General features: G+C 43.4%; 181 protein-coding genes, 16 tRNA genes, 13 rRNA genes, 2 pseudogenes and 2 riboswitches (1 of these 214 cut by a window edge). Of the genes and pseudogenes, 82 read left to right on the top strand and 130 right to left on the bottom strand.

The annotated features are described in order from the left end of the window. From aroB to pilM, 7 genes are all read right to left on the bottom strand, one after another. A protein-coding gene (gene aroB / locus VCA1004_RS01065; protein ID WP_086982017.1) for a 3-dehydroquinate synthase crosses the window boundary here: on the bottom strand, nucleotides 1-1,005 show its 5' portion. It extends 78 nt beyond the left edge of the window; the window shows 1,005 of its 1,083 coding nt (coding positions 1-1,005); the start codon lies at nucleotides 1,003-1,005; its stop codon lies beyond the left edge, outside the window. 24 nt (nucleotides 1,006-1,029) lie between these two features. Further along, on the bottom strand, nucleotides 1,030-1,548 hold the full coding sequence (gene aroK / locus VCA1004_RS01060) for a shikimate kinase AroK (RefSeq protein WP_086982016.1): 519 nt from the start codon (nucleotides 1,546-1,548) through the stop codon (nucleotides 1,030-1,032). Between the two features lie 242 nt (nucleotides 1,549-1,790). After that, nucleotides 1,791-3,521 carry a type IV pilus secretin PilQ gene (locus VCA1004_RS01055; protein WP_408646887.1) on the bottom strand — a complete coding sequence of 577 codons (1,731 nt, stop codon included), beginning with the start codon at nucleotides 3,519-3,521 and terminating at the stop codon, nucleotides 1,791-1,793. 131 nt (nucleotides 3,522-3,652) lie between these two features. Further along, complete coding sequence (locus VCA1004_RS01050) at nucleotides 3,653-4,174, bottom strand: pilus assembly protein PilP (RefSeq protein ID WP_086982014.1); 522 nt, start codon at nucleotides 4,172-4,174, stop codon at nucleotides 3,653-3,655. After that, nucleotides 4,174-4,758, bottom strand: a complete 585-nt coding sequence (locus VCA1004_RS01045) for a type IV pilus inner membrane component PilO (RefSeq protein ID WP_086982013.1) — start codon at nucleotides 4,756-4,758, stop codon at nucleotides 4,174-4,176. Before VCA1004_RS01045 ends, VCA1004_RS01050 begins: the two co-directional genes overlap by 1 nt. Beyond that, the gene (locus VCA1004_RS01040) at nucleotides 4,758-5,372 is read right to left on the bottom strand and encodes a PilN domain-containing protein (RefSeq protein WP_086982012.1); all 615 of its coding nucleotides are present in this window, start codon (nucleotides 5,370-5,372) and stop codon (nucleotides 4,758-4,760) included. The genes VCA1004_RS01045 and VCA1004_RS01040 overlap by 1 nt, the downstream gene beginning before the upstream one ends. Beyond that, nucleotides 5,362-6,384 (bottom strand): type IV pilus assembly protein PilM, encoded by a 1,023-nt coding sequence (pilM, locus tag VCA1004_RS01035; protein WP_086982011.1) that lies wholly within the window; start codon nucleotides 6,382-6,384, stop codon nucleotides 5,362-5,364. Before pilM ends, VCA1004_RS01040 begins: the two co-directional genes overlap by 11 nt. Nucleotides 6,385-6,647: 263 nt before the next feature. Here pilM and VCA1004_RS01030 point away from each other — a divergent pair, with 263 nt between their 5' ends. Beyond that, nucleotides 6,648-9,218 carry a penicillin-binding protein 1A gene (locus VCA1004_RS01030; RefSeq protein ID WP_086982010.1) on the top strand — a complete coding sequence of 857 codons (2,571 nt, stop codon included), beginning with the start codon at nucleotides 6,648-6,650 and terminating at the stop codon, nucleotides 9,216-9,218. Between the two features lie 99 nt (nucleotides 9,219-9,317). On the opposite strand, the gene oxyR is transcribed toward VCA1004_RS01030, so the two are convergent. Continuing rightward, nucleotides 9,318-10,208, bottom strand: a complete 891-nt coding sequence (gene oxyR, locus VCA1004_RS01025; RefSeq protein ID WP_086982009.1) for a DNA-binding transcriptional regulator OxyR — start codon at nucleotides 10,206-10,208, stop codon at nucleotides 9,318-9,320. 222 nt (nucleotides 10,209-10,430) lie between these two features. Here oxyR and VCA1004_RS15155 point away from each other — a divergent pair, with 222 nt between their 5' ends. After that, nucleotides 10,431-10,580: a hypothetical protein gene (locus tag VCA1004_RS15155; protein ID WP_164520808.1), complete on the top strand. Its 150-nt coding sequence runs from the start codon at nucleotides 10,431-10,433 to the stop codon at nucleotides 10,578-10,580. A gap of 105 nt (nucleotides 10,581-10,685) precedes the next feature. On the opposite strand, the gene argH is transcribed toward VCA1004_RS15155, so the two are convergent. From argH to argC, 4 genes are all read right to left on the bottom strand, one after another. Then, nucleotides 10,686-12,560: an argininosuccinate lyase gene (gene argH, locus VCA1004_RS01020; protein ID WP_086982008.1), complete on the bottom strand. Its 1,875-nt coding sequence runs from the start codon at nucleotides 12,558-12,560 to the stop codon at nucleotides 10,686-10,688. Between the two features lie 192 nt (nucleotides 12,561-12,752). Continuing rightward, nucleotides 12,753-13,985: an argininosuccinate synthase gene (locus VCA1004_RS01015; RefSeq protein ID WP_086982007.1), complete on the bottom strand. Its 1,233-nt coding sequence runs from the start codon at nucleotides 13,983-13,985 to the stop codon at nucleotides 12,753-12,755. 107 nt (nucleotides 13,986-14,092) lie between these two features. Next, nucleotides 14,093-14,872 carry an acetylglutamate kinase gene (argB, locus tag VCA1004_RS01010; RefSeq protein WP_086982006.1) on the bottom strand — a complete coding sequence of 260 codons (780 nt, stop codon included), beginning with the start codon at nucleotides 14,870-14,872 and terminating at the stop codon, nucleotides 14,093-14,095. 9 nt (nucleotides 14,873-14,881) lie between these two features. Then, the gene (gene argC, locus VCA1004_RS01005) at nucleotides 14,882-15,883 is read right to left on the bottom strand and encodes an N-acetyl-gamma-glutamyl-phosphate reductase (protein ID WP_086982005.1); all 1,002 of its coding nucleotides are present in this window, start codon (nucleotides 15,881-15,883) and stop codon (nucleotides 14,882-14,884) included. A 310-nt stretch (nucleotides 15,884-16,193) separates the two neighbouring features. Here argC and argE point away from each other — a divergent pair, with 310 nt between their 5' ends. Beyond that, nucleotides 16,194-17,363, top strand: a complete 1,170-nt coding sequence (gene argE / locus VCA1004_RS01000; RefSeq protein ID WP_086982004.1) for an acetylornithine deacetylase — start codon at nucleotides 16,194-16,196, stop codon at nucleotides 17,361-17,363. Between the two features lie 261 nt (nucleotides 17,364-17,624). Beyond that, the gene (ppc, locus tag VCA1004_RS00995) at nucleotides 17,625-20,255 is read left to right on the top strand and encodes a phosphoenolpyruvate carboxylase (protein ID WP_086982003.1); all 2,631 of its coding nucleotides are present in this window, start codon (nucleotides 17,625-17,627) and stop codon (nucleotides 20,253-20,255) included. Nucleotides 20,256-20,480: 225 nt separating this feature from the next. On the opposite strand, the gene metF is transcribed toward ppc, so the two are convergent. The 3 genes from metF to VCA1004_RS00980 form a co-directional block, all read right to left on the bottom strand. Continuing rightward, nucleotides 20,481-21,368 carry a methylenetetrahydrofolate reductase gene (metF, locus tag VCA1004_RS00990; protein WP_086982002.1) on the bottom strand — a complete coding sequence of 296 codons (888 nt, stop codon included), beginning with the start codon at nucleotides 21,366-21,368 and terminating at the stop codon, nucleotides 20,481-20,483. A gap of 291 nt (nucleotides 21,369-21,659) precedes the next feature. Next, a complete protein-coding gene (locus VCA1004_RS00985; protein WP_086982001.1) occupies nucleotides 21,660-24,074 on the bottom strand; it encodes a bifunctional aspartate kinase/homoserine dehydrogenase II in 2,415 nt (804 codons plus the stop codon). Further along, a complete protein-coding gene (locus tag VCA1004_RS00980; RefSeq protein ID WP_086982000.1) occupies nucleotides 24,075-25,241 on the bottom strand; it encodes an O-succinylhomoserine (thiol)-lyase in 1,167 nt (388 codons plus the stop codon). It abuts the gene before it with no gap. 315 nt (nucleotides 25,242-25,556) lie between these two features. Between VCA1004_RS00980 and metJ the strand changes: the two genes are divergently transcribed. Then, complete coding sequence (gene metJ / locus VCA1004_RS00975; protein ID WP_086981999.1) at nucleotides 25,557-25,874, top strand: met regulon transcriptional regulator MetJ; 318 nt, start codon at nucleotides 25,557-25,559, stop codon at nucleotides 25,872-25,874. A gap of 156 nt (nucleotides 25,875-26,030) precedes the next feature. Here the strand turns inward: metJ and VCA1004_RS00970 are convergent, their stop codons facing one another. Together VCA1004_RS00970 and rpmE are read right to left on the bottom strand one after the other, a co-directional pair. Further along, nucleotides 26,031-27,290 carry a malic enzyme-like NAD(P)-binding protein gene (locus VCA1004_RS00970; RefSeq protein WP_086981998.1) on the bottom strand — a complete coding sequence of 420 codons (1,260 nt, stop codon included), beginning with the start codon at nucleotides 27,288-27,290 and terminating at the stop codon, nucleotides 26,031-26,033. A 159-nt stretch (nucleotides 27,291-27,449) separates the two neighbouring features. Next, nucleotides 27,450-27,668: a 50S ribosomal protein L31 gene (rpmE, locus tag VCA1004_RS00965; RefSeq protein ID WP_086981997.1), complete on the bottom strand. Its 219-nt coding sequence runs from the start codon at nucleotides 27,666-27,668 to the stop codon at nucleotides 27,450-27,452. A 268-nt stretch (nucleotides 27,669-27,936) separates the two neighbouring features. Between rpmE and priA the strand changes: the two genes are divergently transcribed. The 8 genes and pseudogenes from priA to rraA all read left to right on the top strand — a co-directional run bounded on the left by priA (nucleotide 27,937) and on the right by rraA (nucleotide 36,770). Beyond that, the gene (priA, locus tag VCA1004_RS00960) at nucleotides 27,937-30,138 is read left to right on the top strand and encodes a primosomal protein N' (protein ID WP_086981996.1); all 2,202 of its coding nucleotides are present in this window, start codon (nucleotides 27,937-27,939) and stop codon (nucleotides 30,136-30,138) included. Nucleotides 30,139-30,557: 419 nt separating this feature from the next. Continuing rightward, nucleotides 30,558-31,079, top strand: coding sequence for a LacI family DNA-binding transcriptional regulator (locus VCA1004_RS15265; RefSeq protein WP_179949571.1), 522 nt, complete (start codon nucleotides 30,558-30,560; stop codon nucleotides 31,077-31,079). Then, a pseudogene (gene cytR / locus VCA1004_RS00950) lies at nucleotides 31,013-31,810 on the top strand (DNA-binding transcriptional regulator CytR); the annotation flags it as partial. The gene VCA1004_RS15265 and the pseudogene cytR, both read left to right, overlap by 67 nt. A gap of 186 nt (nucleotides 31,811-31,996) precedes the next feature. Further along, a complete protein-coding gene (locus VCA1004_RS00945; protein ID WP_086981995.1) occupies nucleotides 31,997-32,578 on the top strand; it encodes an SPOR domain-containing protein in 582 nt (193 codons plus the stop codon). A 448-nt stretch (nucleotides 32,579-33,026) separates the two neighbouring features. Further along, complete coding sequence (hslV, locus tag VCA1004_RS00935) at nucleotides 33,027-33,545, top strand: ATP-dependent protease subunit HslV (RefSeq protein WP_086981994.1); 519 nt, start codon at nucleotides 33,027-33,029, stop codon at nucleotides 33,543-33,545. A gap of 120 nt (nucleotides 33,546-33,665) precedes the next feature. Then, nucleotides 33,666-35,003 (top strand): HslU--HslV peptidase ATPase subunit, encoded by a 1,338-nt coding sequence (gene hslU, locus VCA1004_RS00930; RefSeq protein WP_086981993.1) that lies wholly within the window; start codon nucleotides 33,666-33,668, stop codon nucleotides 35,001-35,003. A 125-nt stretch (nucleotides 35,004-35,128) separates the two neighbouring features. Next, complete coding sequence (locus VCA1004_RS00925; RefSeq protein WP_086981992.1) at nucleotides 35,129-36,040, top strand: 1,4-dihydroxy-2-naphthoate polyprenyltransferase; 912 nt, start codon at nucleotides 35,129-35,131, stop codon at nucleotides 36,038-36,040. A gap of 205 nt (nucleotides 36,041-36,245) precedes the next feature. Next, nucleotides 36,246-36,770 carry a ribonuclease E activity regulator RraA gene (rraA, locus tag VCA1004_RS00920; protein WP_086981991.1) on the top strand — a complete coding sequence of 175 codons (525 nt, stop codon included), beginning with the start codon at nucleotides 36,246-36,248 and terminating at the stop codon, nucleotides 36,768-36,770. Between the two features lie 104 nt (nucleotides 36,771-36,874). Here the strand turns inward: rraA and zapB are convergent, their stop codons facing one another. Continuing rightward, on the bottom strand, nucleotides 36,875-37,117 hold the full coding sequence (zapB, locus tag VCA1004_RS00915; RefSeq protein WP_086981990.1) for a cell division protein ZapB: 243 nt from the start codon (nucleotides 37,115-37,117) through the stop codon (nucleotides 36,875-36,877). Nucleotides 37,118-37,427: 310 nt separating this feature from the next. On the opposite strand from zapB, the gene glpX reads away from it, so the two are divergent. After that, nucleotides 37,428-38,435 carry a class II fructose-bisphosphatase gene (glpX, locus tag VCA1004_RS00910; protein ID WP_086981989.1) on the top strand — a complete coding sequence of 336 codons (1,008 nt, stop codon included), beginning with the start codon at nucleotides 37,428-37,430 and terminating at the stop codon, nucleotides 38,433-38,435. 198 nt (nucleotides 38,436-38,633) lie between these two features. Continuing rightward, on the top strand, nucleotides 38,634-39,254 hold the full coding sequence (locus VCA1004_RS00905; protein WP_086981988.1) for a helix-turn-helix transcriptional regulator: 621 nt from the start codon (nucleotides 38,634-38,636) through the stop codon (nucleotides 39,252-39,254). A 79-nt stretch (nucleotides 39,255-39,333) separates the two neighbouring features. Here the strand turns inward: VCA1004_RS00905 and VCA1004_RS00900 are convergent, their stop codons facing one another. Together VCA1004_RS00900 and VCA1004_RS00895 are read right to left on the bottom strand one after the other, a co-directional pair. Continuing rightward, entirely contained in the window at nucleotides 39,334-39,759 is a 426-nt protein-coding gene (locus VCA1004_RS00900; protein WP_086981987.1) for a DUF805 domain-containing protein, read from the bottom strand. Between the two features lie 10 nt (nucleotides 39,760-39,769). After that, complete coding sequence (locus tag VCA1004_RS00895) at nucleotides 39,770-40,129, bottom strand: 5-carboxymethyl-2-hydroxymuconate Delta-isomerase (protein ID WP_086981986.1); 360 nt, start codon at nucleotides 40,127-40,129, stop codon at nucleotides 39,770-39,772. Nucleotides 40,130-40,437: 308 nt separating this feature from the next. On the opposite strand from VCA1004_RS00895, the gene tpiA reads away from it, so the two are divergent. Then, nucleotides 40,438-41,208 carry a triose-phosphate isomerase gene (gene tpiA, locus VCA1004_RS00890; protein ID WP_086981985.1) on the top strand — a complete coding sequence of 257 codons (771 nt, stop codon included), beginning with the start codon at nucleotides 40,438-40,440 and terminating at the stop codon, nucleotides 41,206-41,208. A 152-nt stretch (nucleotides 41,209-41,360) separates the two neighbouring features. Here tpiA and pfkA read toward each other — a convergent pair whose 3' ends face one another. The 3 genes from pfkA to uvrD form a co-directional block, all read right to left on the bottom strand. Further along, nucleotides 41,361-42,323, bottom strand: a complete 963-nt coding sequence (pfkA, locus tag VCA1004_RS00885) for a 6-phosphofructokinase (protein ID WP_086981984.1) — start codon at nucleotides 42,321-42,323, stop codon at nucleotides 41,361-41,363. Between the two features lie 353 nt (nucleotides 42,324-42,676). Further along, complete coding sequence (gene fieF / locus VCA1004_RS00880) at nucleotides 42,677-43,576, bottom strand: CDF family cation-efflux transporter FieF (RefSeq protein ID WP_086981983.1); 900 nt, start codon at nucleotides 43,574-43,576, stop codon at nucleotides 42,677-42,679. 33 nt (nucleotides 43,577-43,609) lie between these two features. Beyond that, entirely contained in the window at nucleotides 43,610-45,781 is a 2,172-nt protein-coding gene (gene uvrD / locus VCA1004_RS00875) for a DNA helicase II (protein WP_086981982.1), read from the bottom strand. 223 nt (nucleotides 45,782-46,004) lie between these two features. Here uvrD and VCA1004_RS00870 point away from each other — a divergent pair, with 223 nt between their 5' ends. After that, the gene (locus VCA1004_RS00870) at nucleotides 46,005-47,747 is read left to right on the top strand and encodes a lysophospholipid acyltransferase family protein (RefSeq protein WP_086981981.1); all 1,743 of its coding nucleotides are present in this window, start codon (nucleotides 46,005-46,007) and stop codon (nucleotides 47,745-47,747) included. Between the two features lie 152 nt (nucleotides 47,748-47,899). Here VCA1004_RS00870 and VCA1004_RS00865 read toward each other — a convergent pair whose 3' ends face one another. Next, complete coding sequence (locus VCA1004_RS00865) at nucleotides 47,900-49,363, bottom strand: SLC13 family permease (RefSeq protein WP_086981980.1); 1,464 nt, start codon at nucleotides 49,361-49,363, stop codon at nucleotides 47,900-47,902. Between the two features lie 620 nt (nucleotides 49,364-49,983). On the opposite strand from VCA1004_RS00865, the gene VCA1004_RS00860 reads away from it, so the two are divergent. The 5 genes from VCA1004_RS00860 to VCA1004_RS00840 all read left to right on the top strand — a co-directional run bounded on the left by VCA1004_RS00860 (nucleotide 49,984) and on the right by VCA1004_RS00840 (nucleotide 56,024). After that, a complete protein-coding gene (locus VCA1004_RS00860) occupies nucleotides 49,984-51,429 on the top strand; it encodes a YfcC family protein (protein ID WP_086981979.1) in 1,446 nt (481 codons plus the stop codon). A 495-nt stretch (nucleotides 51,430-51,924) separates the two neighbouring features. Then, nucleotides 51,925-53,145 (top strand): arginine deiminase, encoded by a 1,221-nt coding sequence (gene arcA, locus VCA1004_RS00855; RefSeq protein ID WP_086981978.1) that lies wholly within the window; start codon nucleotides 51,925-51,927, stop codon nucleotides 53,143-53,145. 51 nt (nucleotides 53,146-53,196) lie between these two features. After that, complete coding sequence (gene arcC, locus VCA1004_RS00850; protein WP_086981977.1) at nucleotides 53,197-54,108, top strand: carbamate kinase; 912 nt, start codon at nucleotides 53,197-53,199, stop codon at nucleotides 54,106-54,108. A gap of 69 nt (nucleotides 54,109-54,177) precedes the next feature. Beyond that, nucleotides 54,178-55,182: an ornithine carbamoyltransferase gene (argF, locus tag VCA1004_RS00845; protein ID WP_086981976.1), complete on the top strand. Its 1,005-nt coding sequence runs from the start codon at nucleotides 54,178-54,180 to the stop codon at nucleotides 55,180-55,182. Between the two features lie 356 nt (nucleotides 55,183-55,538). Then, complete coding sequence (locus VCA1004_RS00840; RefSeq protein ID WP_086981975.1) at nucleotides 55,539-56,024, top strand: arginine repressor; 486 nt, start codon at nucleotides 55,539-55,541, stop codon at nucleotides 56,022-56,024. Between the two features lie 74 nt (nucleotides 56,025-56,098). Here VCA1004_RS00840 and VCA1004_RS00835 read toward each other — a convergent pair whose 3' ends face one another. From VCA1004_RS00835 to ftnA, 4 genes are all read right to left on the bottom strand, one after another. Beyond that, nucleotides 56,099-56,569: a Dps family protein gene (locus VCA1004_RS00835; protein ID WP_086981974.1), complete on the bottom strand. Its 471-nt coding sequence runs from the start codon at nucleotides 56,567-56,569 to the stop codon at nucleotides 56,099-56,101. Nucleotides 56,570-56,704: 135 nt separating this feature from the next. Further along, the gene (locus VCA1004_RS00830; protein WP_086981973.1) at nucleotides 56,705-57,892 is read right to left on the bottom strand and encodes a BaiN/RdsA family NAD(P)/FAD-dependent oxidoreductase; all 1,188 of its coding nucleotides are present in this window, start codon (nucleotides 57,890-57,892) and stop codon (nucleotides 56,705-56,707) included. A 125-nt stretch (nucleotides 57,893-58,017) separates the two neighbouring features. Beyond that, a complete protein-coding gene (gene uspB, locus VCA1004_RS00825; protein ID WP_086981972.1) occupies nucleotides 58,018-58,341 on the bottom strand; it encodes a universal stress protein UspB in 324 nt (107 codons plus the stop codon). Between the two features lie 68 nt (nucleotides 58,342-58,409). Beyond that, the gene (gene ftnA, locus VCA1004_RS00820) at nucleotides 58,410-58,940 is read right to left on the bottom strand and encodes a non-heme ferritin (RefSeq protein ID WP_086981971.1); all 531 of its coding nucleotides are present in this window, start codon (nucleotides 58,938-58,940) and stop codon (nucleotides 58,410-58,412) included. A 285-nt stretch (nucleotides 58,941-59,225) separates the two neighbouring features. Between ftnA and VCA1004_RS00815 the strand changes: the two genes are divergently transcribed. Beyond that, nucleotides 59,226-59,651 carry a universal stress protein gene (locus VCA1004_RS00815; RefSeq protein WP_086981970.1) on the top strand — a complete coding sequence of 142 codons (426 nt, stop codon included), beginning with the start codon at nucleotides 59,226-59,228 and terminating at the stop codon, nucleotides 59,649-59,651. A gap of 111 nt (nucleotides 59,652-59,762) precedes the next feature. After that, the gene (locus VCA1004_RS00810) at nucleotides 59,763-60,626 is read left to right on the top strand and encodes a carboxylate/amino acid/amine transporter (RefSeq protein WP_086981969.1); all 864 of its coding nucleotides are present in this window, start codon (nucleotides 59,763-59,765) and stop codon (nucleotides 60,624-60,626) included. A gap of 77 nt (nucleotides 60,627-60,703) precedes the next feature. Here VCA1004_RS00810 and VCA1004_RS00805 read toward each other — a convergent pair whose 3' ends face one another. The 4 genes from VCA1004_RS00805 to VCA1004_RS00790 all read right to left on the bottom strand — a co-directional run bounded on the left by VCA1004_RS00805 (nucleotide 60,704) and on the right by VCA1004_RS00790 (nucleotide 65,315). Further along, nucleotides 60,704-61,414, bottom strand: a complete 711-nt coding sequence (locus tag VCA1004_RS00805) for a hypothetical protein (protein WP_086981968.1) — start codon at nucleotides 61,412-61,414, stop codon at nucleotides 60,704-60,706. 208 nt (nucleotides 61,415-61,622) lie between these two features. After that, nucleotides 61,623-62,132 (bottom strand): ATP-dependent zinc protease family protein, encoded by a 510-nt coding sequence (locus tag VCA1004_RS00800; RefSeq protein WP_086981967.1) that lies wholly within the window; start codon nucleotides 62,130-62,132, stop codon nucleotides 61,623-61,625. Between the two features lie 169 nt (nucleotides 62,133-62,301). Beyond that, nucleotides 62,302-63,081: a class I SAM-dependent methyltransferase gene (locus tag VCA1004_RS00795; protein WP_086981966.1), complete on the bottom strand. Its 780-nt coding sequence runs from the start codon at nucleotides 63,079-63,081 to the stop codon at nucleotides 62,302-62,304. A gap of 29 nt (nucleotides 63,082-63,110) precedes the next feature. Next, the gene (locus VCA1004_RS00790) at nucleotides 63,111-65,315 is read right to left on the bottom strand and encodes an EAL domain-containing protein (RefSeq protein WP_164520807.1); all 2,205 of its coding nucleotides are present in this window, start codon (nucleotides 65,313-65,315) and stop codon (nucleotides 63,111-63,113) included. A gap of 312 nt (nucleotides 65,316-65,627) precedes the next feature. Here VCA1004_RS00790 and asnC point away from each other — a divergent pair, with 312 nt between their 5' ends. Next, nucleotides 65,628-66,092 carry a transcriptional regulator AsnC gene (asnC, locus tag VCA1004_RS00785; protein WP_086981964.1) on the top strand — a complete coding sequence of 155 codons (465 nt, stop codon included), beginning with the start codon at nucleotides 65,628-65,630 and terminating at the stop codon, nucleotides 66,090-66,092. 79 nt (nucleotides 66,093-66,171) lie between these two features. Here asnC and VCA1004_RS00780 read toward each other — a convergent pair whose 3' ends face one another. After that, nucleotides 66,172-67,707, bottom strand: a complete 1,536-nt coding sequence (locus VCA1004_RS00780) for a DUF3612 domain-containing protein (protein WP_086981963.1) — start codon at nucleotides 67,705-67,707, stop codon at nucleotides 66,172-66,174. Between the two features lie 201 nt (nucleotides 67,708-67,908). Between VCA1004_RS00780 and VCA1004_RS00775 the strand changes: the two genes are divergently transcribed. Beyond that, nucleotides 67,909-70,149: a malate synthase G gene (locus tag VCA1004_RS00775; protein WP_086981962.1), complete on the top strand. Its 2,241-nt coding sequence runs from the start codon at nucleotides 67,909-67,911 to the stop codon at nucleotides 70,147-70,149. A gap of 324 nt (nucleotides 70,150-70,473) precedes the next feature. After that, nucleotides 70,474-72,087 carry an isocitrate lyase gene (locus VCA1004_RS00765; RefSeq protein WP_086981961.1) on the top strand — a complete coding sequence of 538 codons (1,614 nt, stop codon included), beginning with the start codon at nucleotides 70,474-70,476 and terminating at the stop codon, nucleotides 72,085-72,087. Nucleotides 72,088-72,612: 525 nt separating this feature from the next. On the opposite strand, the gene VCA1004_RS00760 is transcribed toward VCA1004_RS00765, so the two are convergent. Then, the gene (locus VCA1004_RS00760; RefSeq protein ID WP_086981960.1) at nucleotides 72,613-73,233 is read right to left on the bottom strand and encodes a LysE/ArgO family amino acid transporter; all 621 of its coding nucleotides are present in this window, start codon (nucleotides 73,231-73,233) and stop codon (nucleotides 72,613-72,615) included. 137 nt (nucleotides 73,234-73,370) lie between these two features. Here VCA1004_RS00760 and VCA1004_RS00755 point away from each other — a divergent pair, with 137 nt between their 5' ends. Then, a complete protein-coding gene (locus tag VCA1004_RS00755) occupies nucleotides 73,371-74,246 on the top strand; it encodes an ArgP/LysG family DNA-binding transcriptional regulator (protein WP_086981959.1) in 876 nt (291 codons plus the stop codon). 189 nt (nucleotides 74,247-74,435) lie between these two features. Here VCA1004_RS00755 and prlC read toward each other — a convergent pair whose 3' ends face one another. Further along, the gene (gene prlC / locus VCA1004_RS00750; RefSeq protein WP_086981958.1) at nucleotides 74,436-76,490 is read right to left on the bottom strand and encodes an oligopeptidase A; all 2,055 of its coding nucleotides are present in this window, start codon (nucleotides 76,488-76,490) and stop codon (nucleotides 74,436-74,438) included. Nucleotides 76,491-76,679: 189 nt separating this feature from the next. Between prlC and VCA1004_RS00745 the strand changes: the two genes are divergently transcribed. The 4 genes from VCA1004_RS00745 to VCA1004_RS00730 all read left to right on the top strand — a co-directional run bounded on the left by VCA1004_RS00745 (nucleotide 76,680) and on the right by VCA1004_RS00730 (nucleotide 81,067). Next, entirely contained in the window at nucleotides 76,680-77,516 is an 837-nt protein-coding gene (locus tag VCA1004_RS00745; RefSeq protein ID WP_086981957.1) for a 23S rRNA (adenine(2030)-N(6))-methyltransferase RlmJ, read from the top strand. A gap of 76 nt (nucleotides 77,517-77,592) precedes the next feature. After that, nucleotides 77,593-78,948, top strand: coding sequence for a glutathione-disulfide reductase (gene gorA, locus VCA1004_RS00740; protein WP_086981956.1), 1,356 nt, complete (start codon nucleotides 77,593-77,595; stop codon nucleotides 78,946-78,948). 215 nt (nucleotides 78,949-79,163) lie between these two features. Further along, entirely contained in the window at nucleotides 79,164-79,805 is a 642-nt protein-coding gene (locus VCA1004_RS00735) for a hypothetical protein (RefSeq protein WP_086981955.1), read from the top strand. 140 nt (nucleotides 79,806-79,945) lie between these two features. Then, nucleotides 79,946-81,067, top strand: a complete 1,122-nt coding sequence (locus VCA1004_RS00730) for a hypothetical protein (RefSeq protein WP_086981954.1) — start codon at nucleotides 79,946-79,948, stop codon at nucleotides 81,065-81,067. A gap of 108 nt (nucleotides 81,068-81,175) precedes the next feature. Here the strand turns inward: VCA1004_RS00730 and VCA1004_RS00725 are convergent, their stop codons facing one another. The 10 genes from VCA1004_RS00725 to VCA1004_RS00680 form a co-directional block, all read right to left on the bottom strand. Beyond that, nucleotides 81,176-82,156, bottom strand: coding sequence for a Gfo/Idh/MocA family protein (locus tag VCA1004_RS00725; RefSeq protein ID WP_086981953.1), 981 nt, complete (start codon nucleotides 82,154-82,156; stop codon nucleotides 81,176-81,178). A gap of 114 nt (nucleotides 82,157-82,270) precedes the next feature. Next, entirely contained in the window at nucleotides 82,271-83,215 is a 945-nt protein-coding gene (locus tag VCA1004_RS00720; RefSeq protein ID WP_086981952.1) for an ABC transporter permease, read from the bottom strand. Nucleotides 83,216-83,217: 2 nt separating this feature from the next. Then, nucleotides 83,218-84,195: an ABC transporter permease gene (locus VCA1004_RS00715; RefSeq protein ID WP_086984591.1), complete on the bottom strand. Its 978-nt coding sequence runs from the start codon at nucleotides 84,193-84,195 to the stop codon at nucleotides 83,218-83,220. Between the two features lie 149 nt (nucleotides 84,196-84,344). Beyond that, nucleotides 84,345-85,892 carry an ABC transporter substrate-binding protein gene (locus VCA1004_RS00710; RefSeq protein WP_086981951.1) on the bottom strand — a complete coding sequence of 516 codons (1,548 nt, stop codon included), beginning with the start codon at nucleotides 85,890-85,892 and terminating at the stop codon, nucleotides 84,345-84,347. 122 nt (nucleotides 85,893-86,014) lie between these two features. Next, entirely contained in the window at nucleotides 86,015-87,730 is a 1,716-nt protein-coding gene (locus VCA1004_RS00705; RefSeq protein ID WP_086981950.1) for a dipeptide ABC transporter ATP-binding protein, read from the bottom strand. A gap of 901 nt (nucleotides 87,731-88,631) precedes the next feature. Beyond that, a tRNA-Pro gene (locus VCA1004_RS00700) sits at nucleotides 88,632-88,708 on the bottom strand. Between the two features lie 190 nt (nucleotides 88,709-88,898). Next, a tRNA-His gene (locus tag VCA1004_RS00695) sits at nucleotides 88,899-88,974 on the bottom strand. 42 nt (nucleotides 88,975-89,016) lie between these two features. Further along, a tRNA-Pro gene (locus VCA1004_RS00690) sits at nucleotides 89,017-89,093 on the bottom strand. Between the two features lie 289 nt (nucleotides 89,094-89,382). Further along, a tRNA-His gene (locus VCA1004_RS00685) sits at nucleotides 89,383-89,458 on the bottom strand. Between the two features lie 36 nt (nucleotides 89,459-89,494). Then, nucleotides 89,495-89,571, bottom strand: a tRNA-Arg gene (locus VCA1004_RS00680). Nucleotides 89,572-89,840: 269 nt separating this feature from the next. Here VCA1004_RS00680 and VCA1004_RS00675 point away from each other — a divergent pair. Next, nucleotides 89,841-90,254 (top strand): c-type cytochrome, encoded by a 414-nt coding sequence (locus tag VCA1004_RS00675; protein WP_086981949.1) that lies wholly within the window; start codon nucleotides 89,841-89,843, stop codon nucleotides 90,252-90,254. A gap of 133 nt (nucleotides 90,255-90,387) precedes the next feature. Here VCA1004_RS00675 and rep read toward each other — a convergent pair whose 3' ends face one another. Further along, nucleotides 90,388-92,403: a DNA helicase Rep gene (rep, locus tag VCA1004_RS00670; RefSeq protein WP_086981948.1), complete on the bottom strand. Its 2,016-nt coding sequence runs from the start codon at nucleotides 92,401-92,403 to the stop codon at nucleotides 90,388-90,390. A gap of 131 nt (nucleotides 92,404-92,534) precedes the next feature. Between rep and VCA1004_RS00665 the strand changes: the two genes are divergently transcribed. From VCA1004_RS00665 to VCA1004_RS00640, 6 genes are all read left to right on the top strand, one after another. Beyond that, complete coding sequence (locus VCA1004_RS00665) at nucleotides 92,535-93,128, top strand: TetR/AcrR family transcriptional regulator (RefSeq protein WP_086981947.1); 594 nt, start codon at nucleotides 92,535-92,537, stop codon at nucleotides 93,126-93,128. A gap of 18 nt (nucleotides 93,129-93,146) precedes the next feature. Then, a complete protein-coding gene (locus VCA1004_RS00660; protein ID WP_086981946.1) occupies nucleotides 93,147-94,253 on the top strand; it encodes an efflux RND transporter periplasmic adaptor subunit in 1,107 nt (368 codons plus the stop codon). Between the two features lie 15 nt (nucleotides 94,254-94,268). Further along, nucleotides 94,269-97,355 carry a multidrug efflux RND transporter permease subunit gene (locus VCA1004_RS00655; RefSeq protein WP_086981945.1) on the top strand — a complete coding sequence of 1,029 codons (3,087 nt, stop codon included), beginning with the start codon at nucleotides 94,269-94,271 and terminating at the stop codon, nucleotides 97,353-97,355. Nucleotides 97,356-97,486: 131 nt separating this feature from the next. Then, nucleotides 97,487-97,741: a ubiquinone biosynthesis accessory factor UbiK gene (gene ubiK, locus VCA1004_RS00650; protein WP_086981944.1), complete on the top strand. Its 255-nt coding sequence runs from the start codon at nucleotides 97,487-97,489 to the stop codon at nucleotides 97,739-97,741. Nucleotides 97,742-97,847: 106 nt separating this feature from the next. Continuing rightward, entirely contained in the window at nucleotides 97,848-98,357 is a 510-nt protein-coding gene (locus tag VCA1004_RS00645) for a helix-turn-helix domain-containing protein (RefSeq protein ID WP_086981789.1), read from the top strand. Further along, the gene (locus tag VCA1004_RS00640) at nucleotides 98,354-99,199 is read left to right on the top strand and encodes an IS3 family transposase (protein WP_086981067.1); all 846 of its coding nucleotides are present in this window, start codon (nucleotides 98,354-98,356) and stop codon (nucleotides 99,197-99,199) included. The genes VCA1004_RS00645 and VCA1004_RS00640 overlap by 4 nt, the downstream gene beginning before the upstream one ends. A 98-nt stretch (nucleotides 99,200-99,297) precedes the next feature. Here the strand turns inward: VCA1004_RS00640 and ilvC are convergent, their stop codons facing one another. Further along, nucleotides 99,298-100,785, bottom strand: a complete 1,488-nt coding sequence (gene ilvC, locus VCA1004_RS00635; protein ID WP_086981942.1) for a ketol-acid reductoisomerase — start codon at nucleotides 100,783-100,785, stop codon at nucleotides 99,298-99,300. A 151-nt stretch (nucleotides 100,786-100,936) separates the two neighbouring features. On the opposite strand from ilvC, the gene ilvY reads away from it, so the two are divergent. Beyond that, nucleotides 100,937-101,827, top strand: a complete 891-nt coding sequence (gene ilvY / locus VCA1004_RS00630; protein ID WP_086981941.1) for an HTH-type transcriptional activator IlvY — start codon at nucleotides 100,937-100,939, stop codon at nucleotides 101,825-101,827. Nucleotides 101,828-101,882: 55 nt separating this feature from the next. Here ilvY and rrf (VCA1004_RS00625) read toward each other — a convergent pair. From rrf (VCA1004_RS00625) to trxA, 20 genes are all read right to left on the bottom strand, one after another. Then, nucleotides 101,883-101,998, bottom strand: a 5S ribosomal RNA gene (gene rrf, locus VCA1004_RS00625). Between the two features lie 36 nt (nucleotides 101,999-102,034). Next, nucleotides 102,035-102,111 (bottom strand) — tRNA-Thr (locus VCA1004_RS00620). A gap of 70 nt (nucleotides 102,112-102,181) precedes the next feature. Beyond that, a 5S ribosomal RNA gene (gene rrf / locus VCA1004_RS00615) occupies nucleotides 102,182-102,297 on the bottom strand. 131 nt (nucleotides 102,298-102,428) lie between these two features. Beyond that, a 23S ribosomal RNA gene (locus VCA1004_RS00610) occupies nucleotides 102,429-105,316 on the bottom strand. Between the two features lie 340 nt (nucleotides 105,317-105,656). Next, nucleotides 105,657-105,732 (bottom strand) — tRNA-Val (locus VCA1004_RS00605). A gap of 40 nt (nucleotides 105,733-105,772) precedes the next feature. Beyond that, nucleotides 105,773-105,848: transfer RNA gene (locus VCA1004_RS00600), tRNA-Lys, on the bottom strand. A gap of 28 nt (nucleotides 105,849-105,876) precedes the next feature. Beyond that, a tRNA-Glu gene (locus VCA1004_RS00595) sits at nucleotides 105,877-105,952 on the bottom strand. Between the two features lie 92 nt (nucleotides 105,953-106,044). Next, nucleotides 106,045-107,587 (bottom strand): 16S ribosomal RNA (locus VCA1004_RS00590). A gap of 457 nt (nucleotides 107,588-108,044) precedes the next feature. After that, nucleotides 108,045-108,160: ribosomal RNA gene (rrf, locus tag VCA1004_RS00585) — 5S ribosomal RNA — on the bottom strand. Between the two features lie 131 nt (nucleotides 108,161-108,291). After that, nucleotides 108,292-111,179: ribosomal RNA gene (locus VCA1004_RS00580) — 23S ribosomal RNA — on the bottom strand. Nucleotides 111,180-111,519: 340 nt separating this feature from the next. Then, nucleotides 111,520-111,595 (bottom strand) — tRNA-Val (locus VCA1004_RS00575). A gap of 40 nt (nucleotides 111,596-111,635) precedes the next feature. Then, a tRNA-Lys gene (locus VCA1004_RS00570) sits at nucleotides 111,636-111,711 on the bottom strand. 28 nt (nucleotides 111,712-111,739) lie between these two features. Further along, nucleotides 111,740-111,815 (bottom strand) — tRNA-Glu (locus VCA1004_RS00565). Between the two features lie 92 nt (nucleotides 111,816-111,907). Next, a 16S ribosomal RNA gene (locus VCA1004_RS00560) occupies nucleotides 111,908-113,450 on the bottom strand. The 16S, 23S and 5S rRNA genes sit together here with 7 tRNA genes alongside, the layout of an rRNA operon. Nucleotides 113,451-114,046: 596 nt before the next feature. Next, a complete protein-coding gene (gene fre, locus VCA1004_RS00550) occupies nucleotides 114,047-114,760 on the bottom strand; it encodes an NAD(P)H-flavin reductase (protein WP_086981938.1) in 714 nt (237 codons plus the stop codon). Between the two features lie 12 nt (nucleotides 114,761-114,772). Further along, nucleotides 114,773-115,042: a 2Fe-2S iron-sulfur cluster-binding protein gene (locus tag VCA1004_RS00545; RefSeq protein ID WP_086981937.1), complete on the bottom strand. Its 270-nt coding sequence runs from the start codon at nucleotides 115,040-115,042 to the stop codon at nucleotides 114,773-114,775. Beyond that, nucleotides 115,039-116,904 carry a 4-hydroxy-3-polyprenylbenzoate decarboxylase gene (gene ubiD, locus VCA1004_RS00540; RefSeq protein WP_086981936.1) on the bottom strand — a complete coding sequence of 622 codons (1,866 nt, stop codon included), beginning with the start codon at nucleotides 116,902-116,904 and terminating at the stop codon, nucleotides 115,039-115,041. Before ubiD ends, VCA1004_RS00545 begins: the two co-directional genes overlap by 4 nt. Nucleotides 116,905-117,018: 114 nt before the next feature. Then, on the bottom strand, nucleotides 117,019-118,032 hold the full coding sequence (locus VCA1004_RS00535; protein WP_086981935.1) for a hypothetical protein: 1,014 nt from the start codon (nucleotides 118,030-118,032) through the stop codon (nucleotides 117,019-117,021). 122 nt (nucleotides 118,033-118,154) lie between these two features. After that, nucleotides 118,155-119,414 carry a transcription termination factor Rho gene (rho, locus tag VCA1004_RS00530; protein ID WP_086981934.1) on the bottom strand — a complete coding sequence of 420 codons (1,260 nt, stop codon included), beginning with the start codon at nucleotides 119,412-119,414 and terminating at the stop codon, nucleotides 118,155-118,157. Between the two features lie 204 nt (nucleotides 119,415-119,618). Further along, the gene (trxA, locus tag VCA1004_RS00525; RefSeq protein WP_027695437.1) at nucleotides 119,619-119,945 is read right to left on the bottom strand and encodes a thioredoxin TrxA; all 327 of its coding nucleotides are present in this window, start codon (nucleotides 119,943-119,945) and stop codon (nucleotides 119,619-119,621) included. A 113-nt stretch (nucleotides 119,946-120,058) separates the two neighbouring features. Between trxA and rhlB the strand changes: the two genes are divergently transcribed. Together rhlB and gppA are read left to right on the top strand one after the other, a co-directional pair. Further along, a complete protein-coding gene (gene rhlB / locus VCA1004_RS00520) occupies nucleotides 120,059-121,387 on the top strand; it encodes an ATP-dependent RNA helicase RhlB (protein ID WP_086981933.1) in 1,329 nt (442 codons plus the stop codon). A 16-nt stretch (nucleotides 121,388-121,403) separates the two neighbouring features. Then, nucleotides 121,404-122,897, top strand: a complete 1,494-nt coding sequence (gene gppA, locus VCA1004_RS00515; RefSeq protein WP_086981932.1) for a guanosine-5'-triphosphate,3'-diphosphate diphosphatase — start codon at nucleotides 121,404-121,406, stop codon at nucleotides 122,895-122,897. A 143-nt stretch (nucleotides 122,898-123,040) separates the two neighbouring features. Here the strand turns inward: gppA and hemB are convergent, their stop codons facing one another. After that, the gene (gene hemB, locus VCA1004_RS00510) at nucleotides 123,041-124,084 is read right to left on the bottom strand and encodes a porphobilinogen synthase (protein ID WP_086981931.1); all 1,044 of its coding nucleotides are present in this window, start codon (nucleotides 124,082-124,084) and stop codon (nucleotides 123,041-123,043) included. A 166-nt stretch (nucleotides 124,085-124,250) separates the two neighbouring features. Between hemB and VCA1004_RS00505 the strand changes: the two genes are divergently transcribed. Continuing rightward, nucleotides 124,251-125,015: a TatD family hydrolase gene (locus tag VCA1004_RS00505; protein WP_086981930.1), complete on the top strand. Its 765-nt coding sequence runs from the start codon at nucleotides 124,251-124,253 to the stop codon at nucleotides 125,013-125,015. A 69-nt stretch (nucleotides 125,016-125,084) separates the two neighbouring features. On the opposite strand, the gene tatC is transcribed toward VCA1004_RS00505, so the two are convergent. From tatC to rmuC, 7 genes are all read right to left on the bottom strand, one after another. Continuing rightward, the gene (gene tatC / locus VCA1004_RS00500; protein WP_086981929.1) at nucleotides 125,085-125,840 is read right to left on the bottom strand and encodes a twin-arginine translocase subunit TatC; all 756 of its coding nucleotides are present in this window, start codon (nucleotides 125,838-125,840) and stop codon (nucleotides 125,085-125,087) included. 68 nt (nucleotides 125,841-125,908) lie between these two features. Further along, the gene (gene tatB, locus VCA1004_RS00495) at nucleotides 125,909-126,346 is read right to left on the bottom strand and encodes a Sec-independent protein translocase protein TatB (RefSeq protein WP_086981928.1); all 438 of its coding nucleotides are present in this window, start codon (nucleotides 126,344-126,346) and stop codon (nucleotides 125,909-125,911) included. Nucleotides 126,347-126,349: 3 nt separating this feature from the next. Then, nucleotides 126,350-126,601: a Sec-independent protein translocase subunit TatA gene (gene tatA, locus VCA1004_RS00490; protein ID WP_086981927.1), complete on the bottom strand. Its 252-nt coding sequence runs from the start codon at nucleotides 126,599-126,601 to the stop codon at nucleotides 126,350-126,352. Nucleotides 126,602-126,657: 56 nt separating this feature from the next. Then, on the bottom strand, nucleotides 126,658-128,301 hold the full coding sequence (gene ubiB, locus VCA1004_RS00485; protein WP_086981926.1) for a ubiquinone biosynthesis regulatory protein kinase UbiB: 1,644 nt from the start codon (nucleotides 128,299-128,301) through the stop codon (nucleotides 126,658-126,660). Beyond that, nucleotides 128,298-128,903 (bottom strand): ubiquinone biosynthesis accessory factor UbiJ, encoded by a 606-nt coding sequence (locus VCA1004_RS00480; RefSeq protein ID WP_086981925.1) that lies wholly within the window; start codon nucleotides 128,901-128,903, stop codon nucleotides 128,298-128,300. Before VCA1004_RS00480 ends, ubiB begins: the two co-directional genes overlap by 4 nt. A 9-nt stretch (nucleotides 128,904-128,912) precedes the next feature. After that, on the bottom strand, nucleotides 128,913-129,695 hold the full coding sequence (gene ubiE, locus VCA1004_RS00475; RefSeq protein WP_086981924.1) for a bifunctional demethylmenaquinone methyltransferase/2-methoxy-6-polyprenyl-1,4-benzoquinol methylase UbiE: 783 nt from the start codon (nucleotides 129,693-129,695) through the stop codon (nucleotides 128,913-128,915). A 50-nt stretch (nucleotides 129,696-129,745) separates the two neighbouring features. Beyond that, nucleotides 129,746-131,251, bottom strand: a complete 1,506-nt coding sequence (gene rmuC, locus VCA1004_RS00470; protein ID WP_086981923.1) for a DNA recombination protein RmuC — start codon at nucleotides 131,249-131,251, stop codon at nucleotides 129,746-129,748. A 94-nt stretch (nucleotides 131,252-131,345) separates the two neighbouring features. Between rmuC and VCA1004_RS00465 the strand changes: the two genes are divergently transcribed. Next, nucleotides 131,346-132,248 carry a DMT family transporter gene (locus tag VCA1004_RS00465; RefSeq protein ID WP_086981922.1) on the top strand — a complete coding sequence of 301 codons (903 nt, stop codon included), beginning with the start codon at nucleotides 131,346-131,348 and terminating at the stop codon, nucleotides 132,246-132,248. A gap of 25 nt (nucleotides 132,249-132,273) precedes the next feature. Here VCA1004_RS00465 and tsrA read toward each other — a convergent pair whose 3' ends face one another. After that, the gene (tsrA, locus tag VCA1004_RS00460) at nucleotides 132,274-132,561 is read right to left on the bottom strand and encodes an H-NS-like global regulator TsrA (protein ID WP_086981921.1); all 288 of its coding nucleotides are present in this window, start codon (nucleotides 132,559-132,561) and stop codon (nucleotides 132,274-132,276) included. 345 nt (nucleotides 132,562-132,906) lie between these two features. Here tsrA and VCA1004_RS00455 point away from each other — a divergent pair, with 345 nt between their 5' ends. Continuing rightward, complete coding sequence (locus tag VCA1004_RS00455; protein ID WP_086981920.1) at nucleotides 132,907-134,688, top strand: aminopeptidase P family protein; 1,782 nt, start codon at nucleotides 132,907-132,909, stop codon at nucleotides 134,686-134,688. 97 nt (nucleotides 134,689-134,785) lie between these two features. Here the strand turns inward: VCA1004_RS00455 and thiH are convergent, their stop codons facing one another. From thiH to VCA1004_RS00385, 14 genes are all read right to left on the bottom strand, one after another. Continuing rightward, a complete protein-coding gene (thiH, locus tag VCA1004_RS00450; protein WP_086981919.1) occupies nucleotides 134,786-135,898 on the bottom strand; it encodes a 2-iminoacetate synthase ThiH in 1,113 nt (370 codons plus the stop codon). Nucleotides 135,899-135,904: 6 nt separating this feature from the next. Beyond that, nucleotides 135,905-136,687 carry a thiazole synthase gene (locus VCA1004_RS00445; RefSeq protein WP_086981918.1) on the bottom strand — a complete coding sequence of 261 codons (783 nt, stop codon included), beginning with the start codon at nucleotides 136,685-136,687 and terminating at the stop codon, nucleotides 135,905-135,907. 4 nt (nucleotides 136,688-136,691) lie between these two features. Continuing rightward, nucleotides 136,692-136,895, bottom strand: a complete 204-nt coding sequence (gene thiS / locus VCA1004_RS00440) for a sulfur carrier protein ThiS (RefSeq protein WP_086981917.1) — start codon at nucleotides 136,893-136,895, stop codon at nucleotides 136,692-136,694. A gap of 43 nt (nucleotides 136,896-136,938) precedes the next feature. Continuing rightward, nucleotides 136,939-137,685 (bottom strand): HesA/MoeB/ThiF family protein, encoded by a 747-nt coding sequence (locus VCA1004_RS00435; RefSeq protein WP_086981916.1) that lies wholly within the window; start codon nucleotides 137,683-137,685, stop codon nucleotides 136,939-136,941. 28 nt (nucleotides 137,686-137,713) lie between these two features. After that, nucleotides 137,714-138,931, bottom strand: coding sequence for a thiamine phosphate synthase (thiE, locus tag VCA1004_RS00430; protein WP_164520806.1), 1,218 nt, complete (start codon nucleotides 138,929-138,931; stop codon nucleotides 137,714-137,716). Beyond that, nucleotides 138,918-140,906 (bottom strand): phosphomethylpyrimidine synthase ThiC, encoded by a 1,989-nt coding sequence (gene thiC / locus VCA1004_RS00425; RefSeq protein ID WP_086981914.1) that lies wholly within the window; start codon nucleotides 140,904-140,906, stop codon nucleotides 138,918-138,920. The genes thiE and thiC overlap by 14 nt, the downstream gene beginning before the upstream one ends. Nucleotides 140,907-141,024: 118 nt before the next feature. Beyond that, nucleotides 141,025-141,122, bottom strand: a riboswitch (TPP riboswitch). A 46-nt stretch (nucleotides 141,123-141,168) separates the two neighbouring features. Further along, on the bottom strand, nucleotides 141,169-141,552 hold the full coding sequence (gene crcB, locus VCA1004_RS00420) for a fluoride efflux transporter CrcB (RefSeq protein ID WP_086981913.1): 384 nt from the start codon (nucleotides 141,550-141,552) through the stop codon (nucleotides 141,169-141,171). A 482-nt stretch (nucleotides 141,553-142,034) separates the two neighbouring features. Continuing rightward, nucleotides 142,035-142,111: transfer RNA gene (locus VCA1004_RS00415), tRNA-Asp, on the bottom strand. A 66-nt stretch (nucleotides 142,112-142,177) separates the two neighbouring features. Beyond that, nucleotides 142,178-142,293 (bottom strand): 5S ribosomal RNA (gene rrf, locus VCA1004_RS00410). A 131-nt stretch (nucleotides 142,294-142,424) separates the two neighbouring features. Continuing rightward, nucleotides 142,425-145,312: ribosomal RNA gene (locus tag VCA1004_RS00405) — 23S ribosomal RNA — on the bottom strand. A gap of 410 nt (nucleotides 145,313-145,722) precedes the next feature. After that, a 16S ribosomal RNA gene (locus tag VCA1004_RS00400) occupies nucleotides 145,723-147,265 on the bottom strand. A 568-nt stretch (nucleotides 147,266-147,833) separates the two neighbouring features. Further along, a complete protein-coding gene (gene hemG, locus VCA1004_RS00395; RefSeq protein WP_086981912.1) occupies nucleotides 147,834-148,364 on the bottom strand; it encodes a menaquinone-dependent protoporphyrinogen IX dehydrogenase in 531 nt (176 codons plus the stop codon). After that, entirely contained in the window at nucleotides 148,365-149,822 is a 1,458-nt protein-coding gene (locus VCA1004_RS00390) for a TrkH family potassium uptake protein (protein WP_086981911.1), read from the bottom strand. A gap of 13 nt (nucleotides 149,823-149,835) precedes the next feature. After that, nucleotides 149,836-150,489, bottom strand: coding sequence for a YigZ family protein (locus tag VCA1004_RS00385; RefSeq protein ID WP_086981910.1), 654 nt, complete (start codon nucleotides 150,487-150,489; stop codon nucleotides 149,836-149,838). Between the two features lie 211 nt (nucleotides 150,490-150,700). On the opposite strand from VCA1004_RS00385, the gene fadB reads away from it, so the two are divergent. Both fadB and fadA read left to right on the top strand, forming a co-directional pair. Beyond that, nucleotides 150,701-152,866 carry a fatty acid oxidation complex subunit alpha FadB gene (fadB, locus tag VCA1004_RS00380; protein ID WP_086981909.1) on the top strand — a complete coding sequence of 722 codons (2,166 nt, stop codon included), beginning with the start codon at nucleotides 150,701-150,703 and terminating at the stop codon, nucleotides 152,864-152,866. A 24-nt stretch (nucleotides 152,867-152,890) separates the two neighbouring features. Further along, a complete protein-coding gene (fadA, locus tag VCA1004_RS00375; RefSeq protein ID WP_086981908.1) occupies nucleotides 152,891-154,057 on the top strand; it encodes an acetyl-CoA C-acyltransferase FadA in 1,167 nt (388 codons plus the stop codon). Nucleotides 154,058-154,185: 128 nt separating this feature from the next. Here fadA and VCA1004_RS00370 read toward each other — a convergent pair whose 3' ends face one another. Then, nucleotides 154,186-156,720, bottom strand: coding sequence for a class I adenylate cyclase (locus VCA1004_RS00370; protein ID WP_086981907.1), 2,535 nt, complete (start codon nucleotides 156,718-156,720; stop codon nucleotides 154,186-154,188). A 268-nt stretch (nucleotides 156,721-156,988) separates the two neighbouring features. On the opposite strand from VCA1004_RS00370, the gene hemC reads away from it, so the two are divergent. The 5 genes from hemC (at nucleotide 156,989) to VCA1004_RS15150 (ending at nucleotide 161,350) form a co-directional block, all read left to right on the top strand. Then, on the top strand, nucleotides 156,989-157,927 hold the full coding sequence (gene hemC, locus VCA1004_RS00365) for a hydroxymethylbilane synthase (RefSeq protein WP_086981906.1): 939 nt from the start codon (nucleotides 156,989-156,991) through the stop codon (nucleotides 157,925-157,927). Further along, nucleotides 157,927-158,685: a uroporphyrinogen-III synthase gene (locus tag VCA1004_RS00360; RefSeq protein ID WP_086981905.1), complete on the top strand. Its 759-nt coding sequence runs from the start codon at nucleotides 157,927-157,929 to the stop codon at nucleotides 158,683-158,685. Before hemC ends, VCA1004_RS00360 begins: the two co-directional genes overlap by 1 nt. Further along, nucleotides 158,675-159,772 (top strand): uroporphyrinogen-III C-methyltransferase, encoded by a 1,098-nt coding sequence (locus VCA1004_RS00355; protein WP_086981904.1) that lies wholly within the window; start codon nucleotides 158,675-158,677, stop codon nucleotides 159,770-159,772. The genes VCA1004_RS00360 and VCA1004_RS00355 overlap by 11 nt, the downstream gene beginning before the upstream one ends. Further along, on the top strand, nucleotides 159,772-160,950 hold the full coding sequence (locus VCA1004_RS00350; RefSeq protein ID WP_086981903.1) for a heme biosynthesis HemY N-terminal domain-containing protein: 1,179 nt from the start codon (nucleotides 159,772-159,774) through the stop codon (nucleotides 160,948-160,950). The genes VCA1004_RS00355 and VCA1004_RS00350 overlap by 1 nt, the downstream gene beginning before the upstream one ends. Before the next feature lie 262 nt (nucleotides 160,951-161,212). Further along, a complete protein-coding gene (locus VCA1004_RS15150) occupies nucleotides 161,213-161,350 on the top strand; it encodes a hypothetical protein (protein WP_164520805.1) in 138 nt (45 codons plus the stop codon). A gap of 369 nt (nucleotides 161,351-161,719) precedes the next feature. Here the strand turns inward: VCA1004_RS15150 and VCA1004_RS00345 are convergent. The 6 genes from VCA1004_RS00345 to VCA1004_RS00320 all read right to left on the bottom strand — a co-directional run bounded on the left by VCA1004_RS00345 (nucleotide 161,720) and on the right by VCA1004_RS00320 (nucleotide 167,114). Further along, nucleotides 161,720-161,810: transfer RNA gene (locus VCA1004_RS00345), tRNA-Ser, on the bottom strand. Between the two features lie 62 nt (nucleotides 161,811-161,872). Then, nucleotides 161,873-161,988: ribosomal RNA gene (rrf, locus tag VCA1004_RS00340) — 5S ribosomal RNA — on the bottom strand. Nucleotides 161,989-162,119: 131 nt separating this feature from the next. Continuing rightward, nucleotides 162,120-165,007 (bottom strand): 23S ribosomal RNA (locus VCA1004_RS00335). A 308-nt stretch (nucleotides 165,008-165,315) separates the two neighbouring features. Further along, a tRNA-Ala gene (locus VCA1004_RS00330) sits at nucleotides 165,316-165,391 on the bottom strand. 35 nt (nucleotides 165,392-165,426) lie between these two features. Beyond that, nucleotides 165,427-165,503, bottom strand: a tRNA-Ile gene (locus tag VCA1004_RS00325). Nucleotides 165,504-165,571: 68 nt separating this feature from the next. After that, nucleotides 165,572-167,114: ribosomal RNA gene (locus VCA1004_RS00320) — 16S ribosomal RNA — on the bottom strand. Nucleotides 167,115-167,740: 626 nt separating this feature from the next. Between VCA1004_RS00320 and VCA1004_RS00315 the strand changes: the two genes are divergently transcribed. Next, nucleotides 167,741-168,196 carry an RNA recognition motif domain-containing protein gene (locus tag VCA1004_RS00315; RefSeq protein WP_086981902.1) on the top strand — a complete coding sequence of 152 codons (456 nt, stop codon included), beginning with the start codon at nucleotides 167,741-167,743 and terminating at the stop codon, nucleotides 168,194-168,196. Here the strand turns inward: VCA1004_RS00315 and murI are convergent. Then, complete coding sequence (murI, locus tag VCA1004_RS00310) at nucleotides 168,159-168,968, bottom strand: glutamate racemase (RefSeq protein WP_232012604.1); 810 nt, start codon at nucleotides 168,966-168,968, stop codon at nucleotides 168,159-168,161. The genes VCA1004_RS00315 and murI overlap by 38 nt on opposite strands. A gap of 134 nt (nucleotides 168,969-169,102) precedes the next feature. Continuing rightward, complete coding sequence (locus tag VCA1004_RS00305) at nucleotides 169,103-170,905, bottom strand: TonB-dependent receptor domain-containing protein (protein WP_086981901.1); 1,803 nt, start codon at nucleotides 170,903-170,905, stop codon at nucleotides 169,103-169,105. A gap of 38 nt (nucleotides 170,906-170,943) precedes the next feature. After that, nucleotides 170,944-171,159: riboswitch (cobalamin riboswitch) on the bottom strand. A 166-nt stretch (nucleotides 171,160-171,325) separates the two neighbouring features. Here VCA1004_RS00305 and trmA point away from each other — a divergent pair. Beyond that, a complete protein-coding gene (gene trmA / locus VCA1004_RS00300) occupies nucleotides 171,326-172,438 on the top strand; it encodes a tRNA (uridine(54)-C5)-methyltransferase TrmA (RefSeq protein ID WP_086981900.1) in 1,113 nt (370 codons plus the stop codon). Between the two features lie 98 nt (nucleotides 172,439-172,536). On the opposite strand, the gene fabR is transcribed toward trmA, so the two are convergent. After that, a complete protein-coding gene (fabR, locus tag VCA1004_RS00295) occupies nucleotides 172,537-173,151 on the bottom strand; it encodes an HTH-type transcriptional repressor FabR (protein WP_086981899.1) in 615 nt (204 codons plus the stop codon). A 242-nt stretch (nucleotides 173,152-173,393) separates the two neighbouring features. Here fabR and sthA point away from each other — a divergent pair, with 242 nt between their 5' ends. Then, entirely contained in the window at nucleotides 173,394-174,794 is a 1,401-nt protein-coding gene (gene sthA, locus VCA1004_RS00290) for a Si-specific NAD(P)(+) transhydrogenase (RefSeq protein WP_086981898.1), read from the top strand. A gap of 74 nt (nucleotides 174,795-174,868) precedes the next feature. On the opposite strand, the gene dinF is transcribed toward sthA, so the two are convergent. The 3 genes from dinF to lexA all read right to left on the bottom strand — a co-directional run bounded on the left by dinF (nucleotide 174,869) and on the right by lexA (nucleotide 177,875). Next, nucleotides 174,869-176,218, bottom strand: coding sequence for an MATE family efflux transporter DinF (dinF, locus tag VCA1004_RS00285; protein ID WP_086981897.1), 1,350 nt, complete (start codon nucleotides 176,216-176,218; stop codon nucleotides 174,869-174,871). Between the two features lie 106 nt (nucleotides 176,219-176,324). Beyond that, on the bottom strand, nucleotides 176,325-177,149 hold the full coding sequence (locus VCA1004_RS00280) for a class I SAM-dependent methyltransferase (RefSeq protein WP_086981896.1): 825 nt from the start codon (nucleotides 177,147-177,149) through the stop codon (nucleotides 176,325-176,327). Between the two features lie 102 nt (nucleotides 177,150-177,251). After that, the gene (gene lexA, locus VCA1004_RS00275) at nucleotides 177,252-177,875 is read right to left on the bottom strand and encodes a transcriptional repressor LexA (protein ID WP_086981895.1); all 624 of its coding nucleotides are present in this window, start codon (nucleotides 177,873-177,875) and stop codon (nucleotides 177,252-177,254) included. Between the two features lie 267 nt (nucleotides 177,876-178,142). Here lexA and plsB point away from each other — a divergent pair, with 267 nt between their 5' ends. Next, nucleotides 178,143-180,578 (top strand): glycerol-3-phosphate 1-O-acyltransferase PlsB, encoded by a 2,436-nt coding sequence (gene plsB, locus VCA1004_RS00270; protein WP_086981894.1) that lies wholly within the window; start codon nucleotides 178,143-178,145, stop codon nucleotides 180,576-180,578. A 147-nt stretch (nucleotides 180,579-180,725) separates the two neighbouring features. Here the strand turns inward: plsB and ubiA are convergent, their stop codons facing one another. From ubiA to ftsY, 8 genes are all read right to left on the bottom strand, one after another. Then, nucleotides 180,726-181,583, bottom strand: coding sequence for a 4-hydroxybenzoate octaprenyltransferase (gene ubiA / locus VCA1004_RS00265; protein WP_086981893.1), 858 nt, complete (start codon nucleotides 181,581-181,583; stop codon nucleotides 180,726-180,728). Next, entirely contained in the window at nucleotides 181,580-182,137 is a 558-nt protein-coding gene (locus VCA1004_RS00260) for a chorismate lyase (RefSeq protein WP_086984589.1), read from the bottom strand. The genes ubiA and VCA1004_RS00260 overlap by 4 nt, the downstream gene beginning before the upstream one ends. 106 nt (nucleotides 182,138-182,243) lie before the next feature. Beyond that, nucleotides 182,244-183,074 (bottom strand): rhomboid family intramembrane serine protease GlpG, encoded by an 831-nt coding sequence (gene glpG / locus VCA1004_RS00255; protein WP_086981892.1) that lies wholly within the window; start codon nucleotides 183,072-183,074, stop codon nucleotides 182,244-182,246. Nucleotides 183,075-183,156: 82 nt separating this feature from the next. Then, the gene (gene glpE / locus VCA1004_RS00250) at nucleotides 183,157-183,480 is read right to left on the bottom strand and encodes a thiosulfate sulfurtransferase GlpE (RefSeq protein ID WP_086981891.1); all 324 of its coding nucleotides are present in this window, start codon (nucleotides 183,478-183,480) and stop codon (nucleotides 183,157-183,159) included. A 407-nt stretch (nucleotides 183,481-183,887) separates the two neighbouring features. Beyond that, nucleotides 183,888-184,742 (bottom strand): RNA polymerase sigma factor RpoH, encoded by an 855-nt coding sequence (gene rpoH / locus VCA1004_RS00245; protein ID WP_086981890.1) that lies wholly within the window; start codon nucleotides 184,740-184,742, stop codon nucleotides 183,888-183,890. Between the two features lie 248 nt (nucleotides 184,743-184,990). After that, nucleotides 184,991-185,956 (bottom strand): permease-like cell division protein FtsX, encoded by a 966-nt coding sequence (ftsX, locus tag VCA1004_RS00240; protein WP_086981889.1) that lies wholly within the window; start codon nucleotides 185,954-185,956, stop codon nucleotides 184,991-184,993. Continuing rightward, the gene (gene ftsE, locus VCA1004_RS00235; RefSeq protein ID WP_086981888.1) at nucleotides 185,946-186,620 is read right to left on the bottom strand and encodes a cell division ATP-binding protein FtsE; all 675 of its coding nucleotides are present in this window, start codon (nucleotides 186,618-186,620) and stop codon (nucleotides 185,946-185,948) included. The genes ftsX and ftsE overlap by 11 nt, the downstream gene beginning before the upstream one ends. A gap of 55 nt (nucleotides 186,621-186,675) precedes the next feature. Further along, nucleotides 186,676-187,905, bottom strand: a complete 1,230-nt coding sequence (gene ftsY, locus VCA1004_RS00230) for a signal recognition particle-docking protein FtsY (protein ID WP_086981887.1) — start codon at nucleotides 187,903-187,905, stop codon at nucleotides 186,676-186,678. Nucleotides 187,906-188,104: 199 nt separating this feature from the next. Here ftsY and rsmD point away from each other — a divergent pair, with 199 nt between their 5' ends. Next, nucleotides 188,105-188,710, top strand: a complete 606-nt coding sequence (gene rsmD, locus VCA1004_RS00225; protein WP_086981886.1) for a 16S rRNA (guanine(966)-N(2))-methyltransferase RsmD — start codon at nucleotides 188,105-188,107, stop codon at nucleotides 188,708-188,710. A gap of 1 nt (nucleotide 188,711) precedes the next feature. After that, a complete protein-coding gene (locus VCA1004_RS00220) occupies nucleotides 188,712-188,981 on the top strand; it encodes a DUF1145 domain-containing protein (protein WP_086981885.1) in 270 nt (89 codons plus the stop codon). A 59-nt stretch (nucleotides 188,982-189,040) separates the two neighbouring features. Here the strand turns inward: VCA1004_RS00220 and VCA1004_RS00215 are convergent, their stop codons facing one another. From VCA1004_RS00215 to VCA1004_RS00205, 3 genes are all read right to left on the bottom strand, one after another. Further along, entirely contained in the window at nucleotides 189,041-189,625 is a 585-nt protein-coding gene (locus tag VCA1004_RS00215; RefSeq protein ID WP_086981884.1) for a YhgN family NAAT transporter, read from the bottom strand. Nucleotides 189,626-189,739: 114 nt separating this feature from the next. Continuing rightward, nucleotides 189,740-190,366 (bottom strand): lysoplasmalogenase family protein, encoded by a 627-nt coding sequence (locus VCA1004_RS00210; protein WP_086981883.1) that lies wholly within the window; start codon nucleotides 190,364-190,366, stop codon nucleotides 189,740-189,742. A 951-nt stretch (nucleotides 190,367-191,317) separates the two neighbouring features. Continuing rightward, nucleotides 191,318-191,695: a DUF4145 domain-containing protein gene (locus VCA1004_RS00205; RefSeq protein WP_086981882.1), complete on the bottom strand. Its 378-nt coding sequence runs from the start codon at nucleotides 191,693-191,695 to the stop codon at nucleotides 191,318-191,320. Between the two features lie 157 nt (nucleotides 191,696-191,852). On the opposite strand from VCA1004_RS00205, the gene VCA1004_RS00200 reads away from it, so the two are divergent. Continuing rightward, a complete protein-coding gene (locus tag VCA1004_RS00200) occupies nucleotides 191,853-192,188 on the top strand; it encodes a DUF2500 domain-containing protein (protein WP_086981881.1) in 336 nt (111 codons plus the stop codon). A gap of 6 nt (nucleotides 192,189-192,194) precedes the next feature. Here the strand turns inward: VCA1004_RS00200 and VCA1004_RS00195 are convergent, their stop codons facing one another. Next, nucleotides 192,195-193,208 (bottom strand): acyltransferase, encoded by a 1,014-nt coding sequence (locus tag VCA1004_RS00195; RefSeq protein ID WP_086981880.1) that lies wholly within the window; start codon nucleotides 193,206-193,208, stop codon nucleotides 192,195-192,197. Between the two features lie 314 nt (nucleotides 193,209-193,522). Between VCA1004_RS00195 and VCA1004_RS00190 the strand changes: the two genes are divergently transcribed. Both VCA1004_RS00190 and VCA1004_RS00185 read left to right on the top strand, forming a co-directional pair. Then, on the top strand, nucleotides 193,523-194,503 hold the full coding sequence (locus tag VCA1004_RS00190) for an alpha/beta fold hydrolase (protein WP_086981879.1): 981 nt from the start codon (nucleotides 193,523-193,525) through the stop codon (nucleotides 194,501-194,503). Nucleotides 194,504-194,638: 135 nt separating this feature from the next. Then, a complete protein-coding gene (locus VCA1004_RS00185) occupies nucleotides 194,639-195,475 on the top strand; it encodes a Cof-type HAD-IIB family hydrolase (RefSeq protein WP_086981878.1) in 837 nt (278 codons plus the stop codon). A 92-nt stretch (nucleotides 195,476-195,567) separates the two neighbouring features. On the opposite strand, the gene VCA1004_RS00180 is transcribed toward VCA1004_RS00185, so the two are convergent. Further along, complete coding sequence (locus tag VCA1004_RS00180) at nucleotides 195,568-196,020, bottom strand: EVE domain-containing protein (protein ID WP_086981877.1); 453 nt, start codon at nucleotides 196,018-196,020, stop codon at nucleotides 195,568-195,570. Between the two features lie 63 nt (nucleotides 196,021-196,083). Here VCA1004_RS00180 and VCA1004_RS00175 point away from each other — a divergent pair, with 63 nt between their 5' ends. Further along, entirely contained in the window at nucleotides 196,084-197,127 is a 1,044-nt protein-coding gene (locus tag VCA1004_RS00175) for a hypothetical protein (RefSeq protein ID WP_086981876.1), read from the top strand. A 35-nt stretch (nucleotides 197,128-197,162) separates the two neighbouring features. Next, nucleotides 197,163-197,783, top strand: coding sequence for a tRNA-uridine aminocarboxypropyltransferase (locus VCA1004_RS00170; RefSeq protein ID WP_086981875.1), 621 nt, complete (start codon nucleotides 197,163-197,165; stop codon nucleotides 197,781-197,783). 57 nt (nucleotides 197,784-197,840) lie between these two features. On the opposite strand, the gene VCA1004_RS00165 is transcribed toward VCA1004_RS00170, so the two are convergent. From VCA1004_RS00165 to lptM, 7 genes and pseudogenes are all read right to left on the bottom strand, one after another. Further along, nucleotides 197,841-198,119 (bottom strand): NIPSNAP family protein, encoded by a 279-nt coding sequence (locus VCA1004_RS00165; protein ID WP_232012654.1) that lies wholly within the window; start codon nucleotides 198,117-198,119, stop codon nucleotides 197,841-197,843. A gap of 115 nt (nucleotides 198,120-198,234) precedes the next feature. Next, nucleotides 198,235-198,963 (bottom strand): 5-amino-6-(5-phospho-D-ribitylamino)uracil phosphatase YigB, encoded by a 729-nt coding sequence (gene yigB, locus VCA1004_RS00160; protein WP_086984588.1) that lies wholly within the window; start codon nucleotides 198,961-198,963, stop codon nucleotides 198,235-198,237. Nucleotides 198,964-198,996: 33 nt separating this feature from the next. Beyond that, nucleotides 198,997-199,932, bottom strand: coding sequence for a tyrosine recombinase XerC (gene xerC / locus VCA1004_RS00155; RefSeq protein WP_086981874.1), 936 nt, complete (start codon nucleotides 199,930-199,932; stop codon nucleotides 198,997-198,999). Further along, nucleotides 199,922-200,641, bottom strand: a complete 720-nt coding sequence (locus tag VCA1004_RS00150; protein WP_086981873.1) for a DUF484 family protein — start codon at nucleotides 200,639-200,641, stop codon at nucleotides 199,922-199,924. Before VCA1004_RS00150 ends, xerC begins: the two co-directional genes overlap by 11 nt. Before the next feature lie 18 nt (nucleotides 200,642-200,659). Continuing rightward, nucleotides 200,660-201,490 carry a diaminopimelate epimerase gene (gene dapF, locus VCA1004_RS00145; RefSeq protein ID WP_086981872.1) on the bottom strand — a complete coding sequence of 277 codons (831 nt, stop codon included), beginning with the start codon at nucleotides 201,488-201,490 and terminating at the stop codon, nucleotides 200,660-200,662. A gap of 63 nt (nucleotides 201,491-201,553) precedes the next feature. Next, nucleotides 201,554-202,807, bottom strand: a complete 1,254-nt coding sequence (lysA, locus tag VCA1004_RS00140; protein WP_086981871.1) for a diaminopimelate decarboxylase — start codon at nucleotides 202,805-202,807, stop codon at nucleotides 201,554-201,556. Nucleotides 202,808-202,955: 148 nt separating this feature from the next. Then, nucleotides 202,956-203,045 (bottom strand): annotated as a pseudogene (gene lptM, locus VCA1004_RS15345) (LPS translocon maturation chaperone LptM); the annotation flags it as partial. A gap of 96 nt (nucleotides 203,046-203,141) precedes the next feature. On the opposite strand from lptM, the gene cyaY reads away from it, so the two are divergent. Together cyaY and tusA are read left to right on the top strand one after the other, a co-directional pair. Further along, complete coding sequence (cyaY, locus tag VCA1004_RS00130) at nucleotides 203,142-203,456, top strand: iron donor protein CyaY (protein WP_086981870.1); 315 nt, start codon at nucleotides 203,142-203,144, stop codon at nucleotides 203,454-203,456. A gap of 166 nt (nucleotides 203,457-203,622) precedes the next feature. Continuing rightward, nucleotides 203,623-203,871, top strand: coding sequence for a sulfurtransferase TusA (gene tusA, locus VCA1004_RS00125; RefSeq protein ID WP_086981869.1), 249 nt, complete (start codon nucleotides 203,623-203,625; stop codon nucleotides 203,869-203,871). A gap of 60 nt (nucleotides 203,872-203,931) precedes the next feature. On the opposite strand, the gene VCA1004_RS00120 is transcribed toward tusA, so the two are convergent. Next, entirely contained in the window at nucleotides 203,932-204,177 is a 246-nt protein-coding gene (locus tag VCA1004_RS00120; RefSeq protein ID WP_086981868.1) for a hypothetical protein, read from the bottom strand. 77 nt (nucleotides 204,178-204,254) lie between these two features. Next, nucleotides 204,255-204,803 carry a manganese efflux pump MntP gene (locus VCA1004_RS00115; RefSeq protein WP_086981867.1) on the bottom strand — a complete coding sequence of 183 codons (549 nt, stop codon included), beginning with the start codon at nucleotides 204,801-204,803 and terminating at the stop codon, nucleotides 204,255-204,257. Nucleotides 204,804-205,179: 376 nt separating this feature from the next. Between VCA1004_RS00115 and glyQ the strand changes: the two genes are divergently transcribed. The 6 genes from glyQ (at nucleotide 205,180) to VCA1004_RS00085 (ending at nucleotide 212,803) form a co-directional block, all read left to right on the top strand. Further along, the gene (gene glyQ, locus VCA1004_RS00110; RefSeq protein ID WP_086981866.1) at nucleotides 205,180-206,118 is read left to right on the top strand and encodes a glycine--tRNA ligase subunit alpha; all 939 of its coding nucleotides are present in this window, start codon (nucleotides 205,180-205,182) and stop codon (nucleotides 206,116-206,118) included. A gap of 2 nt (nucleotides 206,119-206,120) precedes the next feature. Next, the gene (gene glyS, locus VCA1004_RS00105) at nucleotides 206,121-208,187 is read left to right on the top strand and encodes a glycine--tRNA ligase subunit beta (RefSeq protein ID WP_086981865.1); all 2,067 of its coding nucleotides are present in this window, start codon (nucleotides 206,121-206,123) and stop codon (nucleotides 208,185-208,187) included. Nucleotides 208,188-208,333: 146 nt separating this feature from the next. Then, nucleotides 208,334-209,362 carry a potassium channel family protein gene (locus tag VCA1004_RS00100; protein ID WP_086981864.1) on the top strand — a complete coding sequence of 343 codons (1,029 nt, stop codon included), beginning with the start codon at nucleotides 208,334-208,336 and terminating at the stop codon, nucleotides 209,360-209,362. Between the two features lie 102 nt (nucleotides 209,363-209,464). After that, complete coding sequence (locus VCA1004_RS00095; protein ID WP_086981863.1) at nucleotides 209,465-210,736, top strand: valine--pyruvate transaminase; 1,272 nt, start codon at nucleotides 209,465-209,467, stop codon at nucleotides 210,734-210,736. A gap of 205 nt (nucleotides 210,737-210,941) precedes the next feature. After that, entirely contained in the window at nucleotides 210,942-211,730 is a 789-nt protein-coding gene (locus VCA1004_RS00090) for a carbohydrate-binding protein (protein WP_086981862.1), read from the top strand. Next, entirely contained in the window at nucleotides 211,727-212,803 is a 1,077-nt protein-coding gene (locus VCA1004_RS00085) for a KTSC domain-containing protein (protein ID WP_086981861.1), read from the top strand. Before VCA1004_RS00090 ends, VCA1004_RS00085 begins: the two co-directional genes overlap by 4 nt. Nucleotides 212,804-212,857: 54 nt before the next feature. On the opposite strand, the gene VCA1004_RS00080 is transcribed toward VCA1004_RS00085, so the two are convergent. Next, complete coding sequence (locus VCA1004_RS00080; protein WP_179949218.1) at nucleotides 212,858-213,295, bottom strand: Hsp20 family protein; 438 nt, start codon at nucleotides 213,293-213,295, stop codon at nucleotides 212,858-212,860. A 401-nt stretch (nucleotides 213,296-213,696) separates the two neighbouring features. Between VCA1004_RS00080 and VCA1004_RS00075 the strand changes: the two genes are divergently transcribed. Beyond that, nucleotides 213,697-214,890: an ISL3 family transposase gene (locus tag VCA1004_RS00075; RefSeq protein ID WP_086981859.1), complete on the top strand. Its 1,194-nt coding sequence runs from the start codon at nucleotides 213,697-213,699 to the stop codon at nucleotides 214,888-214,890. A 74-nt stretch (nucleotides 214,891-214,964) separates the two neighbouring features. Here the strand turns inward: VCA1004_RS00075 and gyrB are convergent, their stop codons facing one another. The 4 genes from gyrB to dnaA form a co-directional block, all read right to left on the bottom strand. Then, nucleotides 214,965-217,403 carry a DNA topoisomerase (ATP-hydrolyzing) subunit B gene (gene gyrB, locus VCA1004_RS00070; protein ID WP_086981858.1) on the bottom strand — a complete coding sequence of 813 codons (2,439 nt, stop codon included), beginning with the start codon at nucleotides 217,401-217,403 and terminating at the stop codon, nucleotides 214,965-214,967. Between the two features lie 18 nt (nucleotides 217,404-217,421). Then, complete coding sequence (recF, locus tag VCA1004_RS00065) at nucleotides 217,422-218,501, bottom strand: DNA replication/repair protein RecF (protein WP_086981857.1); 1,080 nt, start codon at nucleotides 218,499-218,501, stop codon at nucleotides 217,422-217,424. Further along, a complete protein-coding gene (gene dnaN, locus VCA1004_RS00060) occupies nucleotides 218,502-219,602 on the bottom strand; it encodes a DNA polymerase III subunit beta (RefSeq protein WP_086981856.1) in 1,101 nt (366 codons plus the stop codon). It abuts the gene before it with no gap. A gap of 63 nt (nucleotides 219,603-219,665) precedes the next feature. Then, on the bottom strand, nucleotides 219,666-221,081 hold the full coding sequence (gene dnaA, locus VCA1004_RS00055; protein WP_232012602.1) for a chromosomal replication initiator protein DnaA: 1,416 nt from the start codon (nucleotides 221,079-221,081) through the stop codon (nucleotides 219,666-219,668). A gap of 328 nt (nucleotides 221,082-221,409) precedes the next feature. On the opposite strand from dnaA, the gene VCA1004_RS00050 reads away from it, so the two are divergent. The 10 genes from VCA1004_RS00050 to mioC all read left to right on the top strand — a co-directional run bounded on the left by VCA1004_RS00050 (nucleotide 221,410) and on the right by mioC (nucleotide 230,169). Continuing rightward, nucleotides 221,410-222,171: an amino acid ABC transporter substrate-binding protein gene (locus VCA1004_RS00050; protein WP_086981854.1), complete on the top strand. Its 762-nt coding sequence runs from the start codon at nucleotides 221,410-221,412 to the stop codon at nucleotides 222,169-222,171. A 286-nt stretch (nucleotides 222,172-222,457) separates the two neighbouring features. Continuing rightward, on the top strand, nucleotides 222,458-224,209 hold the full coding sequence (locus VCA1004_RS00045) for an ABC transporter ATP-binding protein/permease (protein WP_086981853.1): 1,752 nt from the start codon (nucleotides 222,458-222,460) through the stop codon (nucleotides 224,207-224,209). Beyond that, entirely contained in the window at nucleotides 224,206-224,877 is a 672-nt protein-coding gene (locus VCA1004_RS00040) for an amino acid ABC transporter permease (protein ID WP_086981852.1), read from the top strand. The genes VCA1004_RS00045 and VCA1004_RS00040 overlap by 4 nt, the downstream gene beginning before the upstream one ends. Further along, nucleotides 224,874-225,611 carry an amino acid ABC transporter ATP-binding protein gene (locus tag VCA1004_RS00035; RefSeq protein ID WP_086981851.1) on the top strand — a complete coding sequence of 246 codons (738 nt, stop codon included), beginning with the start codon at nucleotides 224,874-224,876 and terminating at the stop codon, nucleotides 225,609-225,611. Before VCA1004_RS00040 ends, VCA1004_RS00035 begins: the two co-directional genes overlap by 4 nt. A gap of 221 nt (nucleotides 225,612-225,832) precedes the next feature. Continuing rightward, nucleotides 225,833-225,967, top strand: coding sequence for a 50S ribosomal protein L34 (gene rpmH / locus VCA1004_RS00030; protein ID WP_021707029.1), 135 nt, complete (start codon nucleotides 225,833-225,835; stop codon nucleotides 225,965-225,967). A gap of 45 nt (nucleotides 225,968-226,012) precedes the next feature. After that, nucleotides 226,013-226,336 (top strand): ribonuclease P protein component, encoded by a 324-nt coding sequence (gene rnpA / locus VCA1004_RS00025; protein WP_232012653.1) that lies wholly within the window; start codon nucleotides 226,013-226,015, stop codon nucleotides 226,334-226,336. Beyond that, on the top strand, nucleotides 226,303-226,560 hold the full coding sequence (yidD, locus tag VCA1004_RS00020) for a membrane protein insertion efficiency factor YidD (RefSeq protein ID WP_086981849.1): 258 nt from the start codon (nucleotides 226,303-226,305) through the stop codon (nucleotides 226,558-226,560). The genes rnpA and yidD overlap by 34 nt, the downstream gene beginning before the upstream one ends. 2 nt (nucleotides 226,561-226,562) lie before the next feature. Beyond that, on the top strand, nucleotides 226,563-228,212 hold the full coding sequence (gene yidC / locus VCA1004_RS00015) for a membrane protein insertase YidC (RefSeq protein ID WP_086981848.1): 1,650 nt from the start codon (nucleotides 226,563-226,565) through the stop codon (nucleotides 228,210-228,212). A gap of 125 nt (nucleotides 228,213-228,337) precedes the next feature. Beyond that, entirely contained in the window at nucleotides 228,338-229,699 is a 1,362-nt protein-coding gene (gene mnmE / locus VCA1004_RS00010; RefSeq protein WP_086981847.1) for a tRNA uridine-5-carboxymethylaminomethyl(34) synthesis GTPase MnmE, read from the top strand. Between the two features lie 29 nt (nucleotides 229,700-229,728). Continuing rightward, complete coding sequence (mioC, locus tag VCA1004_RS00005) at nucleotides 229,729-230,169, top strand: FMN-binding protein MioC (protein WP_086981846.1); 441 nt, start codon at nucleotides 229,729-229,731, stop codon at nucleotides 230,167-230,169. The last annotated feature ends 517 nt before the right edge of the window (nucleotides 230,170-230,686 follow it).

Raw genomic sequence — 230,686 nt, 5'->3', positions numbered from 1 at the left:
AGGTAAGATTAACCGTAACTGCCCTGCTAATACTTTTTTATCTCGCATCATGTGCTTAATAAAATGCTCATACGACATGCTTTCTGGGGTATGAATGGGTAAGTTGAATTTGACTAACAGCGTTTTAATTCGCTCTAACTGTTGTGGGGTCATCAACGAACGTAATACTGACGTCTGGGCCGCCATCATAGTACCTGAGGCTACCGCTTCGCCATGTAACCAATTGCCATACCCCATTTCAGCTTCAATCGCATGACCATAGGTATGACCGAGATTAAGCAACGCCCGAACACCGGACTCTTTTTCATCGGCATTCACAACATCAGCTTTAATCTGGCAACAACGAGCAATGGCGTAGCACAGCGCGGGATTATCCAACGCCACTAATTTATCGACATGCTGTTCAAGCCAGGCAAAAAAATCACTATCGATAATGATGCCGTACTTAATCACCTCGGCCATGCCCGCTGCGAATTCACGTTCAGGTAAGGTATTTAAACAGTCGGTATCAATCACTACCGACTTGGGCTGATAAAAAGCCCCGATCATGTTCTTACCTAAAGGATGATTGACCGCCGTTTTCCCCCCAACCGAAGAATCCACTTGGGATAACAAGGTCGTGGGTACTTGAATAAAATCGACACCACGGTGATAACAAGCGGCAGCAAAGCCAACTAAATCACCAATCACACCACCACCTAATGCCACCAATACCACATCACGGTTATAACTGCCTTCTAATAAGAAAGTCATGATGGTATTGAACGTTTCCAGCGATTTGTATTGCTCACCATCTGGTAACGTCAGTAAATCAACTTGGCATTCGAGGCTTTGTAAGGTCGCCATTAATCTTGGGGCGTACAAAGGAGCCACCGTGGTATTACTAATAACGACGACTTTTTGCTGTGGTTTTAAAGATGAGAAAAGCGCTGGATCACTTAATAATCCAGCGCCAATCGAAATGGGATAGCTCCGCTCTGCAAGATCCACATTAATCCGTTCCATGGTTTGGGGCTCCTAAGCTATCGATTAATTTTCGTCTAACATCTTAACAATAAGATTTGCCACAACTTTCGCGCTTTGATCATCCGTACGTACGGTATAGTCTGCAATCTCTTCATATAAAGGATTACGTTCCGCCGCTAATGCTTCTAACACTTCACGCGGCTCACCCGTTTGTAATAATGGACGCTTTTTATCACGGTTTGTTCGTGTTAATTGCTTTTCAATCGTGGTTTCTAAATAGACAACAATACCACGAGCAGAGAGGCGATTGCGGTTATCTTTGCTCTTAATTGAGCCACCACCTGTCGCAAGAACGATACCTTGCTCTTGTGTTAGATCGTCAATGACGGCTTCTTCGCGAACGCGGAAACCTTCTTCACCTTCAACATCAAATACCCAACTGATGTCTGCACCAGTTCTTTGCTCAATAACCGTATCAGAATCTAAAAACTCCATGTGCAGCTGTTGAGCTAGATGTCTACCAATTGTACTTTTGCCGGCACCCATTGGGCCAACAAGAAAAATATTGCGTTTTTCGGCCATGTTTAGCAGTAATTCAACGTTAATTTAATGACATCGCCATTGGACTCTCTAATTAACCCATTGTTTTTAAACAAACAAAAGCTCATTAGATATCATTATGGCACCTAATTCCTCACAGATAATTCGTGATCAGACCCGAAATTATCTAAGTATGGTGCCACTAATGCAACTTTAATTTTACTAAGTGTGAATTTATCTCCAACTGAGCCAGTTCCACAATCTCATTTTTGAGAGCAAATTCACTACTGTAGAATGACTTTAGGCGTAACAAAAATCAATAACTCGCTCTTGCCATAATTTTCATAACTACGACGAAATAACGCCCCAAGATAAGGGATATCACCTAACAAAGGCACTTTATCAACACTGGTTTGGACTGAATGTTGATAGATACCGCCCAACACGACCGTTTCTCCATTATCCACCAGCACTTGAGTTCCGATGCGCTGGGTATCAATGGCCACCGCTTCCCCATCTCCAGTCTTCACCACTTCACCGGGGCGGTCTTGCGTCACACTCAAATCCAACACCAAGCGATTGTCTGGGGTAATTTGAGGAGTAACCTTTAAACTCAGCACCGCTTTTTTAAAACTGACTGAGGTAGCACCACTGGAGGAGGCTTCCAAATAAGGAATTTCGGTCCCTTGCTCAATATAAGCCGGTTGCTTGTTGGTCGTGATCAGGCGTGGGCTGGAAATAATTTCAGCTTTCGATTCAGCTTGTAGCGCCGATAACTCTAAATCCAATAACGTATCAGAGCCTAATTTAGCCACTTGAAAGGCAATACTTGAAGCATTGGAACTGGTTGCGGCTAAATTAACATTTAAAAAATCATCAATGCCAACTTTTTGATCGCCGCCAGCAAAGTCCAAATCATCACCATCCATTAAACCACCACGACCATTTTGACCATGACGATTGGCATTGGCTAAATTGCTTTCAATCGAACCGCCGGTCGAAAACGAACCATTAGTATTACTCACCCCCCAACGCACGCCGAGATCTTGCAAATTCCCCTCACTCACAGTCACAATACGAGCTTCAATTTGCACCTGCTTTACCGGAATATCTAACGCTTCAATAATGCCTTTAATCACTTCAATATTGGTGGTTAAATCACGAATAAGCAGCGAGTTGGTACGTTCATCGACATTGATATTGCCACGACTCGACAACATACTGACTTCCCCTTCCCCTCCAATTAAGGCGGCAATATCCGAAGCTTTAGCAAAATTAATTTGCACCAACTCTGAACTCAAGTTGCCAAGCTCTTCTTCCATACGAGCTTGCTCTAAACGTTGTTTTTGTTGAGCATCCAGTTCAGCTTGCGGAGCCACTAACACCACATTACCTTCAATTTGCTTATCCAGTCCTTTTACTTGCAAAATAATATCCAGCACTTGTTGCCACGGTACGCCATCTAAGCGCAGAGTTAGGTTACCCGTTACCGAATCTGAGACCACGAGATTAAAACCGTTATACTCTGCGATTAATTGCAGGACGTTTCGCACCGGAATATCTTGAAAGTTAATCGAAATCTTTTTATTTTCCCCTTCTAACACCGTCTTAGATTGAGCCGCCGACTTCGTTGCTTTTCTCTCCGTGACGGTGATTTCAAGATTGTTGCCTTTTAAGCGATAGTCATAACTAAAGTCACCGCTCACCACCGCTTGTAAACGGGTATTCTCCCCCTCTCGAAAGACCTCAACGGTACTGACTGCCGTTGAAAAATCTTTAACATCAATAACGTATAAGTCATCATCACTGACACGCGTATGAATCAGATCGATCGTTAAGCCTTGGGCATTCTTTTTAATATCCACAGCAGAAGTTGAAGAGGAGAGTTTCACCACAATCACCCCTTCTTTTTGTTTATTGATCCGAAAATCGAGCCCAACAAATTGATTGCTAAACGCCGGTTGTACCGAAGTTTGGGTTGTGGAAACCGTAGACGTCGTCGTAGGGGCTGCCATCGCGATGGGTCCAAACATAAATAAACAGGCTATGGCCGATATCAAACCAGTGTGATGCGTTAATCCTGTCAGCGTTAATCCTTTATGCATAATGTAATACTCAATTATTGTCTTCATGTTTGTGGTAGAGGTTATTTCAGCGCTAGCTTCACACTACGCTGTTGCCAACATCCCAGCCCATCTGGGAGGGTTTCTTTGATTAAAATAAATTGCGGAGTCACTTTGGTTACTTTCCCATTATTCAGGCCAAGGTATTCCCCTGCCGTCACACTGACTAAAGTCCCTTTGGGGGTTTGTACTAAACCTGAAATATCCCCTTTGCTTGCCATTACTCCTCTTAAAGACAGTTGTTCTAAAGGGTATAACTCCAAGGCTCCGGTTTTCGTTCTCAAGCGAGGTTGCCAACAGTCTTGCTTGATTTTGGGCTGATTGGCGACCGCAATGGCAGGCAGCATAAACGGCCCTCGAAGCTCGTGAGCATTAAACTGACTGGCTTGAAAGGTTTTTTCAGGCTCTAACTGGGCAATTTCTTTACGCGATTGGTTTTCCACTTGAGCGATAAAACTATCAATGTCATTTTCTGATGTTTGACACCCTGTTAGCATGACAATCATGGCCCAAGCAGCAGAGTGCCACCCAAAGTGATATTTCATTACTGCACCTCCTGTGACTTAAACTGGTAGGTGTACGCTCGAACCCGAAAATGCAAAGTGCTGCTCTCTTGGCTGACTCGTTGCCATTCCACGTTGTGTAAACTGATAATACGAGGCAACTTAGCAATCGCTTCTGAAAACTGCCCAATATTGTTGTAAGCCCCTGTTAATTCGATATTCAGCGGTAAGCGATACAAGAATTCTTGTACCTGCTTTTCTCCCCAATCCACTCGCGTAAAGGTCAAATCATTCTTAAGCCCCATGTCATTAACCGAAGACAACATGCTGGCTAATTCCTTTTGCACCGGCAGTTGCTTGAGTAGATATTGATAACGGGTATTGAGCTCATCCAATTGAGCTTGTAATTGAGGTAAAGCAGCCACTTTGGCCGCCTTGATACGAATTGAGCTTTTGAGTGTCACTTCTTGTTGGCGAATTTGGTTTAACTCATCATGTTGCGGTGACAGGTAAAACCAAGTACCCACAATTTGCAGCACAATAATGAGGCCACCAATCGCTAATAATTGCGGTAATAATGGCCATTCTGGCATGTCATCAAGATCCAATTCACGAAAATCGACCATTAGTGACTTCCTCCCTGAGTGAGCACTTGAGCGCTAGTGATTTGCTCAGTAGTGAGCGGTGCGGTGGCGCTCCCATCAAAGCGAAACGACAATTTAAAACTTTGGAATTTTTTACCAAATAACACTTTGCCTGAAATGATCGAATGCATTTCAACCTCGGTTAGCCACTTCGAGTTTTCAAAATTATCAAGCATCGTGGCAAGGCGTGCGGTACTGTCACTCATGCCAGCCATCTCCACTTCTCGGCCACTCATTTTAATTTTGTCGATATACACGCCTTCCGGAACCAAGGCTGGCATCAAATTCATAAAATCCGTGGTTTTATTACGCTCATTTTGTAGCGATTCCACTAAGCGTAAACGAGTTAAAATCGACCTGTGCTTGGCTTCAATTTCTTTCATATTGAGCAATTGTTTATCCAGCTCAGACAAATAGGTTTGTAATTGTTGATTACGTTGCCTTTGCTCATTTTTTAGGTAATCAAGATAAGCGCTGCCCGCCCACTGCAGTAAAAACGCCAACACCATGCCGGCAACCACCATGACGTAAAATCGTTGTTTATATTGCTGCCTTTTTTCTTCTCGCCAGGGCAATAAGTTAATGTCATGCAACATGTTTTCCTCCTTGCCACTGCAACCCTTTGAGTGCTAAGCCCACAGCAACCCCAAAAGTACCAGGTTCCATACGCTCAGGAATGGTCAACTTGCCTTGTAAGCGAGCAAAAGGGTTAAAGCGCGCCACTGGCAAATTCAATTTAGTAGAGAGTGATTCTTCAAGCCCAAGCAAGGTCGCTCCTCCACCGGTCAGCCACACCCCGTCAATCTGATGTTGCTGGTTTACCGAAGCATACAAACTCAATTGCCGAGTTAAGCGCTCCGCTAATTCAGCAATAAAGGACTCAGGTGGTTCCAATGACAAAGTAAAACTCGGCTCGGAAACCGCTTGTGATGTAGTTAACGAGGAAGGCAGCTGCTGCGTGCCAAGGGGAAAATCTTTGTAATAAGCGGGACGCCCTGCCGGCAAAATACAGATAGAGGTTTGGCTTTGACCGATATCAACCAATAAGCCATTGGCTTTTTCGGCTTGTTCTTGGCAAGCCATTTGCCACACTCGTAATAATCCGTGCGCTTGTAAATCCATCACCCATGGAGTAAAGCCCGATTTTTTGATGACCTCAACGCGACTTTCAATTACCTCTTTGCGGGTAGCATAGACTTGATAAGTGCTCGTGCTAGAGACCGTTGCCCGCTCCGGTTCAAGCTTGACATAATCTAAGCTCAACTCTTCGATGGGAAATGGCGACTGTTGAGCAAACAACTGATAAAGCGCAAATTCTTTTTCGCGCTCCTCAAGTTCACTATCGATATGCAACAATTTACTGATCACGGCACTATCGGGCACCGCCAACACCACTTTTTTGGCTCTCATCGGAAGCTGTTTTTTGAGCTGTTTTAGATTTTTGACAATTTCTTGATGATTCACCGTATGGTTATCTGAAAAAATAGCGCCGCTTACTGGTACTTCGGCATAAGTCACCAGTTCAAACTGCACTCCAACGGGCTTAACAACCACAGCTTTTATACTGTGATGACCGATATCAATACCCGTAACAAAAGATTTACCCATAACACTCGGCTCCAGTCAGAGGCTGATCACCTCCATAATGGTTGGATTAACAAACACACACATATCGATGATCAATGAATTTGCTTAAGAAATTAACGAAATACATGGATACACTTATGGATGTCACTCCGTTGTGAATGACCTCTTTTTTGAACCAATGAAATATAAAGTTAAGAACGCATTTTTTTAACGATATGCTAATATGAGCACCTACTGTACAGGTGTTTATATCGACACATCCTTACTCAATCAGGGAATATCCGGTGAAGTTCATAAAGCCATTGCTCATATTTTCATTTGTTTGCATGATTCTTGGAGTGACTACAATTTTTGGGTTCTATTACTACCTAAAACCACAGCTCCCAGACGTTGCAACCTTAAAGAACGTACAACTGCAAACGCCAATGCAAGTTTTCAGTCAAGATGGAAAGTTAATCGCCCAATTTGGTGAAAAACGACGTATCCCTCTTAAACTTGATGATATTCCGCTAAAAATGCAGGAAGCGTTTATTGCGACCGAAGACAGTCGTTACTATCAACACTACGGTATCGATCCCATTGGTATCGTACGTGCTGCCGTGGTAGTTGCGATATCAGGTTCAGCAAAACAAGGTGCAAGTACCATTACTCAGCAACTAGCTCGTAACTTCTTCTTATCCAATGACAAGAAGATTATGCGTAAAATTAAAGAAATTTTTATCGCACTGCACATTGAACAAGTGTTGAATAAACAAGAAATTTTAGAGCTCTATCTAAATAAGATTTATTTGGGTTATCGCTCTTATGGTGTGGGTGCAGCCTCGTTAACTTATTTTGGTAAAGAGCCGAAAGATTTAACTTTAGGTGAAATGGCGATTATCGCAGGTTTACCGAAAGCCCCTTCTACCATGAACCCGATTTACTCAATTGATCGCGCTAAAACTCGTCGCCATGTGGTACTACTGCGTATGCTCGAAGAGAAATACATCACGCAACAAGAATTTGATGCTGCCGATGCCGAACCGATTGATGGTAAATACCACGGCGCTCATATTGAAGTGAATGCTCCCTATGTTGCTGAGTTAGCACGTGGTTGGGCAGTTAAACGCTACGGTGAAGAGGCTTACAGCTCCGGTATACAAATCTACACATCCGTTAAATCTGACTTACAAGAAGCCGCCAACGAAGCCGCCATTGGTAACCTATTAAATTACGATGAGCGTCACGGTTATCGTGGCCCTGAAGCCATCGCTTGGAAACCAACGGACAAAGCATTTACCCAAGAACAAATGGATAAATACCTCAAAAACAAACCGACTTTTGGGTTAATTCATCCTGCCTTGGTGACCAGCATTGCGCAACGCTCCGCGACGGTGTATATCAAAAACCGTGGTGAACAAACCATCGAATGGGATGGCTTGAAATGGGCTCGTAAATATTACAATGACAAACGTCAAGGTCCTGCACCAAGTAAAGCGTCAGATATGCTTGAAGTTGGTCAGCAAATCTGGGTTCGTCCTATGGGAGTTTTACAGGAAAAACCAGCTGTAGAAGAAACCGAAAATACCTTAATGAAACAAGATGTGGACGAAGATGAACAAGGTATCGATCCTTTAGATAAAGTGTCTTGGCAACTCAGCCAAGTGCCGATTGTGAACACCGCCTTTGTCGCACTCAACCCTGAAGATGGTGCGGTGCTCTCTCTGGTGGGTGGTTTTAACTTTGTCCACAGTAAGTTTGACCGCGCCACAATGGCAGAGCGTCAAGTAGGTTCAAGTATCAAGCCATTTATTTATTCTGCCGCAATTGATAAAGGTTTAACTCTAGCGACCTTAATTAACGATGCGCCGATCAACCAATGGGATCAGGGGCAAGGCACAGCATGGCGTCCGAAAAACTCGCCACCAGTGTACCTTGGACCGACAATGCTGCGCCGCGGCCTAGCACAATCGAAGAACGTTATGGCGGTACGTACCCTCAGACGAGTTGGCTTAGATAATGTACTCGATTACCTACCTCGTTTTGGTTTTGACCCGGAAAAGCTGCCACACTCAGAAACCATAGCTCTAGGGGCTGGTAGTTTAACACCAATGCAAATGGCACAAGGTATTTCGGTGTTCGCCAACGGTGGTTACTACGTCGAGCCTTACTATATTGATCATGTTAATGATCCTTATGGCAACTTATTATACCGCTCAAACCCAACCACAGTATGCGATACCCAATGCTCGCAACAGCCTATTGTGGTGGATGATAAAGGCACAGAAGAAATGCCAAAACATGCTGAAAAAGTCATTTCCGAACAAACCGCGTTCTTAGTGCGTGAAATGATGTACAGCAATATTTGGGGTGGTGGCGTCTGGAGTAAGGGCACAGGTTGGAATGGCACCGGCTGGCGTGGACAAGTTTTAAAACGTCGTGACATCGGCGGTAAAACCGGTACCACCAATGACTCTGTCGATACTTGGTTTAATGGTTATGCTCCCGGAATTGTAGCCACCACTTGGGTCGGATTTGACCAAGCTAACCGCCCACTCGGTTACACTGCCGCCAATGCAAACTTTACCCGTAAAGAGCAATATAACGGTGGAGAATCTGGAGCAACAACCGCGCAACCGGCTTGGGTAGACTTCATGAAAGTGGCGCTAAAAAATGTGCCAGAGCAAGAAACTCAACTACCTGCGGGTATTATTCGTGTCCGTATCGACCGTGATTCAGGGCTGTTAACTCGTAAAAATGATGATTCCTCAATGTGGGAATACTTTAAAGCGGGTACAGAACCAACCGAATATATCTCTGATGATAAAGGCACGGATTTATATACAGAAGATGAAGATGGCGATAGCTTATTCTAAGTCTGTTATGTATCAATCCTACCAATAAAAAAGAGGCCACTGGCCTCTTTTTTCTCTCTGTTTTCACTCACTAACAACTGAATTTGTCTCTAATTATCATTATTCCATCGCAACGGTTTGAGTCACAAAGTCAGCAAGCTGTTCAAAACGTTTACGTAATGGTGAGCCCGGTCGATAAGCCAACACTACTTTACGACTTGGTGTTGGATTGACCGCCTTCAAATAACTCACGCCATCTTTTACTTTCTCTTTCGGCACAGATAATTTAGGCAGTAACGTCACTCCGCCCCCTGCGGCAACCATATTACGCAGAGTTTCTAAACTGGTGGCTTTAAAGCGGTCATCATCGCTAGCTCCTGCGGCAAAGCAAAAGCCCAAGGCTTGATCGCGTAAACAGTGACCATCTCCTAAAGACAAGACCGTATGTCCTTTCAGCTCATGCATATCCAATTCGGTTTTTTCTGCCCACGGATGATTCTCTGGCACCGCCATCATGAGGGGCTCATCAAACATATCCAACTCAATAAAAGGTTCGGTTTCCGCAACAGAGGCTAAAATAATGCAATCAATTCGTCCTTCTTCCAGTTGACGAACCAATTGATTGGTCTGAGCTTCGTGTAAAAACAATTCTAAATCAGGAAATGCTTTTTTAAGCGGCTGTACTATTAACGGTAAGATATACGGACCAATGGTTGGAATAAAACCAATATGCAATGGGCCACTCATTTCTTTACCTTGCAAGCTTGCCATTTCAGTGAAGGTTTTCACTTCGCCTAAAACACGCTTAGCTTGAGCGACCAGTTGTAACCCTGAATCGGTAAATAATACCCGTCGGCTACTGCGTTCTAATAACGAGGTTCCGAGTTCATCTTCCAGCTTACGAATCTGGCCACTTAAAGTAGGCTGACTGACAAAACAAGCTTCTGCGGCTTTGCGAAAATGTTTATGCTCGGCTAAAGCAACCAAGTATTCAAAGTCACGGATATTCACGCTATCACTCCATAGTTAAAAACTATCAAAACAATAGCACTAAATGATTGGAGCTATCAAAGCTTTTTGTCCATATTAAAGCCATTAGGATCAAAACTCTTCAATCAGCTTAATGGTTACTCACCTAACCTTATTGTTGATGCAACAAAGTCGCGCACTCGACTGCTTTGAGGCCACCCTTTTGGCCTCTTTTTTTTTCTCATCACTCCCAAAGAGGTCACAATGAAAACATTTATCCATAATATGCGCTTAATACAGGAAGGCTTTTACGCAGCTCTTTATTTTAGTGGGGAGCATGACACTCACTATTATTGGAGTGAAAATGATGGCAACAAAAAACCCCGCATCGAAACCGAAACGGGGCGTTCTTAACCATCTTAAGGAGATTCAAATTAAGAAAAAGCAGTGTACTGTTAAGACGCTTAACTAAAAATAAAGTTCCAACGACTCAACCCTTCATTGCATTATTTCTTTTGCTTAAGCGACACCGACGCGCAGGATCACTTGTTCATTAAGATTAATTTCCAGTGCGACCTCATCACAAGCATGCTGACGTGGGCATTGATCGCAATCTTTTAGCACTTTCTCTGGTAACAAGGTTTTAGAGGTTGGAATAAACTCTTGTTTCATAAAGAACTCTGGAACACGAGTTAACACAAACACTTTCTTAATCGCCATTTGACGAGCTTTATCGACTAAGTGCTTAATGATGGCAGCCCCCTGACCTTGACCTTGCCAGCCGGCTTCAATACCTAATGAACGAATTTCGGCTAATCCCGAATCATAGACGTACAAAGAAGCACAACCCGTTACTTCACCATGATGTTCCGATACAGCAAACGAGCCAATATCACGGATCAGTTCATTACGGCTACGTGGTAGGTTTTCGCCTAAGCCCGCCCAATACGCCACCATGCCTTCAAGTGCATCAATATCGGTTAAACGTGCTGCGCGCACCGTGACACCAGAATTGTCTCGCTCATCCAAACGTTTTTGCGCTTGATTAACCGCGTAAGCCACTTGTTTTGGTGATACCCCCCCTAAAGCCGAACGTTTTTCCAAGCAAGAATCTATGGTCAGAATGTTATACACATCCTCTTCAATTACCGGTGAGAAAGCTTTCAATTCTGTCAGTGAAAGCTCTTCTAAAGCGCACGATTTAGCAATGGCACTCACCACCGCCACACCCACAATATGGTGCGCTTCACGGAATGGGATACCTTTCGCCACTAAGTAATCGGCCAGCTCGGTGGAGTTGGCATAACCTTGTTTGGCGGCTTCTAAAGTTCTTTCACCATTCACTTTGATGCCATCAAAACATAACGCGGCCATTTCCATGCAGTCGTTCCAAGTATCGAGCGCATCAAATAAGCCTTCTTTGTCTTCTTGCATGTCTTTGTTATACGCCAGTGGCAAAGCTTTCACGGTCATCATCATGGCGGCCAGCGAGCCATACACACGACCGGTCTTACCACGGATAAGCTCCAACGCATCGGGGTTTTTCTTTTGTGGCATTAAAGAAGAACCTGATGTCACCGTATCAGCTAACTCAATAAAGCCCGATTCGCCTGAGTTATAGAAAATCATATCTTCTGCCAGACGTGATAAATGCAGCATAGAAATTGACGCTACCGACATTAATTCCATCACATGATCGCGATCGGAAACCGAATCTAAGCTATTACGAGTAGCGCGTTGAAAACCAAGATTATGTGCTAATTGCTCACGATCCATCGGGTACGCGGTTCCCGCCAAGGCACCAGAACCTAATGGGCAGGTATCAAGACGCTTAATTGCATCGGATAAACGCGAATAATCACGTTCAAACATTTCGACATAGGCTAAACACCAATGAGCAAATGTTACCGGTTGAGCACGTTGTAAGTGAGTATAACCCGGCAAAACCGTGCCTTGATGTTCACGTGCCACCGCAACCATTTGTGATTGCAGACGATCTAAGGCAATAAGCAATTGGTGACCTTGCTGACGACACCATAGTTTTAGATCGGTGGCGACTTGATCATTACGAGAACGGCCAGTATGCAGTTTTTTGCCTAAATCACCGACGCGGTTGATCAGTTGAGTTTCGACCCAGCTGTGAATATCTTCTGCATCCGATTGCAAAATTTGCTCCGGATCTTCCATCACCGCCAGTTTTAATTCATTAAGTGCCAGCTCTAATTTTTGTTGTTCTTCTTCCGTTAAGACCCCAACAGACAACAACGACTTAGACCAAGCGATGGAACCCACAATGTCTTGTTCAGCCAATCGGTAATCAAAGCGCAATGAGTCATTGAACTGTTTAAACCGAGTGTCTGCTGCTTGGGTAAATCTTCCGCCCCATAATGCCATTGTGAATCTCCTGCTTGGTCCATTGCTCAATTGGGTGACTAGGTTCTGGTTCCTAGTCCCTAGAAATCACTGATGCGTTAGGTTCTGTGTTTTTAGGATTGAACCTAACGCTTTTATAATTATAACGTTTTGTATAAATTCTCTAGCTCCACAGCCTAGAAACTAGGGACAAGGAACTAGGAACCTTCTTTTTTATTTCTTCTTCGCTTCGTTCAACGCACGAATACGGCTTGCTAGTGAGTACAAACGAATAAATCCACCCGCATGGCTTTGGTCGTAAACTTCATCGGCACCGAAGGTCGCAAACTCTTCTGAATATAAGCTGTTATCAGAACGTTTTTGCGTCACCGTAGCTTGACCTTTATAAAGCTTAACCACCACTTCACCATTCACATCTTGCGCCAAGGTTTCGGTCGCAGCAAGTAGTGATTTACATAAAGGAGTGAACCAACGGCCATCATAAACAAGGTGCGATGCTTTCACCCCTAATTCTTCACGGAACTCAAAAGAGGCTTTATCCAATACCAGTTGTTCAACTGCGCGCAACGCTTCCATCATGATGGTGCCTCCCGGAGTTTCATAACAACCACGAGACTTCATGCCAACCAAACGGTTTTCCACGATATCTATACGACCAACTCCGTGTTTGGCTCCCTTCTCATTTAAGGCTACCAGCGTTTGATACGGAGAAAGCGCTTGGCCATCAACGGCAACAACCGCGCCTTTTTCTACTTTTAATGTTACGTATTCCGCTTCATTGGGCGCTTGCTCCGGATCGACCGTCCATACCCAACAATCTTCATTCGGCGCATTCCAAGTATTTTCTAGCACGCCACCTTCGGTTGAAATGTGCCATGCGTTCGCATCACGCGAGTAGATTTTAGTCAAAGAAGCGGTACACGGAATATTACGCTCCGCTAGGTAATCTAAACATTCTTCACGGCTTACTAAATCCCATTCACGCCACGGTGCAATCACATGCAAATCTGGGGCAAGCGCAGCAAACGCACCTTCAAAACGGACTTGGTCATTCCCTTTACCGGTACAGCCGTGACACAAAGCATCAGCCCCAACTTTACGTGCTACTTCAACTTGCGCTTTAGCAATAATAGGACGAGCCATTGAGGTGCCTAATAGATATTTACCTTCATACAAAGCGCCTGTTTTTAGGGTTGGGTAAATATAGTCAGCGACCATTTCTTCTTTTAGGTCTGCGATATAACACTCAGAGGCACCAGAGGCGATGGCTTTTTCTTTAATGCCGACTAACTCTTCTTCACCTTGACCAACATCGGCCACAAACGCCACCACTTCACATTCGTAGTTTTCTTTTAACCACGGAATGATAACCGAGGTGTCTAAGCCTCCCGAATACGCCACGACAACCTTGTTAACACTTGATTTATCAACGCTTAATATACTCATTGTACTTCTCCCAAATATTGATTTTGCCTTCCTTGGAATCACGCACGCGGTTAAGCGTTAGTTTGTATTAGCGTTAATCCGTGGATAATTAATAATGCTTCTCGCCACTAAGGCAAAAAGCGAGTTCCGATGCTATTGCCCGCTAAGAGCTGTGTTAATTTTTGCGGCTCTTTCCAGCCAGCCACTTCAATGGCGCGGCCTAATTGTTTTGCAGCGTCTAATGCAGCTTGGACTTTGACGATCATGCCGTCGGTAATCACGCCTTGTGCGATCAATTGATCCGCCATGTTTTGATCCAGTTGAGCGATCAATTGTTTTTTTGCATCCAATACCCCTGACACATCAGACAATAATGCCAGTTCCGCATCTAACGCTGTCGCCACCGCAACCGCCGCTTGGTCAGCATTCACGTTCATCAATTGCCCTTCTTTTGTCAGGCCAATTGAGCTAATGATCGGCAGCGCCCCTGTACTTAAAATCGCCTTAAGCACGCTCGCCTCTCCAGCCTTCGCTTCCCCAACTGCGCCTAAGTCTTGTGACAGTTGCGTCACCTGACACAATCCACCATCCGCCAAGCTTAAGCCCACCGCATTCAGCCCCAGCTTCATCGCTTGACCTTGCAGTAATTTGTTCGCCGTTCCGGCCAGTGCACCGCTAATGTAGTTAATGTGCTCAAACGGAGTCACACGTAAGCCATTTTTTTTAACCGTTTCCAGTTGGAGTTTGTCCATAAGCTCATCGACTAAATAGCCGCCACCGTGCACGATCACGACCGCGCGCTGAGCTTGTTGTTGATAATGGGAAATGGTTTGAAACAGCAACGCCAAAGTATCGGTATCCGATAACACCGCGCCGCCTAATTTGATCACTAATGGATTAATGCTCATGCGACGCCCTTACACTAATGCCGTTAAGACAGGAAAGCCGTAACGCAAATTCAAACATTGCATCGCTTGGCTTGAAGCGCCTTTTAGCAGGTTATCGATCGCTGAAACCACGATAATATGCCCACCTTGTACCTTCCAGCCGATATCACAAAACGGTGTATTCTCAACATGTTGTAAACGAGGAATCACATCTAAAAGACGTACTGCTGGCTTGCCTTGATAGGCCGAGATAAAGGCTTGCTGAATCTGCTCTTGCGTCACCCCAGCGGCTAATTTCATAGTAATAGTTGCGAGGATGCCGCGTTTAAAATTGCCAAGGTGAGGAGTAAAAATCACATCGCAACCCAAATGCTTGGCGATCTCAGGTTGATGACGATGGTTAAAGACACCATAAGGCTGCAAGCTGACTTCACAAAAGCTATTGGTCATAGTGGCTTTACGTCCAGCACCCGTGACGCCGCTGGTGGCATTAATCACAGGCCACTGGGTTAAATCGAGCAGTTGAGCTTCCACCAATGGTTTGATCGCCAATTGAGAGGCCGTAGGATAACAACCCGGTACGGCAATTAATTGCGCATTCTCAATCTGCTGTTCATTCCATTCAGCCAAGCCGTACACCGCTTTCTCAAGCCATTGCGATTCGGTATGTTCAAAACCGTAATATTGAGGATAAAAACCTTCCGCTTTCACTCGATAAGCGCCAGATAAATCAAAGACGGTGCAATCGTGGGCAAGAAATGTTGGGGCAAGATCGTGGCTAACTTCATGGGCGGTTGCGAGAAAAACCACATCGCATTGAGTTGCGACATCGCCGACTGAGATTAACGGTTGGACAGGAAGATCAACCAATCCTTTGAGTTTGCCATGTAATTGTGAAATCGGCTTACCAGCATCGACACTCTTTTCCGATACGTATAAACCCGACAAAGTCAGCTGTGGGTGTTTTTCTACCATTAAGGCCAACTCTGCCCCGGTATAACCGCTGGCTCCAATAATGACTGTTTTCAGCATACTCACCTATCCATTTGTTTGTGTGCGAGTTCTTCATGTACTCGTGGTGCTTGTTGAACACTTTCTCATCAAGCTCGCTATACCATAACAGGGCTAAAATTTTGCTGCAATGTATTATCGAAGCTGACTACACTCTCTAAAAAATCGCCATTATTTGATTTTTTATTCACAAATAATGATTTAATATGTGTTTTATCGTTTTATATGCTTCTTGTCAATAGAAAGCTTATCGAGCACAATGAGGCTGTGCTGTCTTACCTCAATGACAGTCTCTCTTTTGCGACCTTTTAACGGATTAAATGGACTTATTATGACAATACCGAATTTTAAAACGGTTTATCGTGACCTGATCTCGACCTCTTCGATTAGCGCCACCGACCCAGCTTGGGATCAAGGCAACGCACAAGTCATCGCCAAACTCGCGCAATGGTTTGAAGATTTAGACTTTACGGTCGAAGTTATCGAGGTAGCACAAGGAAAGCACAATCTCATCGCCAAGAAGGGACAAGGTGAAGGCGGGCTGTTGTTGTCTGGCCATTCAGATACCGTGCCATTTGATGAAGGTCGCTGGAATTATAATCCACATGCTCTCACCGAAGATAACAACCGCTTTTATGGTTTAGGAACTGCGGATATGAAAGGCTTCTTCGCCTTTATTTTAGAAACCGTCAGAAGCATCGATTGGACCAACCAAACCAAGCCTTTATATGTTTTAGCCACCTGTGATGAAGAAACCAGCATGCTAGGTGCTCGGCATTTTACCGAATCCTGCCTCAATGGTGATACCCCTTATCAACCCGATTACTGCATCATTGGTGAGCCTACAAGTTTAAAACCGATTCGAGCGCACAAAGGCCATGTTGCCAACGCCATTCGAGTTACTGGCCATTCAGGGCATTCGTCAAATCCGGCTTTAGGCGTAAATGCCATTGAAATTATACATGAAGTATTATTTGCGTTAATGCAACTGCGCAATCAACTGATCAAGCAATACCATCATCCGGGTTTTGATATTCCAACCCCGACCTTAAACCTTGGGCATATTCATGGTGGTGACAGCGCTAATCGAATTTGTGGCTGCTGTGAATTACATTACGATGTCCGTCCTTTACCGGGTATCAGCTTAGATGGCTTAAATAACATGCTGACGTCAGCGCTAAAGGAAGTGCAAGACAAATGGCCTGGTCGCATTGATATCCAACCATTACATGAAGCGATCCCGGGGTATGAGTGTCATCACGACCACCCTTTTATTCACAGCATCGAATCCTTAACAGAAATGCCTTGTGAAACCGTTAACTACTGCACGGAAGCGCCATTTTTACAGCAAGTCTGCCCCACATTAGTGATGGGCCCAGGTTCGATAGACCAAGCTCATCAACCTGATGAATTTTTAGCCTTTGAGTTTATCGACCCAACCATTCGTTTATTGTCTAAAGCCATACAGGAATATTGCTTTGCTGGCCGAGACGCAAAATGAAACAACGGCGAGTGAAAAATGAATCTTGCCGCATTCACACACGGCAAGACGGTCTCTTTTTGCGCACTATGGTATAAATAACAACAGTTTCTTACTGCAATTGAATCAATTTTATCACTTGGCCATAACTGATTTACGTCAAGAATATCGGTATTATTTTTTCACTATGGCGGCAAATATTTGACTCAGTGCAAATATTTTCGCTAGATTGTAGTGGTTAAAAATTAAATGGATGTAATTAAATTACAAGGTGAAACGACAATGAATGAAAAATATGCCGCTTTAAAGAGCAACGTACGCATGCTCGGTGACTTACTCGGCGCAACCATTCAAGAAGCGCATGGTGACGCGATTCTTGGGAAAGTCGAAACCATTCGAAAACTTTCCAAATCCGCTCGTGCAGGTAACCAAGAAGCAAGGGAAAGCTTAGTTGAAGAAATCAAAAATCTTCCCGATGACCAACTGACTCCCGTTGCCCATGCTTTTAGCCAATTCTTGAACTTAACCAATATCGCTGAACAATTTCATACTATTTCTCGCCATTGCGAAGAATACATTTGTGAACCTGACGCCATTGAATCCTTATTCAACAAATTAGCCTCCAATAACATCAGCCAAGATGCTGCAGCGCAAGCCATCAAAGAATTGAACATTGAACTGGTATTAACCGCGCACCCAACTGAAATTGCTCGTCGCACCATGATCAATAAATTGGTCAAAATCAACAAATGCCTCGCGCTTTTAGAACACAGTGATTTATCTCGTCGTGAACGCCTAAAAACCGAACGTCGTTTAGAAGGTCTGATTGCTCAGGCTTGGCATTCCGATGTCATTCGTCAGCAACGCCCAACTCCATTAGATGAAGCTAAATGGGGCTTTGCGGTTGTCGAAAACTCACTTTGGCAAGCCGTGCCTGAATTCCTACGTGAATTTAATGGCCGAGTTAAAGAATTCACTGGTGAATCGTTACCGATTGATGCTCGTCCGGTACATTTCTCATCCTGGATGGGGGGAGACCGCGACGGTAACCCAAATGTGACTCATCCAATCACCGCAGAAGTGCTCCTACTCTCTCGCTGGAAAGCAGCTGATTTATACTTCACAGACATTCAAGATCTGATTACTGAGTTATCAATGACCGCCTGTAATCATAAAGTGCGTGAATTGTCAGGTGAAGAGCACGAACCTTATCGCGCCATTCTCAAGCGCTTACGTACTTTATTAAATAATACCTGTACCGTCCTTGATGCACGTATTAATGGTAAAGAAGTCCCAAGTTTGCCGATTTTAGAACGAGTTGAGCAGTTATGGGACCCATTACTGGCCTGTTACCAATCACTGCATGAATGCGGTATGAGCATCATTGCCGAAGGTTCTTTGTTGGATACTCTGCGTCGCGTTAATGCGTTCGGTATTCACTTAGTACGCCTTGATATTCGCCAAGAAAGCACTCGTCATGCCGATGTTATTACCGAAATGACACGCTTTTTAGAAATTGGCGATTATGATCAATGGCCTGAAGAAGAAAAGGTGGCCTTTTTAATCAAAGAGCTGAGCTCAAAACGCCCGCTTCTTCCTCGTAATTGGGAGCCGTCACCGGAAGTGCAAGAAGTGCTTGATACTTGCCGCGTCATGGCAGAGCATCCGCGTGAAGCCTTCGGTGCTTATGTAATTTCCATGGCACGTACCGCTTCTGATGTCCTAGCGGTGCACCTTATCTTGCAAGAGTGTGGCTGCAAATTCCGTATGGATGTCTGCCCATTATTCGAAACTTTGGATGACTTAAATCGCTCTGAAGAAGTCATGAAACAACTGTTCTCATTAGATTGGTATCGTAATTTCATCAACAACCATCAAATGGTAATGATTGGCTATTCAGACTCGGCGAAAGATGCTGGTGTCATGGCCGCAGGTTGGGCACAGTACGATGCGATGGATAAACTGGTTAAAGTGTCTGATGCCGAAGGGATTGATTTAACCCTCTTCCACGGTCGCGGTGGTACAGTTGGCCGTGGTGGTGCACCTGCACACGCTGCACTCTTATCTCAACCGCCTCGCAGCTTAAAAGGTGGCCTACGTGTGACCGAGCAAGGTGAGATGATTCGCTTTAAACTTGGTTTACCCGACGTCGCCGTAAATAGCTTTAATTTGTACGCCGCTGCGATTTTAGAAGCCAACTTATTGCCACCACCAGAGCCGAAAAAAGAATGGCGTGAATTGATGCAAACCATTTCGGATGTCTCATGTGATGCTTACCGTGGCGTAGTTCGTGGTGAGCCTGATTTCGTGCCTTATTTCCGCGCGGCCACCCCTGAGATGGAATTGGGCAAATTACCTTTAGGTTCTCGCCCTTCTAAACGTAACCCGAATGGTGGCGTAGAAAGCTTACGTGCAATTCCATGGATCTTCTCTTGGAGCCAAAACCGCTTAGTCTTACCGGCTTGGCTTGGCGCAGGTGAAGCAATTCAACATGTTGTAAATCAAGGCCATCAACCTATGCTAGAAGAAATGTGTCGTGAATGGCCATTCTTCTCAACCCGCTTAGGTATGCTAGAAATGGTGTACTCAAAATGTAATATCGATATCTCTCGTTACTACGATCATCGCCTAACCGACGAATCTTTGTGGCCACTGGGCGAGCGCCTCCGTGAACAACTGCAAAAAGACATCGTAACGGTTCTGAATGTCGAAAATAACGAGAACTTAATGCAAAGTGATCCGTGGGGATTAGAATCAATTCGCCTACGTAACATCTACGTTGAGCCATTGAACATGCTACAAGCCGAATTACTTTATCGTACTCGTCAAACTGACAACCCTTCTTCAGAGTTGGAAGAAGCATTGATGCTAACGATTGCAGGTATTGCGGCAGGTATGCGTAACACCGCTTAAGTTATCGCACACCTCAATCACAAACCGCGCAGCGTCATCATGCTCTGCGCGGTTTTTTATTATCGCTTCCTGTTGATTCGCAAAAAGCCAATCACTAAAAACCAATCAGAAAAAAACAATCAAAAAAAACTAATCAGCAAAAAATTGTCGGCAAACAAAAAGGCCGATGAAAAATCATTCATCGGCCTTGCATCGTGCAGTTATTAACCTCACGATATAAAAGAATTAACGAGGGCGAACTCCCAAAGTATGACAAAGAGCGTACGTCATCTCTGAACGGTTTAGAGTATAGAAGTGGAAATCTTTCACCCCTTCACGGCTGAGTGTGCGAACCATATCAATGGCTTGGCTTGCCCCGACCATCTGACGTGTCACTGGGTCGTCATCCAAACCTTCATATTGTTTCGCCATCCAGCTTGGAATACGCACATTGGTCATATCAGCAAAACGCTTTGCTTGCTTGTAGTTCGATACCGGTAAAATGCCGGGAATAATTTCAACTTCAATGCCAGCGGTCACGCAGCGGTCACGGAAGCGAAGATAACTTTCGACATCAAAAAAGAATTGCGTAATCGCTCGGTTTGCCCCGGCATCGACTTTACGTTTTAAATTGATTAAATCCGCTTGGGCATTTTTGGCTTCAGGATGCACTTCAGGGTAAGCGGCGACAGAAATATCAAAGTCAGCCACTCCTTTTAACAGCGCCACCAAATCGGCGGCGTACATGTCTGGCTTGCCACCACCGGGAGGTAAATCGCCTCGTAATGCAACGATATCGCGAATACCATTATTCCAATAATCTTGTGCAATCTCTTTTAACTCATCACGTGAAGCATCAATACAGGTTAAATGAGGCGCCGCAATCAGGCCCGTTTGATCTTTAATTTCTTTAATAATGGAGTGAGTACGGTCGCGTTCACCAGAGTTTGCTCCATAAGTCACAGAGACAAATTTAGGTTGCAAGGTTTTTAAACGATGAATGGAATTCCATAAGGTTTCTTCCATCTTCTCACTGCTCGGTGGGAAAAACTCAAAAGAAACATTAATTTTGCCAGCAAGATCAGCCACATTGTGGTTTAGTGCATCGATATGCCCTGCGTGTGAATAACTCATGTTCAACTCCCTGTGGCACTGCCACTCACTAAAATCACTTACCTAAAATTATAAAATACGGCCGGAGCTTCCTCGTCCGACTAATTCCCGCCTTGGCTCAACCCTTGACTTATCTGGTTGTCGCTCACTTTCATTTAGACGTCTATATGTCTACAGAATGTATTGAATAGGATCTAATGTCAATCTTATAAACATGAATTTTCTTCATGATAATGTTGAGTTGCTCTCAAATACAACAATGCCACTCAGTTACCACAGAAGGGTAAGCAGAGTGGCATCAATTGATTGGCGTTATATCAAGTTAGAGAGGCGATTTAAATCCGATTGTAAGGCACCGGCGGTGACAGCTCGCCCTGCCCCCGGCCCCTTAATCACTAATGGATTATCTTTGTACCATTTACTTTCGATAGCAAAAACATTATCACACGGTAATAAGTTCGCTAACGCATGTTCAGGTGACAAGGCCTCAACGCCAACCGTGGCTTTGCCGTCACGAGATAATCGTGCGATATAGCGCAACACTTTATCTTGCTTCTGTGCTTTAGCTAAACGCTCTGACAATAGCTCATTGAGTACTTTGCCTTTATCAAAAAAATCATCGATCGATAAATCTTTTAATTCTTCTGGCACTAACGTTTCTACCTTGACGTTTTCCGGCTCTATTTCTAATCCCGATTCTCGCGCCACGATCACTAATTTACGCATCACATCAGAACCATCCAAATCCGAACGAGGATCCGGTTCGGTTAACCCTTGCTGCCACGCTAGATCGACCAGCTCAAGAAAAGGAATGCTGCCATCAAATTGTTGGAATAGCCAAGATAGAGTACCTGAGAAAATACCAGAAACAGCCGTGATTTGATCGCCACTATTACGTAAGTCACGAATCGCGTAGTTGACTGGCAACCCAGCCCCAACTGTGGCGTTATACAACCAATGACGGCCAGTTTTTTCAAAGGCATTCATGATGCGTAGATAATCTTGAGTGGAGGCTGAGCCAGCCACTTTATTGGCACAGATTAAATGCATCCCTAGCTCTGCAATCTGTTCATATTGGCCTGCTAACTCTTCACTGGCCGTCACATCCATAACCACCACTTCATGGTAATCACTTTGATGCGCTAGTGTCTGTAACCAAGTTTTGCCATCATTTGCTACGGCTTCATCGCTAAAACGAGTCAATGCTTGAGTCGGATCGATGCCTTTTAAATCCAGCCAATAAGTTTGACTATCGACCACCGCCACTAAATCAAAACTCATGCCGCGACGCTTTTCCAGTTCTGATTTTTGCTCGGCAAAGAGTTCCAACCAACTAGAGCCGATATTACCTTTACCACACAAAGCAATGGCGATACGTTTTTGTGCTTGGAATAATTGGCTATGAATGCCGACCACCAGCTTAGCGACATCGGTTTTGCGTAAAATCGCTACCAAGCTTAAGCCGGATTCAGATTCGCACATAAATTCAACTGGGGCATTTTTAAGCTGCTGATAAAATCCATAACAATGATTAGGATTATTAGAAACGCCTGCGCCAACTGCCGCGACCATGGAGTAGCCTTCCAGCAATTTGATTTCAGCGCCAACGGCTGTGTCTTGCAGATAACTTAACGCTCCTGCGGCAATTTCTGCCGTATAGGCCAACGACACACTGCCTTGGTCTGGCTGAGATAAGGTTGCCAAGGGCTGCAATTGAGCTCGAGTTAAGGTGCGCAATAATTCAGATTCTAGGCGCTCAAAATCATGTCCTGAACCAAAATTAACTTGGACGAGTAAGACTTCATCAAGTGAAGTAATGATTTTCGCACCACGCCCAGAAGCTAATACGCGCTCGATGCGTGTCGAGCCAGACTCAGGTTGATAACTACAACGTAAGCTTAAATCCATGGCACTTTGTGCAACCGGCTGCAATGTACGGCTATGCAACACTGGGGCGGCTAATCGTGCCAATTCACTGGCTTCATCTAAGCGTAATAATGGCAATAAGCAAGCATCACTGACTTTACGTGGATCGGCGCTGTACACTCCGGCCACATCACTCCAAATAGTGACGCGTTTTGCTTCCGCTAGTGCACCAATCACAGTGGCCGAATAATCGGAACCATTACGCCCAAGTAAGACCGTTTCGCCCACTTCATTACGCGCCATAAAACCCGTAATCACTAGGCGACGCTTACTACCATGTTGCGCCAAAATTTCTTTTAATAATGGTAAAGAACGGCCGCGGTCGACTTCAGGCTGTGCGCCTCGCTCTGCACGTAAAAAATCACGAGAATCCAGTTGTGCCGCTTCCATATCTAAATGGCATAATAACGCCGCTAATAAACGAGATGACCAGACTTCACCATGACCTAAAATACTCGCACGCATAACGTCATTGATCGGACCATGAATATCACTTAATGCGGTAAATTCTGCGACCAATAAGTCCAACAAAGGCTGAGCTTTTTCTTCTGGTAATAGTTCTTCCACCAAGCCAATTTGAAACTGGCGTAATTGCTGTAAAACTTCATGTGCAATACGACCATCTTTTTCTAACGCACTGATCCAATCGATCAAACGGTTAGTAGTACTGCCTGCCGCAGAGACGACGATAATATCGGCTGGAGATGAATATTCTTTTAAAATGTTGGCGACTCGTTTGTAGCACTCTGGGTTGGCCAAACTACTACCACCAAATTTGTGTAACTGACGAGCAGATGTCATTTACGCTACCTCTTGTGCTTTTTTGAAAGCTTGCTCTAAATCAGCGATTAAATCCTGACTGTCCTCTAATCCAACAGAAACACGCAATAATAGCGGCGAAATCCCCGCTTCTGCTTGTGCTTCATCTGACATAGCTCGATGAGTCATTGATGCAGGGTGACACATTAAGCTTTCTACTCCACCTAACGACTCCGCTAGAGAAAATAGTTGTAACTGACCCACGAAGGTCTTGAGTTGTTCCATGCTGCCATTGATTTCAAAACTGAGCATGGAGCCGAAACCACTTTGCTGAGCTTTGGCGATATCATGCCCAGGATGCTGCGGTAAACTCGGATGGTAAATCGTCCCTACTAAAGGCTGTTGTTGAAGATAAGCCAGTAAAGTTTGGGCGCTTTCTTCATGAACACGCATCCGGGCTGGCAAGGTTCTCAGGCCACGAAGCGTCATATAACTATCAAACGGTGTGCCCGTTGCCCCAATGCAATTTCCCCACCAGGCTAATGTTTCAGCATGCTCGGCTTCTTTTGCAATGATGACGCCACCAATCACATCGGAATGACCATTAATGTACTTGGTGGTCGAATGCACCACAAAGTCTGCCCCTAAGGTTAACGGTTTTTGGTACACCGGTGTCAAGAAGGTGTTATCTACGGCCACTAATGCGCCCACTTGCTTGGCTTTTGCGCAAGCTTGTGCGATATCCACCACTCGCACTAAAGGATTGGAAGGGGTTTCTAATAAGATTAACTTCGGCTTGTTAGCGAGCGCCGCATCAAATTCCGCTTGATTGGATTGATCAACAAACTGAACCTTAAAATCTCCTTTTTGGGCCCGAGTATTAAACAAGCGGTAAGTCCCACCATAACAATCATGGGGAGCGATGATTAAGTCATCGGGGCCGATAAAGGCCGAAACCCATAAGTTCAAAGCGGAAGTGCCACAATTAGTAATAACCGCACCAGCGCCTTGTTCTAATTCAGACAGAGCTTGTTCTAGCAAACCACGATTGGGGTTACCAGAGCGAGTATAATCATATTGAGGCACTTCACCAAAAGCAGGAAAGCCATAATTGGTCGAAAGGTAAATTGGCGGAACGACGGCATGAAATTGGCTATCAGATTCAATTCCGGTTCGAACAGCGACAGTCGCGGGCTTTCTTGAACTCATTGGTGTATTCCTTACGTTACGTGCTCAATCAATGTATATAGACACTATACTTAAATACTATTAAAGCGCTATTTTTGCCTAGGGAATTTCTTAAAATAATCATATCAATCAAGGCATAAGTCATCACTGACGATGAAGATGTCTACGATCATTTGACTCTACAGGCTCACAGTGTCTAAAGAGAGGTTAACTTTATCGCTGCCAAAGCAGGACGTCAAGACTTCTAGCCATCTAAGTGTCTTTACTTTTGGCGGTAAATGCACCTAAAATTACCCACAGCCACAAATTTTAAATAATCAATAACGAAGGTGTGTGATGGCAGATTGGAATGGTGAATACATTAGCCCGTATGCAGAGCATGGAAAAAAAAGTGAACAAGTCAAAAAAATCACTGTTTCAATTCCCTTAAAAGTACTGAAGATTTTGACCGATGAACGCACTCGCCGTCAGGTCAATAACTTACGCCACGCAACCAACAGTGAGTTGCTATGTGAAGCCTTCTTGCATGCTTATACCGGCCAACCTTTACCAACAGATGAAGATCTACGTAAAGACCGCCCTGATGATATCCCAACGGAAGTAAAACGTTTAATGACGGAAATGGGGATTGAATTCGAAAATTTTGATGATTAAAAACGTGTCTCGCATATTCGTGGCTCGTTTCTCGAATATTCTTTCTCGTTTTAATTCACCACTATAAATTTTTAGTTACTCATAATAAAAAGCCAGAACGAATCAACGTTCTGGCTTTTGCTTTTTCGAATAACGAGAAACGAAATTCGAGCTCCGTTATCGCTTATACTCTTCCGGCAACTCAATACGTGCTACGCCAGATTCAACCGCGGCACGAGCCACAGCACCCGCAACTTCAGAGAGCAAACGTGGGTCCATTGGTTTTGGAATGATGTAATCTGGGCCAAATTCTAGATGATCGACGCCAGCTGCTTTTAATACTTCCGCCGGAACCTCTTGTTTTGCTAGTTGACGAATCGCTTCAACTGCAGCCAGCTTCATTTCATCATTAATTTCACTGGCACGCACATCCAATGCTCCACGGAAAATGAATGGGAAACAAATCACATTGTTCACTTGGTTTGGATAATCGCTGCGCCCTGTTCCCATGATCAAGTCATTACGCACTTTGGTCGCGATTTCAGGTTTGATTTCAGGATCAGGGTTAGAGCAAGCAAAAACAACCGGCTTATCCGCCATCAAGGCAAGCGCTTCAGCTGGTAATAGATTTGGACCTGACACACCTAAGAATAAATCAGCACCTTCAATCACATCTTCTAAGGTACGCATATCCGTATTATTGGCAAATAATTGTTTGTATTCGTTCAAGTCATCACGACGAGTATGAATCACGCCTTTACGATCGAGCATATAAATCTTTTCACGTAAGGCGCCGCATTTGATCAAGAGCTCCATACAAGCGACCGCAGCCGCCCCAGCACCTAAGCAAACAATTTTACATTCTGATAGTTTTTTACCTTGTAACTCAATGGCATTTAACATACCTGCTGCCGTTACGATAGCGGTACCATGCTGGTCATCATGGAAAACTGGTATGTCACAACGTTCAATCAACTGACGTTCAATTTCAAAACAATCAGGAGCTTTAATATCTTCTAGATTAATACCGCCAAAAGTGTCGGCAATATTGGCAACCGTATCAATAAATTCATCAATGGTGCGATGTTTTACTTGAATATCAATTGAATCAAGATTGGCAAAACGCTTGAACAATAGCGCTTTACCTTCCATTACAGGCTTAGAGGCTAAGGGGCCTAAATTACCTAAACCTAAAATCGCCGTACCATTTGAGATCACTGCAACGGTATTGCCTTTCGCAGTGTACTTATAAGCATTATCAGGATTCAGGGCAATTTCACGAACCGGTTCTGCTACCCCTGGGCTATAAGCGAGGGCGAGGTCTTCTGCGGTATCGGCAGGCTTTGTTAAAGCAATAGCGATTTTGCCGGCGGTAGGTTGAGCGTGGTAGTTAAGTGCTCTTTGACGAAAGTCATCTTGCTGCTGATCATCTGACATTATGCTGTAGTCCTAAAATGTATACGGAGGGATAAGTGTCAATCTTAATGGATCAAATTAAAACTTGGTAGTTAATGTCGCGCATTTTAGATAAGAAAAAAGGGACGCCTAAGCATCCCTTTCCAATTCGGTCTCACACTAAAGTGTTTTAGTGATCGATTATTTTTTGCTGCTAAGTGCACCAAAACGTTTGTTGAAGCGATCAACACGGCCGCCTGTATCTACGATACGTTGCTTACCAGTGTAGAATGGGTGACATTTGTCACATACGTCTAGGTGGATTGACTCTTTGTCTAGAGTTGTGTTGAACTCAAAAGTGTTACCACAAGAGCAGTTAGCGCTAACAGCTTTGTATTCTGGGTGGATACCAGTTTTCATAGGACAAACCTTTTATTGGTCCGTATCGCTATCTGAATCATCCCCTTGTAAGAGTTACCTACAAGAGCGGTCAGACACCATACGTAGTTACTAAAAAATGATGTAGATATATACATCGTTAGAGGCGCAGTATAATAGAGAATACTCTGGTTTCGATCAACTCATTTGCTCTCTTTTTCTACAATATTTCAGTTTTATATCAATATGGGCTGTTTTATCATACCCTTCCATTGGTTTTATCACGGCAAACAGGACCCACTCTTCGCTTATGCAGCCCAATATTGCTCAAGTTGCCTTACCGGTTCCTTTAGATAAGTGCTTCGATTATCTCATCCCTAATTACCTTTTTCCGGTTATTGGCGGCCGTGTCTCTGTCCCTTTTGGGCGGCAAACTCTGGTTGGGATTGTCATTAATATAGTCGATCATTCAGACTTTCCGCGAGAGCAACTTAAACCCATCAAAGCCAGTCTCGATACCCATCCGATTTGGCCGGCGCCGCTGTATCAATTATTGCAATGGTGCAGCCAGTTTTACCAATACCCTCTTGGAGAAACCTTGGCGATGGCCTTACCGGCTTTATTAAAAAAAGGCAAAACTGCGGACTTTACCAGCTTAAAAACCTGGCACCTTACCGAAGCAGGTAAAAACAAATTAATCCAAGGATTTGGCCGTGCGCACCAACAAGAAAAAGTGGTGCGTTTGCTGGAGTCTTCCTCTTTACCTCATCAAGCAATGATCGATGAAGGCATTAGCAGTGCCACTTTAAAAGCGCTGCAGCAAAAAGGCTGGATTGAAATGAAACATACTCAACCGGCAAAAACTGTGTGGCCTAACCTGATCGAAAATGAGCAACACAAACCCCAACTCAATGCCGAGCAAGCCATTGCAGTTGCCACCATCAATCAAGCATCAGGATTTGGCTGTTATTTGATTGACGGTGTGACCGGTTCTGGTAAAACCGAAGTGTACTTAAACTTAATCAAGCCAGTCTTAGCCGCTGGCAAGCAAGCCTTGGTGTTAGTACCTGAAATTGGGTTAACCCCACAAACCATCAATCGATTTAAGCGCCGCTTTCATGTTCCCATTGAAGTGATGCACTCAGGCTTAAATGACAGCGAAAGGCTTAATGCTTGGTTGGCCGCCCGTGAACGTCAAGCCGGTATTATTATTGGAACTCGCTCATCCTTATTTACGCCATTTGCTGATCTCGGCATTATCATCGTAGATGAAGAACACGACGCCTCCTACAAACAACAAGATAGTTTACGTTATCATGCTCGTGATGTGGCGGTGATGCGTGGCCATAAAGAAAACATTCCGGTGGTGTTAGGCTCAGCAACGCCAGCGTTAGAAAGCTTACACAATGCTCAAAGTGGCAAATACCATTACCTCAGCCTAACTCAACGCGCGGGTAATGCTAGTGCAGCCAAACATCATGTCTTAGATATTAAAGGATTGTATTTAGAAGGAGGGTTATCCGCCCCTTTAATTGCACAAATGCGCCGTCACTTAAATGCTGGTAATCAGGTGATGCTCTTTTTGAATCGCCGTGGATTTTCTCCGGCACTGATGTGTCATGAATGTGGCTGGATCGCGGAATGCAAACGCTGCGATGCCTATTACACCTATCATCAAGGGAACCAAGAAATTCGTTGCCATCATTGTGGTTCACAACGCCCGGTAATTCAGCAATGCCAAGGTTGTGGCTCCACTCAACTGGTTTCGGTAGGAGTAGGAACCGAACAGTTAGAAAAACAATTAGAGATCTTGTTTCCTGAATTTAAAACCATTCGTATTGATCGGGACAGTACTCGTCGTAAAGGCAGCTTAGAAAGTGCATTAGAATCGATCCGCTCAGGTGAATATCAAATTCTGATCGGCACACAAATGCTGGCGAAAGGTCACCACTTTCCGAATGTCACCTTAGTCGGGCTCTTAGATGTCGATGGTTCTCTTTATAGCAGTGATTTTCGCGCTTCAGAACGATTAGCCCAATTATTTATTCAAGTGGCAGGACGTGCCGGTCGCGCTAGTAAACCCGGTGAAGTGCTATTGCAAACCCATCATCCCGAGCACGCACTATTACAATCTTTGCTACATAAAAATTATCAGCACTTTGCTCAAACCGCTTTAGCAGAACGCAAAATGGCTCAGTTACCTCCGTACAGCTTTTTGACCCTTTTCCGTGCAGAAGCTAACCACAATGACAATGTTGAAGCCTTCTTACGCCAGGTTCGCTATACCTTAGAGGCGCACCCTTTATTCGATGAGCAATGTTTAGTACTTGGCCCAATGCCGGCTCCTTTAGCCAAAAGAGCGGGCAAATTCCGTTGGCAATTAATGTTACAAGTAAGCACTCGTAGTCAAATGCAACGCCTATTACTGTCATCTAAAACCGCCATTCAACTTTTACCTTTAGCCAAAAAAGTTCGTTGGAACCTCGATGTTGAGCCGCAAGATTTAAGTTAGTCGTCTAACCTTGAGCTAAGTCGGCTATTATTGATAAGAATCTTCTTATTATTTTTGTCTTTAACCTTAGTTTAAACATGGGCATACCCTCTTAAATCAATAAAGCCTATAAATCAAAAACTTGCTATGTGACGCATATCACTTAAAGCATGTAGGATTTGTTAACCTAATGCTATTCAGTATCAAATTAAGGACATAAAATATCCTCATAACATAATACCTTGGCGTATTTTGGGTATAGCAGTCGTTATCGATACCATCATCCTAACTGGCTTGATGTGATTGCCCTAAATTAAGGTGAGTCCAACCGGTTCTAATTCACGGAACCTAAGCGACCACATCTTTCTTTTTTGCTTATTTCATCAATAAGCTTTTTTATTTGCCCATTTGGGTAGGAAAGTAAATAGAGAGGAATACTTATGGCGACAATGAAGGAGGTTGCCCAACTCGCTGGAGTGTCAACAGCAACGGTTTCCCGTGCGCTGATGAATCCAGAAAAAGTCTCCAGTGCAACACGTAAACGCGTGGAAGATGCCGTACTTGAATCCGGCTACGCTCCCAATTCTTTAGCTCGTAATTTAAGAAGAAATGAATCTAAAACCATCATCGTCATTGTCCCGGATATCTGTGATCCTTATTTCAGTGAAATCATTCGCGGCATTGAAGATACGGCAGCCGAGCACAATTATTTAGTCTTATTGGGCGATAGCAATCAACAACTCAAGCGTGAGAGCACTTTTGTCAATCTGGTATTCACCAAACAAGCTGATGGCATGCTGTTACTAGGGGCCGATGTACCATTCGACGTGAGTAAGCCTGAACAAAAAAACCTTCCTCCTTTGGTCATGGCCTGTGAATACGCGCCAGAATTAGATGTGATCCTTATTTCAGTGAAATCATTCGCGGCATTGAAGATACGGCAGCCGAGCACAATTATTTAGTCTTATTGGGCGATAGCAATCAACAACTCAAGCGTGAGAGCACTTTTGTCAATCTGGTATTCACCAAACAAGCTGATGGCATGCTGTTACTAGGGGCCGATGTACCATTCGACGTGAGTAAGCCTGAACAAAAAAACCTTCCTCCTTTGGTCATGGCCTGTGAATACGCGCCAGAATTAGAATTGCCTACCGTGCATATCGATAATCTGACCGCCGCTTTTGATGTGGTTAATTACTTAACTCAAATGGGTCACAAACGGATTGCCGAAATGTCGGGCCCTGTTGAAGCTCCTTTATGTCAATTTCGTCACCAAGGTTATCAGCAAGCCTTACGCCGCGCGGGTATTGATATGCACCCCACTTATCAAGCCTATGGGGATTTTACGTTAGAATCAGGGGTTATCGCAGCCAACAAACTCTTGACGCTCGCCGAACCACCTACTGCTATTTTTTGCCATAACGACTGCATGGCCATCGGGGCAATTCAACAAGCGAAAAAACTGGGCTTTAAAGTGCCGCAAGACCTCTCGATTGTAGGTTTTGATGACATTCAATTTTCACAATATTGCGATCCGCCGCTCACCACTATTGCGCAACCCCGTTATGAGATCGGTCGCCAATCGATGTTGATGTTATTAGAGACTCTCAAAGGCCGAGAAGTACGCGCAGGTTCGCGACTGCTTGAAGCTAACTTAGTGATCCGAAATAGTGCAGCGCCACCGAGACGTTAACCAAGGCGCTCAATTACGAAACCTTAAATAACAAACGCAGCATAAACTGCCGATTAACGGGTTCAAATAGCGGACGTTTTTATCCTGTTCAACGACCGCTATTCATCCCTTTAAAAATATGGTATTGCTCAAAAAACTGCTTTAACATAGAAGTCCTTTTTTATTCCATTGAGTAACAACACCGCCGTGGCAAATCGAGATTACGTAAGAAAAAATCCAACTTCTAACAAGAAAAATGGCAATAGAACCCCCAAAAGATCGGCATCGAAAAAGAAGCCTGCCTCTCGTGCTATTCCTTGGAAAGCCGCGATCATTGCCGTTATCTTGTTAGCTGGGTTAATTGCCCTCCTGTCAAAGCTCAATAACGACCCAGAACCCACGGTATTAGACAATAACACCGTCCCGATTGCCGTTCCGGAAAAATCAAAACCGGCCGAATCACTGCCACCACCACCACAAGAAAAATGGGATTACATGGAAACCTTGCCGAAACGAGAAATCGAAGTGCAAGCCAAAGAAGTGGAGATCCCTAAAATTCCATACATTATGCAATGTGGTGCTTATAAAACCCCTTCTCAAGCAGAGCAACGCAAAGCCAATATTGCTTTCCAAGGCTTGAGCAGCAAAGTGGTGAAACTAGAAGGCAGCAGTTGGTATCGCATTATTTTAGGCCCATATACCTTTAAACGAGATGCGGTGAAAGAACAACACGTATTGCAACGTGCCAAAATTGAACCTTGTATCATCATGAAAGATACGTTGCGGTAAAGCCGAGAGCCGAGAGCCGAGAGCCGAGAGCCGAGAGCCGAGAGCCGAGAGCCGAGAGCCGAGAGCCGAGAGCCGAGAGCCGAGAGCCGAGAGCCGAGAGCCGAGAGCCGAGAGCCGAGAGCCGAGAGCCGAGAGCCGAGAGCCGAGAGCCGAGAGCCGAGAGCCGAGAGCCGAGAGCCGAGAGCCGAGAGCCGAGAGCCGAGAGCCGAGAGCCGAGAGCCGAGAGCCGAGAGGATTATGTGGCGAGACTACCTAATGTCAAGCATTCTTTTCGGATCCCGAGCGCAGCGTTCTCGCATCTCGATTCTGCTTTGTGAGCAGCAAATACTTTCCTTAAAAGCTTCCTATCTTCTTAACGACTCCTCGACATTTTATTCCCCTTTCTCTTGAATTCTTTTTGTCCTAACCTCATATCAGTTAAAACAGCAGAATAACTAAGAGGTTTCTCGTGACTACGATTGTATCTGTACGCCGCAATAATAAAGTCGTCATCGCAGGTGATGGCCAAGTTTCTTTAGGCAACACCGTCATGAAAGGCAATGCCAAGAAGGTCCGCCGTTTATATAACGACAAAGTATTAGCTGGTTTTGCTGGCGGTACTGCGGATGCGTTTACGCTTTTCGAACGCTTTGAGCGCAAACTGGAAATGCATCAAGGTCACTTAACTAAGGCTGCGGTAGAGCTAGCTAAAGAATGGCGCAGCGATCGTGCCTTACGCAAGTTGGAAGCTTTATTGGCAGTAGCCGATGAAACCGCATCATTAATCATTACTGGTAATGGTGACGTAGTTCAGCCTGAACGCGATCTGATTGCGATCGGTTCTGGTGGCAACTTTGCTCAAGCGGCGGCCATCGCTCTCTTGGAAAACACCGATTTAGAAGCGCGAGACATTGCTGAAAAAGCACTGACTATCGCAGGTGATATTTGTGTCTTCACGAACCATCACCACACTATCGAAGAACTTTAATATTCATCTTTCAGTGATGTGAGCTTTGCATTTCGCTTTCAAGCCCAAGACTCATTCATCATTGACCATGCGCACAGCAACTTGCAGTGCGCACCTTGAATCAGGTAAAAGGATAACGTTATGTCTGAAATGACACCTCGTGAAATTGTTCATGAACTCAACCAACACATCATTGGCCAAGATAAAGCGAAACGTGCCGTGGCTATTGCCCTACGTAACCGCTGGCGTCGCATGCAATTAGACGAAGCTCTGCGCGCAGAAGTGACTCCAAAAAATATTTTAATGATCGGTCCAACCGGTGTGGGTAAAACAGAAATTGCCCGTCGTTTAGCCAAATTAGCCAACGCCCCTTTCATTAAAGTCGAAGCGACTAAATTCACTGAAGTGGGCTATGTCGGTAAAGAAGTCGAATCTATCATCCGTGATCTGACTGATGTTTCCGTCAAACTGACACATCAACAAGAAATGGAAAAAGTAAAATACCGCGCAGAAGAACAAGCCGAAGAGCGTATTTTAGATGCCTTACTTCCACCACCACGTGAAGGCTGGGGACAAGACGAAAAAACTTCGGAGAGCAGCTCTCACACTCGCCAAGTCTTCCGTAAAAAATTACGTGAAGGCCAATTAGACGATAAAGAAATTGAAGTCGATGTTGCTGCGCCGCAAATGGGGGTTGAAATCATGGCGCCTCCAGGTATGGAAGAGATGACGAATCAACTGCAAGGTATGTTCCAAAACCTCGCAGGAGATACGAAAAAAAGCCGTAAGATGAAAATCAAAGATGCTTTCAAAGCGTTAACGGAAGAAGAAGCAGCAAAACTGGTCAATCAAGAAGACCTTAAAGAGCAAGCGATCTTTAATGTCGAGAACAACGGCATTGTCTTCATTGATGAAATCGATAAAATTTGTAAACGTGCAGACCAAACCGGTGGTGGCGATGTGTCTCGTGAAGGGGTACAACGTGATTTACTGCCCTTAGTCGAAGGAAGCACAGTCTCAACCAAACACGGTATGGTGCGCACCGACCACATTTTATTTGTGGCATCGGGAGCTTTCCAAGTGGCTCGTCCATCGGATCTGATCCCTGAATTACAAGGCCGTTTGCCGATTCGTGTTGAGTTAGAAGCCTTAAGCAGCCATGACTTTAAACGTATTTTGACTGAACCTCATGCCTCGTTAACCGAGCAATATCGTGCCTTGATGGCCACAGAAAATGTCGATATTGAATTTACCGAAGAAGGCATCACGCAAATTGCTGAAGCCGCTTGGCAGGTCAATGAAACCACCGAAAATATTGGAGCACGTCGCTTACATACCGTCATGGAACGATTAATGGATGAAATTTCCTTTGATGCAACAGATAATCCTGGAATGAAGGTGGCTATTGACGGCGATTACGTGAAACAACGTTTAGGTGAATTTGTCGCTGATGAAGATTTAAGCCGCTTTATCTTGTAAGATACCCCTCATTATTCGATATAATATAAAAGCTCGCCCTCATGCGAGCTTTTTACTTTCCGGTATATCAGGTGTACGTCCCTTGCTATACTTTCTTAGTTTATTCGCCCTAACTGTATAATTATATGAAATCATCCTTAGCTATCTGGCTTGATGCCGCTAGACCAAAAACTTTATTGCTTGCCATTGCCGCGATTGCCACCGGTAGTAGCCTTGCGTATGCCGACCACCACTTTTCTTATGCAATTTCTTTGTTGGCTTTATTGACCGCAACTCTGCTGCAAATTTTATCGAACCTAGCCAACGACTATGGCGATGCAGTCCAAGGAACCGATAACGAAAACCGGATCGGCCCAATTCGAGGCATGCAACAAGGAGCCATTACTCAATCAGCGATGAAAAAAGCCATTGCGATTAACATCGTCTTCATCGTCATCAGTGGATTGGTGTTAGTATTTTATGCCCTACAAACTCCAACCAGTATTGCAGCCTTTATCATTTTAGGTTTCTTGTCGATTATCAGCTCGATTGCTTATACCATGGGAAGCAAGCCTTATGGCTACATCGGTCTTGGTGATATTTCGGTCTTTATCTTTTTTGGATTGCTGGCGATTCTAGGCACCTACTTTTTACATACAGGAACCATTACCGCCTCACTCTTATTGCCTGCTATTGGTTCTGGTTTATTTTCCATGGGCGTTCTCAATATCAACAATATGCGTGATGTGGAAAACGATACTGTCAGCAACAAGCGCACTCTAGTGGTTCGCATCGGAATAGCCAGAGCCAAATGCTACCACCTCGGATTATTAGCGTTAGGTTGGCTCACCATGACGGGCTACTTATTGATGCATGTACAGCCATTTTGGCTCAATCTCTCCATGCTTATCCCGTTGATATTTGTGACTAAACACGGTGTGACGATCTGGAAAGTTCAGCAATCAAAACAGTTTATTCCTATGCTACCTGATATGGTGAAATGCGCCTTTATTACCAATATTATTTTCGCTGTGACTGTCGTTTTAGCCCAACAATAAGCTCCCTCCTCACTCGCTTCAACAAAATGACCAACTCACTTCAAAAACCAACGACCATGGATGGTTGGTTTTTGAAGTGAATCAAACCGTTAACCTAAAGACGTGTTGAAATCAAAGTCTGTTCAGGAAAATGTCCTTTGTCATTGCAAAGCCACCCTGAGCGGATATACTCGTAACCATCCCCTGAAAGCAAAGAGAAACCACTATGGAATACAATACCTCTGCACTGTGTGATATTTACCAAGATCAAGTTGATGTTGTTGAGCCTATGTTTAGCAACTTTGGCGGTTTAACCTCATTTTCGGGGCAATTAACCACAGTAAAATGCTTTGAAGATAACGGCATTATTCGCACCATCTTACAAGAAGACGGAGCGGGTCGAGTGTTATTAATTGATGGTGGTGGCTCATTACGTCGTGCTCTTATTGATGCTGAAATTGCAGCATTAGCAGAAGAGAATGACTGGGAAGGGTTGGTTGTTTACGGTTGTGTCCGTGAAATTGATGATTTAGAAGAAATGGAAATTGGCATTCAAGCAATAGCTTCCATTCCTGTCGGCGCTACTCAAAATAACATTGGTGAAGTGGATGTACCCGTCAACTTTGGTGGCGTCACTTTCCTTCCAGAAGATTTTTTATACGCCGATAATACCGGTGTGATCATTTCTCAAGAACCTCTGGATATTGAACTCGATCTTGACGATGACGAGCTTGAGCCATTAGAAGATTAATTCTTTATTGTTCTTGTTGGTTAAGCACAAGACTGATCATAAAAAAACAGAGCGCAAAGGCTCTGTTTTTTTTATTCAATAAACGCGACATTAAGATGTCTGGCTTATTCTACATCGTCCATTTTACCAAGCAGGTTACGGACACGCTCTTGCCATGCTTGTTGTTCTTGACGCATCGCTTGAGTTTGTTGCTCTAATTCCGCACGGCCTTCACGTAGTTGACCGGCTTCAGAAGCCAATTGCTCATTTTTTTCTTTAAGCTCTTCCACTTCCATTTGCAATAATGCAATGGTATCCACTGCGGTTTGGATTTTTGCTTCTAGCTGTTCTAATACTTCGAAAGACATCTTTGCTACCTATTAAATGACCATGATGAGCGACAAAGTTGACCACATGGTTTCTTTATCACGTTCGTTACCCTCATTCTACTCAGCTTGCTTCTCTGTGCCACTGTCTTATTCAACTATTTCGGCTTAGATGCGCAAAAAAGCAACAAACTTCACTGAATTATGACAATTTGGGTGCCACCCTCCAACCATATCCTATTGATAACCTTATTTTCCAGCCATCAAAATCAAAAATGCAAACGTTACCGTTTTGGCTGTGCTAAAATACGTCGCATAATTTTCTTCTCTTTTGGATTTATTGGGAGTCAGTATGAAACGCGATTTAGCATTAGCATTTTCTCGAGTGACAGAAGGTGCTGCGCTTGCCGGATATAAATGGTTAGGCCGAGGCGATAAAAATGCCGCTGATGGAGCCGCAGTAGCCGTGATGCGTACCCTACTGAATAAAACTGAAATCAGCGGTGAAATCGTCATCGGTGAAGGTGAAATTGATGAAGCGCCGATGCTGTATATTGGCGAGCAAGTTGGCCTAGGTGGAGATGCCGTAGATATCGCTGTTGATCCGATTGAAGGAACTCGAATGACTGCAATGGGTCAATCGAATGCCCTCGCAGTATTAGCCGCGGGTGAAAAAGGCAGCTTCCTAAAAGCACCGGATATGTACATGGAAAAACTGGTAGTTGGCCCAGGCGCAAAAGGTTGTATCGATCTCAACAAATCCGTAGAAGAAAACATCCGCAATGTGGCTAAAGCATTAAATAAACCACTACATGAATTAACAGTCATCACTTTAGCCAAACCACGTCACGATCAAGTGATTGCCAATATCCAAAACATGGGCGCGCGCGTTTTTGCTGTGCCAGATGGTGATGTTGCAGCCTCTATTTTAACTTGCATGCCGGATAGTGAAGTTGACATGATGTACTGTATCGGTGGTGCCCCTGAAGGTGTGGTTTCTGCTGCTGTGATCCGTGCGCTTGATGGTGATATGCAAGGTCGTTTATTGCCACGTCATGAAGTAAAAGGCGACAGTGAAGAAAACCGTATCCATGGTGAACTGGAACTGAAGCGTTGCGCAGAAATGGGTGTACACGCAAACGTCGTCTTAAAAATGGACGATATGGCGCACAGTGATAACGTAGTATTTGCCGCAACCGGAATTACCAAAGGTGACTTATTAGAAGGGATCACTCGCAAAGGTAATATCGCGACCACGGAAACCTTAGTGATTCGAGGAAAGAGCCGTACTATTCGTCGCATTAAGTCAATCCACTACCTTGAGCGTAAAGATGACGATGTAAAAGATCACCTTTTATAAGCCACTGAATGCTTCAAAATTAACGCAACTTTCGAGTTGCGTTTTTTATATCCGTCACTTTGATAAGCTACCCTTGTTAAGAATTAGACTATGTTAAGTGTTTGCTTTATTAATTTTTTCAGCCATCATAGCCATAAGAGTGCCATCACTTTGGCTCTTATTTCTATAGCCACTTTTCGATAGCAACAAGGCGAATCCATGAAAACCAGCGATAAAATTCTCGACATAATAAAACGTGAAGGCCAAATCACGGCACGTCAGTTAGCTGAGCATTTATCGATCACGACAATGGGAGCTCGCCAGCACCTACAAATGCTCGAAAATGAAGGGTTGATTAGTTTTAATGATATCAAAATGAAAGTCGGACGCCCGGCTCGCCATTGGTCACTCACCCAATTAGGCCACAACCAATTCATTGACCGCCACCAAGATTTAAGCATCGATATTCTTACTTCTATTGATGAGGTCTTTGGCCTTCCTGGCATTGAGCAGATCACCGCTCAACGTGAAGCAAAAATTTTACGTCGTTACCAGCAATACCTTTCTCACTTCCACACGACAGAAGAAAGATTGCGTGCGTTAGTTCAGTTAAGAGAACAAGACGGTTACATGGCAGAATTAGAAGTCACTGCAACTGGCTATTTTTTAACGGAAAATCATTGTCCTATTTGCTTTGCTGCCAAACAATGCCCACAATTGTGTCGCTCGGAGCTCAATATCTTTCAAACCTTATTTAAAGATGAATGCGATATTCAACGCCAAGAGCACATCATACAAGGGGCGCATCGTTGTCGTTATAAAATTACCCTGCACTTATAATACGGCTCGACTTATAACAACGGCTCCAGTTACAAAAAAGCAGCTCCTTGGCTGCCTTTTTACATTTGCTCATCTTCCTTTACTCTGGCTCCGCACCATATTGATTCTCACCCTGAGTGCCTTTCATGAAACCACACTCAATCAGCATCCAAATCCCACAAATTAATGCCAATAGCGATACCACCAGTTGTACGCTAGAAGAGCTTGACGTAGCAGCGGCTTCTGTTGGCACCATTAAGCGCCCAAGCACTAATGGGACGTGCATCAATAGCCAACGATTAGATTTGTTGCGATCATGCCAGCGCTTAGCCGTGACCGCTAAATCGGGAAATAATAAAGCTGCACTGGCTATAAGAATCACCAACTCGGTATAATGGCTTGAGATATTTTGAGCGCCGATCCCTATCAGCCCCATCATGACCAAATAGTAAAACAGGTTCCACATCCAAAAACGCTGACGAGAAATCCGTCCTTGAAAAGAAAATAACCATTGTTTTATTGTCATTCTCTCTCCTTTAATGACTGCTTAAATTGGTCACTTTTTGAAAACACTTTCTATCCATATCGCGAATATTCACCGTCAAGCTGGCCACAAAAGACGCTTTTGCTTGCAGTGTTGCCATCAATGATTGAGCAAGGGCTAATTTCTGCTCATCCGTCCGACCATCTAATAATTCCACTGTGATATGAATAAAATCAACCTCATTATCAAGGTCGCCAACCAACCAATGATGCGTGCGTAATGTTCTTGATTTAACGTCTTGAATCTCAAACAAACCACTTTGAATCGTCACTTGATGTAAGTCTTCGAGTAAGGCTTGGGTATTGATCCGTTCTTCAATTGAGTTCGAATATTCCATGACGACATTGGGCATATAGCATCCTTGTATAGCAAAAAAACAAAACAGCCTACACTATCTAATCTTTCCCATTAGATAACAATAAAAAATCTCAGTGAGCGTTAGACTTCTCCCTTTCCATTGGCTACGTTTTATTCGAGAGAAAAACAGCGACTAGCCAATTTGCTATAAAACACCGCAAAAAGCCGTGCACTACTCGATATTATTGATCGTTTAGGCATGATGAGAATCATGATCTCATCACATTAATCTGTTATATTCCTTGGTAGCCATTTAAGATCGTTGGATCTTAATTTTAATTTAATCGAATTGGAGAATATCCTATGCGTCAACCTGTAGTAATGGGTAACTGGAAACTAAACGGCAGCAAAGAAATGGTTGTTGATTTGCTAACTGGTCTAAATGCTGAACTTGAAGGCGTAACTGGCGTCGACGTTGCAGTCGCTCCACCAGCACTGTTCGTTGATCTTGCAGAGCGCACTCTGACTGAAGCAGGCAGTGCCATCATTCTTGGTGCTCAAAACACTGACCTACACAACAGTGGTGCATTTACTGGTGATATGTCTCCAGCGATGCTAAAAGAATTCGGTGCGACTCACATCATCATCGGTCACTCTGAGCGTCGTGAATACCACAACGAATCAGACGAATTTATCGCTAAAAAATTCGCTTTCCTAAAAGAAAATGGTCTAACTCCTGTTCTTTGTATTGGTGAATCTGAAGCGCAAAACGAAGCAGGCGAAACTGTTGCTGTTTGTGCTCGTCAAATCGATGCTGTAATCAACCTTCTTGGTGTTGATGCTCTAAATGGTGCGATTATCGCTTATGAACCAATCTGGGCTATCGGTACTGGTAAAGCTGCAACTGCTGATGATGCACAACGCACTCACGCACAAATCCGCGCTCACATCGCAGAGAAATCTGAAGAAGTGGCGAAAAACGTTGTTATCCAATACGGCGGCTCGGTTAAACCAGAAAACGCAGCAGCTTACTTTGCACAACCAGACATCGATGGTGCTCTAGTTGGTGGTGCAGCACTTGACGCGAAAAGCTTTGCAGCGATCGCGAAAGCAGCAGCAGAAGCAAAAGCGTAATAATTCGTTATTCGACGCTGAAAGCTCGAAAGCTCGAAAGCTCGAAAAAATAGCAAAGACTGGCCTAGTGCCAGTCTTTTGTTTTTTGCACACATAAAAAAACCGCTGGCATAGCATGACCAGCGGTTTTATAAGCTTTCGTCTCGGAAAAGTTAGAACAACTCTTCAGCGACTGAGTATAACTCTTCATGAAGTGGACGCTTCATGTTCTCGATAGCATCAATGATATCATGGTGAACTAATTGCTCACGTTGAATACCAACACAACGACCACCATGGCCTTCTAATAATAGGTGAACGGCATAGTTACCCATACGAGAAGCAAGAATACGGTCAAACGCTGTTGGACAACCACCACGTTGAATGTGGCCTAATACTGTCGCACGCGTTTCACGACCGGTTGCAGCTTCGATATCTTTCGCTAATTCATTAGCATCTGTAATCAATTCAGCAAGCGCAATAATGGCGTGTTTTTTGCCTTTTTCGATACCCGCTTTAACGCTCTTGATCAATTCTTCTTTATTCAGCTTATGTTCAGGGGTAATGATGTACTCACAACCACCAGCAATCGCTGACATTAATGTTAAATCACCACAGTGACGACCCATGATCTCAACGATAGAAATACGTTGGTGAGACGTTGAAGTATCACGCAGACGGTCAATCGCATCAATAACAGTATTCAATGCTGTAAAGTAACCAATAGTGTAATCGGTACCAGCAATATCGTTATCAATCGTGCCTGGTAAACCGATGCATGGGAAACCCATTTCAGTCAGCTTCTTAGCACCCATGTAAGAACCGTCACCACCGATCACAACTAAGGCATCAATACCGTGTTCTTTTAGGTTTTCAATCGCTTTAGCGCGTACGGCTTCATCTCTAAACTCAGGGAAACGAGCTGAACCTAAGAAAGTACCACCACGGTTGATCACATCAGAAACGCTTGAACGATCTAATTGCTTAATTTTTCCTTCATAGAGGCCAAGGTAACCATCGTAGATACCACATACCTCAATGCCTTTGCTTAACGCAGTACGTACCACACCACGAATCGCAGCATTCATACCTGGTGCATCACCACCACTTGTTAAAACACCGATCTTCTTAACCATGATTACCCTCTAAAAATATTAAAATGAAATTCTTTTGTTCAACCATCGACACTGGCCATTCTCTTTCTAGCCTAATACTGAATGAATGGTTCAATCCAAAATCCTCGCTGATTCATCTTGTTGATGATTGCTCGCACAAAGGCGGTCAGCAATAAAGATTATAAAATTCATAGGCACTCAACGTAATATACAAGTTTGTCGCTTAATGATGTTGATTCATATCACTTTGCATTGCATTTTACCTGTCCATAAGATAGACAATAGCCAGCGGTTTGTCTTTATTTTAATGCGCCAAGTCACATAATTTTACGTGATATCCGCCCATTCGGCTAATCGGATTTGTCATTAATTCATCAATTTACTGGCTGCTCTTTTGCACTTGGAACTACTGAAATCGGATCTTGGTGAATGATTACATCAGAATGTGGGAATAACGCATACAATTTCGCTTCCACCGCATCACTAATTTGGTGTGCTTTAAGTAACGGCAAATGGTCATCTAACTCAATATGAACTTGAATAAAACGCACCGGCCCTGACATGCGAGTGCGTAAATCGTGCGCGCCTAATACTCCTTCTACCGAAATACAGGCATTTGAAATGGCTTCCACCTCTTCTTGGGGTAGTTGACGATCCAACAATGACTGAATCGCTTCATGCGCCATTTGGTAAGCGCTGTACAAAATATATACCCCAATTCCCATCGCAAATACCGCATCCGCTTGTTTCAAGCCATACCAACTTAAGACCAGCGCAATCATGATCGCAATATTCATGAATAAATCGGTTTGATAATGCAATGAATCGGCCGCAATGGCTTGACTACCAGTTTTACGAACCACGTGCTTTTGAAATAACACTAAGCTCGATGTCATCAAGATAGCAAAGCCACTGACCCATACCCCAAGCTCTGGCGAAACTAAAGCTTGCGGTCGGAAGAAGCGATCAACCCCGTTTAATAGTAAGAAACAGGCCGAACCAGAAATAAACATCGCCTGAGCCAGCGCCGCCAAAGATTCTGCTTTACCATGCCCAAATTGATGCTCTTTATCCGCCGGTTGAGTGGCATAACGCACCACCAATAAATTGGTCAATGAGGCCGCCATATCCAACAATGAATCAACTAAAGAAGCCAATAAACTGACGGAGTTGGTTTGCCACCAAGCAATCAATTTCACCACCAGCAGCACCGTGGCAATGATCATGGCTGCCCATGCTGCTGAGTTCACCAATTTTGCGTAATTCTTATCCACGTCTTGCCTCTTCAGACTTTTGATGTTCAATCACTATAGTTTTTCTAAGCGTGCATACTCAGTGACCAGCCATTTGATCCCTTCACCATTAAAGGCGACCTGAACTCGACTTTGAGCACCGCTGCCTTCAAAGTTGATGATCGTCCCTTCACCAAATTTGGCATGTTTGACCCGTTGTCCTAAGGAGTAGCCGGTACTGTTAAAGTTGTCTTTCACCGCACTCGCCGCAAAGCGACCAGACGTCACCGGACGACTGACTTGCGCCTTCATTCGCACTTCATCAACACAGCTTTCTGGAATTTCACGAATAAAACGCGACGGTTTATGGTATTTATCTTGCCCATACACACGGCGCATTTCTGCATAAGTGATGTAGAGTTTTTCCATCGCTCGGGTCATGCCGACATAACACAAACGGCGTTCTTCTTCTAAACGCGCCGCATCTTCTGCCGACATTTGATTTGGGAACATGCCCTCTTCTACCCCCACCATAAACACTAATGGGAATTCCAATCCTTTGGCGCTGTGTAGTGTCATCAGTTGCACCGCATCGGTAAACTCATCCGCTTGACCTTCACCAGCCTCTAATGCCGCGTGCGATAAAAACGCCGACAGCATACTCATGTCATCAGCTTCTTCTGGCTTTTCAAACTGACGCGCTGCTGTCACCAGTTCTTCCAAGTTTTCAATGCGTGCTTTGGATTTTTCGCCTTTTTCCATCTCGTACATAGTAAACAAGCCCGATGATTTGATCACCTGATCAAACTGCTCGTGCAGCGCTAAATCAAAAGTGTCATCTTCTAAGGCATTGATTAATTCGATAAAACGACTAAAGGAACTTGCAGCCCGACCAGAAAGGACTTTTTCTTCAATTAATTGAACTCCGGCTTGCCATAAGGTAGTACCGCGATCACGAGCCGTCATGCGAATGGTTTCTAGGGTTTTTTCGCCTAAACCACGCGTTGGGGTGTTCACTATACGCTCAAACGCTGCATCATCATTACGGTTGTTCATTAGCCGCAGATAGCCCAGCGCATCTTTGATTTCTTGACGTTCGAAGAAGCGCATCCCGCCATAAATGCGATACGGAAGACGCGCTTGAATTAAGGCCTCTTCCAAAACCCGCGATTGGGCGTTATTACGGTACAACATCGCACAATCGACCAGCGGTGTGCCTTTTTCATGCCATTCTTTAATCTTATTAACCGCAAACCGGGCTTCATCCAAATCGTTATAAGCGGAATACAATGAAATCGGTTCGCCATCTTGGCCATCGGTCCACAAATCTTTCCCCATACGCTCAGTATTATTGCTGATCAGCTCATTGGCAGCATTAAGGATATTTTTGGTGGAACGGTAGTTTTGCTCCAAACGAATGGTGTGCGCTCCCGGAAATTCACGTAAGAATTTTTGAATGTTTTCAATTTGTGCGCCACGCCAGCCATAAATTGACTGATCATCATCACCGACAATCATCACATGTGCATCCGGCCCCGCCATCATGCGTAACCAAGCGTATTGAATGTTGTTGGTATCTTGAAATTCGTCCACCAAGATATGTTTAAAGCGTGCTTGATAATGTTCACGTACATGCACTTTATCGCGCAATAACTCATGGCAACGCAGTAAAATTTCGGCGAAATCCACCAAGCCAGCACGGTCACAGGCCTCTTGATACGCTTGGTAAATTTGCAAATAGGTTTTGGCAACTGGGTCGTGATAAGTATCGATATGGCTAGGGCGTAAGCCTTCATCTTTTTTAGCGTTAATCCACCAGCTTGCTTGCTTGGCCGGATACTGCTTTTCATCGAGGTTTTGCGCTTTGATCAAACGACGCAATAAGCGAATTTGGTCTTCGGAATCGAGAATTTGGAAATCTTCAGGTAATTTAGCGTCCATATAATGCGCGCGCAAAATACGATGACAAATACCGTGGAAAGTCCCATTCCACATACCCGATGAAGTCCCCATCATCAGCTCTTCAATACGACCACGCATTTCTTTGGCAGCCTTGTTGGTAAAGGTCACTGACATGATCGAAAACGGCGAAGCTTGCTCCACCGTCAATAACCAAGCAATGCGATGCACCAATACGCGGGTTTTGCCACTACCTGCGCCCGCCAGCACAAGTAAGTTTTCCAATGGAGCGGCAACCGCTTCACGTTGTCTGTCGTTAAGACCGTCGAGTAATAAAGAAGGATCCATCGTCATCTACTGGTTATTTATACATAAAAGCAGAGTATACACGAAGTTTCGCTTAGATTTTAGCTCTCAAATTAAGCTTTCAATACATCACCGCCGCTTTCACTCCATGTGATTTAGTGACATGCCTCCCTCTATGATGGCTCTCTATATAGACGGGATAAATACTGTCAAAAAACTGCAAGATCGGCGGTGTAAATTGAAATGAGTATTGAAGTAGGAGCGAATGATGCAAACCAGTCCTTTTCGTTTACCCAATGTCACCCCTTTTGGCTTACTGGAACGTGCAGCCGAAAAAATCACGGGATTAAGTACCCTCGACTCGTATTATCAACAACGTCCTAAGACCTTAGATAGTAAAGTCTTTTTGCGCCATACCTTAGATAAACTCAATATTCATTATCGTCTTTCATCGGGCACCTTGGCTGACATTCCTAACCACGGCCCTTTAGTGATTGTGGCAAATCACCCTCTTGGTGCGGTGGAAGGGGTGATCTTGGCTGAAATGCTGCTCAAGGTACGCCGTGATGTCAAAATCTTAGCCAATCAATACCTCAAACGAGTACCAGAACTTGCACCATTATTTATTAGTGTCGATGTGTTTGAAGGAAAAAATGCCATTAGTGAAAACATCAAAGCACTGCGACAAGGGGTACAACACTTACAAAGCGGCGGCGTATTGTTGGTATTTCCTGCCGGCGAAGTCTCTACCTTTGATCAACACGGCCAATTAAACGATAAACCTTGGAGCCGCTCGGTGGCTAAGTTACTCAAGCGCAGTAACGCCAATGCGCTCTCTATTTATATTCATGGCCATAACAGCAAATCCTTTTATTGGGCTGGCAAAGTTCACCCTTACTTACGCACCGCCTTGTTAGGTCGTGAGATGCTCAACAAAAGCCAGCAGATAATTGATATTTCCATAGGTGAAGTGATTGATCGTAAGGAGTTTGCAAGCTTATCTAGTGAACAACAGCTTGTCGATTATTTAAGGTTAAACACTTATTTGCTTGCCCCAAGAGCAGAACACCAACCACCGACCTTGCCACAGCATGATCCTATGATCGAACCGATCCCGCGCGATCAACTACAACAAGAGATTCAAAGTCTCCCAAGTGCCGCTCATTTACTCACCTTCAAACAATTTGAGGTCTATTGCACCCCATCTCAAGCCATCCCACATCTCATGCAAGAAATTGGACGAATTCGCGAACGCAACTTTCGCTTAGTCAATGAAGGCACAGGTAAAGCCTGTGATATCGATGAATTTGATGACTCTTATCAACATCTGTTTATTTGGGATAATGAAGCACAATGCTTAGTCGGTGCTTACCGCTTAGGGTTAACTGACCGTATTGTTCAAGATAAAGGGGTAAAAGGGCTCTATTCACGTACCTTATTTGAATATGACGAAAAACTGATAGCCCAGTTTGGTCATGCCATAGAAATGGGACGCTCTGTGATTGACCTGCCTTATCAACGCAGCTTAACCGCCTTAATGTTATTGTGGAAAGGCATCGCTACTTATGCCGCTCGCCATCCACATTACACCCATTTATTTGGCCCAGTCAGTATCAGCAGTGAATACAGTCCGACCGCTAGGGAATTGATGGTATCGACCTTAGAGAGGCACCATTTTGACCAAGACAGTGCGAACTTGGTCAAAGCAACTAACCCATTAAAAAAGACCCCCAACACCTTTTGGCGTGCCGATATGTTGTCCTCTCTTGCGGATATTCAGCTTTTATCGAAGGTGTTAACTCGCTTAGGTCAAAAAAGCCTGCCGGTATTATTAAAACAATACCTAAATCTCAACGGCAAACTAATCAGCTTTAATGTCGATAAGAACTTCAATGAGGCCCTTGATGGTTTAATCGTGGTGGATCTGCGTAGCGTGCCACAACGAACGCTCGCGAAATATATGGGGAAGGAAGAGAGTGTGGAATATTTGAAAAAACATAAAGCGTAACTCGAACACTCCGTTTCTCGTTGCTCGTGTCTTGAAAAAGAAAAAAGCTGAGAACCGTTAACATTTCTCAGCTTTTTTTCTGTTTTATAACGCTTTTATTGAATCACGAGCAGCGTAGCACCCTAGAAGCGCAGCGCTCGCTGATCGTTCCCTTACATCCCAAACACCCACGCGGCTAAGGTGTAACTCAACGCAGTGATAATGAAAATACCAATCACGTTCAGAACAAAACCCGCACGGATCATTTCTTTAATTTTCAGTTGCCCCGAAGCAAACACAATACTGTTTGGTGGAGTTGCCACAGGCATCATAAAGGCACAGCTTGCGGCTAAAGCAGCAGGGATCGCTAACATCGCAGGATGCGCGCCCATCGCCACAGCAATAGGACCAAGCAAAGGCAAGAAGCCCGCTGCCGTCGCAGTGTTACTGGTCACTTCCGTTAAGAAAATAATCGCCGCCGTCACGATCAACATTACCACGAGAATCGGCATGCCATTAGTCGCACTTAAACTTTGACCAATAAAGTCCGCCAAGCCAGATGATTTAATTTGTGCCGCTAAGCTCAAACCACCACCAAACAGCAATAACACTCCCCATGGCAGATTTTTGGTGCTTTCCCAATCAAGCACGAACTCTTGTTTCTTAACATTGACCGGAATAATAAACAGCAATAGCGCTGCGAAAATAGCAATACTGGTATCGTTAATCGGCAAGCCGGTCCATTTGGCTAATAATGGTCGAATGATCCAGCTCACTGCCGCACCAACAAAAACCACTGCGACCCATTTTTCTCCTTTGCTTAAATGGCCCAATGAATGCAACTGCTCTTTTAATAAACCTTTTGCATCACCCGATTGAGTATTTGGCAATTTATAGGAGATTTTGGTTAGCCACACCCAAGTAATCGCCAACATAACAATCGTCAATGGCAAACCCACTAACATCCATTGACCAAAGCCCAATTCAATATGATAGGTAGTGGATAAATAAGCCGCTAATAGCGCATTAGGTGGTGTACCAATTAAGGTCGCCAGCCCACCAATACTAGCAGCGTAAGCGATACCCAATAATAACGCACTTGCGAACTCTGGGTTTTTATCGCGTTTTTCACCACACACAATACCAATGATCGACATACCGATAGGTAGCATCATTACCGCGGTAGCCGTATTACTCATCCACATAGAAAGAAATGCGGTGACCAGCATCAAGCCACCCACTTGGTGAGCCGGCTTATTGCCAACGGCTAACATCGCAATCAACGCAATACGTTTATGTAAATTCCATTTCTCCATCGCAATCGATAGCATAAAGCCACCCAAGAACAGAAAAATAAGTGGGTTAGCATAAGGTGCCGTCGCGGCTTTAATGTCTGCCGTCCCTAAAAGAGGCGATAAAATCATCGGTAAAAAGGAAGTCACAGGGATCGGGGCGGCTTCCGTAACCCACCAAATGGCCATAAAGGTCGCTAAACCTATCATTCGCCAAGCTGACTCAGTCATTCCTTCAAAAGGAACCGGAAAGACTAAAGTAAAAATCAACACTAAAGGTCCGAGCACAAGCCCTAAATAACGAGAGCTTCCCGGAATAACAGACTCTTTAACTAATACCGACATAGCACAACCTACCTATACTACAAATTATGTTGCTATTTTAATGACGCTTATCATTAAAAATGAATCGATAAGTTGTCAGTTCGTGATCAAAGCGTAACTTGTTGATCTCAATTCGTGATCAAATCTACCTTATTCCTCTGAGTTTAATTACATTCCGATTACTTTTTTATTATTTAATGAACATTTACCTGCCGTGAAGATTCCATTTAGCCATCTATCGCACCTTCAGTCCCTGTTTTATTTCGCAACTCACTAGAGTGATACAGATCACAATCTAGCGGGAAAATTAATTGATGTTATTTTCTTCACTTTGCATAAAATTTCTTATTAATATTTATATCAAATAAATAATGGCTTAAATTTAAGAATAATTCATTTTCGAAGAATTTTATTTCAATAAAAACGAGATAATATCAATTACACCACGGTAACTATTTAAACAACCATTTAACCTTGATTTTTTTTGTGATCTAGCACAAAGCACAACTCTTCATAGAAAAATAACATAAAAAAGATTAAAAAATTCAACACCTATAATTCTAATAATTAAAAACAACCTTAATTTATATTCATAAAATTACATATATATTAATTTAATTCGTATTGTGTAAGGAGATATTATGTCATCACAAACTGCCCATCCGGATAATATAGAAGAAAAGAAAGGTGGATTTAAATTCCCCTCAGCCTACACAATTTTATTTATTCTCATTGCTTTAGTTGCGGGATTAACTTGGGTTGTTCCATCAGGCCAATATGATCGCGTCATTAATGAAGATTTAGGGAAAGAGGTGCCTATTGCCGGTACTTACCATCCAACGGAAAGTACCCCTCAAGGTATCGTAGATGTGTTAATGGCTCCAATTAACGGCTTTTATAACAGCAGCACCTATGAAGCCAATGCCATTGATGTCTCACTCTTCATTTTGGTGATTGGTGGCTTTTTAGGCCTAGTCAATTCCACCGGAGCGATTGATGCGGGGATTCAAAAAGTCACCAGCCGCCTCAAAGGGAAAGAAGAAATGATGATCCCTATCCTAATGTTCTTATTTGCATTAGGTGGTACGGTTTATGGTATGGCTGAAGAATCACTCCCTTTCTACACATTATTGGTTCCAGTCATGATGGGAGCTCGCTTTGACTCCGTTGTTTCGGCTGCGACTGTGTTACTCGGTGCGGGTATCGGTACGCTAGGCTCATTAATGAACCCTTTTGCGACGGTTATCGCAGCAGACGCAGCTGGCATTGCCTTTACTGATGGTATTGTGGTGCGCGCAATTATCTTAGTTCTCGGTTGGGCGCTGTGTGTCTTTTATGTCATGCGTTATGCTCGTGCCGTCAGAAACGACCCAACAAAATCATTGGTTTACGATAAAGCGGAAGAAAATAAACGCTTTTTCTTAGGCAATAAAGGCGAAGAAGACCTAGAGTTCACTCCAAAACGAAAAATCATTTTAGCCATCTTCACCTTAGCCTTTGGCATCATGATTTACGGTGTATCGGTGTCAGGATGGTGGATGGCTGAGCTATCAGCCTTGTTCTTAGGTGCGTCTATCATCATAGGTTTAGTCGGCCGATTAAGCGAAGAAGAACTGACCAGCAACTTTATCGATGGGGCTCGAGATCTACTTGGGGTTGCTCTGATTATCGGGATTGCACGCGGTATCGTTGTCGTAATGGACGCGGGTGGGGTCACAGATACTATTTTGCATCTAGCAGAAGAAGCAGTCTCTGGCTTATCTTCTATTATTTTCATTAATGTTGTGTACCTCTTAGAGATTTTACTGTCTTTCCTTGTTCCGTCTTCTTCTGGTTTAGCGGTGTTAACAATGCCGATTATGGCTCCTTTGGCTGACTTTGCTGGCGTAGGACGAGATCTGGTGGTGACCGCTTATCAATCTGCTTCCGGCCTAGTAAACCTCGTAACCCCGACTTCTGCTGTCGTGATGGGAGGTCTGGCTATTTCAAGAGTGCCTTACTTACGCTGGGTCAAATGGGTTATGCCACTTTTATTCTGGTTATGTTTAATGATCATGATCACTTTAAGTATTAGCTCTATGCTGTAATAGCAAATCACTTTTCAATAATATTTAAAAGCCAGGATAATTCCTGGCTTTTTTTCATTTTATAAAAAACAAATCATTAACATAATAAATAATTCAAATGTGATAAAAGACCAATAAATAAAAATTTAAAACATAATAAAAAGCAAAATAACGATACAAACTCAATATGAATGAATATTTATAGAAAAACGCAAAATCATCAAAAAGAATAAACTTTCACGAATCACTATAAAATCCCTTTAAATCATAAAATAATGCGCATAAACATCCAGAAATCATCCTTAAATATAAAATCAACACCTAGCATAAAATCATTTGAAAACAAATAGTTAAGTGAATTTACACAAAAAAGTGTGACACAGATCTAAGATTTAAGAGGGTGGAAGATTAATATTAACCACATAGAAATTAAATAAGAAAATAAATAAGAGATTCATAAATTAATTAAATCCAATTAATTACCCTTGCTGTAATAATAAAAAGAGGAAAATAAAAATGAGTAATTTATATGTAGGTTCTGAAATTGGACAACTGCGTAGAGTACTGGTCCATCGTCCACGTCGAGCGTTAACTCATCTTACCCCTTCTAATTGCCATGACTTATTATTCGATGATGTGCTTGCTGTCGAAGATGCTGGTAAAGAGCACGATATCTTCGTTAACACATTGAAATCTCAAGGCGTAGAAGTTTTATTATTAACAGATCTATTGGCTGATACTTTAGGCGTTGCAGAAGCAAAAGAATGGTTACTGTCGACTCAAATTTCTAAATACCGCTTCGGTGAAACTTTTGCTAATGACGTACGCTGCTTCTTATCTGATCTTCCTAATCTAGAACTAGCGAAAATTCTTACTGGCGGCTTAACCTTTGGTGAAATGCCAATGAAATCTTCTTCTATGCTACAAAGCATGTACGGCCCAAATGATTTCATTATTGAACCATTACCAAACCATTTATTCACACGTGATACATCATGCTGGGTATATGGCGGTGTTTCTATTAACCCAATGGCGAAAACTGCACGTCAACGTGAAACCAACCATCTACGTGCGATTTACCGCTGGCACCCAACCTTTGCTGGCCAAGATTTCATTAAATACTACGGCGACGAAGAGAAAAATTACGACCGCTCAACAATTGAAGGTGGTGATGTATTAGTTATCGGACGTGGCGCTGTATTAATTGGTCTATCCGAACGTACAACAGCACAAGGTGTTGAACAATTAGCTTCTAGCTTGTTCAAACACAACCAAGCGAAACAAGTCATTGCGATTGAACTACCAAAAGATCGTTCATGCATGCACTTAGATACCGTGATGACTCACATGCGTGAAGATACTTTCTCTGTTTATCCTAACGTTATTCCTAACGATGCTAACTGCTGGAGCTTAACTGGCGATGAGTCAGGCAAAGTGGTAACCAAACAGCAAGACAGCTACATCCACACCATAGAAAAAGCACTACACGTCGACAAGCTAAACATGATCACAACGGGTGGTGATAGTTTTGAAGCAGAACGTGAGCAATGGAACGATGCGAACAACGTATTAACTGTTAGCCCAGGTGTTGTGGTTGGTTATGAACGTAACACTTACACCAACGAAAAATACGATAAAGCCGGTATTACCGTACTACCAATTCCAAGTGATGAATTAGGTCGTGGTCGCGGTGGTGCACGTTGCATGAGCTGCCCAATCGAACGTGATGGAATCTAAACGAATCATGGCTGCAATCTCGTATTGCAGCCACATTAAAGAGTGTAAATAATGATGAAAAAAACCGTTGTGGTAGCTTTGGGTGGTAATGCGTTACTACGCCGAGGTGAACCTTTAGAAGCTGATATTCAGCGCGAAAATATTAAAATAGCGGTCGAATCTATTGCTGAGATTGCTCAACATTATAATGTCGTTTTAGTCCACGGTAACGGCCCACAAGTCGGTCTATTGGCGCTACAAGGCTTAGAATATACCAAAGTTAACCCATACCCATTAGATGTGTTAGGCAGTGAAACACAGGGCATGATCGGTTACATGTTAATGCAAGAATTTAAAAACCGCTTACCGGAACTTGACGTCTCTTGCTTATTAACTCAAATGACGGTTGATCCAAACGACCCTGCTTTTTCCGATCCAACTAAGCCAATTGGTCCTGTTTATGAAGAAGCTGAAGCTCGTCAACTTGCTGAAAAATACAATTGGATTATTAAACCTGATGGTCAGTATTTCCGTCGTGTGGTTCCTAGCCCACAACCAACAGGGATTGTAGAAAGCGCAGCGATTACCAAGCTGATTGAATCAGGTAACCTGGTTATTTGTACGGGTGGTGGCGGTATTCCTGTCATCAAACAAAATGGCAAGCTAACCGGTATTGAAGCGGTCATCGATAAAGACATGTCTGCCGCTTACCTAGCGCGTCAACTGAATGCGGATGCTTTACTCATCTTAACGGATGCAGATGCGGTTTATACCCACTGGGGTACACCTCAGCAACAGGCCATCCGAGCGACAACTCCGCAACAACTCTCACAGTATCAATTTGATGAAGGCTCAATGGGCCCGAAAATTGCTGCCTCATGTGAATTTGTTAAACAAGGCGGACAACTGGTTGGTATTGGTGCTTTACAAGATGGATTACGCATCCTCGAAGGTAAAGCAGGCACTTGTATCACTAAAGATTAATTTTACTATGACCGAATAAAAAGTGTCCTGCCGTCATTACGCAGAACACTATCAAATAGGAGCAACATCATGGCTTTTAACTTACGTAATCGTAACTTTTTAAAATTACTCGACTTCACTCCACGTGAAATCCAACACTTCTTAGACTTATCTTTAGAATTAAAAAAAGCTAAATACGCAGGCTATGAGCAACCACGCCTTAAAGGCAAGAATATTGCTTTAATTTTTGAAAAAACCTCGACTCGTACTCGTTGTGCTTTTGAAGTAGCGGCTTTTGACCAAGGCGCTCAAGTTTCTTACTTAGGCCCATCAGGCTCTCAAATTGGCCATAAAGAATCAATGAAAGACACGGCTCGTGTATTGGGTCGTATGTATGACGGTATCGAATATCGTGGTTTCGGCCAAGACATCGTAGAAGAACTTGGCGCGCATGCAGGCGTACCCGTTTGGAATGGTCTCACTAACGAATTCCACCCAACACAAATTCTTGCTGATTTCTTAACGATGCTAGAACACGGTCGCGGTAAAAAACTGCACGAAATCAAGTTCGCTTACTTAGGCGATGCTCGCAACAACATGGGTAACTCTTTAATGGTCGGCGCGGCAAAAATGGGTATGGAAATTAGCCTTATCGCTCCTCGTCAATTCTGGCCTGAAGAAGAGCTTTACAAACAATGTTTAGAGATCGCTGAACAAACTGGCGCGAAAATCAACCTAACTGAACATGTTGAAGCTGGCGTAAAAGATTGCGACTTCTTATACACTGACGTATGGGTATCTATGGGTGAAGCAAAAGAAGCTTGGGATGAGCGTGTGAAACTCATGACACCTTACCAAGTGAACATGGATGTCATCAAAGCGACTAACAACCCACACGTGAAATTCATGCACTGCTTACCAGCATTCCATAATGAAGAAACTACTGTCGGTAAAGATGTCGCAGAAAAATATGGTATGTCTGGTTTAGAAGTTACTGAAGATGTTTTTGAGTCTGATTACTCAATTGTCTTCGACGAAGCAGAAAACCGCATGCACACCATCAAAGCCGTGATGGTAGCAACCTTAGGTGACTAATCTTCATTTAGCCTATTAATCACTCCAATTACTCTGGCTGCCACTTGGCCAGAGTAATTTTTTTGCTCAAGTTCATTATTTCCAACACTTTCCGCACAGAATTTTTTCATCTCATTACACTCCCCATCCAAACCAAAAACACTTCAACAACATGACAAACGTTTGCTAAATGCCTCAACACACTTCGGTTTGACCCCAGTCACAAAAAGCTAATCAATCAAGAGTTTAACGATGAAATAATCATAAAAAGCTGACAAAAAAAAGCATAATAGAAACCACACAATGGACAGATGTTAAAGGTATGGAAACATTTCTATCTATTTATTCTTGCTGAAAGATTCGGATAAGGATCGAAAATGAATAAAAATATGCCTCAACAACACTTCAATGAAACTAACCCATCGTTAATCGAAGCTTGTAAAAAATTATTAAAACAACAAAGTTTTGCCAATCAAAACGACATTCGAAAAAAATTAATCGATATGGGTTACAACGGGATCAGTCAGTCCACCATTTCCCGGTTATTAACGCAACTCGGGGTAATTAAGGTTCGCAACGCAAAAGGCGAAAAGGTGTACTGCATTACCTTGGAAAGCTCTCCGGTTAGAGTGCAATCTTCTATTTTGTCTCAAATAGAATTTATCAATCATAACCAACACAATGTCATCATTAAAACCTACCCAGGCAGCGCCCAATTGATCGCCCGTTTGCTCGATAACAACCCGCACCTTGATATCCTAGGGACCATTGCCGGCAATGATACGATTTTAATTATTCCTGCAGACATCAACAAAGTGGAACGGTGTGAGCGTTTAATTAAAGAAAGTCTTGGTATGTCATAACCAACAATAATGCCCATTACCGTTGTTACGATAATGGGCATAGTGAAAGGTTAATGGCTCAGAGCAGTGAGCGATTATTGAAGGTAAGCGTTAAGCATCCACACTTCTTTTTCTTGTTGGCTGATATAGTCACTCATCAATGAAACTGTACCTTCGTCATCGACTTCAGCCGCAGATTTCACAATATGACGCTGCTTAGCTAAAAGCATACGATAAGCCGATAAGATATGCCCTACCGCATCCGCGCCATTAGAAACATTTAACGTTTCATCTAACTCTGACATCGCCAAGTAACGTGAAAAGCCATGAACAGGTGTCGAGCCTAGAGTCAAAATACGCTCGGCAATTTCATCAACTTTCACGACTAAATCGTTATAGATCTCTTCAAATTTGACGTGCAATTCAAAAAAATCACGCCCTTTAATGTTCCAGTGATAACCACGAACATTCATATATAAAATTTGATAGTCTGCCAATAATTGATTAAGTTCATCAGCCAAAACTACTGTTTGTTTTTTATCTAAACCAATCATATTCTTTTCCATTACATCGCCTCTCTAAGCTAGTGAGTGATTAACATTATTTTTTCTATGGAAATAGAATAGCCTCTTTAGAGAATAAGGTAAAAGGGATTACGGTTATTCTATCAATAGGTAATAGCTATCAAATTGCGAAAATTATCACACCCATTGACCCGCCACAAATCCAGACGACCATGCCCATTGGAAATTATACCCGCCAAGCCAACCGCTGACGTCCATCACTTCACCAACAAAATACAACCCTGGAACCTGTTTACACTCCATGGTTTTTGAAGACAGGTGCTGAGTATCCACGCCGCCTAACGTCACTTCTGCCGTCCGATAACCTTCCGTCCCATTGGGCAGTACTTGCCAATGTTGTAATTGCTGATCTATCTCATGCAACTGCTTTTCGTTGAATTGTTTCAGCGGCTTATCTTCCAAGACTTTTCGTTCAATCAGCACTTCCACGAGGCGCTTCGGCAACACTTTAGCTAAAGTATTTTTTAAACTTTGATTCGGATGCTTTTCACGAGATTGTATGAATAAATCCAAAACATCCGCTTCAGGGATCAAATTAATAGTAACGGTTTGGCCAGCTTTCCAATAAGAAGAAATCTGCAATACTGAAGGGCCAGATAAGCCACGGTGGGTAAACAATAAGGCTTCTTTAAACAGGGTGCCATCTTGAGCGGTAATTTCGGCAGGAATAGCAATCCCGGATAATTCGGCAAAATCTTCTTTATCTTCTTTATGCAAAGTAAACGGCACCAGACCTGCACTGGTCGACACCACAGATAAACCAAATTGCTCCGCGATTTTATATCCAAAAGGCGTTGCACCTAATTTAGGCATAGAAAGCCCACCGGTTGCCACGACTAAGGAATCACAAGTAATGGTGTCGGTATCAGCTTTGAAACGAAAACCTGTCTCAGTTTTTTCGATATCCTGTACATCACAACGATATCTTTGAGAAACATTCGGTAAATCGCATTCTTGCAGTAACATATCGACAATATGCTTGGCAGAGTCTACACAGAACAGTTGCCCATGTTCACGCTCTTCGTACTCAATGCCATATTTAGACACTAAGCTAATGAAATCCCAGTTGGTGTATTGAGATAGCGCCGATTTCACAAAGTGAGGGTTTTGACACAGGTAATTATTGGCGCTGACATCATAATTCGTGAAATTACAACGACCGCCTCCTGAGATCAGGATCTTACGGCCCGGCTTTTTCGCATGGTCAACAATAAGTACGCTGCGACCTCGTTTGCCAGCTTCTGCCGCACACATTAACCCGGCCGCGCCCGCTCCAATAATCACAACTTCATAATGACCATTCATAATTACTTCACTCATGTTCGCTTACCCGTATCACAACAGGCAAAATAAAAGGACGCGCGATTTTAACGCACATCCTTTTTATATCACATCTGTTTTTCCCAACGGGTGAGGCTATAAAGGTCGAGTCAGGCCATAAAAGCCATAACTAAAGTGAGTAGCGCCAAACCGGAAGTTAACACAAATAATTCACGCACTTTGCTGCATTTATAAATAAACACTTCTTCGTGATGATGCAGATATTCTTTATCTTTTAAATAATGATAAAGACGGACCTGTTTAGGAAAGTTGCTCTGACTGCTGAAAAAGCCACGCCCATCCACTTGTTGGTAAAGTAGTGGGTGCGCTTCTCGCATAATAAAAATCAGCGAGCGCAAAGTGGTGATATATCGAATAAAATTGATAAGGGTAACAAGCGCTAACGCGGTTAATAATGTATCTGCACTGATCATCTTTCCCTCCAAACCTCTTTTATAGCAGGAAGAAAAGACGATCATAATGAACGCTTTTACCGCAAATATTATACGGTTGCTGAACCTGCCATCACAGAGGATGTACCTTGTTTTGCCAATTCAGCCAGATCTTTATCGATAAAAAAGAGCGCTTTGCCATCTTCACCAACGAGTTCTAGCTTGTCTAAAATCCCTTTAAACAGCTTCTCTTCTTCATGTTGCTCTGCGACATACCATTGAAGAAAATTAAAGGTTGAGTAATCTTGGCTAGTAAAAGCCACATGAGCGAGTTTATTAATACACTGAGTGATCATCTTCTCGTGTTCATAAGTCTCACGGAAAACTTCTCCTAAACCATTAAACTCATGTTTAGGCGCATCAATTGCACCGATAATCGGTAGTCCACCTGTTTCGCTTACGTAAGTAAACAAACGTTGCATGTGCTCCATTTCTTCAGTGGCATGCTTACGTAAAAACTCCGCTGCACCTTCAAAACCTTTATCTTCGCACCAAGCACTCATTTGTAAGTATAGATTAGATGAAAAAAATTCTAGATTAATTTGCTCATTCAATTGCTCAACCATTGCATTAGAAAGCATGATGGACTCCTTGGAAAAATATTGAACAGTACCTGGCTAAACTATAACACGCTCTAGTATAAAACAATGCCAATCTTAGCCTTTCAATAGACATAAATATCAGCATAAAGCCGGATAAATGACCATGAGAACTCAAAATACTGAGAGCTCAGCGGCACTTTTTCCGTTATGGTAGTGGTAATCTGATTCATAGGTTCCATTGATTTCAAACACAGGCTGAATCCCAATAATCGGTCTCTTTGAGGTTTGAAACCAGAGGTAATATTAAAATATGGAGAGCGTAATATGACTTATAAACACATACTGGTAGCTGTCGACCTATCCGATGACAGCGAAATTCTTGTGAAAAAAGCCGCGGATTTAGCCAAAGCTTGTGACGCAAAATTGTCTCTCATTCATATTGATGTCAATTTTACCGATATGTACACTGGTTTCATGGAAATCAACTTTGCAGAAACCCAAAATGCGATGCTGGAATCCGCGCAGAAAAAAATTCAAACTTTAGTCAAAGCCATCAATTACCCAATCAGTGAAACCATTGTGTCCAGTGGTGATCTCTGTAACGAAATTGCCAATGCTATTGAAGGCATTCATGTCGATTTGGTGTTATGTGGCCACCATAAAGATTTCTGGAGTAAATTACTCTCAACCTCTCGCCAACTGATCAATGACACCTCAGTTGATATGTTAATCGTGCCACTAGAAGACTAACTTGCTTTTTATCACCTCGCACAGGTAAACTCGTCGCATCTTATTTGGTTTACAATATTTCACTAGCCTAAGGGCTCAATAAACCAAAACTTAAATCAACAAGGATGCGATATGTTTTATCTTTCTGCGGTCACGATATTGTGGGCGTTTTCGTTTAGCTTGATCGGCGTCTATCTTGCCGGTCAAGTAGATGCTTGGTTTTCGGTCTGGATGAGAATCGCACTTGCCGGCCTCATCTTCTTGCCTTTCTTAAAATTTAAAGCCATTCCTCGAACTTTGATTGCCAAACTGATGGCGATTGGCGGGGTTCAACTTGGCTTAATGTATTGCTTTTATTATCAATCCTTTTTATTGCTGTCGGTTCCTGAAGTTTTACTCTTTACTGTTTTTACCCCTATTTATGTCACGCTCATTTATGATTTATTAAAAGGTCGTTTTTCACCTTGGTATCTCATTACCGCCGCCATTGCGGTTTCTGGTGCTGCTATCATTAAATTTGCTGGAGTAAATAGCCACTTTATAAGCGGATTTTTAGTCGTACAAGGGGCCAATATTTGTTTTGCCCTTGGACAAGTAGGCTATAAGCATGTCATGGAACAATCCCCTGTCGAGCTTTCACAACGCACGGTCTTTGGCTACTTTTATATCGGAGCCTTCATTGTCGCATCTGTGGCCTTTGCTTTACTGGGTAATCCCGCCAAACTGCCGACCACTCACCTGCAATGGGGCATTCTGACCTATTTAGGTTTCATTGCCTCAGGGTTAGGGTATTTCTTATGGAATAAAGGCGCATGTATGGTCAACTCAGGGGCGCTCGCGATCATGAATAATGCGTTAGTACCGGCAGGCTTATTGGTCAATATTGTGATTTGGAATCGCGATGTGGACATGGGGCGCTTATTACTTGGCGGGGGCGTGATTATGTTGTCTTTGTGGGTCAATGAGAGTTGGGTTAAGAAGAAGGCATTGGCTTAACGTCAATAAATAGCAACCAATTTTGTAGACTCATCGTAAGAGGCACCTGAATTCCTGTGCCTCTACTGCCGAATTAATTAATGTAACGCTTTGATCGCTGGTTTTGGTTGCTTTAATAACGGCGTTATATTGAATGAAGAATCACGAGCAAACTTTGCTAATTGCTTTTCAATTCTCTCTTCACGTTGACTCATTTTTTGCTGCTGTTTAGCCAGCTTAGTCTCTTGTTTCAATAATTTATGTTCTTGTTTTAATAACTTCTTATGTTTTTTAACCGCTTGTCGCTGCTTTTTCAGTAATTTTTTCAATTGCTTTTGCTGCTTTTTCTGCGCTTTTAAACTCACCTTTACTTGTTTTAAGTTCAAACTAAGAGAAGTTAGCGCATTAGGCTGGATCGATTCTATTTGAGCTTTGGGCTTGGCCGTCAAAGTAAGAGGGGTGACAACATTCACACCATCAGCTTTGACTTCAATCTTGGCTGGAATATGAGCATCAGCATGCAACAAGCTATCTCGTTGCGCTTTTAATGCCTTAGCTTTAGCCACAACTTGAGAAATGTTGTGGGCTTGTTGTTCGCTCTGATGGCGATTTTTCACCTTGGTACTAATCGTTTTTTGAGATGCCACTCGACGAGCGTTATTAGACAACGTCGATGGGTGGCACAGAACATTTTTTTGGTTCGAGGTACGGGCACAAGAACGACAATAAAATTTAGCATCGACCACCAGCTTTTCAATATTGCCGGCTTTAATATCACGACGAGACAATTTGCATAACGACTTTGCCACAACTGCACACCTAACTAAGTGAAATGACGAATGAGTGACTAGCGAGCTGGCACTTACGCAAACAACACTAGTAATAATAACGATTCTTATTTCATTTATAGTGACTAATTCTCTTTAATGCAAGTGAAAACTAGTCGTATTAAGTGCAAAAAAAACGCCTTACCGATCTGAACCAATAAGGCGTTGGAGAGGCATTTATCACAAGGTTTTATTTTCTATAGATATATTTTTGTTCCACATCTACCAAGGCGATAGGATTCAAAAATGAACGTCCTATTAAAATGGCGTTAATCATGTGGTCACGATCAACAAGATTAAATGGCGTCGTATAGGTTTTATCCCCTAGCTTAATATCCAATTCCACAATCGGGCGACGTGACGTTTTGGTGCTTGAAGATTGCTTAATATGCACCCAACGTTGGACCGGTAAGGTAATTTCTTTGCTCACCTTATCTTTTGCTTTGATTTTGAATGACACCATATCTTTACCATCTCGTTCAAAATCATGAATATCAATCGCATTAATGGACGATGTGGTTGCACCAGTATCGATTTTGGCAATGGTTCTTTGTTCGGTATTCAGAACGGTTACCCATTCTTTTTGTCCAACCACGATCTTATTTTGCAGTAATTGAGCAACGTCTGTTTGCGGTTCGGCGGCCGTCACAGATAAAGGCAGCAACAATAACGCCGAGAATAATACGTGAGAATATTTCATAAACACCTTTACGGTTAAATGTGAATAACACGGAATTGGACTCTAACGCTAAACGTTAATTCCTTCCCTTTTGTCAATTTTTTGTCACCCTTAGCCTTAACGGTTTACCCGGTTGAAGGCATACAGTTAAAGGAATATGGTTTAAGACTCGCGGTTTAAACCATACTATTCAAACCATGCTATTTAAAACATACACATCAAAGCGATTTTTTTTCGTTTCAATCGCCATGTTGGGTTGTTGTTGTGCCAACCAAGGCGCATAGTCTGGTCGTTTTACCACCACCCGCTTAGTTGCTAACGCTAAGGCAGGCTCAAGCAAAGCATCTGCATCATTATCAGCGCCAACTAAGGACTGAAAAACGCGCATTTCTTTTTTAACTAAGGCGCTCTTTTTCTTATTTTCAGGATGCGGATACATAGGGTCAAGGTACACCACATCCGGTCGTACGAAATCCGATTGCTCACATAACTGCAACAGTGCGTCATGACTTGAAGCGTGTAATAACTGCATCCGCTCACTCACCCAACTACCAATTTCTGGGTCTTGCTTGGCACGAGTTAATCCATCATCTAATAAGGCGGCAACCACCGGATTGCGTTCAACCATTTGCACATAACAACCTAATGAGGCCAATACAAATGCATCACGACCTAACCCAGCTGTGGCATCTAACACGCTTGGGGTTACGCCTTTATTTAACCCTGCGGCTTTCGCAATGGCTTGCCCTTTACCACCACCAAATTTGCGTCGATGCGCCACCGCGCCACCAGCTAAATCAACATAAATGGCGCCTAATTTAGGTTCATCCAACTTACGTAGCTCTAAACGCTCCTCAGTCAACACCAAAGCAAACTGGCTATCTTGCTGATGGGTGAGTTGCCAACGTTCCGCGATGGCGTTCAGTTCAGGTTGTTTTTGCGGGTCATCGCAACATAAACGTAGCTGCACATAAGCTCCAAATACAATGAGTGAATAATTTAAGAGTGGGATAATAAATGAGAAGTATCATGAAAAACAGGACGATTCATCATCCGCTTCACTAATTGCTCTAATGGCAGTGGTTCACTAATAAGATACCCTTGAGCATAATCGACCTCCATGCTGATTAATTCTGCGAGAATTTCTTCATTTTCAACAAACTCTGCGACGGTTTTCTTACCTAACTGCTTCACTAAATCATGAATGGATTTCACTAACACGCGATCCATCTCATCTTGATGCATATCGCGAACAAAACAGCCGTCAATCTTAACAATATCCAGCGGTAAGGTTTTTAAATAGGCAAAAGACGACAAGCCTGAGCCAAAATCATCCAAGGCGATCATGCAACCTAAGGCTTTCAATTGGGTAAAGAAATCCATGGCATCTTTCATATTACCCACCGCGGCAGTTTCGGTGATCTCAATGCAAAGTTTACTGGTTGGGAGCGAGGTGTTTTTTATCCGCTCAATCAAAAAGCCTACAAAGTCTTTATCTCCCATCGATTGGCCGGATAAGTTAATCGAGCAACGCGCAAGTCTAGCAACTATTTCAGGTCGCGCTTCAAACCACGTTAATGTTTTTTCAAACACAGCGCGATCAATTAAGTGCGCTAAGTTATACCGTTCAATCGCTGGCATAAATATGCCTGGCGAAATAAGTCGATTGTCTTTATCTCGCAGGCGGACTAAAACTTCGAAATACATGTTCTCGCTTGGGGTAGTCGCCAAGTCAATAATAGGCTGAGCGTATAAATCCACACGGTCGTGCGCCAATGCATCATACACTTGGTTCACGCATTCCATTTCTAGTTCACGGTGACGTAAGTTCTCATCATCAGCTCGGTACAAGTGCGCTCGGTTACGCCCTTCTTCTTTGGCTAAATGGCAAGCGGTATCAACTTGAGCATGGATTTGTTGAGTGGAGGTCGCACTGTGATCGATAAGGCGTAAGCCAATCGAACAGTTCAAATTAAAATGAATACCGTTCCAAGTAAAATGGTTGATTTTAAAAGCGTGCAGAACTTTTTGGGCAAATTGAATAAGTTCATTTTCATTGGTATCACGCAATAAAATTGCAAATTCATCACCTCCCGTTCTGGCAAGCTCTGCCGATGGTGGCGTGATATCTGTCAATAATTGTGCGCTATAGATGATCGCCGCATCTCCAGCTTCATGCCCCACCGTATCATTGATGAGCTTGAACTGATCTAAATCCAAATAAAGCAAGCCATGGGAACGGTTTTGTTGTTTAACTTCTAATAATGCCCGCGCCAGTTCTTGTTCAAAATGATTGCGATTATATAAACTGGTTAATAAGTCATGATGGGCTTGAAAATCTAATGTCTCAGCCAATAAATGCATCTCTGAAATATCTTCGCCCACAATCAGTAATTGTTGTGTTGCAGGAATTTGACGAATATTTTCTCGAATCCACACAGTTCGTTTATTGACATCCAAATAACGAATTTCTCGCCTAACAACAAAGGGTGTGGTGGACTCGGTGAGCTGAGGTGGCTTCACTTGTCCTAATGTCAATTGAGCCGTTAGCTGGGAGGATGAACAATAGAATTCTTGTAATTTATGGCCTAATAGCTGCTCCAACGAATACCCGAGTAATTCTGCTGTAAATTTATTAGCCGCTTGGATAATGTCATGTTCATCAACGGTTAACATCATCACCGGTTGTAAGTCATAATACGTTCTAAAACGCGCTTCACTTTCGAGTAATTGCTTCTCTGCCTGCTTTTTGGCTGTAATATCTTTACCTTCAAATAAATAATAACGTCCGCTATTGTCGATGTTAGGTAGCTTTTTTATCGTTATGTCAAACACCGCTGGGCCGATACGACTATCAATTAGCTCCCCTTCAAAACGGACAATACCCCTTTTTTTTACATCCTCCAGTGCCTGTTGTACTTTATTCTTACTCACTTCAGACCAGCCGGCAAACGCCCAAACTGGCTGCTCATAATCAAATTGAGGTGCCGAAACCAACTCTTTCAAAGTCAAATTACTAGAAATTAAATGTGCGTGTTCATCCACTACACCGATACCTTGATAACTTAAATTATAGACGGACTCTAATAAGTGTTGATGATGTTGCCGCTCTTTTCTCTTTTGCTTGAGATAATGTGACCAACGAAATCCAGCCACCAAAGCCACTCCTGCTATCAGAAGAAAACCAAGAGCAAAAAAAAGCATATCAAGACTCATGATGTTAAGACTCGATGAATAATAAAGACCAAATAATAGAACCTGGACAGGCTCTTTGATAACCCTGAACGGTTACTTCATTGTGTGTCAAATCCATTTGTTCACCTCACTTATCATCAAACCACTTTTATATTCAGCTAATGTCATCTTTGTAAATCACAATAACCTTTTTTGTAAACAAAAGGATATAAAAATCAACCCTTATTCATCATGGCTCATCTTTATTGCCTTACCAACTATTTCATTGACAGTTTGTGATATTCTTAACTCACCTCTAATCATAATCATCAAGGATGTACGATGTCGGAAGCTAACGTTCGACTGGATGACCTCGATCGCGCTATTTTAAAAATTCTGATGGCAGATGCTCGAACCCCTTACGCTGAAATGGCCAAGCGTTTTGATGTCAGCCCAGCCACCGTGCATGTTCGTGTGGAAAAAATGAAAGCCGCCAAAGTCATTGAAGGGACGGAAGTGGTGGTTAATGAAAAAAAACTCGGCTATGACGTCTGCTGTTTTATTGGTATTAACCTCAATGCAGCGCGTGATTACCACTCTGCGATAGAAAAACTCAATGCCTTAGATGAAGTGGTTGAGGCTTATTACACCACAGGGGCCTACAATATTTTTGTAAAATTGATGTGCAAGAACATTGAAGAGCTGCAATATGTATTGATTGATAAACTGCAAGCTATTGACGAAGTACAGTCCACTGAAACTTTGATTTCGCTGCAAAATCCAATTAACCGCAGTGTGAATCCTTAAATAGAATAGACTCAGCATCCCCATACGGCATGATTCGTGTGTGCTGAGTGCATCATGAGGTTAACGAATAGCTACTGGGCTATTCAACATTCACGGTGGGTGATTTTTCTTTATAGCACCTTGGCTGTCTTGGGCACATTCCTCCGCGAGCACAAATTACTCTTGCTTCACTGTCAATACCACGTTCAATCCAATTAATATTTAAAATGCGCGCCACCGTTAAAAGTGACTTTTTAATCTCATAAGGGATGACGCACTGACCACCTTTACGTACGCATTCTTTTTGCAACGCTTTGGCGATTTCTACCGCATCTTGCCCTTGTGCTTCTAGTGCCGGATTGAGATCAACCCCAGAACACAGCACATGATAATTGCCCGCCATGTCTTTGACTTTAACCGATTCACAGCAATAAATATGCGGTACACCATCTTGATTAAGCACTGAAATTTGCGCTACCGGAGTATTGCCAGGAATGCCAATCATACGAAAGACGGACCAATGCTGACACGGGTCTTCCACCATGCGCATATTGCCCCACGGCAGTGGAATACCATTACCTCGATACACGGCTTTCAATTTGCCCGGATTGTAGGCATCAAAGTAATGCCAATATGGATAAGGTGACACTGCAGTCATGCGGCGCATCACCACCGATTCCGACACACCAATCAATTGACTGACGCTGATTTCATAACCGTGCCTATCGAGTAATTGGCGAAATGGCACTCTGGGGCACAATAACGCCCCGGCAAAAAACGAGCATTCAAAATCACGCCACGCTTGTAAAATATGAGTCGAATCTAGGCGGTTCACATCCCGGGTTAAATCCGGCTTTAAGGTAGATAAATTCCGGTTATCCGAGGCAATGACGTGCTTTTCTCCGTCGCTGTTATGCAACACTTTATGGCCAATGTGCACCGCCAGATCATATTTCAGTTTTTCCGGGCTGGCTTTGAGGGCGCGATTAATCCGGATCACTCCAGGCGCTTCAGCATAAGAGCGCACTATATGTTTAGATTTCACCCCGTGGCTATCCACCACATCTTGCGACGGCTCATCAAACCACTTCACGGTAACGCCTACGTCTTTACAAATATCAAGCAAATCCTCCACCGCCAATGGCATGCGCTTTTGCCCTACTTGCTCTGCCGCTTTTTCCAGATCAGGAAAATGATTTTGATGATGCTCTTGGTGGGCGCGGATTAACAGATGAGCAAATTGATGACCAGTGGTGCCGGTTTGCGACAACATTTCAGGAATGGCAATTTGTAAAATATCATTCGAAAACAAGAAACTCGGCTCAAGCGCCATACCATTAATTCCCCCGCGAGAGCCTTTTTCGGGAGTAATTTCTTGCTCTTCACTGGCATCATCTAAAAACCAGTGCAGCGGCTTTTGAAAAACTTGCGCAATCACTTCTAGCATGCCTTCACTCGGCACCCGTTTACCACGCTCGATCATCGAAAGATAGGACACTGACGGGGCATCCTCAGGGTCAATTTTAATGCAACGAGACGATAAATCCTCCAAAGTTAACCCGTTACGTTTTCGCAAGTTACGAACCTTAGTACCGAGAAAATGTGATTGTCTATTCAATGTATTTGTCGTTTTCATCGCCCGCCCCTCTCCCTGAGCTGTTTTTGTAAAATTTACACTGTGTAATTTTCTTTGTGAAATTTTAGCCAATTTATCGCTATTCTTGAGTTTCAGGATAAAAAAGCAGCATTTGATGTTCCGTTTTAAGAAGCCAGTCACTAATTGGACCACTTAAACGCTCAATATCAAATCTCACGCAGGCAACACGAGGGAACGATTATGAACTTAGCGCAAGTACAGCCAATTACCGATGATCAAACTCATCGCCAAGCTATCAAACCAGCCACGCGACATACCATTAATGCGGCTCTTGTTCAGTTCGTCAATCAAGAGGTGCTGCCGTTAACTGGACTCAACCCAACACAATTCTGGGCCGACCTTGATGCATTGCTCACAGATCTTACGCCCAAAAATCACGCTTTATTAGCCAAGCGAGCACAACTGCAGCAACAAATTGATGATTGGCACAAAGCACACCCCCACTCGGCTCACGAGCAATATCAAGATTTTTTGCGCAACATCGGCTACTTAGTACCTCAAGGGGATGATTTCCAAATTACAACTAGTAATGTGGATGAAGAAATAGCAAGGTTAGCTGGACCACAATTGGTAGTACCAATTAAAAACGCTCGCTTTGCCTTGAATGCGGCAAATGCTCGTTGGGGCAGCTTATATGATGCGGTTTATGGCAGCGATGTCATTTCCCACACTGAAGGTTTGAAAGCAGGCAAAAAATACAACCCCGCACGCGGCCAGCATGTAATTCAATTTGCCAAAAACTTTTTGGACCAAAATTTTCCATTAAAACAAGGCTCGCACCACGATGTTCAGGCTTACACCGTGTACTTCCGCCACCTCTTGGCTACCTTCCCAGATGGAAGTCAATCAGGGTTAGCCCAACCCTGCCAGTTTGTAGCTTCAAGCAACCCTGATGTTGAGCCAACCTCTATCGTCTTGAAGAATAATGGCTTACATATTGAGCTGATCATCAACCGCAAAGGCGCAATTGGTCGCCATGACCTTGCCGGTTTGGATGACATTCAAGTGGAATCGGCGCTGTCGACCATTATGGACTTTGAAGACTCTATTGCCGCGGTTGATAGTGAGGACAAAATCGAAGCATATCGTAATTGGTTTGGCTTAATCACAGGTAACTTAACCGCCAATATCACCAAAGGTAATCAAACTCATATTCGTCGCTTAAATTGCGACCGTAGCTACACGAGTAAAAATAGCTCTAGCGATGAAAATGGTAATGACTACAACTTACATGGCCGTTCACTCTTGTTAGTTCGTAATGTTGGCCACTTGATGACCAGTGATTTAGCACAAGATGCTCAAGGGCAAAACATGCCCGAAGGTTTGATGGATGCGGTCATCACCTCACTGATTGCCTCAATTGAAATTAAAAATCCAGCGGCCTGTCGGGTAACTAACAGCCGCACTGGCAGCATTTATATTGTTAAACCTAAAATGCACGGTCCGGAAGAAGTAGAGTTCAGCAATGAAATCTTTGAACGTGTCGAGAAAATGCTACAACTACCAGCGAACACTATCAAAATGGGCATTATGGATGAAGAACGTCGCACTACGGTTAACCTAAAAGAGTGCATCCGTGCCGCACAATCTCGCGTGGTGTTTATTAATACTGGTTTTCTTGACCGCACCGGCGATGAAATTCACACCAGCATGCAAGCCGGTGCATTTAAACCCAAAGCGGATATTAAGCACCAAGCTTGGATCAATGCTTATGAAAACAATAATGTGGAAATCGGCCTCGCTTGTGGGTTTGCCGGTAAAGCACAAATTGGTAAAGGTATGTGGGCAATGCCAGATGAAATGAAAGCCATGATGACAGCAAAAATTGCTCACCCACAAGCAGGCGCGAACACCGCTTGGGTGCCCTCACCAACCGCGGCTACCTTGCATGCGCTTCATTACCATCAAGTGAATGTATTCGAACAGCAGCAAACCATTTGCGAACGTACGCCGGCTAAGCTGGAAGACTTATTAAGCCTTGAGCTACTAGGCGACAACGAGTTAACACAGCGGCAAGTGGAAGCGGAACTCGATAACAACATTCAAGGCATTTTGGGCTACGTGGTGCGTTGGGTAGAAATGGGGATTGGTTGTTCCAAAGTGCCTGATATTAATAATGTCGAGTTAATGGAAGACCGCGCCACACTGCGTATTTCCAGCCAACACATTGCCAATTGGTTACTGCACGGCATCTGCCGCCCCGAGCAAGTAATGGACAGCATGCACAAAATGGCGCAAGTGGTAGATGCACAAAATGTCGGCTCAGAAGGTTACCAACCTATGATGCCAAATGTAGAACAAAGTCTCGCGTTCCAAGCGGCACGAGAATTGATTTTCCAAGGCCGTCATCAGCCAAGTGGCTATACCGAGCCGTTGTTGCATCAATATCGAGTTTGGGCGAAGAACGAATTAAGACCCTAGCCGAGAGCCGAGAGCCGAGAGCCGAGAGCCGAGAGCCGAGAGCCGAGAGCCGAGAGCCGAGAGCCGAGAGCCGAGAGCCGAGAGCCGAGAGCCGAGAGCCGAGAGCCGAGAGCCGAGAGGATTGTGTGGCGAGACTACCTAATGTCAACCATTCTTTTCGGCTCCCGAGCGCAGCGTCCTCGCAACTCGTACCTAGAAACCAGGAACCAGGAACCAGGAACCAGGAACCAGGAACCAATTAAAGAACACAAACTAAGTTACTACTAATAAGAAATCGACAACAACCATTTGACTATCCGATAACGAAACAAGAAGGGAATCATTATGCCAAATACAACCTCTCCAAATAGCTATAAGAGCCAACTCTCTGAAGCAACCAAGGCAATTGAAGGAAATGCCACTTGGAATGCCATCACACCAGAATATGTAGCACGTATGCGTTTGCAAAATCGCTTCCGTTCAGGGCTAGACATCGCCCGCTACACTGCCAAACTCATGCGTGAAGATATGAATGCTTACGACCAAAACTGTGCTAACTACACCCAATCTCTGGGCTGTTGGCATGGTTTTATCGGCCAACAAAAAATGATTTCGATTAAGAAGCACTTTGAAACCACCCGCGGCCGTTACCTCTATCTTTCAGGCTGGATGGTGGCGGCGATGCGCTCCGATTTCGGTCCTTTGCCAGACCAATCGATGCATGAGAAAACCTCAGTACCGATGTTAATTGAAGAGCTATACACCTTCTTAAAACAAGCCGATGCCCGTGAATTGAACCATCTATTTAAAGAACTCGATAGCGCCCAAGCAGCAGGCGATCAAGTCAAAGTTCAGGCGCTACAAAACCAAATCGATAACTTTGAAACCCATGTGGTGCCTATCATTGCCGATATCGACGCTGGTTTTGGTAACGAAGAAGCCACTTACTTGCTCGCGAAGAAAATGATTGAAGCGGGAGCCTGCTGTATTCAAATCGAAAACCAAGTATCGGATGCCAAACAGTGTGGTCACCAAGACGGCAAAGTAACCGTACCACATGAAGACTTTTTAGCGAAAATCAATGCTGTTCGCTACGCATTTCTCGAACTTGGCGTAGAAGATGGTGTCATTGTGGCGCGTACCGACTCACTCGGCGCCGGCCTGACGCAAAAAATTCCGGTTTCGCAAACCCCGGGCGACTTAGCTGATCAATACAACGCTTACATTGATGGCGTGGAGATCACTTCATTGTCTGAGCTAAACTCTGGCGACATGGTCTTAAAACAAGGTGAGGCGGTCATTAGACCAACTCGTCTGCCTAATGGCTTGATTCGCTTTAAACCCAACACAGGTGAAGATCGCGTGGTACTCGATTGCATCACTTCGCTACAAAACGGTGCTGATTTGCTATGGATTGAGACCGAAAAACCACACATAGGGCAAATTGCTGGCATGGTCAACCGCATCCGTGAGGTTATCCCTAATGCCAAGTTAGTTTACAACAACAGCCCATCGTTTAACTGGACGCTTAACTTCCGTCAGCAAGTGTTTGATGCATGGAGTGAAGAAGGCAAAGACGTTTCAACCTATGAGCGTGACCAACTGATGAACCAAGTATACGACGGTTCAGAGTTAGCACTGGCGGCAGATAAGAAGATTCAAAACTTCCAACGTGATGCGGCAGCGCAAGCGGGAATATTCCACCATTTGATCACGCTACCCACCTATCACACCGCGGCGCTGTCTACTGACAACTTGGCGAAAGATTACTTTGGTGAGCAAGGCATGTTGGCTTATGTGGCTGGGGTTCAACGGAAAGAAATTCGTCAAGGTTTAGCGTCGGTAAAACACCAAGATATGTCAGGTTCGAACATTGGTGACGATCACAAAGAATACTTCTCGGGTGAGCAAGCACTAAAAGCATCGGGGGACAATAATACCATGAATCAGTTCTCGTAACCGCGAAGTGACGAGTCGCGAGGACGCTTCGCTCGAGAGCCGAGTGAAGAGCCGAGTCACTCTCAATAAGCCCTTCCCTTAACTAAAAGACTTCCCATTTCTCAGTTGGCGAGAATACAGGAAGTCTTTTTTCATCGCTATAAAAGCCCGTCATTCTGAAAAGCGACCTAGGAGCGCACTTCAGAATCTCCCACAACAACTGAACTCTCAAGATGCTTTAGGAATGTGCTTTAGGAGATTCCAAACAGCTCGTCCCTCACTTTTGGAATGACGCTAATCTATAAGCGCAGCGTCCTCGTAACTAGCAGCTAAAACCCCAAAGCACCTAAAAAATCAAAAGACTTCCGATCTCTCAGTTAGCGAGAATACAGGAAGTCTTTTTCATCGCTATAAAAGCCCGTCATTCTGAAAATCGACCAACACAATATCCGAGCACTAAGTCATGAACACTCTTTTCGGCTCTCGAGCGCAGCGTCCTCGCAACTCGTACCTAGGAACTAGGAACTAGGAACTAGGAACTAGGAACTAGGACCCCATTAAAGTCTTCACCAATCCAAGCGCTATCGAAAACATCACCACTGCAATCACACTATCTAATACTTGCCAGGTTCTTGGTTTTTCAAATAACGGGATCAATTTTTTCGCAATGTACGCCACACCATAAAACCAAATAGCAGAAGCAGATAATGAACCTAATAAGAACCACTTTTTCTCGTCAAAGTTTAATGATGAAGTAATGCCGCCTAACACCACAATCGTGTCGATATAAACGTGCGGGTTTAAAAATGTCATCGCTAACGTCATCAACGCTACTGAAACCCAGTTACGATTGACCTCTTTTTTATCAATACTTAATTGGTTGTTACCTTGCCAAGCCGACTTCGCTGACATCAAGCCATACCAACATAAAAAAGCCACACCCATTAAGGTCAAGATTTTAGTTAATAACGGCGCTTGGTGTAATAAAGCCCCAACCCCTAAAATCCCAGAACTAATCAGTAACACATCGCCCAAAAAGCAAATTGTCGCCACCAGCATGACATAATTATTTTTCAGACCCGACTTCAACAAAAAGGCATTTTGGCTACCAATTGCCACAATCAAGCTACCTGAAATCGCCGCCCCTTTTAATGCCACACTAAACATGCAATTACCTTTCTTTATAGTTATCTGAGTAAGTTAAGTGGCGGCTATATTGCACTCTCTTTCACTTTAGATAAAATTAAATAAACTTAACTGTCATTAGATTTACTTAAGCAAAAATCCATTGAAAAGGTGTCCGGATGTTTGACTACAAATTATTGGAATCATTAGAGCGCATCGGGGCATTAAAAAGCTTTGAAGCCGCCTCACAAGAACTCAATATTACCCAATCGGCTATTTCGCAACGCATTACTAATTTAGAGCAAAGAGTCGGCTCAATTTTGGTTCAGAGAGGTAAAACCTTGAGCTTAACCGCAACTGGTCAAGCCTTAGCTAATCACGTGATCAAAGTGAAGCAACTGGAGCTAGAACTCAAGCACTTAATGAATGACAGTGTTAAACCTCATGCCTTAAAAATTGTAGTGAATGCCGATAGCTTGGCTACATGGTGGTTTAAAGCGACAAAAGAGTTCAATCTAACCCATGATGTGATGTTCGATATTATGATTGAAGATCAAAGCCGTGGGTTAAAGCATTTAGAAGAAGGGCTCGTGTTGGGGTGTTTATGCAGCAGTGACAAGCCTCTTAATGGCACCCGTTGTTACTTTGTCGGTAATATGGAATATCGTTTTTATTGTGCGCATCATTTTTATCAACGTTATTTTACTCATCCTGACCGCCAGCATTCCATTAATCAGGCTCCCGCCATCATCTTTGGGTCTGCCGATAAATTACATAAACAAACCTTGCAGCAATGGGGATATCAAACCCATTATCCTTATCATATTTGCCCATCCAGTGAAGGGTTAGCGCACATGGTAACCAATGGACAAGGATATGGCTTGCTGCCGGTCTTACAAGCCGAACCGTTTAATGAGCAACTTGTAGACATTTTCCCTGACCAACCGGGGATACAAGTGCCGCTGTATTGGCATTACTGGCATCAAAGCGGATCAGTACTCGATAAATTATCGCAACTGTTGGTTGGGGAGAGAACCAAGGGCTTAATAAGATAAGTTTCTCATTTCTAGCTTCTAGCTTCTAGCTTCTAGCTTCTAGCTTCTAGCTTCTAGCTTCTAGCTTCTAGCTTCTAGCTTCTAGAGAAGACTAATCCCGTTTAAATAAAAAAGCGACCAAGAACGCTCTTGATCGCTGATAACTAAAACATCCGCTCTTAGGAATGAGACTCTGGCAAACGAGTACCTCTAACCCTCGATCCCCGCATGACGCAACAGCGCATCAATTTGCGGCTCACGACCACGGAAACGTTTGAATAATTCCATCGGCTCTTCACTGCCACCCATTTCTAGGATGTGAGAAAGGAAGCGTTGCCCCGTTTCTTTGTTGAAGATGCCCTCTTCTTCAAAACGTGAATACGCATCGCTTGATAACACTTCTGCCCATAAATAGCTGTAGTAACCTGCACTATACCCACCAGCAAAAATATGGCTGAAGGCATGTGAGAAACGGTTCCATTCTAAGCTTGGCAGCACCGCCACTTTGGCTTTTACTTCTGCCAAGGTTTCCAGCACTTTCGCGCCAATATCTGGGTCGTATTGTGAGTGCAGCGTGAAGTCGAATAAACCAAACTCAAGCTGACGCAAAATAAACATCGCGGATTGGAAGTTTTTCGCAGCCAACATTTTATCCAACATTTCTTTGGGTAACGGTTCACCCGTTTGGTAGTGACCAGAAATAAAAGACAGCGCCTCTTCTTCCCAGCACCAGTTTTCGAGGAACTGGCTTGGTAACTCTACAGCATCCCAAGGCACACCATTGATACCAGACACCGCTGCCACTTCAACTTGCGTCAACATGTGGTGAATACCATGACCAAATTCGTGGAATAAGGTCACCACTTCATCATGCGTGAACAGCGCAGGTTTATCACCAACAGGTTTATTAAAGTTACAGGTTAAATAGGCTACCGGTGATTGCAACGAGCCATCAGCTAAGCGACGACGTACACGACATTCATCCATCCACGCACCGCCACGTTTATGCTCACGTGCGTATAAATCAAGATAGAAACTCCCACGCAGCTCGCCATTGGCATCAGTAATGTCAAAGAATTTCACCGACTCATGCCAAGTATCAACACCCGACTTTTCCGTCACTGTCATACCAAACACGCGGTTTAGCACTTCAAACAGGCCCGCCACCACTTTTGATTCAGGGAAATAAGGGCGCAGCTCTTCATCCGAAATTTGGAACAACTTCTGCTTTTGCTTCTCACTGTAGTAGGCAATGTCCCATAAGTTTAATTCACTCACACCACATTCTTGTTCGGCAAATTGACGTAGCTCTTCCACTTCACGCTCACCTTGAGGCTTCGCTTTCGTCGCTAGGTTGTTCAAAAACTCCATCACTTGCGCTGGAGTTTCTGCCATTTTAGTAGCCAGTGATTTTTCCGCATAAGAACTAAAACCAAGTAGGCGCGCAATTTCATGACGCAGTTTTAATTCTTCCGCCATCACTTCGCTGTTATCCCACTTACCAGCATTAGGGCCACGATCAGAGGCGCGAGTCACAAAGGCTTCATACATCTCTTGGCGCAGTGCTTGATTATCACAGTAGGTCATCACTGGAATATAAGAAGGCATTTCTAAGGTCAACAACCAACCGTCGAGCTCTTTAGCTTCCGCATTGGCTTTGGCCGCCGCCATCGCAGATTCAGGCATGCCAGCTAACTCACTTTCATCGGTAATATGCTTGCTCCACCCCATAGTGGCATCGAGCACATTATTAGAAAATGTGGAGCCAAGCTCTGATAAACGTTTACTGATTTCGCCATAACGTTTTTGTTGATCAACGGGCAACCCAATGCCAGATAATTCGAAATCTTTTAGCGCATCATTAATCGATTTTTGCTGAGCCGTCGACAAGGTGGAAAATTCATCGCTGGCTTTTACCGCTTTATACGCTTGATACAAACCTTTATGTTGTCCCACCCAAGTGCCGTATTCAGAGAGCAATGGCAGACAAGCCTCATACACTTCACGTAATTCAGTACTGTTTTTAACTGAATTTAAATGACTAACAGGCGACCAAATGCGACTTAAACGATCGTCAGTTTCCGTTAACGGCTCACAGATGGTCGCCCAACTTGGCGCCGCTTCATTGGCTAACACTTTTTCGACTTGCGCGCGGCAGTCGGCAATGGCTTGCTCAACGGCAGGCTGAACATGTGGTGGTGTGATGAGAGAAAACGGCGGCAATCCATCTTTGGATTCGGTGAACGAGAGTAACGGATTAGACATGAATGGTTCCTTAATCGTGAAATGAAGCACGGTTTGGTTATCGCTGTATATTTGATAAATGTAGTCTTTCGGGTGAAATTTCAATAGCTGGAATGTTAAAAAGCCAGTTGCGGATGCTTTTATCAGGCATTAAGACATTTTATTCGGTATCATTAGTATCAATATTGACCCACTTTTACGAGACCTAACATGCTGAGTTATCGCCATAGTTTCCACGCTGGCAATCACGCCGATGTGGTAAAGCACATCGTGCAAAGCCTGATTCTTAATGCCTTAAAGCAAAAAGAAAAACCTTTCGTGTACCATGATACACATGCTGGGGTTGGACGTTATGACTTAACCCATGAGTGGTCAGAAAAAACCGGCGAATACAAACAAGGTATTGCGCGTATATGGCAGCAAGATTTGCCGGAAGAAATAACAAGCTATCTGCAGGCGATTAAAACCTTAAATGAAGGTGATGAACTTCGTTATTATCCGGGTTCTCCACGCGTAGCACGTGCTCACTTACGTCAACAAGATCGCATGGTCTTAACAGAACTGCATCCGAGCGATCACCCTCTTTTAGAGCAAGAATTTCATCGCGACCGTCAAGTTTCGATCCACAAAAAAGACGGCTTTGAACATTTAAAAGCCAGTCTGCCACCTAAAGAACGTCGTGGATTGGTCCTTATCGACCCGCCGTATGAATTGGCGCATGAGTATCAAGATGTGGTCAAGGCCATCGCACAAAGCTATAAACGTTGGTCTACTGGGGTGTATGCCATTTGGTATCCAGTGGTCTATCGCCACACCATTGATGACATGTTAGCTGGCTTAAAAGATCTGGGAATTCGTAAAATTCTACAAATTGAATTAGGAGTTTCACCAGACAGTAATGAACGTGGTATGACGGCTTCTGGGATGATTGTCATTAATCCTCCGTGGAAACTTGAAAGCCAAATGAATGAGATCCTACCCTTATTAAAACAAGCCATCGCCCCGGCGACAGGTCACGTCAAAGTCGATTGGGTAGTGCCAGAATAAATCAATAGGGTTGTAACGTGCGGGTTACGCCCTCAGATCTTAATTACATAAAACAAACTCGGTTATGGAGAACGAAATGGCAAAGCATTTTGATTACATTTGTATCGGTGGTGGCAGTGGTGGTATTGCTTCTGCTAACCGCGCTGCCATGTATGGCGCAAAAGTCGCATTAATTGAAGCTCAAGACTTAGGCGGCACCTGCGTTAACGTGGGTTGTGTACCGAAAAAAGTGATGTGGCACGGCGCACAAATTGCCGAAGCCATGCACCTATATGCCAAAGATTATGGTTTTGATGTCGACGTCAAAGGCTTCGATTGGAATAAGCTTGTTGAAAGTCGCCAAGCTTATATTGGTCGCATCCACCAGTCTTATGACCGCGTACTTGGCAATAATAAAGTTGAAGTCATCCGTGGCTTTGCAAAATTCGTGGATAGCCAGACCGTTGAAGTTAATGGTGAACACTATACCGCCGATCATATTTTGATTGCCGTCGGTGGTCGTCCAACCATTCCAAATATTCCAGGTGCTGAATACGGCATCGATTCTAATGGCTTCTTTGAGCTCAATGAACAGCCGAAGCGCGTCGCTGTCGTGGGCGCAGGTTACATTGCGGTTGAAATCGCCGGCGTGTTACACGCTCTTGGCACTGACACCCATTTATTCGTACGCAAAGAATCGCCTCTGCGTAGCTTTGACCCTATGATCATCGACACCTTAGTCGAAGTGATGAACACCGAAGGTCCAACACTGCATACTCATTCCGTCCCGAAACAAGTAGTGAAAGAAGCCGATGGTAGCTTAACCTTGCACCTAGAAAATGGTGAAACTCAAAACGTTGATACTTTAATTTGGGCGATTGGTCGCCACCCTGCTACTGATGCGATTAACCTTGATGCGACCGGGGTTGCCACCAACGAGCGCGGCTACATCAAAGTCGATGAATATCAAGAGACTAACGTCAAAGGCATCTACTGTGTTGGTGACATCATGGAAGGTGGCATTGAACTGACACCAGTCGCGGTCAAAGCCGGACGCCAATTGTCGGAGCGTTTATTCAACAAAAAACCAAACGCAAAAATGGACTATAACCTAGTCCCAACCGTGGTATTTAGCCACCCACCGATTGGAACTATTGGCCTCACAGAAGCAGAAGCCAAAGCACAATACGGCGAAGACCAAGTGAAAGTCTATACTTCAGGTTTCACCGCCATGTACACCGCTGTAACCGCCCATCGCCAACCCTGCAAAATGAAGCTGGTTTGCGCAGGTAGCGATGAAAAAGTCGTCGGCTTACATGGCATTGGCTTTACCGTCGATGAAATGATCCAAGGCTTTGCCGTTGCCATGAAAATGGGCGCAACCAAAGCCGACTTTGATTCTGTGGTGGCGATTCACCCAACGGGCAGCGAAGAATTCGTGACCATGAGATAATCACACTCATCATGCACCACACATACAGCCTCACTATGGTTAGCGGGGCTGTTATTTTCATACTGAATACCCCTCCTTTTTACCTGCTACCTCAGAGCCTCTCGACGATTTCTTTTATCATTATTCCAATAGGATCACTGTTTTATATAAGCTTTTTTCCTCGGAGTAACATAGAATCAAAATTAGAACGGAATTCGTTAGGACCTTGGCCATTTATGTTCATTTTGCTTTTTTCGTTACTCTCATATTGGACAGGAACGCCAATCACGAGTTTAACCAATCCAGATTATCGGGCTTATGCATCTCCTTATAATTATAACCACCTACAACTCGGTGCGGGCTGGCAAACAGATGGATTGGATATTAAGTTAGCTGGCAGCTACATGCTCAATGAACATTGGATTTTGACCAGCCATTACCAAAATTATTTTTTAAATGATGAGGATTACCCAACCGGTGATGAAGCTTACGGCTCTCATTTTAATCAAAGTGACTTTGCCATTGGTGGCTTATATCGATGGCCAATAAACGCTTCACTTGATGCCGTGTTTGGCGGTGAACTCAGTTATGATTGGTATAAGAATCGTCAATCCAGTTCCACCGCCGAGCAAATCGTCGGTATAAATTATGATGACTATAGCCTGGGAGTGCGTGGCTTGGCCGGGTTACGTTATAGCGTGACCGATAACATCGACGTTGGCACCGATATTGGTGCGAAATACGCTTACGGTCGTACTTACTTACAAACTTCTGCTGAAATGAATTACTACTTTACGCAAAATATCGCATTAGGCGGAAGAGCGAGTTATGACGATCATGATGGACAGATTGGCTTTTATATTCGGATAACCAATTAATTCAACCTCTCTCTACCTCATCACAATAATAAGCGCCAACACAATTGATGTATTAGGAAGGAACCGTGCGAACCACTGATGATACCGTCTTCTCAGTGCCCACAATACCTATTAAAACGACCATTTATGGATGAAACTCTATGCTGCTGTCACCTTTTAGATTTAACAATATTCACTTTACGCTTATTGCAGCGTGGTTGAGCTTTATCCCCAGTGAATTTGCTCATGCAGCTCGTGCTATTGGCGAGGTTCACACGGTACCTCAAGTGACCAACCAGAGCCCACCAGCGACCTCTCATCATCCATCAACCTCTTCCCCCCAACCCACTAGCCCCGCAAGTACAGATAAAGTCTGGGACCGAGTATTACCATTAGGTGGACAAGTGGCAATTTATAACGGCTATGATTTACCTTTGCCGTTTGGGGTCAGTTTTTTGTTTAGCCATGTAGCACAAGACCAACTCATAAGCGACATGAAACTAGGTTATAGTGGAGAACCTAATATTGATATCGATTTTCTATCATTCGATAAATTTCGCAGTAAAACCAACACCCCACAACTTAAACTAGATGCTTGGGTACTGCCATTTCTCAACGTCTTTGCCACAGTAGGCCGAATCAACGGCACCATTGATATTAATATGAGCATGCCCAAAGGCAGTGTGGTTACCAGTGGTCCGGTAACCGAAGCACTAAACAATGGCATTCAGGCTTATTGCGCCAAAAATCCATTAAAATGTAAGGCTGGCAGCCAATTACTTCCCGATGAAATGCCTGATATTTTCAGTGGTGAACCTTGGCGTTTGAGCGCAGAAGCGGAAGTTGAAGGTTATAACTACAGCTTTGGAGCAATGTTAGCGGGAGCCAGCGGGGATTGGTTCTACACCATGCCGATTGTTTACACGCAAACCGACATGAAAAAAACCAACGTCAGTGGAGGAGCTCTCAATATTCAACCACGCGTTGGCTATACCTTTGATCTGCCACATGGTTTAGATGTCAACTTATATACCGGTGCCAGCTACATGGATATTCAACAAACCTTAAAAGGTGGGTTTAACCTAGAAACCATGGAATCTTCACAAGACTTTGATGCACCACATACTATTGCGTTTGAAGTTCACCAAGAAAATAAAGAAAAGTGGGCCGGTATTTTGGGTTTTAACTTGAATGTCAATCAACACTTATCAGCAGCAATGGAGTACACCGGTATTGTTGGTGATCGTAGGCAACTTATTTTAATGCTGAATGGGCGGTTTTAGGTTTTAGGTCTGATACAACAAAAGCCTAACTCCGTAAGGACGAGTCAGACTTTGGTTTGCATCATGCTCTGTTATCGATAAAACGAGTTCCTTAACTAACCTCACTGCTTAACCATCTGCTGGGAATACGACTCCCGTTTGCTGGCGCACTTCAGTGGTAATACGCGATACCCCTAGCGCACGCGCTTTCGCTTTTTCACACAATTTACCTTGCTTAATCTGCTCAGCAAATTCTTTAGCTTCATAAGTCATGCTGTTATCGACTTGTGGCACTTGTAATCGAAGCGGCGCTTCACCGCGTAATTTGAGTACCACATGATCACACTCTGAAATATGTTCAATAATAAGTGAGCCCGCCTCGCCTTGAATTTCGCTGGGGATGTTCGAATCCGAAACTTTGGAATGAGACAGCACTACTTCATGGTCTTCGTAGGTTAAAATGACTGTACCATGCGCATCAACGCCAGAGTCAAGTAAGTGAGCACTCGCTTTCACAGTTATAGGTTCGCCAAATAGTGCCACTGCACTCGATACACAATAAAAACCAATGTCCATGATCGAGCCATTAGAAAAGACAGGGTTGAAGGTATTTGGATTTTCTCCATCCAAATAACGCTGATAGCGAGATGAATACTGACAATAATTAATAAAGACTTTATGTAGCTTACCCAACTTACCAAGGTTCTGATTAATGAGCTGAAAGTTAGGTAGGTACTCAGTTTTAAATGCTTCAAATAGCACTACATCATGCGCTTCAGCAACTTGATACATGTGCTCCGCTTGCGTGATATTAGAGGCGACGGGCTTTTCACAAATCACATGTTTACCATGTTCAAGCATCAACACGCTTTGGGCATAATGCAATGAGTTAGGACTTGCGATATACACCGCATCAAACGCATCACTTTGCGCCATAGTCTCTAAATCGGTAAAACATTGTGCTGGCGCGTTAAACAGCGTAGCAAACTCTGACGCTCGCGCTTCGGTGCGTGAATACACGCCGGTTAATTCAAACTCATTCACTTCTATGGCTGCTTGCACAAAACGCTCAGTGATCCAGTTTGTCCCGATAATGGCTAGACGTAGCATATGTTTCCCTTTCAATCGACATACCTAAAAAACAAACCGCAAAAGTCTCCCTTTGCGGTTTATCATCATACGTTAGTTTTTTCAGCGAGTAACCTAAGTCACTCAGCGATGAAATTAACCTTTATACAGTTTCGGGTTAAAGACATCGCGTAACCAGTCACCTAATAAGTTAATCACTAACACTATGGTTACTAATACAATCCCAGGGAAAGCCGTGATCCACCAAGAACCGGAGAAAATATAATTAAAGCCAATACTGATTAATGAACCTAGAGAGGGTTGATCAACCGGTAAGCCCAATCCTAGAAAAGATAACGCCGCTTCCGACATAATCGCATTAGCAATTTGCACCGTTGAAATAACCAAAATTGGTGATAAACAGTTTGGCAAAATATGACGGAACATAATACGTGGAGAACGGAAGCCCATTACACGCGCCGCTTCTACATATTCTTTTTCCTTCTCAGCCAATACCGAGGCTCGAATAGTACGTGCATATTGCGGCCATTCGGCTACCCCAATAATCACAATCAACATCAAGACCGCATATTCACTGTAAAACTCTCCGCCAAAACTGGCTTTGAAAATAGCCGATACAATGATCGCCACCATCATAGTTGAAAAGGACAGCTGAACATCTGCAAAACGCATTAAAAAGCTATCAATACGTCCACCAAAATAACCGGCAGACAAACCAATAATGATGCCAAGGAATAATTGTACCGCCACCGCACAAAAACCTATCATTAGCGACAAACGAGACCCATACAAAATGGTCGAAAAAATATCACGTCCTTGATCGTCCGTTCCTAGCCAAAATGCACTTTCCCCTCCGGCCATCCACGATGGAGGAAGCTCTGAGTTCATGATATCAATTGAAGTTAAATCATACGGGTTGGTTGGAGCGATCCAAGGTGATAACACCGCCGCGACAAAGAATACCATAAACACCGCAAAGCTAACCATCGCGACTTTATCACGTAAGAAATAATATAAAATATCCGACTGCTTAAAACGCTCCCAACGAGTAGGAACAATAGATGAGGTTTGCTGATTCATGATTATGCTCCTTTTCCTGTGATATTGACGGTTGGGTTAACCAAGCCATATAGCAAATCAACGATGGTATTGGTGACCACGAAAATCAAACCAACGAAGATAACGTAAGCGGTAATTAACGGCGTATCGACACGGTTAATCGCTTCAAGGAAAAGAAAGCCAGTTCCTGGCCATTGGAAGACAGTTTCTGTCAAAATGGTGTAGGCCACCATAGTACCGATTTGTACCCCACCCACCGTCAGCACTGGTAGCATGGTATTTTTTAATGCATGTTGATAATAAATTTTGTTCATGGCCAACCCTTTGGCTTTACAAAATTTAATGTATTCAGAACTCAATACTTCCAACATTTCTGAACGGACTAAGCGAACAAATAATGGCAACATGATCGAGGCAAGTGAAATACAAGGTAGCACTAAATGCGCCAAACCATCGAGAGTAAATAAGCCTGAATCCCAGCCTAAAATATCACTGGTATCACCTCGCCCATAAGATGGTAACCAACCTAGCTCAATGGAAAACACATACATCAACATAATGGCAGTCAGAAAGACCGGAATCGAAATCCCAATACTGCTCATCGCCATAATAGCTTTCGTCAGTAGGCTCTTCGGATTAATGGCCGAATACACCCCAAGCGGTATCGATAAGAAAATAATGATCACTGATGCACCAAACACCAGTTCTAATGTTGCTGGCAACTTATCTAAAATAACGTCTGCTGCCGGCTTTTTAAAAAAGTAAGATGTGCCAAGATCGCCATGCAATGCATTGACCACAAAACGGTGATATTTCACCACAAACGGATCGTTCAGCCCCATCTCATCACGAAGTGCATCACGTTCTGCTTGCGAGACAGATTGTCCGACGAGCTCACGCAACGGGTCACCTAGGTTATCCTGTATGGAAAACGCAACCAAACTGATCACAAACATCACTATCAGTGCCTGAAACAGGCGCTTGACCAGAAACGTAAACATTCCTTGCCCCTTAAAATCATCCATAAATGCAGGTTAGCTCCGTATTTCTTAAAAGTAACCCGCTTATTTTTATAGGACCGCATACCCAGATTCCAGAGTATACGGTCTGTTATTGACTCATTAATACGAATTCAAGATCTTAAATTCGTTTATTTTTCATCCACCACTAAATCACCAAAGTATGGGAAGTTCATGCCGTTCACGATCGGTGCAATATGAACGTTAGATTTAGCAGCCCATGCTAGGTTTTCCCAATGCAGTGGAACGAAAGCAGCATCCTGATATAGAATCGCTTCGACTTTCTGTAATTGTTGTGCACGAGAGGCCGGATCGGTATTCACGTTGGCTTCGGTAATCAGTTTATCGACTTCAGGGTTAGAATAATGACCACAGTTATACTGGCCTTTACCCGTTTGTTCGTTACGAGTCATGGTTAAAAATTCAGTCAAGTTCGCTGAATCTTCCGTATCTGAGTGCCACCCTACCATCAAGATATCGGCTGAGCATTTATCAAACTCAGGCCAATATTGCGCTTTTGGCATGGTTTTTAGATCAACTTTAATACCAATTTTTGACAGCATTGCCGCCGTTGCTTGTGCAATCTGCGCATCGTTCACATAACGGTTATTTGGCGCAATCATGGTCAAACTTAACCCTTTTTCATAACCCGCTTCTTTCATCAGTTCTTGCGCTTTTTTCAAATCATAGCGCGGTTTTAACTCTGGGTTATAGCCAGCATAACCTTCTGGACTCTGCTGGCCTGCCGCCGTAGCGAAGCCTTTCATGATACGTTTTGCAATACCTTCATTGTTGATGGCATACACGATCGCTTGACGCACGCGCGCATCTTTTAGTGCAGGGTTACTATCTTGGTTAAGTTGGAAGGTAATAATACGTGTGCCAGGTAGGGTAACGAGCTCAAAACCTTTAGCATCTTTAACACGTTGTTGGTCATTAGGAGCAACAGGAGCAATCATGTCAACACCACCAGAAAGCAAGGCAGCAACTCGGGTTGCATTTTCTTTGATCGGTTTAAGAGTGAGATTATCAACGTTACCTTTGCTGTCTTTATCCCAATAATCTTTAAAACGAGTAAAGTCGACTTTTACCCCTTGCTCACGATCAGAAACGATAAATGGCCCTGTACCTGACTCATGGGTAGAAGCAAATGAATTACCATGCTTCACAATCTCACCTTTATCTGGCGACTCAGAATAAAACTTACTGTCCATCGGGAAAATGTAAGTAGCGGTCTGTAGAACCAGCGGGAAACCTTCTTCAGTCTTAATGTCGATCGTATAATCATCCACTTTTACCATATCGGTGAATGGCGTGAAGATACCTTTGAAGTCAGGAGATTTTTGTAAACGCTGGAAAGTCCAAATAACATCATCCGCAGTCATGGTATTGCCAGAGTGAAACTTCACCCCTTGGCGTAGATGAAAGCGCATTGTGTGACCATCAATACGTTCCCATTTTGTCGCAAGACGTGGTTCAAACTCGAGAGATTGGGTGTAACGAACCAATGGGTCAAAGACCATGTGAGAAAGTTGAAGTGTACCGCCAGACAATTGCTCTTGTGGATCAAGCGATACCGGATCAGCATCATACGCCACGGTAATATCGGCCGCTAATGCGTTAAAACTCAAACCTGTTGCTGCCAAAGCAAGTGCCAATTTGGTCTTCATCATTTTCATTTGCATAACTCCTTCATGCGGGAGGACATCCCTTGTTTTTATTTAGAGTGTAATATTGTGTTTTTATACATCTGTGTGGTATTTCACCAACTAAAACCCGCCAAAGCCTTAATTATCAAGCCTTAAGCGGTTTTTATCTCTTCTCTTAAACCTGTAAATTCTGGCATTAAAGAAATTAATTGCTGACTGTATTCATGTTGCGGAGCAGTAAATAATTGTTCCGTTGGCGACACTTCCAATAGTTGTCCCATTTTCATGACCCCAATGCGATCGCACATTTGGCGAATCACCGGTAAATCATGACTGATAAATAACATGGTCAGATTCAATTCATCTTGTAAGTCTTTTAACAGATTCAAGATCTGTGCCTGAACTGATACATCCAAAGCCGATGTCGGTTCATCACAAATTAATAAACGCGGACGAGTCGCTAATGCACGAGCAATCGAGATACGCTGACGCTGGCCACCAGAAAATTCATGCGGATACTTCAATCCAGCCATACGCCCCAGCCCAACGTGATCAAGTAGATCATGGACGATCTTGCGCGTTTCATTCTCATCGCGCGTCAATTTATGAAAACGAATAGGTTCGGCGATGATATCGAAAATTTTCATGCGCGGATTCATTGAGGTATAAGGGTTTTGGAACACCATTTGCATCTGACGGCGGAATGGACGACGTTCGCGTTCAGATTTAATTGCCGTCAAATCAATCCCTTCGAAGGTGACTTTGCCCTCATTTGGTGCGTATAAGCCGGCAATGACTCGTGCAATGGTCGACTTACCAGAACCCGATTCTCCAACTAATCCAAAAGTTTCCCCTTCATGTACTTCAAAACTGACATTGTTAGATGCCTGAACGTATTCTCGACGTGACTCAAAAAAGGAATCTTTGGTGGTAAAACGCAAGCTCACGTTTTCAACATTCAATAACGGTCCTGTATAGTCACGCTGATCTTGGCTTTGTCCTAACCAATGGTTTTTGATATCGAGCGGCTCCATCTCATGGGCTTCTTCGATATAACTCACTAATGGAAAACGGTCGAATTTTTTATCTGAACGCGGGACCGCTGAAATTAGACTGTGTGTATAAGGGTGTTCAGGAGTTCCCAGCACTTTTGCTGTTGGCCCAAACTCCACCAAATCGCCACGATACATCACAGCGACTTTATCGGTTACGTTAGACACCACCCCCATATCGTGAGTCACGAGCATGCAGCCAACATTATTCTTGATACATAAATCGCGAATTAGATTCAAAATCTGATCTTGGATAGAAACATCAAGTGCCGTTGTCGGTTCATCTGCAATGATTAAATCCGGCTCACCCGCTAGGGCGATAGCAATCACCACCCGTTGACGCATTCCGCCTGAAAATTGGTGTGGGTACTGCTTCAGGCGATTTTCAGGTTGTGGTATCCCAACTTGTTTCATGAGATTTAACGCACGAGTGTAAGCTTCTTGTTCCGACACTTTCATGTTCGCATGAATGGTCTCAGTTAATTGATGCTCAACCGTAAAAAGAGGATTTAAGGAGGTCATGGGATCTTGGAAAATAAATCCAATCTTTGAACCACGTACCGAGCGCATTTGTTCCGAATTTAAACCGGAAATCCTATCGCCATCCAAATACACATCGCCACCAGCAATGCGACCTGGGGGGCTTAATAAATCAATAACAGCGTTACCAACGGTAGATTTACCGGCTCCCGATTCTCCCACTACACCAACGATTTCACCTCGTTCAATGCAAAAAGAAAGGGATTTAACTGCGGTGTGGACACCGTGACGTGACGGATATTCAATCCGTAGATCTTTAACTTCTAAAAGTGGCATTACCAGACCTCTACTGCTTTGACAGCTTTCTGCCTTGTCTGTAAAAAACGAATCCATTCGCTGCAATGTCCCCGTGAACACACGAGGGGATGCAAAATATTCACTCAAATCTGGCAAATAATTCATCAAAAAGCAACAAAACAGCATATAAAATGGTAAGAAAAGCCATGAAAAGCACATTTATTAACAAAACGCCAACGAACCATAGACAATGTCGTTCAATAAATATACAAATCAAAAGAATTGTCTTAAAAGGATATGTCATCGATCACAAAGTTAAAATTTATACTCATCACACAAATTAAATGATCAGACATTGAAGAGACTTTATTTATACAACGAAAGGAATTGCGCATTTCTTATGATAAAAGCAAAAAAGGCTCCGCATTGCTGCAAACCTTTTATTGTGGTCGGTGAAGAGCCAAGATTTGTATATCAGGCGAACCCACGAATTGTCGGGCATTAGATGCCAAAAAGGCTCCTCATTGCTGCAAACCTTTTATTGTGGTTGGTGAAGAGCCAAGATTTGTATATCAGACGAACCCACGAATTGTCGGGGATTAGATGCAAAAAAGGCTCCGCATTGCTGCAAACCTTTTATTGTGGTTGGTGAAGAGCCAAGATTTGTATATCAGGCGAACCCACGAATTATCGGGCATTAGATGCAAAAAAGGCTCCGCATTGCTGCAAACCTTTTATTGTGGGCGGTGAAGAGCCAAGATTCATATATCAGGCGAACCCACGAATTGTCGGGGATTAGATGCAAAAAAGGCTCTGCATTGCTGCAAACCTTTTATTGTGGTTGGTGAAGAGCCAAGATTTGTATATCAGGCGAACCCACGAATTATCGGGGATTAGATGCAAAAAAGGCTCTGCATTGCTGCAGAGCCTTTTTTTAAGGTGGTCGGTGAAGAGGGATTCGAACCCCCGACCCTCTGGTCCCAAACCAGATGCGCTACCAAGCTGCGCTATTCACCGAGTTTTGTATTCGCTTTTAGTTAAACAAACTGAGGGTCACCCTCTGGTCCACTTATTCCTAAAAGCCGGAGATGCGCTACTAAGCTGCGCTATTCACCGATGTAAGTTCCTAGTCCCTAGTTTACTAGTTCCTAGAGGTGCCAGTTTTAATCTTCCTAGTAACTAGGAATATAAACTCGTACCTAAAATATGGGGTGGCTAACGAGGCTTGAACTCGCGACAACCGGAATCACAATCCGGGACTCTACCAACTGAGCTATAGCCACCACAAATATGATAAGCCCTGAGCTTTCAGGGCTTATATAAAGTGGTCGGTGAAGAGGGATTCGAACCCCCGACCCTCTGGTCCCAAACCAGATGCGCTACCAAGCTGCGCTATTCACCGAGTTTTGTATTCGCTTTTAGTTAAACAAACTGAGGGTCACCCTCGGGTCCACTTATTCCTAAAAGCCGGAGATGCGCTACCAAGCTGCGCTATTCACCGAATTTTGTATTCGCTTTTAGTTAAACAAACTGAGGCTCACCCTCTGGTCCGCTTATTTCCAAAAGCCGGAGATGCGCTACTAAGTTACGCGATTCACCGATGTAAGTTCCTAGTCTCTAGTTTACTAGTTCCTAGAGGTGCCAGTTTTAATCTTCCTAATAACTAGGGATATAAACTCGTACCTAAAATATGGGGTGGCTAACGAGGCTTGAACTCGCGACAACCGGAATCACAATCCGGGACTCTACCAACTGAGCTATAGCCACCAATGTTTTTTACCGATACTCTCAAAGCTGTCCGAATGGCACGCCCGAAAGGATTCGAACCTTCGACCTTTGCCTCCGGAGGGCAACGCTCTATCCAGCTGAGCTACGGGCGCATGCCCTATCGGCGGAGAGGAATAATACGGATATCGTACTAGGTCGTCTAGTACTTTTTCATCTTTTTTTACTGTTTGATGTGTTTTTCAGCAATTAAAGCATAAATAAACCGTTTTAGGATGTGACGCACTCCATGTCACAGCGATCTTATAGTTTATAGAGAGATATTAAAAAGATACAATCACGTTCTGTTTACAAATTTATAACTAGATTTGCTCACGATGAGCAAACGCATCATATTATTGCAACCTGAGCATAGAGTGAGTTTATGGATATGAATCGCCAAACTTTAATTATTCTGACCGCAACATTAACCTTTTCTTCCTTTACTTTTGCTTCAGGAATTAGTGATAGCGAACGAGCAGCCATTGCTGATCGTATTAAACCGGTTGGTGATGTGTATTTAGCTGGCAATGAACCCGTGGTAGAAACCCCTTCAGGTCCTCGTGATGGTGCTGCCGTCTATAGTACCTTCTGTATTGCTTGTCATGGTACAGGTGTCAGTGGTGCGCCGAAAAAGGACGACGCTGGCGATTGGGCGCCACGTATAGCACAAGGTGAAGCCACATTAATTAAGCATGCTATTGAAGGGTTTAATGCCATGCCCGCAAAAGGCACTTGTATGGATTGTTCTGATGATGAAATCAAAGCAGCCATTGAATACATGGCTGCCGGGCTATAGTCAATATCGCTCTGTAGCGTTTGCCATTAAAAAGCAAACCAAATAGACAAAAGCCTTGCCTTGACCATCACATCAAGTCGCAAGGCTTTCTTATTTAACCTGAGGTTGATTAGTAATCGAAACCAGCGCAGTCTTACTTTTTAAACATCGCTCTTAAATTGGCAATGTGAGCTTGCCCTTTTTCCATGCGTTCTTCGGCAGTTTGCGGTTTCTTGTGTAATTCCCACTCCACATCATCAAAGGGTAATTCATCTAAAAAACGGCTCTGAGTCGGCTTTAAGATTTCCCCGTATTGACGACGCTCACGACACATCGTAAATGTTAGTTCTCTTTGTGCTCGAGTAATCCCAACATACATAAGGCGACGCTCTTCATCCACATTATCTTCATCGATACTGGTTTGATGTGGCAAAATTCCTTCTTCTGCCCCCATCAAATACACATAAGGAAACTCCAAGCCTTTCGAGGCATGCAAAGTCATCAACTGCACTTGGTCAGCGTCATCTTCTCCTTCACCTCGCTCCATCATGTCCCGTAGCGTTAAGCGTTGTACCACCTCTTTTAAGGTTTTGACTTCTTGGTCGTAATTGTCACCTTCTAAATCGGAGGTAATCCATGTATATAAATCTGAAACGTTTTTCATCCTCATTTCAGCCGCTTTCGGGCTCGATGAAGTTTCATATAACCAATCTTCGTAATTAATATCACGCACTAATGAGCGTACCGCTTCCACGGTGTTACCTCGTTCTGCATTGTCTGCAATTTCCACAATCCAAGAGGTAAATCGACGCAATGCTTCCAAGCCTCTCCCTGATAGATGATGTTCAAGTCCCAACTCAAAACTGGCCGCAAATAAACTCTTACCGCGCATGTTGGCATAACTGCCCAGTTTTTCTAACGTCACAGGGCCAATTTCACGTTTGGGAGTATTCACGATTCGTAAAAACGCATTGTCATCATCCGGATTCACCAAGACACGTAAATAAGCCATGATGTCTTTAATTTCTGCACGGGCAAAAAATGATGTTCCCCCTGAAATTTTATACGGCACTCGGTTTTGCATTAACGATTTTTCAATCAGTCGTGACTGATGATTACCGCGATACAAAATGGCATAATCTTTATATTGAGTACGATTTAAAAATTTATGCGCGATGATTTCACCAGTAACCCGCTCCGCTTCATGCTCTTCATTTTTGGCGGTCAATAACTTGAGCTTTTCGCCATCAGGAATTTCAGAAAATAATGTTTTTTCAAACACATGTGGGTTGTTGGCAATCAAAATATTGGCACAACGTAAAATACGGCTAGTCGAACGATAATTTTGCTCAAGCTTAATGATTTTTAATTGTGGGAAATCTTGATTCAATAACACTAGGTTTTGCGGTCGAGCCCCACGCCAAGAATAAATCGACTGGTCATCATCTCCTACAACAGTTAAACGCGCTCTTTCTCCCACCAGCAGGCGAACTAATTCATATTGACTGGTGTTGGTATCTTGATATTCATCCACCAGCAAATAGCGAATTTTCGCTTGCCAACGCTCTCTCACTTCTTGGTGCGTTTTCAGCAGCAATACCGGCATGGCAATCAAATCATCAAAATCAAGTGCGTTGTAAGCCTTCATTTGCTTGAGGTACATTTCAAAGCAAAAGGCAAATAATTGCTCTTGCTCTGAACGGGCTTGTGCTTTGACCTGATCGGGCGTCAGCATGTCATTTTTCCAGTTGGAAATGCTGCTCATTAACTGACGTAACAGATCTTTATCACCATCTAATTGGGTTTCGGTTAATTCTTTTAATAACGCTAGCTGGTCTTGGTCATCAAACAATGAAAAACCCGATTTCAGACCTAATGTTTTATATTCACGACGAATAATATTCAGACCTAAAGTGTGAAAGGTCGATACCATTAAGCCACGCGACTCGGCCTTGCCCAGAGTTTGTCCTACCCGTTCTTTCATTTCTCGAGCGGCTTTATTGGTAAAGGTCACCGCGGCGATATGTCTTGCTTGATAGCCACATTGTTGTACCAAATAGGCAATCTTATTAGTGATCACTCGCGTTTTGCCCGACCCGGCACCGGCGAGGACCAAGCATGGGCCTGACACGTATTTTACTGCTTCGTCTTGTCTAGGGTTTAATCTCATTTTGCTCTCAGTCGTGTTTCATTTGTTAGCAATCAGCCTAGATGTAACAAAATAATTCAATTTTATAATTTTAGTGGCGATATCAAAAGTTAAGAATATAATGAATGAACGTTCATTCATGTGTTTGATTTATGACCAATCCAACCGATAATTCTATTGTAGATAAACGACAGCTGATCTTAAATACCGCTGAGCAAATGCTTGCCAGAACCGGTTTTCAAGGGATGTCGATGCACAAACTTGCTCAAGAAGCAGGTATTGCTGCAGGTACGATTTATCGCTATTTCCAAGATAAGGATGATCTTGTCGAAGCCATTCGCTTACACGTCCTTCAACAAGTAGCCGATATAGTACAACAAGGCGTGGAAGACCACATGCCTTTAAAAGAGAGATTCATATTAATTTGGAGAAATGTATCGAATATGGCGACCACGAAAAATGAAGTCGACATTATTCTAAACCGTCTCCAATACGAATCATTACCCGTAAAGCCGACCTGTGGTAACGACATTGAACGTCAATTATTTTACAAAATTGACGCTATGTTCAATGAAGGAAAAGCACAAGGCATATTTAAACCCTTAGATAATTATATTCTCGCCAGTTTAAGCCTAGACGTGAGCTTATCCATTGCAAAAAAACACGTCGTTGGCAGTTACACCATTACACAAGCAACCCTTGATGCGGCTATTGAAGCCAGTTGGGATGCGGTTATTCAACATTAACTTGGAGCTTTTATCAGAATGAAAAAGTGGACTTTCATTATGTTAGTCGTCGCGATACTACTATTTGGTAGTGTGATCGGCTTTAACATGTTCAAACAAACTAAGATCGCAGAGTACATGGCGAATATGCCAGAGCCTGAGTTCCCAGTAACCGTCACAACCTTGTCGCCAGAGACTTGGACCCCAACCATTAATGCCATTGGTTTTATTGAACCTATTCAAGGCGTAACCTTAACGGCGCAAGCCAGTGGGCAAATTGATCGCATTAATTTCGATTCAGGAATTCAAGTTAAAGAAGGCGATGTGTTAGTTGAAGTGGACTCTAAAGTTGAAAAAGCTCAACTTCAAAGCTCTCAAGCGAAACTGCCTGCCGCCAAAGCTAAATACATTCGTTACAAAGATCTTTACGCGAAAGGCTCGATTTCAAAAGAAGCTTACGATGAAGCACAAGCTAATTACTTGTCATTATCAGCAGATATTGCCAGCTTAAAAGCATCGATTGAACGTCGAACGGTTACTGCTCCTTTTGCCGGCACCGTGGGTCTACGTAACGTGTTCCTCGGCCAATTTTTAGAAACCGGTCATGATGTCGTTCGTTTGGAAGACATGAGTGTAATGCGTTTACGTTTTACTGTGCCACAAACCGATATCAGCAAGATTTACGTCGATCAACAAGTGAATATTGTTGTGGATTCTTACCCTGATAAAACCTTTGAAGGCTCAATCACCGCGATTGCACCTGCAGTCAATGCTCAAAGTGGTTTGATTCAAGTGCAAGCACAGATTCCAAATAGCGAAGGCAAACTACGCAGCGGGATGTTTGCACGTGCGAGCATTATCTTGCCGTCACTAAAAGAGCAAATTATCGTACCGCAAACGGCGATTACTTATACCCTTTACGGCGATAGTGTCTATGTTCTTGAAGAGCAAGAGGGCGTACAACGTGCGATACAAACGATCGTGAAAGTTGGTGAACGTAAAGGCAGCATTGCCCATATCATCGAAGGGTTAAAGCCTAATCAAACCATCGTCACTTCCGGTCAAGTACGTTTAAGTAATGGCTCGAAAGTCAAAATTGTTGAGAGTGATGCAACCACTCCACCAGCTCAAACCCCAATGCTGTAAGCGGAGGTTAAAATAATGCGCTTTACTGATGTTTTTATAAAACGTCCAGTTTTGGCGGTATCGATCAGTCTTTTGATTGCTTTGCTTGGTTTCCAAGCGATCTTCAAAATGTCCGTTCGTGAATACCCTGAAATGACCAACACGGTAGTAACGGTCACCACCAGTTACTACGGTGCGGATGCAAACTTAATTCAAGGCTTTATTACTCAGCCTCTCGAACAAGCTATCGCTCAGGCCGATAATATTGACTATATGACCTCCTCATCGGTCTTAGGCTCTTCCACTATTACAGTGACCATGAAGCTTAATACCGATCCCAATGGGGCATTAGCCGATATTTTGGCTCAGACCAACTCGGTTCGTTCGCAGCTACCAAAAGAAGCTGAAGATCCAACCGTAACCATGTCGACAGGTTCAACAACCTCAGTGCTGTATATTGGTTTTACCTCTAGTGAGTTAGTTTCTAGTCAAATTACTGACTACTTGCAACGTGTGATTAACCCACAGCTCTTTACAGTCAACGGGGTTTCTAAAGTCAACTTATACGGTGGTCAGCAATACGCACTACGTATTTGGTTAGATCCTGCGAAAATGGCAGCCTTTGATCTCACGGCAACTGAAGTCATGGGAATTTTAGATGCCAACAACTACCAATCTGCCACCGGTCAATCGACTGGCGAATTTGTGATTTATAATGGTAGCGCAAATACTCAAGTAGAAAGTACTGATGAACTAGAACGTCTAGTAGTTAAATCAGATAAAGGCCAAGTAGTGCGCTTAAGCGATATTGCCAAAGTCACTCTCGCTAAGAGCCATGATAGTTATCGTGCAACCTCTAATGGTTCAGAGGCGGTAGTGGCTGCAATTGACGCTGCACCGACCGCTAACCCCATCAACATTGCACACGATATTCTGGCGATGCTGCCTGAATTACAAAAGAACTTACCAAGCAATATTGAAATGCGAGTCCTTTATGATTCAACGGTCGCAATTAACGAATCAATTAATGAAGTTATCCATACGATTTTAGAAGCGGCCTTAATTGTATTAGTCGTTATCACTTTATTCTTAGGTTCTTTCCGTGCGGTATTGATCCCTATCATTACCATTCCATTGTCATTGATTGGTGTAGCGGTTGCTATGCAGGCGATGGGCTTTTCATGGAACTTAATGACGCTACTGGCCATGGTATTAGCCATCGGACTTGTGGTAGATGACGCGATCGTCGTTTTGGAAAACGTGGACCGTCATATTAAGTTAGGCGAACCCCCATTTAGGGCAGCAATTATTGGTACCCGTGAAATCGCGACCCCAGTTATTGCCATGACCTTAACTTTAGGTGCGGTATATGCTCCTATCGCCTTGATGGGTGGGATTACCGGATCCTTATTTAAAGAGTTTGCCTTAACACTAGCAGGGGCGGTATTTGTGTCAGGGATTATCGCCTTAACACTCTCTCCTGTGATGTGTTCAAAAATGCTCAAAGCACATACTAAGCCTAGCCGATTTGAATTGACGGTACATGGCTTGCTTGATCGCATGACTAATCGTTATGAGCGTGCACTCCATGCAGTAATGCAACACCGTCCTGTATTTATCGCTTTTGCGGTGATCGTTATGGCGAGCTTGCCGTTATTGTTCAAATTCATCCCAAGTGAATTGGCACCCTCTGAAGATAAAGGCGTGGTGGTATTGATGGGTACAGGAGCCTCAAACTCTAACCTCGATTACCTACAAAATACGATGGATGAGGTGAACAACATTCTCGTTGATCAACCAGAAATCCAATATGCGCAGGCCTTCTCTGGTGTACCAGCATCGAACCAAGCTTTTGGTATTGCTTCGATGAAACCATGGAGCCAACGTGAAGCCAGCCAATCTGAAGTCACTGACCGTGTCGGTAAGTTGATGAAAGATATTCCAGGAATGAATGTCTCTGCATTCCAAATGCCAGAGTTACCAGGAGCTGGTTCTGGTTTACCGATGCAGTTTGTTATCACAACGCCAAGCAGTTTTGAAAGCTTATTCCAAATTGCGAGTGATATTCTATCGGAAGTTGGTAAGAGCCCATTGTTTGTTTATTCCACTTTGGATTTAAACTTTGACTCTGCCACCATGAAAATCAACATCGACAAAGACAAAGCCGGTGCCTATGGGGTGACAATGCAAGATATTGCAGCCACCATTGGGACGATGATGTCAGATGGCTATGTTAACCGTATTAATCTTGATGGTCGTTCGTATGAAGTGATCCCACAGGTTGAACGTAAAGACCGCCTTAACCCAGAATCAATGAACGGCTATTATGTTCGTGCTTCTAATGGTGATGCGATTCCATTAAGTGGTTTAGTCAAAATTGATGTAATTGCACAACCATTGTCGCTACCACACTTAAACCAGCTAAACTCAGCAACGATTGGCGCTGTTCCGGCACCAACTGCTTCAATGGGTCAAGCCGTAGACTGGTTTGAAAACATGGCCGCAGAAAAACTGCCATTAGGTTATAGCCATGAATACTTAGGGGAAGCTCGTCAATATGTGACGGAAGGTAACGCCCTTTATGCAACCTTTGGCTTAGCTTTAGCTGTTATCTTCTTAGTACTGGCAATTCAGTTCGAGTCAGTTCGCGATCCATTAGTCATCATGGTATCAGTACCACTGGCTATTTGTGGGGCGTTAATTGCCTTAGCTTGGGGGGCTGCGACCATGAATATCTACTCACAGGTCGGTTTGATCACCTTAGTGGGTTTGATTACTAAACATGGTATTTTGATTTGTGAAGTTGCAAAAGAAGAACAGCTATTGCATGGCAAATCGAAAATGGATGCGGTTATGGAATCAGCGAAAGTTCGTCTTCGTCCAATCCTAATGACAACGGCGGCGATGATTGCCGGTTTGATCCCACTGCTTTATGCAACAGGAGCCGGTGCTGCTCAACGCTTTAGTATTGGTATTGTCATCGTCGCAGGCTTAGCCATCGGGACTGTATTTACATTGTTTGTACTGCCGGTCATCTATAGCTACCTAGCCAGCGAGCATAAACCTTTACCTGAGTTTGATGAGACAATTCCACCGCTTGAAGATCCAACTCAACACAGTTAATCGTTAATCAATATTTACTAACCATAAAGGCTGCCTACTTCGGCAGCCTTTCGTTTATTTGTGGAACCAATAACAAGACTTTTTGCCTATCTTTACTTAGAATGTGGACAAGATTATTTAGGAGTAGCAACATGTTTGACGCAAAAAAAATTGAGCAAATTGCAAAACAAATTCATGACTCAATGCCACAACCAGTGAAGGATCTCGGTGCGGATGTTGACCAAAAGGTTCGCCAAGTCCTACAAGGTCAATTAAGTAAATTAGATGTCGTCTCTCGTGAAGAGTTTGATGTACAAACCCAAGTGCTATTACGCACCCGCCAAAAGCTCAATGAATTAGAAACTAAGCTTGCTGATATTGAAGCGAAGTTAAACGAAAAAGAATAGTTTCGAGTTTCGAGTTTCGAGTTTCGAGTTTCGATAAAAGAATAAGGCTTGCCACTGATTGTGAACTGACCCCCAATAGTTGGACACCAACATTGGGGGTTATTTTATGTCTAAGTACATCAGAGAATTAAAGCTGTGCATTGCTCAGCGTTGCCTTGATGGCGAATCATCGACATCTCTTGCAAAAGAGTTATCTATTCCTGCGAACCAAATTCGTTATTGGACTTCTGTTTACAGGATCCATGGTTCATCTTCATTTTTACCTCTTGATTATGAAAATTCCGCAGATTTTAAATTCTCGGTATTAAAATCAATGTGGGAAAATAACTGGTCTATAAGCCAAGCGAGTGCTGAATTCAATTTTTCTTCTAACGGGACTATTTCTGTTTGGTTAAAGCTTTATAATCAGTCGGGATTCCAAGGCTTACATTCCCGACCTAAAGGCAGACCATCTATGAAAACTCAATCAAATAAGCGTCCGACTAAACCTGATGAAGACATGTCACTTGATGAACTCAGAGAGGAACTGGCTTATTTGAGAGCGGAGAATGCTGTTCTAAAAAAGTTAGAGGAGCTGGACAAGTTAAAACGTCAAGCAGCAAAGAAAAAGCGTTGACTGTTCAAGCTCTAAAACACCAACACAAAATCCAGCATTTATTGCAATCCATTGGATTGCCCAAGAGTGTGTATTACTACCAATGCCAAGTGTTGAGCACTCCCGAGCCTTACGCGAATGAGATAGCGAGTATTGAAAGAATATTTCATAAGCATAAAGGTCGATATGGTTATCGACGCATTCATTATGCTTTACGTAGAGAAGGCATCTACTTAAATCATAAAACGGTTCAGCGCTTAATGGCAAAACTAGGGCTAAAATCGACCGTAAGACCGAAGAAATATCGTTCTTATAAAGGTGCGATTGGGCGTATTGCCCCGAATATTCTGAAGCGAGACTTTAAATCGACGAAACCAAATGAAAAATGGGTGACCGATGTGACGGAATTTAAAGTGGCAGGTGAAAAAGTCTATTTATCTCCTATCATCGATTTATTTAATCAAGAAGTCGTTAGTCATACTGTAGCGAGCTCACCTAAATTACATCTCGTGACCGAGATGCTAGAAAAAGCGACGAGTAAGTTAAGTCAAGCGTCCTCGTTAACTTTACATAGTGACCAAGGGTGGCAATACCAACACCGTGATTATCGTAACAAGCTAAAAGAGAAAAGAATAAATCAGAGTATGTCGAGAAAAGGAAACTGTCTTGATAATGCTGTGGCTGAAAACTTCTTCGCACTTTTAAAAACAGAAATGTACCATGGTTACCACTTTGACAGTGCTGAGCAACTTATGGCATGCATTGATGAATATATTGATTATTACAATAACGATCGGATTAAGGTGAAATTAAAAGGCCTAACTCCGGTAGAATACCGAAATCAGGCCTTAGAAGCCGCATAACAGAAATGTCCAACTTTAAGGGGTCACTTCATTGGGCAAGCCTTTTTATTTTTTAATGCATCTAGGCGATAACGAGTCTCTCGCTATCATAATCCAATTTAGCCACCGACTGCGATACGTTTCATATCCTTCATGTAACCACGTAGCTCCTGGCCAATCCATTCAACAGGATGGTTACGTAGTGCATCATTAATTTCAATTAACTGCGCATTATCCACTTGGTTGCTGGTTTCACCTAGCCCTTTACCAATCACATCTGTACCCACTTTCGGCATGAATTTCTCACGCAATAATGGTGTTGCGACATTCGCAAAAAGGTAGTTACCGTATTCAGCAGTATCTGAAATGACCACATTCATTTCATAAAGACGTTTACGAGCAACCGTATTGGCAATCAATGGCAATTCATGTAGTGATTCATAATAAGCCGATTCATCGATGATGCCAGAGGCCGTCATCGCTTCAAACGCTAACTCAACCCCAGCGCGCACCATCGCAATCATAAGAATGCCATTATCGAAATATTCTTGTTCTGAAATCTCTACGTCTGTTTCAGGGTAGTTTTCAAATGCAGTTTGGCCCGTTTCTTCACGCCAGCCTAATAGGTTTTTATCGTCATTGGCCCAATCTGCCATCATAGTGCGAGAGAACTCACCACAAATAATGTCATCCATGTGCTTGTTATAAAGCGGACGCATTAGCTCTTTAAGCTCTTCTGATAATTCAAATGCTTTCACTTTGGCTGGGTTTGATAAACGATCCATCATGTGGGTCACGCCACCAAACTTCAAGGCTTCCGTAATGGTTTCCCAGCCGTACTGCAGCAGTTTACCGGCATAACCTGGGTCAATACCTTCTGTAACCATCTTCTCATAACACACGATAGAGCCCGCTTGCAGCATACCGCATAGGATAGTTTGCTCACCCATTAGATCCGATTTAACTTCTGCGACAAAAGAAGACTCTAGCACCCCAGCGCGATGACCACCGGTTGCGGCCGCCCAAGCTTTAGCAATTTCTAAACCTTCACCTTGAGGATCGTTTTCTGGGTGCACTGCAATCAGTGTTGGTACACCAAAACCACGCTTGTATTCTTCACGTACTTCCGTACCTGGACACTTAGGTGCCACCATCACAACCGTGATGTCTTTACGGATCTGCATACCTTCTTCTACAATATTGAAGCCATGCGAGTAACCTAGTGCTGCACCTTGCTTCATTAGAGGCATCACAGTCTCAACCACATTGGTGTGTTGCTTATCGGGAGTCAGGTTCACCACAAGGTCCGCTTGCGGGATAAGTTCTTCATAACTAGCTACTTCAAAGCCATTATCTTTAGCATTTTTAAATGATTGACGTTGCTCATCAATCGCTGCTTGGCGAAGGGCATACGCCACATTCAAACCAGAGTCACGCATGTTGAGACCTTGGTTCAAACCTTGTGCACCACAGCCAACGATTACGATCTTCTTGCCTTTTAGGTAATCTGCTTCTTGAGCAAATTCTTCACGGTCCATAAAACGACAACGACCAAGTTGATCAAGTTGCTCACGTAGATTAAGAGTATTGAAGTAGTTGTTAGCCATATTGAAAATATCCTATTTTATCGTTATCCATTGAGAGTCTTCAGACTCAATAAATTCATACTAAATCAGAGCAATGATTGCGAAAAGTGCTATATTTACAATTATTCATTGCAATTTATGCAACATGATTTTTTATCAATTAGGCGTGTTCATGAATATCAAAACCTTACAGCTATTTTTACATTTGTGCAGTAGCCAAAGCTTTGCCCAATCCGCCACAGCGATGCACATTAGTCCTTCGGCATTAAGTCGACAAATCCAAAAATTAGAACAACAAATAGGAAAACCCTTGTTTGTACGAGATAATCGACGGGTAGAACTCACCGAAGCTGGTAAGAAATTACTCGATGTTGCCAGCCAAATCTCCAATCAATGGCAACAATTTTGTATCGACATTCAAGATGATAACCAAGAGCTCAGTGGAGAGATCCGCCTATTTTGTTCGGTAACGGCTAGCTTTAGCCACCTTCCACAATTACTCAGAGACTTCAGGCTATCTTATCCAAAAGTTGAACTCAAACTCTCTACAGGCGATCCAGCGCTTGCCATTGAACGGCTTTTAGTCGATGAGGCAGATATTGTCGTCTGTGCTATGCCAAGCCATCTTCCTGCTAGGCTGTGTTTCCAACCGATAGGAGATATTCCCTTATCGGTGATTGCTCCTACTGGACCGAGTAGCTTCAGTACTGAGTTACAAAAAGAACAGCCCCAATGGGAACACATACCTTTTATCATCCCAATCACAGGTACAGCACGGGAAAGAAGTAATGCCTGGTTTAAGAAAATGAAGTTTAAGCCTACTATTTATAGCCAAACATCGGGGGGACATGAAGCGATTGTCAGTATGGTTGCATTAGGATTGGGAGTCGGAATTGCACCAGATGTGGTGATCAATAATAGCCCAGTGAAAGATAAGGTACAGCGATTGAATGTTGAGCCCATCTCCCCCTTTCAATTAGGAGTATGCTGTCATGAAAGCCAACTCAATAATCCTCTCATTAAAGCATTGTGGCAAATCGCTCAAACAAAGTTTATTAAATAAAATTTGATTCAGAAACGAAAAAAGCCTTCCACTAATGGAAGGCTTTATAATAAGAACCTAGCAATGTCCTACTCTCACATGGGGAGACCCCACACTACCATCGGCGCTACTTCGTTTCACTTCTGAGTTCGGCATGGAATCAGGTGGGTCCAAAGCGCTATGGTTGCTAAGTAAATCTTGTGACGATAACAGTCAACGTCTAAATGCTGGTGCTGATACCCAGACTCGAACTGGGGACCTCACCCTTACCAAGGGTGCGCTCTACCGGGCTGAGCTATATCAGCATATATTCTCAGCAATAATTTTGCTTCGAACATAAAAAAGCCCGTGTTACACGGGCTCTTTCAAAATCAAGCCTGGCGATGTCCTACTCTCACATGGGGAGACCCCACACTACCATCGGCGCTACTTCGTTTCACTTCTGAGTTCGGCATGGAATCAGGTGGGTCCAAAGCGCTATGGTCGCCAAGCAAATTCTTTTGTTAAACGCTCAAGCGTTTAACTTAATTCGGAAAGCTGCTTTGTTATCTCTAACTCGTTCTCACACTCATTCAAGCATGTCTTATATCTATTAAGTCCATCAAAACCCTTTAGGTGTTGTATGGTTAAGCCTCACGGGCAATTAGTATTGGTTAGCTCAACGCCTCGCAGCGCTTACACACCCAACCTATCAACGTTCTAGTCTCGAACAACCCTTTAGGACACTTAAAGTGCCAGGGAAGACTCATCTCAGGGCTCGCTTCGTGCTTAGATGCTTTCAGCACTTATCGATTCCGAACTTAGCTACCGGGCAATGCCATTGGCATGACAACCCGAACACCAGAGGTTCGTCCACTCCGGTCCTCTCGTACTAGGAGCAGCCCCCTTCAATCTTCCAACGCCCACGGCAGATAGGGACCGAACTGTCTCACGACGTTCTAAACCCAGCTCGCGTACCACTTTAAATGGCGAACAGCCATACCCTTGGGACCGACTTCAGCCCCAGGATGTGATGAGCCGACATCGAGGTGCCAAACACCGCCGTCGATATGAACTCTTGGGCGGTATCAGCCTGTTATCCCCGGAGTACCTTTTATCCGTTGAGCGATGGCCCTTCCATTCAGAACCACCGGATCACTATGACCTGCTTTCGCACCTGCTCGAATTGTCATTCTCGCAGTCAAGCGGGCTTATGCCATTGCACTAACCACACGATGTCCAACCGTGTTTAGCCCACCTTCGTGCTCCTCCGTTACTCTTTGGGAGGAGACCGCCCCAGTCAAACTACCCACCAGGCACTGTCCTCACCCCAGATAATGGGGCTAAGTTAGAACATCAACACTACAAGGGTGGTATTTCAAGGTTGACTCCACATCCACTGGCGTGAATGCTTCAAAGTCTCCCACCTATCCTACACATGTAGGGTCAATGTTCAGTGCCAAGCTGTAGTAAAGGTTCACGGGGTCTTTCCGTCTAGCCGCGGGTACACTGCATCTTCACAGCGATTTCAATTTCACTGAGTCTCGGGTGGAGACAGCGTGGCCATCATTACGCCATTCGTGCAGGTCGGAACTTACCCGACAAGGAATTTCGCTACCTTAGGACCGTTATAGTTACGGCCGCCGTTTACCGGGGCTTCGATCAAGAGCTTCTCCGAAGATAACCCCATCAATTAACCTTCCGGCACCGGGCAGGCGTCACACCGTATACGTCATCTTACGATTTTGCACAGTGCTGTGTTTTTAATAAACAGTTGCAGCCACCTGGTATCTGCGACTCCCGGCAGCTTAGAGAGCAAGTCTCATCACCGCTAGGAGCGTACCTTCTCCCGAAGTTACGGTACCATTTTGCCTAGTTCCTTCACCCGAGTTCTCTCAAGCGCCTTGGTATTCTCTACCCGACCACCTGTGTCGGTTTGGGGTACGATTTCTTACAAACTGAAGCTTAGAGGCTTTTCCTGGAAGCATGGCATCAATGACTTCACTACCGTAGTAGCTCGACGTCGTGTCTCGGCCTTAAGATTTCCCGGATTTACCTAAGAAATCAGCCTACGCACTTGAACCTGGACAACCATCGCCAGGCCCACCTAGCCTTCTCCGTCCCCCCATCGCATTTGTAAGAAGTACGGGAATATTAACCCGTTTCCCATCGACTACGCTTTTCAGCCTCGCCTTAGGGGTCGACTTACCCTGCCCCGATTAACGTTGGACAGGAACCCTTGGTCTTCCGGCGAGGGAGTTTTTCACTCCCTTTATCGTTACTCATGTCAGCATTCGCACTTCTGATACCTCCAGCAAACTTCTCAGTTCACCTTCAACGGCTTACAGAACGCTCCCCTACCCAGCACAGTAAACTGTACTGCCGCAGCTTCGGTGTATAGCTTAGCCCCGTTACATCTTCCGCGCAGGCCGACTCGACCAGTGAGCTATTACGCTTTCTTTAAATGATGGCTGCTTCTAAGCCAACATCCTGGCTGTCTGAGCCTTCCCACATCGTTTCCCACTTAGCTATACTTTGGGACCTTAGCTGGCGGTCTGGGTTGTTTCCCTCTCCACGACGGACGTTAGCACCCGCCGTGTGTCTCCCGGATAGTACTTACTGGTATTCGGAGTTTGCAAAGGGTTGGTAAGTCGGGATGACCCCCTAGCCTTAACAGTGCTCTACCCCCAGTAGTATTCGTCCGAGGCGCTACCTAAATAGCTTTCGGGGAGAACCAGCTATCTCCAGGTTTGATTGGCCTTTCACCCCTAGCCACAAGTCATCCGCTAATTTTTCAACATTAGTCGGTTCGGTCCTCCAATTGATGTTACTCAATCTTCAACCTGCCCATGGCTAGATCACCTGGTTTCGGGTCTATACCTAGCAACTCGACGCCCAGTTAAGACTCGGTTTCCCTACGGCTCCCCTATACGGTTAACCTTGCTACTAAATATAAGTCGCTGACCCATTATACAAAAGGTACGCAGTCACACCACGAAGGTGCTCCTACTGCTTGTACGTACACGGTTTCAGGTTCTATTTCACTCCCCTCACAGGGGTTCTTTTCGCCTTTCCCTCACGGTACTGGTTCACTATCGGTCAGTCAGGAGTATTTAGCCTTGGAGGATGGTCCCCCCATATTCAGACAGGATAACACGTGTCCCGCCTTACTCGATTTCACTGATTATGATGTGTCGGTTACGGGGCTATCACCCTGTATCGCCAAGCTTTCCAGCTTGTTCACCTGCATCATTAAAAGCTTAAGGGCTAATCCAATTTCGCTCGCCGCTACTTTCGGAATCTCGGTTGATTTCTCTTCCTTCGGGTACTTAGATGTTTCAGTTCCCCGAGTTCGCCTCATTAACCTATGTATTCAGTTAATGATAGTTGCTTATGCAACTGGGTTTCCCCATTCGGAAATCGTAGACTCAAGTGGCTTTTACTGCCTAATCTACGCTTATCGCAAGTTAATACGTCCTTCATCGCCTCTGACTGCCTAGGCATCCACCGTGTACGCTTATTCACTTAACCATACAACCCAAAAGGGTCTTTATGTATGTCAACTAAATAAGGTTTTAGTTTGTTGATATTTAAGAGGGTAATCTTAAATATCGTTGCCGGACTCAATAGAACAAACAATACATTGTTTGTTTGAATACAAGACACTTGAATGTGTGTTGTGTGTTTATCTTAAAGATAAACATTGAGAACTTTTATTTGATAACAACATAAAGTCGTTATCAGTCAGCTTTCCAAATTGTTAAAGAGCAAAGAGTTTCTATTGAAACCACTTTTTAAAGACTTTCAGCGACAAATAGCCCCATCCAATTTATAAAACCGGATGCGTGACATCGTAAAAGTATTTAAAGAGTGGTGGGCGATACCGGGCTCGAACCAGTGACCCCCTGCTTGTAAGGCAGGTGCTCTCCCAACTGAGCTAATCGCCCATAAATTTTCTTATCTAAAATAAGCATTCCTATGGAGGAATGGTGGGTCGTGCAGGATTCGAACCTGCGACCAATTGATTAAAAGTCAACTGCTCTACCAACTGAGCTAACGACCCATATCTTCTATCTCTTAAGAGAAGGAAGTGGTATCCCGTAGGGGAGTCGAACCCCTGTTACCGCCGTGAAAGGGCGGTGTCCTAGGCCTCTAGACGAACGGGACACAGGATTTGAAAGCAATGGGATGCTTTCTGAACTCTTTTCTATATAAACCTAATCAATCTGTGTGGGTACTCATCAAAAATAATCTTCGTATAAGGAGGTGATCCAGCCCCAGGTTCCCCTAGGGCTACCTTGTTACGACTTCACCCCAGTCATGAACCACAAAGTGGTAAGCGTCCTCCCGAAGGTTAAACTACCTACTTCTTTTGCAGCCCACTCCCATGGTGTGACGGGCGGTGTGTACAAGGCCCGGGAACGTATTCACCGTGGCATTCTGATCCACGATTACTAGCGATTCCGACTTCATGGAGTCGAGTTGCAGACTCCAATCCGGACTACGACGCACTTTTTGGGATTCGCTTACTTTCGCAAGTTCGCTGCCCTCTGTATGCGCCATTGTAGCACGTGTGTAGCCCTACTCGTAAGGGCCATGATGACTTGACGTCGTCCCCACCTTCCTCCGGTTTATCACCGGCAGTCTCCCTGGAGTTCCCGACATTACTCGCTGGCAAACAAGGATAAGGGTTGCGCTCGTTGCGGGACTTAACCCAACATTTCACAACACGAGCTGACGACAGCCATGCAGCACCTGTCTCAGAGCTCCCGAAGGCACACCTGTATCTCTACTGGCTTCTCTGGATGTCAAGAGTAGGTAAGGTTCTTCGCGTTGCATCGAATTAAACCACATGCTCCACCGCTTGTGCGGGCCCCCGTCAATTCATTTGAGTTTTAATCTTGCGACCGTACTCCCCAGGCGGTCTACTTAACGCGTTAGCTCCGAAAGCCACGGCTCAAGGCCACAACCTCCAAGTAGACATCGTTTACGGCGTGGACTACCAGGGTATCTAATCCTGTTTGCTCCCCACGCTTTCGCATCTGAGTGTCAGTATCTGTCCAGGGGGCCGCCTTCGCCACTGGTATTCCTTCAGATCTCTACGCATTTCACCGCTACACCTGAAATTCTACCCCCCTCTACAGTACTCTAGTTTGCCAGTTTCAAATGACCTTCCGAGGTTGAGCCCCGGGCTTTCACATCTGACTTAACAAACCACCTGCATGCGCTTTACGCCCAGTAATTCCGATTAACGCTCGCACCCTCCGTATTACCGCGGCTGCTGGCACGGAGTTAGCCGGTGCTTCTTCTGTTGCTAACGTCAAGCAACGCAGTTATTAACTACGAAACCTTCCTCACAACTGAAAGTACTTTACAACCCGAAGGCCTTCTTCATACACGCGGCATGGCTGCATCAGGCTTTCGCCCATTGTGCAATATTCCCCACTGCTGCCTCCCGTAGGAGTCTGGGCCGTGTCTCAGTCCCAGTGTGGCTGATCATCCTCTCAGACCAGCTAGGGATCGTTGCCTTGGTGAGCCATTACCTCACCAACTAGCTAATCCCACATAGGCGTATCCAATAGCGCAAGGCCCGAAGGTCCCCTGCTTTGCTCCGAAGAGGTTATGCGGTATTAGCCATCGTTTCCAATGGTTATCCCCCTCTACTGGGCAACTTCCTATGCATTACTCACCCGTCCGCCGCTCGTCAGCGAAATAGCAAGCTATTTCCTGTTACCGCTCGACTTGCATGTGTTAGGCCTGCCGCCAGCGTTCAATCTGAGCCATGATCAAACTCTTCAATTAAAGTTTTTGTGGCCGCTCTTAAATAAAGAGACGACCGGCTCAACGAATACTGACTTCAAAACTATTCTTCTTAAAAAGAAGAAGTAACTTTAAAGCTATTATCTATCCAACAGATAGATAATGAATTGACTGTGCCGCTATTATTTATTTTCACTTTAAAAAGTGAAATCAAACCAGCTCAAGGCTGACTCTTTTAATAGCCGTTTGGTCACTCAGTTCATTGATAAATCTTTTTGATTATCATCAACGAGTGCCCACACAGATTGATAGGTTTAAATTGTTAAAGAGCTTTGCTTTCAATGGCTTGATTCTCATCTCACCTAAGCAGGATGCGTATAATACACTTCCAATTTTGAAAGTCAAGATAATATTTTCATTTAAAAACATTATTTTGACTCCACTCGTTTTGAGTGAAAATAAAAGCCCGTAGCGTTACGGGCTATTACTCAAAATTAAAGCCTGGCGATGTCCTACTCTCACATGGGGAGACCCCACACTACCATCGGCGCTACTTCGTTTCACTTCTGAGTTCGGCATGGAATCAGGTGGGTCCAAAGCGCTATGGTCGCCAAGCAAATTCTTTTGTTAAACGCTCAAGCGTTTAACTTAATTCGGAAAGCTGCTTTGTTATCTCTAACTCGTTCTCACACTCATTCAAGCATGTCTTATATCTATTAAGTCCATCAAAACCCTTTAGGTGTTGTATGGTTAAGCCTCACGGGCAATTAGTATTGGTTAGCTCAACGCCTCGCAGCGCTTACACACCCAACCTATCAACGTTCTAGTCTCGAACAACCCTTTAGGACACTTAAAGTGCCAGGGAAGACTCATCTCAGGGCTCGCTTCGTGCTTAGATGCTTTCAGCACTTATCGATTCCGAACTTAGCTACCGGGCAATGCCATTGGCATGACAACCCGAACACCAGAGGTTCGTCCACTCCGGTCCTCTCGTACTAGGAGCAGCCCCCTTCAATCTTCCAACGCCCACGGCAGATAGGGACCGAACTGTCTCACGACGTTCTAAACCCAGCTCGCGTACCACTTTAAATGGCGAACAGCCATACCCTTGGGACCGACTTCAGCCCCAGGATGTGATGAGCCGACATCGAGGTGCCAAACACCGCCGTCGATATGAACTCTTGGGCGGTATCAGCCTGTTATCCCCGGAGTACCTTTTATCCGTTGAGCGATGGCCCTTCCATTCAGAACCACCGGATCACTATGACCTGCTTTCGCACCTGCTCGAATTGTCATTCTCGCAGTCAAGCGGGCTTATGCCATTGCACTAACCACACGATGTCCAACCGTGTTTAGCCCACCTTCGTGCTCCTCCGTTACTCTTTGGGAGGAGACCGCCCCAGTCAAACTACCCACCAGGCACTGTCCTCACCCCAGATAATGGGGCTAAGTTAGAACATCAACACTACAAGGGTGGTATTTCAAGGTTGACTCCACATCCACTGGCGTGAATGCTTCAAAGTCTCCCACCTATCCTACACATGTAGGGTCAATGTTCAGTGCCAAGCTGTAGTAAAGGTTCACGGGGTCTTTCCGTCTAGCCGCGGGTACACTGCATCTTCACAGCGATTTCAATTTCACTGAGTCTCGGGTGGAGACAGCGTGGCCATCATTACGCCATTCGTGCAGGTCGGAACTTACCCGACAAGGAATTTCGCTACCTTAGGACCGTTATAGTTACGGCCGCCGTTTACCGGGGCTTCGATCAAGAGCTTCTCCGAAGATAACCCCATCAATTAACCTTCCGGCACCGGGCAGGCGTCACACCGTATACGTCATCTTACGATTTTGCACAGTGCTGTGTTTTTAATAAACAGTTGCAGCCACCTGGTATCTGCGACTCCCGGCAGCTTAGAGAGCAAGTCTCATCACCGCTAGGAGCGTACCTTCTCCCGAAGTTACGGTACCATTTTGCCTAGTTCCTTCACCCGAGTTCTCTCAAGCGCCTTGGTATTCTCTACCCGACCACCTGTGTCGGTTTGGGGTACGATTTCTTACAAACTGAAGCTTAGAGGCTTTTCCTGGAAGCATGGCATCAATGACTTCACTACCGTAGTAGCTCGACGTCGTGTCTCGGCCTTAAGATTTCCCGGATTTACCTAAGAAATCAGCCTACGCACTTGAACCTGGACAACCATCGCCAGGCCCACCTAGCCTTCTCCGTCCCCCCATCGCATTTGTAAGAAGTACGGGAATATTAACCCGTTTCCCATCGACTACGCTTTTCAGCCTCGCCTTAGGGGTCGACTTACCCTGCCCCGATTAACGTTGGACAGGAACCCTTGGTCTTCCGGCGAGGGAGTTTTTCACTCCCTTTATCGTTACTCATGTCAGCATTCGCACTTCTGATACCTCCAGCAAACTTCTCAGTTCACCTTCAACGGCTTACAGAACGCTCCCCTACCCAGCACAGTAAACTGTACTGCCGCAGCTTCGGTGTATAGCTTAGCCCCGTTACATCTTCCGCGCAGGCCGACTCGACCAGTGAGCTATTACGCTTTCTTTAAATGATGGCTGCTTCTAAGCCAACATCCTGGCTGTCTGAGCCTTCCCACATCGTTTCCCACTTAGCTATACTTTGGGACCTTAGCTGGCGGTCTGGGTTGTTTCCCTCTCCACGACGGACGTTAGCACCCGCCGTGTGTCTCCCGGATAGTACTTACTGGTATTCGGAGTTTGCAAAGGGTTGGTAAGTCGGGATGACCCCCTAGCCTTAACAGTGCTCTACCCCCAGTAGTATTCGTCCGAGGCGCTACCTAAATAGCTTTCGGGGAGAACCAGCTATCTCCAGGTTTGATTGGCCTTTCACCCCTAGCCACAAGTCATCCGCTAATTTTTCAACATTAGTCGGTTCGGTCCTCCAATTGATGTTACTCAATCTTCAACCTGCCCATGGCTAGATCACCTGGTTTCGGGTCTATACCTAGCAACTCGACGCCCAGTTAAGACTCGGTTTCCCTACGGCTCCCCTATACGGTTAACCTTGCTACTAAATATAAGTCGCTGACCCATTATACAAAAGGTACGCAGTCACACCACGAAGGTGCTCCTACTGCTTGTACGTACACGGTTTCAGGTTCTATTTCACTCCCCTCACAGGGGTTCTTTTCGCCTTTCCCTCACGGTACTGGTTCACTATCGGTCAGTCAGGAGTATTTAGCCTTGGAGGATGGTCCCCCCATATTCAGACAGGATAACACGTGTCCCGCCTTACTCGATTTCACTGATTATGATGTGTCGGTTACGGGGCTATCACCCTGTATCGCCAAGCTTTCCAGCTTGTTCACCTGCATCATTAAAAGCTTAAGGGCTAATCCAATTTCGCTCGCCGCTACTTTCGGAATCTCGGTTGATTTCTCTTCCTTCGGGTACTTAGATGTTTCAGTTCCCCGAGTTCGCCTCATTAACCTATGTATTCAGTTAATGATAGTTGCTTATGCAACTGGGTTTCCCCATTCGGAAATCGTAGACTCAAGTGGCTTTTACTGCCTAATCTACGCTTATCGCAAGTTAATACGTCCTTCATCGCCTCTGACTGCCTAGGCATCCACCGTGTACGCTTATTCACTTAACCATACAACCCAAAAGGGTCTTTATGTATGTCAACTAAATAAGGTTTTAGTTTGTTGATATTTAAGAGGGTAATCTTAAATATCGTTGCCGGACTCAATAGAACAAACAATACATTGTTTGTTTGAATACAAGACACTTGAATGTGTGTTGTGTGTTTATCTTAAAGATAAACATTGAGAACTTTTATTTGATAACAACATAAAGTCGTTATCAGTCAGCTTTCCAAATTGTTAAAGAGCAAAGAGTTTCTATTGAAACCACTTTTTAAAGACTTTCAGCGACAAATAGCCCCATCCAATTTATAAAACCGGATGCGTGACATCGTAAAAGTATTTAAAGAGTGGTGGGCGATACCGGGCTCGAACCAGTGACCCCCTGCTTGTAAGGCAGGTGCTCTCCCAACTGAGCTAATCGCCCATAAATTTTCTTATCTAAAATAAGCATTCCTATGGAGGAATGGTGGGTCGTGCAGGATTCGAACCTGCGACCAATTGATTAAAAGTCAACTGCTCTACCAACTGAGCTAACGACCCATATCTTCTATCTCTTAAGAGAAGGAAGTGGTATCCCGTAGGGGAGTCGAACCCCTGTTACCGCCGTGAAAGGGCGGTGTCCTAGGCCTCTAGACGAACGGGACACAGGATTTGAAAGCAATGGGATGCTTTCTGAACTCTTTTCTATATAAACCTAATCAATCTGTGTGGGTACTCATCAAAAATAATCTTCGTATAAGGAGGTGATCCAGCCCCAGGTTCCCCTAGGGCTACCTTGTTACGACTTCACCCCAGTCATGAACCACAAAGTGGTAAGCGTCCTCCCGAAGGTTAAACTACCTACTTCTTTTGCAGCCCACTCCCATGGTGTGACGGGCGGTGTGTACAAGGCCCGGGAACGTATTCACCGTGGCATTCTGATCCACGATTACTAGCGATTCCGACTTCATGGAGTCGAGTTGCAGACTCCAATCCGGACTACGACGCACTTTTTGGGATTCGCTTACTTTCGCAAGTTCGCTGCCCTCTGTATGCGCCATTGTAGCACGTGTGTAGCCCTACTCGTAAGGGCCATGATGACTTGACGTCGTCCCCACCTTCCTCCGGTTTATCACCGGCAGTCTCCCTGGAGTTCCCGACATTACTCGCTGGCAAACAAGGATAAGGGTTGCGCTCGTTGCGGGACTTAACCCAACATTTCACAACACGAGCTGACGACAGCCATGCAGCACCTGTCTCAGAGCTCCCGAAGGCACACCTGTATCTCTACTGGCTTCTCTGGATGTCAAGAGTAGGTAAGGTTCTTCGCGTTGCATCGAATTAAACCACATGCTCCACCGCTTGTGCGGGCCCCCGTCAATTCATTTGAGTTTTAATCTTGCGACCGTACTCCCCAGGCGGTCTACTTAACGCGTTAGCTCCGAAAGCCACGGCTCAAGGCCACAACCTCCAAGTAGACATCGTTTACGGCGTGGACTACCAGGGTATCTAATCCTGTTTGCTCCCCACGCTTTCGCATCTGAGTGTCAGTATCTGTCCAGGGGGCCGCCTTCGCCACTGGTATTCCTTCAGATCTCTACGCATTTCACCGCTACACCTGAAATTCTACCCCCCTCTACAGTACTCTAGTTTGCCAGTTTCAAATGACCTTCCGAGGTTGAGCCCCGGGCTTTCACATCTGACTTAACAAACCACCTGCATGCGCTTTACGCCCAGTAATTCCGATTAACGCTCGCACCCTCCGTATTACCGCGGCTGCTGGCACGGAGTTAGCCGGTGCTTCTTCTGTTGCTAACGTCAAGCAACGCAGTTATTAACTACGAAACCTTCCTCACAACTGAAAGTACTTTACAACCCGAAGGCCTTCTTCATACACGCGGCATGGCTGCATCAGGCTTTCGCCCATTGTGCAATATTCCCCACTGCTGCCTCCCGTAGGAGTCTGGGCCGTGTCTCAGTCCCAGTGTGGCTGATCATCCTCTCAGACCAGCTAGGGATCGTCGCCTTGGTGAGCCATTACCTCACCAACTAGCTAATCCCACATAGGCGTATCCAATAGCGCAAGGCCCGAAGGTCCCCTGCTTTGCTCCGAAGAGGTTATGCGGTATTAGCCATCGTTTCCAATGGTTATCCCCCTCTACTGGGCAACTTCCTATGCATTACTCACCCGTCCGCCGCTCGTCAGCGAAGTAGCAAGCTACTTCCTGTTACCGCTCGACTTGCATGTGTTAGGCCTGCCGCCAGCGTTCAATCTGAGCCATGATCAAACTCTTCAATTTAAGATTTTGTGACTCAACGAATACTGACTTCAAAACTATTCTTCTTAAAAGAAGAAGTAACTTTAAAGCTATTATCTATCCAACAGATAGATAATGAATTGACTGTGCCAATCATTAGTAAACTAATAATCGATTTGGTCACTCGGTTCATTGAAATCATTTTTGCTTTTCTTCTTCGTTAAAAGAGAGAAGCTTTTTGATTATCATCAACGAGTGCCCACACAGATTGATAGGTTTAAATTGTTAAAGAGCGTTGTTCTTATCGATAATGCTTAGTGCATCTCGTTGAACAGGGCGGCCATTTTAGCGATTTAAAAGCTCGTGTCAAACACTTTTTTAAAACTTTTATTTCTTTCACTTTCGAAAGTGAAATCAAACTAGCCGAGGCTGTTTTCGCTAACCTTTTTGAGAAGGCTTTGACCTCTAACCCGTGCTGCAGCTTGGCTGCGTGCTCCGTGTCAGTGAGGGCGCATTATAGAGATCCAAATCACATTGGCAAGATCTTTTTTCAGTTTTTTTTGATTTTCTTTTTGTTCGATTAAAAAAGAGGCACAAGGCCTCTTTTTTGTATAAATAGTCATCGAATCGATGAGTTATTATAGAAATGCATAGGCATCAGCATACATTCTTTGACGATTAGCTTGTTTATATTGAGTAAATCGTTCTCTCGCTGCTCCTGCCATTTCAAATCGGCCAGCAATATAGATGTCAAATTCAGCTAAAGACTCAAAATCTTGCTCGATCGCTTCTAATACATTGCCGATCTTTCCTGCCCAGTTGTTTTCTTCTGACTCAATGACCGGAACAAAATGCACATGATTATGTTGCTTGGCTATCGCGTGCAGCTCCTCCATGGCATAAAGCTGAGAACTGTCTTTAGCGCCCCAATACAAATAAATGGGTTGAGTGTTTTTTTGGCTAATGCAATGATCAAGTATTGAACGCACATAACTAAAGCCAGTACCTCCAGCAATCAATAACAAAGGTTGCTGATTATCTTCTTGTAACCATGCCTCTCCATGTGGAGCATCAATTTGAATACTACTGCCATCTGCAAATGCCTGATTCATTGCTTCAACTACTTCAATGGCATAGGCATTATGTTCCGCCGCCCCGATATGTAATTCAAGTTCACCTAAATGGCGACACGGACTGCTTGCGATTGAAAATGGGCGTTTGTCCTTTTCCCCCATCACCACCATTAAATACTGCCCTGCTTTAAAAGAAACGGGAGATTGTGGATGCAGCAAGATTCGAAAGGTGTTACTTGCTAATGGCTCAATAGATTTTACTTTACATTCAATGGTCATGATTCCCTCTTGTCACTCTTCCAGCATTAACACTAAGTGACTTTTTGCGTATGCTTGGCAAGGCAATATCCATCCCTGTTGCTGCTCTTGTTGAGTCAACATAGGTTCAAGGCGATATTCCACTTCCCCTTCTATTTTTTTACAAAGACAAGTCATGCAAGCACCTAATTTACATCGGTACGGCAAACTTACTCCTTGTTCCTGTGCTGCAGACAATAGGGTTTGAAGTGAATCGACTTCAAATACAATATCATCTGGCTTTATCCATACTTTATGCTTCATTTAGATGGCAAGATATTCAAGCTATCCCAAATATGGTCGATTTTTGCCACCAGCTGAGGATCTTTGATAATTGGTGTTCCCCATTCTCGAGTGATTTCTTGTGGTAATTTATTTGTGGCATCAAGCCCTAAGGTTGAGCCTTGTTCATCGCTCAACAATAAACTATCGCGCGAAGGGTCAATACGAGTGGTGATCGCCCAAATCACATCATTCCAATCCTTAATATCAACATCACCGTCACACACAACGATGTACTTCACGTTAACTCTGTCAATGAAATGAGCTCTCAAACGCGCGATGAGATCAAGGCCTTGTTTGGGTTGTTGCTTGGTGATCTTCACGAAAACAATTTGTTGAGACTCTGCTGCAATGGGAAAGTTCACATCAAGGATCTCAGGAAACTCAGACGTTAATTCATCTCGATCCAACGCTAATAAAGGAGCCTTATTTGCTTCTGATTGCAATTGTGGTTGTGATAATGCAATTTCCTCTGGCCATTTCTTGGTTATATCAAGCCCCATTTTGGAACCGAGCCCCGCCACTGGCGAAGCAAAATCCAAAGAGTCGATTGGCGTATGATCAATAAATAACGTATCTCGTTCCGGTTCCATGTGTTGCACCATGGCTTTTGAAACACTTGACCAATCTCTTGCATCCACGTCTTCATCACACACTAAAACAAATTTGGTGTACATAAATTGACGTAGAAAAGACCACACTCCCATCATCACCCTTTTGGCATGACCCGGATATTGTTTTTTCATTGTCACTACCGCCATGCGATAGGAGCAACCTTCCGGCGGGAGATAAAAGTCGGTAATTTCAGGAAATTGCTTTTGTAAAATAGGCACGAACACTTCATTTAATGCCACACCAAGCACCGCAGGCTCATCCGGTGGACGGCCAGTATACGTACTGTGATAAATGGCTTGCTCACGCATAGTAATATGGGTGATGGTAAAAACGTGGTGTTGTTCTGGTTCGTTATAATAGCCAGTGTGATCACCATATGGCCCTTCATCGGCAAATTCCTGCGGGTCAATATAGCCTTCTAAAACTAATTCCGCGCTCGCAGGGATATCAAGATCATTACTGATGGATTTTACGACTTCAGTTTTACTACCACGCAATAAGCCAGCAAAAGCGTACTCTGATAAGGTATCCGGTATTGGTGTGACCGCCCCAAGAATGGTTGCCGGATCGGCCCCAAATGCCACAGACACTGGAAAAGGCTCTCCGGGGTGGGTTTCCATCCAATCTCGCAAATCCAAAGCACCACCACGATGAGCAAGCCAACGCATAATCACCTTATTTTTAGCGATCTTTTGTTGACGATAAATCCCTAGGTTTTGGCGTTTTTTATTTGGTCCTTTGGTTATCGTTAAGCCCCAAGTTAAAAGCGGAGCTACATCACCAGGCCAACAGCTCATCACTGGAATACGATCTAAATCGACCTCATCGCCTTGCCAAACGATTTTTTGACAAGCGGCTGAACGTAGTCTCTTCACTGGCATGTTTAAGACTTGCTTAAATAGAGGTAATTTCCCCAAAGCATCTTTAAAGCCTTTAGGCGGCTCAGGTTCTTTTAAAAAGGCCAGTAATTTACCGACTTCACGCAATTCCTCCACTCGCTCACGCCCCATGCCCAAAGCCACTCGTTCAGGTGTCCCGAATAGATTGGTTAACACCGGCATGTCATAACCGATAGGATGTTCAAACAATAAGGCAGGGCCACCAGCGCGTAAAGTACGGTCACTGATTTCGGTCATCTCATAATGTGGATCAACAGGATGTGAAATTCGCTTAAGTAAGCCATTCCTTTCTAAGCGTTCAATAAAGTCACGTAAATCTCTAAAGCTCATAACCTTCCTAATGGATGCTTGCTGTGATGGCGATTATATACACAAGCCATACAATATACATGGCCTCGCTAATAAAAGCGAAATCCTTCTCATTACTCAATAATATCGAAGCGCTTACTGAGCAGAAATGCTGAGATAAGCTTGCATGGATTGTAGTAGATTTTGTCCGTGACTCACTTGTCCCTCTTGTACAAGAGAAACCAACCAATCGTGATGCTCACTTTCCGATAGTGCTCTTGCCACCATTAAGCCATCACTATTTTGATTCAATTTCTCGATTAAAAATGCTTGTATCGATGGCGTCATAGGCTGCACCTTGACGAGTTGTTGTATTGCGAGCGGTTTTAATACCGGGTTTTTAGTTGCATTCATCACTTGTTGCAGAGAAAAACTATCTGCAACTTGGCCTAAGCGCTGCACTTCCTCCACGCTAGAATCATTGGCTTTCATTTTCCACAAGACATCGTATAACTTTTCATCTTGGGTCCGCTGCGCCAATTTGATCACAATCGCCGTGGACGGCAACCATTGCACCACGCTAGAGCCATCAATTTGCTGAACTAATTGTTGCAACGCCGCCTCAGAAAAACGATCCACTTCTTGCAAAAATAATTGCTCTTTTTGTTGACGTTGAAACTCATCCCCTTGCAGCCAATCTTTTAATTGCAACTCTCCACTTTCTACCGCCATGATAAGATCAATATTGTGTTGCTCTTGCTGCCATGCAGACAGTACACGATTGGCAACTAAAGCAGTATTAAAGGCAGGGTAAGAGGTAGAGTAATCCTCATACGACTCTATTAATTGATAAACCGGTTGCTGTTGCTGCTGAGATTGGAGAAATACCAACAAGCTTGGTGATAAGGCCAAGTGGTCACTTTCAATTCTTTTTAATAAGAGGTAACGGGTGACTTCTTGCTTAGGCAAAGGAATTGCTTGGAGTGCTGTTTGAAGATCAGCGATCTTATCTTGTAAAGCCAATTGATACAGTTGTTCGGTGGACACTTGGACTTGTGGGTTGACCATCCAAGAGGAGGCCTCTTCTTGAGTCATGACGGTCGCTGCACTGCTGTGACTAAAAAGTCCAAGCAATAACCACCAACTCATCATTAACCATCCGTGTTTCATAGATTGCACTTCCTAATTCAGAAGCCATCTATAATGTCGCTGAATATTGCATTCGACAATAAAAATCACCGCCCAATGTGAGCGGTGATTCAATTAATTCATCTTCATCAAGCTAAGCGGTCTTATTGACGACGCATCGCATCAAAAAACTCATTATTCGTTTTGGTCATCGCGAGCTTATCAATCAAGAATTCCATCGCATCAGTTTCACTCATAGGGTGAACAATCTTACGTAGGATCCACATTTTTTGCAGCTCATCGGCTTTAGTTAACAACTCTTCACGACGAGTACCTGAACGGTTAAAGTCGATAGCAGGGAAAACACGTTTTTCCGCAATCTTACGGTTTAAGTGTAGTTCCATGTTACCTGTCCCTTTAAACTCTTCGTAGATCACTTCGTCCATCTTAGAGCCAGTATCAACCAACGCTGTGGCGATGATGGTTAAGCTGCCACCTTCTTCCACATTACGCGCGGCACCAAAGAAACGCTTAGGACGATGTAGTGCATTCGCATCCACACCACCTGTAAGAATTTTACCCGATGACGGTACTACGGTGTTATAAGCACGAGCGAGACGAGTAATTGAATCCAACAAGATCACAACGTCTTTTTTGTGTTCAACCAAACGTTTAGCTTTTTCGATTACCATTTCAGCCACTTGAACGTGACGTGATGCTGGCTCATCAAATGTAGAAGCAACCACTTCGCCTTTCACCAAGCGTTGCATTTCTGTCACTTCTTCTGGACGCTCATCAATCAACAACACCATCACTTCACATTCAGGGTGATTGTGAGTAATGCTTTGTGCAATATTTTGCAGCAACATGGTTTTACCCGCTTTTGGCGGAGCAACAATCAAACCACGTTGACCTTTACCAATCGGCGATGCCAAATCCAATACGCGCGCAGTAATGTCTTCCGTAGAACCATTACCACGTTCCATGACGATGCGATCATTAGGATGAATTGGTGTGAGGTTTTCAAAAAGGATTTTGTTGCGGGCGTTGTCTGGACGGTCATCGTTAACGGTATTAACTTTTAGGAGGGCAAAATAACGTTCACCGTCTTTTGGTGGTCGAATTTTACCTGCCACCGAATCACCGGTACGTAAGTTAAAACGACGAATCTGGCTTGGTGATACATAAATATCATCAGGACCCGCTAAGTACGAGCTATCGGATGAACGAAGGAAGCCAAAACCATCTTGTAAGATTTCTAATACGCCATCGCCAAAAATATCTTCACCACCTTTCGCATGCGCTTTTAGGATGGAAAAAATGATATCTTGTTTTCGTAAACGGGCTAAGTTTTCCAAACCTAGGCTTTCACCAAGCGCAACAAGCTCAGATACAGGTCTGTTTTTCAGTTCTGTTAGGTTCATAGTGGTGGATGCTTTTTTTGTCAAAATAGGATTCTGTTGGTTGTTTATATGAAATGTATGGCCTATAGGAACGGCCAAGAAATGAACATTTGTGTAATTAACGTGCGATAAATTATCACTAAAGTTAAAACGAGTCTAGCTTTATAAAAACAAAACCGCATATAAACAAGTCATACGCGGTTAAGTTTGTCATCTTATCTGCAATTATAAGTTTGCATCCAAAAACTCTTTTAATTGAGTTTTCGATAACGCGCCCACTTTTGTTGCTGCAACACCACCGTCTTTGAACAACAGTAATGTTGGAATACCGCGGATGCCAAACTTTGGTGGTGTGCCAGAGTTCTGATCAATATTCAGTTTACCAATCGTCAGTTTACCTTCATATTCATCAGCAATTTCATCAAGAATTGGGGCAATCATTTTGCAAGGACCGCACCACTCTGCCCAGAAATCAACTAAAACTGGACCCGCAGCTTTGATTACATCATTCTCAAAACCTTCATCAGAAAGCTGCATAATCTTGTCACTCATCTTCCACTCCAATGTATATTTTTATGATCTGGTTGGATGATAACCAGCAAATAGATTCCCTATTGGAATGGATTTACTTTCGTATTGCAAGCTTAAGCTGATATTCTATAGCAATGAAAAAGACACACATCACAGAGCAAAAATTCGCCGACTTGGATTTATTACCCCAAGTCATTGAAGGATTGGAGAAAAAAGGGTTCGAATATTGTACCCCTATCCAAGCCTTGGCGTTGCCGGTACTGCTCACCGGCCAAGACATTGCAGGCCAAGCCCAAACGGGCACGGGTAAAACCCTTGCGTTTTTAACTGCGACCTTTAACCATTTGCTCAAAACTGCCGAACCTGAAGGCCGAGCAAAAACACAACCACGTGCGATTATCATGGCACCCACTCGCGAATTGGCTATTCAAATCTATCATGATGCGGAAGGCTTAATCGAGAGTACGGGCTTGAAAGCGGCACTCGCTTACGGTGGTGAAAGCTACGATAAGCAATTAAACAAGCTGCAAGATGGTGTCGATATTTTAATTGGCACTTGTGGTCGTATTATCGACTTCTATAAACAAAAAGTCTTTAACCTCAATAATATCCAAGCAGTTGTACTCGATGAAGCCGACCGCATGTTTGATCTTGGATTTATTAAAGACATTCGTTTCTTATTCCGTCGCATGCCACAGCCTAGCGATCGTCTTAACATGCTTTTCTCTGCTACTTTATCTTACCGAGTCCAGGAACTCGCGTTTGAACACATGCACAATCCTGAGCATGTCGTAGTAGAAGCCGCACAAAAAACCGGCCATCGCATTGAAGAAGAATTATTCTACCCTTCAAATGAACACAAAATGGCGCTTCTTCAGACATTAATTGAAGAAGAGTGGCCTGAACGTGCAATTATTTTTGCCAATACTAAGCATAAATGTGAAGCCGTTTGGGGTAGTCTTGCCGCAGATGGACACCGCGTCGGCTTACTTACCGGCGATGTTGCGCAGAAAAAACGTGAGCGTATTTTAGAAGAATTCACTCGTGGCGATGTTGATTTCCTTGTGGCAACCGATGTTGCAGCGCGTGGTTTACACATCCCAGCCGTGACTCATGTCTTTAACTTTGATCTTCCTGATGATTGTGAAGACTATGTACACCGTATCGGTCGTACTGGCCGCGCAGGTGCTAGTGGTAAATCCATCAGTTTTGCCTGTGAACAATATGCCATTAACTTACCGGCGATTGAAGAGTATATCGAGCACTCGATTCCCATGTCAGAATATGACGCCAGTGCTTTGTTAACAGATTTACCGCCAGCATTACGCTTACAAAAACGTCCACAAACAAACCGCAGAACCAATACTGGCGGTAACCGTGGTAATAATCGTAATAATGGTTCTCGCAATAACGGTCCACGCACCAATAACCGTCGTCCGCGTCAACCAAGTAATACTAAATAAAGGAAATGATTGGCTTATGAGCGATACAGTTTCTTCACCTCTTTACGCCGCCATTGATCTTGGCTCCAACAGTTTTCATATGTTGGTGGTCCGTCATATTGAAGGCAGCGTACAAACCATGGCAAAGATAAAGCGTAAAGTACGTTTAGCTAATGGCTTAGATCAAAATAATTATTTAAGCCAAGAAGCCATGCAGCGAGGTTGGGACTGTTTAAGCTTATTTGCTGAGCGCTTACAAGATATTCCGGCTGGCAATATTCGTATTGTTGGCACCGCGGCATTACGCTCAGCAACCAATGTGGATGTGTTTGTCAAAAAAGCCAATCAAATTCTAGGGCATCCCGTCGATATCATTTCCGGTGAAGAAGAAGCTGCCACCATTTATAAAGGGGTGGCACATACTTCAGGTGGTTTAGGCCATCGCTTAGTGGTTGATATCGGCGGAGCCAGTACTGAACTGATCATTGGCCGAGAATTTGAAGCCAAGGCTCTAGTAAGTTTATCGATGGGCTGCGTAACCTGGTTGGATAACTATTTCCATGACCGCCAGCTTACGCATACTAATTTTGAAAACGCTATCCTCGCAGCAAAAGCTACACTCTCTCCCATCTTAGAACGTTATACCGAGCTAGGTTGGGATGTCTGTGTGGGTGCAAGTGGCACCGTGCAAGCGCTCCAAGAAATCATGCTTGCACAAGGAATGGATGAAATCATCACCCTAGCTAAGCTCAAACGCTTACAAAAACAAGCCATGATGGCGAGCCATTTGGAAGAGCTTGAAATCGAAGGCCTCACTTTAGAGAGAGCATTAGTCTTCCCAAGTGGTTTATCCATTTTAATTGCTATTTTTGAAAGTTTACACATTGACTCAATGACCTTAGCAGGTGGCGCACTACGTGAAGGTTTAGTGTATGAAATGATTGGTGAAATGCGCCAATCGAACATTCGCCAAAGAACCATCACCAGTGTCCAGCAACGTTATCAAGTCGACCGTCAATATGGTGCTCAAGTGGCACAAGTGGCAAAACAATTACTGGAACAATGTGGGCATCAAGATTGGATTCCAGAAGCTCAAGCCGAATTTCTTCTACAATCGGCGGCCGAATTACACGAAATTGGCTTAAGTATTGATTTTAAAAAAGGTGGTCAACACGGCGCTTATTTATTACAAAACTTAGATCTCCCAGGGTTTACTCTGGCTCAAAAACATTTTTTAGCCGAGCTGGTAAGACGCTATCGTGATCAATTATCGTCGCTACCTGAGCAACATGCTTTATCTGGGCAAAGCTGTAAGCGACTACTTAGGTTACTACGACTGTCAGTATTATTGACTCATCGTCGCAGTGCCCACCTTCAGCCTGAGTTCGAATTACAGGCAGAGGGTGATCAGTTAACCTTAAAAATGGATGCTCAGTGGCTGCAACATAACCCATTAACGCAAGCCGAATTAGAAATTGAAGCGAACCGTCAATCTGATATTGGTTGGCCGCTGACGCTGAGTTCTTTATAACTTATCCATCGTTGAGTTATAAATCTCAACTGCGGATAATAAATCACTCTGATAATAAGTAACCAACCTCAACTGCGGATAACTAAAAACGGGCGCTGAGATCATCAGCGCCCGTTTCCTATTAGGTTGCCATCAAGAGTTTATCAGGATGACTTTTCGGTTTTGTCTTGCGAAATATTATCTTGCGCTAACCACTCGGCAACGTCTTTGGCAAAGTAAGTCAAAATACCATCAGCACCGGCACGCTTAAAGCACAGTAATGATTCCATCACGGTTTCTTTTTCTTTTAACCAACCGTTCAAAATAGCCGCTTTATGCATCGCATACTCACCAGAGACTTGATAAGCAAAGGTAGGGACTTGCAATTCCGTTTTAACGCGAAGAACGACATCTAGGTACGGCATTCCCGGTTTCACCATCACCATGTCAGCCCCTTCATTGATGTCCATTGCCACTTCATGAATCGCTTCATCACTATTGGCTGGATCCATTTGATAATTTTTCTTATCTGCACCTTTTAAATTTGCTGTTGAACCGACAGCATCACGGAATGGACCATAGTAATTTGATGCGTATTTTGCTGAGTAAGCCATGATTTGAGTATGAATATGACCTGCTTTTTCTAACGCCTCACGAATTTTACCAATGCGTCCATCCATCATATCAGACGGTGCGACGACATCGGCTCCTGCCGCGGCATGAGAAAGGGCTTGCTTCACCAGAACTTCGGTGGTTTCTTCATTCAATACATAGCCATCTTTATCTATGATACCGTCTTGACCATGAGTGGTATACGGGTCTAAAGCCACATCGGTAATCACTCCAATGCTAGGAACATGTTCCTTTAACGCACGCACAGCACGTTGCACTAAACCTTCTGGGTTATAAGCTTCTGTAGCACATAAGGATTTCACATCTTGATTCACCACAGGGAATAACGCAATCGCAGGCACTCCCAGCTTGGCTAAGTAATCTGCCTCTTCGAGCAATAAATCAATCGATAAGCGCTCAACACCCGGCATTGACTCAACCGCTTCACGACGGTTTTTGCCCATCAAGACAAACATTGGATAAATCAAATCATTGACTGACACCTGATTCTCAGCCACTAAACGACGACTAAAATCATGCTTACGAATACGGCGCAAACGACGACCAGGAAATTGACCTTGAATAGATACCGACACCTTGATTCTCCTTTTTGACAACATTCTGATTGTGATAACGTCATCATATCACTGTCACTCACGCATGAAAGTACAATCATGACTCTCTGAGTAAATTCATGCCATGATCTTATTAAACGAGTCATTTATACTGGTTCAATAATACTTTTACTAAACCGAGTTTTTCATGATAGATAGCCACGCCCATATATACGCTAAAGATTTCGAACATGACTTAGACGATGTCATTCAACGTGCTCAAGAGGTAGGGATATCCAAAATTTTACTGCCAAATATCGACCTAAACTCCATTGAACCTATGCTGGCCACCGAGGCTCGCTATCCTGATATTTGTCACTCGATGATGGGGTTACACCCTTGTTATGTGAATGGCAATATTGAGCAAGATCTTGCCACTATAAAATCTTGGTTTGCTCAACACCACTTCATTGCGGTAGGAGAAATCGGTATCGACTTATATTGGGATAAAACCTTCCAAGCAGAACAAGAGTTCGCCTTTCGCACTCAGCTCCAATGGGCCAAAGAGCTTAATTTACCGGTCGTTATCCATACGCGAGATTCTATTGAGCAAACCTTATCCATTTTATCGCAAGAACAAGATGGTCGTTTAAAAGGGGTATTTCATTGCTTTGGCGGAACGGTGGCAGAAGCCAAAGCGATTAATCAACTGGGCTTTTCTTTAGGAATCGGCGGTGTCTCGACGTTCAAAAATGGTGGCATGGATGATGTCATCCCTGAATTGGATCTTAATTTTGTGATTCTAGAAACGGATTGCCCTTACCTTGCGCCAACTCCGCACCGTGGTAAACGCAATGAGCCCTCGTTCATGAAATTAGTGGCACAGAAAATTGCTGATTTAAAAGCGCTGCCATTATCGACGATTAGCGACATCACCGCGCGCAATACTCAAGCCCTTTTTAATCTTAAATAACCTAGTCATCACCGCCCATAAAAAAACGCAGCTCCAATATTGAGCTGCGTTTTTTCGTTCATTACTCTGTTAAGCTTCGCTGTCTGATGATTCTTCTTCCTCACCTCGTTTGGCATAAAAACGAGAAAAGAACAGGCCAATTTCAAACAAAATACACATGGGTACTGCAAGTAATGTTTGCGATACCATATCTGGCGGAGTCAGTAGCATTCCAACCACAAAAGCGATCACGATAATATAAGGGCGTTTCTCCGCAAGCGATTTCGCATCCGTTGCCCCCGTCCAGCACAACAAAATAATTGCAACCGGTACTTCAAAGGCAATGCCAAAGGCCATGAATAAAGAAAGCACAAAATCGAGATAGCTTGAAATATCAGTCGCAAATTGCACGCCACCTAAAGATATCGCCGTAAAAAAGCTAAAGATCAACGGAAACACCACAAAATAAGCAAAAGCAACGCCACAATAAAACAACAAGGAGCTGGAAAAAAGCAAAGGGGCAATCAAACGACGCTCATGCTTATAAAGCCCTGGCGCGACAAAAGCCCAAATTTGGTATAGCACCAATGGAACTGCCACAAATACCGATGCCACTAAGGTTAATTTTAATGGCGTAAAAAATGGTGAGGCCACATCGGTTGCGATCATAGTTGCCCCTTCTGGCAAACGATCAATCAAAGGGGCTGAAACAAACTCATAAATATTACTCGAGAACCAAACCAAACAAATAAATACCGCTAAAACCGACACCAACGCTTTTAAAATCCGATTTCTCAACTCAATCAAATGAGTAATGAGAGGTTGCGTTTCTTCTTGGCTAGACATGAAAACCTCTTGGTAGCACGAAACTCATTAACGTCATAACAACGTTAATGAGTAATAAATGACAGGGATTATGCTTTTTTATCTGTTGATGATGACAACGACTCTGATGGGGACTCCGGCTTCATGATGGTATTCTCATTGACCACCTCATCAGAAGAGGCTGGCATTTGCTCCGCTGGTGAAGCCTCTTGTTGCTCGTTTTCCGTAGCATCTTTAGCATACGGGCGCTGGACATCTTGAGCCGCTTTCTTTAATGCATCGATAGAGGATTGCAGCTCAGGTGACAGGTTTTTCATCCCCATTTGCTCAGCCTTACGTAAATTATCTTGCAGCTCTTGAATTTTAAGCTCTTGTGATAATTCATCTTTTACCGTGTTGGCCATGGTTTTCGCCGTGCGAACAAATTTGCTCACACTGCGTATCGCCACCGGTAAACGTTCCGGACCTAGCACCACCAGCGCGACAACCGATATTAATACCAGCTCCCAAAAACCGATATCAAACACCGATTAGCCCTGCTCTTTGTCTTTTTTAGTTTCCGCTGTTTCTACACTGGAATCTACGTTATTTTGATTTAGTGATTTCGCATCAAAGTCAGCATCTTTCGTTGCAGGCTTATCTTTGTCATCACCCATCGCTTCTTTAAAGCCTTTAACCGCAGAGCCTAAATCACCACCGATACCACGTAATTTTTTCGTACCAAATAACAGCACTACAATCACTGCGATAATTAAAAGTTGCCAAATACTGATTCCGCCCATTTTCTTACCTCGGGTCAAATAAAAATAAACACATCATAGTGTGTCAGGTTTATAGTTTAATTACGATAAGTGCGCCAACTCGCTAACCAAAAAACACAGCCAATTAGGGCAAAGCCACAAGACAATTGATGATGCCATCCGGTAGCGCTTAACTGTAATATGGTAGAGGATACGATTAATGTCGCCCCTACACCAAATAAAAATTTACCAGTGCTTTGCTTACGTTTTCCCGCCGAATATAGGGCAAAGTAACGTGCTACATTTTGATCTAAGTCACGGCCGCGTTTTAAAGTCTCATACAATAATTCGGGAAGTTCCGGTAACTTTTCAACCCACAGTGGCGCTTTATCTTTGATTGCATTCAATACCGCTTTAGGCCCGACTTGTTCCATCATCCAGTTTTCTAAAAATGGTTTTGCGGTTTCCCATAAATCCAGTTGAGGATATAACTGTCGACCTAAGCCTTCAACATACAGTAGTGTCTTTTGCAAAAGCACTAGTTGAGGCTGAACTTCCATATTAAATCGGCGAGCGGTGTTAAATAAGTTTAGCAGAACATGACCAAATGAAATTTCGCACAATGGCTTAGCAAAGATCGGTTCGCATACGGTACGAATGGCGGATTCAAAATCAATGATATTGGTATCAGCGGGAACCCAACCAGAATCCACATGCAACTCAGCTACTCGACGATAGTCACGATTAAAGAAAGCCAAAAAGTTTTCAGCTAAATAGCGCTTATCTTCATTGTTTAAGGTGCCAACAATACCGCAATCTAAGCCAATCCATAGTGGATCCTCTGGCGAATCCCAAGCAACAAACACATTACCAGGGTGCATGTCTGCATGAAAAAAACTATCTCGAAATACTTGGGTAAAGAAGACGCTCACGCCCTTTTCCGCTAAGCGTTTCATGTTGGTTCCATTGTTGGCCAATCCTTCTCGATCAGACACTTGGATACCATAAATTCGCTCCGACACCATCAAGTGTTCCGAACTAAAATCCATGTACACATCAGGTACATAGAGATCTTTACTGCCAGAAAAATTACGACGCAACTGCAACGCATTGGCCGCTTCCATACGTAAATCCAGCTCACTAAGCAAGGTACGCTCGTATTCTTTCACCACTTCGACCGGTTTTAAACGGCGAGCGTCTGGCATAAATCTCGCCACCATACGGGCTAAGCGATGCATCAGTTTTAAATCAGCCTCAATCACTGGGCGAATATCAGGACGAATCACTTTCAAGACCACTTCTTGCCCTGTATCTTTTACTTTAGCGGTATGCACTTGAGCGATTGAAGCGGAGGCGAGTGGCTCAATATCAAAATCATCAAACCATTGCTCAACAGGCCCGCCGAGGGATTTTTCTATTTGTGCTTTGGCTAAGTGACCATCAAATGGTGAGACTTTATCTTGCAATAAGGCTAACGGATCGGCGATATAATCAGGGAAGAGATCACGGCGAGTCGACATCATCTGTCCAAACTTGATCCACACCGGCCCCAACTCTTGTAGCGCCAATCGAAGACGATCCCCAACCTCTTTCTCTTGATGTTTTTTGCGAATCCAAAACAAACTTTTTAGGCCAAGCCGTGGTAACTTGGTTAGTTCATGTTCTGGCAACAACTCATCGAGGCCATATTCCAATTGAATTTGAATAATTTTATATAAACGCTTCAATTCACGAAATGTCATGCCTTACCTACCAGTTGATCAATTCTTTGCTCTAGCATACCGAGTTGCCCGGCTAATTCATCAACTTGATCGCAAAAATAAGCCACTTCTAACGGGTTAGGTGCGATTTTCCATTCTTCTGTTAGTATGGTTGCGATCTTTTTCTGTTGTTGCTGACAGCCTGTTTTCAACCATTGCAGCGGTTGATGAGCACCTTGCACTACCGTATGAGCAACCACATCACCGGTTACACGAGACAACCATTCTTCAGGGTCAGGTTTAATATCGGCTATCAGTTGAGAAAACTTTTGTGCTAGTTGGATATCGCCTTCTAGCACCAATTTGTCTTGTTTTATCAGGCGGGTAATATTGGATTGATCTTTGAGTTCAGGTAAGACCGATAACTTCAAACTGAGGTAACAATCGGCCTCACCTTCATAGCGACTTAACACATCCACTTGATGACTGAACACGAAGATAAGCTGGCGCTCGAGTTCTTGAACATGAACCGCGATCACTTTACCTTTTAAGCGCAATACTTGTTGTTGATGAGAGGGGTTATCTTGGATCAAACGATTCAGTACCGTTTCAATCGCACCTGTCACTAATGGCTCAAATGGCATAGGGCTTCCTTAGAACTTATATCCACGATGAAGGGCAACAATCCCACCCGTTAGGTCAAAGTATTTCGTTTGTTCAAAACCCGCTTCTTCCATCATGCCTTTTAAGGTTTCTTGGTCGGGATGCATACGAATAGACTCCGCTAAATAACGATAGCTATCGGCATCATTCGCGACTACTTCACCAATACGAGGTAAAAGATGGAAAGAATATAAATCATACACTTTAGACAACACATCAAAGCGAGGCTTAGAAAACTCTAATACCAACAAGCGACCGCCGGGCTTAAGCACTCGGAACATCGAACGCAAGGCTTTATCTTTATCGGTTACGTTACGCAAACCGAAGCTGATGGTAATGCAATCAAAGTAATCATCAGGGAAAGGCAGTTCTTCAGCATTGGCTTGTACATAATGTACGTTACCCACAATACCAATATCACGTAATTTATCACGGCCCACATTCAACATAGAATTGTTGATATCGGCTAAAATCACTTCGCCATTATCACCAACGATTCGTGAGAATTTTGCGGTTAAGTCCCCGGTACCACCAGCCAGATCCAGCACTTTATGCCCCGGACGAACGCCACTGCAATCAATCGTAAAACGCTTCCATAATCGATGTATCCCACCCGACATTAAATCATTCATGATGTCATATTTGGCGGCTACGGAATGAAACACCTCAGCGACTTTTTCTACTTTCTTTTCTTTTGCTACGGTAGAAAAACCAAAATGGGTTGTATCATCTTGTGATTTCGTTTGGTCTGCTTGTGCTAGCTTGTCCGTCATCTTTTCCATTACTCCAACTTCGGCGCTGATGTGAGCTCATTAATTTGCGGTTAGTTTACTTTATCCTCAACCGCTTGTCTGTTGTTGTCTAAGTCATTTTGTGTAATTTCATGACGGATATTCTTTTTCACTTCGACCCCAAGGCTTTTAAAACTTTCCGCTTGGCGGATCAAATTTCCGCGTCCAGTCGACAATTTATTCATCGCCCCTTGATAGGCATTTTGGGCGCGAGTAAGAGATTGCCCAATGCCTTCCATATCATCAATGAACAAACGCATTTTGTCGTAAAGCTTACTGGCCCGTTCCGCAATCAATTTTGCATTTTGATTTTGTCGTTCATTGCGCCATAAGTTATTAATCGTACGTAAGGCCACCAATAAGGTAGTAGGACTCACTACAATGATATTCTGCTCCATCGCATCACGAATTAAGCTCGGATCTCGCTCCACAGCTAATTGAAACGCAGGCTCTATCGGAATGAACATCAAGACATAATCCAATGATGTGATCCCGTTTAAACGGTGATAGTCTTTTTGGCTCAATTGTTTGATGTGATTTCTGACTGAGATTAAATGATCATTTAACGCCTTGGCTTTTTGCTCATCATTCTCGGCATTAAAATAACGCTCAAATGCCACTAACGTCATTTTTGAATCGACGACGACTTGTTTTTCCTCTGGCAGGTTCACAATCACATCCGGTTGATAGCGCTTACCTGACTCATGATTCAAGCTGACCTGAGTTTGATACTCATGGCCTTCTCGTAAGCCAGAATCTTGCAAGACGTTGGCTAACACCACCTCGCCCCAATTTCCTTGCTGCTTATTATCCCCTTTTAATGCTTGGGTTAAATTCACTGCATCTTGTGCCATCTGTTCATTCAATCGCTGCAATTGTTTGATTTCATGAACTAAGGTGTGTCTTTCTTTCGCTTCCGCGTAATAACTGTCTGACACCTGTTGTTTAAAGCCCTGTAATTGTTCTTTTAGTGGATTTAATAACCCCGCTAAGCTTTGTTTATTTTGCTCATCAACACTTTTAACTTTCGTTTCAAATAACTGATTCGCTAGGCTCTCAAATTCCACTTTTAATCGCTGCTCAGCTTGTTCCAACAGGCGTAATTTTTCTTGGTTAGAGCGTTTTTCTTCATCATGCTTGGCTTGTTGTTCTCGCAGTTGTGATTGCAGTTCATGATAGTCGGCCATCAATTGTTCTTGTCGAGTTTGCAGTTGATGACGTTCTTGCTGTAATTGCTCAAAATGCTTCAACCTTTCATTGGCCGCCATCAATTGACCAAAGTTATTTCTCGCTTCAAACTCAGATTTGTCTCGTTCTATATCGAGCTGATCTAGCTCTTGTTGTAGCTGCTGATTTTGTGTTTGTAGCTGATGAATATTTTCACTATAGCGTTGGAGCTCGGAGGTGTGTTGTTGCTGTAATAAAGTGAGCTGATGTTGGTATCGACTTCTTATCCAAAACTGTGCGCCGCCCATCAGGATGACAATCACAATTAGAAATGACCACACTAACTCACTATGATTGATAATCCATTGCATATCTGCCCTTACTCAGTTTATTTTTTCGATTATTGAGATCATATAAAATACTGGATAAATGTCCAGTCAGGAAGACAGAAAGGACGTCATCAATATGAAAACACCGGCGAATACAGAGCGCAGTGCTTTGTTATTTGGCTTAGCTGCGGTGCTATTATGGTCAACCGTTGCGACCGCTTTTAAAATAACGTTAAGTGAATTTACCCCAGGACAAATGCTGTTTGTCGCCAGTGTCGTTTCGGTGCTTGTGCTGTCTGTGATTTGTGCGTTAAAAGGCACACTTCGTCAATTAACCACCATCTTTTTAAGTAACCCGTTATACTTTCTTTTGCTCGGGTTAATTAATCCGTTTGCTTATTATCTCATTCTATTTAAAGCCTACGATTTATTACCCGCCTCTCAAGCTCAGCCTCTCAATTACAGTTGGGCCATTACACTAACCTTAATGGCAGCGGTATTTCTTGGGCAAAAAATTCGTAAGCAAGACTGGCTTGCCTGTGCATTGGGTTATTTGGGGGTATTAGTGATTGCAACCAAAGGCGATCTCTTGGCCCTGTCTTTTGAGAGTCCACTCGGTGTCGGCTTGGCTTTACTCTCCACCCTGCTGTGGGCAAGTTATTGGATATTAAATGCCAAAAATAAAGCCGATCCGATCATCGTGGTGTTGTTAGGCTTTATGGTCTCCCTGCCTTTTTCCGCTACCTTAGTCTGGTATGAAGGCATCCAATGGGCAACCATAAGCATGAAAGGATGGATAGCGGTCAGCTATGTTGGTTTATTTGAGATGGGTATTACTTTCGTACTCTGGTTAACGGCATTAAAAAAAACCAGTAATACCGCTAAAGTGAGTAATTTAATCTTTCTATCCCCTTTTATCTCATTGATTTTATTATCTCAAATTCTTGGCGAGATTATTTATCCGTCCACCATTATTGGATTGATATTAATATTGAGCGGATTAATCGTTCAGCAAATAAAATGGAATAATAAATCATGATTAAAAAAGAGTAACACAACGGAAGTTATTTATTTTTTTCCATATAACGTTGTAAATCTTCAACTGATAAACCTTGCGCTTTCAGTTTTTCAGCCAGCAACTGTACTTGTTCGCCCTTACGAGAATCGGCGATAACTTGGAATTGATAAATAATATCTCGTAGTACATCCAAAGGTACTTGCTTTGCCGCACTGCGAATGCGTTCTTGGCTTTGGTTACCTAATTCCGTTAATAACTTTCCAAACATGACTTTTTCTGGACTTTCATCCAATTGCTCTAATATACGAGCCATTTCATAAGTAGTCAGAGACATAAATTATTATATTTTCCAGTGATTGTTAGAGGGATGTGGCTAAGGTATAAACCACTTGAAAGGCACTTGTAAATATACGCTTGAATTTTATTTTATAAAACAAAAAATACCAATACCTTTAAGTGTATTTGTTTAGTATCGCCATTTAATATCATATAAAAGAGATAACTCTCACTCTTTCAGCAAACCTTTACAAAGTTTTACGCCAACGCTCCAGCAATTTTAAGTTTTTACTGCTAACACGATTACAGTATTTAGTCAGAGTGATACTATCTAGCCAAAGCGCTCCTATTAATGCGCCTGGTTTGTCACTAGCAAACCAATAAATCAATAAGGATGATTCAGATGCAAAAAGACATTTCTCAACGAATTCAACAGCTTCGTGAATGGCTAATTCAAAACCAGTTCGATGCCATTATCATTCCTCACGAAGATGAATTTTTAGGTGAATACATTCCAGAGCATAATGAACGTTTAGCTTGGATCACCGGCTTTGCAGGTTCAGCTGGTGCTGCAGTGATCACTCAAGACCAAGCCGCAATGTTTGTCGATGGCCGCTATACGGTGCAAGTAACAAAACAAGTTCCAAGCCATATTTTCAGTTATCACCACCTGATTCAAGAACCACCATTACAATGGATTAAAAACAACCTAAATGAAGGCAGCCGTCTTGCGATTGATACCCGTATGCATTCGGCAACTTGGTTTGACAGCGCTCAAGATTGTTTGTCAGAAACGATCTCGATCGTCACGATCGACCAGAATCCAATTGATCTTCTCTGGCAAGATCGTCCGCAACCATTCGAATCACCTATCCGTCTTATGCCATTGGAAACCGTCGGCCAGTCTTCTACCGATAAACGTCATGAGATCGCACAAATTATCAGTCAAAAAAATGCCGATGCGGTGTTACTCACTCAGATTGATTCTATTTGTTGGTTACTCAATATGCGCGGCCTTGATGTACCACGTCTGCCCGCGGTGTTATGCCATGCAATCTTGCATCAAGATGCCAGCGTAGAGTTATTTTTAAATCCGCAGCGCATCCCAACGGCATTTACTCAACACGTTGGTGAGCAGGTTTCAGTCTTAGACACAGACCAATTAGCAAGCTCATTACATTCTCTACAAGGCAAAAAGGTCTTAGTGGATCTGAATTCAAGTAATGCTTGGTTTAGCCAACAATTAACGGCTGCTGGCGCGATCATTGTTGCTGATAGCGATCCTTGTCTCCTACCGAAAGCGGTAAAAAATTCGGTCGAAGCGCAAGGGATGATCAATTGTCATGTTCGTGATGGTGCGGCAATGGCCAAATTCCTTTGTTGGATAGATGAAGAAGTTGCCGCTGGCCGTTTGCATAATGAAGATGAATTAGCCGAAAAATTACATGACTGTCGCCGTCAAGATACCAGCTTAGCTGATTTAAGTTTTGATACTATCTCCGCAGCAGGTAGCAATGCCGCCATGTGCCATTACAATCATGCAGACCAAGCGGAATTTGGCACATTAGAAATGAACAGTTTGTATTTAGTTGATTCTGGTGGTCAATATCCAGATGGTACAACCGACATTACTCGTACGGTTGCCATTGGTGAACCCAGCGCTTTCATGAAACAACAATTTACTTTGGTTCTAAAAGGACACATCGCCTTAGCCACCGCACGTTTTCCTACTGGCACCACAGGCAGTCAGTTAGATGTATTAGCTCGCCAATATTTATGGGCGCAAGGCTATAATTACGATCATGGCACTGGGCATGGTGTTGGCCATTTCTTAAGTGTCCATGAAGGCCCTCAACGTATTTCTCCTGCTTATAACGGCGTTGCTTTACAAGCGGGTATGGTTTTATCTAACGAACCTGGTTATTACCGTGCTAACGAATTTGGTATTCGTATTGAAAACTTAGAGTTGGTGACAGAACAAGCCACCCAAGGAGACTTTTCGGTTCTTGGTTTTGAATCGCTGACTCGCTGCCCCATTGATGTGCGTGCGATAGACGCTTCATTATTAACAACAGCAGAGAAAGCTTGGCTTAATGATTACCACCAGAAAGTCTGGAATGAGGTCAGTCCTTTAGTAGAAGGCAAGGTTAAACACTGGCTACAACAAGCCACTCAAGCCATTTAAAATTGCTTTTTTGTGCAATAAAAAAGCCCGTATAGTGGAAACCATACGGGCTTTGTTTCACGTGAAACACTCAGTTAAACATATGAGAGCATTGTCTTCATCCTGAATACGCTGGGTGCCAATCCGTCCAAACAGCTTCATAACCTTTTTGCTTCAAGCCCTGAACAACCTGTTCAGCAGTTCGCTCGTCACTGATTTCGAACTGTTCTAATTCCACTTCCCCATTGGCGTATCCACCTGGTTGAGTTTTTGACGCAGCCGAAATATGAGTGATTCCTAATGGTAGAACATTATCTCTAAAGCTCGCTTGTTCACGAGTCGATAATGACAATTCCACTTCAGGACTTAATAACCGAAACGCACAAATTAACTGGACCAGTTGTTTGTCGGTCATTACTGACTTAGGTTGCATCGCACCAGCGCAAGGTCGAAGTCGAGGGAATGAAATTGAATAACGAGTTTGCCAATACTGTTTTTCTAAGTACTTCAAATGGGTGGCAGTAAAGAAGCAATCGGTACGCCAATCTTCAAGCCCTATCAAAGCTCCAATACCAATTTTGTCGATACCCGCTGCTGCAACACGATCCGGTGTTTCTAAACGGTAATAAAAATCCTGCTTATTGCCTCTCAGATGATGCTTGGCATAAGTACGAGGATGATAGGTTTCTTGATACACCATCACCGCATCCAATCCCAAAGTTTTGAGCTCAGCATACTCGGCCTGATCAAGCGGCTGCACTTCCATTGCTAAATAAGAAAATTGCGACTTAATAGTTGGTAACATGGCGCGAAAATAATTCATGCCCACTTTAGTTTCATGTTCGCCGGTCACCAATAAAATGCTATCAAACTTCATAGCTTTAATGGCTTGAACTTCGTCCTCAATCTCCATGCGGTTTAACGTCCGTCGCTTTATTTTGTTTTCCATCGAGAAGCCACAATAAGTACAAGCGTTAGCACACAAATTAGAGAGGTATAACGGAATATACAGTCCAATATTATGACCAAATCTTTGACGGGTAAGCGCATAGGATTTTTGCGCCATCGATTCGATATAAGGTTCCGCTGCACTCGAAATCAACGCCGCAAAGTCATCCAAATCTAAGCGTTCTTTAGATAAGGCCAACTCCACATCCTGAGCAGTTTTGCTATGAATGGATAAGGCGACATCATCCCAATTTAATGTGTTAAATATTTGGCTAAAAGTCATCACTCATCACTCCAAAAATGACGTTAATGGACTGGTAGCACTTGCCTGTGAGTGACGAACGCCAAGACCTGCTAGATGAGCAAGACGCCCTGCTTGTACCGCTTGTTTAAAGGCGGCCGCCATCTGCATAGGATGAGGTGAGGAAGCCATAGCGGTATTCACTAATACGGCATCAGCGCCTAATTCCATAGCATAAGCCGCGTGAGAAGGCGCGCCAATCCCCGCATCCACCACCACAGGGACATTAGCTTGTTCGATGATGATTTTTAAAAAATCTTGTGAGGCTAAACCTTTATTTGAACCAATCGGAGCTCCCAATGGCATCACCGCTGCGCAACCCACTTCCTCTAAGCGTTTACATAAAACAGGATCGGCATGACAATAAGGTAAGACGATAAACCCCAGCTCTACCAGTTTTTCTGCCGCTGTTAAGGTTTCAATAGGATCGGGCATCAAATATCTAGGGTCAGGATGAATTTCCAATTTCACCCAATTGGTTTCTAACAACTCGCGAGCTAATTGAGCGGCAAATATGGCCTCTTTCGCCGTTTTCGCTCCAGAGGTATTGGGCAATAACTGAATATTAGACTGTTGTAAGGGACGAAGAATATCATCGTTTTGATGCTGTAAATCGATGCGCTTTAATGCCAAGGTCGTAAGCTGTGAACCGGACGCCTGTAACGACTCCAACATTAACTTTGAATTGGCAAATTTCCCTGTTCCGGTAAACAAACGGGATTGAAATGTTTTATCACCAATGACCAATGGATCGGAGCTTAAATGATTCATTCCATTATCCCCCTGCAATCATAGTGAATATGGCCACATCATCACCTTGCTTTAAGGTCGTGCTAGGCCAAGCCGATTTAGGAATAATGTCTTGATTGATGGCAACCGCAATTTTCTGCTCTTCAATTGCTAAGCTTAATAAAAATTGCTCTAAAATAATCTGATCATTGGTAATACTTGTGACTTGTTGATTCACCGTGACTTGCATGGTGCATCTCCTTAGATTCTTCCCTGTGTTGAAGCTTTGTCATTTAGCTTCCACACACTGGACAATTTGGCGCTTTGGCAATATTAAATCGTTGCCAAGCCAAATTTTGTCCATCAAATAAATTAAACACTGCTGGCTTAAATTTTTCATTACCAGTGAGATATTTAATGGCTTCAAGCGCTTGTAAGTTACCTAGCGTTCCCACCACAGGACCTATCACTCCGGATTCAGAACATTTTAAACCAGCACTATTATCTTGATATGGCACAGCACAGTGGTAACAAGGAGAAGGTTGTTTTTTAAAGTCAAAACTCATCAATTGACCTACCCAACCAATGGCTGAGCCAGAAATCAATGTGGTTTTACTTTGTTGACAAGCTTGATTAACCGCTTGACGAGTCGGAAAATTATCGCTGCAATCGAGTACAACATCGGCCAGCATCACTTCTAAATTCAATTGCGCATCTTGTAAGAAAGTACTCACACTGCGCACTTTGCAATTTGGATTTAATTGCTTCAGTTGCTCTGCCATTGCTTGCGCTTTGTTTTTTCCTAAATCACTGTCACGGTACACTACTTGGCGCTGCAAATTGGAGGTCTCCACCGCATCACCATCAGCAACCACCAAACTACCAACTCCAGCTGCCGCCAAATACAGAGAAGCAGCCGAACCTAAACCGCCACAACCGACCAACAAAACTTTACTTGCCATCAAGGCTTGCTGCCCCTTTTCTGATACTTCTAGCACCATGATTTGTCTTTGATAGCGTTGAAATTGTTGGTCGTTCATTGTGTGTCCTTATTACCTAAGCTGAAAGTTATTCGCTCAGTACGAGTTGTGGTTCCACTCGCTCCGGCGTCATAACTTGATAGAAAGAATCTATCGCCAATTGTATATCATCTGCCAAGGTAATAGCACGAACCACCGCCAAACTACTGACACCGGTTTGCCATACTTGTTGTGCATTATCGAGATCGATACCCCCAATAGCGACAGTCGGATAACGGGAACCAACGCATTGTTGATATAACCCTAACTTAGTCACTCCTTGAGGCTTAGATGGCATCTGTTTAGTGGTAGTAGCAAAGATGTGTCCCAGTGCAATATATGAAGGCTTATATTGCGTAGCTCTTAGCAATTCATAATAACCATGGGTGGATATCCCTAAACGTAAGCCAGCCTGATTGATGGCTTGCAAATCAGCATCAATGAGATCTTCTTGCCCCAAATGGACACCATAAGCACCATGCTTAATCGCTAATTGCCAATAATCATTAATGAACAATTGCGCCTTGAACTGTCGTCCAAGCAAGATGGCCTTTGTGATTGCCAGCTCAATATCCTTTTCAGAGCCCTCTTTGATCCGTAATTGCAGAGTTTTAATGCCTCGCTGTAATAAGGTTTCTAGCCAAGCAAGGGAACTCACAACTGGATATAACTTCATTTCTTCACGCTGAATGTTAGGAAAAAGACCATTCATTTGCGGTTCTAGCGTTGAGAGCTCCTGAAAAGATAATGGGTCACTCGGCCATGTTTCACGTGAAACATCGATGTGTTTTAAAGCCAATCTGGCAATCACTAACGCATCTTCGACTGGGAAACCTTGTGCGATAGCAGTAAGAAACCAGCAATAATGACGTAGATAATTCGCTTTATCGATACCTTGCTTTTGTGCCACTTTTACTGTTCTCCCATCAGCAAAGCGACAAATATCGAGGTATTTATCACTGCCCGCCACCCCAATATAAAGATGAGCAACCTTAGAATCGTCACCTTCACAGTTTGCTGGCTTTACCCCATAACGAATGGCGATATCAAACTCTCCTGTGATGGAAGTATCACCGGTAAACTGAGGTTGAATATAATAACGGTTATCTTCCGTTACCACCTGACAGGCAAAAAGATTGCTATCAATATTGTGTGCAATTGTTAGAGAAAGAGGTGCTAACCCCACTTCTTGTGCTGCGAGAAAACAAGCTTGTAATTGCGTTGCCAACAAATCATGAGCCTCGACACACAACTCAATTCGATTCATGCACAGCCTCCTGTTGCTCACCTGAATGAGATGTCTCTTCATCAATGCCGGTAACCGCAGGATGATATAACTCAGAACCGGATGCTAAAAATTCAGCCGATTTTTGTTTCATCCCTTCTAAGGGATCATCCAACATTTTTATTTCAATGGCCTGATCAGCAGCAACTTGTTCCGTGTCTTTAGCATACTCACGCACTTCTTGAGAAATTTTCATTGAGCAAAACTTGGGGCCACACATCGAGCAAAAGTGAGCCACCTTGCCAGATTCTTGTGGCAAGGTTTCATCGTGAAAAGCTAAAGCTGTTTCAGGATCGAGAGAAAGGTTAAATTGATCATGCCAACGGAATTCAAATCGAGCTTTCGACAAAGCATTATCGCGAATTTGCGCCCCTGGATGGCCTTTAGCTAAATCCCCAGCATGCGCTGCTAATTTATAAGTAATCAGGCCGGTTTTAACATCCTCTTTATTCGGCAAACCTAAATGCTCTTTGGGGGTGACGTAGCACAACATCGCACAACCAAACCAACCTATCATCGCCGCACCAATACCAGAGGTAATATGATCGTATCCCGGTGCAATATCGGTGGTTAAAGGGCCAAGAGTATAAAAAGGCGCTTCATGGCAATGTTTCAATTGCTCATCCATATTCTCTTTGATCATATGCATTGGCACATGCCCTGGGCCTTCAATCATAACTTGTACATCGTACTCCCAAGCCACTTTAGTCAGTTCACCTAAGGTGCGTAACTCAGCAAACTGAGCTTCGTCATTGGCATCAGCAATAGAGCCCGGGCGCAGACCATCTCCAAGTGAAAGTGCTACATCGTATTGAGCACAGATTTCACAAATCTCACGAAAATGAGTATATAAAAAGCTTTCTTGATGGTGAGCCAGGCACCATTTGGCAATAATAGACCCCCCACGAGAAACAATACCAGTTACACGTTTAGCGGTTAAAGGCACATAGCGCAACAACAAACCGGCATGAATGGTAAAGTAATCCACCCCTTGTTCAGCTTGTTCAATTAATGTATCTCGCATCACTTCCCAAGTTAGATTCTCAGCAATGCCATTCACTTTCTCTAAAGCTTGATACATAGGAACGGTGCCAATCGGAACAGGGCTATTACGCAAGATCCATTCACGGGTTTCATGAATATTTCGCCCTGTTGATAAATCCATAACCGTGTCGCCCCCCCATCGAGTTGACCACACTAACTTTTCGACTTCTTCTTCAATAGAAGATGACACCGATGAGTTACCAATATTGGCATTCACTTTGATTAAAAAGTTACGCCCAATGATCATTGGTTCCGATTCAGGATGATTAATATTGGCAGGAATGATCGCCCGTCCTTCGGCCACTTCTCGGCGCACAAATTCAGGCGTAATTTCTTTAGGTAAATGCGCACCGAAGTTTTGTCCTAGGTGCTGCTGATTCAGTTGCTCATCAGCAAATTTTTGACGCCCCATATTCTCACGAATAGCAATAAATTCCATTTCAGGGGTAATGATACCTTTACGAGCATAATGTAACTGGGTGACACATTGTCCAGTTTTGGCTTTACGAACGTGAGGTAAATTGCCGTAACGTAGATCATCAAGCGTTTCATCATTTAAACGTTGTTGAGTAAATGATGACGATACAGCTTTTAAATATTCAGTATCGTGACGCTCCTCTATCCAGCGTTCTCTGAGCTTAGGCAGTCCTTCGTAGAGGTTAATTTCATAATTAGGATCGGTGTAAACACCAGAGGTATCATAAACTTGAATTGGCTCATTTGGCTCAAATACCGGTTTATCTTTTGAACCACCAATCAAACTATCCGCAAGGCTAATCTGACGCATAGGTACTCGTAAATCAGGGCGACTGCCTTCAATATAGACTTTCTGTGAGTTGGGATAAGGTTGAACCGATAATGAATCAATAAAGTTTTTAGCAGCCATTCTGGCTTGTTTACGACTTGACGACATAGCATTTTCCTTTAACTGTATGAGTTAGACCCTATATAGGGAAATGCTTGACGGATTTGATGCACAAGAATGTCACTGTGAAATACAGCTACATATATAGAGGGGTAATTGATGTAAAGATTACTCTTCTCTCGTTCCCTTCGCAGGTATTAGCCTGATCAGGTTCAACGGATCCCGCAATGCGGTCTCAGCCTTATGGCACTCCGACAAGTGAATATGATTATAACAATTAATTAACGTATGACAATAAGGTAAGCTAAGATTAATTTTTAATCAGAAGATGAAAACCAACCCAAGCGGCAGAAATACTCAAGAATACGTTCAAGAATACGTTTAGACCCATTTTAAAAAATGCACCTTGCTGCATCAGTAGCACGTTATCCATAGAGAATGTTGAAAAGGTTGTCAGTGCGCCTAAAAAGCCTAACCCAATGATAAACCTCCATGGGCTTGCCGATATCATTTCATTTTGCAAAGCTGCCATCAGTAACCCCATAATGGCTGAACCCACAACGTTTACTGCTAATGTGCCGTAAGGAAATCCTTTACCTAATAAATAGACACACAGTTCAGACACTAAATACCTAGAACATGCACCAAATGCCCCGCCTAATGCTATATAGCCTAAAATCACTAATTGACCCACAATCCACTCGCCTTAAATTAAAATGTAATCAAATATATCGTACTTTATCTATCATGATGATCTTTGTCACTACAATCTAAGTTTTAATCTCTCTCACAGCTCATAATGGAGGATAAACTGATGTACACAGATAAAAGACTGACTCTATATTTAATATAAGAATAGATAAAATTGACGAGACTTTTCTTAATTTATGCTCATCACAGGAATTAGAAGGTCAGAAATGACATAAGAAAAAGGCTTAATAGCAAGGCTGAAATTTTTGATAACTCGTTGGTTTACAATTAACTTTTTTAAAAACGAAAAGTTAAACCCAGGTTATCGAGCCTTTTAACAAGCAAGAATGATCAGATAATTACTACAATTGGAATTAGTACCATTGAGATTATCTATATTCATATTGGATATTTCATTTTCTACAGACGTAAAAAAGCCCGACTCTTACGAATCGGGCTTCTTACTCTTTATTCAAGATATGTAAGTGGCGGAGTGGACGGGACTCGAACCCGCGACCCCCGGCGTGACAGGCCGGTATTCTAACCAACTGAACTACCACTCCACAGTGTCTATTCAGTATAAATATTTGTTTATTTTAGTTTTTTGAAAACTAAAATAAAAAATTAAAGCCTGGCGATGTCCTACTCTCACATGGGGAGACCCCACACTACCATCGGCGCTACTTCGTTTCACTTCTGAGTTCGGCATGGAATCAGGTGGGTCCAAAGCGCTATGGTCGCCAAGCAAATTCTTTTGTTAAACGCTCAAGCGTTTAACTTAATTCGGAAAGCTGCTTTGTTATCTCTAACTCGTTCTCACACTCATTCAAGCATGTCTTATATCTATTAAGTCCATCAAAACCCTTTAGGTGTTGTATGGTTAAGCCTCACGGGCAATTAGTATTGGTTAGCTCAACGCCTCGCAGCGCTTACACACCCAACCTATCAACGTTCTAGTCTCGAACAACCCTTTAGGACACTTAAAGTGCCAGGGAAGACTCATCTCAGGGCTCGCTTCGTGCTTAGATGCTTTCAGCACTTATCGATTCCGAACTTAGCTACCGGGCAATGCCATTGGCATGACAACCCGAACACCAGAGGTTCGTCCACTCCGGTCCTCTCGTACTAGGAGCAGCCCCCTTCAATCTTCCAACGCCCACGGCAGATAGGGACCGAACTGTCTCACGACGTTCTAAACCCAGCTCGCGTACCACTTTAAATGGCGAACAGCCATACCCTTGGGACCGACTTCAGCCCCAGGATGTGATGAGCCGACATCGAGGTGCCAAACACCGCCGTCGATATGAACTCTTGGGCGGTATCAGCCTGTTATCCCCGGAGTACCTTTTATCCGTTGAGCGATGGCCCTTCCATTCAGAACCACCGGATCACTATGACCTGCTTTCGCACCTGCTCGAATTGTCATTCTCGCAGTCAAGCGGGCTTATGCCATTGCACTAACCACACGATGTCCAACCGTGTTTAGCCCACCTTCGTGCTCCTCCGTTACTCTTTGGGAGGAGACCGCCCCAGTCAAACTACCCACCAGGCACTGTCCTCACCCCAGATAATGGGGCTAAGTTAGAACATCAACACTACAAGGGTGGTATTTCAAGGTTGACTCCACATCCACTGGCGTGAATGCTTCAAAGTCTCCCACCTATCCTACACATGTAGGGTCAATGTTCAGTGCCAAGCTGTAGTAAAGGTTCACGGGGTCTTTCCGTCTAGCCGCGGGTACACTGCATCTTCACAGCGATTTCAATTTCACTGAGTCTCGGGTGGAGACAGCGTGGCCATCATTACGCCATTCGTGCAGGTCGGAACTTACCCGACAAGGAATTTCGCTACCTTAGGACCGTTATAGTTACGGCCGCCGTTTACCGGGGCTTCGATCAAGAGCTTCTCCGAAGATAACCCCATCAATTAACCTTCCGGCACCGGGCAGGCGTCACACCGTATACGTCATCTTACGATTTTGCACAGTGCTGTGTTTTTAATAAACAGTTGCAGCCACCTGGTATCTGCGACTCCCGGCAGCTTAGAGAGCAAGTCTCATCACCGCTAGGAGCGTACCTTCTCCCGAAGTTACGGTACCATTTTGCCTAGTTCCTTCACCCGAGTTCTCTCAAGCGCCTTGGTATTCTCTACCCGACCACCTGTGTCGGTTTGGGGTACGATTTCTTACAAACTGAAGCTTAGAGGCTTTTCCTGGAAGCATGGCATCAATGACTTCACTACCGTAGTAGCTCGACGTCGTGTCTCGGCCTTAAGATTTCCCGGATTTACCTAAGAAATCAGCCTACGCACTTGAACCTGGACAACCATCGCCAGGCCCACCTAGCCTTCTCCGTCCCCCCATCGCATTTGTAAGAAGTACGGGAATATTAACCCGTTTCCCATCGACTACGCTTTTCAGCCTCGCCTTAGGGGTCGACTTACCCTGCCCCGATTAACGTTGGACAGGAACCCTTGGTCTTCCGGCGAGGGAGTTTTTCACTCCCTTTATCGTTACTCATGTCAGCATTCGCACTTCTGATACCTCCAGCAAACTTCTCAGTTCACCTTCAACGGCTTACAGAACGCTCCCCTACCCAGCACAGTAAACTGTACTGCCGCAGCTTCGGTGTATAGCTTAGCCCCGTTACATCTTCCGCGCAGGCCGACTCGACCAGTGAGCTATTACGCTTTCTTTAAATGATGGCTGCTTCTAAGCCAACATCCTGGCTGTCTGAGCCTTCCCACATCGTTTCCCACTTAGCTATACTTTGGGACCTTAGCTGGCGGTCTGGGTTGTTTCCCTCTCCACGACGGACGTTAGCACCCGCCGTGTGTCTCCCGGATAGTACTTACTGGTATTCGGAGTTTGCAAAGGGTTGGTAAGTCGGGATGACCCCCTAGCCTTAACAGTGCTCTACCCCCAGTAGTATTCGTCCGAGGCGCTACCTAAATAGCTTTCGGGGAGAACCAGCTATCTCCAGGTTTGATTGGCCTTTCACCCCTAGCCACAAGTCATCCGCTAATTTTTCAACATTAGTCGGTTCGGTCCTCCAATTGATGTTACTCAATCTTCAACCTGCCCATGGCTAGATCACCTGGTTTCGGGTCTATACCTAGCAACTCGACGCCCAGTTAAGACTCGGTTTCCCTACGGCTCCCCTATACGGTTAACCTTGCTACTAAATATAAGTCGCTGACCCATTATACAAAAGGTACGCAGTCACACCACGAAGGTGCTCCTACTGCTTGTACGTACACGGTTTCAGGTTCTATTTCACTCCCCTCACAGGGGTTCTTTTCGCCTTTCCCTCACGGTACTGGTTCACTATCGGTCAGTCAGGAGTATTTAGCCTTGGAGGATGGTCCCCCCATATTCAGACAGGATAACACGTGTCCCGCCTTACTCGATTTCACTGATTATGATGTGTCGGTTACGGGGCTATCACCCTGTATCGCCAAGCTTTCCAGCTTGTTCACCTGCATCATTAAAAGCTTAAGGGCTAATCCAATTTCGCTCGCCGCTACTTTCGGAATCTCGGTTGATTTCTCTTCCTTCGGGTACTTAGATGTTTCAGTTCCCCGAGTTCGCCTCATTAACCTATGTATTCAGTTAATGATAGTTGCTTATGCAACTGGGTTTCCCCATTCGGAAATCGTAGACTCAAGTGGCTTTTACTGCCTAATCTACGCTTATCGCAAGTTAATACGTCCTTCATCGCCTCTGACTGCCTAGGCATCCACCGTGTACGCTTATTCACTTAACCATACAACCCAAAAGGGTCTTTATGTATGTTCAACTAAATAAGGTTTTAGTTTGTTGATATTTAAGAGGGTAATCTTAAATATCGTTGCCGGACTCAATAGATGTTTTTGCCTACTTTTATGAAAAAGTAGATAAAAACTAGAATACAAGACACTTGAATGTGTGTTGTGTGTTTATCTTAAAGATAAACATTGAGAACTTTTATTTGATAACTTAATTACAGCCTTGAGCTGTTTTATTTTACTTTTTCAAAAGTAAAAACAAATTAAGCTATCAGTCAGCTTTCCAAATTGTTAAAGAGCATAAAGCATAAAGCTTTAATCAATAACCGAAGTCATTCATTAAAACTCTACTTTAATCTAAGTAAACCTAATCAATCTGTGTGGGTACTCATCAAAAATAATCTTCGTATAAGGAGGTGATCCAGCCCCAGGTTCCCCTAGGGCTACCTTGTTACGACTTCACCCCAGTCATGAACCACAAAGTGGTAAGCGTCCTCCCGAAGGTTAAACTACCTACTTCTTTTGCAGCCCACTCCCATGGTGTGACGGGCGGTGTGTACAAGGCCCGGGAACGTATTCACCGTGGCATTCTGATCCACGATTACTAGCGATTCCGACTTCATGGAGTCGAGTTGCAGACTCCAATCCGGACTACGACGCACTTTTTGGGATTCGCTTACTTTCGCAAGTTCGCTGCCCTCTGTATGCGCCATTGTAGCACGTGTGTAGCCCTACTCGTAAGGGCCATGATGACTTGACGTCGTCCCCACCTTCCTCCGGTTTATCACCGGCAGTCTCCCTGGAGTTCCCGACATTACTCGCTGGCAAACAAGGATAAGGGTTGCGCTCGTTGCGGGACTTAACCCAACATTTCACAACACGAGCTGACGACAGCCATGCAGCACCTGTCTCAGAGCTCCCGAAGGCACACCTGTATCTCTACTGGCTTCTCTGGATGTCAAGAGTAGGTAAGGTTCTTCGCGTTGCATCGAATTAAACCACATGCTCCACCGCTTGTGCGGGCCCCCGTCAATTCATTTGAGTTTTAATCTTGCGACCGTACTCCCCAGGCGGTCTACTTAACGCGTTAGCTCCGAAAGCCACGGCTCAAGGCCACAACCTCCAAGTAGACATCGTTTACGGCGTGGACTACCAGGGTATCTAATCCTGTTTGCTCCCCACGCTTTCGCATCTGAGTGTCAGTATCTGTCCAGGGGGCCGCCTTCGCCACTGGTATTCCTTCAGATCTCTACGCATTTCACCGCTACACCTGAAATTCTACCCCCCTCTACAGTACTCTAGTTTGCCAGTTTCAAATGACCTTCCGAGGTTGAGCCCCGGGCTTTCACATCTGACTTAACAAACCACCTGCATGCGCTTTACGCCCAGTAATTCCGATTAACGCTCGCACCCTCCGTATTACCGCGGCTGCTGGCACGGAGTTAGCCGGTGCTTCTTCTGTTGCTAACGTCAAGCAACGCAGTTATTAACTACGAAACCTTCCTCACAACTGAAAGTACTTTACAACCCGAAGGCCTTCTTCATACACGCGGCATGGCTGCATCAGGCTTTCGCCCATTGTGCAATATTCCCCACTGCTGCCTCCCGTAGGAGTCTGGGCCGTGTCTCAGTCCCAGTGTGGCTGATCATCCTCTCAGACCAGCTAGGGATCGTTGCCTTGGTGAGCCATTACCTCACCAACTAGCTAATCCCACATAGGCGTATCCAATAGCGCAAGGCCCGAAGGTCCCCTGCTTTGCTCCGAAGAGGTTATGCGGTATTAGCCATCGTTTCCAATGGTTATCCCCCTCTACTGGGCAACTTCCTATGCATTACTCACCCGTCCGCCGCTCGTCAGCGAAATAGCAAGCTATTTCCTGTTACCGCTCGACTTGCATGTGTTAGGCCTGCCGCCAGCGTTCAATCTGAGCCATGATCAAACTCTTCAATTAAAGTTTTTGTGGCCGCTCTTAAATAAAGAGACGACCGGCTCAACGAATACTGACTTCAAAACTATTCTTCTTAAAAAGAAGAAGTAACTTTAAAGCTATTATCTATCCAACAGATAGATAATGAATTGACTGTGCCGCTATTATTTATTTTCACTTTAAAAAGTGAAATCAAACCAGCTCAAGGCTGACTCTTTTAATAGCCGTTTGGTCACTCAGTTCATTGATAAATCTTTTTGATTATCATCAACGAGTGCCCACACAGATTGATAGGTTTAAATTGTTAAAGAGCGTTGTTCTTATCGATAATGCTTAGTGCATCTCGTTGAACAGGGCGGCCATTCTAGCGCTTTAAAAGTTAGTGTCAAACACTTTCTTACAACTTTTTTTCGCAAACCTTTTTGAGAAGGTTTTGACCTCTAACCCGTGCTGCAGCTTGGCTGCGTGCTCCGTGTCAGTGAGGTCGCATTATAGAGAGTTAACTTAGCTTGGCAAGCCATTTTTTACGTTTTTTTGTTTTTATTTACCGTTCGTTCAAAAAAGACACTAAAGCTTTTATTTTTGCTACTTTTTACAGCGATTTCTCGATGCTTTTTGTAAATTGAGTCACTTTTTCCCAATTTGTGTATTCCACTTCTTTACTTGTATCCGTTTCACCTTTGGTCATTCTCATAATCAATTGAATCATCATTCGATCAAACCAAGAATAACGTGGATATAATAGTGCCCCAGCAAAAACACCAATCTTTTTCGGTTTCCATGGAGATTTCTTCAAGAACGTCTGAATATAGACACTACCTTCTGGTGTATCCTTGCCTTCTTTACGAGCTGTCAGATTGACACTATAGAAGTAGGCATCAGCAGCGTTTAATTGTGCTAGATGACGGTCAATAAAACGATAGAGTTTCTTATTAAAACGTCCGTAACGAATAGAGGCCCCAATAATAAGGGTATGATACAAACCAAAGTCGACAGTATGCGCTTCGTGTAGATTAATGAGGTTACAATGACTTTCCCCTAATTCTTGAGCCATATATTGGGCAATTTTGTAGGTCTGCCCTTCTTGGGTGGAATACAAGATGAGGTATTTTTTTTCGTGCATTTAACTTTTCCAAAATGTCGGTGTAAATAAAATAAGTAAGGTAAAGACTTCTAGTCGCCCAAATAACATGGAAATAATTAATACCCACTTAGCAGCATCATTCACGTTAGCAAAATGAACGGACACATCTCCAAGTCCTGGCCCCAAGTTATTTAAAGTGGCGGCTATCGCAGAAAAAGCGCTGAGCTCATCCATACCTGTCGCAATCAAACCTAACATACAAAGCACAAAAACGAGTGCGTAAGCAGAGAAGAACCCCCAAACCGCATCCACGACACGTTGAGGTAGAGCTTTATCGCCAATCTTGATTGGAAAAACCGCTCTAGGGTGAACTAACCGCTTTAGCTCTCGCCCACCCTGTAGAGTCAATAACAAAACACGAATCACTTTTAAGCCGCCGCCGGTCGAGCCTGCACACCCGCCTATAAAAGAAGAAAATAACAATAAGACCGGTAAAAATAATGGCCATTGAGAAAAACCGGTGGTCGTAAAACCGGCCGTTGTTGAAATGGAAACCGTTTGGAACAACACTTGGTCGAACGTTTCAAAGGTAGTTAAGTCATTATTATGAGACAGTAAAATAAAGAAACACAATAAAAAGAGTAATACCTGAATCGTAATAAATGCTCTAAATTCCGGATCGCGCCAATAGTACTTAGGATGAACACCACCTGAAGCAAAAACGGCAAAGTGCAGCGAGAAATTACAGGCAGAGATCAATAAGAAGACGACGGTAATCATGTTGATCACTGGACTATTAAAATACCCCATACTGGCATCATGAGTGGAAAACCCACCGATCGCTATGGTTGAAAAGCTATGACAAATCGCATCAAACACACTCATGCCCGCCAACCAAAAAGCCAATGCACAAGCAATGGTAAGGCTGAGGTAAATGTACCACAGCACTTTCGCTGTCTCGGCAATACGTGGTGTCATTTTGCTATCTTTTACCGGCCCTGGAATTTCTGCACGGTATAACTGCATTCCACCGATGCCAAGAATTGGTAAAATAGCAACGGCCAGGACAATAATCCCCATCCCCCCAAACCATTGTAAGAACTGGCGATAGAATAAAATCGCTTTGGGCAAGTGATCCAGTCCGACAATTGTCGTCGCCCCTGTGGTAGTTAAGGCTGAAAAAGACTCAAAGAAGGCGTCAGTGACAGAAACATCAGGATTAGGTGATAACCATAACGGTAATGCCCCCGCACTACCGATTACGGTCCAAAACAGGACCACAATCAAGAAGCCATCCCGTGCTTTTAAATCCGACTTTTTATCGCGATTAGGAAACCAGCAGATCCCACCACAAAGTAGCAGAACAAAAAAGGTCGTCACGAAAGGTACACCGGCACCATCACGATAAATTAAGGCCACCAGCGCAGGAGCTAGCATTGATACACTAAATAAGGCTAATAATAAGCCTATTATCCGAATAATTGAACGAAACTGCATACGTGCTAAGAAGCTAAGCTTCCACATTCCTTGTATTATTTGATGAACGAACTGACATCTCTTGAATCAACACTTTCGCACCACTTTTATTAATTAATGTTTGGGTAAAGAGATTCTCTTCCCGTTTATCCACTTCGATCAATAACACCACTTCACTATCAAATTGAGCATCCAATTGTTGAGTATGAAATTGCCCTAAAATCGATTGTACTAATGGCATTAATGGATAGTCTAACCTTAGCTGCAATTGAGTCATGATCTTTTTCTCAATTGTTTGAAGTTGCTTGAGAGCTTGCTGTACCCCTCCGCCATAGGCTTTCACTAAACCGCCGGTTCCTAACTTAATACCACCAGAGTAACGCGTTACCACCGCCGTCATTTCGCCAACCCCCGAACCTGATAATTGGGCTAAAATCGGTTTACCCGCAGTACCAGAAGGTTCACCATCATCACTGAATCCCCATAATAATGAATCATTAGGACGGCCCGCGACAAATCCCCAGCAGTTATGCCTTGCACTGGCATGTTGTGCTTTGACGTGTTCGATAAATTGCTTAGCGCTGTCAATACTTGGGGTATGTGCAAGTTGGGTGATAAAGACACTCTTTTTTATTTCTTCTTCAAAGACGACATTCTCTCGCGGTATTAAATACGGTTGATCGCTCATCACACCCTCCAAAATAAAGTTGCTCAGTCTAACATGTGATCAAGCGTTTATGGATAGACAAAATGACCCCGCGCACATATTTCAAACAATTGTTTGAATTGTTATTGAAGTTAACATTTATACGATCAAGACTATAACAATCTGGTCAAACCAGAAAAAATTATAATAAGTTCTCTACAACAATCACCTTTGTTCGTCATGGAGATAGACAATGATTTACCAACATACGGCCCTACACGTAAAGGAATTGCAAGACGGTATCGTTCAACTGACATTCAGTGAAAACGCCTCCGTGAATACCCTCGGCTCTGATGCACTAAAAGCATTAGATGAAGCGCTTGATGCCATCAAGTCTCAACCTAATGTCACAGGTTTAATACTTAATTCCGATAAAGACTCCTTCATTGCTGGGGCTAATATCAAAGAATTTTTAGGTCTCTTTGCCCAACCCATTGAAGAGCTAAAACACTGGATAAAATACGCTAACGATATCTTTTGCAAGCTCGAAGATTTGCCGTTTCCAACTTTATCTGTGATTAAAGGCTTTGCCTTAGGTGGCGGCTGTGAATTGATTTTATCAACTGACTTACGTATTGGTGATCACACGGCATTAATTGGTTTACCAGAAACTAAACTCGGCATTATCCCTGGTTTTGGAGGGACAGTACGTCTACCTCGATTAATCGGAGCGGATAATGCCATGGAAATGATCGCTACCGCCAAACTACAAAAAGCCGATGAAGCGCTCAAATTGGGCTTATTAGATGCCATAGTAAGCTCCGACCAACTTGAAAGCTCAGCGCTACTCACCATGCAACAAGCACAAAGTGGCCATATTGACTGGCAAGCTCGCCGCCAGCAAAAAATGGCACCTTTACCCTTGAGCAAAGTTGAAGCCTTAATGAGCTTTACCACCGCAAAGGGGATGATTTCCGCCAAAGCAGGCCCACATTACCCCGCACCCATTGCTTCAGTCAAAGCCATTGAAGAAGCTGCGACCTTCGAGCGAGATGGTGCATTAGAGATTGAGAGAAACTCTTTTGCTCACGTAGCCAAAAGTGATACTGCTCAAGCTTTAATCGGCCTCTTTTTAAATGATCAATACATTAAAGCTATCGCTAAAAAAGCCACGAAAGAAGCCACCAAAACACAACGCGCCGCCGTTTTAGGTGCTGGTATCATGGGAGGAGGAATCGCTTACCAATCAGCCTCCAAAGGCATCCCAGTTTTAATGAAAGACATTGCCCAATCCTCGCTTGATCTCGGCATGAATGAAGCATCAAAATTGCTAAATAAGCAGCTAGAACGAGGAAAAATTGATGGTTTCAAACTAGCAAAAGTCTTAGCAGCCATCACGCCTAGTTTGCATTACTCCGGTATTGAACAAGCCGATATTATCGTGGAAGCTGTGGTTGAAAATCCTAAAGTTAAAGCAGCAGTATTAGCCGAGGTTGAACAGCATGCAAAACAAGGCGCAATCATTGCGTCAAATACTTCCACCATTCCAATTAACCAATTGGCAAAAGCAGTCAAACATCCAGAAAACTTCTGTGGTATGCACTTCTTTAACCCAGTACACCGAATGCCACTGGTAGAAATTATTCGTGGTGAACACACTTCCGAAGATACCATCAACAAGGTCGTGGCTTACGCAGCGCAAATGGGTAAATCGCCTATCGTGGTTAATGATTGTCCAGGGTTCTTTGTCAACCGAGTCCTATTCCCTTATTTTGGTGGCTTTAGTTTATTAATGCGAGATGGGGCTGACTTCACGCAAATCGATAAAGTGATGGAACGTCAATTTGGTTGGCCGATGGGGCCGGCTTACTTACTGGATGTCGTGGGTATTGATACTGCACACCACGCTCAAGAAGTAATGGCACAAGGCTTTCCTGAGCGCATGGGTAAACAAGGTAAAGATGCGATTGATGTTTTATATCACGCCCAAAAATACGGTCAAAAAAATGGTCATGGTTTTTACACTTACACTCTAGATAAAAAAGGAAAGCCAACCAAAACCTTCGACCCAAGTATTTTAACGCTATTAAAAGAAGTGACGGCGGATAGTAAAACCTTCTCTGATGAAGACATTATTAATCGCACCATGATCCCGATGATCAATGAAGTGGTGTTGTGTCTAGAAGAAAGCATTATTGCCTCCCCGCAAGAAGCAGATATGGCACTCATCTATGGACTTGGATTCCCTCCTTTCCGTGGTGGCGTCTTCCGTTACTTAGATAGTATCGGTCTGAACAACTACATCCAGACTGCGTCACAATTTTCTGAGCTAGGTCCAATGTATCGCGTACCACAACTGCTGATCGAAATGGCAGAAAAAGGCGAAACATTTTATTCAAACCAAAGCACAAGCATTTAATGACGTTGGATAAGGAACATCAAAATGAATAATGTAGTAATTGTAGATTGTATTCGTACCCCAATGGGTCGTTCTAAGGCGGGTGCTTTTCGCCATGTGCGTGCAGAAGATCTTTCCGCTCATTTAATGAAAGGCTTGTTAAAGCGCAATCCTAAACTCGACCCAACTCAAATTGAAGATGTGTATTGGGGCTGTGTGCAACAAACTCTTGAGCAAGGCTTCAATATTGCACGTAATGCTTCATTATTGGCGGGCATTCCTAAAAATGTTGGTGCCGTTACTGTCAACCGCTTATGTGGCTCTTCCATGCAAGCGCTACATGATGCGTCACGTGCCATCATGGTGGGCGATGCAGAGATTTGTTTGATTGGTGGCGTCGAGCACATGGGGCATGTCCCTATGAATCACGGCGTTGATTTCCATCCTGGCTTGGCAAAAAATATCGCAAAAGCGGCAGGAATGATGGGGTTAACAGCTGAAATGCTTGGAAAACTACACGGCATCACTCGCCAAGCACAAGATGAATTTGGTGCTCGCTCCCACCAAAGAGCACACGCCGCAACCCTAGAAGGTCGCTTCAAAAATGAAATCTTAGCCACAGAAGGTCATAATGCCGATGGTTCATTACAACTTTTTGATTTTGATGAAGTGATACGCCCAGAAACCACCGTCGAAAGCTTGTCTCAATTACGACCTGTCTTTGACCCGGCTCATGGAACCGTCACCGCTGGAACCTCATCGGCGCTATCTGACGGTGCTTCAGCAATGCTGATCATGAGTGAGAATAAAGCAAAAGCGCTTGGCTTACCCATCCGAGCACGGATTCGTGCCATGGCCGTTGCCGGTTGCGATCCCTCGACAATGGGATACGGCCCGGTACCGGCCACTCAAAAAGCGTTGCAACGTGCAGGCTTATCAATCCAAGATATGGGGATGATCGAACTGAACGAAGCCTTTGCTGCGCAAGCTCTACCTTGCGCCAAAGATTTAGGGTTACTCGATGTGATGGATGAAAAAGTAAACCTAAATGGCGGCGCAATTGCATTGGGTCACCCATTAGGTTGTTCAGGGGCACGAATTTCAACCACCTTAATAAACTTGATGGAAACCAAGGATGTTGAATTTGGTTTAGCAACGATGTGTATTGGCTTAGGGCAAGGCATTGCCACGGTATTTGAACGAGTGGAATAATTCGCTTCATATCAATGCTAAAAAGGGTTTCCCACGCTGGAAACCCTTTTTTCATTCAACCAAAGCCCGCGACTAAGCGTTATACCAATCACACTAATCAGATGGTCAGATAATGAGTGCGATTAACGTTACTTAACGCTCATTTCCTGATGACTTGCACTATTCATGCTATTACTTCGGTAAGGCACCACATAACTTTCTCCATTATCAGGATGAATAATTTGATAATACTGTGGGAGGTTAAAGTTACATTGAGAATCTGAACCTGATTCTTGAATATTATTGGTATAAAAACGGTTTACTGTACGGATCATATCATCACGGCAACCATCAAATTGTCGATACACTTCAACGTGATTATTTTCATCTAAGACGTAAATATTAAAACCGTCATCATCACCTTCAAAGAAAAACTGTATCAAGCCTTCACTGGCATAAGCATCAACGATATCCGGTGGTGGTAACTCTTGATTCGTGCCCACTTTAAGTAAAGGTGCACCTTGCAGTTTATTGGTTGAAATGCTGCTATAAAAATCAATAGAGTTTTCCAGCTTCATGACCGAGACACCACGGCGCTCAAAGAATAAACCATACATTTGATTGGCGACTTTTAGCACTTTAAAGCGCCGACGTTTATCATTTTCAACCGGTTTTAAACGCAATTCGATACATTCCGCCAGTAACTGGTACACCATGTTACGCATCATGCCTCTCATGTGTTCGCTATAGCAAAATACATCGATAGATTCTGGCGGTAGCGCATCTTGATGCATTTTACCTAGGATAGTTTTAAGCGCATCAATAATGGAGGTTTCACCGGAAAAATGCAGCGTCCGGACTTCATGCCAAGAATTGCGATAAACCAAATCAACACTCGAGACTAAACACTGTTGTTTCTCTGAAAAACTAAATACATCGACATTGGCTTTGCTATCAGCCTTTAATTGTTGAGGTAATAATTTAGCCGTGGGGTCACTTTCTAAATTAATAAAAATAGATAGCTGGTTGACCTCACATGGACTGGCGAGTGCCTGCATCGTAGGTTGACGCTTACGTAATGAGAACGTATTACGTAAATCACTCACCATTTGATAGAGCTTATCTATATCTAAATCCGCATCACGAACAACGGCTTCCAAGTGGGTTGCTTCTGTGATCAAGCCATTAAAGAATCCCCATGCGACCAACTTACTTAAATATTGGTTATGTTCGAGCGGCGCTCGGCCAATAATGTCATAAGGGTTCAATGATTGTTTATAGAGATACCAACCGGCTTGATTAATGCGTCCTTCTGGCACTTGAATAAACGTCAGGTTCGATTCATGCAGATCTGGTGATATTTGTGTATTAAGGAGTGTCACCTTACCCGGTAAAATTTCAAATGCAGCGTAAAGTTTGCGCGCTAAGATACTGATATCTTGTGGGCTAATCGCAGAAGTAATGTCATGACGGCGTGCAAATTGAATTAAATTACGATAGCTAAGCATTAAGGCATCTAATAATTCATGATGCACTTTTTTTACCAACTCGACTTTCCAGTGACGACGGTTATCCAAGGTTTCGATTACCTCGTCGCTCCATCCCCAACTGGCCACTAACTCTTGCAAAGCCGAATAACGCCAACTGACCGTATTTGGTCCCGGTTGACGTGATAATTTCACGTGTGTTTTAAGATAAAAACAACGACGAACGAGCTCTAAACGCCGAGAATCACCAATACGTTCTAAATATTGGGTGACTTTTTGCAGCATAAGATAATAACTATCCATGCCATATTCTTTCTGCTCACAAGCAAAAAAACGACGCTTGGTATCCACACTTAATAATTGTGGATGTGGGTATTCCCACGAATAAGACTCTAATAAAATGGCCTTCAGTACCGACTTATAAGGTGAATCAATACTTTTATACAGTTGCCATAAATTAGAACCAAAATACTCTTCAGCTGGAATATGGTGCAGTTGTCCAAAATCGATCCACTGAGAGCAATCAATATAACCACTTGAACATAATTTTTGGACATATTCGTCATAGCATTCTTCCATTTCTGGAGGGACAATTTGCCACAACAAACGCTGTCCAGCTAAACGCACCGCAGAACGGTAAAATTCATCCAGTAATAATAAATGCTGAGAAGAACCGCAGTTATCTCCGGTCATTTCCTCTGATTGATTGGTGCGAAAACGCGTTTCATCCATCAAGAAAAAATTGGCTTCCACACCACGACTTTTCGCCCATTCCGTAATCAGCAAACACTTATTCACCAGATGCGTTCTGTCTACTTGAGGCATCTCGGGAGACACACACACCCAGATATCAAGATCACTAGATGAGCTCTGACCAACCGACGAGGTACTGCCCATAGTATAAAGCGCTAAAATTTGAGCAGGAGCGGTCATGGGTTGCACAAGGCTGCAAAGCTCAACATTATCATCAAAATCTTGAATCACTTGGAGCTGAATTTGATTTAAAGAGAAATCGCAGATTCCAAATGGTGCTGAAGAATTAAAACCGGGTAAGGCGGGATGATTAAAATGCAATAAAACCGGGATGAGATGAAAGACTTGCTGGCTTTGGCTATCCATAATAGACAACGCTCTCTCAACTCGTTGTTGATTGAGTTTATCTAATCTGTCGACTAATACTGCTGTGTATGCTTGCAAGATAACTTCCTAACCACACTGACTTCCCAACCACATTGGAATGAAGGCAATAATATTTATAATACTTTAAGAATTAAAACGTGATCAATTTAACATTTTTTTCTCTGTGGGTAAACATTATACAATTCGATGACAACTACGACTTTAGTCCAGTATGAAGCCCATCAAATTCTTCTAAATTTCCCACAAATTTACTGTTGTACAGTAAGTTTTTTATACAATGAATGATAGGATAACCACTCAATTACCAAGAATAAAAGGTCACTTTATGTCAACAACCCCTATCCGTATTGCTACCCGTAAAAGCCCTTTAGCATTATGGCAAGCCCATTTCGTCAAAGATGCTTTACAACAAGCACACCCAGGGCTTGAAGTCGAATTAGTCACTATGGTGACCAAAGGTGACGTAATCCTCGATACTCCACTCGCCAAGGTAGGTGGTAAAGGATTATTCGTGAAAGAGCTCGAAGTTGCAATGCTTGAAGGACAGGCTGATCTCGCGGTTCATTCCATGAAAGATGTTCCGGTCGACTTTCCTGAAGGGTTAGGTTTAGTCACCATTTGTGAGCGTGGCGACCCTCGAGATGCCTTTGTCTCCAACACTTATAACAATGTCGATGAACTGCCTCATGGTTCAATTGTCGGTACTTGCAGTTTACGTCGTCAATGCCAATTAAAAGAACGCCGCCCAGATCTGATCATTAAAGAACTGCGTGGAAATGTAGGTACACGTTTAGGAAAACTTGATGCAGGTGAGTTCGATGCGATTGTCTTAGCGGCTGCAGGTCTAAAACGATTAAATCTCGAAGAGCGTATTCGTAGCTTTATCGAACCTGAAGAATCATTACCCGCTGTTGGCCAAGGTGCTGTCGGTATCGAATGTCGTTTAGATGATCATCGTTTACGTGAACTTCTGTTGCCATTAAATGACATTGAAACTTCAGACCGCGTTCTATGTGAGCGAGCAATGAACCTAACCTTACAAGGTGGATGCCAAGTACCAATTGGCAGTTATGCCGTGTTAGATGGTGAGAATATTTGGTTACGCGGTTTAGTCGGTGAACCCGATGGCAGCAAAATTATTCGTGGCGAAATTAAAGGCTTAAGAAAGGATGCAGAGCAACTTGGTATCCAATTAGCCAATCAACTGCTTGGTGATGGAGCCAAACAAATTCTCGAAAACCTGTATTCTGAACATAGCGAATAATGTCCGTACTCGTTACTCGCCCCGGTAAGGATGGAGAAGCATTGTGTCATTCATTACAACAACACAATATTCCCAGCATTCACCATCCTTTAATCGAACTCAGACAAGGCCAAGACAGCCCTCAACTCGTCTCGGCCTTGTCTCAGTGCGACTTAGTCATCGCGGTAAGTCAACATGCAGTCCATTGGGCATGGCAGGAGTTACAGCAACATCATCAACCTTTCCCGTCTCATCTTAGGTATTTCGCAATTGGAGAAAAAACCGCGCAATTACTCCATCAATTTACTCAACAAGAAGTCCTTTCACCCCAAATAAGTGACAGCGAACACTTACTGGACTTACCAGCTTTGAAGTTGGTGAAAAATCAGCGTATTTTGATATTACGAGGCAATGGCGGTAGAGAACTGATTCATCACACTTTGCAGGCACGTGGTGCGATGGTTGAATATAATGAAATATATCGTCGCGTTCCATTGCCTATCAATAAACATAACACCTGGGAGCAATGGAAAATGCACGGTGTTTCTCACCTCGTTATCACCAGTGGTGAACAACTCGCATTTTTTATGTCACAAGTACCTAAGTCATATTTATCTTGGGTTACCCAGTTAACACTCTATGTTCCTAGCCAGCGCATTTATCAGCAAGCGGAACATTTTGAGTTTTCACATATAATTAATACAGGCAGTGCTGCTAATCCTGTGTTATTGGATTACCTGAGTAAGACTTACGTTACAGGAAAAAGATATGACCGATAATCATAATAAGGCCAACGAAATGACGAATGATGTCAGCTCTTCTACTCCAACGGATAACAAAAAAAACAAAGGCCACAAACGCGCTTCTGCCGCCATTATTATTGCGCTGCTTGTTGCCGGTTCAGTGATTGCATTTGAAGGCTATCAATATATCCAAAGCCAAAAAACCATCAGCCAATTACAAGCGCAAGTAACACAACTTAATGCGCATGTAGCATCGCAATTAGAACAAAATCAAAGCGCAATCAAAAAAGAAACGTCAACATTACAGCACAAACTTGAAACTCAAGCTGAACAACAAGAAAAAAGCATCAAAAGCTTACAACTGGCTATCACTGATATTAAAGGCCGACGTCCAAATGATTGGTTGTTAGCGGAAGCGGATTACCTGGTAAAAATGGCTGGCCGAAAGTTATTTTTAGAACATGATGTAGAATCAGCGACACAATTAATGATTTCAGCGGATCAACGCATTGCTGCTCTCAACGATCCCAGCCTAGTCCCATTGCGTAAAGCCATGGCGGCCGATATTACGCAACTCAAATCATTACCGATTATTGACCGTGAAGGGTTAATTTTAAAGCTCATTAGTTTACAGCGAGAAACCGATCAATTGCCGCTCGCTAACTCACTCTTGCCCAAAGAAGAGGAGCAACAACCAGAAGTTGTCTCTGAAGATATTAATGATTGGAAAAGCAATTTAATGACGTCATTAAAAAACTTTGCCAGCCATTTTATTACTTTTAGAACGCGAGATGGTAATGCCACCCCTCTCTTATCCCCGACTCAGCATTTCTACTTAAAAGAAAATGTAAAAGCTAAATTAGAAACAGCAGTCAAAGGGGTGTATGCAGAAAATAATGACCTTTATCAAACTGCTTTAACCGTTACTCAGGAATGGTCAAAAAAATACTTTAACCAACAATCCATCAAGGTTCAAAAATTCCAACAAGAAATTACGCAACTACAAAGTAAAGATATTACCGTCGAGTATCCAGTCAAATTAGAAAGTCATAAACCACTCACAGATCTTATCTCAGATCGTTTACGTCGTTCAATTTCATCATTAGAACAAGGAGATAAGTAATGTTTCGCTTAGTATTTATCTTCGTTGTACTTGGCTTAGGGTTATTTGTGGGCACGCAATATTCCGAACAACAAGGTTACGTACTCATTTCATTTGCTAATACTACGACCGAAATGAGTGTAACAACCTTAGTGATTTTTATTGTTGCCACGTTAGCCGCTTTATTTTTACTTGAGTTCATGATTAAAAAAGGGTTGCGAGCAACCAATGCAACTTGGAATTGGTTCAGTGTACGTAAACTCAAACGAGCTCGTCGTTATACTAATGAAGGTATCATCAAATTATTAGAAGGTGATTGGAAAGGGGCAGAAAAGAAAGTAACACGCTGGGCGAATCATCATGATATGCCCTTACTTTGTTATTTGATTGCCTCTGAAGCTGCTCAAGGCATGGGAGATGAGGCAAAGCGAAAAAAATATCTTACTCTTGCAGAACAACAAGAAGGGTATTCCTTAGCGGTTGAAATGACCAAAATTCGTCAGTTAGTGCGAAATAAGCAATATGCCGATGCACACAGTCAATTAGAGCAATTAAAAGGACGTTATCCTAATAATACTATTGTTTTGAATTTGCTGAAAAAAACCTATATTGGATTAGAGTTATGGTCGGCATTAGACGAATTATTACCTAAGCTAAAGAAAGCAAAACTGATCAGCCAAAATGAATATGACGAACTGTTTTACCAAGCACAACTTGGAAAGATGAAAGAAATCGCAGAACAAAAAGGATTGGATGGATTATTAGCTTATTGGAGTCAACTGCCTAAAAAGCTGAAGCAAGATAATCATCTGGTTAGCCTAATGGTCGAGCAATTAATCTTACATCAAGGAGACTCAGAGGCTTATCTGATTTTACGAGATGCGATAAAGCAACAACCATCACCAGAGATTCTACCCTTGCTGACTCAATTGGATTTACCAGATCATCACCCAGTGATCGTATTACTTGAAGGATTAGTCAAAAAACATCCCGATAATCCAGAAATCAATAGTGTATTAGGTCAATTTTATTTACGGGAACAAAAGTGGTCGCAGGCACAAAAAGAATTTGAAATTGCCTTAACCCAACGAATCAGTATTGCTGATTATTCCTTCTTAGCGGATTCATTAGAAAAACAAAATATGAAACAAGCGGCAGGAGAGGTCTCAAGAAAAGCGTTATCACTTATAGAGAAGTAATCCTAAAGCTCAGAGATTCCCTCAACACTCGTCACTTTATGATGGCATCATTTTAAGGTCTGATTTTGGTATAAAGCCAATCAGGCCTTTTATTTTGGCGCTATTACGACGAAACCTTAAAACACGGGCCATTTCAGTACCAACAGGCTATCAATCCAATGTAAGCCGCAAAAAACGTATACGAAATAGAACGTTATAATAGCAATGACATTGATTACCCCAGAACATATTGCTCTAAATAACGTTCTTGTATGATTTCAGTATGAAGCTCGATTTGGTCAACGTAACACCACAACGAGGATTTGAGCTGAAAAAGGGACGAGGCCTAGAACAACCCCGCAACAACAACAACATGGAAGCGATGCGTGAGCATTTAAATCCTATCTATTCCGCCCCCTAATGGGAAAACACTCAGTCATCATTATGGATCAAGTGAGTTGCTATCAAGCTATCAAACCAGCTAAACCCGATAGAGCAAATATTAAGTTGGTTGCGACAGAATAAATTAGCCAATAAATTAAATGCTTTGACAGTTATAAGGAGATTGTTGATAACATTTGTTCTGCTTGGAATCACTTTTCAGAGAGTAAAAACAGAATGATTTCACTCTGCTTTAGAGACTGGACAGATTTGACCATTTAATTAATGTAATTGATATTAGTGTGATTGGTATAACACACTCCAATTTGAAGAGGGAAAGTGTCATCTTATTGAGAGTGGATAACAGAAATGAAAAAAGCCCACTGATAACAGTGGGCTTTTCTGATAGTGGTGGAGGGATAGGGATTTGAACCCTAGAGCCGCTATTAACGACTGCCGGTTTTCAAGACCGGTGCTTTCGACCACTCAGCCATCCCTCCAACAAATTGTTATTACTGGTTTAAAACCCCAATAATATTCGACCATAAGGTCTTAATTTAAAGCCTGGCGATGTCCTACTCTCACATGGGGAGACCCCACACTACCATCGGCGCTACTTCGTTTCACTTCTGAGTTCGGCATGGAATCAGGTGGGTCCAAAGCGCTATGGTCGCCAAGCAAATTCTTTTGTTAAACGCTCAAGCGTTTAACTTAATTCGGAAAGCTGCTTTGTTATCTCTAACTCGTTCTCACACTCATTCAAGCATGTCTTATATCTATTAAGTCCATCAAAACCCTTTAGGTGTTGTATGGTTAAGCCTCACGGGCAATTAGTATTGGTTAGCTCAACGCCTCGCAGCGCTTACACACCCAACCTATCAACGTTCTAGTCTCGAACAACCCTTTAGGACACTTAAAGTGCCAGGGAAGACTCATCTCAGGGCTCGCTTCGTGCTTAGATGCTTTCAGCACTTATCGATTCCGAACTTAGCTACCGGGCAATGCCATTGGCATGACAACCCGAACACCAGAGGTTCGTCCACTCCGGTCCTCTCGTACTAGGAGCAGCCCCCTTCAATCTTCCAACGCCCACGGCAGATAGGGACCGAACTGTCTCACGACGTTCTAAACCCAGCTCGCGTACCACTTTAAATGGCGAACAGCCATACCCTTGGGACCGACTTCAGCCCCAGGATGTGATGAGCCGACATCGAGGTGCCAAACACCGCCGTCGATATGAACTCTTGGGCGGTATCAGCCTGTTATCCCCGGAGTACCTTTTATCCGTTGAGCGATGGCCCTTCCATTCAGAACCACCGGATCACTATGACCTGCTTTCGCACCTGCTCGAATTGTCATTCTCGCAGTCAAGCGGGCTTATGCCATTGCACTAACCACACGATGTCCAACCGTGTTTAGCCCACCTTCGTGCTCCTCCGTTACTCTTTGGGAGGAGACCGCCCCAGTCAAACTACCCACCAGGCACTGTCCTCACCCCAGATAATGGGGCTAAGTTAGAACATCAACACTACAAGGGTGGTATTTCAAGGTTGACTCCACATCCACTGGCGTGAATGCTTCAAAGTCTCCCACCTATCCTACACATGTAGGGTCAATGTTCAGTGCCAAGCTGTAGTAAAGGTTCACGGGGTCTTTCCGTCTAGCCGCGGGTACACTGCATCTTCACAGCGATTTCAATTTCACTGAGTCTCGGGTGGAGACAGCGTGGCCATCATTACGCCATTCGTGCAGGTCGGAACTTACCCGACAAGGAATTTCGCTACCTTAGGACCGTTATAGTTACGGCCGCCGTTTACCGGGGCTTCGATCAAGAGCTTCTCCGAAGATAACCCCATCAATTAACCTTCCGGCACCGGGCAGGCGTCACACCGTATACGTCATCTTACGATTTTGCACAGTGCTGTGTTTTTAATAAACAGTTGCAGCCACCTGGTATCTGCGACTCCCGGCAGCTTAGAGAGCAAGTCTCATCACCGCTAGGAGCGTACCTTCTCCCGAAGTTACGGTACCATTTTGCCTAGTTCCTTCACCCGAGTTCTCTCAAGCGCCTTGGTATTCTCTACCCGACCACCTGTGTCGGTTTGGGGTACGATTTCTTACAAACTGAAGCTTAGAGGCTTTTCCTGGAAGCATGGCATCAATGACTTCACTACCGTAGTAGCTCGACGTCGTGTCTCGGCCTTAAGATTTCCCGGATTTACCTAAGAAATCAGCCTACGCACTTGAACCTGGACAACCATCGCCAGGCCCACCTAGCCTTCTCCGTCCCCCCATCGCATTTGTAAGAAGTACGGGAATATTAACCCGTTTCCCATCGACTACGCTTTTCAGCCTCGCCTTAGGGGTCGACTTACCCTGCCCCGATTAACGTTGGACAGGAACCCTTGGTCTTCCGGCGAGGGAGTTTTTCACTCCCTTTATCGTTACTCATGTCAGCATTCGCACTTCTGATACCTCCAGCAAACTTCTCAGTTCACCTTCAACGGCTTACAGAACGCTCCCCTACCCAGCACAGTAAACTGTACTGCCGCAGCTTCGGTGTATAGCTTAGCCCCGTTACATCTTCCGCGCAGGCCGACTCGACCAGTGAGCTATTACGCTTTCTTTAAATGATGGCTGCTTCTAAGCCAACATCCTGGCTGTCTGAGCCTTCCCACATCGTTTCCCACTTAGCTATACTTTGGGACCTTAGCTGGCGGTCTGGGTTGTTTCCCTCTCCACGACGGACGTTAGCACCCGCCGTGTGTCTCCCGGATAGTACTTACTGGTATTCGGAGTTTGCAAAGGGTTGGTAAGTCGGGATGACCCCCTAGCCTTAACAGTGCTCTACCCCCAGTAGTATTCGTCCGAGGCGCTACCTAAATAGCTTTCGGGGAGAACCAGCTATCTCCAGGTTTGATTGGCCTTTCACCCCTAGCCACAAGTCATCCGCTAATTTTTCAACATTAGTCGGTTCGGTCCTCCAATTGATGTTACTCAATCTTCAACCTGCCCATGGCTAGATCACCTGGTTTCGGGTCTATACCTAGCAACTCGACGCCCAGTTAAGACTCGGTTTCCCTACGGCTCCCCTATACGGTTAACCTTGCTACTAAATATAAGTCGCTGACCCATTATACAAAAGGTACGCAGTCACACCACGAAGGTGCTCCTACTGCTTGTACGTACACGGTTTCAGGTTCTATTTCACTCCCCTCACAGGGGTTCTTTTCGCCTTTCCCTCACGGTACTGGTTCACTATCGGTCAGTCAGGAGTATTTAGCCTTGGAGGATGGTCCCCCCATATTCAGACAGGATAACACGTGTCCCGCCTTACTCGATTTCACTGATTATGATGTGTCGGTTACGGGGCTATCACCCTGTATCGCCAAGCTTTCCAGCTTGTTCACCTGCATCATTAAAAGCTTAAGGGCTAATCCAATTTCGCTCGCCGCTACTTTCGGAATCTCGGTTGATTTCTCTTCCTTCGGGTACTTAGATGTTTCAGTTCCCCGAGTTCGCCTCATTAACCTATGTATTCAGTTAATGATAGTTGCTTATGCAACTGGGTTTCCCCATTCGGAAATCGTAGACTCAAGTGGCTTTTACTGCCTAATCTACGCTTATCGCAAGTTAATACGTCCTTCATCGCCTCTGACTGCCTAGGCATCCACCGTGTACGCTTATTCACTTAACCATACAACCCAAAAGGGTCTTATGTATGTTCAACTAAATAAGGTTTTAGTTTGTTGATATTTAAGAGGGTAATCTTAAATATCGTTGCCGGACTCAATAGATGTTTTTGCCTACTTTTATGAAAAAGTAGATAAAAACTAGAATACAAGACACTTGAATGTGTGTTGTGTGTTTATCTTTAAGATAAACATTGAGAACTTTTATTTGATAACAACATAAAGTCGTTATCAGTCAGCTTTCCAAATTGTTAAAGAGCAAAGAGTTTCTTACGAAACCATTTTTAAAAGCATTCGTAAATGCGCTTAAAGATGGTGGAGCTATGCGGGATCGAACCGCAGACCTCCTGCGTGCAAGGCAGGCGCTCTCCCAGCTGAGCTATAGCCCCATCGAAATCATGTTGACCAATCTTTTAGGAAAGATTGGTGGGTCTGAGTGGACTTGAACCACCGACCTCCCGCTTATCAGGCGAGCGCTCTAACCAGCTGAGCTACAGACCCAACATGAAACTCTTTTCTATATAAACCTAATCAATCTGTGTGGGTACTCATCAAAAATAATCTTCGTATAAGGAGGTGATCCAGCCCCAGGTTCCCCTAGGGCTACCTTGTTACGACTTCACCCCAGTCATGAACCACAAAGTGGTAAGCGTCCTCCCGAAGGTTAAACTACCTACTTCTTTTGCAGCCCACTCCCATGGTGTGACGGGCGGTGTGTACAAGGCCCGGGAACGTATTCACCGTGGCATTCTGATCCACGATTACTAGCGATTCCGACTTCATGGAGTCGAGTTGCAGACTCCAATCCGGACTACGACGCACTTTTTGGGATTCGCTTACTTTCGCAAGTTCGCTGCCCTCTGTATGCGCCATTGTAGCACGTGTGTAGCCCTACTCGTAAGGGCCATGATGACTTGACGTCGTCCCCACCTTCCTCCGGTTTATCACCGGCAGTCTCCCTGGAGTTCCCGACATTACTCGCTGGCAAACAAGGATAAGGGTTGCGCTCGTTGCGGGACTTAACCCAACATTTCACAACACGAGCTGACGACAGCCATGCAGCACCTGTCTCAGAGCTCCCGAAGGCACACCTGTATCTCTACTGGCTTCTCTGGATGTCAAGAGTAGGTAAGGTTCTTCGCGTTGCATCGAATTAAACCACATGCTCCACCGCTTGTGCGGGCCCCCGTCAATTCATTTGAGTTTTAATCTTGCGACCGTACTCCCCAGGCGGTCTACTTAACGCGTTAGCTCCGAAAGCCACGGCTCAAGGCCACAACCTCCAAGTAGACATCGTTTACGGCGTGGACTACCAGGGTATCTAATCCTGTTTGCTCCCCACGCTTTCGCATCTGAGTGTCAGTATCTGTCCAGGGGGCCGCCTTCGCCACTGGTATTCCTTCAGATCTCTACGCATTTCACCGCTACACCTGAAATTCTACCCCCCTCTACAGTACTCTAGTTTGCCAGTTTCAAATGACCTTCCGAGGTTGAGCCCCGGGCTTTCACATCTGACTTAACAAACCACCTGCATGCGCTTTACGCCCAGTAATTCCGATTAACGCTCGCACCCTCCGTATTACCGCGGCTGCTGGCACGGAGTTAGCCGGTGCTTCTTCTGTTGCTAACGTCAAGCAACGCAGTTATTAACTACGAAACCTTCCTCACAACTGAAAGTACTTTACAACCCGAAGGCCTTCTTCATACACGCGGCATGGCTGCATCAGGCTTTCGCCCATTGTGCAATATTCCCCACTGCTGCCTCCCGTAGGAGTCTGGGCCGTGTCTCAGTCCCAGTGTGGCTGATCATCCTCTCAGACCAGCTAGGGATCGTTGCCTTGGTGAGCCATTACCTCACCAACTAGCTAATCCCACATAGGCGTATCCAATAGCGCAAGGCCCGAAGGTCCCCTGCTTTGCTCCGAAGAGGTTATGCGGTATTAGCCATCGTTTCCAATGGTTATCCCCCTCTACTGGGCAACTTCCTATGCATTACTCACCCGTCCGCCGCTCGTCAGCGAAATAGCAAGCTATTTCCTGTTACCGCTCGACTTGCATGTGTTAGGCCTGCCGCCAGCGTTCAATCTGAGCCATGATCAAACTCTTCAATTAAAGTTTTTGTGGTCTTGCGACCGGCTCAACGAATACTGACTTCAAAACTATTCTTCTTAAAAAGAAGAAGTAACTTTAAAGCTATTATCTATCCAACAGATAGATAATGAATTGACTGTGCCAATCATTAGTAAACTAATAATCGATTTGGTCACTCAGTTCATTGATAAATCTTTTTGATTATCATCAACGAGTGCCCACACAGATTGATAGGTTTAAATTGTTAAAGAGCGTTGTTCTTATCGATAATGCTTAGCGCATCTCGTTGAACAGGGCGGCCATTTTAGCGATTTAAAAGTTCGTGTCAAACACTTTTTCAAAACTTTTTTCGCAAACCTTATTGATAAGGTTTTGACCTCTAACCCGTGCTGCAGCTTGGCTGCGTGCTCCGTGTCAGTGAGGGCGCATTATAGAGACATCGTTCACATTGGCAAGCGTTTTTTTGAAATTATTTTTCAACTGCTGCTTTTTAAATCAAATCACTATTTTGTGATTATAATTTAAACATTTGAGCGGTATCACAGCAATTCGTTGGTAAATATTAGCTATTAAACGTAAGATCAATAAGTCTGCTTTTTATAGACGTATTCTTAACTTTTCTTTTATTCAACTAATAGTATTCAAATATGAACTCAAATAAATCGACCGTAACGGTTATCACGATTGCAATCATTGGCGCTGTTATCTTTTCTCTAACAGATATCATTCCCGCTTGGGGAAGCTTTTTGATTGGTGTGATTGCCACTTTTGTTGTTACTTCTAAATCTTCATCTAACCAATCTCAAGATTCTTCTGAAAAAGCTTCAACTCAAACCCTTTATGTCGGCAACTTACCGTACAAAGCAAATGAATCGAATGTACGTCAATTATTTTCTGAATATGGTGAAGTGTTTGCCGTTCGCCTAATGAAAGATAAGCGAACAGGTAAGCGCCGTGGTTTTGGCTTTGTGGTTGTGGCAGAATCCGATACTGATAGTGTTATTTCTGCATTAAACGAAAAAGATTATATGCAACGTACCTTAAAAGTTCGCGTAGCAAATGATCCTAAACACCCTGAAAGTGGAGTGGCTGAACAGGACTAAATCCAAAGTTCGCTACGCCTTTATCCAGTGCCATGCCTTCCCAAGGTGTGGCACTGCTATATATAGCGTGTCTTTTTGTGGCAGACTCATGCTGCACCTTCGCTTTTAATAACCCACCGACTCGTTTGGCAATCGCTTCTCCTGAATCCACTAACCTCACCCCGTCTCCGAATACTTGTTGAATTTCTTGTTTCAAGAGTGGGAAGTGAGTACAGCCTAATACCGCCACATCAATACTTCCAAGTAAAGGTTGAAGAATCACCTGTAATTCATTGAGATCGGCTGACTGACCACGTAGTTTTTCTTCAGCGATAGTCACGAGGCGCGTTGAACCGAGAAGTTTAACTTCCGTATCTGGCGAAAATTGATCAATGAGTTGATGAGTATAAGGACGCTGAATAGTCGCAGGGGTGGCAATCAATCCAATGGCTTGCTTGGATAATTGAGCTGCAGGTTTGATCGCAGGCACTACGCCAACAACAGGGATACTCAATTGCTGTCTTAAGTAGGGCAAGACAATGGTACTGGCCGTATTACACGCAATCACCACCATATCTACTTGCTGCTGAGCAACTATATTCGTCACCAAGCTCACCACTCGCTCAATTAATATCGCTTCCGCTAACTCACCATAAGGGTAAGCTTCATTATCAAACAAGTATACATAATCAAAATATGGGTAGCGTTGTTCTATTTGTTGATAAACAGATAATCCCCCGACACCTGAATCAAAAACTAAAACTTTAGGAACTGAGTTAATTGAAGTATCCACGAGACCCACTTAATAAATGAAAACTTATTGGCAGGCATAATACTCGGCTTAATGAGTGAAGGGAAATGGATGACTTTTAAAAATATGCCCCTTCATAGAGAAGAGGCATAAACTAAAGGGCTATAGCAAAGAACTTAGAACTGATAAGCAATCGAACCATAGTAGGTTCTTTCTGGTTCGATATAGGTTGCCGCTGTTTCATAATCAGCATCGAACAAGTTTTCAATACGTGCCGCTAGAACCCAGTTCGGCGTCAAATCATAGCTTGCGGCTAGATTCACTAAGCTATAAGCGTCTAGACGAGTATTGCCAGAATCATAACGTTTACCTTGATAAATATAGCTCAGGTTAGTTTGCCACTTGTCAGCCTGATAACCCACTTGCCATTTGTAATTTTGACGGGCGATACGAACCGCATCTTGACCGCTGTCTTTATCTTCTGGATCTAGGTATTCCAAAGACACTTGGTGATATAATGGCCCTGTTTGAAAATTACCAACCCACTCAATACCTTGAATCACCACATTATCATTCTCACAGGTCGAATAGGTAGACTGACATGAAATACGGTTATCAATGTCATTATAGAACCCTGCCAAGCGCCAATTTAATAAATTATGCTCACCTTCTAAAGCCACCTCATAATTAGTGGACTCTTCAGGGTTTAAATCAGGGTTAGACCAACCAGGGTAATAAAGCTCATTAAATGTAGGTGCTTTAAATCCTGTGCCTACATTTGCCGTTAACCTTAATGATTGAATAAACTGCCAACCCGCTCCGAGTTGCCATGTCGTTTTATCCCCAAACTGTTCGTTATCATCAAAACGAACACTGCCTTCCAATTGAAGAACACTGCCATTATGACCCAGTGTTAAATAAGCCGCTTTATTATCGCGTTCTTGCACTTCATAAACCGTATCTGAATCACTCACATCATTATTTAAATATTCCGCACCAAAACCAATAGAATTAGTTTGAGTCCATTGAAAATTATTCCGCCAAGTCACTTGGTTAGTTTGCGTCACCGTTTGAGATGAAGGTACATTATGTTGCGTTTTCGATTTATCTTCGCTATTAGCGTAAGTTAAATTGGAAACAAAACGTTCTGAGGTATATATCACCTGACCATTAACACTGTAATTATTGGTTTTATTTTGATCTGCGCTGAGACCCCAAAGCGGGTCATAATCGTATTCAGTTTGACCTTGATGATAATAACCATTCATACGAATCAGCCAATTATTATCAAGTTGTACCCCCCAATCAGCGATTACATTACTATTTTCATAACCATCACGGTCCTGACTACCAAACTCAGCAACATTGTAACCATCACTATGTTGATACTGTGCCGTGATATTTACCCAAGCTTTATCACTAGGTACCATTGCGACTGATCCAGTATAACTTTGATAGCCATCCGAACCACCCGTGGCTTTTACTGACCCCGTGGTTTCTGTGTTGGTTCCATTGGTCATAATATTAATCACCCCCGCCGTCGCATCAGCCCCATATACAGCAGCACGAGAACCTCGAAGGTATTCAATTTTTTGCACACCAGCCAATGGAATCTGACTAATATCCGAGTAACCTAATGTAGCACTCCCTAAGCGAACCCCATTAAATAGCACCACGACATTGCCGCTACCACGCACATACACACGTGCTGGTTGGTTTGGCCCACCATTTTGTGTCAACTGGATACCTGGAAGCTGGCGTAACACATCAAACAAAGTATTGGCTTGAGATTGGGTTATCTCTTCTTTGGTAATTTCAATAACCGGACTGGTGAGGTTGGTAATAGGTTCGGTACGCTTAGTAGCCGTCACTAACATCACATCGGTAGTGGCTTCAGAAGATTGAGCATAAGAAGGAAAAGCCAGTAACACACAGCTAGCAACAGTGGTTAATCCTGTTGCGAAAGAAATTGTTTTCATTATTTTAAAAGTCCTAAAACGCGAGAAACACAATGAGCAAATGCTCTGATTCACTGGCAGGTATTCGGACTGAAAGCTCGATAGTTATCCTTACTATCACCTACTTCTTTCAACTTCCCACCTTTTGGGTAGTGTCTGGCTCTTAACCGGAAAGTTTCGTTCTTATCACCGCTGCGCGTCAGTTCTGGATTTGCACCAAATTCCCTTTTTCAGCCATAACATTGATGTCTGGCACCAGCAGTTGGCATCGTAAAGTGCTAAGATTTTGATGTCCACTGATTGTTAAGTTAAGTGGATAAAATTATTTGTTTCATTCAAAAAAGCAATAGATGCACAACAAAACTGGACATCTGATACTCGATGGATAAAATCTGCGCTCCTGTTTTATCCTGTTCTGTTCCAAATAAAAGGCTTTCATTTATGGCAAACCTCACCCATGACACCATCAGCTATGCTCAACAATTAGAAGACAAGCTGCACCGCTTAGGCGATATGTTTGGTGATTTTATTACGCCAGAAATCGAAGTGTTTGAATCTCCTGAACAACATTATCGTATGCGCGCTGAATTTCGCGTGTGGCATGAAGGTGAAGACATGTACTACATCATGTTCGATCAAGCCACTCGCCAGAAATATCGCGTCGATCAATTTCCAACCGCAAGCCGCTTAATCAATGATTTAATGCCATTACTGATGGATGCGATGAAAGGCTGCCCGATATTACGCACTAAATTGTTCCAAGTGGATTTTCTCTCGACCTTAAGCGGTGAAGTTTTAGTGTCTCTCCTTTACCATCGCCAATTGGATGACGCTTGGCAACAAGAAGCACGACGCTTAAAACAACGACTCAATGAAGAAGGTTTTAACTTAGATTTAATTGGCCGTGCCCGTAAAATGAAACTGGTGATGGACCGTGATTACGTGGTTGAAAAGTTGCAAGTTAATGGTAAACCTTACATTTACCAACAAGTCGAAAATAGCTTCACTCAACCTAATGGCATCGTGGCGCAAAAGATGTTGGAATGGGCGGTAGATTGCACTCAAGACAGTCAAGGCGACTTATTAGAGCTGTACTGTGGTAACGGTAATTTCTCACTGGCCTTAGCGCAAAACTTCGAGCGCGTCTTGGCGACTGAACTGGCAAAACCCTCGGTGGATTCTGCGCAATACAACATTCAAGCCAATCACATTGATAATGTACAAATCATTCGCATGTCAGCCGAAGATTTTACCGATGCAATGGAAGGCAAGCGGGAATTTCGCCGCCTAAAAGATAACGGTATTGATTTAACCAGTTACAACTGTAATACCATTTTTGTCGATCCACCACGCTCAGGCATGGATGAAGGGACGTGTAAAATGGTGCAAGGTTATGAGCGAATCATGTACATCTCTTGTAATCCAGAAACCTTGAAAGACAACCTGTCTATTTTGGCACAAACGCATAATATCACTCGTTTTGCTCTATTCGATCAGTTCCCATTTACTCATCATATGGAAGTAGGGGTATTTTTGGAACGCAAAACAGCTTAACTATCACATTTCATTAGCTCATTATCCATTAAGCCACAAAACAGCAAAGCCGCTCATGAAGTCATTCCATGAGCGGCTTGGTGATAATCATAACCCACCTACAGGCTACTTTTTATCGACCCTTTCATTAAGGTCGTGCCTTTGGCTAACATCCTTAATTGTAAAATCATTCGTTCAGCCAGCACATTCCTTGCTTCTTCATCCAAATCTAAAGCCTCCGCGCCGGAAGTGAAAACAATCGTCACCGACGCTTCTGCTTGAATGGCGGCCAACTCCTGCTCAACGCCTGCACGCACGAGGTATTCGGTAAGTTCAGCGCCAAAATGTTGCACCTCACGCGCCACTGCAGCACGAAACTCTGCCGATGTCCCGGAACGCTCACGCAACAACAGGCGAAAAACGTTAGGACTTTGCTTAATGAACTCCATAAAAGTCTGTACCGAGGTTCGAATCAAACTCCCTTCAGCCACAATACGTTGCCGAGCTTGACGCATTAATTGGCGCAACAATAGCCCGCCTTCATCCACCATCACCAATCCCAATTCATCCATATCTTTAAAATGACGATAAAAAGAGGTTGGCGCGATCCCCGCTTCACGCGAGACTTCACGCAGACTTAAATTAGAAAAACCTCGGTCGGCACTGAGTTGCCCAAAAGCGGCATCAATTAATGAACGACGCGTTTTTTCTTTTTGTTGTGCTCGAATGCCCATAATGTTTCTCAATAGTTCAAGGTAAAAAGTAATATACCGATAAATCTCGTCAGCGACTATTCTCTCAATCGGAATTCAGTACCACAACTCTAAAATTAAACCTCAAACGCCTTATCTATGTGATCTTAACGACTGTCTGTTACCTCTAATATTTACCAATAAGATGAATGCGTTACTATTCATCTCTAGCGGTTAACATTACCGTAACGCTTTCAGGATTTAACCTATTTCAAAGGAAGAGCATGATGGATTCAACACACTTTGATGTCATTGTCATTGGCAGTGGCCCGGGCGGTGAAGGTGCTGCCATGGGCTTAGCAAAAGCAGGTCTACACGTTGCAATCATTGAAAAAGAAAGTAGTGTTGGCGGAGGATGTACCCATTGGGGCACCATTCCTTCCAAAGCTCTTCGTCATGCGGTAAGTCGCATCATTGAATTCAATAACAACCCATTATTTTGTAAAAACAATACTAGCCTCACAGCCTCTTTTTCTAACATTTTAGATCACGCCAAAACTGTTATCGATAAGCAAACTCGCTTACGCCAAGGCTTTTATGATCGCAACAGTTGTACCTTATTATTTGGTCAGGCGTCTTTTACCGGGCCAAACAGCATTTCAGTGGCTCAAGTTGATGGCACAACAGAACAATACACTGCAGATAAATTTGTCATTGCAACCGGTTCACGCCCTTACCAACCCCAAGATGTCGACTTTACCCATGAGCGCATCTATAACAGCGATACCATTCTGAACCTAAAACACGACCCTCGACACATCATTATTTATGGCGCTGGCGTGATTGGGTGTGAATACGCCTCAATTTTCCGAGGCTTAGAAGTGAAAACGGACCTCATTAATACTCGTGACCGTTTGTTAGCCTTTTTAGATAACGAAACCTCTGACGCGCTGTCTTATCACTTTTGGAATAGCGGTGTCGTGATCCGTAACGACGAAACCTACAGTAAAATTGAAGGAACCGACGATGGGGTCATTGTGCACCTTGAGTCGGGTAAAAAAATGAAGGCCGATTGTTTGCTGTATGCTAATGGTCGAACCGGCAACACCGACACTTTAAATTTAGAATTGGTTGGACTCAAACCCGATTCACGTGGCCAATTAACGGTCAATCACGGTTATCAAACCGAGGTAGAACATGTCTATGCGGTTGGGGATGTGATTGGTTACCCAAGCCTAGCCAGCGCCGCTTATGATCAAGGCCGCTTTGTGGCCCAAGCAATTGCGAAAGGGAAAGCTGACACCTTCTTAATTGAAGATATTCCAACTGGGATTTATACCATTCCTGAAATCAGCTCTGTTGGCAAAACCGAGCAGGAATTAACAGCCGCGAAAGTACCTTATGAAGTCGGCCGAGCATCGTTTAAACACTTAGCGCGCGCTCAAATTGCAGGTAAAGATATTGGGAGTCTAAAAATTCTTTTTCACCGGGATACTAAACAGATTTTAGGCATCCATTGCTTTGGTGAACGTGCCGCTGAAATTATTCATATCGGCCAAGCCATTATGGAGCAAAAAGGCCCAGCCAATACCATTGAATATTTTGTGAATACCACCTTCAACTACCCAACCATGGCGGAAGCTTACCGTGTGGCAGCATTAAATGGATTAAACCGTTTATTCTAATCACCCACTAAGCGCTCAAGGTTGCCTCTGAGCGCTTACGGTACCACCATCACTTACGGCTCAAGCATCGCTTCTTATACGGATTCAATAAAGGTATGTGAGCGCCACTGCCGATAAAACAATATCGCCAAGCCAACGCCTCGCATCCCCATAAAACAAACCATCGCTAACCACAGAGCATGGTTACCCCAATCAGCTAAACTAAAATACAAAGCAAAAAAGCATAACATCGCTACTAACATACTATTACGCATGTCTTTGCCTTTGGTCGCCCCAACAAAAATACCGTCCAATAAGAAACACCACATTGAGACAATCGGCATGATCATTAACCAAGGTAAATAGATATCCGCTTGTGCTTGGACATTCGGAATATCGGTAATCAAACGCACCAGTTGATGACCAAACAACAAGAACAAGACCGTGAGTAAAACGCTACACACCAAACCCCAAAAAGAGGTGCCAATTAAAGAATGCAGTAATTGCCCGCGGCTTTTCGCCCCTACGGCTTTACCCACCATCGCTTCCATCGCATAGGCAAATCCATCCATGCCATAAGAAACCATCATCAAAAAGCTCATTAACACCGCATTGGCCGCCACAATCTCATCTCCCAAGGCTGCTCCCTGAAAGGTCATAAAGCTGAATACCGCTTGCAAACATAATGAACGTAAAAAGATATCGCTGTTTAACCGCAACATCCGTCCAATACCTTGAGTGGCGAGTGGGACTAAGGTCAACATATTAGGAAGTTGCTGCTTCAACCAAGTTCGCATAACAAACATAAGGCCCAGCAATAGCCCACTGTAATCAGCCAACACTGACGCCCAAGCCGCCCCCGCGACCTTCCAATCCAAAACCAAGACAAATACAACATCGAGAATAATGTTGGTGACATTAATGGTGATCACCAGCCACATTGGCGCTTTAGCATTTTGTGTCCCCAGTAGCCAACCCAGAATGACAAAATTGGCTAACGCAGCTGGGGCACTCCACACTCGGATTGAAAAATACTGCATGCCATAATGTTTCACTTCTTCACTGGCATTGCTGAGCGAAAAAATCATATCAGCCAAAGGGGAATGAAATAACAAAAATGCTCCCGCTAAGGCCAGAGCGACCAACATCCCTTGCAACCAAACCAGAGCCAGCTTTTCAGGATGTTGTTCACCTTGAGCTTGCGCGGCTAATCCGGTTGTCGCCATGCGAAGAAAGCCTAACAACCAAAACGTCACGCTGATCATCGTGCTACCTAATGCTACGCCCCCTAAATACCAGGCATAATCTAGATGGCCGATCACCGCCGCATCCACTAAACCTAATAAAGGAACCGTAATATTTGAAAGCACCATAGGAATGGCGAGTACGAGAACTTGCTTATGCAACGTGCGTTGAGACAAGATATGTAAGAGTTGATTGATCACTGAAAACCTCGCTTAGATGAAGGCACAGTCTACCTTGGTTTCATAAGCAAAGAAATTCTCAGGCGATAAAACACCCGACTAAAAATCGCCTCTTGTTCGTTGGCGACTACCAGCGAATGTGCACCAAACTTGGGGTTAAGCGATGCTTAATAAAAGGAAATTTAGCCACAATACGTTGCCAAGCTCGCCAACGGTCACATTCACTTTCAATTGGGGAAAGCGCTTTAATTTGATAAACCCAAGGTAACCATGACACCACACTGGCCACCGGATTTTTTAGGCTATGGGCATAAGCAACACAGCCCATTTTCACTCCCCAATAGGATTGGGTTTTATCACCCGCCAATACTAAACACGCCTCAGCATGAGAAAAATGACGACCAATCTTTTGGATAAAGTGAGCCACTTGATTTCGTTGTTGAGCCAACAGAGCTTGTTCACACACCACCAGAACGGGTACATCTTCAGGAATCGCTAACTGCTCTAGCCATTTCATATCCAATACCGAACCACAGGCCATGGTATAGCGTTCACTGTGATGAAAGAGTTTTTGTCGCCATAACAAGGTTTCATCGATATCCACTTCAATCCAATGACACAAGCCATTATCTAAGCGATAAAATCGAGTATCCAACCCCGCGCCAACATTAATAATCCACGCTTTGGGATGGTGCAGTAAAAAGCGCGAAACTTCTAAATCGCACAAAGACGTTAATGTCGCATGGAGCAGTTGTTTTTGATCAATATCTCCACTCAAACAATCGTCTGACAAGTGGCAACGCTGACAAGCTCTCGCGGCAATAGGATCATAGACTAAGCCATTATCGATTAAGCTTTCACGGCTCCGAAGCCATAAAGGTTGTAATAAGTCACTGGGAACCTGATAGGCTTGGCAAGGTGGTGTTTTTTTCGGGGCAAAAGAAGTGTTCATCAATTAACCTCGTCACGTAAGATTAATTGATGATAATAATTATCATTTCAATATACAAGCGATTACTCTCGTTTTCAGTCAGCTTGTGATATTGACGGGCTATTACATCCAGGTGTTATTACGAATAATCCCCACCGCTAGGCCTTCAATCGTCAGCTCTTGCTGCGTCAAATCAACTTCTATCGGATTAAATTCTTCATTCTCGGCATGTAATAATACTTTGGCACCTTTACGCTCTAAGCGCTTCACGGTCACATCATCATCCACGCGCGCGACAACAACTTGACCATCACGCACATCTTGAGTTTTATGAACCGCCAGTAAGTCACCATCAATAATGCCAATGTCTTTCATGCTCATGCCGTGCACACGCAATAAGAAATCCGCTTGAGGCTTAAACATCGCAGGATCGACTTGATAATGGCTTTCCACATGCTCTTGCGCCAAAATGGGTTCCCCCGCCGCCACTTGCCCAATCAAAGGTAGGCCTTGATCTTCTAAGATAGCGTCTTCAGCTTGGACAATTCGAATGCCGCGAGAAGCACCCGGGATAATTTCAATGACATTTTTACGCGCTAATGCTTTTAAATGTTCTTCTGCCGCATTAGCAGAACGAAAGCCAAGTTCACGAGCGATTTCAGCACGAGTGGGTGGCATGCCGGTTACATCTATTTTATCTTTGATCAATTCAAAAATTTGTTGCTGGCGAGGCGTTAAGGGCTTCATAATTCACCTGTCTTTTTATACAGTTGACTGTGAGTATATACAGTAAACAAAAAGAACTCCAGAGATATGAATCACTTTTTAACCATGATTAAACAAGACAAACCGATGTCTGTGCCTATAAAATGTTTAAAAGTCTGACCAGTTTGCATGATTTCGCCGGAATAAGGTAATAGAACGCGTCGATTTCTGCTATTCTTGCTGCGCATTTTGTGGGTGATATTCCAATGAAACCCCACTGATTTTTCAATTTTGAGGCTATACATTGCTATGTCTTACGGACACCTAGTTTCTCGTTCACTTTTGAAGCTCCCCCTTTCGTTATTGGTAAAGGGCAAAACCATTCCAGCCAATCCGGTTGAAGAACTGACGTTAGATCTAACCAAACCCATCATTTACGCTATGCCGTTTGATTCTGATATTGACTTGATCAGCTTACAAACACAGACCAAAGCGTTAGGTCTACCCGACCCTTTAGCGCCTTTAGTGATTAATGGGCAAGAGTTCTCTCGCTTTGTTTTTCTCACCTCAAAAGGCTTCACCACCCAAAGTAAACAAGCCTTACCTAAGCAATCTGTCACGCTATTCACTCAATTATTGAAATTGCATCAAGCTGATTCTGAGCTGGATATTCAAATGCTGCCAACCTCCATTTTATGGGGCAGAAAGCCGAATAAAGAAGGCAAAGAAAAACCCTACTTACAATCGATGAGTGCCTGTCAAAAAAGTGTGTTATTAGTGTCTTCTGGTCGAGATTGCTTAATCCGCTTTAGCCCAGTCGTGTCTTTACGTTATATGGCGGACACTCATGGTGTGGACGAAATCATCGCCCATAAATTAGCGCGCGTGGCCCGCATTCACTTCTCTCGCCAAAAACTGGCTGCCTCAGGTCCAAGTTTGCCGCAGCGCCATGTCCTTTTTAACCGCTTATTAAAGTCTCCTGAGATTCAAAAAGCGATTCAAGATGAAGCGAAAAGCAAAAACATTCCACTTGAAAAGGCCCAAAAACAAGCCCAAGACATGTTGGAAGAAATTGCGGCTGATTTTTCTTATACCTTAATTCGCATGGGAGCCCGTTTTCTTGGATGGTTATGGAATAAGCTCTACCAAGGTTTAAACATCAGCAACATGGCCAGCGTACGAAAACTGGCACAAGACGGTCATGAGATCATTTACGTTCCTTGTCACCGTAGCCACATGGACTACTTATTGCTGTCTTATGTATTACACAATGAAGGTATGGTTCCACCTCATATTGCGGCCGGGGTCAACCTTAACTTCTTCCCTGCTGGCCCTATTTTCCGTCGTGGTGGTGCCTTTTTTATTCGCCGTAGTTTTAAAGGCAATAAATTATATTCGACCATTTTTAGAGAATATTTGGCGGAGCTGTTCATTAAAGGCTATTCCGTTGAATTTTTTAGTGAAGGTGGCCGCTCTCGCACCGGACGTTTATTGCAAGCGAAAACCGGCATGCTCGCGATGACGATTCAAACCATGATGCGTGGTTTGAATCGTCCTGTGACCTTAGTTCCGGTGTACATTGGTTATGAACATGTGATGGAAGTGGCGACCTACGCCAAAGAGCTGACAGGCAAACGTAAAGAAAAAGAAAGCGCCGGCATGGTGTTAAAAACCTTACGTAAGTTACGCAACTTCGGCCAAGGCTATGTCAACTTCGGTGAGCCTATCAACTTAAACCAATACTTAAATGAAGAAGTCCCTGGCTGGTCGAGCAAACAAACGCACGACCCAGATAATGCGCCAAAACCGCAATGGATGAACCCGGTCATCAATAAACTGGCCAATAAAATGATGACGCACATTAACGATGCAGCAGCAGCTAATGCCTTAACCTTGTGTGCAACAGCCTTATTGGCCTCTAATCAACGCGCTTTATCTCGTCGCAAGCTTGAGCAGCAAATTGACTGTTACTTATCTTTATTGACACAGGTTCCTTACAGCGCCACCAGCACCGTCCCAAATGCCAGTGCGGTTGAATTGATTGAACATGCAGAGAAGCTGGATAAGTTTATTGTCGAAGCCGATGATAAAGGCGATATTATTTCACTTGATCGCAGACAATCGATCTTAATGACGTATTATCGTAATAACATCATTCACTTATTCGCGATTCCATCCTTGATCGCTCACTTAGTGATCCAAAAAGAAGGCATCACCCGTCAACAATTACATCAAGCGATCCAGCTAATTTACCCATTCTTAAAGGCTGAATTATTCTTACATTATTCAGAAGCTGATCTTGAAAACGTGGTCAATAACACCGTTGATGAACTGGCGCGTCAGCACTTAATTCTTGAACAAGAGGACACTTTGTCGATTAACCCGGCGAAAGTGCAAGTGTTGATCTTACTGTCTCGAACCATTGTCGAAACCTTACAGCGCTATGCGATTGCTCTGACTCAATTAGTTGCCATGCCTAAGATAGAAAAAGGAACCTTAGAGCAACAAAGTCAAAATATTGCCCAGCGTTTAGGTCGTTTACACGGCATTAATGCCCCAGAGTTTTTTGATAAAGGGGTCTTCACCACCTTATTCCAAACACTCAAACAGCAAGGCTACTTAGACCAACAAGCAGAACAAACGCATAAGATTCAAGTGCTGGTTGACCTATTAGGTGAATTGCTCTCACCGGAAATTCAACTAACGTTACAAGAAAGCATTATGCGACAAGACGACTCTCTATAGAGCGCACAAAATTATGCCGCACGTGGTACACACGTGCGGCATAATTTATAACTCAGTTATCGAGCCTTTTAACAAGCAAGAATGATCAGATAATTAGCACCATTGATAGTATTGCTTAGTTCGCGTTCATTCCCGCAACCGGATTAGTTAACCCATCACACCGCCAAAAACGCCAACCGCAATCACCATCCCCACATAGTTATTATTGAGAAAAGCGCTAAAACAGGCGTCACGTTCTCGGTCTTTAATTAAGCGTTGTTGATAAACAAATAATGCCGCAGCGACCAATAGGCTCCAATAATAGGGTTGAGCCAGCCCCATCCAATCACCAAGTACCATCAATAACAATAAGCAAGCTAACTGCAGTAAGCCGATAATCAATTTATCAAAGCGACCAAACAAAATAGCCGTCGATTTAATGCCGATCTTAATATCATCATCACGATCGACCATCGCATATTGGGTATCGTAAGCAATGGTCCACACCACATTAATAATGAACACTAACCACACTTCATTGGGTAAATAGCCAGCCTCTGCTGCCCATGCCATCGGAATTGCCCAACTAAAGGCCAAGCCTAAAAACAACTGGGGCACATGAGTAAAGCGCTTCATAAAAGGATAAATGAAAGCCAAAATAACCCCAACCAAGGATAACTCAATGGTTAAGCGATTCATGCTCAAAACCAACAAGAATGAAATTAGCACCAACACAAAAAAGAGCATTAATGCTTCTTTAGTACTGACTAGGCCAGATGGCAATGGACGATGTTTCGTGCGCTTAACATGACCGTCGACTTTACGATCAGCAAAATCATTGATCACACACCCCGCAGAACGCATGGTGAACACCCCCAAAATAAACACCAACGCGACATGCCAATCGGGTAAGCCACCCGCCGCTAATAAAAGCGCCCAAACCGTTGGCCACAATAGTAAAAGAGAGCCAATCGGACGATTCATTCGAGTTAGCTGCCAGTAAGCAGCCGCTTTAGCCAGGGTCATTTCATACCTTCCTTGCGATAAATAGGCGAAGGCGGCAAAAAGAGTTCCGCCACAAGCATCGGCTTTTGATTCATCCATAGACGGGAACTGCGAGCCGCCAATGCCCCTAACGGTGAATCAATCATACCTAGATGCAACCCGTCACGTGCAACCTGTTGAGCCTGAAAAACCGTTAGCCCAAGTGGTACTTCCCCTTGTTGGGACAAATCGAACTGTTCATCTGAAAGCGAAGAACGGGGAATGATCGTACTGCCGAGCAACCAAGGCTCGTCATCCGCAATTAAAATCACATCTCGAATGAGGCACTCTTGCTCGGAATGCGATTGCGCAAATAACATCTTTTTTTGAAAATCCGTTAAGTCATTGGCTGACACTAATTGATTACGCAACACTTGCGCACAAAGATGATCGCACTGTAAAGAAAAACGTTGAGAAAGAGAGCCCTGTTCTTGTAACCACTGAGAATCAAGCTGCTCTGAAAATTGGAATTGCTCAACCGATTGCCAACTCAGTGTTGAGAAATAATTAAAATACGAAGAAAAATTGTCGTTCATCATGTCCATATAGTGTCGCTGTAAATCACGGCCAGCGGCCATTGTAACAGTAGAAAAACTGCCCGAGTATCCATGTTTTTACAAAGGTTAACTTAAAGCACAAAACTTAAGCTTTTCTGCTCTTACCTTCTAATGCTGCCATCACACAACCGGTCACAAGACCCGCTAAATGAGCACTATTCGCAATCGCCATAAAGGGTTGAATGAAGCCCAAGACTAACCAACCTAGCATAAATACCACTAAGGTTTTGTGGATGAATAAGCCTTTTTCTGGACTACGCCATCCCAATACCCATATATAGCCCATCAAGGCATAGACCACCCCAGATAAGCCACCAAAATTTGCCCCTTCAACCCAATATTGCGCCGCACCTGACAAAGCGGCTGAAACGGCAAAAAGTTGGACTAATTTAAAAGAGCCTAACTTCTTCTCGATATCACCACCAAACTGCCACCACCACAATAAGTTAAAGACAATATGAGTAACGGAAAAATGCAAAAAGGTATGGCTGATCCAACGCCACAATTGCCATTTTTGTTCGATCGAGGCCGGGAAATGCAATGCTTGAAAAAGTGTTTGGCCAAACCCTAAAAATAATAATCCATAAATCACCACACAAGTTAACATGATGATTAAGGTAAAGGGGCCGGCTTTTTCTTTAATCTGAGCGAAAAAGCTCGGGGTATGGTAATGAAATTGCTGAGTTCGCGAATCTGCGGTTTGCCAAGATGCAGCTTGATATTTTCGATCTTGTGGATTACGAATAAAAACTTCAAGCTCTGCCTCCACTTCGAGCTGGTGCTCCGCTTGTTTTAACCATAAGGCAAATTGTCCTTCCCCTTCGGGCATCATGATGATCTCAATATCACGAGATGCCATATAGTCCACAAACGCTTGTGCAACACGAGGATTATTAAAAGAAATCAGACGGATCATACTTACTGCCTATGTGAGGTACGGATATCATGAACAAAGCAACGAACATAAAACAACGAAAACGGAACAACAAAAAAGAGCATTAAGCCATGGTGATCATAGGTAATTGGCTACGTTGCCACGCTTCAAACCCACCATCAACACTATACACTTCTTCAAACCCTTGATTGACTAAATATTGTGCGGCGCCTTGGCTGCTAATGCCATGATAACACATCACTAAAATAGGTTGTTCAAACTCAAGCTCTTCCATTAAAGCCACAATAGTATCATTGGTTAAATGACGTGCTCCTTGTGCATGAGATAAAGCAAAAGATTGAGGGTCACGAATATCTAACAATACCGCTGAAGAATTGCTTAACATCTGCTGCGCAGTATCGACATCAATATGTTGAAATTGGTCCATGGTATTACTCCCTTATCGAATATTTTAAAATCAAGCCAGTATAACGTATCCCACAATAAACAAAGACACGTAGATAATAAGGCTTCTCCATTTTGTTTATAATTCCCCCAGCTGTGGATAAAGCTGTGAATTGCGTTGATAACGTATTTTCTCAATTTAGGATCCACAACATGTAGTATTGATCCTGATCTTTATGTGTGTAACTCTTTTTTATCCCCACCAAAGAAAAACGCATCACACTATATGTTGTGTGTGGATTACTCAATTGGTCACGTATTTTCCCACACATTTATCCACAGAAAGGGGCTTTTCATTTCGATACCTTGATCGTCTGATTTGATCTCATAAAAAAAGCCAAGATCGATGATCTTGGCTTTTGATATTTTTTCATTTTTATCGGCAATAGATTAGAGCTCACCGACCGCTGATTTTAGTTTCTTCATCGCATTTTTTTCTAGCTGACGAATACGCTCAGCAGACACATTATACGTTTCAGCTAACTCTTGCAGCGTGGCTTTTTGATCGTCTAACCAACGTGAGCGAACAATATGTTGACTACGCTCATCTAACGTCGCTAAGGCATGGTCTAAACGGTTGTTTGTATGGGATTCCCAATTATCCGCTTCGATATTTTCAGCAATATCGGAATGCTTATCTTCTAAATACAACACTGGCGCGGTGTAAGATGATACTGAGTCATCATCTTCTGAAGGCATTTCGAAAGTGGCATCTTGTGCCGCCAGACGAGACTCCATTTCACGGACTTCATGAGCAGAAACCCCAAGCTCTTGGGCCACAGTTTCAACTTCGCCATTATTAAACCAACCTAAGCGCTTTTTAGACTTACGTAGGTTAAAGAATAATTTACGTTGTGCTTTGGTGGTCGCGATTTTAACAATCCGCCAATTACGAAGCACATATTCATGGATTTCTGCTTTTATCCAGTGAACGGCAAAAGAGACCAGACGAACCCCTACTTCTGGGTTAAAGCGTTTCACTGCTTTCATCAAGCCAATATTACCTTCTTGGATAAGATCCGCTAAAGCTAATCCATAACCAGAATAGCCACGTGCCACGTGAACCACAAAGCGTAAGTGCGATAAAATTAAGCCTTTCGCTGCTTCTATCTCACCGTGGTAATGTAATCGCTCTGCTAAGTCACGCTCTTCTTCAGCGCTCAGCATTGGGTAGCTGTTCGCTGTGCGAATATAGCTATCTAAACTATCTGAAGTGACTAAAGCCATTGGATATGCGTTTGACATTCAATTCCTCTTTCTGTCTTTAAAATAGGTTGAACACTTTTAAAAAAGACATTTGATTAATTATAACCCACCTATTCTGAACCCAAAGGCTCCGATCTTCAAGGGGGGAATTATTATTCATAGCTATTTTAAAGAATGCAAGAACCAATCTTTATTCAATGAAAGAAAAGCCTGCAACTTCACAATCATCACATACTAAACGGCTTTCATGCATCAATAAAAAAGCCTCTTTGTTAGAGGCTTTTTTACTAAACTGGTTCAATTTCTTTTAAATGTTTTCTGGCCGATAAGTTGGCCGCAATCCAACCCAGCGCCGAACCTATCATTAAGAGTAATACCGTTTCATCCCAACCCAACCCAAGTAAGCTGAAATGACTGTCGTATAAATTCGCCAGATCATCGACCGCACCACTAACCAACAAGGTAATAATCACGGTTAATATCCAGGCAATTAAGGCTCCAAGTAACCCTAGCCATAACCCTGTGTATAAATAAGGTCGCAAGATAAAACGATCCGTCGCCCCAATCAGCTTCATGACCTGAATTTCTTCTTTATGGGCTAAGATATTAAAACGTAAGGTATTACCGACAATCAAAAAGACCGATACCAACATTAAGACCGCAAAAGAACAAGAAACGATATAAGCCAAATGTTTAATCGCATCTAAACGAGCAAACCAATCTTCATCTAAGCGTACATCGGTGACATCCGATTCTGCTTGCAACTTACGCGCTAACATTTTGATGCTACCGGACTGTTCTGCTTTGGGTAAGATCACAAGAACCGGAGGTAAAGAGGTACTACTTAGTAGTGACATTGCTTTCTCTAACCCGGAAAACTGACTCAGATCTTCAATCCCTTGTTGCGAGGAAATATAGCGGACAGATTGCACTTCGGGCATATTTTCAAGCTGATCTTTAAACACCATTAAGCGTGCTTCTGGCGTACCTTCTTTTAAGTACACGCTAATTTGTGAAGCGCTATTCATTTCTTCTGCCACCGTGGCAATGTTCTTACCTGCGGTATAAAAAGTTGCTGGCAAAGTTAACGACATCGATACGACGGCTAACGTCAAAATAGTGCCCAGCGGGCGTGACATTAAGCTACGAAAAGAGGCTTTAGCTTGCTTGATGTGGGTACTAAAAAAGCCTTCGGATGTTGGACGAGCATTGGCTTTTGAGGCTTTGGCCGCTTTCTTCTTTTTATTGACCATAACGATCAACCTCACTTAAGAAACCTTGGTTCAATTCAAAACGACGATATTGTGGACGACTGTTGACCAACTCTAAATCGTGAGTGGCAAGAATAATCGATACACCCGCTCGGTTAAATTCTTCTAATAGGTTGAGCACTTGGTGAGATAAAGCATGGTCCAAGTTACCGGTGGGCTCATCGGCCAACAATAACCGTGGGCGGTTAACCACAGCGCGAGCAATACCGACACGCTGCTGCTCTCCTCCGGATAATTGACGTGGTAAGCACGGGGCTTTATCTAACATGCCGATTTTATCCAGTGCTGCTGAGACACGACGCTTGATCTCGTTTTCAGAAGCCCCTTCAATACGCATCGGTAAAGCAACATTATCAAAAACGGTGCGATCCATGAGCAAGCGATGATCTTGGAAAATGATGCCAATATTGCGGCGCAAAAAGGGAATATCCTTACTCGCTATTCGACTAATATCATGCTCATTAAATAAAATATGCCCATCACTTGGCCGCTCGATGGCACAGATCAATTTCAGCAAGGTACTTTTACCTGCGCCGGAATGCCCTCCTAAAAAGGCCATTTCTCCTCGTTTGAGGTGAAAGTCGACTTTCTGTAACGCTTGATGACCGCCACGGTACACTTTGCTGACTTGTTGAAATTTAATCATTTCTTTCCCTTAAATCTTGCCCTCGCTCTTCAAGGGCAACCTCACGATACGATGATTATTCTTCTCGGCTAAAGAGGGCTTCAATAAAATCTTGCGCTTGGAATGGACGCAAATCGTCAATACCTTCACCCACCCCAATATAGCGAATAGGAATATGGAATTGATCCGCTAACGCAAAGATCACCCCACCTTTAGCGGTTCCATCTAGCTTAGTTAAGTTAATTCCGGTGACCGGTGCCACATCATTAAATAGTTTCGCCTGGCTAATTGCATTTTGCCCCGTACCCGCATCTAAGGTCAGCATAATTTCATGCGGTGCTGAGTCATCAATTTTCTTCATCACACGGACAATTTTACCAAGCTCTTCCATTAGGTTACTTTTGTTTTGTAAACGACCCGCAGTATCGGCAATCACCACATCAACGCCACGCGCACGCGCCGCTTCAATAGCATCATAAATCACGGAAGCACTATCCGCGCCCGTGTGTTGTGCAATCACAGGCACATCATTACGTTGTCCCCATACTTGTAACTGTTCTACCGCCGCCGCACGGAAGGTATCTCCCGCCGCCAAGATGACCGACTTACCTTGTGACTGGAACTGTTTGGCTAATTTACCAATGGTGGTGGTTTTACCCACACCATTCACACCGACCATCAAGATCACATACGGCGTTTTGCTGCTATCAATCTCAAGAGGCTGTTCCACTTCCGCTAAAATGTCAGCCATTTCTTGTTTTAATAACCCATATAACGCTTCCCCATCTTTTAAATCTTGGCGTGAAGCTTTTTCTGTTAGGTTATCAATAATTTTTACGGTCGTGTTCATGCCCACGTCAGCAATCAACAGTTGCTCTTCTAATTCTTCAAACAGCTCCTCGTCGATTTTTTTACCTTTGAATAAACCAAAGAACCCAGCACCGATATTTTGTTTGGTGCGTTGTAGGCTGCGTTTTAAACGGGCAAAAAAGCTTTCCGTCGGTTTGGTTTGCTCTTGAACACGCTCAGGGGTTAACGCTTCAGCCGCTTGAACTGACTCTGTTTGCCCTTCTTCAAGCTCAGCTTGTGGTGCCTCTTCGGGGTCAGCATTGAGTACAACCTCAGTTTCCGTTGAGGTTTGTTCTACTTCTGCTGGCTGAGAGTCCAGGTTATTTGATGTTTGTTCATCTTGGGACTCAACAGCGTCATTCTGAGAAGATTCTGAGGTTTGATCGGTGGAGACTTTATTCTCTTCTTCCGCAAAACCGAGCCAAGAGAGTAAACCGCGTTTCTTTTTAGCTGTCATGAACAAATCCTAGTATTCACTTTGTTTAAAAGCGATAACAATATTGAAAGATGGAAATAGATAAAATAACCCTGCCTTAACCCGCCATCGTAGCCAAATATTCTGTAGAAGAAAATGGCAAACTCCTGCCTGTTACGGTCACTTCGGTATATAATATCATTTTATTAGTACACTAAAAAATCTATCTGCGGTTTATTCTATGCAAAGACGTAAAGCTTCATCTTCCTCATCAGCCAAAGGTTCAACTGGCTTTATTCGCATTATTAGTGGCTTATGGCGAGGTCGGAAATTACCGGTTCATGATGCTCAAGGACTACGTCCGACCACCGACAGAGTGAAAGAGACGCTATTTAATTGGTTAGCACCAGAGATTCCTCACGCGAAATGTTTGGATCTGTTTGCAGGTTCGGGTGGGCTCGGTTTTGAAGCCGCTTCTCGTCAAGCCGAATTGGTGACCATGGTTGAATTAAACAAACAGGCTTATCAACAATTAACTCAAAACGCCCAGCAGCTTAAAGCCACCAATATTGAAATACATCATCAAGATGCTCTGACATTTTTACAGCAAACCGGGCAAGCTTACGATATTGTGTTTATTGATCCCCCGTTCCGCCAAGGATTGCTAGAACAGACTCTCAACTTATTACAACAAAATGGTTGGTTAACTGATCATGGTTTAGTCTACATTGAAACCGAAAAAGAGCTGCAATTACCGCCTCTTCCACCGCAATGGCAATTACATCGTGAGAAGACGGCCGGGCAAGTATGCTACCGTTTATATCAACTGATGGAAGATGAAGAGTAGAATGAAAAAACTTTTAAATCTTATCGCTAAAGTTTTTATGTTGATGGTGTGGATGGTGTTTATTACTAACCTTATCCAACCATTTCCTGGAGTTGCGCATATTGCGATGAATGTCATGGCGCTGTTTACACTCGTGATGCATGGGCTGCAAAGCTTCTTATTTTCCAGCGCCTTACCCAAAGGTGTCTCATTGTCTAAGTGGGAAAAGTGCACCATTATACTGTTTGGTACTTTCGCTTTACTGGATTTAAAAGATAAGTACTTAAAATAACCCTCATCTTGCTCAACCCGACGCGTACCTTCTCAACGTCGGGTGAAGCTTTCTTATGCCTAGCCTAAATATTGCTTCATACCATCTAAGAACATCTGGGTAGACATCATTACCAATAATAATCCCATTAAGCGCTCAATGGCTTTGAGCCCCTTTTCACCCAACACACGGTGGAAGAAACTATAGAACATCAGAACTAAAAAAGTTGCCCCCCACGCCAATAATAAGGCCAAAGACCAATCCAGCATGCGATCCGGTGAATGGCTGGACAACAAAAGCAAAGAGGCAATTACAGAAGGACCGGCAATCATAGGTACCGCCATCGGCACAAAAAAGGGCTCTTCACCTGCGGCTAAACCAACAACGCCACCGGGTTGCGGGAAGATCATACGAATCGCGATAATAAATAAGATCAAACCACCAGAGATTCTTAAGGTTTCAGCTTCGATATGTAAGAAATTTAAGATCGATTTACCAGCAAACAAAAACAGCAGTAACACGACTAAAGCAAATGATAGCTCTCGAATAAGTACTACACGACGACGTTTAGGATCTAAATGCTTCAAAATGGACAAGATGACAGGCAAATTTCCCAAAGGGTCCATGATCAGAAATAACATCACCGCTGCAGACAAGATTTCCATATAAAAATCCGATGTAAAAAATAAAGAAGAGATTCAGTCGATAACGTATTTAGTAACCCAACACGTTATGTTCGACCACCAGAAAGAGTAACAGCAACTTGGGTGAAAGAGGTTTTATTGTAAAACTAAAGGAGCGACAACCAATATGTGCGCACTGAAATAACACAACATCAACCATTCATATGAAAATTTAAATGGTTTTTTAAGATAATGGATCGACCATATCAATACTGATGCCGCTAGCAATAAGGTACCAATAAAGCCACTCAGCGCTAATAATGAATGCTGATCTTGCCATAGTTGTCCTGATGCCCAAGATAATTGCCATAAAATAACAGCAACCAAAGATGCTTCGATAATAAAACTCTCCAATAAAGGCAGTAATAAAAAGAACACCACCACAATCAGAGCAAATAAAGCGATAGGCACCGCCCAATTCAATGTTTCAACCTGAGCCCAAAAATCTAAGCTGTAACCCAAACATGCTATTGAGAAAAAAATAAGCTGCAAGACTCTATGTCTGGGCGCAAAAGCATCTACACCATAACACAGCATAAAAAATGCTAACGCAAAAAAAGACCATAGCGATGCTATATGAGTAATCTCTAAACTGGTCAATAAGATCACTGTTAAGGTGACTAGAATTGTAAGCTTGGAGGCTGAAAAGAGCTTAGGTTTATTCAATTTCATCAACGAAAGCATCAATAACAATAATGCTCCCATTAATAGCCAATACCACATGCGTTTCCCCTTTCAATTTATCAACTTAGTGTAGAGAGAGGCTATAAAAAGGTAAAGATGAAAATGCCATTATATGTCTATCTTTTGATATTTAATTTCACCGACCAATTAGAAACCATAAGATAACCTCAACTCCTCCTCTCAAGCTAAGCTAAACCCTAAAAAGCAAAGTTTTTAAGCTCAAAAAACAAACTCATAAATAAAACCAATAAATAACAGATAGTTACACCAAAAAATAAGAGCAAAAAACAAGCAAACCATCATCAGATATATTTTTTCATTTTAAATCTTTATTCCTTAAGCCAAAAGATGAGAATAAATCTCAACAATAGCAATATAAAAAGCCATAACTATGAGTTATTCATAAGAACTCTACTCATTGATACCAAGCATCAAAATACAAAACAAAAATAAAAATAAAAAACAAACCTTAATAAAAACAATAAAAAGCCAATAAAAGCAAAAGCTTAACAAAACCATGATAAGCCATATATGGAATCATTGATTTCAATTAATGAAAAGATAAATTAAAACCAAGAATCTAAAGCCATATCTTGGCACTAAACTTAGATTTATAGGCGATAATGAAATAGATCTAGATCAACTGTATTTTTTTTGTTATATTAGCTGCATATCTAATCAACCAGAAGGAATCTCAATATGACAGCATCACAAAGACAAGGATTGGTATTAATTGCAGTAATGGTTGGTTTAATGACTTTACCAATGATCTCTTAATCAAATTCTTAAAAAACAAAAAAGGACGCAAAAGCGTCCTTTTTTGTTTTCTTAAATTTATCAATTAATTAGATACTAGCAATCGCACTAATTAGATGATCAGATAATTAGTACGATTGCTATGAGCCTAGCTCTTAATCCTGATGCCGAAGAGACACGAGGAATGCGCTTATTAGGCTTTATCACGTTAAGTGTGCCGTGTTCTTAGCAAAGTTAACCATTCAGTTTTAAATGTTCAGAGACGATATCCCAATGAACAAAGTAGAACAACAAAGTACCGAACGTCATTAAGAGCACAAATACAATGGCAACTCCCCAGATTAAGCGGCCACTTCTTGGTGTCAGCTCTTTTTCACATTGAATACAAGCGAAAACAAAATCTGACATCAGATTATGTTCTGCGTCATCTTCATCCAATAAGCGTTGTCTAAGCTCCACGATATGATGAATGTTCTTAACCACATCATGAGGTAAACGAGTACGACAGCTCTCTGTTAACTCTATTAAGCCTTCTCCTTCAGCATAATATTGTTGCCTTAATAACCGCTCTAAGCGACGAGTATACATCACGACTTTCTCAATCCCTGACACTCAATGCTCCTCTTGTTGCTGTTACTCTCATAAATACTAAACCAACATACCCTTAAGAAAACGAGTAGTAGGTCTAGAAAAACACGTCTAGATCACGATTAATTCGAACAAGTTAGTTAATATTTACTATCAAAATAATCACTTAGGATAAAAATTCATGCCCGTAACATTATTGTTAAGTCTGGTTCTTCTGATCGGTTTATCTGCTTGGATTGCTATTCAGTTTCATAAAAAACATCAGCTTGGCCAAGATGCACCTGAGTTAACGATAAAAGTGGCTATCTTGGACAAGCAAAGCATTGATATTCCAGAAGCACAACCTGGCCAAGACGATCAAGAATATTGGATCTATGTGCAAAAGTTGCCTATCGGACCTAAGCGCGAATTTAAAGTTGGCGTCCATTATTACAGCGCACTTAACCCAGGTGATAAAGGAATGCTCACTTATCAAGGAGACCAATTTCTACATTTCGCGCTACAGCGACAGTCTTAATCTAGATTATGGTAATAACCAACGAGTTTTGCTTGAACGAGACAATAACCAACTCAATGCAAGCGCGCCACTGCCACTCAAAATAATCCAAACGGGAATAACCCACAGCGGATTACCTTGATGCCAGCCATACGCTTTCATTGGCCACAAGAACAATGGATGTAAAATATAAATCCCTAAACTATAAGTGCTAATAAAACTGATCACCTTTTGACTACGCTCTGATAAGCGATCGGCAAAATAACGACACAGCATAAACACCATGCTTGCCGCTAAGACGGTATTTAAGGTTTTATAAGATAACCAACGACCAAAAGTATATTGTTGTTGCTCAATGCTTCCACAAATGACCGCAATGGCAGTACAAGCTAATGCCGCCCCTCCCAACAACGTCACCAAAGACAATACTGATTTAGTCGTAGCTAATTTTTGATAACACACATAGCCTAATAATAAATAGCCACTGTAAAGATAATATTGGTTACTCCACAAGCCATCAAAACGCACTAAAAAGAATACCGTCGTTACAAGCCACATACTAAGTAAGGCATATAACGCGCTATCATCGGTGTTTTTCACTAAATATTGGAAAAAAGGAATCACAAAATACAAAGGGATAAAGTAATAGAAAAACCCTAGATGGTAATAGGTTTCATGCTGACCCATATTAAATAACACTTCACGACTGAGCGTCGCATCAAACCCGTTGGCACTCCAACCTGATAAATAAGCGTAAAACAGTGACCACACAATAAATGGCAGCAGTACTTTACCCACGCGACGTCGAAGGTAATACTTGAGATCAAAAGGCCGAGTATCACTCAATAATAACGCCCCTGAAATCATGATAAATACCGGCACCGCCCAACGTGTCATGCTGTTTACTCCAACCGCAAACGACCATTCATAAAGCGGAATAACCCCCAATAAATCACGGTAAGGTGCCAATACATGAATGGCAATCACTGCAATCGCAGCGACACACCTCAACAAATCAAAGAAAAATACCCGTTGCGTCATGATGAAATTCTCTTGGTTATAAAAGCCAGAAATCACAACAATAAATCAAGCGAGGTGGAATAGCTACGTTTGTTCATCGCCAAAGATTGTTTGAACTTTACACCATGGCGATGCGCTTTTATTCCAGTCATTAAGATTAAACGACTCACCGATTAAGCTGTTTATCTGTATATTAGCCTATTCATCCTTGAGTAAAATTTTGCATAATGTCACCAGCACTTCCAAAGTGCTCTGAAACAAAGTCATCAAAAATCAGCGTCACTGCAACCAACTGTGGCCTAATTCCCCTATAAACAGAGTGAAATAACGCAACTATGAGCAACAACAACCCACAATGGCAACGTGAAAATCAGCTCTTTGAATTTTCACAACAGACATTAGCGCCTTTCTGGAATGGACGAAATGAAGGCTTCATCATGGGTGAGCTGCATAAAAAACTCTATTGGGTATCTTTTACGAAAAAGGAAAATACCAAAGCGATCTTAGTCGTTAATGGCCGCATTGAAAGTGTCTATAAATATCAAGAATTGTTCTGGGATCTCACCGAGCAAGGCTATGATGTGTATTCCTATGATCATCGTGGCCAAGGCATGTCTGAACGTTGTTGCGATGATCGTCAAATTGGCCACGTGGAGCACTTTGATAATTACATCAAAGACATGCATCAAATCGTACAAACATTTGATTTCTCTCGTTACGACAAAGCTTTTATTTTAGCGCACTCGATGGGTGGGGCGATTTCCACTCGTTATCTACAAACCTATTCCGAGCATCCCTTTGCAGCAATAACACTCAGCGCCCCGATGATGGGCATTCAAATGCAATGGTTTTTACGTCCTTTTTCAGCGCCACTCACTCGCTGGATGGCCGCCAGAAGCCCTATTCCTAACTATGCTCTTGGCCAACAAGCTTATATTGCTAAGCCTTTTGAAAATAACCATTTAACCCACAGTCCATCCCGCTATCAATGGTTCCGTGATTTGTATGCCGCACAACCTGATATTCAACTGGGAGGCCCAAGTAATCATTGGGTCAATCAATCCTTATTGGCAGCCAAACGCTGCATTATAGAGGCAACAAACATCACCATCCCTGTCCTGCTAATGCAAGCGAGCCAAGATACCATAGTGGATAATGCCGCCCAACTCCGTTTTATTAAGGCCCTCAATCAACGCCATCCCGGCCGAGGTCAATTTCACCCGATCCAAGGCGCGCACCACGAACTATTGTTTGAACGTGATGAGCTGCGCATTCAAGCACTGCAATATTGTTTGGATTTTTTCAACGCTCAATAACAAAAAGAGGAAATGAAGAAGGCGAAGCTTTACCCTCTTTTTTCCCCTTAAATTCAAGTAAACTATATTGGTTCCAGTAAACTATGTTGATTCCAGTAAACTGTTCATTCCATTACAGTGATTTATAGAGGTAATATGTCTAACTCTTCTCTATTTGCTCAAACTGATTTACAAGATGTACGTATTGTCGCATCGGATCTTGACGGTACTTTATTACTTCCCGATCACACCTTAGGGGAATTGACTAAGAACACCCTAAAGAAATTACACGACCAAGGTATGACGTTTATTTTTGCCACTGGTCGTCATCATATTGATGTGGAAAGTTTTCGCGCCAGTGCAGGTATTCCGGCTTACATGATCACTTCTAATGGCGCTCGTGTTCACAGCCCAGAGAATGAGCTGTTATACAGTAAAAATTTACCTGAGAATGTTATTCAACCGATTGTCGATATCATCAAACATGATCCGACTCATCGTATTCACATCTATCGCAGTAATGACTGGCTAACCGATAAAGAAGATTTAAAACTCAGCCAACATCATCAAGAATCCGGCTTTAACTACGCGTTGTTTGATGTCGATAATGCCCCAACTGAAGACATCGCAAAATTATTCTTTACCCATCCAGATCACGATCACTTGGCGGAATATGAACAACAGCTCAAAGAAAAGTTTGGCGACCAAATCAGCATTGCTTTCTCAACCCCGTGGTGCCTTGAAATGATGGCGCCGCATGTGTCTAAAGGCGATGCACTGCAAGCGGTGGCTCACAAGCTCGGTAAAGACCTTGAGCACTGTATTGCATTTGGTGATGGTATGAATGATGTGGAAATGCTCCAAGCGGCGCATAAAGGATTAGTCATGGGAACCGCACACAGTAAAGTAATGCAGGCCTTACCCAATAATGAAGTGATTGGCTGCTGCGCAGATGAAGCGGTCGCTCGCTATTTAGAAGATCACTTATTATAAGCGTTAAATGCCCCCCTAAAGGCATGATGGCGGCCTGCTTTATGAGCAGTGCCGCCATTTTTATAGGTCATTTTCCTCTTGAAAATGAGGGTTTATTCTTGATGTAAAATCGTCTGCCATTCATCTTCGCTCACCGGCATCACCGATAAACGATTGCCTCGTTTTACTAAGGGCATATTTTCCAGATCGGGAATGGCTTTTAATTCCGCCAAGGTGACAATACGCTCAAACTTACGCACAAATTCAATATCCACCATCATCCAGCGTGGGTTGCTGGGATCGGCTTTAATATCAAAATAGGGGCTGTCAGGGTCAAACTGAAAATGATCGGGATAAGCTTCTTTGACTACGCGAGCAATGCCCGCTACCCCAATCTTTTTACACGAAGAATGATAGATCAGCACCTCATCCCCCAGTTTGATTTCATCACGCAACATATTTCTTGCTTGATAATTGCGGACTCCCTCCCAACATGCCACTTTTTGCAGCCGTAAGGTATCAATCGAAAACGTATCGGGTTCTGTTTTAAATAACCAATATGCCATAATGAACCTTCTGTTTTGCTATCAGTCTATTAGGGGCAACCTAAATTTAAGGATAAAAATACCATGAAGGCTTATACAATCCCACTGAGTTTTTGTGCGCTACTGCTATTAAGCGCCTGCTCAAGCCAACCCAGTGGCCCGCAATTATTAGCGCAAAGTCAACCAGTAGAAATAGCCACGAGTGAAACTCAACGCTCGACACCTCAACCTCTTGATGAGCAAGCCTTCATTCAACATAGCCAGCAACAAGCGCGCACTCAAATCGCTCAAGAGCTCGTTGGCACTTATCAAAGCCAGGCCAATGCAGGGCTCACCACCACCTTAGTTCTCAATGCCGATCATAGCGCTATCACACGTTATGAATACCAAAATGGCGACCCTAGCCTAATTGAAAATGGATTTTGGCAACAAGATGATGACGGTAATATTCAAGTATTAATGACTGAACACGACGGTAGAAATATCAATGCGTTACGTATTTTTACCGTGGATGGCTTCCAACTGACAGCAGAAAAAGAAATCGTTAATGGTATGGAATATCAGCTGGGCAGCCACGGGCTTATCGTGCAAAAAATGAAAGTGGAAACCAGTTTAGTCCCATCAGATAAGCAAGCCACCCAAGGCTTAGTCACTGCATTAACTGCCGCGAATATTGCTGGCAGTAATCAATACAACGCTCAAGTTGATGCCACGTTGCGACATTATTTTAAAATCAACCGTACCGATCCAAAAAATAATCGCTATCGTTGGCTAACTTACGATCTGAATAACGACCAAAAACCCGAGCTATTCGTGCTTACCGATTGGTGTGGCTCTGGCGGTTGTACGGTATTGATGTTTGAAAATCATAACGACCAATGGCAATTTAACAGCCGCATCACCCAAGTCCATACCCCCATTCAAGTAACCAATTATCATCATTTTGGTTGGCGTGATTTGATCATTCCGGTGAGCGGCGGTGGCGTACCAGCAGCCCATCATCTAATGAGTTACACCGGTGTCAGCTACCCACTCAACGCGTCAACCGCCCCTGTTACCAGCCAAAGCGCCGCAGTGAATTTATTTTCCGACAACATCAGTGCAGCACAACAAGGAATAACCATGTAAACTGGGATTGTATCTTTATTTTCTCTGTTAACGAAATGTCTTCTCAATCACAATCATCTCATTCACATGCCAAGCCGTGTCCACAGTGTGGGTTACGTTATCAATGTATTTGCAAGCAAGCGCCAAGCCTTACCAACAACATCAACATCGCGCTCCTGACTCACCCGAATGAAATAGGGCGCGTCACTAATACCGGTAAACTGCTCAGCCACTGCTTGCCAAATTGTAACCTGCATATTTGGGATAGAGTGAATCCACCAGCCAAACTGCTTGAGCAAATAGCGCAACAAACCACCTATTTACTTTTTCCCAGTGAACAAGCGATAGAATTGGAAACCATCAAACCCAAGGCATCAACTGAGTCTGTGCTATTTATTATCTTGGATGGCACCTGGCAAGAAGCCAAGAAAATGCTCAACAAAAGCCCGTGGCTACAAAGCTTGCCGAAAGTTGCTCTGTCTGCTGCTCAACTCTCTAGCTACAGCCTGCGCCGTAATCAAGCACAAGGCAATTTATGTACTTGTGAAGTGGGAATATCGCTGTTGCAGCAATTAGAGCCACACAATGACGTTTCATCACTACAACAGTATTTTGAATTGTTTTTACAGGTGTATGAGGCGGATAGGAATCATAAAGTCTTCGGGGCTCGTGAATAGAACGGATACGTTACTCGGGTCTCGGGCGTTTCACTGCTCGGAATCTCGAGCGAGCACTTAGCTTAAAACCGGCCGCAAGAAACTACGTTCGTAGCTGATGATGCAGTCAACTTGCTCTGCATACAGAAACGCTTTTATACAATCATCATCTTGCATCGACTTGATTCGATAATCTTCATAAGCAGACAAGCTTTCAAAGGTAAATAAAGCGAGCGCAATATTGTTTGCGCCTTCTGATGGTAAAAAATAGCCGGTATGTTGACCGCCAAATTTTTCTACCAATGGAATCCACATCTTGGCATACGTTTCAAACTCATTAATCTTTTTCGGATCGATAACATAACGAACATATCAAGTAATCACGGTATTAAACCAGATAAACCACTCGGCTCTCGAAGCGCAGCGTACTCGCAACTCGCGACTTTTCTCGAGCCACGAGAAGCGCAGCGTCCTAGCGACGAGATTCGATAAATACCAACAAATCCTCCACCGAACTGATCTCCACATCCGGTAACACTTTCGCTTCCTCTTCGGTGAATAAGCTTTTGCCAAAATCATTAATCCAACAGGCGCTCATGCCAGCATATTTGGCCCCTGCAACATCGGAAATCAGATTATCGCCAACATGCAGTACATTCTCAGGCGGTAAACCTAAATGGCTTAATGCGGTTGTAAACATTTGCCCGTGCGGCTTCGCCCAACCGTCAGGGCCTGCGTTGAGCACCAGATCAAAATAATCACCTAATCCTATTTTATTGGGGTTCACATTGCCGTTGGTGATCGCGATCAGAGGCATCTGTTGTTTGAGTTTGCTCATCACCTGATGAGTCAGTTCTGGTACATCAATTTGATGACGCCAGATCAATACTTGCTCCATCGCCGATTTGGCCGCTTGCGAAGCTTTTGGATCATCATAACCCAAAGCCATCAAACCTTGACGGATCTGTTGATAACGCCATTCGCTAACATCACTTTGCAAAAAAGGCGTTTGTTGTGCCAATCGAATTTTAAGCGTTTGCCATTGCGAATACGGCATGCTCTGACTGACAGGATGATGAGTATGTAACCATTGCGCGGTTTTTTGTTCTAGATCGCAGATCACTGGGTGGTTATCGTACAAGGTATCATCAAGATCAAAGGTCATGGCTTTGATGGTTGGCAAGTTGCGGTAAAATCTCAGTGCCATGCTGACTCCTTATAAAAAACTTGAAGATTATTCCTGATCTGAATCCGGTGAGCGGTTCTTTTTCGCTCGAGGGTGTGCGTTATCGTAAACCTTGGCTAAATGTTGAAAATCCAAACTGGTGTAGATTTGAGTGGTAGAAATATTTTCATGGCCAAGTAATTCTTGTACGGCTCTTAAATTTCCACTCGATTCTAACATGTGAGTCGCAAAGGAATGGCGCAATTTATGAGGGCTAATATGGCTTGAGACGCCTTGTTTAATCCCCCATTCTTCCATGCGTTTTTGCACATTACGGTGAGAAATTCGGCTGCCACGTTGCGAGACAAATAACGCCGGTTCTGCTTCATTGGCTAAGCTCGAACGCACTTTGAGCCAGTGCCCAAGCCATTGTTTAGCTTGACCAGAAAATGGCGCTTTCCGCTCTTTATTCCCTTTACCAATCACGCGAATTTCCCCAGAGCTTAATTGCACATGTTGGATATCAATGCTGACTAATTCCGCCAAACGCAGACCCGCCCCATACATCAATTCCATCATCGCCCGGTCACGAATAGCCAGTGGATCATCGTCATGTACTTCCAATAATTGACCCACTTCGTCGATATCTAAATTCTTTGGTAATGGCCGTTTTTTCTTTGGAGCCGCCACCCCTTTTGCTGGATTGGCGCTTAGCTCATCAATCGAAATTAAGTAATCAAAAAAACTACGCAAAGAAGATAAGCGCGTCCCAATGCTACTGGCTTTGAGTCCTTCACGATTGGCTTTTGCGATCAGTTGTCTTACCCAAGCCGCATCCACTTGCTGCCAATGAGTAAGGCCTAGTTGAGTCAGTTGTTCTGCCATTGTGGTCAGTTGACGTTGGTAATTGGCTTGAGTATGCGCACTCAAGCCTCTCTCATGATGCAGATAATCATAAAAACGTTGTAACGCCGGTTGCATCTGCTCTGAAATATTAAGATTCATTGGCACAACTTAAGGCTTTTGTCGCTGTTTGTTCATCGGTCGTTTGATTAAGATGCTGTACCATAAAAGTCACCAAAGCGGCCACATGCCGTAAAAATAAGGTGTCCATTTCCGGTTGAAAATGCCCACCTTCTTGGCTCGAAAAAGCCAATAATCCCATCGGCTGATGCTGGTTCAACGGCAAAATAACGTAAGAGCCCAGTTCGGACAGCTCATTGCTAGCAAAGCAATCGCCACCAAATAAGGCTTGGCGGTCTTGACGATTTAAACGCCCAAGATACGCTGATTTACCATTTAAATGATTAGTACGAAAGCGAGTAAAGGTCTCGCTATCGAGTGCCCACTTTGAGTTATCATGGTTGAGCAATAATAAGTGAGATTTTAGCTTCACTTGTTGGCTATATTGCTGAATATGCTGTTCAAGAGAGCTTAAAGACGAGCAGGTTAATAACGTTTGCTGCAACGTCATCAATTGATGAAAAGTGCGATCATTTTTAGCGGCCAACGACATCATGTGAGTGATCTCTTCTTCTAACTCTTCAATCCGCTGACGTTGGCGACGCATCTGAATTTCAACAAGCGAAACCGCACCTTGTTGATGGTGTGAAAACGCTAATTTTTCCACCAGTTCCGGTCGGTGCAGGAAAAAATCAGGATGGTCTTTTAAATACTCGGCTACCGTTTCGGCAGTCAAATGATCCGCTTGCATCACTCACTCTTATCTAATTTAACAACTCATTTGTCCATCATACACATGAGCCACAGGGCCTGTCATATATAATGGTTTACCTTGCCCTTGCCAAAAAATACGTAATTGACCACCCGGTAGGTGTACTAAGACTTCAGGGTCCAATAACCCTTGTTCGATACCCACAGCAACCGCGCCGCATGCACCACTACCACAAGCTTGTGTTTCTCCTGCGCCCCGTTCATACACTCTCAATTTAATGGTATTGCGATCGATAACTTGCATAAAACCAGCATTGACTCGCTCAGGAAAACGCTCATGCGATTCCAGCAAGGGGCCAACAGTTTCAACATCAAAGCTGTCCACATCCTCGACAATAGTTACGACATGGGGGTTCCCCATGCTCACGGCACCACAAAATAACGTATGTTCACCTGCTCGTAAAATATAGGTCTTTTCGGCTTGTTTGGCTTTGAAAGGAATTTTACTTGGCTCAAAAATGGGTTTCCCCATATTTACAGTTACCGAGTCCAAGCTTTCAACTTTTAATACCATGCGACCTTTTTTGGTACTGACATTAATGCTGTATTTGTTAGTTAACCCTTTCATACGAACGAAACGGGCAAAACAGCGAGCTCCATTACCACATTGCTCGACTTCACTGCCATCAGCATTAAAAATACGATAATGAAAATCGGTTTCCGGATCATAAGGCGCTTCAACCACCAACAGCTGATCGAAACCGACACCTGTATGACGATCAGATAAACGACGGATTAAATCTGGGGAAAAGAAGATATTTTGAGTAATGCAATCGACTACCATAAAGTCATTACCCAAACCGTGCATTTTAGAAAAATGGAAATGCATATCGCCTCATTTATTCAAATAAAATGCCCTAACGATCACTCGATAGGGCATCGGTCATTCATTTTATTCAGGAAGGATGTTTTCCAATTCCCACAAACGGTTCAATTCTTCGCGTTGACGAACCACATGAGACTGCGCCCCATCAACCATCACTTCTGCCGCACGAGTTCGAGTATTGTAGTTTGAAGACATCACGAAACCATACGCACCAGCAGAGCGTACCGCTAATAAATCCCCTTCTTCTAATACTAATTCACGATCTTTACCTAAGAAGTCACCGGTTTCACAAATCGGGCCGACTAAATCGTAACTCAGCGGCGTCCCTTGACGCGGAACCACTGGCACAATATTCATCCACGCTTGATACAAAGATGGACGAATCAAATCATTCATAGCGGCATCAATCACCGCAAAGTTTTTGTGCTCAGTGGGCTTGAGTAATTCAACCTTGGTCAGCAAAACGCCGGCATTAGCCGCAATCGCGCGCCCAGGTTCGAACACCAATTCTAAATGACTATGATTTTGCAAACGCGATAAAAGAGCTTTCGCGTATTCCGAAGGTTGTGGTGGTAATTCATCACGATAGACCACACCTAAACCGCCCCCAACATCAAGGTGACGAATCTGAATCCCTTGCTCAGTAAGATTATCAATCAAAGCGAGTAGACGGTCGGTGGCATCAATAAAGGGTGCCAGCTCCGTCAATTGTGAACCAATATGACAATCAATCCCTTGCACTTCAAGGTGCTCAAGACTCGCGGCAAATTTGTACACTTCAGGGGCTCTATCAAACGCAATGCCAAATTTGTTATCACGTAAACCCGTTGAAATATAAGGATGTGTGTGCGCATCAACATCGGGGTTAATGCGTAACGAAATCGGTGCTGTCACTCCTAGCTCACCAGCCACTTGATTTAAACGCTCAAGTTCGGGTTCCGATTCAACGTTAAAGCATTTAATGCCAATCTCGAGTGCACGCTTCATTTCTGCGCGCGTTTTTCCCACGCCAGAAAACACCACTTTTTTCGGATCACCGCCTGCGGCAATCACACGTTCAAGCTCACCACCAGACACAATATCAAAGCCTGAACCTAAACGAGCCAAAACATTGAGAACGCCAATATTCGAGTTCGCTTTCACCGCATAACACACCAAATGAGGATGCTTCGCAACCGATGAATCAAACGCTTTCCAATGACGCTCTAAGGTCGCACGAGAATACACATAAAGTGGCGTACCAAACTGCTCTGCCAGTTGAGTTAAAGGGACGTTTTCAGCCCAAAGTTGGCCATCATCCTGATAATTAAAAAAGTCCAATCTGTAATCCTTATTCTGCTTGTTGAGCCTCAGCAGGCTCCGTCACTTCGGTTGCTGACTCAGGTTCAGTGGTTTCGACCGGCGTCACCGTAACACTGCCATCAGAACCTTTAATCGACACTTCTCCCGTGTTGACCGGGGCTGGCTCATCTTGAGGCAAGTAAAGTGGCCCAGTTTGACCACAACCGGCTAACCCTAAAATGGCCATCGTCAGTAAGCTAAACGTTATTTTTTTCATCGTGATATCGTGATTAATCATTCAATGCCCCCTATAATCGCACCACACACAAGAAAAGCAATAGCCAAACACTATCAACAAATAGGATAAATCGACATGAATGATACGGAATTTCACCAATTAGTTGACCTGCAAATGACCCGCATTGAAGAAGCGATTGATGACTCAGGTGCCGATATTGATTACGACGTATCTGGTAACGTAATGACGTTAGAATTTGAAGACCGCAGTCAAATCATTATTAACCGCCAAGAACCAATGCATGAGATTTGGTTGGCCTCAAAATCTGGTGGCTACCACTTTAAATACGATGGTGAACAATGGATTTGCTCAAAAACCGGTGCCGAGCTATTTCGCTTAGTGAAAGGGGAATGTGAAAAACACGCAGGTGAAGAGATCGATTGGGTCTAACAACTGTATCGCCAAACTGAGCCAATCGCCATAATTTAACCATAAGAGCAATTATGGCGATGAGTGATCCATTCTTCTCACGACTCTGTGTTGCCTTTTTTTTCATCCGCAGTATTATCTTGGCTCTTTTTGGTCACAGATCACAAATTTTAAGAGTTCCTCAGTTATGACATTCGATCCAAATAACGCGAATAAAATCTTAGATGCCCAAGGGCTTCGCTGCCCAGAGCCTGTGATGATGGTCAGGAAAACCATTCGTACTATGCAAGAAGGGGAAGTGCTCTTGATTAAAGCCGATGACCCTTCGACGACTCGTGATATCCCTAGCTTCTGTCGTTTTATGGACCACCAATTAATTCAGTCTAACGTCGACCAACTGCCTTATCAATTTGTGATCAAAAAAGGCCTCGCTTAAAACGCCCCCTAAAAAAATAGGCAACCACTGGCTGCCTATGCTGTTGAATTCACTCTTTGGTCACTGTGATGATTTCTGCTCTAAACGCGCGAGTTTGACCTTCAGCTCCTGCAATTGTTTCTTTAATGGAATGATGTACAGCACACGAATCCAAGCTTCCACCGCCAAAGCCGCTAAAATAATTGCCCCAGCCACCATAGGTAACCATAAATCCGTCACCGCCATTCCGACTAAGGTTAACGCTAAGCCAAAGGTAAACAAATAACTTTGACTTTTCGGGGTCATTCCAACATAACGAGTTAACATAACATCACCTCATGACTAATAGGACCTCTACCCTTAGTATAGTGAGATAGATGACAAGGTAATGAAAACTCGATCACTTAAACGAACAAAAATTTAAATGACATAATAATTAATACCACCCCACCAAGTAACTCCGCTTGGCTTTCTAACCAGGTACCACTTTTACGGCCAATCAGCACTCCCAGCATACTAAAGAGCAGGGTTACGACCCCAATTAAGGCACACGCAAGAATCGGATCGACCTTTAATAAAGGAAGACTAAAGCCTGCTGCCATAGCGTCAATACTGGTCGCAATCGCCAAAGTTAACATCACTCGATGAGTAATCTGTCGTAAATCTTGTTCAATGCCATCGGAATAGGCTTCATAAATCATTTTGATGCCAATCCCTAACAACAAAATAAATGCCACATACGGCGCCAAACTTTCTACCCAACCCAATACGCTATGGCCGGCTAAAAACCCTACAAACGGCATTAAGGCTTGAAAGACTCCAAAATACAACCCAGCTTTGATAGCTAATCGAAAAGGGGTGTGTTGTTGTGAGCTCATTTTGGCACCTAAACCAATGGAAACCGCCAAGGCATCCATACTCAGCGCCAAGGCTAATAACAAGACATCAAACATTTTCTTCACTCATTTAAATTGGAATCATGGCTCTCAAGGCCAATTTTGCGGCAAAGAATATAATTTCACTCCTCGTCATTCAACGATTAAAGCGGTTAACTGCGACCTTATATAAAGAGAAATACAGCCACGCGTCCCCTTACCAATCTCATCAATACGAATGATTATGTCTGTTGTTTTAGGATGAAATGGTATCGATTCAGCCAGTTAAGTGCCCACTTTCAAGCTCACCTAAACACCGATAATCTCATTACCTTGGCCTTGCTTTCGCGTGTTTTATTGTTGCTGAAACTCGCATCTTAAGGCCACTTAGGTATATACTATGTGACAATTTTTTATTAATAAAATCGCGCGATTTCAGCAGGCAAAACAGATTATGCAAAAATACGACGTCAAAACCTTTCAAGGGATGATCCTCGCGCTGCAGGATTATTGGGCCCAAGTTGGCTGTACCATTGTTCAACCTTTAGATATGGAAGTGGGCGCAGGCACCTCTCACCCGATGACTTGCCTGCGCGCGATTGGTCCAGAGCCAATTGCGACCGCTTACGTGCAACCATCTCGTCGCCCAACTGATGGCCGCTACGGAGAAAACCCAAACCGTCTTCAGCATTACTACCAATTCCAAGTCATCATCAAACCGTCACCTGACAACATTCAAGAGTTGTACCTAGGTTCATTAGAAGTATTGGGGATTGACCCACTGATTCACGATATTCGTTTCGTGGAAGATAACTGGGAAAACCCAACACTCGGCGCTTGGGGTCTAGGCTGGGAAGTGTGGTTAAATGGTATGGAAGTCACTCAGTTTACTTACTTCCAACAAGTTGGTGGTCTTGAGTGTAAGCCTGTAACCGGTGAAATCACTTACGGTATTGAACGTCTTGCGATGTACATTCAAGGTGTCGATTCGGTTTACGACTTAGTCTGGACCGATGGCCCGCTGGGTAAAGTCACTTACGGTGATATTTTCCACCAAAACGAAGTCGAACAATCGACTTACAACTTTGAACACGCCGATGTCGATTTCCTATTTGGTTTCTTCGATCAGTGTGAAAAAGAATGCCAACGATTACTTGAGCTAGAAAAACCACTGCCATTACCAGCCTACGAGCGTATTTTGAAAGCCGGTCATGCCTTTAACTTGCTTGATGCGCGCAAAGCGATCTCGGTTACCGAGCGTCAACGCTACATTTTACGCATTCGCAACCTCACTAAAGCAGTTGCTGAAGCTTATTACGCTTCTCGTGAGGCTCTAGGCTTCCCAATGTGTAAAGATAACGATGTAAAAAGCACTCAAGGCGAGGAGAAGTAATCATGGCGAAGAATTTCTTAATCGAATTAGGTACTGAAGAGCTACCACCAACGCAACTTCGCACCCTTGCTGAAGCCTTTGCTGCGAATTTTGAAGCGGAATTAAACGCTGCCGACATCGCACACCAAGGCGTGAAATGGTATGCCGCACCGCGCCGTTTAGCACTAAAAGTGGCAGAACTGGCTGAAAGCCAACAAGACAAAGTGGTTGAAAAACGTGGCCCTGCGATTGCACAAGCATTTGATGCCGAAGGTAACCCAACTAAAGCCGCGCAAGGTTGGGCTCGCGGTAATGGTATTACCGTTGACCAAGCTGAGCGCCTGAAAACCGATAAAGGTGAATGGTTACTCTACAAGCAAGAAGTCAAAGGCCAAGCAGTTAAAGATCTTTTGATCGAGATGGCGGCCAAAGCACTGGCGCATTTACCAATCGCAAAACCAATGCGTTGGGGTGACAAAGAAACCCAATTCATCCGCCCAGTCAAAACCTTAACTGTTTTATTTGGTGATGAACTGATCGCAGGCGAAATTCTAGGTGTGGCATCTGATCGCATCATCCGTGGTCACCGTTTCATGGGTGAGCGCGAATTTACCATCGACAATGCTGACCAATATCCAGCGCTGCTGGCTGAAAAAGGCAAAGTCATGGCCGATTACGAAGAACGTAAAGCCATCATTTTACGTGATTCTCAAAAAGCAGCGGCAGAGGTTGGCGGGGTTGCTGATCTTGAAGACGACCTAGTTGAAGAAGTAACCTCATTGGTTGAATGGCCAGTAGTGTTAACCGCTAAGTTTGAAGAAGAGTTCCTAAAAGTGCCTTCTGAAGCTTTGGTTTACACCATGAAAGGCGACCAAAAATACTTCCCAGTGTATGACTCAAATAAGAAGCTACTTCCCAACTTCATCTTTGTGTCTAACATTGAATCAAAAGACCCACGTCAAGTGATTGAAGGTAACGAGAAAGTGGTTCGCCCTCGTTTGGCAGACGCAGAATTCTTCTTCAACACCGACCGCAAACGCACTTTGGAATCGCACCTTCCTGAATTGGAAACGGCTATTTTCCAAAAACAATTGGGCACCATCAAAGACAAAACCGATCGCATCACTGAACTAGCTGGCTTTATTGCAGAGCAAATCGGTGCTGACGTTGAGAAATCAAAACGTGCTGGCCTGCTAGCAAAATGTGACCTAATGACCTCAATGGTATTTGAATTTACCGACACCCAAGGCGTAATGGGTATGCACTATGCTCGCCATGACGGTGAAGACGAAGAAGTCGCTGTGGCACTAAACGAGCAATACATGCCACGTTTTGCTGGTGATGAATTACCAAGTTCAGATGTAGCGGCTTCCGTTGCGATGGCCGACAAACTGGATACGCTAGTCGGTATCTTCGGCATTGGCCAAGCACCAAAAGGCTCTGACCCATTTGCATTGCGTCGTGCGTCTTTAGGTATTTTGCGCATTATCGTTGAAAAAGGTTACCACCTAGACTTAACGGTTCTGATTGCAAAAGCGAAAGCCTTACTGGGTGATAAACTGACCAACGCTAACGTAGAAGATGACGTTCTTGAATTTATGCTTGGCCGTTTCCGCGCTTGGTATCAAGACCAAGGCTTCAGCGTTGACATCATCCAAGCGGTATTGGCGCGTCGTCCAACTAAGCCATTGGATTTCGATCAACGTGTCAAAGCAGTTTCTCATTTCCGTGAATTAGATGCCGCTGAGTCACTGGCCGCTGCCAACAAACGTGTGGGTAATATCCTCGCGAAATTTGATGGTGAATTAGCGGCTGACATCGACTTATCACTACTACAAGAAGACGCAGAAAAAGCATTAGCTGAAAATGTTGAAGTGATGACCGAAGCGTTAGAGCCAGCCTTTGCGACAGGTGACTACCAACAAGCACTGAGCAAGTTGGCCGATCTTCGTGAACCGGTTGATGCCTTCTTCGATAACGTGATGGTAATGGCTGATGATGAAGCGTTGAAGAAAAACCGACTTACGCTTTTGAATAATCTACGTAACTTGTTCTTGCAGATAGCGGATATTTCACTCTTACAAAAGTAAGTCCGCCGCACAGCGATCACATAAGTCATAGTAGGTATCTTTGTAAACGGCCGAAAAGACACTAAACTAAGTCCAAGCTAGGGTAATGAGCTTGGACTTTTTTTATCCCTCACTGTTTTTATACCAATCACATAGAAAGGATTCTTGTGCCTGTATTGCAGCAACTTCATCGCTGGTTTACCGCCAAATTTAATCGCTTGTCGGGACAAAACCTACTCTTAGCATTAGCTGGCTATTTATTACTGGCGTGGGGATTACTCTATCTCGCTAATGAGCACTCACTCTTACCCCTCTCTGATTTTATCTATTACATCATGGTGACAGGCTCAACCGTAGGTTATGGCGATATGTCACCACAAACTGAAATGGGTAAATGGGTTACCGCTCTATTTATCATTCCGGGTGGGGTGGGATTATTCGCAATTGTGGTGGGTCGATTAGCGACTCGCGCAATCATGTTATGGAAAGCACGATTACTGGGGCATAAAAAAGTGAATGTAGAAAACCATATTTTAATTTTAGGTTGGAGCGAAGACCGTACTCCACATCTTATTGAAATGCTGTTACATGAAATAAAACACAGTCGCCAAGATATTGTTTTATGCTCAGCATTAGACATAGAAAACCCATTTCCTAGCCAAATAGAGTTTGTGCACGTCAATTCCTTTACTGATGAAAAAGGGCTGGCTAAAGCCGGATTAACTCAAGCTAAAACCATCATCATTGATTTAGATAACGATAATGACATTATGGCGGCAGGATTAAATTGCGCCAACGAAAACCCTACAGCCCATATTGTCACCTACTTTCGTGATGCGCACTTAGGTACACTACTCAAACAACATTGCAAAAATGTCGAATGCATTCCGTCGATTGCCTCTGAAATGATCGCCAAATCAGCAGTCGACCCTGGCTCAAGCCAATTGCATTACGAGTTAGTCAATAACGCACTCGGCATGACGCAATACATGGTCAAATACCAAGGCCAACCCACCAGCTTTAGTAGTGTTTTTTCTCGCTTTAAACAGCAATATGATGCCATCCTGATCGCGGTCAATCATGGCGATGGACTCACGTTAAATCCACCACTTGAACATGGCATCAAGCAAGGCGATGTGTTGGTGTATATTGCCGATGAAAGAATTACCGCGATTAATTGGGATAAGTTTATTTAGCCTCTTCCTATCATCCACACAATCAAGTATGTTCTGACAGGAAAACCTATGTTAAAAAATTGTAGGTAAGAATACACAACAGTGAGGTTGAGTTAGGACGTTATGCAGTTTTCGAAGTTTGGTGACAAGTTTAACCGCTATTCAGGCATTACCCAATTAATGGATGATTTAAATGATGGGCTCCGCACACCGGGAGCCATCATGCTCGGAGGAGGCAACCCCGCCGCGATTCCTGAAATGCTCGATTACTTTAAGCAAGCCAGTCAAGATATGCTGGAAAACGGCGACCTGATCTCTGCCATGACCAACTACGATGGCCCGCAAGGTAAAAACGTCTTTTTACAATCTCTTGCTGAGCTATTAAAAAATACTTATGGTTGGAATATCAGCGAAAAAAACATCAGCCTCACCAACGGCAGCCAAAGTGCGTTCTTCGCTTTATTTAATCTTTTTGCTGGTCCGCAAGCCGATGGTAGCCATAAGAAAGTTTTGCTGCCGCTGGCACCAGAATACATCGGCTACAGCGACGCTGGCATTAATGAGAACATTTTTGTCTCCTATCACCCAGAGATCGAAATGCTGGACAATCGCATGTTCAAATACCATGTCGATTTTGAACACCTGCAAGTCGATGACTCAGTTGCGGCTATTTGTGTGTCACGCCCCACCAACCCAACCGGCAATGTGCTGACCGATGATGAGGTGCAAAAGCTCGATAAGCTTGCGCGTGACAATCATATCCCATTGATTCTAGATAACGCCTACGGCACGCCTTTCCCTAATATCATCTTTGAACAAGTGACCCCATTTTGGAATGACAACACCATTTTGTGCATGAGCTTATCAAAATTAGGCTTACCGGGCGTACGTTGCGGTATTGTGATTGCCAGTGAAGAAATGACTCAAGCCATGACCAACATCAATGGCATCATCAACCTAGCGCCATGCAGCATTGGCCCGGCACTGGCAACACACATGATCAAAAATAATGATCTCCTGCCGCTGAGTGAAAACGTCATCAAACCGCATTATCAAGCTAAAGCGCAACATGCGGTGGAATTACTGCAAGCAGCGATTCCCGATCCGCGATTTAAAATTCACAAACCGGAAGGCGCGATCTTCTTATGGCTATGGTTTGATGAACTACCGATCACCACCATGGAACTGTATCAACGCCTAAAAGCTCGTGGGGTATTAATTGTACCGGGCGAGTATTTCTTCTTTGGCCAAGACGCATCGGATGATGGCAAACCTTGGCAGCACGCACACCAATGTCTACGTATGAATTATGTACAGAAAGAACAAGACATGCAGCGCGGCATTGAAATTATTGCCGAGGAAGTGAATAAGGCTTATCAAAATATTCCCAAGTAATCACAAAGCTAGCAATAAAACACCAATATACCCATATTGGTGTTTTCCTCTCTCGAAAATAAGAACCGAATAACTTCATTTCATTAAAAGTTTCTCGCCTTTCTAAAAAATGGCCTTCCCTTTCTACCTAATCAATAAACCATTCAACACTAAGCATAAAATTAAGTAGCTTTGTTTTTCTTTTATACTCATCAAAGGAAAAACAATGAAAAGACTATGGCTATCTAGCTTATTTTTATACTCATCTCTAAGCTATTCCTATGAAGCTTGGGACCAAAATATCACCTATACCGCAGGAGATATGGTTACTAAAGATGGAATCATTTATGTTGCGACTCATTGGAATAAAAACACACCACCAGTCAATAATAAAAACAACTGGGATGGATGGATAACCTTTCCTGATAACAACCCCAATTGGGATGCCTCGAATACTTATCACGGCGGTGATGTGGTTGCTTATCAAAACAAATTCTATCTAGCTAAATATTGGAATAGTGGCGCAATACCCGCAACTAGCGAAGCTTGGTTAATTTTAATCGGTGCAGAAGACCCAGAGCCAATCACGCCAGAAGAGCCGCTAGATCCGGAAAGTAAAGAAGCGATTTTAGGCATCGACAGTAACAATAATGGCCTAGATGATGTTTATGAAGCCAAAATTGAACAAACTTATAGTAATGAAAAAGATAAAGAGTTAGCTAAGGATTTAGGGATAAGCTGGAGACTAATAACTGAATTCCACTTTATAGATGAAGAACTAATAGATAAAGACACAGCTAAAAACACAACCATTATATCAAGTTCATTATACTCCTGCTCTCAAGATAAATTTTATAAAAACAATAGCTATATCACGCCCGCAGAACTCTATTTTACAACAATTAACCGCTCTTATTCCTACAGGATGGGTGAAGCAAAGTTAGCAAAAGTTATAGATATGAACAAAAACTATATCGATGAAAGTATTTGCCAATCATTTGAGGTCGAGAAATGAAATTTATAATTTTATTCTTTTTATTATCTAGCTTAGCTCATGCAAATTGTATTGATAGCGTGGACAATACAAATGTTTATTATGTTAATGGGATGTTCACAAATCAGAAGAGCTACAATAAAAATATGGTAGAATTGCAGAAGTTTGTTAGCAATCATTTAAACGTAGGGGAGGTTAATATAAGCTCTAGTGGCTCTTGGAATCCAAGTGAACCTTTCTTAGAGCAATTCAAACAAGTCGCTCTACAAAAGTTTACTGAGCTCAATGTTAACCAAACAGTACAAGATAATATTGCAAAAACCTTTTCAGGTTTCAGTGTAGCTCGAACCTCTCAACAATCAGCCCAAGAAACAACTGATGTTATGTCTGCAATATTGAAAGAAATTAGCGATACTTATTACCAAGATCAAACCTTTAATCATGCTTATCATTCTGTAACAGACTTACTTGATAACTGTAACAGAGTGGTATTAATAGGGCACAGTCAAGGAAACTTTTATACCAATGCACTGCTAGACGCGCTATATGCTGACTACCGATACCCTGATGGATCAACACTGAATGATTATCGAATGCTTGGATATTTTGGCTTTGCCTTACCGACTAGCAGCGTAGGTGGATATACAGGCACTCAATACCCTCATTTAATGGGCTTTGTCACCAATGATAATGATATTGTTATGGCTGCAGTGCGATACACGATTGGGGCTCTACCATCTAATTATGATAATGATTTTAGTTTAGCGGATTTTACCGGGCACTCTTTAATTGTTTCTTACTTAGAAAAATATGGTCAAGCCAATTTAGCAGCCTCCAGCATTTCACATATTGTCAGCCAGCAATATCCACCCCCCATATCTGAACAGCATTCTAGTAACAGCTCTGCTATGAGCAGCTATGGTTATTCATACTTAAGCCAAATTTTGGATATTAAATTTAAAGATTCATCAGTTTATCGTTATAACTACGTACCAAGTGATGTGTTTGAATCTTTTGAAATAGCTGAATCACAAGGAGCATTTTTAAATACTGAAATAAAGGGGATTTATCCTTATATAAAATTATCGGAATAACAAAAAGGGTGCCCACTTGGCACCCTTCTCTTCCTTTATATTTTTGCTGCTAGATTATTTGTTTTCTAACAACTCTTTACCGTTGATGGCAATTTTACGTGGTTGCATCGCTTCTGGAATTTCGCGTTCCAAGTCGATGTGCAACAGGCCATTTTCCATACCTGCGCTAAGCACTTTCACGTAGTCTGCAAGTTGGAATTTACGCTCAAAATCACGTTCAGCAATACCTTGGTAAACGTAGTTTTTGCCTTCTTCAGGTTGACGCTCACCACGCACAATTAGCATGTTTTCGTGCTGAGTTATATCGAGATTTTCTTCAGCGAAACCGGCAACCGCCATGGTGATGCGGAAATGGTTTTCATCTTGTTTCTCAATATTGTATGGAGGGTAACCGCCTGATGAGTTTTTGGCGTTGTTTGATTCCATTAGGTTTAATAAACGATCAAAACCAATGGCGTTACGGTATAAAGGTGAGAAGTCTACATTACGCATAATACTATCCTCTTATTTAAGCAATAGTGTCTATTTAATCAATAGCGTGCAAGGTTTCAGCCCGAGCTGAAGCTTGCGATTGAGTTAAGTGCCTATCTATAACCCCGTAGGCGAAACAGATTTAGCGTTGCAAAGGACCCACTCTTTATCTTTATCTTTATCGCGAACTATCTTTACGCGTCGTCTTTATAAGAAAAACTTTAGACTTAGAGCTTATCGGCGTCCCTTTCACGATCATATATAAGGTCGAAAAATTTACTTTCAAGCATTTATTGAAAATAATTTTTTACTTTATACCAAATAAAAAGGTTCATCGCGGATTAGCGGGAACTTAAAACAAAAACGGTAGTAAGTGATAAGGTTACATCGCCAAACACAACCTTACACAAACTACCGTTTTCATGCCGAATCATACTTTTCTATCATCGTTCTGGGAAGGCTTTCATATAGTAAAGTCTCATCAGACTGAATCACTTATTACACTTACCCTGAAACCTAGTTCTATCGCTAAATGTCCTTGTGGACTTCATGCTCAATCAATACATGAGTACCAATGGCGTAACGTGAAAGAAGCAACGCTGCTTGGTCTACCCGTTGAGTTGCTTGTTCAAACTCGACGAGTTAAGTGCCGTCATTGTGGCATTAAAACAGAACAGTTATCTTGGTTAGAGCCTTATGCTCGCCTCACTAATCGCTTGAGAAGCTATATCGAGCAGTTGCTGCCTCTTTTACCCATAAAGCACATCGCCCAAATAACGGGTGTTCATTGGCACACAATTAAAGAAATAGATAAGCGTCGACTTCAACACGTTGTACCGCAGGTAAAATGGGGCGAACTAAGGCAGCTCGTCATGGACGAGTTCGCCATTTTTAAGGGGCATCGTTATGCCACTGTCATTGCTGATGCAAAGAGTCATCAGGTTATCTGGGTAGGGCTAGGTCGTAGCCGTAAGGATATTCGACCATTTTTCAAGCAGCTAGGTGAACATGGTAAAAATATCGAGGCGGTAGCAATGGATATGAATACTGCTTTTGATCTTGAAGTCCAAGAGCATTGCCCAAATGCACATATCGTTTATGACTTGTTCCATGTTGTGGCTAAGTTCGGTCGTGAGGTCATGGATAGAGTCAGAGTTGATCAAGCCAATAAGCTAAAGCACGATAAAAAAGCAAGACAATGGGTTAAGCGCTCACGTTGGGTATTATTGAAAAATAGAGATAATTTAAATACACAACAAGATAGCTATCTCACTGAAATATTGGAAATAAATAAGGACTTGATGACAACCTATGTGCTGGGAGCACAATTAAAGGAACTCTGGCGCTGTGAGTCAGAACTTCAGGTGAAAAACTTATGGAAGGTGTGGTGGGAGCAAGTGAATGATAGCGGAATTAAGCCGTTAAAAGAATTTGCTCGAAAGCTCCGTCCCTACCTTCATGGAATTATCGCCTCAGGAAGTTATCCGTTGAATACGTGCACCCTTGAAGGGATAAACAACAAGATAAAGTTAATCAAGCGGATGGGATATGGTTATCGAGATACCGATTACTTCTTCTTAAAGATAAAAGCGGCTTTCCCCGGAAAGCCGCGATGAACCAATAAAAAACCCTTTGCAGCAACAAAGGGTTTTATTCAATCACGTTGATTCAATGACTAGAATCGAAAATACTACACGTCTAAGTTTGCCACTTTTAAGGCGTTATCTTCGATAAACTTACGACGAGGCTCAACTTGATCACCCATTAATGTGGTAAATAATTCATCAGAGGCTACCGCATCATCGATTGTCACTTGCATCATACGACGACTCTCTGGATCCATGGTAGTTTCCCAAAGTTGATCTGGGTTCATCTCTCCAAGACCTTTATAGCGTTGTAATGATAAACCACGACGAGATTCTTTGATTAACCAGTCCAGCGCTTCTGGGAAAGAGGCGATTTCTTGAGTACGTTCACCACGTTTAACGTAAGCGCCCTCTTCAATTAATCCATCTAAGGCTTCAGAAAGATCAGCTAAACGGCCATATTCTTTCGAGTTTAGGAGATCTAATGACACAACGTATTCATGCATAACACCATGTGTACGAACCACTAATTTAGCGATACTCACACCTAACTCTTCGTGTTTTTCAACCTCTAATGAATATTGGCTGGCTCCAACTTCTTTGGCATTAAGTTGATCAACGAGTTTTTGACCCCAAGCTTGAACTTGTTGGGCATCTTTACTCATTTCCGCCGTCAAACGAGGAATATGCGTTAATTCATTGATCATAGCGTAAGGATAACGACGACTCATACGCTTCACTAACTTCATACCTTCATTGTATTGAAGTACTAGTTTTTCAAGTGCTGCGCCCGCCAAGGCTGGAGCATTAGTATTAACGTATAAAGCGGCATTATCTAAAGCTAAACCGGCTTGATAGAGCTCCATCGCTTCTTCATCTTTGATATATTGCTCTTGCTTACCTTTTTTCACTTTATAAAGTGGTGGTTGAGCAATGTAGATGTAACCGCGCTCAATCAGCTCAGGCATTTGACGGTAGAAGAAGGTCAATAATAGAGTACGAATGTGCGAACCATCGACATCGGCATCGGTCATGATGATGATATTGTGGTAACGCAATTTATCTGGGTTGTACTCATCACGGCCAATCCCACAGCCTAGTGCGGTAATCAGTGTTGCGACTTCTTGTGAAGATAGCATTTTATCAAAACGTGCTTTTTCAACGTTTAGGATTTTACCTTTTAACGGCAAGATTGCTTGGTTTTTACGGTTACGTCCCTGCTTGGCTGAACCGCCAGCAGAGTCCCCTTCCACAATATACAATTCAGACAAGGCAGGGTCTTTTTCTTGGCAATCCGCCAGTTTACCAGGTAGGCCCGCTAAATCTAATGCTCCTTTACGACGAGTCATTTCACGTGCTTTACGCGCCGCTTCACGTGCTCGTGCTGCATCAATGATTTTTCCACAAACGATTTTTGCTTCATTTGGGTTTTCAATTAAGAACTCAGAAAGCTTCTCGCTCATTGCCGATTCAACCGCCGACTTCACTTCAGAAGACACTAGTTTATCTTTAGTTTGGCTTGAGAATTTTGGATCGGGCACTTTTACCGACACTACCGCGGTTAACCCTTCACGAGCATCATCCCCTGAAGTCGAAGCTTGTGCTTTTTTCGAATAACCTTCTTTGTCCATAAAGTTATTCAAAGTACGCGTCAATGCACCACGGAAACCCGCTAAGTGAGTACCACCATCACGTTGTGGAATGTTGTTGGTAAAACAGTACACGCCTTCTTGGAAGCTATCATTCCACTGCATCGCAACTTCAACGGTAATACCGTCTTCTTCACGTGCATGATCAAAATAGAAAATCTTTTGGTGAATTGGGGTTTTATTACGGTTTAAATGTTCAACGAAAGCACGGATGCCCCCTTCAAACATAAAGTGATCCGATTTATCTTTTTCACGCTCATCAATTAAGCGGATAGAAACACCAGAGTTTAGGAATGATAATTCACGTAAGCGTTTTGCTAATACGTCATAGTGAAATTCAATGTTGGTGAAGGTTTCTTCGCTTGGCCAAAAACGAATACGAGTACCAGTTTCTGTCGTCTCACCAATTACCGCAAGAGGCGCTTGAGGAACACCATGGCAATAAATTTGTTGGTGCACTTTGCCTTGACGCTTAATGGTCATTTCGACTTTTTCAGAAAGTGCGTTCACCACTGAAACACCTACGCCGTGTAGACCACCAGAAACTTTATAAGAGTTGTCATCAAACTTACCACCAGCATGCAATACTGTCATGATAACTTCGGCAGCTGATACCCCTTCTTCCTCGTGCATTTCGGTCGGAATACCACGACCATCATCGCTCACAGAAACAGAGTTATCTTCGTGAATGGTGATAATGATGTCTGAACAATGGCCAGCTAACGCTTCATCAATTGAGTTATCAACCACCTCAAATACCATATGGTGAAGGCCGGTACCATCATCGGTATCACCGATATACATTCCTGGACGCTTACGTACTGCATCCAGCCCTTTAAGTACTTTAATACTCGATGAATCGTAGCTATTTGCAGAATCATTGTTATTCGACATGAATTGTTCTCGCCTTAATTATCCTTGTTCTATTTTGCCATGTTCCACATGAAACATCCTGCTATTTTCACTTTGCATTTCAGCAATGTGACTTGCAGTAATAGAACTTACAAAAACCTGTGCCTGCGTTTGCTTTAAATACTCAGCAAGTCGCCCTCGGCGTTGACTGTCTAGCTCTGAAGCAAAGTCATCAATTAAATAAATACACTGTTTGCCGGTTGTTTGCGTCAAGTGTTGACCTTGTGCTAAACGTAATGCACAAACCATCAGCTTTAATTGCCCACGGGATAACACATCTTCAACCGGTGTCGCATTTATTTTTAGTTTAAGATCCGCTTTATTCGGGCCACTAAAGGTGTATCCGAGTTGCTGATCTCGTTCAAAATTCTTTTGTAAAATATCCGCATAGGGCGTGTCTTTATCCCACCCCCTATAATACTGAATTTTCACCTCAAATTCAGGTAAAAATACACGACAAATCTGCTCTGCTTCTTGTTTTAACTGCAAAACATAGTCAGAACGCCATTGACTGATCATTTCCGCTAATTGGGCGAGTTCTTTATCCCAAAAACTGAGCTCATGATAGCGAGTGGCGGTTTTTAATAATGCATTACGTTGTTTAATTAAACGCTTTAATCGTGCCCATTTATCATAAAAATTAGCTTGAGTATGAAACACACCCCAATCGATAAAAGAACGGCGGAATTTCGGCCCTTCGGTTAATAACTCAAAGCCTTCAGTATGAATTAACTGTAAAGGCAAAATCTGCGCCAATTGAGCAATTTTCTGCCCACCTTGACCACCGATTTTCACTTCACTGCTACCATCACGTTGTTTATTGATCCCAATCGGGAGCTCGTAATTATCTTGCGATAGAAAACGGCCATGAACAAACAGCTCACTTTCATCGTTTTGGATCACACGCCCAGTTAAAGTGCTTTTGAATGAGCGGCCATGTCCTAGCAAATAGATCGCTTCCAGCACACTGGTTTTTCCGCTGCCATTAGGGCCGACCAGAAAATTAAAGCCTGGTGATAACGATAAATCACAGGCTTTAATATTACGAAATTGCTGTATCGAAAGTCGAGTGAGAGGCATTTATAAGCGGATCGGCATCACGACATACATAGACGAGGTATCTTCGGTATTTTCAACCAAAGCACTGGCATTGGCATCACTCATCGACATACGTACGGTGTTGCATTTCAAGGTATTTAAAATATCGAGCACATAGCTCACGTTAAAGCCAATTTCGAGCGGCTCTCCTTGATAATTGACATCCAGGTTTTCTTCCGCTTCTTCTTGCTCTGGGTTGTTTGCGGTAATGCGCATTTCAGAGCCCGCTAAATTGACTCGTACACCACGGAATTTTTCATTCGATAAAATCGCGGCACGAGAAAACGATTGACGTAAACTCTCACAGTCGGCTTCTAAGGTTTTTGTCGTATGCTGTGGCATCACCCGACGATAATCAGGGAAACGGCCATCGACTAACTTAGAAGTAAAAGTAAATTGATTCACATTGGCGCGAATGTTGGATTGACCAATTTGAAGAGTCACTTGTTCATCAGGGCGATCGAGCAATTTGATCAGTTCAAGAACCCCTTTGCGTGGCACGATCACTTGTTGTTGTGGGTATTCACCAACTAACGCCGTTTCTGCCACTGCCATTCGGTGACCATCGGTTGCCACAGAACGTAAACATGTACCTTCAATTTCAAATAACATGCCGTTTAAATAATAACGAACATCTTGATTTGCCATTGAAAATTGGGTTTTCTCGACCAATTGACGTAATTCACCTTGTGTTACAGTGACTTCCGCTTCACTTTGCCAATCTTCGATATTTGGGAAATCCGCTGCCGGTAAAGTGGCTAATGAAAAGCGGCTACGTCCTGATTTGATCAGTAAACGTTCTTCATCAAGGGTAACATCTATCGCGGCGCTATCAGGTAAACCACGGCAAATGTCCAAAAATTTACGGGATGGAACTGTCGTACTACCTGGTTCAAAATGCCCGTCTAACTCAAGGCGGCACACCAATTCGACTTCTAAATCGGTTGCGGTGATCGACAACTCACCATTATCAACTTTAATTAATAAGTTACCTAAAATAGGCAAACTTGAACGACCACCGAGTGCACCAGAGACTTGTTGCAGCGGCTTGATTAATTGAGTGCGTTCAATGGTAAATTTCATAATCTACTCTACGTTGTTTCAATCGGTTATTAAGAAGGCTCGGGATTAAATACCACTTAACCATTAAGAAGATAAAGTACGAATTAAGTTTGAGTAATCTTCTTTTATATCATGACTTTCTTCGCGTAATTCTTTGATTTTACGACACGCGTGCAATACCGTGGTATGGTCACGACCACCAAAAGCGTCCCCTATTTCAGGTAAGCTATGGTTGGTTAACTCTTTCGATAACGCCATCGCTAATTGACGAGGACGTGCAACCGAACGAGAACGACGCTTAGATAATAAATCAGCCACTTTGATTTTGTAATATTCGGCGACGGTTTTTTGAATATTATCGATGGTGACAAGCTTTTCTTGTAAGGCCAGCAAATCACGTAGCGCTTCACGTACAAAATCAATGGTAATTGGACGACCAGTAAAATTCGCATTGGCGATCACACGATTTAGCGCTCCTTCTAATTCACGCACATTCGAACGTAAACGCTTAGCAATAAAGAATGCCACTTCATCAGCCAATGTGATCTGGTGATCTTCGGCTTTTTTCATCAAGATCGCCACGCGCGTTTCCAGCTCTGGAGGCTCGATCGCAACGGTCAATCCCCAACCAAAACGAGATTTCAGACGATCTTCTACACCGTTAATCTCTTTTGGATAACGGTCCGAAGTTAAGATGATTTGTTGATTCCCTTCTAATAAGGCATTAAAGGTATGAAAGAACTCTTCTTGAGAGCGTTCTTTATTGGCAAAAAATTGGATGTCATCAATCAACAAGGCATCAAGACTACGGTAATAATTTTTAAATTCTTCAATCGCGTTATTTTGTAACGCTTTCACCATATCTTGTACAAAACGCTCAGAGTGCATATACACCACTCGAGCATCAGGCTTACTTTCAACAATCGCATTACCAACCGCATGCAATAAGTGCGTTTTACCTAAACCGGTTCCACCATATAAAAACAATGGATTATAAGAAACACCAGGGTTATCAGAGACTTGCTTTGCTGCGGCTAAACCTAATTGGTTTGATTTACCTTCCACAAAGTTATGAAACTTATGCTTAGGGTTAACATTTGAACGATGGTTAATGTCGACAATGCTTTCACGGTTTGGCGTATTGCTGTCCCAAGATTTATTGGCGGGACGGCTTTTTTGTAGTTGAGCTGGTGCCGAAGACTCTGCCGCCACATCGGCAGCGGTTCTTCTTGGTGGTTCAACCACGGATTGAGTTGGCTTACTACCTACCTCAAAATGCAAATTTGGAGTATCGGAGCCACAAAACTCTTTCAATAAACGGTTAATGCTATTGAGATACTTATCGCGCACCCAATCCAACACAAAACGGTTGGGGGCAAATAAGGTAAGCGTATTGTCATTAAGTTCTGCTTGTAGGGGTCGAACCCACATGCTGAATTCCGTCGCTGGAAGCTCTTCTTGAAGCTGTTGCAAACATTGCAACCATAACGAAGACGACACATTAACCTCACACGAAATGATCTGATTTGAAAGGAAAGTAATTCTACAGCTTAGGCAACAAGATCACCAGTAATAGATCCTGTGAACAGTGAATAAGATCCAAGTTATTCACAATATTTTCTTCGATCCGATCTATTTTGTTATGAAGTGGATGAAATTGCTCTTTTTCACACCGATGTTGCCTTAAAGTGAATAAAGTTACCCACAAGCTTCTTATTTGTATCAGGTGATTTCTAAGCTTAATGGTTATGATTAATAACATCTTGTTCTTAGATTTATTAATAAGGGGATAAGTATAATAACCAACAAATCATCTGGGAGTTAAACCATGAACCGAACAATAAATAAACTGATTACCGCTGCTGCACTATTTTTTTCTATAACCACTTTTGCACAAGCAGCAAACCAAGAAGTCAAAGTCGGTATGTCCGGCACCTATTTCCCTTTCACTTTCCAAAAGCTCGATAAACTGCAAGGTTTTGAAGTCGACCTTTGGAATGAAATCGGTAAGCGTAATCATTACGACATCAAATTTGTGACCGCTAACTTTTCAGGCTTATTTGGTCTACTAGAAACAGGTCGAGTGGATACAATTTCCAATCAGGTTTCAATCACCGAAGCTCGTAAAGCAAAATACTTATTCTCTCAGCCTTATGTGATTGATGGGGTTCAAATTACAGTACGTAAAGGCAATGACAGCATTAAAGGGATTGATGATCTTGCCGGAAAAACAGTAGCGGTAAACTTAGGTTCTAACTTTGAACAAGTGCTACGTAGTTACGATAAAGAAGGCAAAATCAATATCAAAACTTACGATGCCGGAATTGAGCAAGATGTCGCACTGGGCCGCTCTGATGCTTTCGTGATGGATCGCCTCTCAGCAATACAAATTATTAAGAAAGCCAACCTGCCACTACAACTGGCTGGCGAACCGTTTGAAACCATTGAAAATGCTTGGCCATTCGTTAACAACGAAAAAGGGAAAAAGCTTCAATCTGAAGTGAACACGGCTCTTGATGCAATGCGCCAAGACGGCACCCTAGCTACGATTTCTGAAAAGTGGTTTGGGGCCGATATCACTAAGAAATAATCACTAGCATTAGAAAGACAAACATAATTTAAGCAATACATAAGCCGCTTTCAGGTCGTTACTTCATACCGGCCAACAAAAGCGGCTTTTTATTTATGAGGTTATTTAACCTCAGCTACGAATAACTAGCACAATCGACTGCCCGACACTCAAAAATCTGCTCTTTGTATCAAAATGTAACCGAGTGGCTGGGGGATGAGAGGTATCAGTGAACTCTGCTTGTCATTATCAGTCAGTACACCTCAGAAAAGTTTAAAAAACCATTAGTCTGAAGGAATGTATTGATATGGTATTGCGTTTAACCTCTTCCCACTTCTTAGGTAAAGTATGGCAACTGTCGAAGCCGTATTGGCAATCTGATGAAAAATGGCTCGCTCGCGGATTATTAATCGCCATTGTGATCCTCAACCTTGGCATGGTGTACATGTCGGTGATTTTAAATCAATGGAACTCAGATTTTTACAACGCATTACAAGACTTAGATAAGCAAGCCTTCACCCATCTGATTATTAAATTTTCTTTGATTGCCGCGATTTTTATTATCATTGCCGTCTATCGAATTTACCTCAATATGATGCTGCAACTGCGTTGGCGTCGCTGGCTGACCCATGCCTATTTTTCAGAATGGTTAACTGATCGCTCTTATTTTCAACTCGAAAGAGGCCAACATAAAACCGATAACCCTGATCAACGTATCGCACAAGATATCGACCAATTTACCGCAGATACCTTAAATTTATCGCTTGGTTTGCTCAATTCTGTTGTAACGTTAATCTCTTTTATTACGATCTTGTGGGGCTTATCTTCCCCGCTGAGTATTCACTTTGCTGGGCAAAACTTAACGATTCCTGGGTTTATGGTTTGGGCCGCTTTACTGTATGCGCTGGTGGGCAGCTATATCATGCATAAAATCGGTAAACCTTTAATTGGGCTTAACTTCATGCAACAAAAATTTGAGGCTAACTTTCGTTATTCCTTGATACGTTTACGCGATAACGCCGAAGGGGTCGCTTTGTATCAAGGTGAATCGAAAGAACGTGAATTACTTGAATCACGCTTTATCGATGTGTGGAAAAATACTTGGCAAATCATGCGTAAACAAAAACAAATAGTGGGTTTTAATAGTGGTTACAATCAAATTGCCATTATTTTCCCAATCCTCATTGCGGCCCCGAGTTTTTTCTCTGGTGCTATCAAACTAGGCGGATTAATGCAGGTAAATAACGCCTTTTCACAAGTAATGGGAGCCGTCAGTTGGTTTGTTGATTCTTATGCCAGTATTGCCAGTTGGAAAGCCAGTGTTGACCGTCTAACTACCTATAACCAAGACATGTTCAACACTAAACAACAAGTACAACATTCTCATCTAAATGTGATTGCTCATAATAAAGATTATCTACACATTCACCATTGCCAACTCAAACTGCCCGATGGCACCGAGTTAAGCTCTTTAAAGGCACTCACTTTACCGGCAGGACAACATACTTTAATTTCCGGTCAATCTGGAATCGGCAAAAGTACCTTGATGAAAACCATTGCCGGAATTTGGCCTTTTTCTGATGCTACGATTGAATTAGCACAAAGTCGTCTATTTTTACCTCAAAAAGCTTATTTACCAGCCGGATCGTTAAGAGAAGTCTTGTGCTATCCCAATACAGAGATGAAAATAGCCGATCACGAAATCCAAGACTTACTGCAGCAGTGTCGACTTGAACACTTTAGCCAGCAACTTGATGAAGTGAAGTCCTGGTCCCATACTATGTCACCCGGTGAGCAACAACGCGTCGCGATTGTCAGAGCCTTGATACTCAAACCGAAGTGGCTATTTTTAGATGAAGCAACGTCTTCTCTTGATGAAGAAACTGAAAGTAACCTCTACCAATTACTTAAAGAGCAATTACCGAACACTACCTTGGTCAGTATCGCTCATCGCAGTAATGTGGCACGCTTTCACCACTATCATTTGCATGCACGGCGTACGGATAAACAGATAGACTGGCGCTTAAGCCCAATAGAAGGAAACTCTCTTTACTCATGAAATTTGACCTAAACTACATGCTCGAGTTATTGCCTATTTTGTTTCGGTATTTAGGTACCACATTACAAATGGCTATCTGGGGCATGATTTTCGCGCTTATTCTGTCAGTGGTTATTGCTAATATTCGCGTATTTAAAGTGCCCGTATTAAACCAACTCAGCCAGCTGTATATTAGTTTCTTCCGTGGTACTCCGCTTTTAGTACAACTTTTTCTGCTTTACTACGGGCTACCTCAGATCTTTCCTATCTTTGTCGGAATGGATGCCTTTACTGCCGCCATCATAGGGTTAACTCTGCATTTTGCTTCTTATATGGCCGAGAGCATCCGCGCTGCCATTATTGGGATTGACCGTAGCCAAATGGAAGCCAGTATTTCTATCGGCATGACCTCTTCACAATCCATGCGTCGAATTATATTGCCGCAAGCAGCACGAGTGGCTTTGCCTTCTTTGATGAATTACTTCATTGATATGATCAAATCGACCTCACTCGCCTTTACCTTAGGGGTGGCTGAAATCATGGCAAAAGCACAAATGGAAGCCTCTTCAAGTTTTCGATTCTTTGAAGCCTTCTTAGCTGTCGCACTGATTTATTGGGGAGTCGTATTAATCCTTACCCGTGTACAAACCTGGGCTGAAACCAAATTCAATAAGGCATACCAACGATGATAAAAATTTCGAATCTACACAAAACCTTTGGTGATACAGAAGTACTAAAAGGCGTTGATATTGAAATAAAAAAAGGTGAAATCATTGTTATTATCGGCTCCAGTGGGACCGGTAAATCCACCTTATTGCGCTGCGTGAATTTCTTAGAAAGCCCAGAACAAGGCATCATAGAAATTGAAGGCACTCGGGTTGATTCACAACACCATAGCAAAGCAGATAAACTGGCGTTACGCCGCAAAACGGGCTTTGTCTTCCAAAATTACGCCCTATTTGCTCATCTTACTGCTAGGCAAAATATTGCCGAGGGATTGATCACCGTGCGAGGATGGAAAAAAGCCGATGCGTTAGCCCATGCTCAAAAAATCTTAGATGATATTGGCTTGGGCGATAAAGGGGATAGTTATCCTGCCTCTTTATCCGGAGGGCAACAACAACGCGTTGGGATCGGTCGTGCCATGGCATTTAAGCCTGAGCTTTTATTGTTTGATGAACCGACTTCGGCGCTTGATCCTGAATGGGTCGGTGAAGTATTAAGTTTAATGAAACAACTCGCAAAACAGCACCAAACCATGCTGGTGGTCACCCATGAGATGCAATTTGCCCGCGAAGTGGCCGATCGAGTGATCTATATGGCCAATGGTAAAATTGTGGAACAAGGAACGCCGGATCAAATATTTAAAGATCCCACTAATCCACAACTTATTAAATTTTTAAATCAAGTAGGGATCCAATAGGATCCTTGCACTTGATATAAGAACCCGTATAATCCGCACACAGATTTTTAGGCCAACTGGCTTTTTAATACACGATTTCCGTGTTTATTAAGCCCTGTAGCATTGACTCTTTGCCAGTCAATGATTACAATTCCGCCTCTTTGTTGAGAGGTGTCGGATAAAATATCTCACACCGGGTTTAACAAGAACCTATAAACTACTGATCAGTAAAGGTAATAATCATGAAACGTACTTTTCAACCTACTGTTCTTAAGCGTAAACGTACTCACGGTTTCCGTGCACGTATGGCTACTAAGAACGGTCGTAAAGTAATTAATGCACGTCGTGCAAAAGGCCGTAAGCGCCTTTCAAAATAATTCTGAATTATTTTGACTAAGTCTACTTTTACTCGGGAGTTACGTTTGTTAACTCCCGAGCATTATCAAAACGTCTTTCAGCAAGCTCATCGAGCCGGCTCCCCTCATTTCACTATTATCGCTCGCAATAATACGCTCTCTCATCCAAGACTTGGATTAGCTGTTCCTAAAAAACAAATCAAAACTGCTGTTGGTCGTAATCGTTTTAAACGTTTAGCCCGTGAAAGCTTTCGTCTAAAACAACATCAACTGCCGAATAAAGATTTTGTGGTAATAGCGAAAAAGAGTGCTCAAGATTTGAGTAATGACGAAATTTTTAATTTATTTGAGAAGTTATGGCAACGCCTATCTCGCCCTTATCGTGGCTAGCTATTAGGTTAATTTACCTATATAAAGGAATGATTAGCCCACTAATTGGACCTCGATGTCGCTTTACTCCAACCTGTTCAACTTATGCTATTGAAGCAATTAAAGAGCACGGTTTTGTAAAAGGGTGTTGGTTATCTGGCAAACGTCTATTAAAATGCCATCCTTTAAATGCTGGGGGATATGACCCTGTCCCACCAAAACAAAAACACGACAGAGATAAATAACAATGGATTCTCAACGTAATATCCTGTTAATCGCTTTTGCTCTAGTCAGCTTCTTATTATTCCAGCAATGGAGCAATAAAGACGCTCAACCAGCTCAAACAAGCGTGCAGCAGACTCAAACTCATACTGACAGTAGCCTACCGCATGACCCTGCTGAAGCGTCAGCTGATCCGTTAGCTCCTCAGCAAGTTAAAAATAAACCCGCTCAAACGACCATCACGGTAAAAACGGATGTTCTGACTTTAGCGATTAACCCTGTTGGCGGTGATGTTGTTTCAGCGAAATTGAATCAATACAACGCGACTCTAGATTCTAAAGATTCTTTTGTCTTACTGAAAGAATCTCCAGAGCATGAATACATCGCTCAAAGTGGCTTAGTCGGTCCTCAAGGTATTGATGTCAGTACGACTAATCGTCCGACTTATCACGCGGCGGCAACGTCTTATCAATTAGCGGATGGTCAAGATGAATTACGTATTCCATTAACCTATAGCGCTAACGGCATTGAATACACCAAAACCTTTATTGTTAAGCGTAATAACTACGCTATCGATGTGGTTTACGACATCAATAACCAATCTGGTCAAGATGCAACTTTAGGTATGTATGCCCACCTACGCCAAACAATGGTCGAAGGTAATGGTCATATTGGTATGCCGGTATACACAGGTGGTGCTTTCTCTACGTCTGAAACTCGTTATGAAAAATACAAGTTTGACGACATGAAAGACAAAAACCTCAATAAAACCTTAGCCGATGGTCAAGGTTGGGTTGGCATGTTGCAACACTACTTTGCTTCAGCTTGGATCCCTCGTGACCAACCTGGCACAATCATTTACTCTCGTGTGATTGGTAACATTGCTGATATCGGCGTACGCACACCAAACCAAGTGATTGCGAACGGCCAAAATAGCGAAATCAAAGCCACACTTTGGGCTGGTCCTAAACTGCAAGACCAAATGGCGGCAACTGCGCCTCACCTAGATCTTGTGGTTGATTATGGATGGTTATGGTTCATTGCGAAACCATTGCACTCACTCCTTTCGTTCCTGCATTCTCATATCAGCAGTAACTGGGGTATTGCTATCATCTTGCTGACTTTCATTGTACGTGGTGCGATGTACCCACTGACGAAAGCACAGTACACCTCAATGGCTAAAATGCGTATGTTGCAACCTAAGATTGTTGCGATGAAAGAACGCCTAGGTGATGACCGTCAACGTGTTAGCCAAGAAATGATGGCAATGTATAAAGAAGAAAAAGTGAACCCACTGGGTGGTTGCTTCCCTATTCTTCTTCAAATGCCTATCTTCATCGCGCTTTACTGGGCATTGATGGAATCCGTTGAATTACGCCACGCGCCATTCTTCGGTTGGATTCACGATTTATCGGCACAAGACCCGTACTATATCCTCCCAGTATTAATGGGGATCTCAATGTTGATCATCCAAAAGATGAGCCCAACAACGATTACGGATCCAATGCAGCAAAAAATGATGATGTTTATGCCAGTCATCTTCATTTTCTTCTTCTTGTGGTTCCCATCAGGGTTAGTGCTTTACTATCTAATGTCCAATATCGTGACCTTAGTACAGCAAACCTTGATTTATCGAGCACTTGAGAAAAAAGGTCTGCATTCTAAGAAGAAATAATCTTACTAATGCATAAAATAATTAAGGCGGCCTATTTGGTCGCCTTTTGCTTTTTCTGTTAATGTAAACTCGCTTTATCAACACTAAAGCCGTTATCTACACTCATTTGTTAATTGGTTGGAATTATGAATACAGAGACAATTGTCGCCCAAGCTACCGCCTTAGGTCGAGGTGGAGTTGGTATTATCCGCGTCTCAGGCCCTAAAGCGACTCACGTAGCTCTTGAAGTACTCGGCCGAGAAATCAAACCTCGTTATGCAGAGTACCTTGCTTTTAAAGATGAACACGGCCAACAACTCGACCAAGGTATTGCCCTATATTTCCCTAATCCCAATTCATTTACTGGTGAAGATGTACTTGAGCTTCAAGGGCATGGTGGACCGATCGTGATGGATATGCTGATTAAGCGTATTCTAAAAATTGATGGGATTCGTGCCGCCAGACCTGGCGAGTTTTCAGAACGTGCCTTTTTAAATGATAAAATCGATCTGACTCAAGCCGAAGCGATTGCCGATTTAATTGATGCCAGTTCAGAAGAAGCGGCGAAGTCAGCCCTTAATTCTCTACAAGGTGAATTTTCTCAACGCATCAATAACCTCGTCGAATCATTAATTCACTTACGTATCTATGTAGAAGCCGCCATTGATTTTCCAGAAGAAGAAATTGATTTTCTTGCTGATGGAAAAGTCAGCGCCGATCTGCAAACCATCATCGATAACTTAGCCTTAGTACGTAAAGAAGCGAACCAAGGTGCTTTGATCCGTGAAGGGATGAAAGTGGTGATCGCAGGGCGTCCAAATGCCGGTAAATCTAGTTTACTCAATGCATTGTCAGGTAAAGAGTCAGCGATAGTAACGGATATCGCAGGCACCACACGAGACGTGCTGAGAGAGCATATTCATATTGATGGTATGCCATTGCACATCATTGATACTGCCGGCTTACGTGAAGCCTCTGATGAAGTAGAAAAGATAGGTATTGAACGTGCTTGGGAAGAAATAGAACAAGCCGACCGAGTATTATTTATGGTCGATGGCACCACCACTGATGCCACTGATCCAAAAGAAATTTGGCCCGATTTTGTCGAACGTCTACCGCAAAATATCGGCATGACAGTGATCCGCAATAAAGCCGATCAAACCAACGAACAATTGGGAATCTGCCATGCCAACAACCCCACCTTAATTCGCTTATCCGCCAAAACTGGCGAAGGGGTTGAATCACTGCGCGAACATTTAAAAGAGTGCATGGGATTTGCTGGTGGCAGTGAAGGGCGCTTTATGGCACGTCGTCGTCATCTGGAAGCCCTAGATAACGCCGCTCAACACCTTGAAATAGGCCAGCAGCAATTAGAAGGCTACATGGCAGGAGAGATACTCGCGGAAGAACTGCGCATTACTCAGCAACATTTGAGCGAAATCACCGGTGAATTTAGCTCAGATGACTTGTTAGGACGCATTTTTTCTTCTTTTTGTATTGGCAAATAATTCCATTTGGAATCATCAAAGGAACCCTTATGATTCATATCATCACAGGTAGCACATTAGGCGGTGCAGAGTATGTTGGCGATCACTTAAGTGATCTACTGATTGCTCAAGGTTTAGAAACCACGATCCACAATCAACCGGATCTTGCTGATATTGATCCTTCTGGCATTTGGTTGATCGTCACATCCACGCATGGTGCAGGTGATTATCCTGATAATATCCAACCTTTTATGCATGGTTTAAAGTCTACACCACCTCGTATGTCTGAGGTTAAATTTGCCGTTATCGCAATTGGTGATTCAAGCTATGACACCTTTTGTGGCGCAGGCCGACAGGCACGAGAAACGCTGTTAGATATCGGTGCAACTGAGCTTTGTCAGCATTTAGAAATTGATGTTATTAGTACTCCGGTTCCTGAAGAGCCTGCCGAAGCATGGTTAGATGAACATATTTCAGCCTTTTTAAACTAATTGCTCTCGGTTTCAACCTCCTTTTCTATCCAAAGCAGGATTCCGATCCTGCTTTTTTTTCGATTTTTTTATAGTTTTCACTTTTTCATTATTCAAAAACAGACCAAGAATGTTCATTAATCCAGCAAACCGTCTGTGGATAAATACCATTTTATCCTGTGTTCCTAACCTTTTTATACACTGGATAACTATTAGATCTAAATCACCTGTGGATAAACTAGCATTTAGATCCCAGCTAATACAGAATAAGATCAGTACTAGATCACAAGATAAGATCGTCCCAAACACCATGATCTATATGATCATTTATCGGTTATCCACAAGATCGTGTCTCCCTAATAATAGATCTAATAAAAGATCTATATAAAGATCTTATATATATTAAGAGCTCTTGGATCCTTTATTTAATCTGACAAATTGATTCTCAGTTAAGCTTAAAAAAGGTAAACTATCGCTCCTTTTATTTCCCTCGATCATTTTGATGTGATCGTTTTAATTGAACTCTCGAGGTCTGATC

The sequence above is a fragment of the Vibrio aphrogenes genome, from assembly GCF_002157735.2.
GTDB classification, from domain to species: Bacteria; Pseudomonadota; Gammaproteobacteria; order Enterobacterales; family Vibrionaceae; genus Vibrio; species Vibrio aphrogenes.
The sequence above is the reverse complement of the archived record's forward strand: the minus strand, read 5'-3'. Positions and strand labels throughout refer to the sequence as shown.

What these genes read in the sequence shown, in the direction of transcription:
- aroK (WP_086982016.1), bottom strand. Translation starts at nt 1,548, where the DNA reads ATGGCCGAAAAACGCAATATTTTTCTTGTTGGCCCAATGGGTGCCGGC.
- VCA1004_RS01055 (WP_408646887.1), bottom strand. Translation starts at nt 3,521, where the DNA reads ATGGCAGCCCCTACGACGACGTCTACGGTTTCCACAACCCAAACTTCG.
- VCA1004_RS01050 (WP_086982014.1), bottom strand. Translation starts at nt 4,174, where the DNA reads ATGAAATATCACTTTGGGTGGCACTCTGCTGCTTGGGCCATGATTGTC.
- VCA1004_RS01045 (WP_086982013.1), bottom strand. Translation starts at nt 4,758, where the DNA reads ATGGTCGATTTTCGTGAATTGGATCTTGATGACATGCCAGAATGGCCA.
- VCA1004_RS01040 (WP_086982012.1), bottom strand. Translation starts at nt 5,372, where the DNA reads ATGTTGCATGACATTAACTTATTGCCCTGGCGAGAAGAAAAAAGGCAG.
- pilM (WP_086982011.1), bottom strand. Translation starts at nt 6,384, where the DNA reads ATGGGTAAATCTTTTGTTACGGGTATTGATATCGGTCATCACAGTATA.
- VCA1004_RS15155 (WP_164520808.1), top strand. Translation starts at nt 10,431, where the DNA reads ATGAAAACATTTATCCATAATATGCGCTTAATACAGGAAGGCTTTTAC.
- argH (WP_086982008.1), bottom strand. Translation starts at nt 12,560, where the DNA reads ATGGCATTATGGGGCGGAAGATTTACCCAAGCAGCAGACACTCGGTTT.
- VCA1004_RS01015 (WP_086982007.1), bottom strand. Translation starts at nt 13,985, where the DNA reads ATGAGTATATTAAGCGTTGATAAATCAAGTGTTAACAAGGTTGTCGTG.
- argB (WP_086982006.1), bottom strand. Translation starts at nt 14,872, where the DNA reads ATGAGCATTAATCCATTAGTGATCAAATTAGGCGGCGCGGTGTTATCG.
- argC (WP_086982005.1), bottom strand. Translation starts at nt 15,883, where the DNA reads ATGCTGAAAACAGTCATTATTGGAGCCAGCGGTTATACCGGGGCAGAG.
- argE (WP_086982004.1), top strand. Translation starts at nt 16,194, where the DNA reads ATGACAATACCGAATTTTAAAACGGTTTATCGTGACCTGATCTCGACC.
- ppc (WP_086982003.1), top strand. Translation starts at nt 17,625, where the DNA reads ATGAATGAAAAATATGCCGCTTTAAAGAGCAACGTACGCATGCTCGGT.
- metF (WP_086982002.1), bottom strand. Translation starts at nt 21,368, where the DNA reads ATGAGTTATTCACACGCAGGGCATATCGATGCACTAAACCACAATGTG.
- VCA1004_RS00985 (WP_086982001.1), bottom strand. Translation starts at nt 24,074, where the DNA reads ATGACATCTGCTCGTCAGTTACACAAATTTGGTGGTAGTAGTTTGGCC.
- VCA1004_RS00980 (WP_086982000.1), bottom strand. Translation starts at nt 25,241, where the DNA reads ATGAGTTCAAGAAAGCCCGCGACTGTCGCTGTTCGAACCGGAATTGAA.
- metJ (WP_086981999.1), top strand. Translation starts at nt 25,557, where the DNA reads ATGGCAGATTGGAATGGTGAATACATTAGCCCGTATGCAGAGCATGGA.
- VCA1004_RS00970 (WP_086981998.1), bottom strand. Translation starts at nt 27,290, where the DNA reads ATGTCAGATGATCAGCAGCAAGATGACTTTCGTCAAAGAGCACTTAAC.
- rpmE (WP_086981997.1), bottom strand. Translation starts at nt 27,668, where the DNA reads ATGAAAACTGGTATCCACCCAGAATACAAAGCTGTTAGCGCTAACTGC.
- priA (WP_086981996.1), top strand. Translation starts at nt 27,937, where the DNA reads ATGCAGCCCAATATTGCTCAAGTTGCCTTACCGGTTCCTTTAGATAAG.
- VCA1004_RS15265 (WP_179949571.1), top strand. Translation starts at nt 30,558, where the DNA reads ATGGCGACAATGAAGGAGGTTGCCCAACTCGCTGGAGTGTCAACAGCA.
- hslU (WP_086981993.1), top strand. Translation starts at nt 33,666, where the DNA reads ATGTCTGAAATGACACCTCGTGAAATTGTTCATGAACTCAACCAACAC.
- VCA1004_RS00925 (WP_086981992.1), top strand. Translation starts at nt 35,129, where the DNA reads ATGAAATCATCCTTAGCTATCTGGCTTGATGCCGCTAGACCAAAAACT.
- rraA (WP_086981991.1), top strand. Translation starts at nt 36,246, where the DNA reads ATGGAATACAATACCTCTGCACTGTGTGATATTTACCAAGATCAAGTT.
- zapB (WP_086981990.1), bottom strand. Translation starts at nt 37,117, where the DNA reads ATGTCTTTCGAAGTATTAGAACAGCTAGAAGCAAAAATCCAAACCGCA.
- glpX (WP_086981989.1), top strand. Translation starts at nt 37,428, where the DNA reads ATGAAACGCGATTTAGCATTAGCATTTTCTCGAGTGACAGAAGGTGCT.
- VCA1004_RS00905 (WP_086981988.1), top strand. Translation starts at nt 38,634, where the DNA reads ATGAAAACCAGCGATAAAATTCTCGACATAATAAAACGTGAAGGCCAA.
- VCA1004_RS00900 (WP_086981987.1), bottom strand. Translation starts at nt 39,759, where the DNA reads ATGACAATAAAACAATGGTTATTTTCTTTTCAAGGACGGATTTCTCGT.
- VCA1004_RS00895 (WP_086981986.1), bottom strand. Translation starts at nt 40,129, where the DNA reads ATGCCCAATGTCGTCATGGAATATTCGAACTCAATTGAAGAACGGATC.
- tpiA (WP_086981985.1), top strand. Translation starts at nt 40,438, where the DNA reads ATGCGTCAACCTGTAGTAATGGGTAACTGGAAACTAAACGGCAGCAAA.
- pfkA (WP_086981984.1), bottom strand. Translation starts at nt 42,323, where the DNA reads ATGGTTAAGAAGATCGGTGTTTTAACAAGTGGTGGTGATGCACCAGGT.
- uvrD (WP_086981982.1), bottom strand. Translation starts at nt 45,781, where the DNA reads ATGGATCCTTCTTTATTACTCGACGGTCTTAACGACAGACAACGTGAA.
- VCA1004_RS00870 (WP_086981981.1), top strand. Translation starts at nt 46,005, where the DNA reads ATGATGCAAACCAGTCCTTTTCGTTTACCCAATGTCACCCCTTTTGGC.
- VCA1004_RS00865 (WP_086981980.1), bottom strand. Translation starts at nt 49,363, where the DNA reads ATGTCGGTATTAGTTAAAGAGTCTGTTATTCCGGGAAGCTCTCGTTAT.
- VCA1004_RS00860 (WP_086981979.1), top strand. Translation starts at nt 49,984, where the DNA reads ATGTCATCACAAACTGCCCATCCGGATAATATAGAAGAAAAGAAAGGT.
- arcA (WP_086981978.1), top strand. Translation starts at nt 51,925, where the DNA reads ATGAGTAATTTATATGTAGGTTCTGAAATTGGACAACTGCGTAGAGTA.
- arcC (WP_086981977.1), top strand. Translation starts at nt 53,197, where the DNA reads ATGATGAAAAAAACCGTTGTGGTAGCTTTGGGTGGTAATGCGTTACTA.
- argF (WP_086981976.1), top strand. Translation starts at nt 54,178, where the DNA reads ATGGCTTTTAACTTACGTAATCGTAACTTTTTAAAATTACTCGACTTC.
- VCA1004_RS00840 (WP_086981975.1), top strand. Translation starts at nt 55,539, where the DNA reads ATGAATAAAAATATGCCTCAACAACACTTCAATGAAACTAACCCATCG.
- VCA1004_RS00835 (WP_086981974.1), bottom strand. Translation starts at nt 56,569, where the DNA reads ATGGAAAAGAATATGATTGGTTTAGATAAAAAACAAACAGTAGTTTTG.
- VCA1004_RS00830 (WP_086981973.1), bottom strand. Translation starts at nt 57,892, where the DNA reads ATGAATGGTCATTATGAAGTTGTGATTATTGGAGCGGGCGCGGCCGGG.
- uspB (WP_086981972.1), bottom strand. Translation starts at nt 58,341, where the DNA reads ATGATCAGTGCAGATACATTATTAACCGCGTTAGCGCTTGTTACCCTT.
- ftnA (WP_086981971.1), bottom strand. Translation starts at nt 58,940, where the DNA reads ATGCTTTCTAATGCAATGGTTGAGCAATTGAATGAGCAAATTAATCTA.
- VCA1004_RS00815 (WP_086981970.1), top strand. Translation starts at nt 59,226, where the DNA reads ATGACTTATAAACACATACTGGTAGCTGTCGACCTATCCGATGACAGC.
- VCA1004_RS00810 (WP_086981969.1), top strand. Translation starts at nt 59,763, where the DNA reads ATGTTTTATCTTTCTGCGGTCACGATATTGTGGGCGTTTTCGTTTAGC.
- VCA1004_RS00800 (WP_086981967.1), bottom strand. Translation starts at nt 62,132, where the DNA reads ATGAAATATTCTCACGTATTATTCTCGGCGTTATTGTTGCTGCCTTTA.
- VCA1004_RS00790 (WP_164520807.1), bottom strand. Translation starts at nt 65,315, where the DNA reads ATGCTTTTTTTTGCTCTTGGTTTTCTTCTGATAGCAGGAGTGGCTTTG.
- asnC (WP_086981964.1), top strand. Translation starts at nt 65,628, where the DNA reads ATGTCGGAAGCTAACGTTCGACTGGATGACCTCGATCGCGCTATTTTA.
- VCA1004_RS00780 (WP_086981963.1), bottom strand. Translation starts at nt 67,707, where the DNA reads ATGAAAACGACAAATACATTGAATAGACAATCACATTTTCTCGGTACT.
- VCA1004_RS00775 (WP_086981962.1), top strand. Translation starts at nt 67,909, where the DNA reads ATGAACTTAGCGCAAGTACAGCCAATTACCGATGATCAAACTCATCGC.
- VCA1004_RS00765 (WP_086981961.1), top strand. Translation starts at nt 70,474, where the DNA reads ATGCCAAATACAACCTCTCCAAATAGCTATAAGAGCCAACTCTCTGAA.
- VCA1004_RS00760 (WP_086981960.1), bottom strand. Translation starts at nt 73,233, where the DNA reads ATGTTTAGTGTGGCATTAAAAGGGGCGGCGATTTCAGGTAGCTTGATT.
- VCA1004_RS00755 (WP_086981959.1), top strand. Translation starts at nt 73,371, where the DNA reads ATGTTTGACTACAAATTATTGGAATCATTAGAGCGCATCGGGGCATTA.
- prlC (WP_086981958.1), bottom strand. Translation starts at nt 76,490, where the DNA reads ATGTCTAATCCGTTACTCTCGTTCACCGAATCCAAAGATGGATTGCCG.
- VCA1004_RS00745 (WP_086981957.1), top strand. Translation starts at nt 76,680, where the DNA reads ATGCTGAGTTATCGCCATAGTTTCCACGCTGGCAATCACGCCGATGTG.
- gorA (WP_086981956.1), top strand. Translation starts at nt 77,593, where the DNA reads ATGGCAAAGCATTTTGATTACATTTGTATCGGTGGTGGCAGTGGTGGT.
- VCA1004_RS00735 (WP_086981955.1), top strand. Translation starts at nt 79,164, where the DNA reads ATGTTCATTTTGCTTTTTTCGTTACTCTCATATTGGACAGGAACGCCA.
- VCA1004_RS00730 (WP_086981954.1), top strand. Translation starts at nt 79,946, where the DNA reads ATGCTGCTGTCACCTTTTAGATTTAACAATATTCACTTTACGCTTATT.
- VCA1004_RS00725 (WP_086981953.1), bottom strand. Translation starts at nt 82,156, where the DNA reads ATGCTACGTCTAGCCATTATCGGGACAAACTGGATCACTGAGCGTTTT.
- VCA1004_RS00720 (WP_086981952.1), bottom strand. Translation starts at nt 83,215, where the DNA reads ATGAATCAGCAAACCTCATCTATTGTTCCTACTCGTTGGGAGCGTTTT.
- VCA1004_RS00715 (WP_086984591.1), bottom strand. Translation starts at nt 84,195, where the DNA reads ATGTTTACGTTTCTGGTCAAGCGCCTGTTTCAGGCACTGATAGTGATG.
- VCA1004_RS00710 (WP_086981951.1), bottom strand. Translation starts at nt 85,892, where the DNA reads ATGAAAATGATGAAGACCAAATTGGCACTTGCTTTGGCAGCAACAGGT.
- VCA1004_RS00705 (WP_086981950.1), bottom strand. Translation starts at nt 87,730, where the DNA reads ATGCCACTTTTAGAAGTTAAAGATCTACGGATTGAATATCCGTCACGT.
- VCA1004_RS00675 (WP_086981949.1), top strand. Translation starts at nt 89,841, where the DNA reads ATGGATATGAATCGCCAAACTTTAATTATTCTGACCGCAACATTAACC.
- rep (WP_086981948.1), bottom strand. Translation starts at nt 92,403, where the DNA reads ATGAGATTAAACCCTAGACAAGACGAAGCAGTAAAATACGTGTCAGGC.
- VCA1004_RS00665 (WP_086981947.1), top strand. Translation starts at nt 92,535, where the DNA reads ATGACCAATCCAACCGATAATTCTATTGTAGATAAACGACAGCTGATC.
- VCA1004_RS00660 (WP_086981946.1), top strand. Translation starts at nt 93,147, where the DNA reads ATGAAAAAGTGGACTTTCATTATGTTAGTCGTCGCGATACTACTATTT.
- VCA1004_RS00655 (WP_086981945.1), top strand. Translation starts at nt 94,269, where the DNA reads ATGCGCTTTACTGATGTTTTTATAAAACGTCCAGTTTTGGCGGTATCG.
- ubiK (WP_086981944.1), top strand. Translation starts at nt 97,487, where the DNA reads ATGTTTGACGCAAAAAAAATTGAGCAAATTGCAAAACAAATTCATGAC.
- VCA1004_RS00645 (WP_086981789.1), top strand. Translation starts at nt 97,848, where the DNA reads ATGTCTAAGTACATCAGAGAATTAAAGCTGTGCATTGCTCAGCGTTGC.
- ilvC (WP_086981942.1), bottom strand. Translation starts at nt 100,785, where the DNA reads ATGGCTAACAACTACTTCAATACTCTTAATCTACGTGAGCAACTTGAT.
- ilvY (WP_086981941.1), top strand. Translation starts at nt 100,937, where the DNA reads ATGAATATCAAAACCTTACAGCTATTTTTACATTTGTGCAGTAGCCAA.
- fre (WP_086981938.1), bottom strand. Translation starts at nt 114,760, where the DNA reads ATGACCATTGAATGTAAAGTAAAATCTATTGAGCCATTAGCAAGTAAC.
- VCA1004_RS00545 (WP_086981937.1), bottom strand. Translation starts at nt 115,042, where the DNA reads ATGAAGCATAAAGTATGGATAAAGCCAGATGATATTGTATTTGAAGTC.
- ubiD (WP_086981936.1), bottom strand. Translation starts at nt 116,904, where the DNA reads ATGAGCTTTAGAGATTTACGTGACTTTATTGAACGCTTAGAAAGGAAT.
- VCA1004_RS00535 (WP_086981935.1), bottom strand. Translation starts at nt 118,032, where the DNA reads ATGAAACACGGATGGTTAATGATGAGTTGGTGGTTATTGCTTGGACTT.
- rho (WP_086981934.1), bottom strand. Translation starts at nt 119,414, where the DNA reads ATGAACCTAACAGAACTGAAAAACAGACCTGTATCTGAGCTTGTTGCG.
- trxA (WP_027695437.1), bottom strand. Translation starts at nt 119,945, where the DNA reads ATGAGTGACAAGATTATGCAGCTTTCTGATGAAGGTTTTGAGAATGAT.
- rhlB (WP_086981933.1), top strand. Translation starts at nt 120,059, where the DNA reads ATGAAAAAGACACACATCACAGAGCAAAAATTCGCCGACTTGGATTTA.
- gppA (WP_086981932.1), top strand. Translation starts at nt 121,404, where the DNA reads ATGAGCGATACAGTTTCTTCACCTCTTTACGCCGCCATTGATCTTGGC.
- VCA1004_RS00505 (WP_086981930.1), top strand. Translation starts at nt 124,251, where the DNA reads ATGATAGATAGCCACGCCCATATATACGCTAAAGATTTCGAACATGAC.
- tatC (WP_086981929.1), bottom strand. Translation starts at nt 125,840, where the DNA reads ATGTCTAGCCAAGAAGAAACGCAACCTCTCATTACTCATTTGATTGAG.
- tatA (WP_086981927.1), bottom strand. Translation starts at nt 126,601, where the DNA reads ATGGGCGGAATCAGTATTTGGCAACTTTTAATTATCGCAGTGATTGTA.
- ubiB (WP_086981926.1), bottom strand. Translation starts at nt 128,301, where the DNA reads ATGACATTTCGTGAATTGAAGCGTTTATATAAAATTATTCAAATTCAA.
- VCA1004_RS00480 (WP_086981925.1), bottom strand. Translation starts at nt 128,903, where the DNA reads ATGCCATTTGAGCCATTAGTGACAGGTGCGATTGAAACGGTACTGAAT.
- ubiE (WP_086981924.1), bottom strand. Translation starts at nt 129,695, where the DNA reads ATGACGGACAAGCTAGCACAAGCAGACCAAACGAAATCACAAGATGAT.
- rmuC (WP_086981923.1), bottom strand. Translation starts at nt 131,251, where the DNA reads ATGCAATGGATTATCAATCATAGTGAGTTAGTGTGGTCATTTCTAATT.
- VCA1004_RS00465 (WP_086981922.1), top strand. Translation starts at nt 131,346, where the DNA reads ATGAAAACACCGGCGAATACAGAGCGCAGTGCTTTGTTATTTGGCTTA.
- tsrA (WP_086981921.1), bottom strand. Translation starts at nt 132,561, where the DNA reads ATGTCTCTGACTACTTATGAAATGGCTCGTATATTAGAGCAATTGGAT.
- VCA1004_RS00455 (WP_086981920.1), top strand. Translation starts at nt 132,907, where the DNA reads ATGCAAAAAGACATTTCTCAACGAATTCAACAGCTTCGTGAATGGCTA.
- thiH (WP_086981919.1), bottom strand. Translation starts at nt 135,898, where the DNA reads ATGACTTTTAGCCAAATATTTAACACATTAAATTGGGATGATGTCGCC.
- VCA1004_RS00445 (WP_086981918.1), bottom strand. Translation starts at nt 136,687, where the DNA reads ATGAATCATTTAAGCTCCGATCCATTGGTCATTGGTGATAAAACATTT.
- thiS (WP_086981917.1), bottom strand. Translation starts at nt 136,895, where the DNA reads ATGCAAGTCACGGTGAATCAACAAGTCACAAGTATTACCAATGATCAG.
- VCA1004_RS00435 (WP_086981916.1), bottom strand. Translation starts at nt 137,685, where the DNA reads ATGAACGACCAACAATTTCAACGCTATCAAAGACAAATCATGGTGCTA.
- thiE (WP_164520806.1), bottom strand. Translation starts at nt 138,931, where the DNA reads ATGAATCGAATTGAGTTGTGTGTCGAGGCTCATGATTTGTTGGCAACG.
- thiC (WP_086981914.1), bottom strand. Translation starts at nt 140,906, where the DNA reads ATGTCGTCAAGTCGTAAACAAGCCAGAATGGCTGCTAAAAACTTTATT.
- hemG (WP_086981912.1), bottom strand. Translation starts at nt 148,364, where the DNA reads ATGCACGAAAAAAAATACCTCATCTTGTATTCCACCCAAGAAGGGCAG.
- VCA1004_RS00390 (WP_086981911.1), bottom strand. Translation starts at nt 149,822, where the DNA reads ATGCAGTTTCGTTCAATTATTCGGATAATAGGCTTATTATTAGCCTTA.
- VCA1004_RS00385 (WP_086981910.1), bottom strand. Translation starts at nt 150,489, where the DNA reads ATGAGCGATCAACCGTATTTAATACCGCGAGAGAATGTCGTCTTTGAA.
- fadB (WP_086981909.1), top strand. Translation starts at nt 150,701, where the DNA reads ATGATTTACCAACATACGGCCCTACACGTAAAGGAATTGCAAGACGGT.
- fadA (WP_086981908.1), top strand. Translation starts at nt 152,891, where the DNA reads ATGAATAATGTAGTAATTGTAGATTGTATTCGTACCCCAATGGGTCGT.
- hemC (WP_086981906.1), top strand. Translation starts at nt 156,989, where the DNA reads ATGTCAACAACCCCTATCCGTATTGCTACCCGTAAAAGCCCTTTAGCA.
- VCA1004_RS00360 (WP_086981905.1), top strand. Translation starts at nt 157,927, where the DNA reads ATGTCCGTACTCGTTACTCGCCCCGGTAAGGATGGAGAAGCATTGTGT.
- VCA1004_RS00355 (WP_086981904.1), top strand. Translation starts at nt 158,675, where the DNA reads ATGACCGATAATCATAATAAGGCCAACGAAATGACGAATGATGTCAGC.
- VCA1004_RS00350 (WP_086981903.1), top strand. Translation starts at nt 159,772, where the DNA reads ATGTTTCGCTTAGTATTTATCTTCGTTGTACTTGGCTTAGGGTTATTT.
- VCA1004_RS15150 (WP_164520805.1), top strand. Translation starts at nt 161,213, where the DNA reads ATGAAGCTCGATTTGGTCAACGTAACACCACAACGAGGATTTGAGCTG.
- VCA1004_RS00315 (WP_086981902.1), top strand. Translation starts at nt 167,741, where the DNA reads ATGAACTCAAATAAATCGACCGTAACGGTTATCACGATTGCAATCATT.
- VCA1004_RS00305 (WP_086981901.1), bottom strand. Translation starts at nt 170,905, where the DNA reads ATGAAAACAATTTCTTTCGCAACAGGATTAACCACTGTTGCTAGCTGT.
- trmA (WP_086981900.1), top strand. Translation starts at nt 171,326, where the DNA reads ATGGCAAACCTCACCCATGACACCATCAGCTATGCTCAACAATTAGAA.
- fabR (WP_086981899.1), bottom strand. Translation starts at nt 173,151, where the DNA reads ATGGGCATTCGAGCACAACAAAAAGAAAAAACGCGTCGTTCATTAATT.
- sthA (WP_086981898.1), top strand. Translation starts at nt 173,394, where the DNA reads ATGATGGATTCAACACACTTTGATGTCATTGTCATTGGCAGTGGCCCG.
- VCA1004_RS00280 (WP_086981896.1), bottom strand. Translation starts at nt 177,149, where the DNA reads ATGAACACTTCTTTTGCCCCGAAAAAAACACCACCTTGCCAAGCCTAT.
- lexA (WP_086981895.1), bottom strand. Translation starts at nt 177,875, where the DNA reads ATGAAGCCCTTAACGCCTCGCCAGCAACAAATTTTTGAATTGATCAAA.
- plsB (WP_086981894.1), top strand. Translation starts at nt 178,143, where the DNA reads ATGTCTTACGGACACCTAGTTTCTCGTTCACTTTTGAAGCTCCCCCTT.
- ubiA (WP_086981893.1), bottom strand. Translation starts at nt 181,583, where the DNA reads ATGACCCTGGCTAAAGCGGCTGCTTACTGGCAGCTAACTCGAATGAAT.
- VCA1004_RS00260 (WP_086984589.1), bottom strand. Translation starts at nt 182,137, where the DNA reads ATGAACGACAATTTTTCTTCGTATTTTAATTATTTCTCAACACTGAGT.
- glpG (WP_086981892.1), bottom strand. Translation starts at nt 183,074, where the DNA reads ATGATCCGTCTGATTTCTTTTAATAATCCTCGTGTTGCACAAGCGTTT.
- glpE (WP_086981891.1), bottom strand. Translation starts at nt 183,480, where the DNA reads ATGGACCAATTTCAACATATTGATGTCGATACTGCGCAGCAGATGTTA.
- rpoH (WP_086981890.1), bottom strand. Translation starts at nt 184,742, where the DNA reads ATGTCAAACGCATATCCAATGGCTTTAGTCACTTCAGATAGTTTAGAT.
- ftsX (WP_086981889.1), bottom strand. Translation starts at nt 185,956, where the DNA reads ATGGTCAATAAAAAGAAGAAAGCGGCCAAAGCCTCAAAAGCCAATGCT.
- ftsE (WP_086981888.1), bottom strand. Translation starts at nt 186,620, where the DNA reads ATGATTAAATTTCAACAAGTCAGCAAAGTGTACCGTGGCGGTCATCAA.
- ftsY (WP_086981887.1), bottom strand. Translation starts at nt 187,905, where the DNA reads ATGACAGCTAAAAAGAAACGCGGTTTACTCTCTTGGCTCGGTTTTGCG.
- rsmD (WP_086981886.1), top strand. Translation starts at nt 188,105, where the DNA reads ATGCAAAGACGTAAAGCTTCATCTTCCTCATCAGCCAAAGGTTCAACT.
- VCA1004_RS00220 (WP_086981885.1), top strand. Translation starts at nt 188,712, where the DNA reads ATGAAAAAACTTTTAAATCTTATCGCTAAAGTTTTTATGTTGATGGTG.
- VCA1004_RS00215 (WP_086981884.1), bottom strand. Translation starts at nt 189,625, where the DNA reads ATGGAAATCTTGTCTGCAGCGGTGATGTTATTTCTGATCATGGACCCT.
- VCA1004_RS00210 (WP_086981883.1), bottom strand. Translation starts at nt 190,366, where the DNA reads ATGTGGTATTGGCTATTAATGGGAGCATTATTGTTATTGATGCTTTCG.
- VCA1004_RS00200 (WP_086981881.1), top strand. Translation starts at nt 191,853, where the DNA reads ATGCCCGTAACATTATTGTTAAGTCTGGTTCTTCTGATCGGTTTATCT.
- VCA1004_RS00195 (WP_086981880.1), bottom strand. Translation starts at nt 193,208, where the DNA reads ATGACGCAACGGGTATTTTTCTTTGATTTGTTGAGGTGTGTCGCTGCG.
- VCA1004_RS00190 (WP_086981879.1), top strand. Translation starts at nt 193,523, where the DNA reads ATGAGCAACAACAACCCACAATGGCAACGTGAAAATCAGCTCTTTGAA.
- VCA1004_RS00185 (WP_086981878.1), top strand. Translation starts at nt 194,639, where the DNA reads ATGTCTAACTCTTCTCTATTTGCTCAAACTGATTTACAAGATGTACGT.
- VCA1004_RS00180 (WP_086981877.1), bottom strand. Translation starts at nt 196,020, where the DNA reads ATGGCATATTGGTTATTTAAAACAGAACCCGATACGTTTTCGATTGAT.
- VCA1004_RS00175 (WP_086981876.1), top strand. Translation starts at nt 196,084, where the DNA reads ATGAAGGCTTATACAATCCCACTGAGTTTTTGTGCGCTACTGCTATTA.
- VCA1004_RS00170 (WP_086981875.1), top strand. Translation starts at nt 197,163, where the DNA reads ATGTCTTCTCAATCACAATCATCTCATTCACATGCCAAGCCGTGTCCA.
- xerC (WP_086981874.1), bottom strand. Translation starts at nt 199,932, where the DNA reads ATGAATCTTAATATTTCAGAGCAGATGCAACCGGCGTTACAACGTTTT.
- VCA1004_RS00150 (WP_086981873.1), bottom strand. Translation starts at nt 200,641, where the DNA reads ATGCAAGCGGATCATTTGACTGCCGAAACGGTAGCCGAGTATTTAAAA.
- dapF (WP_086981872.1), bottom strand. Translation starts at nt 201,490, where the DNA reads ATGCATTTCCATTTTTCTAAAATGCACGGTTTGGGTAATGACTTTATG.
- cyaY (WP_086981870.1), top strand. Translation starts at nt 203,142, where the DNA reads ATGAATGATACGGAATTTCACCAATTAGTTGACCTGCAAATGACCCGC.
- tusA (WP_086981869.1), top strand. Translation starts at nt 203,623, where the DNA reads ATGACATTCGATCCAAATAACGCGAATAAAATCTTAGATGCCCAAGGG.
- VCA1004_RS00120 (WP_086981868.1), bottom strand. Translation starts at nt 204,177, where the DNA reads ATGTTAACTCGTTATGTTGGAATGACCCCGAAAAGTCAAAGTTATTTG.
- VCA1004_RS00115 (WP_086981867.1), bottom strand. Translation starts at nt 204,803, where the DNA reads ATGTTTGATGTCTTGTTATTAGCCTTGGCGCTGAGTATGGATGCCTTG.
- glyQ (WP_086981866.1), top strand. Translation starts at nt 205,180, where the DNA reads ATGCAAAAATACGACGTCAAAACCTTTCAAGGGATGATCCTCGCGCTG.
- glyS (WP_086981865.1), top strand. Translation starts at nt 206,121, where the DNA reads ATGGCGAAGAATTTCTTAATCGAATTAGGTACTGAAGAGCTACCACCA.
- VCA1004_RS00095 (WP_086981863.1), top strand. Translation starts at nt 209,465, where the DNA reads ATGCAGTTTTCGAAGTTTGGTGACAAGTTTAACCGCTATTCAGGCATT.
- VCA1004_RS00090 (WP_086981862.1), top strand. Translation starts at nt 210,942, where the DNA reads ATGAAAAGACTATGGCTATCTAGCTTATTTTTATACTCATCTCTAAGC.
- VCA1004_RS00085 (WP_086981861.1), top strand. Translation starts at nt 211,727, where the DNA reads ATGAAATTTATAATTTTATTCTTTTTATTATCTAGCTTAGCTCATGCA.
- VCA1004_RS00080 (WP_179949218.1), bottom strand. Translation starts at nt 213,295, where the DNA reads ATGCGTAATGTAGACTTCTCACCTTTATACCGTAACGCCATTGGTTTT.
- VCA1004_RS00075 (WP_086981859.1), top strand. Translation starts at nt 213,697, where the DNA reads ATGCCGAATCATACTTTTCTATCATCGTTCTGGGAAGGCTTTCATATA.
- gyrB (WP_086981858.1), bottom strand. Translation starts at nt 217,403, where the DNA reads ATGTCGAATAACAATGATTCTGCAAATAGCTACGATTCATCGAGTATT.
- recF (WP_086981857.1), bottom strand. Translation starts at nt 218,501, where the DNA reads ATGCCTCTCACTCGACTTTCGATACAGCAATTTCGTAATATTAAAGCC.
- dnaN (WP_086981856.1), bottom strand. Translation starts at nt 219,602, where the DNA reads ATGAAATTTACCATTGAACGCACTCAATTAATCAAGCCGCTGCAACAA.
- VCA1004_RS00050 (WP_086981854.1), top strand. Translation starts at nt 221,410, where the DNA reads ATGAACCGAACAATAAATAAACTGATTACCGCTGCTGCACTATTTTTT.
- VCA1004_RS00045 (WP_086981853.1), top strand. Translation starts at nt 222,458, where the DNA reads ATGGTATTGCGTTTAACCTCTTCCCACTTCTTAGGTAAAGTATGGCAA.
- VCA1004_RS00040 (WP_086981852.1), top strand. Translation starts at nt 224,206, where the DNA reads ATGAAATTTGACCTAAACTACATGCTCGAGTTATTGCCTATTTTGTTT.
- VCA1004_RS00035 (WP_086981851.1), top strand. Translation starts at nt 224,874, where the DNA reads ATGATAAAAATTTCGAATCTACACAAAACCTTTGGTGATACAGAAGTA.
- rpmH (WP_021707029.1), top strand. Translation starts at nt 225,833, where the DNA reads ATGAAACGTACTTTTCAACCTACTGTTCTTAAGCGTAAACGTACTCAC.
- yidD (WP_086981849.1), top strand. Translation starts at nt 226,303, where the DNA reads ATGGCAACGCCTATCTCGCCCTTATCGTGGCTAGCTATTAGGTTAATT.
- yidC (WP_086981848.1), top strand. Translation starts at nt 226,563, where the DNA reads ATGGATTCTCAACGTAATATCCTGTTAATCGCTTTTGCTCTAGTCAGC.
- mnmE (WP_086981847.1), top strand. Translation starts at nt 228,338, where the DNA reads ATGAATACAGAGACAATTGTCGCCCAAGCTACCGCCTTAGGTCGAGGT.
- mioC (WP_086981846.1), top strand. Translation starts at nt 229,729, where the DNA reads ATGATTCATATCATCACAGGTAGCACATTAGGCGGTGCAGAGTATGTT.